Annotated in this window: 213 protein-coding genes and 3 tRNA genes (2 of these 216 only partly in view); 72 read left to right on the plus strand and 144 right to left on the minus strand. The window is 71.5% G+C overall.

Translation table 11 applies throughout. The features are described from left to right. Both LG278_RS14365 and LG278_RS14370 read right to left on the minus strand, forming a co-directional pair. A protein-coding gene (locus LG278_RS14365; protein WP_404387916.1) for an ATP-dependent DNA helicase RecG crosses the window boundary here: on the minus strand, positions 1-809 show its 5' end (the start). 1480 nt of this gene lie to the left of the window's left edge; the window shows 809 of its 2289 coding nt (coding positions 1-809); the start codon lies at positions 807-809; the stop codon falls past the left edge of the window. Between the two features lie 3 nt (positions 810-812). Beyond that, positions 813-2570 carry a DAK2 domain-containing protein gene (locus tag LG278_RS14370; protein ID WP_404387918.1) on the minus strand — a complete coding sequence of 586 codons (1758 nt, stop codon included), beginning with the start codon at positions 2568-2570 and terminating at the stop codon, positions 813-815. A gap of 321 nt (positions 2571-2891) precedes the next feature. Between LG278_RS14370 and LG278_RS14375 the strand changes: the two genes are divergently transcribed. Together LG278_RS14375 and rpmB are read left to right on the plus strand one after the other, a co-directional pair. Then, positions 2892-3665 (plus strand): fructosamine kinase family protein, encoded by a 774-nt coding sequence (locus LG278_RS14375; protein WP_404387920.1) that lies wholly within the window; start codon positions 2892-2894, stop codon positions 3663-3665. Between the two features lie 191 nt (positions 3666-3856). Then, positions 3857-4045: a 50S ribosomal protein L28 gene (gene rpmB, locus LG278_RS14380; protein ID WP_141821962.1), complete on the plus strand. Its 189-nt coding sequence runs from the start codon at positions 3857-3859 to the stop codon at positions 4043-4045. Between the two features lie 227 nt (positions 4046-4272). On the opposite strand, the gene thiL is transcribed toward rpmB, so the two are convergent. After that, a complete protein-coding gene (gene thiL, locus LG278_RS14385) occupies positions 4273-5274 on the minus strand; it encodes a thiamine-phosphate kinase (protein ID WP_404387921.1) in 1002 nt (333 codons plus the stop codon). 198 nt (positions 5275-5472) lie between these two features. Between thiL and LG278_RS14390 the strand changes: the two genes are divergently transcribed. Together LG278_RS14390 and LG278_RS14395 are read left to right on the plus strand one after the other, a co-directional pair. Then, positions 5473-5706 carry an Lrp/AsnC ligand binding domain-containing protein gene (locus LG278_RS14390; protein WP_404387922.1) on the plus strand — a complete coding sequence of 78 codons (234 nt, stop codon included), beginning with the start codon at positions 5473-5475 and terminating at the stop codon, positions 5704-5706. Continuing rightward, complete coding sequence (locus LG278_RS14395) at positions 5685-6155, plus strand: hypothetical protein (protein WP_404387923.1); 471 nt, start codon at positions 5685-5687, stop codon at positions 6153-6155. The genes LG278_RS14390 and LG278_RS14395 overlap by 22 nt, the downstream gene beginning before the upstream one ends. Positions 6156-6237: 82 nt before the next feature. Here LG278_RS14395 and LG278_RS14400 read toward each other — a convergent pair whose 3' ends face one another. Next, entirely contained in the window at positions 6238-7377 is a 1140-nt protein-coding gene (locus LG278_RS14400; RefSeq protein WP_404387924.1) for a D-alanine--D-alanine ligase family protein, read from the minus strand. A gap of 50 nt (positions 7378-7427) precedes the next feature. On the opposite strand from LG278_RS14400, the gene LG278_RS14405 reads away from it, so the two are divergent. Next, the gene (locus LG278_RS14405) at positions 7428-8513 is read left to right on the plus strand and encodes a trans-sulfuration enzyme family protein (RefSeq protein WP_404387926.1); all 1086 of its coding nucleotides are present in this window, start codon (positions 7428-7430) and stop codon (positions 8511-8513) included. A gap of 158 nt (positions 8514-8671) precedes the next feature. Here the strand turns inward: LG278_RS14405 and LG278_RS14410 are convergent, their stop codons facing one another. Together LG278_RS14410 and LG278_RS14415 are read right to left on the minus strand one after the other, a co-directional pair. Continuing rightward, positions 8672-9670 carry an NAD(P)H-dependent glycerol-3-phosphate dehydrogenase gene (locus LG278_RS14410; protein WP_404387928.1) on the minus strand — a complete coding sequence of 333 codons (999 nt, stop codon included), beginning with the start codon at positions 9668-9670 and terminating at the stop codon, positions 8672-8674. After that, positions 9667-10464, minus strand: coding sequence for a lysophospholipid acyltransferase family protein (locus LG278_RS14415; RefSeq protein WP_404387930.1), 798 nt, complete (start codon positions 10462-10464; stop codon positions 9667-9669). The genes LG278_RS14410 and LG278_RS14415 overlap by 4 nt, the downstream gene beginning before the upstream one ends. Positions 10465-10616: 152 nt before the next feature. Here LG278_RS14415 and cofC point away from each other — a divergent pair, with 152 nt between their 5' ends. After that, positions 10617-11582, plus strand: coding sequence for a 2-phospho-L-lactate guanylyltransferase (cofC, locus tag LG278_RS14420; RefSeq protein ID WP_404387932.1), 966 nt, complete (start codon positions 10617-10619; stop codon positions 11580-11582). A 196-nt stretch (positions 11583-11778) separates the two neighbouring features. On the opposite strand, the gene LG278_RS14425 is transcribed toward cofC, so the two are convergent. The 3 genes from LG278_RS14425 to leuC all read right to left on the minus strand — a co-directional run bounded on the left by LG278_RS14425 (position 11779) and on the right by leuC (position 14741). Next, the gene (locus tag LG278_RS14425; RefSeq protein WP_404387934.1) at positions 11779-12420 is read right to left on the minus strand and encodes an HU family DNA-binding protein; all 642 of its coding nucleotides are present in this window, start codon (positions 12418-12420) and stop codon (positions 11779-11781) included. Positions 12421-12704: 284 nt separating this feature from the next. Continuing rightward, positions 12705-13298 carry a 3-isopropylmalate dehydratase small subunit gene (gene leuD, locus LG278_RS14430; RefSeq protein ID WP_404387936.1) on the minus strand — a complete coding sequence of 198 codons (594 nt, stop codon included), beginning with the start codon at positions 13296-13298 and terminating at the stop codon, positions 12705-12707. A gap of 3 nt (positions 13299-13301) precedes the next feature. Further along, the gene (leuC, locus tag LG278_RS14435) at positions 13302-14741 is read right to left on the minus strand and encodes a 3-isopropylmalate dehydratase large subunit (RefSeq protein WP_404387938.1); all 1440 of its coding nucleotides are present in this window, start codon (positions 14739-14741) and stop codon (positions 13302-13304) included. Positions 14742-14926: 185 nt separating this feature from the next. On the opposite strand from leuC, the gene LG278_RS14440 reads away from it, so the two are divergent. The 4 genes from LG278_RS14440 to LG278_RS14455 all read left to right on the plus strand — a co-directional run bounded on the left by LG278_RS14440 (position 14927) and on the right by LG278_RS14455 (position 18297). Next, positions 14927-15679: an IclR family transcriptional regulator gene (locus LG278_RS14440; protein WP_020142814.1), complete on the plus strand. Its 753-nt coding sequence runs from the start codon at positions 14927-14929 to the stop codon at positions 15677-15679. A 164-nt stretch (positions 15680-15843) separates the two neighbouring features. Continuing rightward, the gene (locus LG278_RS14445; protein WP_404387941.1) at positions 15844-16833 is read left to right on the plus strand and encodes a peptidoglycan-binding protein; all 990 of its coding nucleotides are present in this window, start codon (positions 15844-15846) and stop codon (positions 16831-16833) included. Between the two features lie 111 nt (positions 16834-16944). Next, entirely contained in the window at positions 16945-17952 is a 1008-nt protein-coding gene (fgd, locus tag LG278_RS14450; RefSeq protein WP_404387943.1) for a glucose-6-phosphate dehydrogenase (coenzyme-F420), read from the plus strand. Positions 17953-18021: 69 nt separating this feature from the next. After that, positions 18022-18297, plus strand: coding sequence for a DUF3072 domain-containing protein (locus tag LG278_RS14455; protein ID WP_404387945.1), 276 nt, complete (start codon positions 18022-18024; stop codon positions 18295-18297). A 42-nt stretch (positions 18298-18339) separates the two neighbouring features. Here the strand turns inward: LG278_RS14455 and LG278_RS14460 are convergent, their stop codons facing one another. After that, positions 18340-18891 (minus strand): DUF4188 domain-containing protein, encoded by a 552-nt coding sequence (locus tag LG278_RS14460; protein ID WP_404387947.1) that lies wholly within the window; start codon positions 18889-18891, stop codon positions 18340-18342. A gap of 75 nt (positions 18892-18966) precedes the next feature. Here LG278_RS14460 and LG278_RS14465 point away from each other — a divergent pair, with 75 nt between their 5' ends. Next, positions 18967-19593: a MerR family transcriptional regulator gene (locus LG278_RS14465; RefSeq protein ID WP_404387948.1), complete on the plus strand. Its 627-nt coding sequence runs from the start codon at positions 18967-18969 to the stop codon at positions 19591-19593. Positions 19594-19641: 48 nt separating this feature from the next. Here the strand turns inward: LG278_RS14465 and LG278_RS14470 are convergent, their stop codons facing one another. The 8 genes from LG278_RS14470 to LG278_RS14505 all read right to left on the minus strand — a co-directional run bounded on the left by LG278_RS14470 (position 19642) and on the right by LG278_RS14505 (position 27322). After that, complete coding sequence (locus tag LG278_RS14470; RefSeq protein WP_404387950.1) at positions 19642-21402, minus strand: alpha/beta hydrolase; 1761 nt, start codon at positions 21400-21402, stop codon at positions 19642-19644. Between the two features lie 141 nt (positions 21403-21543). Beyond that, a tRNA-Glu gene (locus tag LG278_RS14475) sits at positions 21544-21619 on the minus strand. An 89-nt stretch (positions 21620-21708) separates the two neighbouring features. Beyond that, a tRNA-Gln gene (locus LG278_RS14480) sits at positions 21709-21780 on the minus strand. 58 nt (positions 21781-21838) lie between these two features. Continuing rightward, positions 21839-22645, minus strand: a complete 807-nt coding sequence (locus LG278_RS14485; protein WP_404387952.1) for an HAD family hydrolase — start codon at positions 22643-22645, stop codon at positions 21839-21841. Beyond that, positions 22642-23292: a GNAT family N-acetyltransferase gene (locus LG278_RS14490; protein WP_404387954.1), complete on the minus strand. Its 651-nt coding sequence runs from the start codon at positions 23290-23292 to the stop codon at positions 22642-22644. The genes LG278_RS14485 and LG278_RS14490 overlap by 4 nt, the downstream gene beginning before the upstream one ends. A 10-nt stretch (positions 23293-23302) precedes the next feature. After that, a complete protein-coding gene (gene gltX, locus LG278_RS14495; protein WP_404393664.1) occupies positions 23303-24742 on the minus strand; it encodes a glutamate--tRNA ligase in 1440 nt (479 codons plus the stop codon). A gap of 235 nt (positions 24743-24977) precedes the next feature. Further along, the gene (locus tag LG278_RS14500) at positions 24978-25757 is read right to left on the minus strand and encodes a fumarylacetoacetate hydrolase family protein (RefSeq protein ID WP_404387955.1); all 780 of its coding nucleotides are present in this window, start codon (positions 25755-25757) and stop codon (positions 24978-24980) included. A gap of 101 nt (positions 25758-25858) precedes the next feature. Beyond that, on the minus strand, positions 25859-27322 hold the full coding sequence (locus tag LG278_RS14505) for a SagB/ThcOx family dehydrogenase (protein ID WP_404387956.1): 1464 nt from the start codon (positions 27320-27322) through the stop codon (positions 25859-25861). A gap of 70 nt (positions 27323-27392) precedes the next feature. Here LG278_RS14505 and LG278_RS14510 point away from each other — a divergent pair, with 70 nt between their 5' ends. The 6 genes from LG278_RS14510 to LG278_RS14535 all read left to right on the plus strand — a co-directional run bounded on the left by LG278_RS14510 (position 27393) and on the right by LG278_RS14535 (position 31351). Further along, positions 27393-28304: a 3-methyladenine DNA glycosylase gene (locus LG278_RS14510; protein ID WP_404387958.1), complete on the plus strand. Its 912-nt coding sequence runs from the start codon at positions 27393-27395 to the stop codon at positions 28302-28304. Positions 28305-28517: 213 nt separating this feature from the next. Continuing rightward, complete coding sequence (locus tag LG278_RS14515) at positions 28518-29165, plus strand: helix-turn-helix domain-containing protein (protein ID WP_404387960.1); 648 nt, start codon at positions 28518-28520, stop codon at positions 29163-29165. Next, entirely contained in the window at positions 29162-29884 is a 723-nt protein-coding gene (locus LG278_RS14520; RefSeq protein ID WP_404387961.1) for a class I SAM-dependent methyltransferase, read from the plus strand. Before LG278_RS14515 ends, LG278_RS14520 begins: the two co-directional genes overlap by 4 nt. Next, positions 29881-30480, plus strand: a complete 600-nt coding sequence (locus LG278_RS14525; protein WP_404387962.1) for a hypothetical protein — start codon at positions 29881-29883, stop codon at positions 30478-30480. The genes LG278_RS14520 and LG278_RS14525 overlap by 4 nt, the downstream gene beginning before the upstream one ends. Positions 30481-30541: 61 nt before the next feature. Next, positions 30542-30883 carry an NUDIX hydrolase gene (locus LG278_RS14530; RefSeq protein ID WP_404387964.1) on the plus strand — a complete coding sequence of 114 codons (342 nt, stop codon included), beginning with the start codon at positions 30542-30544 and terminating at the stop codon, positions 30881-30883. 21 nt (positions 30884-30904) lie between these two features. Further along, positions 30905-31351 carry a hypothetical protein gene (locus LG278_RS14535; RefSeq protein WP_404387965.1) on the plus strand — a complete coding sequence of 149 codons (447 nt, stop codon included), beginning with the start codon at positions 30905-30907 and terminating at the stop codon, positions 31349-31351. Positions 31352-31415: 64 nt separating this feature from the next. Here LG278_RS14535 and LG278_RS14540 read toward each other — a convergent pair whose 3' ends face one another. Continuing rightward, on the minus strand, positions 31416-32099 hold the full coding sequence (locus LG278_RS14540; RefSeq protein WP_404387966.1) for a GNAT family N-acetyltransferase: 684 nt from the start codon (positions 32097-32099) through the stop codon (positions 31416-31418). 143 nt (positions 32100-32242) lie between these two features. Between LG278_RS14540 and LG278_RS14545 the strand changes: the two genes are divergently transcribed. Further along, positions 32243-32833, plus strand: coding sequence for a GNAT family N-acetyltransferase (locus tag LG278_RS14545; RefSeq protein WP_404387967.1), 591 nt, complete (start codon positions 32243-32245; stop codon positions 32831-32833). Positions 32834-32923: 90 nt separating this feature from the next. Continuing rightward, entirely contained in the window at positions 32924-33535 is a 612-nt protein-coding gene (locus LG278_RS14550) for a hypothetical protein (protein ID WP_404387968.1), read from the plus strand. Here the strand turns inward: LG278_RS14550 and LG278_RS14555 are convergent. The 3 genes from LG278_RS14555 to LG278_RS14565 form a co-directional block, all read right to left on the minus strand. Beyond that, a complete protein-coding gene (locus LG278_RS14555; protein WP_404387969.1) occupies positions 33453-34244 on the minus strand; it encodes a hypothetical protein in 792 nt (263 codons plus the stop codon). The two genes, LG278_RS14550 and LG278_RS14555, sit on opposite strands and share 83 nt — an antisense overlap. A 603-nt stretch (positions 34245-34847) precedes the next feature. Continuing rightward, complete coding sequence (locus tag LG278_RS14560) at positions 34848-35480, minus strand: hypothetical protein (protein WP_404387971.1); 633 nt, start codon at positions 35478-35480, stop codon at positions 34848-34850. A 252-nt stretch (positions 35481-35732) separates the two neighbouring features. Beyond that, the gene (locus LG278_RS14565) at positions 35733-36290 is read right to left on the minus strand and encodes a TetR family transcriptional regulator (RefSeq protein ID WP_404387972.1); all 558 of its coding nucleotides are present in this window, start codon (positions 36288-36290) and stop codon (positions 35733-35735) included. A gap of 123 nt (positions 36291-36413) precedes the next feature. On the opposite strand from LG278_RS14565, the gene bioB reads away from it, so the two are divergent. From bioB to bioD, 4 genes are read left to right on the plus strand one after another with little or no spacing between them, the layout of a single operon-like run. Further along, complete coding sequence (gene bioB / locus LG278_RS14570; protein WP_404387974.1) at positions 36414-37475, plus strand: biotin synthase BioB; 1062 nt, start codon at positions 36414-36416, stop codon at positions 37473-37475. After that, positions 37468-38808, plus strand: coding sequence for an adenosylmethionine--8-amino-7-oxononanoate transaminase (bioA, locus tag LG278_RS14575; protein WP_404387975.1), 1341 nt, complete (start codon positions 37468-37470; stop codon positions 38806-38808). Before bioB ends, bioA begins: the two co-directional genes overlap by 8 nt. Next, a complete protein-coding gene (locus LG278_RS14580) occupies positions 38805-39968 on the plus strand; it encodes an 8-amino-7-oxononanoate synthase (protein ID WP_404387977.1) in 1164 nt (387 codons plus the stop codon). The genes bioA and LG278_RS14580 overlap by 4 nt, the downstream gene beginning before the upstream one ends. Beyond that, positions 39965-40732 (plus strand): dethiobiotin synthase, encoded by a 768-nt coding sequence (bioD, locus tag LG278_RS14585; protein ID WP_404387979.1) that lies wholly within the window; start codon positions 39965-39967, stop codon positions 40730-40732. Before LG278_RS14580 ends, bioD begins: the two co-directional genes overlap by 4 nt. Here the strand turns inward: bioD and cimA are convergent. The 11 genes from cimA to serA form a co-directional block, all read right to left on the minus strand. Then, complete coding sequence (gene cimA / locus LG278_RS14590) at positions 40711-42291, minus strand: citramalate synthase (RefSeq protein WP_404387981.1); 1581 nt, start codon at positions 42289-42291, stop codon at positions 40711-40713. The two genes, bioD and cimA, sit on opposite strands and share 22 nt — an antisense overlap. A gap of 385 nt (positions 42292-42676) precedes the next feature. Then, positions 42677-43420, minus strand: coding sequence for a gamma-glutamyl-gamma-aminobutyrate hydrolase family protein (locus tag LG278_RS14595; RefSeq protein WP_404387982.1), 744 nt, complete (start codon positions 43418-43420; stop codon positions 42677-42679). A 9-nt stretch (positions 43421-43429) separates the two neighbouring features. Next, positions 43430-44197 (minus strand): 3-oxoacyl-ACP reductase, encoded by a 768-nt coding sequence (locus tag LG278_RS14600; RefSeq protein WP_404387984.1) that lies wholly within the window; start codon positions 44195-44197, stop codon positions 43430-43432. A gap of 12 nt (positions 44198-44209) precedes the next feature. Beyond that, a complete protein-coding gene (locus tag LG278_RS14605; RefSeq protein ID WP_404387985.1) occupies positions 44210-45580 on the minus strand; it encodes an aldehyde dehydrogenase family protein in 1371 nt (456 codons plus the stop codon). Next, entirely contained in the window at positions 45577-46944 is a 1368-nt protein-coding gene (locus LG278_RS14610) for a glutamine synthetase family protein (RefSeq protein WP_404387986.1), read from the minus strand. Before LG278_RS14610 ends, LG278_RS14605 begins: the two co-directional genes overlap by 4 nt. 40 nt (positions 46945-46984) lie before the next feature. Beyond that, a complete protein-coding gene (locus LG278_RS14615) occupies positions 46985-48109 on the minus strand; it encodes a branched-chain amino acid aminotransferase (protein ID WP_404387987.1) in 1125 nt (374 codons plus the stop codon). 89 nt (positions 48110-48198) lie between these two features. Beyond that, a complete protein-coding gene (locus LG278_RS14620; RefSeq protein WP_404387988.1) occupies positions 48199-49263 on the minus strand; it encodes a 3-isopropylmalate dehydrogenase in 1065 nt (354 codons plus the stop codon). 105 nt (positions 49264-49368) lie between these two features. Further along, the gene (locus LG278_RS14625) at positions 49369-49464 is read right to left on the minus strand and encodes a 3-isopropylmalate dehydrogenase (RefSeq protein WP_404387989.1); all 96 of its coding nucleotides are present in this window, start codon (positions 49462-49464) and stop codon (positions 49369-49371) included. Between the two features lie 220 nt (positions 49465-49684). Next, positions 49685-50485 (minus strand): ABC transporter permease subunit, encoded by an 801-nt coding sequence (locus tag LG278_RS14630; RefSeq protein WP_404387990.1) that lies wholly within the window; start codon positions 50483-50485, stop codon positions 49685-49687. Then, positions 50475-51395, minus strand: a complete 921-nt coding sequence (locus tag LG278_RS14635; protein ID WP_404387991.1) for an ABC transporter ATP-binding protein — start codon at positions 51393-51395, stop codon at positions 50475-50477. Before LG278_RS14635 ends, LG278_RS14630 begins: the two co-directional genes overlap by 11 nt. A gap of 462 nt (positions 51396-51857) precedes the next feature. After that, positions 51858-53441 (minus strand): phosphoglycerate dehydrogenase, encoded by a 1584-nt coding sequence (gene serA, locus LG278_RS14640; protein WP_404387992.1) that lies wholly within the window; start codon positions 53439-53441, stop codon positions 51858-51860. A gap of 317 nt (positions 53442-53758) precedes the next feature. Between serA and LG278_RS14645 the strand changes: the two genes are divergently transcribed. Beyond that, entirely contained in the window at positions 53759-54508 is a 750-nt protein-coding gene (locus LG278_RS14645; RefSeq protein WP_404387994.1) for an SDR family oxidoreductase, read from the plus strand. Positions 54509-54648: 140 nt separating this feature from the next. Here the strand turns inward: LG278_RS14645 and ilvC are convergent, their stop codons facing one another. From ilvC to LG278_RS14660, 3 genes are all read right to left on the minus strand, one after another. Beyond that, a complete protein-coding gene (gene ilvC, locus LG278_RS14650) occupies positions 54649-55677 on the minus strand; it encodes a ketol-acid reductoisomerase (protein WP_404387995.1) in 1029 nt (342 codons plus the stop codon). Positions 55678-55779: 102 nt separating this feature from the next. Next, positions 55780-56292: an acetolactate synthase small subunit gene (gene ilvN / locus LG278_RS14655; RefSeq protein ID WP_404387996.1), complete on the minus strand. Its 513-nt coding sequence runs from the start codon at positions 56290-56292 to the stop codon at positions 55780-55782. A 3-nt stretch (positions 56293-56295) separates the two neighbouring features. Then, entirely contained in the window at positions 56296-58182 is a 1887-nt protein-coding gene (locus LG278_RS14660; protein WP_404387998.1) for an acetolactate synthase large subunit, read from the minus strand. A gap of 312 nt (positions 58183-58494) precedes the next feature. Between LG278_RS14660 and LG278_RS14665 the strand changes: the two genes are divergently transcribed. After that, on the plus strand, positions 58495-59436 hold the full coding sequence (locus tag LG278_RS14665; protein ID WP_404387999.1) for a GNAT family N-acetyltransferase: 942 nt from the start codon (positions 58495-58497) through the stop codon (positions 59434-59436). Positions 59437-59446: 10 nt separating this feature from the next. Here the strand turns inward: LG278_RS14665 and LG278_RS14670 are convergent, their stop codons facing one another. Beyond that, positions 59447-60280 carry a phytanoyl-CoA dioxygenase family protein gene (locus tag LG278_RS14670; RefSeq protein WP_404388001.1) on the minus strand — a complete coding sequence of 278 codons (834 nt, stop codon included), beginning with the start codon at positions 60278-60280 and terminating at the stop codon, positions 59447-59449. Positions 60281-60418: 138 nt separating this feature from the next. Between LG278_RS14670 and LG278_RS14675 the strand changes: the two genes are divergently transcribed. Continuing rightward, the gene (locus tag LG278_RS14675) at positions 60419-61249 is read left to right on the plus strand and encodes a helix-turn-helix domain-containing protein (RefSeq protein ID WP_404388003.1); all 831 of its coding nucleotides are present in this window, start codon (positions 60419-60421) and stop codon (positions 61247-61249) included. Positions 61250-61327: 78 nt separating this feature from the next. Here the strand turns inward: LG278_RS14675 and ilvD are convergent, their stop codons facing one another. The 5 genes from ilvD to LG278_RS14700 form a co-directional block, all read right to left on the minus strand. Continuing rightward, positions 61328-63028: a dihydroxy-acid dehydratase gene (gene ilvD / locus LG278_RS14680; protein ID WP_404388004.1), complete on the minus strand. Its 1701-nt coding sequence runs from the start codon at positions 63026-63028 to the stop codon at positions 61328-61330. A 91-nt stretch (positions 63029-63119) separates the two neighbouring features. Further along, complete coding sequence (locus LG278_RS14685) at positions 63120-63644, minus strand: SixA phosphatase family protein (protein WP_404388006.1); 525 nt, start codon at positions 63642-63644, stop codon at positions 63120-63122. A 93-nt stretch (positions 63645-63737) separates the two neighbouring features. Continuing rightward, positions 63738-64034 carry a MoaD/ThiS family protein gene (locus LG278_RS14690; protein ID WP_404388008.1) on the minus strand — a complete coding sequence of 99 codons (297 nt, stop codon included), beginning with the start codon at positions 64032-64034 and terminating at the stop codon, positions 63738-63740. Positions 64035-64051: 17 nt separating this feature from the next. Then, a complete protein-coding gene (locus tag LG278_RS14695) occupies positions 64052-65134 on the minus strand; it encodes a WD40/YVTN/BNR-like repeat-containing protein (protein ID WP_404388009.1) in 1083 nt (360 codons plus the stop codon). 93 nt (positions 65135-65227) lie between these two features. Beyond that, the gene (locus tag LG278_RS14700) at positions 65228-66166 is read right to left on the minus strand and encodes a 2-hydroxyacid dehydrogenase (protein WP_404388011.1); all 939 of its coding nucleotides are present in this window, start codon (positions 66164-66166) and stop codon (positions 65228-65230) included. 38 nt (positions 66167-66204) lie between these two features. On the opposite strand from LG278_RS14700, the gene LG278_RS14705 reads away from it, so the two are divergent. The 3 genes from LG278_RS14705 (at position 66205) to LG278_RS14715 (ending at position 68942) form a co-directional block, all read left to right on the plus strand. Beyond that, a complete protein-coding gene (locus LG278_RS14705) occupies positions 66205-66888 on the plus strand; it encodes an MOSC domain-containing protein (RefSeq protein ID WP_404388013.1) in 684 nt (227 codons plus the stop codon). A gap of 60 nt (positions 66889-66948) precedes the next feature. Next, positions 66949-68139: a PQQ-dependent sugar dehydrogenase gene (locus LG278_RS14710; protein ID WP_404388015.1), complete on the plus strand. Its 1191-nt coding sequence runs from the start codon at positions 66949-66951 to the stop codon at positions 68137-68139. A gap of 107 nt (positions 68140-68246) precedes the next feature. Continuing rightward, positions 68247-68942, plus strand: coding sequence for a DUF937 domain-containing protein (locus tag LG278_RS14715; protein WP_404388016.1), 696 nt, complete (start codon positions 68247-68249; stop codon positions 68940-68942). A gap of 156 nt (positions 68943-69098) precedes the next feature. On the opposite strand, the gene gatB is transcribed toward LG278_RS14715, so the two are convergent. The 9 genes from gatB to ligA all read right to left on the minus strand — a co-directional run bounded on the left by gatB (position 69099) and on the right by ligA (position 80040). Then, positions 69099-70649: an Asp-tRNA(Asn)/Glu-tRNA(Gln) amidotransferase subunit GatB gene (gatB, locus tag LG278_RS14720; RefSeq protein ID WP_404388018.1), complete on the minus strand. Its 1551-nt coding sequence runs from the start codon at positions 70647-70649 to the stop codon at positions 69099-69101. A 1-nt stretch (position 70650) separates the two neighbouring features. Beyond that, a complete protein-coding gene (gatA, locus tag LG278_RS14725; protein WP_404388020.1) occupies positions 70651-72177 on the minus strand; it encodes an Asp-tRNA(Asn)/Glu-tRNA(Gln) amidotransferase subunit GatA in 1527 nt (508 codons plus the stop codon). Between the two features lie 135 nt (positions 72178-72312). Beyond that, on the minus strand, positions 72313-72609 hold the full coding sequence (gene gatC / locus LG278_RS14730; protein WP_404388022.1) for an Asp-tRNA(Asn)/Glu-tRNA(Gln) amidotransferase subunit GatC: 297 nt from the start codon (positions 72607-72609) through the stop codon (positions 72313-72315). Positions 72610-72732: 123 nt separating this feature from the next. Further along, entirely contained in the window at positions 72733-73752 is a 1020-nt protein-coding gene (locus LG278_RS14735) for a branched-chain amino acid ABC transporter permease (protein WP_404388024.1), read from the minus strand. Beyond that, positions 73749-74618, minus strand: coding sequence for a branched-chain amino acid ABC transporter permease (locus LG278_RS14740; protein ID WP_404388025.1), 870 nt, complete (start codon positions 74616-74618; stop codon positions 73749-73751). Before LG278_RS14740 ends, LG278_RS14735 begins: the two co-directional genes overlap by 4 nt. Positions 74619-74687: 69 nt before the next feature. Next, positions 74688-75938: an ABC transporter substrate-binding protein gene (locus tag LG278_RS14745; protein WP_404388027.1), complete on the minus strand. Its 1251-nt coding sequence runs from the start codon at positions 75936-75938 to the stop codon at positions 74688-74690. A gap of 151 nt (positions 75939-76089) precedes the next feature. Beyond that, complete coding sequence (locus LG278_RS14750; protein ID WP_404388029.1) at positions 76090-76887, minus strand: ABC transporter ATP-binding protein; 798 nt, start codon at positions 76885-76887, stop codon at positions 76090-76092. 4 nt (positions 76888-76891) lie between these two features. After that, positions 76892-77647 (minus strand): ABC transporter ATP-binding protein, encoded by a 756-nt coding sequence (locus tag LG278_RS14755; RefSeq protein WP_404388031.1) that lies wholly within the window; start codon positions 77645-77647, stop codon positions 76892-76894. Between the two features lie 233 nt (positions 77648-77880). Then, positions 77881-80040 (minus strand): NAD-dependent DNA ligase LigA, encoded by a 2160-nt coding sequence (ligA, locus tag LG278_RS14760; RefSeq protein ID WP_404388033.1) that lies wholly within the window; start codon positions 80038-80040, stop codon positions 77881-77883. Positions 80041-80197: 157 nt separating this feature from the next. On the opposite strand from ligA, the gene LG278_RS14765 reads away from it, so the two are divergent. Both LG278_RS14765 and LG278_RS14770 read left to right on the plus strand, forming a co-directional pair. After that, positions 80198-81703: a long-chain fatty acid--CoA ligase gene (locus tag LG278_RS14765; protein ID WP_404388034.1), complete on the plus strand. Its 1506-nt coding sequence runs from the start codon at positions 80198-80200 to the stop codon at positions 81701-81703. A gap of 251 nt (positions 81704-81954) precedes the next feature. After that, complete coding sequence (locus LG278_RS14770) at positions 81955-83193, plus strand: Ig-like domain-containing protein (protein WP_404388036.1); 1239 nt, start codon at positions 81955-81957, stop codon at positions 83191-83193. 85 nt (positions 83194-83278) lie between these two features. On the opposite strand, the gene LG278_RS14775 is transcribed toward LG278_RS14770, so the two are convergent. Next, on the minus strand, positions 83279-84259 hold the full coding sequence (locus tag LG278_RS14775) for a methionine synthase (protein ID WP_404388038.1): 981 nt from the start codon (positions 84257-84259) through the stop codon (positions 83279-83281). Between the two features lie 81 nt (positions 84260-84340). Here LG278_RS14775 and LG278_RS14780 point away from each other — a divergent pair, with 81 nt between their 5' ends. Then, positions 84341-85225 (plus strand): GNAT family N-acetyltransferase, encoded by an 885-nt coding sequence (locus LG278_RS14780; protein WP_404388039.1) that lies wholly within the window; start codon positions 84341-84343, stop codon positions 85223-85225. Between the two features lie 133 nt (positions 85226-85358). On the opposite strand, the gene mnmA is transcribed toward LG278_RS14780, so the two are convergent. Beyond that, positions 85359-86465 (minus strand): tRNA 2-thiouridine(34) synthase MnmA, encoded by a 1107-nt coding sequence (gene mnmA / locus LG278_RS14785; RefSeq protein ID WP_404388041.1) that lies wholly within the window; start codon positions 86463-86465, stop codon positions 85359-85361. 73 nt (positions 86466-86538) lie between these two features. Then, positions 86539-87729 (minus strand): cysteine desulfurase family protein, encoded by a 1191-nt coding sequence (locus LG278_RS14790; protein ID WP_404388043.1) that lies wholly within the window; start codon positions 87727-87729, stop codon positions 86539-86541. Between the two features lie 83 nt (positions 87730-87812). Between LG278_RS14790 and LG278_RS14795 the strand changes: the two genes are divergently transcribed. After that, positions 87813-88310, plus strand: a complete 498-nt coding sequence (locus LG278_RS14795; protein WP_404388045.1) for a hypothetical protein — start codon at positions 87813-87815, stop codon at positions 88308-88310. Between the two features lie 77 nt (positions 88311-88387). Here the strand turns inward: LG278_RS14795 and LG278_RS14800 are convergent, their stop codons facing one another. Both LG278_RS14800 and LG278_RS14805 read right to left on the minus strand, forming a co-directional pair. After that, positions 88388-89353: an electron transfer flavoprotein subunit alpha/FixB family protein gene (locus LG278_RS14800; RefSeq protein ID WP_404388047.1), complete on the minus strand. Its 966-nt coding sequence runs from the start codon at positions 89351-89353 to the stop codon at positions 88388-88390. A gap of 37 nt (positions 89354-89390) precedes the next feature. After that, the gene (locus tag LG278_RS14805) at positions 89391-90191 is read right to left on the minus strand and encodes an electron transfer flavoprotein subunit beta/FixA family protein (protein WP_404388048.1); all 801 of its coding nucleotides are present in this window, start codon (positions 90189-90191) and stop codon (positions 89391-89393) included. A 246-nt stretch (positions 90192-90437) separates the two neighbouring features. Between LG278_RS14805 and LG278_RS14810 the strand changes: the two genes are divergently transcribed. Beyond that, positions 90438-91244, plus strand: a complete 807-nt coding sequence (locus LG278_RS14810) for an SDR family oxidoreductase (protein WP_404388050.1) — start codon at positions 90438-90440, stop codon at positions 91242-91244. 29 nt (positions 91245-91273) lie between these two features. Here the strand turns inward: LG278_RS14810 and LG278_RS14815 are convergent, their stop codons facing one another. The 3 genes from LG278_RS14815 to LG278_RS14825 are packed head-to-tail and all read right to left on the minus strand — an operon-like array spanning position 91274 to position 92891. After that, positions 91274-91606: a hypothetical protein gene (locus LG278_RS14815; protein ID WP_404388052.1), complete on the minus strand. Its 333-nt coding sequence runs from the start codon at positions 91604-91606 to the stop codon at positions 91274-91276. Next, on the minus strand, positions 91603-92382 hold the full coding sequence (locus LG278_RS14820; protein WP_404388053.1) for an enoyl-CoA hydratase/isomerase family protein: 780 nt from the start codon (positions 92380-92382) through the stop codon (positions 91603-91605). Before LG278_RS14820 ends, LG278_RS14815 begins: the two co-directional genes overlap by 4 nt. After that, positions 92382-92891: a YbjN domain-containing protein gene (locus LG278_RS14825; RefSeq protein ID WP_404388055.1), complete on the minus strand. Its 510-nt coding sequence runs from the start codon at positions 92889-92891 to the stop codon at positions 92382-92384. The genes LG278_RS14820 and LG278_RS14825 overlap by 1 nt, the downstream gene beginning before the upstream one ends. Positions 92892-92988: 97 nt before the next feature. On the opposite strand from LG278_RS14825, the gene LG278_RS14830 reads away from it, so the two are divergent. Further along, positions 92989-93753, plus strand: coding sequence for an endonuclease/exonuclease/phosphatase family protein (locus LG278_RS14830; protein ID WP_404388056.1), 765 nt, complete (start codon positions 92989-92991; stop codon positions 93751-93753). Between the two features lie 57 nt (positions 93754-93810). Continuing rightward, entirely contained in the window at positions 93811-95946 is a 2136-nt protein-coding gene (gene glgX, locus LG278_RS14835) for a glycogen debranching protein GlgX (protein ID WP_404388058.1), read from the plus strand. 12 nt (positions 95947-95958) lie between these two features. Here glgX and glgP read toward each other — a convergent pair whose 3' ends face one another. Continuing rightward, entirely contained in the window at positions 95959-98547 is a 2589-nt protein-coding gene (gene glgP, locus LG278_RS14840; protein WP_404388060.1) for an alpha-glucan family phosphorylase, read from the minus strand. Between the two features lie 291 nt (positions 98548-98838). Here glgP and LG278_RS14845 point away from each other — a divergent pair, with 291 nt between their 5' ends. The 6 genes from LG278_RS14845 to LG278_RS14870 are packed head-to-tail and all read left to right on the plus strand — an operon-like array spanning position 98839 to position 108393. Next, a complete protein-coding gene (locus LG278_RS14845; protein WP_404393666.1) occupies positions 98839-100851 on the plus strand; it encodes an alpha-1,4-glucan--maltose-1-phosphate maltosyltransferase in 2013 nt (670 codons plus the stop codon). A gap of 4 nt (positions 100852-100855) precedes the next feature. Continuing rightward, entirely contained in the window at positions 100856-102562 is a 1707-nt protein-coding gene (gene treS, locus LG278_RS14850; RefSeq protein ID WP_404388062.1) for a maltose alpha-D-glucosyltransferase, read from the plus strand. Beyond that, on the plus strand, positions 102562-103989 hold the full coding sequence (locus LG278_RS14855; protein WP_404388064.1) for an aminoglycoside phosphotransferase: 1428 nt from the start codon (positions 102562-102564) through the stop codon (positions 103987-103989). Before treS ends, LG278_RS14855 begins: the two co-directional genes overlap by 1 nt. Beyond that, positions 103986-106262 carry a 1,4-alpha-glucan branching protein GlgB gene (glgB, locus tag LG278_RS14860; protein WP_404388065.1) on the plus strand — a complete coding sequence of 759 codons (2277 nt, stop codon included), beginning with the start codon at positions 103986-103988 and terminating at the stop codon, positions 106260-106262. Before LG278_RS14855 ends, glgB begins: the two co-directional genes overlap by 4 nt. Then, positions 106259-107905 (plus strand): phosphoglucomutase (alpha-D-glucose-1,6-bisphosphate-dependent), encoded by a 1647-nt coding sequence (pgm, locus tag LG278_RS14865; RefSeq protein WP_404388066.1) that lies wholly within the window; start codon positions 106259-106261, stop codon positions 107903-107905. The genes glgB and pgm overlap by 4 nt, the downstream gene beginning before the upstream one ends. Continuing rightward, entirely contained in the window at positions 107902-108393 is a 492-nt protein-coding gene (locus LG278_RS14870; protein WP_404388067.1) for a hypothetical protein, read from the plus strand. Before pgm ends, LG278_RS14870 begins: the two co-directional genes overlap by 4 nt. A 152-nt stretch (positions 108394-108545) precedes the next feature. Here the strand turns inward: LG278_RS14870 and LG278_RS14875 are convergent, their stop codons facing one another. The 10 genes from LG278_RS14875 to LG278_RS14920 all read right to left on the minus strand — a co-directional run bounded on the left by LG278_RS14875 (position 108546) and on the right by LG278_RS14920 (position 117540). Next, entirely contained in the window at positions 108546-108884 is a 339-nt protein-coding gene (locus LG278_RS14875; RefSeq protein WP_404388069.1) for a hypothetical protein, read from the minus strand. A 264-nt stretch (positions 108885-109148) separates the two neighbouring features. Continuing rightward, a complete protein-coding gene (locus tag LG278_RS14880; protein ID WP_404388070.1) occupies positions 109149-109559 on the minus strand; it encodes a hypothetical protein in 411 nt (136 codons plus the stop codon). 40 nt (positions 109560-109599) lie between these two features. Next, positions 109600-110547: a co-chaperone YbbN gene (locus LG278_RS14885; protein WP_404388071.1), complete on the minus strand. Its 948-nt coding sequence runs from the start codon at positions 110545-110547 to the stop codon at positions 109600-109602. A gap of 14 nt (positions 110548-110561) precedes the next feature. Then, the gene (locus tag LG278_RS14890) at positions 110562-111554 is read right to left on the minus strand and encodes a hypothetical protein (RefSeq protein ID WP_404388072.1); all 993 of its coding nucleotides are present in this window, start codon (positions 111552-111554) and stop codon (positions 110562-110564) included. Positions 111555-111830: 276 nt separating this feature from the next. Next, positions 111831-112361 carry a GNAT family N-acetyltransferase gene (locus LG278_RS14895; RefSeq protein ID WP_404388073.1) on the minus strand — a complete coding sequence of 177 codons (531 nt, stop codon included), beginning with the start codon at positions 112359-112361 and terminating at the stop codon, positions 111831-111833. Beyond that, positions 112345-112668, minus strand: a complete 324-nt coding sequence (locus LG278_RS14900; RefSeq protein ID WP_404388074.1) for an MTH1187 family thiamine-binding protein — start codon at positions 112666-112668, stop codon at positions 112345-112347. The genes LG278_RS14895 and LG278_RS14900 overlap by 17 nt, the downstream gene beginning before the upstream one ends. A gap of 84 nt (positions 112669-112752) precedes the next feature. After that, on the minus strand, positions 112753-113760 hold the full coding sequence (locus tag LG278_RS14905) for a GNAT family N-acetyltransferase (RefSeq protein ID WP_404388075.1): 1008 nt from the start codon (positions 113758-113760) through the stop codon (positions 112753-112755). A 557-nt stretch (positions 113761-114317) separates the two neighbouring features. Continuing rightward, the gene (meaB, locus tag LG278_RS14910) at positions 114318-115283 is read right to left on the minus strand and encodes a methylmalonyl Co-A mutase-associated GTPase MeaB (protein WP_404388076.1); all 966 of its coding nucleotides are present in this window, start codon (positions 115281-115283) and stop codon (positions 114318-114320) included. A gap of 20 nt (positions 115284-115303) precedes the next feature. Then, positions 115304-116509: an acetyl-CoA C-acetyltransferase gene (locus tag LG278_RS14915; protein WP_404388077.1), complete on the minus strand. Its 1206-nt coding sequence runs from the start codon at positions 116507-116509 to the stop codon at positions 115304-115306. A 134-nt stretch (positions 116510-116643) separates the two neighbouring features. After that, positions 116644-117540: a Fic family protein gene (locus LG278_RS14920; protein WP_404388078.1), complete on the minus strand. Its 897-nt coding sequence runs from the start codon at positions 117538-117540 to the stop codon at positions 116644-116646. A 339-nt stretch (positions 117541-117879) separates the two neighbouring features. Between LG278_RS14920 and mce the strand changes: the two genes are divergently transcribed. Continuing rightward, the gene (gene mce / locus LG278_RS14925; RefSeq protein WP_404388079.1) at positions 117880-118323 is read left to right on the plus strand and encodes a methylmalonyl-CoA epimerase; all 444 of its coding nucleotides are present in this window, start codon (positions 117880-117882) and stop codon (positions 118321-118323) included. Here the strand turns inward: mce and LG278_RS14930 are convergent. Next, a complete protein-coding gene (locus LG278_RS14930; RefSeq protein WP_404388080.1) occupies positions 118307-118960 on the minus strand; it encodes a DUF998 domain-containing protein in 654 nt (217 codons plus the stop codon). The genes mce and LG278_RS14930 overlap by 17 nt on opposite strands. A 281-nt stretch (positions 118961-119241) precedes the next feature. Here LG278_RS14930 and ccrA point away from each other — a divergent pair, with 281 nt between their 5' ends. Beyond that, entirely contained in the window at positions 119242-120582 is a 1341-nt protein-coding gene (gene ccrA / locus LG278_RS14935; RefSeq protein WP_404388081.1) for a crotonyl-CoA carboxylase/reductase, read from the plus strand. Here the strand turns inward: ccrA and LG278_RS14940 are convergent. Together LG278_RS14940 and LG278_RS14945 are read right to left on the minus strand one after the other, a co-directional pair. Beyond that, complete coding sequence (locus tag LG278_RS14940) at positions 120569-121000, minus strand: NAD-binding protein (protein ID WP_404388082.1); 432 nt, start codon at positions 120998-121000, stop codon at positions 120569-120571. The two genes, ccrA and LG278_RS14940, sit on opposite strands and share 14 nt — an antisense overlap. An 84-nt stretch (positions 121001-121084) precedes the next feature. Continuing rightward, positions 121085-121504 carry an NAD(P)-dependent oxidoreductase gene (locus tag LG278_RS14945; protein ID WP_404388083.1) on the minus strand — a complete coding sequence of 140 codons (420 nt, stop codon included), beginning with the start codon at positions 121502-121504 and terminating at the stop codon, positions 121085-121087. Between the two features lie 61 nt (positions 121505-121565). Here LG278_RS14945 and LG278_RS14950 point away from each other — a divergent pair, with 61 nt between their 5' ends. Continuing rightward, on the plus strand, positions 121566-122144 hold the full coding sequence (locus LG278_RS14950; protein ID WP_404388084.1) for a TetR family transcriptional regulator C-terminal domain-containing protein: 579 nt from the start codon (positions 121566-121568) through the stop codon (positions 122142-122144). Between the two features lie 39 nt (positions 122145-122183). On the opposite strand, the gene LG278_RS14955 is transcribed toward LG278_RS14950, so the two are convergent. Next, positions 122184-122492, minus strand: a complete 309-nt coding sequence (locus LG278_RS14955; protein WP_404388085.1) for a hypothetical protein — start codon at positions 122490-122492, stop codon at positions 122184-122186. A gap of 35 nt (positions 122493-122527) precedes the next feature. Further along, positions 122528-123493, minus strand: a complete 966-nt coding sequence (locus LG278_RS14960; protein ID WP_404388086.1) for a class I SAM-dependent methyltransferase — start codon at positions 123491-123493, stop codon at positions 122528-122530. Between the two features lie 47 nt (positions 123494-123540). Between LG278_RS14960 and LG278_RS14965 the strand changes: the two genes are divergently transcribed. Further along, positions 123541-124146 (plus strand): helix-turn-helix domain-containing protein, encoded by a 606-nt coding sequence (locus LG278_RS14965; RefSeq protein WP_404388087.1) that lies wholly within the window; start codon positions 123541-123543, stop codon positions 124144-124146. Here the strand turns inward: LG278_RS14965 and LG278_RS14970 are convergent. Continuing rightward, complete coding sequence (locus tag LG278_RS14970; protein ID WP_404388088.1) at positions 124137-125915, minus strand: 3-hydroxyacyl-CoA dehydrogenase family protein; 1779 nt, start codon at positions 125913-125915, stop codon at positions 124137-124139. The two genes, LG278_RS14965 and LG278_RS14970, sit on opposite strands and share 10 nt — an antisense overlap. 101 nt (positions 125916-126016) lie before the next feature. Between LG278_RS14970 and nucS the strand changes: the two genes are divergently transcribed. Beyond that, on the plus strand, positions 126017-126712 hold the full coding sequence (gene nucS / locus LG278_RS14975; protein ID WP_404388089.1) for an endonuclease NucS: 696 nt from the start codon (positions 126017-126019) through the stop codon (positions 126710-126712). A gap of 3 nt (positions 126713-126715) precedes the next feature. On the opposite strand, the gene LG278_RS14980 is transcribed toward nucS, so the two are convergent. The 4 genes from LG278_RS14980 to murA all read right to left on the minus strand — a co-directional run bounded on the left by LG278_RS14980 (position 126716) and on the right by murA (position 131071). After that, positions 126716-127054, minus strand: a complete 339-nt coding sequence (locus LG278_RS14980; RefSeq protein ID WP_404388090.1) for a hypothetical protein — start codon at positions 127052-127054, stop codon at positions 126716-126718. Positions 127055-127073: 19 nt separating this feature from the next. Then, positions 127074-129092, minus strand: coding sequence for a protein meaA (locus tag LG278_RS14985; RefSeq protein WP_404393668.1), 2019 nt, complete (start codon positions 129090-129092; stop codon positions 127074-127076). A 103-nt stretch (positions 129093-129195) separates the two neighbouring features. Beyond that, positions 129196-129582: an STAS domain-containing protein gene (locus LG278_RS14990; protein ID WP_404388091.1), complete on the minus strand. Its 387-nt coding sequence runs from the start codon at positions 129580-129582 to the stop codon at positions 129196-129198. A gap of 208 nt (positions 129583-129790) precedes the next feature. Next, positions 129791-131071, minus strand: a complete 1281-nt coding sequence (gene murA / locus LG278_RS14995; protein ID WP_404388092.1) for a UDP-N-acetylglucosamine 1-carboxyvinyltransferase — start codon at positions 131069-131071, stop codon at positions 129791-129793. A gap of 41 nt (positions 131072-131112) precedes the next feature. Between murA and LG278_RS15000 the strand changes: the two genes are divergently transcribed. Beyond that, positions 131113-131745, plus strand: coding sequence for a cob(I)yrinic acid a,c-diamide adenosyltransferase (locus LG278_RS15000; protein ID WP_404388093.1), 633 nt, complete (start codon positions 131113-131115; stop codon positions 131743-131745). A 131-nt stretch (positions 131746-131876) separates the two neighbouring features. On the opposite strand, the gene LG278_RS15005 is transcribed toward LG278_RS15000, so the two are convergent. Then, the gene (locus tag LG278_RS15005) at positions 131877-132314 is read right to left on the minus strand and encodes a DUF2550 domain-containing protein (RefSeq protein WP_404388094.1); all 438 of its coding nucleotides are present in this window, start codon (positions 132312-132314) and stop codon (positions 131877-131879) included. Between the two features lie 9 nt (positions 132315-132323). Beyond that, entirely contained in the window at positions 132324-132605 is a 282-nt protein-coding gene (locus LG278_RS15010; RefSeq protein WP_141818946.1) for a F0F1 ATP synthase subunit epsilon, read from the minus strand. A gap of 129 nt (positions 132606-132734) precedes the next feature. On the opposite strand from LG278_RS15010, the gene LG278_RS15015 reads away from it, so the two are divergent. After that, positions 132735-133172 carry a DUF6918 family protein gene (locus tag LG278_RS15015; protein ID WP_404388095.1) on the plus strand — a complete coding sequence of 146 codons (438 nt, stop codon included), beginning with the start codon at positions 132735-132737 and terminating at the stop codon, positions 133170-133172. Between the two features lie 54 nt (positions 133173-133226). On the opposite strand, the gene LG278_RS15020 is transcribed toward LG278_RS15015, so the two are convergent. From LG278_RS15020 to LG278_RS15155, 28 genes are all read right to left on the minus strand, one after another. Then, complete coding sequence (locus LG278_RS15020) at positions 133227-134648, minus strand: NAD(P)/FAD-dependent oxidoreductase (protein WP_404388097.1); 1422 nt, start codon at positions 134646-134648, stop codon at positions 133227-133229. Positions 134649-134810: 162 nt separating this feature from the next. After that, entirely contained in the window at positions 134811-136613 is a 1803-nt protein-coding gene (locus LG278_RS15025) for a hypothetical protein (protein ID WP_404388099.1), read from the minus strand. A gap of 52 nt (positions 136614-136665) precedes the next feature. After that, positions 136666-138126, minus strand: a complete 1461-nt coding sequence (atpD, locus tag LG278_RS15030; protein ID WP_404388101.1) for a F0F1 ATP synthase subunit beta — start codon at positions 138124-138126, stop codon at positions 136666-136668. A 27-nt stretch (positions 138127-138153) separates the two neighbouring features. Beyond that, on the minus strand, positions 138154-139095 hold the full coding sequence (locus tag LG278_RS15035; protein ID WP_404388103.1) for a F0F1 ATP synthase subunit gamma: 942 nt from the start codon (positions 139093-139095) through the stop codon (positions 138154-138156). A gap of 129 nt (positions 139096-139224) precedes the next feature. After that, positions 139225-140856, minus strand: coding sequence for a F0F1 ATP synthase subunit alpha (gene atpA, locus LG278_RS15040; protein ID WP_404388105.1), 1632 nt, complete (start codon positions 140854-140856; stop codon positions 139225-139227). A gap of 69 nt (positions 140857-140925) precedes the next feature. After that, positions 140926-141738 (minus strand): F0F1 ATP synthase subunit delta, encoded by an 813-nt coding sequence (locus LG278_RS15045; RefSeq protein ID WP_404388107.1) that lies wholly within the window; start codon positions 141736-141738, stop codon positions 140926-140928. After that, positions 141738-142316, minus strand: coding sequence for a F0F1 ATP synthase subunit B (locus LG278_RS15050; RefSeq protein ID WP_404388108.1), 579 nt, complete (start codon positions 142314-142316; stop codon positions 141738-141740). Before LG278_RS15050 ends, LG278_RS15045 begins: the two co-directional genes overlap by 1 nt. Before the next feature lie 56 nt (positions 142317-142372). Further along, entirely contained in the window at positions 142373-142582 is a 210-nt protein-coding gene (atpE, locus tag LG278_RS15055; RefSeq protein ID WP_331888275.1) for an ATP synthase F0 subunit C, read from the minus strand. Positions 142583-142673: 91 nt separating this feature from the next. Beyond that, positions 142674-143453, minus strand: a complete 780-nt coding sequence (atpB, locus tag LG278_RS15060) for a F0F1 ATP synthase subunit A (protein WP_404388111.1) — start codon at positions 143451-143453, stop codon at positions 142674-142676. 160 nt (positions 143454-143613) lie between these two features. Further along, positions 143614-143874, minus strand: a complete 261-nt coding sequence (locus LG278_RS15065) for a hypothetical protein (RefSeq protein WP_404388113.1) — start codon at positions 143872-143874, stop codon at positions 143614-143616. 14 nt (positions 143875-143888) lie between these two features. Beyond that, the gene (locus LG278_RS15070; RefSeq protein WP_404388115.1) at positions 143889-144359 is read right to left on the minus strand and encodes a hypothetical protein; all 471 of its coding nucleotides are present in this window, start codon (positions 144357-144359) and stop codon (positions 143889-143891) included. A gap of 149 nt (positions 144360-144508) precedes the next feature. After that, a complete protein-coding gene (locus LG278_RS15075) occupies positions 144509-145606 on the minus strand; it encodes an MraY family glycosyltransferase (RefSeq protein ID WP_404388117.1) in 1098 nt (365 codons plus the stop codon). Positions 145607-145651: 45 nt separating this feature from the next. Then, positions 145652-146929, minus strand: coding sequence for a serine hydroxymethyltransferase (gene glyA, locus LG278_RS15080; RefSeq protein WP_404388119.1), 1278 nt, complete (start codon positions 146927-146929; stop codon positions 145652-145654). Positions 146930-146974: 45 nt separating this feature from the next. Beyond that, a complete protein-coding gene (locus LG278_RS15085; protein WP_404388121.1) occupies positions 146975-147883 on the minus strand; it encodes an L-threonylcarbamoyladenylate synthase in 909 nt (302 codons plus the stop codon). A gap of 10 nt (positions 147884-147893) precedes the next feature. After that, on the minus strand, positions 147894-148769 hold the full coding sequence (gene prmC / locus LG278_RS15090) for a peptide chain release factor N(5)-glutamine methyltransferase (protein ID WP_404388122.1): 876 nt from the start codon (positions 148767-148769) through the stop codon (positions 147894-147896). A gap of 7 nt (positions 148770-148776) precedes the next feature. Further along, positions 148777-149859: a peptide chain release factor 1 gene (prfA, locus tag LG278_RS15095; RefSeq protein ID WP_404388124.1), complete on the minus strand. Its 1083-nt coding sequence runs from the start codon at positions 149857-149859 to the stop codon at positions 148777-148779. Between the two features lie 99 nt (positions 149860-149958). Then, entirely contained in the window at positions 149959-150174 is a 216-nt protein-coding gene (rpmE, locus tag LG278_RS15100; protein ID WP_141818918.1) for a 50S ribosomal protein L31, read from the minus strand. 224 nt (positions 150175-150398) lie between these two features. Beyond that, entirely contained in the window at positions 150399-150650 is a 252-nt protein-coding gene (locus LG278_RS15105) for a hypothetical protein (RefSeq protein WP_404388125.1), read from the minus strand. A gap of 848 nt (positions 150651-151498) precedes the next feature. Beyond that, positions 151499-153499: a transcription termination factor Rho gene (rho, locus tag LG278_RS15110; RefSeq protein ID WP_404393669.1), complete on the minus strand. Its 2001-nt coding sequence runs from the start codon at positions 153497-153499 to the stop codon at positions 151499-151501. A 263-nt stretch (positions 153500-153762) separates the two neighbouring features. Beyond that, entirely contained in the window at positions 153763-154719 is a 957-nt protein-coding gene (gene thrB, locus LG278_RS15115) for a homoserine kinase (RefSeq protein WP_404388126.1), read from the minus strand. A gap of 4 nt (positions 154720-154723) precedes the next feature. Then, complete coding sequence (gene thrC, locus LG278_RS15120) at positions 154724-155818, minus strand: threonine synthase (RefSeq protein ID WP_404388128.1); 1095 nt, start codon at positions 155816-155818, stop codon at positions 154724-154726. After that, positions 155818-157131, minus strand: a complete 1314-nt coding sequence (locus tag LG278_RS15125; protein WP_404388130.1) for a homoserine dehydrogenase — start codon at positions 157129-157131, stop codon at positions 155818-155820. Before LG278_RS15125 ends, thrC begins: the two co-directional genes overlap by 1 nt. A gap of 103 nt (positions 157132-157234) precedes the next feature. Next, a complete protein-coding gene (gene lysA, locus LG278_RS15130) occupies positions 157235-158653 on the minus strand; it encodes a diaminopimelate decarboxylase (RefSeq protein ID WP_404388132.1) in 1419 nt (472 codons plus the stop codon). A 2-nt stretch (positions 158654-158655) separates the two neighbouring features. Then, positions 158656-159456 (minus strand): DALR anticodon-binding domain-containing protein, encoded by an 801-nt coding sequence (locus tag LG278_RS15135; protein WP_404388133.1) that lies wholly within the window; start codon positions 159454-159456, stop codon positions 158656-158658. A 64-nt stretch (positions 159457-159520) separates the two neighbouring features. Further along, complete coding sequence (locus tag LG278_RS15140) at positions 159521-160384, minus strand: ion transporter (RefSeq protein WP_404388135.1); 864 nt, start codon at positions 160382-160384, stop codon at positions 159521-159523. Positions 160385-160643: 259 nt separating this feature from the next. Beyond that, a tRNA-Arg gene (locus tag LG278_RS15145) sits at positions 160644-160715 on the minus strand. Positions 160716-160802: 87 nt separating this feature from the next. Beyond that, positions 160803-161870 carry a 1-acyl-sn-glycerol-3-phosphate acyltransferase gene (locus LG278_RS15150; RefSeq protein ID WP_404388137.1) on the minus strand — a complete coding sequence of 356 codons (1068 nt, stop codon included), beginning with the start codon at positions 161868-161870 and terminating at the stop codon, positions 160803-160805. Continuing rightward, entirely contained in the window at positions 161867-162697 is an 831-nt protein-coding gene (locus tag LG278_RS15155) for a patatin-like phospholipase family protein (RefSeq protein ID WP_404388138.1), read from the minus strand. Before LG278_RS15155 ends, LG278_RS15150 begins: the two co-directional genes overlap by 4 nt. 37 nt (positions 162698-162734) lie before the next feature. Here LG278_RS15155 and LG278_RS15160 point away from each other — a divergent pair, with 37 nt between their 5' ends. Further along, complete coding sequence (locus LG278_RS15160) at positions 162735-163352, plus strand: ASCH domain-containing protein (RefSeq protein WP_404388139.1); 618 nt, start codon at positions 162735-162737, stop codon at positions 163350-163352. A 2-nt stretch (positions 163353-163354) separates the two neighbouring features. Here LG278_RS15160 and LG278_RS15165 read toward each other — a convergent pair whose 3' ends face one another. Next, a complete protein-coding gene (locus tag LG278_RS15165; RefSeq protein ID WP_404388141.1) occupies positions 163355-164392 on the minus strand; it encodes a hemolysin family protein in 1038 nt (345 codons plus the stop codon). Next, complete coding sequence (locus LG278_RS15170) at positions 164389-165747, minus strand: hemolysin family protein (RefSeq protein ID WP_404388142.1); 1359 nt, start codon at positions 165745-165747, stop codon at positions 164389-164391. Before LG278_RS15170 ends, LG278_RS15165 begins: the two co-directional genes overlap by 4 nt. Positions 165748-165921: 174 nt before the next feature. Between LG278_RS15170 and LG278_RS15175 the strand changes: the two genes are divergently transcribed. From LG278_RS15175 to LG278_RS15195, 5 genes are all read left to right on the plus strand, one after another. Further along, a complete protein-coding gene (locus LG278_RS15175) occupies positions 165922-167010 on the plus strand; it encodes an ABC transporter ATP-binding protein (protein WP_404388144.1) in 1089 nt (362 codons plus the stop codon). Continuing rightward, positions 167007-167810, plus strand: coding sequence for an ABC transporter permease subunit (locus LG278_RS15180; RefSeq protein WP_404388145.1), 804 nt, complete (start codon positions 167007-167009; stop codon positions 167808-167810). Before LG278_RS15175 ends, LG278_RS15180 begins: the two co-directional genes overlap by 4 nt. A gap of 201 nt (positions 167811-168011) precedes the next feature. Further along, positions 168012-171911 carry a multifunctional oxoglutarate decarboxylase/oxoglutarate dehydrogenase thiamine pyrophosphate-binding subunit/dihydrolipoyllysine-residue succinyltransferase subunit gene (locus LG278_RS15185; RefSeq protein WP_404388146.1) on the plus strand — a complete coding sequence of 1300 codons (3900 nt, stop codon included), beginning with the start codon at positions 168012-168014 and terminating at the stop codon, positions 171909-171911. Positions 171912-171985: 74 nt separating this feature from the next. Then, positions 171986-172162 (plus strand): DUF6104 family protein, encoded by a 177-nt coding sequence (locus tag LG278_RS15190; protein ID WP_404388148.1) that lies wholly within the window; start codon positions 171986-171988, stop codon positions 172160-172162. 77 nt (positions 172163-172239) lie between these two features. Then, positions 172240-173106 carry a GDSL-type esterase/lipase family protein gene (locus LG278_RS15195; RefSeq protein WP_404388150.1) on the plus strand — a complete coding sequence of 289 codons (867 nt, stop codon included), beginning with the start codon at positions 172240-172242 and terminating at the stop codon, positions 173104-173106. Positions 173107-173201: 95 nt separating this feature from the next. On the opposite strand, the gene LG278_RS15200 is transcribed toward LG278_RS15195, so the two are convergent. Further along, positions 173202-173633 (minus strand): hypothetical protein, encoded by a 432-nt coding sequence (locus LG278_RS15200; RefSeq protein WP_404388152.1) that lies wholly within the window; start codon positions 173631-173633, stop codon positions 173202-173204. Between the two features lie 447 nt (positions 173634-174080). Between LG278_RS15200 and LG278_RS15205 the strand changes: the two genes are divergently transcribed. Continuing rightward, positions 174081-174329: a WhiB family transcriptional regulator gene (locus LG278_RS15205; protein ID WP_404388154.1), complete on the plus strand. Its 249-nt coding sequence runs from the start codon at positions 174081-174083 to the stop codon at positions 174327-174329. 135 nt (positions 174330-174464) lie between these two features. Here LG278_RS15205 and LG278_RS15210 read toward each other — a convergent pair whose 3' ends face one another. Both LG278_RS15210 and LG278_RS15215 read right to left on the minus strand, forming a co-directional pair. Further along, positions 174465-175952 carry a sensor histidine kinase gene (locus LG278_RS15210; protein WP_404388156.1) on the minus strand — a complete coding sequence of 496 codons (1488 nt, stop codon included), beginning with the start codon at positions 175950-175952 and terminating at the stop codon, positions 174465-174467. A gap of 71 nt (positions 175953-176023) precedes the next feature. After that, positions 176024-181354 (minus strand): NAD-glutamate dehydrogenase, encoded by a 5331-nt coding sequence (locus LG278_RS15215; protein ID WP_404388158.1) that lies wholly within the window; start codon positions 181352-181354, stop codon positions 176024-176026. A gap of 154 nt (positions 181355-181508) precedes the next feature. Here LG278_RS15215 and LG278_RS15220 point away from each other — a divergent pair, with 154 nt between their 5' ends. The 3 genes from LG278_RS15220 to LG278_RS15230 are packed head-to-tail and all read left to right on the plus strand — an operon-like array spanning position 181509 to position 182854. After that, positions 181509-181829 carry a hypothetical protein gene (locus tag LG278_RS15220; RefSeq protein ID WP_404388159.1) on the plus strand — a complete coding sequence of 107 codons (321 nt, stop codon included), beginning with the start codon at positions 181509-181511 and terminating at the stop codon, positions 181827-181829. Beyond that, the gene (locus LG278_RS15225; RefSeq protein WP_404388161.1) at positions 181826-182329 is read left to right on the plus strand and encodes a hypothetical protein; all 504 of its coding nucleotides are present in this window, start codon (positions 181826-181828) and stop codon (positions 182327-182329) included. Before LG278_RS15220 ends, LG278_RS15225 begins: the two co-directional genes overlap by 4 nt. A gap of 27 nt (positions 182330-182356) precedes the next feature. Further along, positions 182357-182854, plus strand: coding sequence for a DUF2505 domain-containing protein (locus tag LG278_RS15230; protein ID WP_404388163.1), 498 nt, complete (start codon positions 182357-182359; stop codon positions 182852-182854). 157 nt (positions 182855-183011) lie between these two features. Here the strand turns inward: LG278_RS15230 and pruA are convergent, their stop codons facing one another. The 6 genes from pruA to LG278_RS15260 all read right to left on the minus strand — a co-directional run bounded on the left by pruA (position 183012) and on the right by LG278_RS15260 (position 189267). Beyond that, on the minus strand, positions 183012-184640 hold the full coding sequence (gene pruA / locus LG278_RS15235; RefSeq protein WP_404388164.1) for an L-glutamate gamma-semialdehyde dehydrogenase: 1629 nt from the start codon (positions 184638-184640) through the stop codon (positions 183012-183014). 124 nt (positions 184641-184764) lie between these two features. After that, positions 184765-185166, minus strand: coding sequence for a DUF4870 domain-containing protein (locus tag LG278_RS15240; protein ID WP_404388166.1), 402 nt, complete (start codon positions 185164-185166; stop codon positions 184765-184767). 111 nt (positions 185167-185277) lie between these two features. After that, on the minus strand, positions 185278-185991 hold the full coding sequence (locus tag LG278_RS15245; protein WP_404388167.1) for an SGNH/GDSL hydrolase family protein: 714 nt from the start codon (positions 185989-185991) through the stop codon (positions 185278-185280). 85 nt (positions 185992-186076) lie between these two features. Then, entirely contained in the window at positions 186077-187387 is a 1311-nt protein-coding gene (locus LG278_RS15250; protein WP_404388169.1) for a phosphotransferase, read from the minus strand. A 15-nt stretch (positions 187388-187402) separates the two neighbouring features. Further along, the gene (locus LG278_RS15255) at positions 187403-187846 is read right to left on the minus strand and encodes a DUF6912 family protein (protein WP_404388171.1); all 444 of its coding nucleotides are present in this window, start codon (positions 187844-187846) and stop codon (positions 187403-187405) included. Continuing rightward, the gene (locus tag LG278_RS15260; RefSeq protein WP_404388172.1) at positions 187846-189267 is read right to left on the minus strand and encodes a wax ester/triacylglycerol synthase family O-acyltransferase; all 1422 of its coding nucleotides are present in this window, start codon (positions 189265-189267) and stop codon (positions 187846-187848) included. Before LG278_RS15260 ends, LG278_RS15255 begins: the two co-directional genes overlap by 1 nt. Positions 189268-189307: 40 nt before the next feature. Here LG278_RS15260 and LG278_RS15265 point away from each other — a divergent pair, with 40 nt between their 5' ends. From LG278_RS15265 to LG278_RS15275, 3 genes are read left to right on the plus strand one after another with little or no spacing between them, the layout of a single operon-like run. Continuing rightward, on the plus strand, positions 189308-189703 hold the full coding sequence (locus LG278_RS15265) for a hypothetical protein (RefSeq protein WP_404388174.1): 396 nt from the start codon (positions 189308-189310) through the stop codon (positions 189701-189703). Further along, positions 189700-191037: a hypothetical protein gene (locus LG278_RS15270; protein ID WP_404388175.1), complete on the plus strand. Its 1338-nt coding sequence runs from the start codon at positions 189700-189702 to the stop codon at positions 191035-191037. Before LG278_RS15265 ends, LG278_RS15270 begins: the two co-directional genes overlap by 4 nt. 22 nt (positions 191038-191059) lie before the next feature. Next, a complete protein-coding gene (locus LG278_RS15275) occupies positions 191060-191740 on the plus strand; it encodes a GAP family protein (protein WP_404388177.1) in 681 nt (226 codons plus the stop codon). On the opposite strand, the gene LG278_RS15280 is transcribed toward LG278_RS15275, so the two are convergent. Together LG278_RS15280 and LG278_RS15285 are read right to left on the minus strand one after the other, a co-directional pair. Beyond that, on the minus strand, positions 191718-193205 hold the full coding sequence (locus LG278_RS15280) for a CpaE family protein (RefSeq protein ID WP_404388180.1): 1488 nt from the start codon (positions 193203-193205) through the stop codon (positions 191718-191720). The genes LG278_RS15275 and LG278_RS15280 overlap by 23 nt on opposite strands. Beyond that, positions 193202-193876: a hypothetical protein gene (locus LG278_RS15285; protein WP_404388182.1), complete on the minus strand. Its 675-nt coding sequence runs from the start codon at positions 193874-193876 to the stop codon at positions 193202-193204. The genes LG278_RS15280 and LG278_RS15285 overlap by 4 nt, the downstream gene beginning before the upstream one ends. A gap of 176 nt (positions 193877-194052) precedes the next feature. Here LG278_RS15285 and LG278_RS15290 point away from each other — a divergent pair, with 176 nt between their 5' ends. Then, the gene (locus tag LG278_RS15290; RefSeq protein WP_404388184.1) at positions 194053-194280 is read left to right on the plus strand and encodes a helix-turn-helix domain-containing protein; all 228 of its coding nucleotides are present in this window, start codon (positions 194053-194055) and stop codon (positions 194278-194280) included. Positions 194281-194292: 12 nt separating this feature from the next. Here the strand turns inward: LG278_RS15290 and LG278_RS15295 are convergent, their stop codons facing one another. Continuing rightward, a complete protein-coding gene (locus tag LG278_RS15295; RefSeq protein WP_404388186.1) occupies positions 194293-194856 on the minus strand; it encodes a hypothetical protein in 564 nt (187 codons plus the stop codon). A 153-nt stretch (positions 194857-195009) separates the two neighbouring features. Here LG278_RS15295 and LG278_RS15300 point away from each other — a divergent pair, with 153 nt between their 5' ends. Together LG278_RS15300 and LG278_RS15305 are read left to right on the plus strand one after the other, a co-directional pair. Beyond that, a complete protein-coding gene (locus LG278_RS15300; RefSeq protein ID WP_404388187.1) occupies positions 195010-195939 on the plus strand; it encodes a LysM peptidoglycan-binding domain-containing protein in 930 nt (309 codons plus the stop codon). Beyond that, the gene (locus LG278_RS15305) at positions 195936-196490 is read left to right on the plus strand and encodes an Rv3235 family protein (RefSeq protein WP_404388188.1); all 555 of its coding nucleotides are present in this window, start codon (positions 195936-195938) and stop codon (positions 196488-196490) included. The genes LG278_RS15300 and LG278_RS15305 overlap by 4 nt, the downstream gene beginning before the upstream one ends. A gap of 178 nt (positions 196491-196668) precedes the next feature. Here the strand turns inward: LG278_RS15305 and secA are convergent, their stop codons facing one another. The 16 genes from secA to LG278_RS15385 all read right to left on the minus strand — a co-directional run bounded on the left by secA (position 196669) and on the right by LG278_RS15385 (position 216203). Then, the gene (gene secA, locus LG278_RS15310) at positions 196669-199512 is read right to left on the minus strand and encodes a preprotein translocase subunit SecA (protein WP_404388189.1); all 2844 of its coding nucleotides are present in this window, start codon (positions 199510-199512) and stop codon (positions 196669-196671) included. 165 nt (positions 199513-199677) lie between these two features. After that, positions 199678-200874: a winged helix-turn-helix domain-containing protein gene (locus LG278_RS15315; protein WP_404388191.1), complete on the minus strand. Its 1197-nt coding sequence runs from the start codon at positions 200872-200874 to the stop codon at positions 199678-199680. Positions 200875-200902: 28 nt separating this feature from the next. Further along, positions 200903-201589 carry a response regulator gene (locus LG278_RS15320; RefSeq protein WP_404388193.1) on the minus strand — a complete coding sequence of 229 codons (687 nt, stop codon included), beginning with the start codon at positions 201587-201589 and terminating at the stop codon, positions 200903-200905. A gap of 109 nt (positions 201590-201698) precedes the next feature. Next, positions 201699-202394, minus strand: a complete 696-nt coding sequence (hpf, locus tag LG278_RS15325; RefSeq protein WP_404388195.1) for a ribosome hibernation-promoting factor, HPF/YfiA family — start codon at positions 202392-202394, stop codon at positions 201699-201701. Positions 202395-202647: 253 nt separating this feature from the next. Continuing rightward, positions 202648-203187 (minus strand): ComF family protein, encoded by a 540-nt coding sequence (locus LG278_RS15330; protein WP_404388196.1) that lies wholly within the window; start codon positions 203185-203187, stop codon positions 202648-202650. A 470-nt stretch (positions 203188-203657) separates the two neighbouring features. Next, a complete protein-coding gene (locus LG278_RS15335) occupies positions 203658-205478 on the minus strand; it encodes a GerMN domain-containing protein (RefSeq protein WP_404388198.1) in 1821 nt (606 codons plus the stop codon). Next, positions 205475-207304 carry an MtrAB system histidine kinase MtrB gene (mtrB, locus tag LG278_RS15340; protein ID WP_404388200.1) on the minus strand — a complete coding sequence of 610 codons (1830 nt, stop codon included), beginning with the start codon at positions 207302-207304 and terminating at the stop codon, positions 205475-205477. The genes LG278_RS15335 and mtrB overlap by 4 nt, the downstream gene beginning before the upstream one ends. A gap of 1 nt (position 207305) precedes the next feature. Beyond that, positions 207306-207983, minus strand: a complete 678-nt coding sequence (mtrA, locus tag LG278_RS15345; RefSeq protein WP_404388202.1) for an MtrAB system response regulator MtrA — start codon at positions 207981-207983, stop codon at positions 207306-207308. A gap of 117 nt (positions 207984-208100) precedes the next feature. Further along, complete coding sequence (locus LG278_RS15350) at positions 208101-208655, minus strand: hypothetical protein (RefSeq protein WP_404388203.1); 555 nt, start codon at positions 208653-208655, stop codon at positions 208101-208103. Between the two features lie 173 nt (positions 208656-208828). Further along, entirely contained in the window at positions 208829-210265 is a 1437-nt protein-coding gene (gene ahcY / locus LG278_RS15355; protein WP_404388205.1) for an adenosylhomocysteinase, read from the minus strand. Between the two features lie 171 nt (positions 210266-210436). Continuing rightward, positions 210437-211378 carry a DUF808 domain-containing protein gene (locus LG278_RS15360; protein ID WP_404388207.1) on the minus strand — a complete coding sequence of 314 codons (942 nt, stop codon included), beginning with the start codon at positions 211376-211378 and terminating at the stop codon, positions 210437-210439. 31 nt (positions 211379-211409) lie between these two features. Next, a complete protein-coding gene (locus tag LG278_RS15365) occupies positions 211410-212810 on the minus strand; it encodes a mycothione reductase (RefSeq protein WP_404388209.1) in 1401 nt (466 codons plus the stop codon). A gap of 71 nt (positions 212811-212881) precedes the next feature. Next, the gene (locus tag LG278_RS15370) at positions 212882-214030 is read right to left on the minus strand and encodes an SIS domain-containing protein (protein ID WP_404388211.1); all 1149 of its coding nucleotides are present in this window, start codon (positions 214028-214030) and stop codon (positions 212882-212884) included. 12 nt (positions 214031-214042) lie between these two features. After that, positions 214043-214264 carry a Trm112 family protein gene (locus LG278_RS15375; protein ID WP_404388213.1) on the minus strand — a complete coding sequence of 74 codons (222 nt, stop codon included), beginning with the start codon at positions 214262-214264 and terminating at the stop codon, positions 214043-214045. Then, positions 214261-215733, minus strand: a complete 1473-nt coding sequence (locus LG278_RS15380; RefSeq protein WP_404388215.1) for a phosphomannomutase/phosphoglucomutase — start codon at positions 215731-215733, stop codon at positions 214261-214263. The genes LG278_RS15375 and LG278_RS15380 overlap by 4 nt, the downstream gene beginning before the upstream one ends. A 38-nt stretch (positions 215734-215771) precedes the next feature. Beyond that, positions 215772-216203: a DUF3499 domain-containing protein gene (locus LG278_RS15385; protein ID WP_404388217.1), complete on the minus strand. Its 432-nt coding sequence runs from the start codon at positions 216201-216203 to the stop codon at positions 215772-215774. 94 nt (positions 216204-216297) lie between these two features. Between LG278_RS15385 and LG278_RS15390 the strand changes: the two genes are divergently transcribed. Continuing rightward, positions 216298-216732 carry a metallopeptidase family protein gene (locus LG278_RS15390; protein ID WP_404388218.1) on the plus strand — a complete coding sequence of 145 codons (435 nt, stop codon included), beginning with the start codon at positions 216298-216300 and terminating at the stop codon, positions 216730-216732. Between the two features lie 126 nt (positions 216733-216858). Beyond that, positions 216859-217230, plus strand: a complete 372-nt coding sequence (locus LG278_RS15395; protein ID WP_404388220.1) for a hypothetical protein — start codon at positions 216859-216861, stop codon at positions 217228-217230. A 237-nt stretch (positions 217231-217467) separates the two neighbouring features. Here LG278_RS15395 and LG278_RS15400 read toward each other — a convergent pair whose 3' ends face one another. From LG278_RS15400 to LG278_RS15410, 3 genes are all read right to left on the minus strand, one after another. Beyond that, positions 217468-218946: a DUF5719 family protein gene (locus LG278_RS15400; protein ID WP_404388222.1), complete on the minus strand. Its 1479-nt coding sequence runs from the start codon at positions 218944-218946 to the stop codon at positions 217468-217470. Continuing rightward, entirely contained in the window at positions 218943-222164 is a 3222-nt protein-coding gene (locus LG278_RS15405) for a glycosyltransferase family 2 protein (protein WP_404388223.1), read from the minus strand. Before LG278_RS15405 ends, LG278_RS15400 begins: the two co-directional genes overlap by 4 nt. A gap of 70 nt (positions 222165-222234) precedes the next feature. Then, a complete protein-coding gene (locus LG278_RS15410) occupies positions 222235-222501 on the minus strand; it encodes a WhiB family transcriptional regulator (RefSeq protein ID WP_404388225.1) in 267 nt (88 codons plus the stop codon). Positions 222502-222748: 247 nt separating this feature from the next. Here LG278_RS15410 and cofD point away from each other — a divergent pair, with 247 nt between their 5' ends. Further along, positions 222749-223768, plus strand: a complete 1020-nt coding sequence (gene cofD / locus LG278_RS15415) for a 2-phospho-L-lactate transferase (RefSeq protein WP_404388226.1) — start codon at positions 222749-222751, stop codon at positions 223766-223768. Further along, the gene (locus tag LG278_RS15420; RefSeq protein WP_404388228.1) at positions 223765-224907 is read left to right on the plus strand and encodes a coenzyme F420-0:L-glutamate ligase; all 1143 of its coding nucleotides are present in this window, start codon (positions 223765-223767) and stop codon (positions 224905-224907) included. The genes cofD and LG278_RS15420 overlap by 4 nt, the downstream gene beginning before the upstream one ends. A 34-nt stretch (positions 224908-224941) precedes the next feature. On the opposite strand, the gene LG278_RS15425 is transcribed toward LG278_RS15420, so the two are convergent. Beyond that, positions 224942-225913, minus strand: a complete 972-nt coding sequence (locus LG278_RS15425) for a zinc-binding dehydrogenase (protein ID WP_404388229.1) — start codon at positions 225911-225913, stop codon at positions 224942-224944. Between the two features lie 52 nt (positions 225914-225965). On the opposite strand from LG278_RS15425, the gene LG278_RS15430 reads away from it, so the two are divergent. The 3 genes in view from LG278_RS15430 to LG278_RS15440 are tightly spaced (each overlapping or abutting the next) and all read left to right on the plus strand, a layout consistent with a single transcriptional unit that may run on beyond the window. Beyond that, positions 225966-226610 carry a biotin transporter BioY gene (locus tag LG278_RS15430; protein WP_404388230.1) on the plus strand — a complete coding sequence of 215 codons (645 nt, stop codon included), beginning with the start codon at positions 225966-225968 and terminating at the stop codon, positions 226608-226610. Next, on the plus strand, positions 226610-227353 hold the full coding sequence (locus LG278_RS15435; RefSeq protein ID WP_404388231.1) for an energy-coupling factor ABC transporter ATP-binding protein: 744 nt from the start codon (positions 226610-226612) through the stop codon (positions 227351-227353). The genes LG278_RS15430 and LG278_RS15435 overlap by 1 nt, the downstream gene beginning before the upstream one ends. After that, positions 227350-227663 carry the 5' portion of an energy-coupling factor transporter transmembrane component T family protein gene (locus LG278_RS15440; protein ID WP_404388232.1) on the plus strand. 310 nt of this gene lie beyond the right edge of the window, so 314 of the gene's 624 nt are visible here — the first part of the coding sequence; its start codon is at positions 227350-227352; its stop codon lies off the right edge, out of view. The genes LG278_RS15435 and LG278_RS15440 overlap by 4 nt, the downstream gene beginning before the upstream one ends.

Genomic DNA, 227663 nt, shown 5'->3' on the forward strand with positions numbered 1-227663 from the left:
GTCAGCTCGAAGGGCAGCCGCGCGTCGAAGTCCGCGAGCAGGCCACCGGGCCGTGGGGGCCGCGGGGTCGCGAGCTCGGACTCGACCGCCTTGCGCCGCTGGGCGAGGATCGTCTGCAGGACGAAGGCCTCGTCGTACTTCAGCCGGTCGAGCCCCCTCGACGGCTGGTCGTCGACGCCGGGCCGGTGCACGAGCTCGAGCGCCGCCGCCCGGTCGAGCAGCCCACGGGCCGCACGCACCGGCTCGGGCACCGGCTCGCGGATGCGGTCGACGGAGTCGAGCGCCGTGTGCACGAGCCGGCGGAGTTGGAGGGAGTTGATCTTGCCGGTCGTCGAGTAGACCGGCACCCGGTGGGTCCGATACCACTCCACCGCGGCCTCGCCCTCGGCGTCGTCGTCGAAGAGCTCGTACTCCGGGTGGGTCAGCTGCATGCGTTGGCCGTAGGCACCGATCGTGCCGACGAAGAAGCCACGGACCCCGGCGTGCAGCTTGCCCTCGTGGCCGTAGGCGCTGAAGAACGTGACGTCGAGCTCGTGCCCGTGGTCGTCGTGGAGCACGACCGTCAGCATCTTGCCGCGCCGGTTGCGCATCGGCCGCGAGGTCGCGCGGGCGACCTCGGCCACGACGAGGACGTCCTCGCCGACGCGCAGCGACGACAGGTCGGTGAGCTGCCCCGGGCGCACGTAGCGGCGCGGCACGAACTCGAAGAGGTCGCCGACGGTCTGCAGCCCCTTGGTGCGGGCGAGCTGCTCGGCCTCGCCCTTCTTGACGAGCTTGGTCAGCGGAGAGTCCTCGGTGAGCACGACCACGGCCTACTCCACCCCGATGAGCACGCTGTAGACCGGCTGCCCACCGTCGATCTGCGACACCTCGACGCCGAGGTGCAGCGCCATCGCCTCGGTCGCGAGCGCCTGCCCCAGTCCGTCATGGGCCCCCGACCCGATGACGACGGTGACGAGCTCGCCCCCGCTCGCGAGGAGTCGGCGCACGACCTCGCGCCCCACCTCGACGTCGTCGTGGCCGATGACGGCGATGTCGCCGTCGACGACGCCGAGCACGTCTCCCGCCTCGCACCGACCCGCGCTCGTCAGGGCCGCCCGGTTGGCGACGGTGACCGCGCCGTGCCGGGTCGCCGACGACGCGGACTGCATGGCGAGCACGTTGGCCGAGGGCGCCGCCTCGGGCTCGAAGACGGCCAGGGCGGCGAGGCCCTGCACCGCCGTGCGGGCGTGCACGACCTGCGCGTCGATGCCGTCGTCGGCGACCGCCCGGGCCGCTGCCGCCGCAGCCAGCAGGGTGTCGCCGTCGTTGGGCAGCACGACGACGCCCGCCGCACCGGTCGCGTGCTGGGCGCGGATCGCCGCGATGAGGGCCCCGGTCGACGCGCGTCGCCCCGGGCCGGACGGCACCACGGCGGCGCCCGCCTCGCCGAAGAGGGCCGCGAGCCCGTCGCCGGCCGCGCAGGCCACGATCGCCGATCCGGTATGCCGGGGGGCGTCGTGCCCGTGTGACGCCGCCCCTTGCGCATGGCCGAGGTGCACGACGTCACGGTCCAGTCGGGTGATGCGCACCCGGTGGGGTCGGCCCGCGACGATGCCCGCCTCGACCGCCGCCCCGGCGTCGTCGACATGGGCGTGGACGTTCCACTCCCCGTCGCCGCCGACGACGAGCACGGAGTCACCGAGCTCGACGAGGCGGGCCCGCAGCAGGTCGACGGCCTCGTCGTCGGAGTCGGCGAGCAGATACATCACCTCGTAGGCGGGCGAGCCGTCGTCAGAGCCCGCATCAGAGGCCCCATCAGAGGCCCCGTCAGAAGCTCCGTCGGAGGTCGTGTCGGGCAGCCCGGCGGTGAGCGTCGGCCCGAAGCGCTCGGGCCGGAAGCGTGAGCGCCGGCTCGACGGGTCGTCGCGGCTCGGCCGGCCGCGCTGCCCGGAGCAGATGCGTTCGAGGCACTCGAGCAGCAGGACGAGCCCCGCGCCGCCGGCGTCGACGACCCCGGCGCGTGCGAGCACCTCGAGCTGCTCGGGAGTGCGGTCGAGCGCCACCCGGGCGGCCTCGAGCGCGGCGAGCGACACGGCATACAGGCTCGCCTCGGAGCGGCCGCCCACCTCGGCTGCCTCGGCTGCCTGGGTGGCGGCCGTCGCCATGGCGGTGGCCACGGTGAGGATCGTGCCCTCCTGGGGCTCGGTGACCGCCTCGCGCCCGCGCTGCTCGGCGCGCACGAGCCCGCGGGCGAGCAGCGCCCCGTCGACGACCTCGGCGCCCGCGCACGCCTCGGCCAGACCCCGTGCGAGCTGGCTGAGGATGACACCGGAGTTGCCCCGGGCGGTCCAGAGCAGCGCCTTGGCGAAGGCTGCGAGCAGGTCGCCGGCGCCGTGCGGGTCGTGAGCGAGCATCCGCTCGACTCCACCGTCGAAGGTGAGGAAGAGGTTGGTGCCGGTGTCACCGTCAGGCACCGGGAAGACATTGAGAGCATCGATCTCGACGCGTCGCGCGGCGAAGACGGAGCGGGTCAGCAGGGCCCAGCGGCGCACCGCCGGCACGTCGAGCACGGACAGCGCGCCGGGCACCGGGAGAAGTGTGCGCGGCGACCGCTCGGGCAGCCGTGCTGGGCCTGGCATCCGTCCTCCTGCTCGTCGTCGACCGCGGCCATGCCTGAGGGTGCGTCGGGCCCCGCAGGTCAGGTCGCCCTGGCACGGGCCCGCGGCCGCTGCTCGGCAGGCTAGCGCCTCGCCCCGACGGTCGCATGCAGCCGCGCGACCCCGGCTCGGCCCCCGGCACGCAGAGGGCGGGTCCGAGAGTGGGACGGGAAGGGAGTGGCGTCAACGGGGTGGCGCGCGAGGGCCCCGGCGAGGTCGCCAGCGGGCCCGGCCGGCCCTACGGTGTGGATCGTGTCGCGCACCGCCCCTGTCCACCGCAAGTCCTGGCCCGGTGCCCCCGCCGGCTTCTTCGCGGCCGAGGCGGCCGGCCTGCGGTGGCTCGCCGAGGCCGAGGCGGTCGGAGGCGCCTCCGTCGTCGCCGTGCACGACGTGGCGCCCGACCACATCGACGTCGCCCTCGTCGTGCCCGGCCGCCCGACGCCCGAGGCGGCGGAGGCACTCGGTCACGCCCTCGCCCACACCCACGCCGCAGGGGCAGACGCCTTCGGCGCGCCTCCCCCTGGCTGGAGCGGCGACGCCTGGATCGGCCGCCAGCCCCAGTCCAACGACCCCACCCCGACCTGGGGTCTCTTCTTCGCCGAGCAGCGGGTGCGCCCCTTCGTGCGGCGTGCCGTCGACGCCGGTCACCTCGACCGGGACGGGGCCCGCGTCGTCGACGCCGTGTGCGACCGGCTCGCGTCCGGCGCCTTCGACGACGACCGGCCAGCGGCTCGCATCCACGGTGACCTCTGGTCGGGCAACCTGCTCTACTCCGGAGGCGGTGCGGTCCTCATCGACCCGGCCGCCCACGGGGGTCACGGCCTCACCGACCTCGCGATGCTCGCGCTCTTCGGCTGCCCCGAGCGCGACCGGCTGGAAGCGGCCTACGCCGAGACAGCCGGGCTCGACCGCCGGTGGCGCTCGCTCATCGGGCTGCACCAGCTGCACCCGCTCGCCACCCACGCAGCCTCACACGGGCCGGCGTATGCCGCCGAGCTCGTCGCGACGGCCCAGCGCTATCGTTGAGGCCGGGCCCCGCACCGCGTGGGGCCTCTGCCGTGGGGCCGGTCGGCCGTTTTGTCGTCCGAGCGCCTCGTCGGCTACGCTTTACCGGTTCCCCTCGTGCACACGGCGGTGACGCACGCCCCGGCGTGAGTTGGCCCGTGGATCGGGTGGAGCGCAAGCACTTCGTCAACATCGATCTTCAGGAGAACCCCGTGGCTGCCAACTGCGACGTCTGCGGCAAGGGGCCGAGCTTCGGTCACAACATCTCGCACTCGCACCGCCGCACCAAGCGCCGCTGGAACCCCAACATCCAGCGCGTTCGGACGCTGGTGAACGGTGTGACGCCGAAGCGACTCAACGTCTGCACCTCCTGCCTCAAGGCGGGCAAGGTCGTTCGCTGAACGCCCCCTCACCAACGCTGAAGGCCGGCCCCCTCTGGGAGCCGGCCTTTGTCGTGCCCTGACGTCGGGCGGTCCGGTCGACTCCGGGATCAACTGGTCGATCACCTCGGTCCTGGTGCTGTCAGGACGACACCACCCACCCTTTGTTCCACCAGGTGATCGACCAGTTGATCCCCCTGGTGGCGATCCGGCGGGAGGTGCGCCGACCTCTCGACGTGGCGGACCGGTCACGACCCGCGGAAGTGGTCCCACCCGGTGTGCGCCACCGCTCTGCCGTCGACGAGCAGCCCCGGGCGCTCCCCCCGTGCGACGGGCCGGGCCCGGCCGATCACCCGCCAGCCCGGCGGGAGGTCCTCGGGCGCGAAGGTGGCGAGCAGCGAGTGCTCCTCTCCCCCGGCGAGGACGCACTCCAGGGCGTCCGACACGCCGACCGCTGCCCGGATCTCGGCGAGATCAGGCTCCAGTGCGCCCAGGTCGACCTCGAGCACGACCCCGCTCGCCCGGGCGATCCGGGAGCCGTCGCGCACGAGCCCGTCGGACACGTCGAGCATGGCCGTCGCTCCGGCCCGCGCGGCGAGGGGCCCGGCCGTGAGGGGCGACACCGGCCGCCGCTGACGCTCGACGGCGAGCGGGTGCCGGTCCTCTGAGCCCGTCTCGAGCAGGCGCAATCCGGCCGCAGCCAGGCCGAGGGTGCCGCAGACCGCCAGCACGTCGCCCGCGGTAGCCCCCGACCGGAGCACCACCGGGCCGTCGAGGCGGCCCAGAGCCGTCACCGAGACCATGACGACGCCCGCGGGCGCCGACGACAGGTCGCCGCCGAGCACCGCCACCCCGGCCTCGGCGCAGGCCAGACCCAGCCCTCGCGCATGGTCGAGGACCCACTCGAGCGACAGCGCGGGGTCGGCCACGAGAGTGACGAGCACCCCGGTCGGGGTGCCGCCCATGGCCGCGACGTCGGCGAGGTTCTGGACGATGACCTTGTGTCCGATGTCGGCGCCCGACGACCACGCGTCGAGCCAGTCACGCCCGAGCACCGCGGTGTCGGTCGTGGCGACGGTCTGGTCGGACGTGAGCAGCACGGCGGCGTCGTCGCCGGGAGCAACGACCAGGTCAGGGCTGCCGCCGAAGAGCGGGAGGATGCGGGCCAGCAGGTCGTCCTCGTCGAGGGTGCGCAGCGGCGTGCCGTCCGTCATCATCGGCCCCCGGGTCGACCGGTGCGCGTGCGGCACGGGCTCACTCGCCTTCTGGCCCGCACCCTCGGCAGTCGGGCCCGTCGCTGGGACGAAACGTCTCGTGGCAAGGTAGCGTTCGGGCACGGCCGCAGTCACACTGGGTGCGGGCCGGGCCCGCTGGTCCAGGGTGGTGCGCGTGTGGCGTCGCGACCTCCGCGAGGACCGTCCGATCCGTCAAACACAAAGAGGTGACACGTGGTTCAGGCCTACATCCTGATTCAGACCGAAGTCGGCAAGGCGGCCAGCGTCGCGAAGGCGATCGCAGCGATCTCCGGCGTCACGATGGCCGAGGACGTCACCGGCCCCTACGACGTCATCGCCCGCGTCGAGGCGTCCAACGTCGATGACCTCGGGCGGCTCGTCATCGCCAAGCTCCAGGACGTGCCCGGCATCACCCGCACGCTCACGTGCACGGTCGTCCACGTCTGAGGCCGACCCTGCGACGCACCCTCTCGACGGCGACGCTCTGCGTCGCCGTCGTGCTGCTCGGCGGCTGCACTCGGGCTCCCGAGGTGGCGCTCGCACCCGCGGCGGGGGCCCCGGTCTGCGCCACAGCGGCGTGGCCCTCGACCGTCGCCCGGCAGTCCAGGGTCGCGACCGACCCCGACACCGGCTCGGTCGCTGCCTGGGGTGACCCGGCCGTCATCGCGCGCTGCGGCCTCGACCCGCTCGGACCCACGACCGACGACTGCGTCAGCGTCGACGGGGTCGACTGGGTCGTCCGCGCGCTGAGCGACGGGTCGGTGGCAACGACCTATGGCCGCGACCCGGCGATCGAGGTGCTGGCGCCGGCCGCCTACGGTCCGGTGCCCCTGCTCCTGCCGGCCTTCACCGCCGTGGCGTCGTCGCTGCCCGAGAACGGCCGCGCCTGCGCCTGACCCGCTGCCGGCCCCCTGGCGCTGCGCGGCCACACCGACACTGCCCGACGATCCCCGCGGCTGTCTCCCGACGGCGAACGGCTCAGCGAAGGCCGGTGCGGCGCTCGAGGGCGAGCTCGAGGAGCTCGTCGATGAGCGCGGGGTAGTCGAGGCCGGTGGCCGCCCACATGCGCGGATACATGGAGGTCGGGGTGAAGCCCGGCATCGTGTTGATCTCGTTGACGAGGACGCGGCCGTCGTCGGTGTAGAAGCAGTCGACCCGGGCCAGGCCCTCGCACCCCAGCGACTCGAAGGCTGCCGCGGCCAGCCGGCGCACCTCGGCTGAGATCTCGGGGGGAACGTCGGCCGGGCAGCTGAGGTCGACGTCGGCCTCGGCGAGGTACTTCGCCTCGAAGTCGTAGAACGCGTGGTTGTCGTGCACGGCGATCTCGCCGACCTGAGAGGTGCGCGGCGCGTCGGTGCCGTGCCCCTCGAGCACCGCGCACTCGATCTCGCGGCCCGCGATGCCGGCCTCGACGAGCACCTTGGGGTCGTGCTCGCGAGCGGCCTCGATGGCGGCCTCGAGGTCGGCGCGCTGCTCGACCTTCGTGATGCCCATCGACGACCCCGCCCGCGCCGGCTTGACGAAGAGGGGGTAGTCGAGACCGTCGCACGCCGCCATCGCAGCCGCGCGGTCGGCACGCCACGCGCGGTCGGTGATGACGGCATACGGGCCGATGGGGATGCCGTGACCCGCGAAGACGACCTTCATGTAGTGCTTGTCCATGCCGGCCGCGGAGGCGAGCACACCGGAGCCGACGTAGCGCACGTCCGACATCTCGAGGAAGCCCTGCAGCGTGCCGTCCTCGCCGAAGGGCCCGTGCAGCAGCGGGAAGACGACGTCGACCTGGCCGAGCTCCCGCGGCGGCTGCCCGGCCTCGAGCACCGTCAGGGACGTCTCCCTCGTCGACAACGGCAGCACGACGTGGGCGGCGCCCGACTCGACCTCGGGCGTGCGCCCGGCCGTCAGCTCGAAACGTGCCGGGTCGTCCTCCGCCAGCACCCACTGACCCTCGCGTGAGATGCCGATCGGCACGATGTCGTACTTGCTCCGGTCGATGGCGCGCAGCACGCCGGCGGCGGTGGCGCACGAGACGGCGTGCTCGGAGGAGCGGCCTCCGAAGACGATGGCCACGCGGGGGCGGCGGCTCGGCTGGGCGGGCTGGGGCTGGTCCGTGGTCATCAGACGGAACTCTAGCGGGCCCCCTCGCGACGCCCTCGTACGCTGGGGCCATGGCCACCGACAGCACCCCCGGTCCCCTGCACGTCGACACGGTCGTGGTCTCCGCGGGACGGCCCGGGCGGGCGCCGGGGTCGTCGGTCAACGTCCCCGTCGAGCTGACGTCGACGTATGCCGCGGACGGCGCGGTCAACTACGCCCGCGTCGGCAACCCGACGTGGAACGCCTTCGAGTCGGCCCTCGGTGACCTCGAGGGCGGGAGCGCCCTCGTGCACGCCTCGGGCATGGGGGCGATCTCGGCGGCGCTGTCGCTCGTGGCGCCCGGCGGCACCGTCGTGGCCCCTGACCAGACCTACAACGGCACCGGTGACCTGCTGATCGCGTTCGAGCAGGCGGGCGGCTCGGTGGTGCGCGTGCACGCGGGCGACACCGAGGGATTCGTCGCGGCGCTGGACGGGGCCGACCTGCTGTGGCTGGAGTCCCCGACGAACCCCCTCATGGACGTGACCGACCTCGAGACCGTGCTCGCCCGGTCACGCGAGCTCGGTGTGACGAGCGTCGTCGACAACACGCTGCCCACGCCGCTGCTGTCGCAGCCCCTGGGGCTGGGCGCCGACGTCGTGGTGCACTCGGTGACGAAGTACCTCTCCGGCCACAGCGACGTCGTGCTCGGGGCGACCGTCGTCGCCGACACCGAGCGCGGCCGAGCCCTGGGTGAGCGCCTGCGCCGGCACCGCACGCTGCACGGTGCCATCGCCGGGCCGCTCGAGGTCTACCTCGCCCTGCGCGGGCTGCGCACGCTCTCGGTCCGCTTCGAGCGGGCCTGTGCGAATGCCGCCGTGCTCGCAGAGCGGCTCGCCGGACACCCGGCCGTGGCCCGGGTGCGCTATCCGGGGTCGGGCGCGATGCTCGCCATCGACGTGGCCGGCGACGCGGCGGCGGCCGAGCGTCTCTGCGCCGCAACGCGCGTGTGGCTGCACTCGACGAGCCTCGGCGGCGTGGAGTCTCAGCTGGAGCGGCGTCGCCGCCACCCGAGCGAGTCCGCTGCCGTGCCCGAGAGCCTCGTGCGGCTGTCCGTGGGCATCGAGCACGTCGATGACCTCTGGTCCGACCTGGAGCAGGCCCTCGAGGCCGTCTGACGTCCGCGCGCCGCCGCCACGGTGACGGCGAGACCCACAAACCCCGTCGCAGCCGAGCCCCCAGGCGCGGGGTGCGGTGAGCACGGCCAGTTTGTGGGTCTGACCGGCAGGAGGCAGAGCCGGCACGTCCGCGCCCGACGGGGCGGACGGCATACGGGCTAGCGCTTCTCGGCCTTGAGGTCGCGGGACATCAGGCGCGGGCCGACCTCGCTGGCCGAGTGGCCGTCACGGATGACGGCCACGACCTGCTCACAGATCGGCATGTCGACGTCGCGCTGGTGGGCCAGGGTGAGGATCGACTCGCACGACTTGACCCCTTCGGTCGTCTGCCGCATCTCGGCTGCAGCCTGCTCGACCGTCATGCCGCGGCCCAGGCGCACCCCGAAGGAGTGGTTGCGAGACAGCGGGGACATGCACGTGGCGATGAGGTCGCCGACTCCGGCAAGCCCCATGAAGGTCTGCGGGTGGGCCCCGAGCGCGAGCCCCAGCCGGGTCGTCTCGGCGAGGCCGCGCGTGATGATCGTCGCCTTGGTGTTGTCGCCGAAGCCCATGCCCTCGGCCATGCCGGAGGCGAGCGCGACGACGTTCTTGGTCGCGCCGCACACCTCGGCCCCGACGACGTCGGTGTCGGTGTAGGGGCGGAAGTACGGCGTCGCGCAGGCCGAGGCGACGCGCTCGGCGGTGACCATGTCCTCGCAGGCGACGACACCCGCCGCCGGCTGCTTGCGGGCGATCTCGGGCGCGAGGTTGGGTCCCGAGAGCACCACGACCCGGTCGCGCTCGATGCTGCCGGCCTCGGCGATCACCTCGCTCATGCGCATCGTCGTGCCGAGCTCGACGCCCTTCATGAGAGACACGACGGGGGCACCCGACGGGATGTGGCCGCCCCACTGGCCGAGGTTGTCTCGCAGCGTCTGTGAGGGCACGACGAGCACGACGATGTCAGCCCCGTGGAGCGCCTCCTCCGGGTCGGTGGTGGCGCGCACGCTGTCGGGCAGGGCGAGGTCGGGGAGGTAGCCCTCGTTGTGCCCGGAGTTGATCGCCGCGGCGGTCTCGGCCCGGCGCGCCCACATCGTCACCCCGCAGCCCGCGTCGGCGAGGATCGCGGCGAAGGCCGTGCCCCAGTTGCCGCTGCCCATGACCGCGACATGCGTCATGCTGTGTCCCTCTCGTCGGAGCGTGGCCGGGCGGTGCGCCCGATGTCCTCGTGGCGCAAAGGGTCGCCGATCTCGGGCACGCCGTGCGCGCGGGGGTCGAAGCGCTCACTGGGCCGGGTCTCCCCGCGCACCTGCTCGAGCAGCTCGGTGATGCGGTCCATCAGCCGGTCGGTCGCCTCGCGCAGCACCCTGGTGTCAATCGGCTGGCCGTAGAGGTCGTCGAGGTCGACGGGCGGGCCGGCGAGCACCTGGATCGTCTTGCGGGGGAAGAGCGACGGGCGGTGACCGTAGGGCGACAGGATCTCCTGGGCGCCCCACTGCGCCACCGGGATGAGCGGGCAGCGGGTCTCGAGCGCCACCCGCGCCGCGCCGGTCTTGCCCCGCATCGGCCAGAGGTCGGGGTCGCGGGTGATCGTGCCCTCGGGGAAGATCGCGACGACCTTGCCGGCTCGCACCCCGTCGACGGCCGATCGGAAGGCGTCGGCCGCCGCGACGGAGTTGCGGTGGACGGGGATCTGTCCGGCCTTGCGCAGTACCCAGCCGACTCCACGCACGCGGAAGACGCTCTCCTTGGCGAGGAAGTAGGCGGCCCGGCCGTTGTCGAACATGTAGTGGGCGAAGGGCAGCGGGTCGGCGTAGGAGATGTGGTTGGGCGAGACGACGAAGCCACCCTCGCGTGGCAGGTGCTCGGCGCCGCGCCAGTCGCGTTTCGTCAGGAGCATGAGCCAGGGGCGGACGAGCAGCGCGGCGACCCGGTAGGCCCACGGCAGGCCCTCGGTGCGGGCGGCAGCCACGTCGTCTGATCCTCCTCGTCGCGGGCACGCCGGTCAGCGTGCGGGGTGCGCGCGACCTCGGGCGATCACGCTCGGGTCGCGCAGGTTCATCTTGTCCACCGCGCGACGTGGTGTCGAGCAGCGTAGCCGCGAGTGGGACGATGTTCGCCAGCATGAGCCATTTCCCCCGTGAGCCGGCATCCGGACACCCCTCGGGTGCGTCGCAGCCAGCGGCCACACCGAGCGCGCCGAGTGCACCCGGTATGCCGCGTCAGCAGGAGCGCTCCCCCGCCCCGTTCCTGGGCTCCGACCACCCGTGGCACGTCGTCATCCCCGTCAAGCAGACGGCCGAGGGCAAGTCCCGCCTCGGGCCCGCTGTCGGCGAGGACCGGGCACTCCTGTCTAGGGCCATCGCCGACGACACCATCGCGGCGGCCGTCGCGACGGTGGGTCCGGGTCGCGTCGTCGTGGTGACCTCCGACCGCGGCGTGCGCACGACGTGGCGAGCCAGCGGTGTCGTCGTCGTCGAGGACCCGGGATCCGGGCTCAACGCAGCGCTGCGCGCCGGGCAGTCGTCGACTCCCCGGGGCCGGCTGACAGCCGCGCTCCTCGGCGACGTGCCCGCGATGCGACCGCAAGACCTGGCCGAAGCGCTGGGTGCGGCTCTGCTGAAGGGCGATTCGTTCGTGCCCGACGCTGCAGGCGACGGCACGGTGTTGCGGTGCGGCGCCGGCTTCGAGCCGCGCTTCGGACCGCACAGTGCGGCCCGCCACGAGTCTGACGGCGCGGCGCGTCTCGAGCTCGACCTGCCCCGCCTGCGGACCGACGTCGACGACGCGACGAGCCTCGCCGCGGCTCACCGGCTCGGCCTCGGCCCTCGCACGCGGGCGCTGCTGGGCGACCGGGCATCTGGTTGGATCAGAGCCATGCAGGCCAGCGTGCACACCTTCGACCCCGAGACCCGCACGGGCAGCGTGCTGCGCGATGACGGCGTGCAGCTGTCCTTCGACGCGCACGCCTTCGATGCCAGTGGCCTGCGGCTGCTGCGCAGCGGCCAGCGACTCACGGTCGAGGTCGTCGACGACCTCGTCGTCTCGATGCGGATCGTCGGCATCGGTCACGACCAGCGGATCCGCTGAGCCGCCGTCGGCACCGGGAGCCGACAGCCGGTTCGGATGCCCGGCCCGACGCGCCGGCGTGATCAGGCGCGAGGAAGGCAGGTGCCGTGACACCGGCCGCGCGCCGGCACCGAGCCTGCACGCCCCGACGGGCCACGAGCCGGGGTGAACCGGTCCGTGACCCGTCGTGAGGGGGTGGACGTGTCGCTGTGCTGCGTCAGCGGCCCGTCGTCTTCTTCGCCGTCGTCTTGCGTGCCGTCGTCTTGGCCGCGGTCTTCGCGGGCGCTGCCTTGGTCGCCGTCTTCTTGACGGCGGTCTTGGCCGGGGCGGCCTTCGTCGCGGTCGTCTTGCGGACGGCGGTCTTGGCGGGCGCGGCCTTGGTCGCCGTCTTCTTGACGGCGGTCTTGGTCGGAGCGGCCTTCGTCGCGGTCGTCTTGCGGACGGCGGTCTTGGCGGGCGCGGCCTTCGTCGCCGTCTTCTTCGCGGCCGTCTTGGCAGGGGCGGCCTTGGTGGCCGTCTTCTTGACCGGGGCGGAGGAGCCTGCGGAGGCCCGCGACGCCGCGGGCTGGTCCTTGGCAAGCTTCTTCGACCCCGCCACGACCTCCTTGAAGTTCGTGCCCGAGCGGAACTTGGGCACGCGGGTCTTCTTGATGCGCACCGTCGCCCCCGTCTTCGGGTTGCGCCCGGTGCGAGCCGCGCGGTCGGCACGCTCGAACGTGCCGAAACCGGTGATGCCGACCTTGCCGCCCTTGGCGACCTCGCGGATCACGACGTCGAGGAAGGCCTCGAGGGCGTCCGACGCCACCTTCTTGCTGCCGAGCTTGGTCTCGAGCGCGTCGATCAGTTCTGCCTTGTTCACGTCTTCCCCTCCAGAGGACTGTCGGTGCCAGAAAACCCGACGGATGCGTCCGGAACACGTCCGGCTACCTCCTGACGTTAGGCCGAGTCGGGAGGCGCGTCCATCACCGCTCTGTGTCGCTTTCGTTGTGTCGCAAGCACTTTGACGCTCCCCGACGGCCAGCCAGCGACTGCCGAGGCAGGGGTCGCCACCCCCTCAGACGGGTCGGTAAACGACGAATCCCACTGCATCGCAGTGGGATTCGCCAAAATGCTCGCAGACTGCGAGCCGAGTCGTCGATCGCCTCAGGCGAGCGTGGTCACCGGCTTGTGCGTCGGTCGAGATGCCTCGAACTTCGACACCTCGTCCTCGTGTCGGAGGGTGAGTCCGATGTCGTCGAGACCCTCGAGCAGCCGCCAGCGCGTGTAGTCGTCGATCTCGAAGGACGCCACGATCTCGCCGGCCTGGACGGTGCGCGACACGAGGTCGACCGTGATCTCGGCACCCGGGTTGTTCTCGAGGTACTTCCAGATCAGCTCGACGTCGTCCTGCGCGACGATCGCGGTGAGCAGCCCCTGCTTGCCGCTGTTGCCGCGGAAGATGTCGGCGAAGCGCGAGCTGATGACGACCCGGAAGCCGTAGTTCATCAGTGCCCAGACCGCGTGCTCCCGGCTCGACCCCGTGCCGAAGTCGGGGCCGGCGACGAGGACGGACCCAGCGGCATACGTCGGGTTGTTGAGGACGAACGACTCGTCCTTGCGCCAGGCAGCGAAGAGGCCGTCCTCGAAGCCCGTGCGCGTGACGCGCTTGAGGTACTCGGCCGGGATGATCTGGTCGGTGTCGACGTTGCTGCGCCGCAACGGCACGCCGACGCCGGTGTGGGTGGTGAAGGCATCCATGGCTCAGGCCTCTCCGGTCGTGGCGGACGCCAGCTCGCCGGGGCGCGGGGCGTCGAGGTCGGACGGGCTCGACAGGGTGCCGCGGATGGCCGTGGCAGCCGCGACGAGCGGGCTGACGAGGTGGGTGCGACCGCCCTTGCCCTGGCGGCCCTCGAAGTTGCGGTTGGACGTCGAGGCACTGCGCTCACCCGGGGCGAGGGTGTCGGGATTCATGCCGAGGCACATCGAGCACCCGGGCAGGCGCCACTCCGCCCCGGCCTCGGTGAAGACGGCGTCGAGCCCCTCGGCCTCGGCCTGCAGGCGCACCTTCGCCGAGCCGGGCACGACGAGCATGCGCACTCCCTCGGCGACGTGGTGGCCCTTGACGACGGCCGCAGCGGCACGCAGGTCCTCGATGCGGCCGTTGGTGCACGAGCCGACGAAGACCGTGTCGACCCTGATGTCGCGCAGCGGCGTGCCCGCCTCCAGACCCATGTAGGCGAGCGCGTTGGCGGCAGAGAGCCGGTCGCCCTCGTCGGCGAAGGACTCGGGGTCGGGCACCGAGTCCGAGAGCGGCAGTCCCTGCCCGGGGTTGGTGCCCCACGTGACGAAGGGGGTCAGCTCACTCGCGTCGAGGTCGACCTCCTCGTCGAAGACCGCGTCGTCGTCGCTGCGCAGGGCGGTCCACTCGGCGACGGCGGCGTCCCAGTCGGCACCCGTCGGTGCGTGCGGGCGGCCTTGGAGGTAGTCGAACGTCGTCTGGTCGGGGGCGATCATGCCGGCGCGGGCGCCGGCCTCGATCGACATGTTGCAGACCGTCATGCGAGCCTCCATCGACAGCGCCTCGATGGCGTCGCCGCGATACTCGATGACGAAACCCTGGCCACCGCCGGTGCCGATCTTGGCGATGACGGCGAGCACGACGTCCTTGGCCGTCACACCGTCGGGCAGCGTGCCCCGCACGTTGACGGCCAGCGTGCGGAAGGGCTTGAGCGGCAACGTCTGAGTGGCGAGCACGTGCTCGACCTCGGAGGTGCCGATGCCGAAGGCGAGCGCCCCGAAGGCGCCGTGCGTCGAGGTGTGGCTGTCGCCGCACACGACCGTCATGCCGGGCTGCGTGAGGCCCAGCTGCGGGCCGACGACGTGGACGATGCCCTGGTCGGCGTCACCCATCGGATAGAGGCGGACGCCGAACTCCTCGCAGTTGCGACGCAGCGTCTCGACCTGGATCTTGGACACGGGGTCGGTGATCGGGCCCGGCGTCGTCGGGACGTTGTGGTCCTCGGTCGCGAGCGTGAGATCGGGGCGCCGCACCGGCCGACCAGCGAGGCGCAGGCCGTCGAACGCCTGTGGGCTCGTCACCTCGTGCAGGAGGTGGAGGTCGATGTAGAGGAGGTCCGGCTCCCCCTCGGCCCGTCGCACCACGTGTGCGTCCCAGACTTTCTCGGCGAGTGTGCCTGCCATCTCAAACCTTCCGCTCGCGCGGCTCGTGCCGCTCGTGCCGCTCGTGCTGCCGTCCGGCTGCCATCTGACTCGGGGCGAGCGCGCGCCACCGAGGACCTGGTCGCGACGTCGCTCTTCCGTCAGCGTGGACCTTTTGTGGGCCGTATGGATTGACGTCTCAGTGCCTGAGACGTCAATATCAGTGCATGGACAACTCTTCAGGGGTCGGCGTACTCGACAAGGCAGCGACGGTGCTCGGCGCGCTGGAGGCCGGACCGGCCACCCTCGCGCAGCTCGTCGGAGCCACCGGTCTGGCCCGACCCACGGCCCACCGCCTCGCCGTCGCCCTCGAGCACCACCGCCTCGTCTCGCGCGACATGCAGGGCCGCTTCGTGCTCGGCCCGCGGCTCGGTGAGCTCGCGTCCGCCGCGGGCGAGGACCGGCTGCTCGCGGCAGCAGGTCCGGTCCTCGGCGCCCTGCGCGACCACACCAACGAGAGCGCACAGCTCTTCCGCCGTCAGGGCGACCAGCGCATCTGCGTGGCCGCGGCCGAGCGGCCCGTCGGCCTGCGCGACTCCATCCCCGTCGGTGCGACGCTCTCGATGCTGGCCGGCTCCGCGGCCCAGGTGCTGCTCGCCTGGGAGGAGCCGGACCGTCTCCACCGCGGGCTGCAGGGCGCGGCCTTCACCGCGACCGCCCTGTCGGGGGTGCGCCGCCGGGGCTGGGCCCAGAGCGTCGCCGAGCGCGAGGCCGGAGTCGCCTCGGTCTCGGCACCCGTGCGCGGCCCCTCCGGCCGCGTCGTCGCCGCCGTCTCGATCTCGGGCCCCATCGAGCGCCTCTCGCGCCAGCCCGGTCGGCTGCACGCGGCGACGGTCGTGGCAGGGGCCAACAAGCTGACGGAGGTGCTGCGTCGCCACCACGCCATGCAGCAGCAACAGCAGCAGCAGCACAACGCCTGAGGTCCCAGGCAACGGATCGGTCACGATCTCGCCGAAGGACACCGGGGTGACAACCTCAGCGGCACTCGTCGCGTCACCCTGTTGAGCGTGCAGTCAACGGAGACTCCACGCCTGATCGGTGCCGGAGCGGCACCAGCGTCGACAGGGGAAAGACCATGCAGCAGGTGATCGAACGACACGGCCGCGCACGGCGAGGCATCGTCATCGGTGGGGCACTCGCCCTCGCCCTGACAGCAGCCGCCTGCTCACCGGATGCCGGCGTGACAGCGAGCCCGACGAAGATCGTCCCGTCGTCGCAGACCCCGCCGCCCACGACCCCCGCCTCTCCGTCGACCACTGCCTCCCCCACCGGCGTGCCCACGACGACGGCCGCGCCGTTGACGCCGGAGCCGGAGCAACCCCCGACGGCCGACCCCCAGCCCGTCGTCGCCGACCCCAAGCCCGTGACCGCCAAGCCGAGCCCCACTGTCAAGCCCGCACCCCCGGCGGTCATCATCCTCGAGCAGGGCGACACCGGCCCCAAGGTGCGCGCCTTCCAGTCCCGCCTGCGCCAGATCGGGTGGTTCTCCGGAGACGTCTCCGACCGCTACGGCACCAAGACCGCCGCTGCGGTCCGCGGCTTCCAGGCCAAGCGCGGCTTCCCCGTGACGGGTCAGGCCGACGAGCGCACCTACGACAAGGTCATCGCGATGACGCGGCGCCCCACCGCCGACGAGCTCGCCAACGTCAAGCCCAAGCCGCCCGAGCCCAAGGCCGACCCCAAGCCGGCTGCGTTCTCCTGGGACGTCGACAAGCGGTGCCTGACCGGCCGGGTGATGTGCATCAGCAAGTCGACCAAGCGCCTCACCTGGGTCGTCGACGGCGTGCCGCAGTACGGCTTCGACGTCCGCTTCGGCAGCGACGAGCTGCCGACCCGAGAGGGCGTCTTCTCGGTCTACCTCAAGAAGGTCGACGTCATCTCGAACCTCTACCACACGCCGATGCCCTACTCGATGTTCTTCTCCGGCGGCCAGGCTGTGCACTACTCGTCGAACTTCGCCCGCCTCGGCTACACCGGCGCCTCGCACGGCTGCGTCAACGTGCGCAACAAGCCGCTGCTGATCCAACTCTACAACGAGGCACGCATCGGCGACAAGGTCGTCGTGCACTGGTGAGCGACTGACGGGCACCCGGCCGGACGGCATACGCCCCCGTCGGGTGCCCCGCCACGGCGCGACCGCGCGGTCGTAGGCTGGCCGGACACCCAGGTCACCACAGGAGGCACCGTGCTCAAGGTCGGTTGGAAGGCGTCAGCGGAGCAGTTCGGCCCCCGCGACCTCGTCACGTATGCCGTGCAGGCCGAGGAGAGCGGGCTCGACTCGGTCTTGATCTCCGACCATTTCCAGCCGTGGCGCCACGAGGGAGGCCACGCTCCCTTCGCGATGTCGTGGCTGGCTGCGGCGGGCGAGCGCACCGAGCGCGTCGTGCTCGGTACGTCCGTGATGACCCCGACCTTCCGCTACAACCCGGCGGTCGTCGCCCAAGCGTTCGGCACCCTCGGCGCGCTCCACCCCGGGCGCATCGTCCTCGGCATCGGCACGGGTGAGGCGCTCAACGAGGTGGCCGTCGGAGCCGCGGGCTCGCCGTGGCCGGAGTTCAAGGAGCGCTTCGCGCGGCTGCGTGAGGCCGTCACGTTGATGCGTCGGCTGTGGACCGAGGAGCGCGTCGAGTTCGAGGGCGACTACTACCGCACGCACGCCGCGACGGTCTATGACCGCCCCGAGGTGCCCGTGCCCGTCTACGTCGCCGCCGGCGGGCCGCTCGTCGCGCGGTATGCCGGCCGGTCGGGTGACGGCTTCATCTGCACCTCCGGGAAGGGTCGCGAGCTCTACGAGGACAAGCTGCTCCCCGCGGTCGACGAGGGGCTGGCCAAGTCGGGACGCACCCGCGACGACATCGACCGGATGATCGAGATCAAGCTCTCCTACGACCGCGACCCCGAGCAGGCACTGCACAACGTGCGCTTCTGGGCGCCGCTGTCGCTGAGCGCCGAGCAGAAGCACGGCGTCGACGACCCGGTCGAGATGGAACGCCTCGCCGACGAGCTGACCGACGAGCAGATCGCCAAGCGGTGGATCGTCACGAGCGACCCGGCAGAGGCTGTCGAGGCGGTGCGGGAGTACGTCGACTGGGGTTTCAACCACATCGTCTTCCACGCGCCGGGTCACGACCAGGGGCGCTTCCTCGACCAGTTCTCGTCCGACGTGCTGCCCGGGTTGCGCGAGCTCGGCTGAGGCGCGAGGCCCGGAGGACGCCCGTCTCCCGGCTGGTGGGCGAGCGGCCGCTCTGGGTAGGTGATCGGCATGACTGAGTCGAACACACCTTCGAATGACCGCGACGTCGATGTCATCGGCGCAACAGCCCCGGCCGACGGCAGCAACACGATCAAGGACCCCGACGACTGGGTGACCGGCGACGAGGCGATGACCGGCGCGCAGCGCAGTTACCTCGAGACCCTGGCCCGCGAGGCCGGCGAGACGCTGCCCGGCGACCTGACCAAGGCCGAGGCCTCCGAGCACATCGACCGCCTCCAGTCCGTCACGGGCCGGGGCGCGACGAGCGACCAGGGCCAGGGCTGACGGCGCCGAGCGCACCGGTTGTCCCGCATCGGCTGTCCTGCGTCAGCTGGCGCGGGCCAGCCGGGCGTGCCGGCGCCGTCGAACGTCGGAGGTGACCCCGAAGGCCTTGCCCAGGCCGGTCGGGGGCATCGCGACGTAGAGGCTCTCGTGCCCGCCCGCCGGCACGGCGAAGGTCTCGTGCCAGATGCCGACGGCCCGGGTGGCCCGGCGCGACCGCGCGTAGAAGGCCCGCATCGCCGGGCGGTGCTCGTGGTCGGGGTCGTTCGCGTACGCGTAGATGTCGTCGACGCTGCGCCAGTGCTGCACGAGGGTCGGCCCGCCGGCACCGAGCAGGGAGCGGCCGTCGAGGAAGCCGAGGTCCGGGCCCTCCCCACGCGCGGCGGCCGCCTTCGCGGCATACAGCTCGGTGAGCATGCCCGGCATGGCGCCGAAGACCGGCAGCCACAGGTCGGGGCGCCAGGTCTGGTTGACGCGCATGCCGATGAGGAAGACGGCGAGGTCGCCGTCGTGGTCGTGGCTCTGGCGGACGAACGTTGGCGCCGACGGTGCGGCAAGGGGTGTGGCATGGGGTGTGGCTGGGGTGGGAGCTGACACGCTGACCTCCGTGGATAGTTTGCCTATCCAATGTTGGACAGCAATACTATCCAATGTCAACCCCAAGGAGGTGCCGTGCGGATCTCAGAGCTCGCCGAGGCGACGGGCGTGAGCATCGCGACGCTCAAGTACTACCTGCGCGAAGGCCTGCTCCACGCCGGCGAGGCGCGAGGCGCGACGCGCGCCGACTACGACGCGTCGCACCTCGAGCGGGTCCGGCTCGTGCGCACCCTCATCGACGTCGGACGCCTCTCGATCGACCGGGTGCGCGAGGTCGTCACGGCTCTCGACCATCCCCCCGAGGGCCGGCACCAGCTGCTCGGCACGGCCCACGACGTGCTCCGCCAGACGGGCGCGCCACCACCCTCCGAGGCCGTGACGGCGCACCTTGCCGCGCTCGGCCTGCCCGACTGCGTCGACTCCCCCGCCAGCACCCAGCTCGCCCAGGCGCTCTCGGCCGCCGAGGAGGCCGGCTGGCCCCTGACCGACGCCACCCTGATGAGCTGGTATGCCGCGATGACCCGGGTCGCCGACGCCGACGTCGCGCCTGAGCTCGCCGCCATGTCGCCCGGCGATGCCTTGCGACACGCCATCGTCGGCAACGTGCTCACCGACCCCGTCGTCATCGCACTGCGGCGGGTGGCCCAGGAGTCGCTGAGCGCCCAGCGCTTCGACCCGACCTCCGAGCGCCTGCGGTCCTGACGGCTGGCCCGCACGCCGCTCGGACCGCGGACCGCGGCCCCGATCTCGTCAGGTGTCCTTGTAAGGGCGCGCCTGCAGGATCGTCGCGAGACGCTGGGTCTTCTCGGCGCTCCATCCGGGAGGGTCGGTCACGGCCACCCACGACTCGAGGTTCGCCTTGGCCGAGTAGAGGTGTCCGAAGCCCATCGGGATGCTGCCCGCGCCGGGCAGGTCGAGCAGCACCTGCCACATCGTGACGACGGGGAACCAGCCCATCCGCGGCGAGACGTCCGGGCCCCGCTGACCATCCGCCAGCCACTCGGGCTCGGTGAAGGCGAGGCTCTGGTTGAAGAACACGATGGGGTCGCTCGCATGTTGGAGGTAGACGATGCGCGTCGGGCCCCAGGAGCCGGTCGTGCGGTCCAGGCCGTTCTGCTCCGCGGTGAAGCGCACCGTGCGCCCCTGCTCGTAGATCGGCAGCCAGGCCGGGCTGCCGGGGTCGCGCTGCGCCGTCAGGGTGCCGTGCAGCTCGTTGACGAAGGGCGGACCGACCATGAGGGCGCCGTCGATCGGCTCGTTGATGATGTTGATCTGCGACAGGATGCTCTCGACCCCGAAGGAGCCGAGCGACAGCCCGTAGAGGTAGAGCTGGGGACGGCTGGCCTCCGGCAGGCTCGACCAGTACTGGTGCACGGTGTCGAAGGTGACGCGTGAGGTCTCCTTCACGGCGTCCTGGTCGGCCAGCAGCGAGATCCAGCTCGGCAGGTAGGAGTACTGCACTCCAGCGATGGCCGTGTCGCCGTTCCAGGCGAACTCCAGCGGGTCGACACCGTTGGCGTCGAGGAAGCCGGTCCCGGTGGTCGTCGCCACGACGAGGACCTTGCGGTCGAAGGCGCCCGTGCGCTTGAGCTCCTCAAGGAGCAGGTCGGCGCGGCCCTGGGCCGAGTCGGCGCTCTGCAGGCCGACGTAGACGCGGATGGGCTCCTTGGCCCCGCCACCGTTGGCGGCGTCGAGCTCGGCGACGGTCGGACCGCCCCCGACGAAGTAGCGGCCCTGGCGGCCGAGCACCTCCCACGACGAAAGCGCCTGCGGGGCTCCGGAACGCTGGTCGGTCTGGGGCTGGCGCATGTCCTCGGCGATGAGGGTGTCGCGGGTGGAGAAGATGCTGTTGGCCGCGGCGAAGAAGCCGTTGACAAGCACTCCGGTGAAGAGCGCCCAGGCGAGCACGAGCAGCGCCACCGTGCCGATGAGCACCGCCACGCGCCGCGGCAGGGCCCGGTCGAGCCACCGCACGACGGTGCGGAAGAGCAGCCGGAGGCTGCGGCCGATGACGAGCAGCAGGGCAGCGACGACCAGGGTCAGGGCCAGGATCGTCGGCCAGATCGTCGGCGAGGTGGGCTCCATGCCGTAGAGGCTGCGCAGCTCGTTCTGCCAGCCGACCATGCGCCATCCGGTGAAGACCGCGGCCCAGATGCCGAGCCCGACGGTGATCCAGATGAGCACCGTGCGGACCCGTCCGCGCGGCTTGGGGATGCCGAGGAACTCCCAGATCGCCTGGCAGGCCGCACCGAAGGCGTAGCCGATGATGACCGTCACCCCCGACACGACGCCCTGCACCATGCCGGAGCGCGGCAGCAGGGACGGGACGAGCGACAGCGCGAAGAACCACGCCGCCATGGTCAGTCCGGTGCCGGAGAAGGACGGCTCGAAGACCCGGAGCGGGCGGCCGAGGAGCGGACGCCAGCCTCGCCAGGCCGGCTTGACCCTCTCGCCAGACTCGGAAGGAAGCTCCCGCTCTGGTGTCTGCTCGGACTCCACCGCCACCGACATGCGAGATCCTTCGTCCCCGGGCCCACCGCTGGCCGCACTGCGGCAGAGCATACGGGCGGAGAGGGCGTCGCGTCTGAGCATCCCGCAAGGCTGGACATGAGCAAAGGCCCGGATCCTCAGGAGGATCCGGGCCTTGCGACGTGGTAGCCCCGACGGGATTCGAACCCGCGCTACCGCCTTGAGAGGGCGGCGTGCTAGGCCGCTACACAACGGGGCCACGCGCGAACCGAGCGGACTCGGCACGAGAAGGAACCATACCGTGAAGGCATCGTTTCTTCGAATCGGCCCAACAGGGTTGAACCAAAGCTGGGGTACCAGGACTCGAACCTAGAATGACGGAACCAGAAACCGTAGTGTTGCCAATTACACCATACCCCAAGGGGTTTCACTCCGAGCGCGCCTCGCGGCCTTCTGCGTTGTGAACCGAAGAGGAATACTACCGGTCCCTGCGCGCGCGCCCAAATCGGCTCGTGAGGGCATCGGCGACCTCCGTCAGGCCCCGCACCGTGGCCACCGGGTGGTCGGTGCCCACCCCCGCTCGGTCCAGCCAGATCGCGCGCAGGCCGGCGTCGAGGGCGCCGAGCACGTCCCACTCGAGGCTGTCTCCGACGCAGACGACGTCGCCGGGATGGGCGCCCACCTGCCGGCACGCCTCGCGGTAGACCCGCGGGTCGGGCTTGCCGAAGCCGAGCGTGTCGGTCGTGACGACGACCTCGAAGCGCTCGACGAGACCCAGGGCCTCGAGCTTGACCCTAGTCGGGGCGTGCGCCGAGTTGGTGAGCAACGCGACCGGCAGCCCCCGCCGGCCCGCCTCGTCGAGCAGGCCGGGCACGTCGGGGAAGAGCCGTTGAGCCGCCCGGAAGGCCGGCCCGTACGCCTCCTCGTAGCGTCGGTGCGCCCCCTCCGGGAGGTCGAGCCCCAGGGCGTGGGCGACCTCCCCCAGGCGCCCCACCCGCATGGCATCGAAGCCCACGTCGCCCGCGGCATACCGGGGAAACCAGCGCTCGGGGTCGTCGTAGTAGCGCTGCGCCATCGCTCGGTGCTCCCCCGGCCGACGCTCCGGCCACACCGCCGCCGCAGCCTGCGTGCCGGCCTCCACCATGGCCCCCTCGGTGTCGACGATGGTGTCGTCGACGTCGAGCAGCAGCGCTCGCGCCCCCTCGAGCTGGCGCTCCACGGCTGCGCCGGCACCACGACGCTCCGGTATGCCGTCCGGCTGGCTCCCGAGACCGAGCGTGCTCACGCGTCGCCCTCCACCCCGAAGAGTGCCAGCGACGCCCGGTCCATGCCGGTGACGGCGATGCCGTCGGCGATGCCCGAGGTTTGCCAGTCGGCGCTCTCGAGGCGGACGTGGAGCAGCGACTGGCCCGAGTGCTCGAGCACGGAGCGGTGGGTGTCGCGGTAGCCGAGGGAGCGCGAGACGCCCAGCGACGAGTGGTTGTCGACGACGGCCGAGCTGATCGCGGCGCGGGCCCCGAGCGGCCCGAAGGCGAGCGCGAGCACGGCGGCCCGCATCTGCTTGCCCCACCCCTGCCCACGCGCGCCGACGGCCAGCCACGACCACGAGTCGACCGTGCGCTCGGAGGTCCAGTCCGGGCCCTCGAGCGCCTGCATGCCGACGAGCTCGCCGCCGTGCCGCACCGCAAAGGGCAGCACCCAGTCGTGCGGCGACCACGTGCCCATCGCCCGCCAGTAGGACTGGGCGAGGATCGCGCGCTGGTTGGCCCGGCCGTCGAGACCGGCATAGCGCGTGGCCGACGGGTCGGCCTCGAGGTCGGGGGGCAGGATCGAGCACAGGTCGGGCAGCTCGGCCTCGGTGGTCGGGCGCAGCTCCAGGTCGGCGGTCGCCAGCCGCAGGGAGTGGAGCGGCCACACGTCGACGAGGTGCACCTGGCCTCCGTCAGAGCGAGTCGCGCAGCGATCGCAGCCGCGAGAGCGTCGAGGTCTTGCCGAGGATCTCCATCGACTCGAAGAGCGGCGGCGAGATGCGAGCCCCTGAGACCGCGGTGCGCAGCGGACCGAAGGCGAAGCGGGGCTTGATCCCGAGGCCGTCGACGATGGCCTCGCGGAGCGCCGCCTCGATGGTCGCGGCGTTCCAGGCGCCGCCCGTGCCGAGCAAGCCGGTGCCGTGGTCGTCGAGGTCGCCCAGCACGCGGAGCGCGGCGTCGAGCACCTGGCCCGAGTCGTCCTTGAGCTGGGCGCGGGCGTCGTCGTCGATGACGAGGTGGTCGTCGGCGATGAAGAACGGGCGCACGAGCGCCGGCGCCTCGGTGAGCAGCACCATGCGGGTCTGGATGAGCTCCGCGACGGCCTTGAGCCGCGCCAGCTCGCCCAACGACTGGGTCTCGCCGAGCACGCCGTCGGCGATGAGGTAGGGCAGCAGCCGGCTGGCGAACTCGCCGACGTCGAGGGAGCGGATGTAGACGCCGTTGAGCCAGTCGAGCTTCTTGAGGTCGAAGATCGGGCCGATCGGGTTGACCTTGGCCCAGTCGAAGGTGCGGCTGAAGTCGTCGAAGGTGAAGACCTCGACGTCGGCGCCGTCCGCGTCCTGCTGCGGCGGATAGGCCAGCAGCGCAAGGAAGTTGACGAGCGCCTCGGGCAGGTAGCCCTGCTCGCGGAACCACGTCAGACGCGCGGCGGGGTTCTTGCGCTTGGAGATCTTGGACTTGTCGGTGTTGCGCAGCAGCGGCATGTGGGCGAACGCCGGCGGCTCGAGCCCGAGCCAGTCGTAGAGCAGGACGTGCTTCGGCGTGGAGCTGATCCACTCCTCGCCGCGCACGACGTGGGTGATCCCCATGAGGTGGTCGTCGACGACCACGGCCAGGTGGTAGGTCGGGAAGCCGTCGGCCTTGAGGATGACCTGGTCGTCGGGTCGCGGCGCCGAGACCTTGCCGCGGATGACGTCGTCGAAGACGAGCGGCGCGTCGTCGGGGATGAGCATGCGCACGACCGGCGTCTCGCTGAAGCCGGGCAGCGCGGCACGCTCCTCGCGGGTCTTGCCGACGCAGAGCCGGTCGTAGCCGGTGGGCTGCTTCGTCTTCTGCTGGATCTCGCGCATCTGGTCGAGGCGCTCCTTGGAGCACCAGCAGTTGTAGGCGTGGCCCGACTCGAGGAGACGGTCGACGTAGGGGCGGTAGGTGTCGAGGCGCTCGGACTGGCGGTAGGGCGCGAACGGCCCGCCGATGTCGGGGCCCTCGTCCCAGTGCAGCCCGAGCCAGCCCAGCATGTCGTAGAGCTGCGCCTCGCTGTCGGCACGGAAGCGCGCGCGGTCGGTGTCCTCGACCCGGAGGACGAACTGCCCGCCCTGCTGGCGCACGTAGGCGAGGTTGAAGAGCGACATGTAGGCCGTGCCGACGTGCGGGTCGCCGGTCGGCGACGGCGCGACGCGCACACGCACCGGACCCGAGCCGTCGGACGTCGAGACGCGCGCGGTCTCCGGCCCGCGGACCTCCACCTGCTCACTGGAGCTGGCGTCGAGCGCGCCCGCAGGAGCGTCGGGGACGGGAGTTGACGGCATACCGGAGGTGGGGCTGTTGTCGCTCATGGTGCGCACAGCCTAGTAGGAGCCCGCAGGCTCAGCGACGCACGAAGGTGTTGGTCAGCGACCCGATGCCGGCGATCTCGACGGTGACCTGCTGGCCGGCCTCGACGAGCCCAACGCCGGCCGGGGTGCCGGTGAGGATGACGTCACCGGGCAGCAGGGTGAAGGCCGCTGACGCGTGCTCGATGATGGCGGCGATGCCGTGGATCATGTCGGCCGTCGTGCCGTCCTGCTTCACCTCGCCGTCGAGCGTCGTGACGATCGAGAGGTCGCTCGGGTCGAGGTCGGTCTCGATCCACGGGCCCAGCGGGCAGCTCGTGTCGAAGCCCTTGGCGCGGGCCCACTGGCCGTCGGTGCGCTGCCAGTCGCGGGCCGTCACGTCGTTGGCGATGGTGTAGCCGTAGATGCACTCGGCGGCGTTGGCGGCCTTGACGCCCTTGGTGATCGTCTTGATGACGACGGCGAGCTCTCCCTCGTAGGAGATCTCGCTGCTGCCGGCAGGCAGCACGACGGGGTCGAACGGGCCGACGACCGACGTGTTGGGCTTGAAGAACATCATCGGCTCGGCCGGCACCTCGCCGCCCATCTCCTTGACGTGGTCGGCGTAGTTCTTGCCGATCGCCACGACCTTGGAGCGCGGGATGACGGGTGCCAGCAGCCGCGCGTCCTCGAGCAGCACGGGGTCGGCGCCGGAGGGCTGGAGACCGATGTAGAGCGGGTCCCCCGCGAGCGGCGTGATCACCTCGCTGCCGGGGTCGCCCTGGACGATGCCGTATGCCGGGTCGTCCCCGGTCGTGAACCTCGCGATGCGCACGCGCCCACCCTACGACCACCGGTGGCGCGGGTCGGCGCGGGCGGCGGGACAGCGTGGGTGTGCGGGACGGCGCCGGTCAGCGCGGCGGCGCGGCGGCGCGGTCAGCGCGGCCAGACGATGGTGACGTCGGCGGGCGAGCCGGGCAGCCCGCTCGGGCGGGTGCGGTACTCCGGCACGCCAACACAGGTCCAGAGCAACCCGGCGACGTCGCGCCCGAGCAGGCCCGCGAGGTCGGAGTCGCGGAAGGTCATGCCCGACGCGGCCGCGCCCAACGCATACGCCATGAGGTGGAGCCTGCCCTCGGCGAGGCCCGCCATCAGCTGGGCCTCCCGGTAGGCATGGTCGTCGAGGGCGGCGAGGTCGGTGCCGCTCATGACGACGAAGGAGGCGTCACGCGCCAGCCCCTGCTCGAGCGAGGCGGTGAAGAGCTCGTCGCGGACGGCCTGCTCGGTGAGCGGGCGCGCCGGCGACGTCACGTCGGGCCAGAGGTGGACGCCCGTGGGCACGTCGTCGACGGCGCTGACGCCGATCCAGTGCGGCACGTGAATCCCTCGCAGTGACACCGACATCGCGTCGACGAGGACGTGGCGCGGCAGGGAGCGACCGGGGTGGAGGCGCCGGATCGAGCCCTTGCTCGCGACGACGGTGTCGGTGCTCGGACCGCCCTCCGGTGCCGTGAGCCTCACCGGCACGCCGCGCTCGAGCTCGGGCCCGAGCGAGGTCTGCTCCCCCGCACGCTGTGCGGCTGTGACGAGCGGGAACTCGAGCCCGTCGGCGTCGTGATGGCCCGGCAGGGCATCACCGGTGGGGTGCACGGCGGGACGCCCAGGCCCGAGCGCGACGAGGGCGACCGGGAACTCATGCATCCGGTCGGCCCCGACAAGCGCAGCCACCTCGGCGTCGGGGAAGGTCGTGAAGAGCCGGGCGGTGAGGCCGGCCGAGTCCGCCAGGGCGAGGAGCTGGGCGAGCATCGTGCCGGCGTCCCAGTAGATGTGGCGGAAGCCGCGCTCCCGGTAGCGCCAGCCCGTGCGCCAGGGGACTCCCGTGACGACGACCGTCAGCGCGTCGCCGGTGGGAGGCGGGCCGACGGCGACGAGCGCGTGGTCCTCGGGGTCATACCAGTGCAGGCCCGCCTCGAGACCGTCTCCGGCGGCGCCGCGGGGCACGGCGACGTAGAGCTCCAGCGGAAAGCGGCCGCCCGCGGACCCCGCGGCCCGGAAGAGGGCGATCCCGCCGTCGGGCCGCGAGGTCCGGCGGGTCACGCCGGACGAGAGGAAGAGCAGGCGGGCCAGGCCCGCGAGGTCGAGACGCGCCGGGTCCACAGGTGCCGTGCCGGCGAGCACCTCGGTCGCCGGCGCCGAGGTAGCGGGGAGGTCGGATGGCAGGAGGATGCGGCGCAGGTCGTCGTCGTAGCCCTTGTAGGGACGCGGCCGCCTCGTCAGGTCGTTGGGCACGAGGCCCTGCACGAGACGGTCGTCGTCGGGCACCTCGGTCCACTCGCGATCTGGGGTGTAGCAAGTGAGGCGGTGCAGGACGTGGGTGGGCCGCTCGACTTCCGATGCCATGAGGCCATCCTGCTCTCGCGGGGGTGGCGCGCAGTGGGGTTGAGCCGCCCCGATCACCTACCCTCGTGGGGTGCAGATCCTGGCCGAGTCGCAGTGGCAGGAGCGGACGGCGGCGCACGAGGCGCGCGTCGACTCCGCCACCGCGGCGCACCTGGCTCGCCGGCGAGACCACCGGAGGCACCCGGTCGAGGACTTCCTCTTCACCTACTACTCCTTCAAGCCGGCCCAGCTGAGGCGCTGGCATCCGGGGGCAGGAGTGGGTCTGGCCGGTGCGACCGGGGTGAAAGGTGCGACGGGTACGACTGGGGCGGCGGGGGTGCCGCACGCGGACTGGCGCTTCTACGCGGTCGACGGCGATGTCGTCAGCGTCGATGTCGAGGCGTTCTCGGAGGCGCGGGGCGACACGCTGCGCTTCGTGCGCGACCTGCTCGAGCGCACGGCCACGCGGCCGGGGCGCTTTGGCTGCTTCGGCCTGCACGAGTGGGCCATGGTCTATCGCCTCGACCCGGCCGACGTGCGCCACTCGGGCTGGCCGCTGCGGCTCGGTGCTGCGGGGACCGACGCGGTCGTCGAGGGACACCAGGTGGCCTGCTCACACTTCGACGCCTACCGCTTCTTCACACCGGACGCCGCACCGCTCAACGCGATCACGCCGACCCGCGAGAGCCAGCCGTCGCTCGAGCAGCCGGGGTGCCTGCACGCGGGGATGGACCTCTACAAGTGGGCGCACAAGCTCGTGCCCGTCGTGCCGAGCGACCTCGTCATGGACTGCTTCGAGCTCGCCCGCGACATCCGCTCGCTCGACATGCGGGCCGCGCCCTACGACCTGCGCGAGCTCGGCTACGAGCCGGTGCGCATCGAGACAGCCGAGGGCAAGGCGCAGTATGCCGCCGAGCAGCGCGGCTTCTCTGCGCGCGGTCAGGCGTTGCGGGCCAGGCTCATCGAAGCCTGCGACCGCGTCCTGCTCGGCCTGCCGCGCTGACCGAGCGCCGCCGTCGAACGCTCCACCCCGCGAGGCTCACCTCTACCGCACATGCTTGCTATGCACGTGCTCTTGCAGGACATGTCGATGAGCGGTTCTGGGCTGGCCGTCAGACGGTCAGCCGGTCTCAGAACTCGCGCCATGTGCGGATCCGCAAGCTTTCTTGCGCAAGTTTGATTGCGCTTTCGGAACGCGTGCGGCACGGTGGGGGACGTGACGAACGACCCCATGCGCATGTCGCCCACTCGGCTCTCCGACCCCAGAGCGGTCCTCGCGGTCACGCATCCGCTGCGAATGCGACTGCTCGGCGAGCTGGCACGTCGAGGGACCGCTCGGGTCGTGGACTTGGCCACCGTCCTGGGCGAGCCGGCGAACTCCGTGAGCTTCCATCTCAGACAGCTGGCGAAGTACGGGTTGATCGAGGAGAACGCGGATCGGGCCGAGAACGGGCGCGAGCGCTGGTGGCGCATGACATCCGAGCGCGGCTTCGAAGTCGACCTCGACGCGATGGGCCAGCTCGAGGGCGGTGACGCTGCGGTCCGCGTCTTCCGCCGCGTCGCCGAGGGCCACGTGCTCGCGCTACACCGCGCCATCCACGAACCGCCGCACCCAGCCGAGGCCCACGGCGGTCAGCCACGCACGATCAGCGACGACTTCGCGCTGCGGCTGAGCGACACCGAGCTGCAGCAGCTGCGCCTGGAGCTCGCGCAGCTCCTCGACCGCTGGACGGACACCTCCCGCGCCCTGGCCGAGGTGGAAGACGGCCAGGAACGCCATGCCTACTACGGAGTCGTCATGGCCGCCCTCGTCCACGACATCAGCGCCACCACGAACGCACCCCCGAAGGAGCAGCACCCATGACCGACACCAACACCATCTCCCCCGGCTCCCCTGACGCCCCGGACTACGACGACTTTGCGGCCACCTATGCCGCGGCCAACGACACGAGCCTGTTCAACGCCTGGTACACACGACCCGAGATGCTCCGCCTCGCCGGCGACATCACCGGCAAGCGGGTCCTCGACGCGGGCTGCGGCCACGGCCCCCTCATGGTCGCACTGCGCGACCGCGGCGCCCTCGTGGCGGGGTTCGACCTGAGCCCCGCCATGATCGGCATCGCGCAGAGCCGCCTCGGCAGCGACTCCGACGTCCGGGTCGCCGACCTCGCCGAGCGTCTGCCGTACGACGACGACGAGTTCGACGTCGTCACATGCTCGCTCGCCCTGCACTACGTGCAGCACTGGTCATCCGCCCTGGCCGAGCTGCGCCGTGTGCTCAAGCCCGGCGGGCGGCTGGTGGTCTCGATCATCCACCCCTTCGTCTACGCGTTCTGCTACCAGGACCAGGACTACTTCGCCCTGACCCGGTACTCCGAGGACCACGAGCACGACGGCACCACGTTCACCCTCACCTACTGGCACCGACCCCTGCAGGACGTCATCAACGCCTTCGTCGATGCCGGCCTCGTCATCACCAGCGTCACCGAACCTGCCGCCGTCCCCGACACCCCCTCCGAGCTCCTGCCCCTTGAGGGGCACCGCTTCATCTGCTTCCTCTTCTTCGCCCTCGAATCGCCATGACGGCGCTGCCCGTCGTCGACCTCGAGACACTCGACCCTGGTCTGCGGGGCTGGCTGGAAGACCTCGTCACGTCCGGGTCAGTGCTCCTCCGCTCAGAAGGGGAAACCGTCGGCACCCTCACCTACTCCTCCGCGGTCCTTGAGGGCAGCATCCTGTCCGGCCCTGTGACCGACCACGTGGACAGGCCCGACGACCTGCGCGAGGGCACCAAGGTGCTCGCGACGACGATGCGCCTCAGCAGCCGCGCACGCGACCTGCTGCGCCAGTCCTTCGACCCGGACTGGGTCGTCCTGGACCTCCACGACGCCCCGGACACCGCCGATGTCGTCCTCACCTCGGCGCACAGCCCCCAGCTCACCCACCGTTGGACCCTGCTCTTCCCGAACGCGCAGATCATCGTCACCGAGATCTATGACCCAGAACTCGGCCTCGACATCTCCGGCCCAGTAGGCCGCTTGCTCGACGTGGGCGCCCACGCCTACCTACCACCCAGACCGCTGGAGCAGGTCGCCGAGAACGTGCAGGCCTATCTCGAAAGTCGCGCCCTCGGCGCGCTCGGCTCGTCGCCGCCTACGATCCACCAGCTCAACACCTGACATTCGCTCACGATTGGAGCACAACAGCCACGGCCTTCAGCGTCACTCGGCGTGACCATGAGTGGCTCATGATCCGCCACGAGCGCTCGGCGTCACGTCGTGGGAGCTGCCCGGGGGGCACATCGACCCGGCAGAAGCTTACGAAGAGGCGGCGGCCCGCGAGTCGCTGGAGGAGACCGGCGTGCCCATCCACGTCGGCGAATTGTTGGCCGTGTGCGTGCACGAGTGGCGCGAACGACGCCAACGCAAGCTCATCTGCTTCTTCGACGCCGTCGCCCATGCTGGAATCGCACCACGCCTGTCATTGGTCGAGCAGCAGCGTCGTGGCTGGTCCGACGCCCCCATCTCGTACTCCATGGTGCACCAACGCAACCCGCTCGTCATGAGTGAGCGGCCGTCATGATCCCTGTGACAGCATCTGGTCGTGGCCACGAACCTGCCCCAGACGCGCGAGGCCCTTGGCGTGTACCTCCAAGAGATCGGGGTGCAACGGCGCACGTACGACCTGTTCGGCGGTCGTCTTCGCGACAACGAGTGGGTCCTTGACTGTCGCGACGGCAGGTGGATTGTCGTCTTCACCGAGCGTGGCAGCGAATGGGGCGGCAGCTGGTTTGAGGATGAGGCGGATGCCTGCGCGGCGCTACTCGCCGAGGTCACGAAACACGACCACGCGTTCTTCCAGTTGGTCGCCGGGCCAGCGCCCGAGGAGGAAGCCGACCGGGCGTTCGATGACTGGCTGGCCGCACTCAGCATGACGCGGGACGACCTTGGCGCCGACGACTGGAAGTTCGACGACGTCCCTTGGGTGAAGGGCCCGCTCTGGCGCCGCTACTTCGTACGCGGGCTGACTGTTCGACGGCTCCTGGGCTGATCGTCTGATCTGCAGGCTCATGCCGCGCAGCATTCGCGTCGTGGCGGCGACGAGCTTCGGGTAGTCACAAGCCCTCGATCGCCAAGAATCGGCGGAGCGCACCGGCTCCCTGGATCGTGACCGGGCCATCCGGCCGCAGGTAGGTCTGCGGGGTCACAAGGAGCCGCTGCTCATCCACGCCGCACGTCCCTTGAGCAGTCCGTTGCACGATGCGATTGCGACCGTTCTCGACGTAGCCCGTCTTCCGGCTGACCGCGGCCGATGCCTGGTTGCCCACGATGTATCCGGAGCCGCACGAGTGGGCGCCGAGTTCATCGAACGCGAACCCGACCACGAGCTTCCGCATCAGAGTCCCAGTGCCCTGTCCCTGATGGCCCAGCCCCAGCCAAGAGCCCGTCTCGATGTGTCGGGTCTGCGGGAAGTTCGTCGCGTGAACGTCCTGCATCCCGACGAGTACACCCTCGCGGCGGACTGTCAGAGCCATGTGCCAGTCCTCGGGGGCGAACGTGGCTCGCTGGGTCCACCACCAGGCGAGCGAGGCAGTCGGGAAGCCATCAGGGGACCCTGGGGCGAAGGGCTGAGCGTGCCAGTCATTGAGGAAGGGCATCGGGAGACCTGCCGCCTGGACGCCCCCCTGGACGAGCTCGACGAGTTCAGGGATGTCCTCGTCGCCCAGCACACGCATCTCGACGGCGCCTGAGGCGATGCGCAGTCCGAAGGGCGGGAAGATCTCTTCCATCTTGAGCATGCCTCATCCTCTCCGCGCAACGGCCGACGGCCAATCGACTTCTTCTGAATCAGGGAATCCCCCCGACCTTGCCGCGCAACGGTCGTGCCGAGGAAGACCCCAGACCACGAAGATGAACGTGTCGGATCGGGCTATGGTGCGACATGGCCACTGAGTCGTCCTACACCGTCGTGCCTCTCAGCCCCGACACCTGGCCTGCCTTCGAGGCGCTGGTGCAGCGGCACAACGGCATCTTCGGCGGCTGCTGGTGCATCTGGTTCCACCCTGACGGGCCCGAGCGCGGCCAGGGGGCCGAGGCCAACCGAGCGCTCAAGAAGGCCTACGTCGAGAAGGGCCAGGCACACGCCGCGCTCGTCTTGGACGGTGACGAGGCCATCGCATGGGCGGAGTACGGCACCCCCGTCGAGCTGCCGACCCTCCACCACCGCAAGGAGTACGACGCCACCAAGACCGCGGACCCCGACTACCGGATCACGTGCGTCTTCGTCGACAAGCGCCACCGGCGACGCGGCGTGACGGAGCTGGCGATCACCGGTGCGCTCGACCTGATCGCGCAGGCCGGCGGCGGGCGGGTGGAGAGCTATCCGCACGACCTGACCAACCAGACCAAGAAGATGTCGTCGTCGTTCCTCTACAACGGCACGCGTCGCCTCTACGAGAGGCTCGGCTTCACCTACGACCGGCCCAAGGGGCTGAAGAACTGCGTCATGGTCAAGACGGTCGAGCCTGCATGAGACGTGGTCACGACCCAGCCGTGAGCAACGGTGAGGCTCCGCTCAGGCACGCAACGTCGAGGGTCTTGCCGGAGTGCTTCAATGCTGACCGTGACTGACTGGGCAACGCTCGAGCACGCATACGGCAACGCGCAAGACGTCCCCGCACTGCTCGCTGCCGCTGGTCACGCGTCCGACGAAGTCGGAGTCGAGTGGGACGAGCTATGGAGCAGGCTCTGCCACCAAGGGACCGTCTACAGCGCCAGCTACGCCGCGCTCCCCGTGCTGGCGACGATCGCCGGCCGCCATGCCCCCTCCGGCTACGTGGCCGCCCTGCACCTGGCTGCTGCGATCATCGCCTCCGAGGACGGCCCGCAACGCGCGGCGGATGTCCGGCGCGATCATGCCGACGACCTCGCTCAGCTGCGCGATCTGGCCGAGACCAGCCTCGCCCTCGCACGCGACGACATCGAGTTCATCTACGGTCTCCAAGCTCTCGTGTCCTTCGAGGACGGCGGGGTCTGGCAGCGATGCCTCGACCACGTGGCCGATGGCGAGATGCCCATGGGCTGTCCCGCCTGCCGCGAGACGCTCGTGCTCGACCTCTCAGGGGAGAAGCTCGGCGCGGGACCGGCGGACCTCACCAGTCGAGCCCCCAGCGGAACCAGTGCTCGTCACCCAGCAGCACGGTGGGGGCGGACGGGTCACCCAGCCGCTGGATGACGATCCGCGTGCAGTCGTCCTCATGGCCGCGGGCCCACGCGAGCCACCGGCCATCAGGCGAGAACGCGGGCGAGCCGTCGTTGAGTCCGGTGTCGTAGTCACCGGTCGTGTCATCCGTGATCCACTCGATGACCCCGGCTCCCCCGCTGCCTCCTGGCACCGGCGGCGTGATGAGGGCGACGTCCATCTGGAGGACCGGCGTGCCGTCCGGATGGGTGGTGGCGCAGGGCCGGGTGGCACTGAAGGCAATGCGCACGCCGTCCGGCGACCAGTCCGGACCGGAGGGCCACACCACCCCGGGCGCCACATCGGTGAACGACGTCACCGTCAGTGGCGCGCCACCAGCGAGCGCGGCAGTGACGGTGGCGGCGGGCGCCACGACCAGCTGAGCCGCCGACCACCCGCCGGTGACGGGGTCCTCTCGCTGGAACGTGGCGGCCAGTCCCCCGGCGGCGTGCCATGCAGGCTCGCCCAGATGCTCGCCCGCAGCCACCGCCGTCAACGGTCGGGCGATGCCGCTCGCCACGTCGACGGCCACGAGCTCGTGGCGGTTGCCCGTGCCGTCCGGTTCCGACCGACCCACGACACAGACGACCGTGGCAGCGTCGACCCAGATCGGGGTCGACCCCTCCACGGGTAGGTCGCCGACCGGCGTCCCGGTGGCAGAGAGCACGGGCAGGTGCGTGGGAGCGATCGCGTCGCTGCTCATGAATACGATCCGGCTGCGGTCCGGAGACCAGGACGCATCCCGGTCGGAGATGAAGGGCACGCCCGACGACTGGTCGGTGAGTCGCCGCACGGTCCCGGTCGCCACGTCGACCCCGAAGATGTCCTCCTGCGATGTCGGCTCCGTGCCGTCGATCGTCCACGCGAAGAAGAGGATCTCCCCCGCCGGGCCGTCCCCATGGCCGGGCTTGGGCTTGGGCTTGGGCCCGTGCCCCTGCCCGGGCCCGTGACTGTGCCCGGGGCCGTGCCCCGGCCCAAGCCCGTGTCCCGGCTTGGGTCCTTGGCCCTCACCAGGCCTCCGTCGGGCGCCGTGGCCTCGCCCCGGTGGTGTCGGGCTGTGAGCTGGGTGACCGGGCGGCCGCCACCCCGACGGACCGACGCCGCTGAGCGGCCCCCTCGTGCGATCGGTGGTCATGGCGATCCCCTCCTCGGCTCGGCCCTTCCACCATGACACCGGCCGAGCCGGAGCGTGCGGAGACGGGGCAAACCGGACGCACGTCACACGCTGTCGTTCCCTCGACGAGCCCCGCGACAAGCACGACGGGCACGACGGGCACGACGGGCACGATGGCCGGCGCAGGCTGGCCTACGGTGTCGTGCGACCCGCCCCATCCGCACCGCGCGCTCTCCCCAGAGCCACGAAGGCCGGCCCGCCCCTCACCACGTCGTCGAGCAGCCGGCTGAGGGGCGATGGCAACGCCTGCGGGTCGAGCGCGGCGGCCAGCGCTGCCGCCATCACCTCCTTGCGGCCGGACGCGACGCCGGCGAAGCGGCGGGCCTGGTCGTGGAACTCTCGCGCGGCCCAGGCCGGTTGGCGGGTGAAGGTCGCGAAGCGCCCACTCAGCCCGAGACCGTCGAAGACCTGGCGGACGCCGTCAGGTCCGAGCGCCCGCAGGAGCTCGTCCTCGAGGTCCCGGTCGCAGATCTGGAAGCCCCATCGCGGCAGCTCCTCGACCGACGAGACGTCACAGTCCAGCTCTCGCAGGGCGCGCACGAAGAAGCTGCCCTCCTTGATGTCGCACATGCCCAGCACCCGGGGCTTCGTCGGCGCCCGGGCTGCGTCGACCAGGTGACGGCGCACGTTGGTCGCCCCGCCCATGTCGATGAGCCGCACGCCGGCATCGTCGAGCGCCAGACCGGCCCGCTCCGACGCGGCCTGCAGGGCCGCCACGTCACTGGCGCCCTCGAGCAGCACCAACGTGAATGGCTCAGCCAGCACTGCTCGAGCCCTCGACGTCAGCGGAGTCCGCCGGAGGCGGCGTGGTCGTTCTCAGCGGCATCGCTCCACTCTGCCACCGACGTCGTGGTCCGCGATGTATCAGCGCCCCGCCGCGCACCTCTGAGGGATGTCGGCGAAGGTTCAGGCACGCGCGTCGACATCTCACCCCGCAGGGGGGTGGTGCTGGGCGGGGCCTGAGCCGCCCAGCACTTCGCCTGCCCGGCGCACCCGGGCACAGCCAAGCAGGCAACCTCAGGCGTATGCCGTGAGGCCCCGCACGATGACGCCCATCCCGATCTCGAAGGCCTTGGTCTCCCCCACCGCGTCGGGCGCGGGCAGCTCAGGGTCGACGGCAGCGGCCAACGCCCGATCCTGTTGTGCGGCAACGGATCCGAGGATGTGGTGCACCACGAGGGCCGCCACGTGGTCACGCTCACCGAGCGGCACGCCAGCCGCACCGACGAGGCGGGCCACGTCACGCAGCGGGCGGGCGGCAGCTGGCTCCACGGCATACGCCAGCGCGACGACATCGGCCCCGTCGGGCACCGGGGCGACCGCCTCGCGGATCGCGAGAGCCAGCGCGGCCAGTCCCTCCGCAGGCGGGCGGTCACGCGGCGCCTCGGGCACCTCGGCGAGCAGCACGTCGGCGACCTCGACGAGCAGCTCCTGCTTGTTGGCGACGTGCCAGTAGAGAGCGCCGGGCGCCACCCCGAGCTCGCGGGCGAGTCGCCGCATCGAGAGGTCGCCGAGGCCGTAGCGGCGCAGCAGCTCGACCGCTGTCGCGACGACCTGCTCCCTGCTGAGTGCCACCGCATCCCTGTCTCGTGAGAGCGGGCCCACATCGGACCCGCGTTGACAGCCGACCCTAGCGACTCGGCATACTGAACACCGTTCAAGTTGAACACCGTTCAATGACGTGCGCAAGGAGCCCGGATGACCCGCTTCGACGACCTCGCCGACGCCGTGCTGGCAGGAGGGGTGGCCACCGCCGACGACGCCCTCGACGTCCTCCGCGCCACCGACGACGAGCTGCTCGCTCTCGTGACAGCGGCAGCACGCCTGCGGCGCAAGCACTTCGGCAACACGGTCAAGGTCAACTACCTCGTCAACCTCAAGTCGGGTCTCTGCCCCGAGGACTGTCACTACTGCTCGCAGCGGCTCGGCTCGCAGGCAGACATCCTCAAGTACACCTGGCTGGGAGCCGACGAGGCGGTCGAGCAGGCCACGGCCGGGCTGCGCGGCGGCGCCAGCCGCATCTGCATGGTCTCGAGCGGGCGCGGGCCCACCGACCGCGACGTCGAGCGGGTGGCCGGCATGGTCGGCGCGCTGAAGTCGGAGCATCCCGACGTCGAGGTGTGCGCGTGCCTCGGCCTGCTCAAGGACGGCCAGGCCGAGCGGCTGCGCGCGGCCGGTGTCGACGCCTACAACCACAACATCAACACCGCCGAGTCGCACCACGACGACATCGTCACGAGCCACACCTACGCCGACCGCGTCGACACCGTCAACCGCGCCAAGGAGGCCGGCCTCTCGCCGTGCTCCGGACTCATCGCGGGCCTTGGCGAGAGCGACGAGCAGCTCGTCGAGGCCCTCGTCGCCCTGCGTGACCTCGGCTCCGACTCGATCCCCGTCAACTTCCTCATGCCCTTCGACGGCACTCCCCTCGAGGGCACGTGGGAGCTCACTCCCGGGCGATGTCTCCGCATCCTCGCCGCCGCGCGATTCGTCTGCCCTGACAAGGAGATTCGCATCGCCGGTGGCCGCGAGATGCACCTTCGCTCGCTGCAGGGACTGGCGCTGCACGTCGCCAACTCCCTCTTCCTCGGCGACTACCTCACCTCGGAGGGGCAGGCTGCTGAGGCCGACCTCGAGCTCATCCGCGACAACGGCTTCGTCGTGCTCGGGGCCGAGACCGCGCCGGCTGAGGCCGCCGACTCCCACGACCCGTCCAAGCGTCGGCGCGGGGCCGGCACCGACGTGCCGGCCAATGCCTGAGCGCTCGGCCTCGTCGCTCGCGAGCCGCGACCGCGGGCTCGTGTGGCACCCCTACGCCCCGCTCGACGGCCCGACGCCGTATGCCGTCCGCTCGGCCTCCGGGGTGACGCTGGAGCTCTGCGCCCCCGACGGTGGGCTCTACACGGCGACCGACGCGATGGCCTCCTGGTGGTGCGCCATCCACGGCTACCGCAACCCCCGCCTCGACGCGGCAGCGCACGAGCAGATCGACCGCTTCAGCCACGTCATGTTCGGCGGCCTGACCCACGAGCCCGCCGTGGCGCTCGCCGAGCGCCTGACGGCGATCGCGCCCGGGCCGATGGCGCACGTCTTCTTCGCGGACTCCGGCTCGGTGTCGGTCGAGGTCGCGCTCAAGCTCGCCCTGCAGTTCCAGGCCGCCGTCGGTCGCCCGGGGAGACAGCGCTTCCTGACGGTCCGGGGGGGCTATCACGGTGACACCTTCGCGGCGATGAGCGTGTGCGACCCCGTCGACGGCCTGCACTCCGCGTTTCCCGGCGTGCTGGCCCGCCAGGTCTTCGCCCCGCGACCGCCGGCGGCTCGCCTCGTCGTCGCCGATACCGACGAGGAGCGCTGGGAGACAGACGAGTCCGCGTTGGCAGTGTGGACGGATGAGGTGCGTTCGCTCGCCGCCCAGCACGAGGGCGAGCTGGCGGCTGTCGTCGTCGAGCCCGTGCTCCAGGGCGCCGGGGGGATGTACGTCTACCACCCCGACTGCCTCCGCGTGCTGCGTGACGTCGCCGACGAGCACGGCCTGCTGCTCGTCGTCGACGAGATCGCGACCGGCTTCGGCCGCACCGGCAGGCTCTTCGCCTCGGAGTGGGCCGGGGTCGCCCCTGACATCCTCTGTGTCGGCAAGGCCCTGACCGGCGGATACCTCACCCTCGCAGCCGTGCTCGCGACATCGCGGGTCGGTGACGCGATCACCGCCTCCGCCCACCGAGCGCTGCTCCACGGCCCGACCTTCATGGCCAACCCGCTGGCCTGCGCCGTCGCCAACGCCTCCCTTGAGCTCGTCGAGTCGAGCTGGAAGGACGACGTGCCGCGCGTCGCGAGGCTGCTCCACGAGCACCTGTCCCCCGCCCGCGGTCTGCCCGGTGTGCACGACGTGCGCACCCTCGGCGCGGTGGGCGTCGTGCAGCTCGACGGTCCGGTGGACGTGGCGCGCGTGACCCGGGCGGCACTGGAGCGCGGCGTCTGGGTGCGCCCCTTCCGTGACCTCGTCTACACGATGCCGCCCTACGTGTGCACCGACGATGACGTGCGCCGCATCGCGGCCGGCATCGTCGGGGCGGTCGAGGAGGTGCACTCGTGATCACCGGCGCGTGGGAGGCCTGGCTCGCCGAGCGCGCCGACCTGCGGAGAGTCCGCGGCACCGTGCGCTCCGACCCGGTGCTGCGCGGCGAGGCTCGCCCCCGTGGGGGTGCAGAGGTGCTCGACCTGGCCTCCAACGACTACCTCGGCCTGTCGCAGGACGAGCAGGTCGTCGCCGCCGCCCATGAGGCCCTCGACCGCTACGGCGCGTCCGCGACGGCCAGCCGGCTCGTCACCGGCACCCTGCCCGTGCACCGCGAGCTCGAGGCCTCCCTCTGCCGGCTGACCGGCCAGCCGGGCGCGCTCGCCTTCTCGACGGGGTATGCCGCCAACCTCGGCGCGCTGACGGCGCTCAGTGGGCGCGGGGCGGAGATCCTCCTCGACGCCCATGCCCACGCCTCGCTGCACGACGCGGCACGCATGTCGCGGGTGCCGCACGCCACCTTCGCCCACTCCGACCCGGCCGACCTCGACCGCGAGCTCTCACGACGCGCAGGCTCACGTGTCCTCGTCGCGGTGGAGTCGATCTACTCCGTGCTCGGTGACGCCGCGCCGCTGCCAGACCTCGTGGCGGTGTGCGCCCGTCACGACGCCCTGCTCGTCGTCGACGAGGCCCACGGCATCGGGGTCGCGGGGCAGGGGCGGGGCCTCGTGGCCGAGCTCGGACTCGTCGACGCCCCCAACCTCGTCGTGACGATGACGCTCAGCAAGTCGCTCGGCTCCCAGGGCGGAGCCGTGCTCGCCCCACCCACGGTGCGCGAGCACCTCGTCAACACGGCCCGCAGCTTCATCTTCGACACCGGGCTCGCTCCCGCCGCGGCGGCCGCTGCACGTGCCGCCGCCGACATCGTCGCGGCCGACCCTCGCCTGGCCGCCCGCGTGCGCGCGCACGCCCAGGCCATCGCTGCGACGCTCGCCATCGATCCCGCCGCTGGGGCCGTCCAGTCGCTCCCGATGGCCTCGCCCGAGGCTGCGGTCGCGGCGTGCCTCGACCTGCGGCGGCACGGTGTGCTCGTGGGTTGCTTCCGGCCTCCGAGCGTGCCCGACGGCATCTCGCGGCTGCGGGTGACGGCGCGAGCCGACCTCGCCCCCGCCGACGTGGCCGCTGCCGCGCAGCTCATCGCCGACGTCGCCGCCGATCACCGGGGGGCCGCGGCGTGACGGGCGGCCCGTCCACGCCTCCTGTCATCGCGCCCTCCGTCGTCGCGCTGGGTGGCCTGCCTCGGGTCATCGTCGTGACCGGCACCGACACCGACGTCGGCAAGACGGTGGTGACGGCGGCCGTGTGCGCGACGGTGCGGGCAGCGGGGCTGGGCGTGACAGCATACAAACCCACCCAGACGGGAGTCGGCCCCCACGAAGCAGGCGACATGGCCGAGGTGGCTCGCCTGACGGGCATCGCGACGCACGAGGGCGTGCGGCTGCTGGCGCCGATGGCGCCGCGACCCGCCGCCAGGCTCGAGGACGCCGCGCTGCCCACGCTCAATGAGCACCTGGCCACGATCCACGCGCTCGCTCGCGACCACGACCATGTCGTCGTCGAGGGCGCAGGCGGCCTCCTCGTCGAGCTGACCGGCGCGCGCGCCACACTCGCCGACCTCGCCCGGATGACCGACGACTGCGGGGTCATCGTCGTTGCGCGGAGCGGGCTGGGCACCCTCAACCACACGATGCTCACCCGAGAAGCCTTGTGGCGCAGGGGCATCCGTCAGCTCGGTGTCGTCATCGGTGCCTGGCCGAGCGAACCCACGGTCGTCGAGACGACCAACCGTGACCACCTCTCCGAGCTGCCCGAAGGGCTGCTCGGGGCCGTCCCCAGCGGGGCTCCGCGCCTCGAGCCAGCGGCCTTCTGCACCGCCGCGCCCGTCTGGCTGCCCGGGCTCTGGCAGCGAGCCCGCCCGGCTCAGCGGCGCGACACTCCCTGACGGAGCAAGCCGTAGACGATGCCGTCGGTGAGGGCGCGCCACGACGCGGCGAGGATCGAGCCCGCCACCCCAATGGTGTCCCACGACGTCTCACCGTCCGAGGTCTCGATGAGCACCCGGGTCACGGCGTCGGTGCCGTGCGACGCGTCGAGGATGCGCACGCGGAAGTCGATGAGCTCGATCTTCTCGATCTCGGGGTAGGCGCGGGTCAGCGCCTCGCGCAGCGCGTGGTCGAGGGCGTTGACCGGGCCGTTGCCCTCACCCGTGGCGATGAGCCGGGCGCCCCCGGCGTGCAGCTTGACCGTCGCCTCCGACGCCGCATCGCGCTCGCCGCTCGAGTCCGTGATGACCCGCCACGACTCGACATCGAAGAAGTCGGTGCACCCCGGCTCGAGCGCCTCACGGAGCATCAGCTCGACGGTGGCGTCGGCGGCGTCGAAGGTCCAGCCGCGCAGCTCGAGGTCCTTGACCTCGGCGAGCACGGCGGCCACCACCTCGGGTCGGTCGGAGAGGTCGAGACCCGCCTCGCGCGCCTTGAGCTCGATGCTCGCCCGCCCCGCCATGTCGCTGACGAGCGTGCGCATCCCGTTGCCGACGCGGGAGGGGTCCATGTGCTGGTAGAGGTCGGGGTCGACCTTGAGCGCGCTCGCGTGCAGGCCGGCCTTGTGCGCGAAGGCGCTCGCCCCCACGTAGGGCTGACGGCTGTAGGCCGGGACGTTGGTGACCTCGCTGATCGCGTGCGCGATGTGCATCGCCCGTGTGAAGGCGTCGGGCGCCATCACGTCGTGGCCGAGCTTGAACTGCAGGTTGGCTGCCACGGTCACGAGGTCGGCGTTGCCGGTGCGCTCGCCGTAGCCGTTGACGGTGCCCTGCACGTGGGTGGCCCCGGCCCGCACGGCGGCGACGGAGTTGGCGGCGGCGCAGCCGGTGTCGTTGTGGCAGTGTGCGCCCACCCGGGCCCCGGTGGAGCCGAGGACGTCGGCGACGACCTCCTCGACCTGGTGCGGGAGCATGCCGCCGTTGGTGTCGCAGAGCACGACGACCTCGGCCCCCGCCTCGTGCGCGGTGCGCACGACGGACAATGCGTAGTCGCGGTCGAGGTGCCAGCCGTCGAAGAAGTGCTCGCAGTCGAGGAAGACCCGGCGGCCCTCCGCCACCAGGTGGCTCACCGTGTCGCGCACCATGGCGAGGTTCTCGTCCAGGGTCGTGCGCAGTGCCCGCTCGACGTGCCCGGTGTGCGACTTGGCGACGAGGCACACCACCGAGGCGCCCGAGTCGAGCAGGGCCTGCACGAGCGGGTCGCTCGAGGCGGAGCCGCCGGCCCGGCGAGTCGCGCCGAAGGCCGCGAGCGTCGCGTTCCTCAGGTCCAGCTCGGTCTGGGCGCGCTCGAAGAACTCCGTGTCCTTGGGGTTCGCGCCCGGCCAGCCCCCCTCGATGAAGTCGACCCCGAGGTCGTCGAGCAGCCCGGCAATGGCCAGCTTGTCCGACACCGAGAGGTTGAGACCCTCTTGCTGGGCACCATCGCGCAGGGTGGTGTCGTAGACGTGCAGCGCTTCCATGACCTTCAGTGTCCTCGATCTCGGGGGTCGCGGTCGACCGCCGTCGTGGCGGTCGACCCGGCGAGTGAGTCCATGCCCCTGCTCCTTGTCCGTATGCCGTCTGGCTTCGTGGGCCTCGCGACGTCTCCTTCGGGGGTCACCTCGGGAAACAAAAAGACCCCCCAAGGTTTGGGAGGTCTGCGCGACGAGGGTTGCTCGTCGCGCTATTCGATAATGAGCGTGCCGGTCGGCACGGGGCGTGTCATCACAGGCTCACGGTACGGCGCGCGAAACCTCCGCGAAACATGCCGTCCGGATCGTGGGACCGCCGTCCCACAATCGCGGCCCCCATCCCCGATGCCACTCCCGATTCGAGGTGATCCTGACACCCACGTGGGGACCGCGATCACCTCGACCCGGAGGACCGGGCGGACCCGGGAGACCTCGACGCGGCGGCCGCGATCAGGGCCTCGAAGAGACGGGGGTCGGTGCCCACCTCGGGGTGCCACTGCACGGCGAGCCGGAAGTGCGCGTCGGGCACCTCCATGGCCTCGAGCGTGCCGTCGTCGGCCCATGCCGAGGCGACGTAGCCGGGGTGGGTCAGCACCGACTGGTGGTGGTAGCTCGGCACGTCGACCTCCTCGCCGAGGATCTGCGCCACCCGCGTCCCCGCCACCGTGTGCACCGGGTGGTTGCCGTAGACCGTGGGCGCGGGCGAGTGCTCGTCATGGCCGACCCGGTCGGGCACGTGCTGCTCGAGCTGGCCACCGGCCTCGACCGCCATGACCTGCATGCCCCGGCAGATGCCGAGCAGGGGCAGGTCGAGCTCGGCCGAGACGCGGACGATCGCGAGCTCCGTCGTGTCGCGGTCGGGTCGCGACACCTGCACCGCCGGGTGGCGCTCGTCGGCATAGAGCTCAGGCGCAACGTCGACCCCGCCCGCGAGCACGACGCCGTCGAGGCGCTCGAGCAGCGCGCGTGCGGTCTCGTCGTCGGCGTCGATGCGGGGCGGGATGACGAGCGCAACCGCACCGGCGTCCTCGACCTGTCGGACGTAGCGGTGCGGCACGAGCGCCCCCGGCACGTCGACCCAGCGCCCCCACGACGCCCGCTCGACGTAGGCCGTGATGCCGATGACCGGCCGGTTCATGACCAGACCTCAGAGCGGGGTGACGTAGGCACCGGAGATGCCGCCGTCGACGAGGAAGGTGGAGGCGGTGATGAAGCTCGACTCGGCGGAGGCGAGGAAGAGCACGGCGTTCGCGATCTCCTCCGGCTCGGCGAACCTGCCCATCGGCACGTGGACGAGCCGGCGCGCGGCACGCTCCTCGTCCGCCGCGAAGAGCTCCTGCAGCAGCGGCGTGTTGACAGGGCCGGGGCAGAGCGCATTGACCCGCACCCCCTGGCGCGCGAACTGCACACCGAGCTCGCGTGACATCGACAGCACGCCACCCTTGCTCGCGCTGTAGGAGATCTGCGACGTCGCCGCGCCCATGACGGCGACGAACGACGCCGTGTTGATGATCGAGCCCTTGCCCTGCTCGAGCATGTAGGGCAGCGCCGCCTTGCAGCAGAGGTAGACCGAGGTGAGGTTGACCTCCTGCACCCGTCGCCACGCGTCGAGGTCGGTGTCGAGGATGGAGTCGTCCTCCGGCGGGCTGATGCCGGCGTTGTTGAAGGCGATGTCGACCGACCCGTGCGTCTGCTTCGCCGTGGCGAAGAGGGCGTCGACGTCCTCCTTGCTCGCCACGTCGACGCGCACGAAGGTGGCGCCGACCTCAGCCGCGATGCGGGGGCCGGCCTCCTCGTCGAGGTCGCCGATGACCACCGTGGCGCCCTCCTGCGCAAACCGCCGCACCGTCGCCAGGCCGATGCCGGAGCACCCCCCGGTGACCACCGCCACCAAACCGTCGAGCCTGCCTGCCATGGGGATGTCCCTTCAGTCCGTGGAGATGAAGACGTTCTTGACCTCGGTGAACGCCTCGAGGGCGTCGGGCCCGAGCTCGCGGCCGATGCCGCTCCGCTTGAAGCCACCGAAGGGGGTCGAGTAGCGCACGCTGCTGTGCGAGTTGACCGACAGGTTGCCGGCCTCGACGCCGCGCGCGACGCGCAGGCCGCGCCCGATGTCGCGCGTCCAGATCGACCCCGAGAGCCCGTATGCCGTGTCGTTGGCCTTGGCGACCGCGTCGGCCTCGTCGTCGAAGGGCATCACGGCCACGACGGGGCCGAAGACCTCCTCCTGCCAGACGCGGTCGGTGGTCGAGCGCGGGAGCACGACGGTGGGCGGGTACCAGTAGCCCGCGCCGCTGGGCTTGTGGCCGCGGAAGGCCACGTCGACGGGATCAGCCGACTCCTCGACGTAGAACTGCACGCGCTCACGCTGTCCGGCGCTGATGAGTGGGCCCATCTCGGCGGCCTCGTCGCGCGGGTCGGTGACGAGGACGCCGCGCACCGAGGTCTCGAGGAGCTCCATGAAGCGATCGAAGACGCTGCGCTCGACGAGGATCCGGCTGCGCGCGCAGCAGTCCTGACCGGCGTTGTCGAAGACGCCGTAGGGGGCCTGGGCTGCAGCCAGCTCGAGGTCGGAGTCGGCGAAGACGATGTTGGCGCTCTTGCCGCCCAGCTCGAGGGTGACGCGCTTGACCTGATCAGCTGCGCCGCGCATGATCCCCTGGCCCACGGCCGTCGAGCCGGTGAAGCAGATCTTGCGCACGTCAGGGTGGGTGACGAAGCGCTCTCCCACGACCACGCCGCTGCCGGCGACGACGGTGAGCACGCCCTCGGGCAGGCCTGCCTCGAGCGCGAGCTGTCCGAGCCGCAACGCAGTCAGCGGCGTCAGCTCGGCCGGCTTGAGCACGACCGTGTTGCCGGCCGCCAGGGCCGGCGCGAAGCCCCAGCCGGCGATCGGCATCGGGAAGTTCCACGGCACGATGATGCCGACGACGCCGATCGGCTCGCGGAAGGTGAGGTCGATGCCACCGGCGACCGGGATCTGGCGGCCGAAGTTCCGCTCGGGGGCGGCCGCGTAGTAGGCGAGGACGTCGCGGACGTTGCCGGCCTCCCACCGGGCGTTGCCGATCGTGTGCCCGGCGTTGGCCACCTCGAGCTGCGCGAGCTCCTCCTGGTGCTCCCCCACGAGGTCGGAGAAGCGCCGCAGCAGCAGGCCTCGGTCAGCCGGGGCCACCGAGGCCCAGGCGGGCGTGGCGGCACGGGCCCGGGCGATGGCCGCATCGGCCTCGTCCACGGACGCGAGCGGCACTGTCGCGACGACCTCCTCGGTCGCCGGGTTGATGACCTCGTGCACGGTCACAGTCGCTCGAACCCCCTCCTGCGCTCCCAGTCGGTGACGGCGGCGTTGAAGGCGGTGATCTCGACGTCGGCGGCGTTGACGTAGTGGTCGACGACCTCGTCACCGAAGGCCGACCGCGCCACGACCGAGTCCGCGAGCAGGTCGCGAGCCTCCTGCAGGGTGGCAGGGACCCGGGGGCTGTCGGACGCGTAGGCGTTGCCCTCGAGCGCCGGCTCGAGCGGGAGCTGCTGCTCGATGCCGTGCAGCCCGCCCGCGAGCATGGCCGCCACGGCCAGGTAGGGGTTGAGGTCGCCACCCCCGACGCGGTTCTCGACCCGCAGGGCCGGGCCATGCCCCACGACACGCAGCGCGCACGTGCGGTTGTCACGGCCCCAAGCCACGGCAGTCGGCGCAAAGCTCTCCGACGCAAACCGCTTGTAGGAGTTGATGTTCGGCGCGTAGAAGTAGGTCAGCTCGCGCTGCGTGGCGAGGATGCCGGCCAGGAAGTGGTCGAACACCTCGCTCTGGCCGTGGTCGCGGTCGTCGTCGGCGAAGACCACCGCACCGTCCTGCCCCCGCAACGACAGGTGGATGTGGCAGGAGCTGCCTTCACGCTCGTCGAACTTGGCCATGAAGGTGAGCGACTGCCCCCGTCTGGCAGCGATCTCCTTGGCGGCGTTGCGATAGACGACGTGGTTGTCGCACGTGCGCACGGCCTCGTCGAAGAGGAAGCCGATCTCGTGCTGCCCCAGGTTGCACTCCCCCTTGGCGCTCTCGACGACGACCCCGGCGGCATACATCTCGTTGCGGATCTCGCGCAGCAGCGGCTCCACGCGGTCACCGCCGAGGATGGAGTAGTCGACGTTGTAGCGGTTGGCTGGCGTGAGACCGGCGTAGCCGCGGTCCCAGGCTGCGTCGTAGGAGTCCTCGAAGACGATGAACTCGAGCTCGGTGCCGCAGTGCGCCGTCAGGCCGAGGGCTGCGGCCCGGTCGACCTGCGCACGCAGCACCGACCGCGGCGACTGCGCCACCAGACCGCTCCCGTCGAGCCACGTGAGGTCGCACTGCACCGTCGCGGAGTGCCGGGAGCCGGGGGTGCGCCGCAGGGTGGTGAGGTCCAGCTCGAAGAACATGTCGCCGTAGCCCCGCTCCCACGAGCTGATGACATAGCCGTCGACGGTGCGCATGTCGACGTCGACGGCGAGCAGGTAGTTGCACCCCTCGGTGCCGTCCTCGAGCACGTGGTCGAGGAAGTAGTGGCCGTGCAGCCGCTTGCCCTGGAGCCGGCCCTGCATGTCGGTGAAGGCGACCACGACGGTGTCGATGTCGCCCGCCTCGATCTCGGCGCGCAGCTGGTCGACGGTCAGTGCCGGTGGTTTCGCCATGCCCTCTTCCTATCGGATCGACAGGGCCACCGCGCGATGGTCAGACGAGACGGGTGAGCCAGCCCCGGGTGTCCTCGGCGCGGCCGTACTGGATGTCGAGGAGCTTGGCACGGATCGCCTCGGCGTAGCGGTCGACGTGGCCCTCGCGGCGGTGGTCGACCGATCCGCCCGCCCAGCGCAGCTCCCCGACGGGCGTGACGACGGCGGCGGTGCCACACGCGAAGATCTCGAGGATCTCGCCGCTGGCAGCGCCCTCCTTCCACTCCTCGATCGGGATGCGCCGCTCCTCGGGCTCGAGGCCCTCCTCCTTGGCGATCTCGAGGATCGAGCTGCGGGTGACGCCCTCGAGGATCGACCCCGTCAGCTCGGGCGTCACGATGCGACCGTCCTTCATGACGAGGAAGAGGTTCATCCCCCCGAGCTCCTCGATGTAGGTGTGCGTCGAGGAGTCGAGGAAGACGGCCTGGTCGCAGCCGTGCTCGATGCCCTCGAGCTGGCCGGCGAGCGAGCTCGCGTAGTTGCCGCCGCACTTGGCCGCGCCGGTGCCACCCTCGCCCGCGCGGGCGTAGTCAGTGGAGATCCACAGCGTGACGGGCTTGAGGCCGCCGGAGAAGTAGGCCCCCGCCGGGGAGGCGATGACGGAGTAGGTGACCCGCTGCGCGGGCCGCACACCGAGGAAGGCCTCGGAGGCGAACATGAACGGCCGCAGGTAGAGGCTCTTCTCGCCCGCGTCACCGGCCGGCACCCACTCCTGGTCGACCGTGACGAGCTGGCGCAGCGACTCGATGAAGTCGGCCTCGCGCAGCACGGGCAGGGCGAGCCGACGTGCCGACCGGGCGAAGCGGGCGGCGTTGGCCTCGGGTCGGAAGGTCCAGATCGAGCCGTCGGCGTGGCGGTAGGCCTTCATCCCCTCGAAGATCTCCTGCGCGTAGTGCAGGACCGCAGCAGCAGGGTCGAGCTGGAAGGGGCCGTAGGGCCGGACCTGCGCGTCGCCCCAGCCGTCGTCGGCGGTCCACGTCGCGACGACCATGTGGTCGGTGAAGGTCTTGCCGAAGCCGGGGTTGTCGAGGATCTCGGCGATGCGCTCGGACGAGGTCGCGTCGTCTCGTCGCGTGACCTCGAAGGACAGCTGGGTCGAGGGAGCCGGGGCGGCGTCCGTGGTCATGGCAAACCTCCAAGAGAGCAATCAGCGGTGATCCGACGTCAGGCTATCGCCCACATCGTGAGACGGCGACGTCGCCCTGGAGCCGCCCGTCAGAGCCGCGCGAGGACCGCGTCGCCCACCGCCGTGGTCGAGCGCTGCGCGGCGCCGCGCTCCGCCAGGTCGGCCTCGACGGCAGCCTCGACCCGGGCGGCCTCTGCCTCGAGACCGAGGTGCGCGAGCAGCATGGCGACCGAGAGGATGGCCGCGGTCGGGTCGGCCTTGGACTGGCCGGCGATGTCGGGGGCGGAGCCGTGGACGGGCTCGAACATGCTCGGGGTCGTGCGGGCCGGGTTGATGTTGCCCGAGGCCGCGAGCCCGATGCCGCCGGCGATGGCCGCGGCGATGTCGGTGAGGATGTCGCCGAAGAGGTTGTCGGTGACGATCACGTCGAAGCGGCCCGGATCGGTCGCCATGAAGATCGTGGCGGCGTCGACGTGCTGGTAGGCCGTCTCCACGTCCGGGAACTCCGCCCCGACCTCCTCGACCGTGCGACGCCAGAGGTGCCCGGCATACGTGAGGACGTTGTGCTTGTGCACGAGCGTCAGGTGGCGACGCGGTCGCGCCTGGGCGCGCGCGAAGGCGTCACGCACGACGCGCTCGACGCCGTAGCGGGTGTTGACGCTGACCTCGGTCGCGATCTCGTGGGGGGTGCCGACCCGCAAGGCCCCGCCGTTGCCGGTGTAGGGCCCCTCGGTGCCCTCGCGCACCACGACGAAGTCGATGCCGTCGGGGGCGACCCGGGCCACGTCGAGCGGGCTGCTCACGCCGGGATAGAGCTTGGCGGGCCGCAGGTTGACGTAGTGGTCGAGGGCGAAGCGGAGCGGCAGGAGCACGCCGCGCTCGAGCACGCCGCTCGGCACGCTGGGGTCACCGATGGCGCCGAGCAGGATCGCATCGTGACCGCGGAGCTCGTCGAGCACCGAGTCGGGCAGCGTCTCACCCGTCGCGTGCCACCGGCGGGCTCCGAGGTCGTAGTCCGTCGTCTCGAACGTCGGGCCACCCTCGCCGGTGACCGCCCCGAGGACCTTGAGGCCCTCTGCGACCACCTCGGGACCGATGCCGTCACCGCCGATCACGGCGATGGAGTAGGCCTCCCGGACCTGCGTCTGCGTCATGATTTCAGCCTAGAACCCGTCTTGTGATGTGGGACCGCCGTCTCATCCGGCGGTCGGGGGCACAGCGCGAGCCCCCGCCGTCGTGGCGGGGGCTCGAGGTCGAGGTCAGTCCTCGGTGTGGCCCTGGTCGCGCAGGTCCATCGACTCCTGCAGCGCCTGGCGGGCGGCCATGGCATCGTCGCTCATGGTGATCTCCTTCATCGTGTCGGGTGGTCTCAGGTGGCTCGAGCCCGTGTGAGGGCGAGCCGGTCAGCCGGGCATCGCGGGGTCTCCGCGGCGAGGTGGCTGACTACCTGGACTCGCCGCGGCTGGCAATGAGTACGAGCTGCCGCGTCATGTCGTCGACGGTACGCCTCGGTAACTGGCGGTAAAGGGGGTTTCCATTGGGTGAGACGCGATGTCCGACATGTGGCGGGCATCCTCAGCTGCGCACGTCGCGCCGCTCGAAGCCGAGGACCGACAGCACGACGAGCACCACCACTGTCGCGAGCGCGACGACGACCCCGGGCCACGACACCCCGTTGCGCAGCGGGTCATGCGCCGCGTACTGGTAGAAGGGTGAGAGCCGTTGCATCGGCTCGAGCCAGGAGACCATCGCACCGAGGCCGTTGACGAGGTAGGTGACGACGGCGAGTCCCGCCGGGATCGCCTTGCTCAAGCCCGCCTGCCCTGTGACGCATCCCACGGCCAGCGCGACCGCGCCGAAGACGAGTCCCAGCAGGGCGAGGTGCAGCATGGCCGCCGCGACCCGTCCCGGCGGAAGTCCCATGTCGGCGAACTGCCCCTCGACGACGAGTGCGACGCCGAGCAGCCCCGCGAGCCCCACCGTGCCGACGACCATCGCGAGCGTCTTCTCGAGGACGATCCGGCGACGGCTGACCGGAGCCGTGACGAGCAGGTCGATGGTGCGTCGGCTCTCCTCCCCCGCCACCGCGGACGACCCTGCCGCGACGGCATAGAGGATGACGAGGATCGGCGCCATGAACGACATGAGCTCGATCTGGAGGTAGCCGATGGGAGTCGACATGTCGGCCCCCGTGGTGGCGAAGAGGTTGCGGAACGCCTCGGGCATCTGGTCGAGGAAGTCGTTCAACGCCGGCTGGTCACGCATGCTCGGCCAGATGGCGACATACATCGCGACGAGCAGCACCACCGAGAGCGCCCACCAGACGAGGGTGCGGCCCTGGTCCCTCAGCGTCTTGGTCGTGATGTCACGCAGCATCCGGGTCGCCCACTCCGTAGTAGGCGAGGAAGGTCTCCTCCAGCTCGGCCTCGGCGCACGCGAAGTCGACCACAGGGTGGTCGCTGACCCGCTTGAGCAGCGCGTCGAGCGACGACTGGGGCGCGCTGCACCGCACGGTCATCCCGTCGACGCTGAGGTCACGCAGGTCCGGCACTCCGTCGAGGACGCTCCGCGGCACACTCTCCGGCACATCTTCGGCGAACTGCACCTCGACGTGGTGGAGCGCCTTCGACCGCAGGTCGTCGAGCCGCTCGACGGCGACGAGGCGTCCCGACCGCAGCACGCCGATCCGGCTGGCCACCCGCTGCACCTCGCCGAGCACGTGCGAGCTGAGCAGCACCGCCCCACCGGCGCGCGCGTGGTCGAGGACGAGCCCCTGGACCGTGCGCTGCACCATCGGGTCGAGTCCGCCGGTCGGCTCGTCGAGCACGAGCAGCTCGGGCTCGCTCATCAGCGCGAGCACGAGGGCGACCTTCTGCCGGTTGCCGCGCGACAGCTCGTGCGCGGGCCGTCGCAGGTCGAGGTCGAGCTGCTCGGCGAGCTGCGCCGCCCGGGCCGGGCGCGCGGTGCCACGCAGGGCTGCGAGGTAGTCGACGTGGTCGTGGCCCGTGAGGCGGTCGTAGAGCACCAGCTCGCCCGGCACGTAGCCGACCCTCGCGTGGATCTGCACGGCGTCGCGCCAGGCGTCCAGCCCGAGCACCGTCACGCTGCCGGAGGTCGCCCTGATGAGGCCCATGATGAGGCGGAGCGTCGTCGTCTTGCCAGCGCCGTTGGGGCCGAGGTAGCCGAACACCTCGCCCGGCGCGACCTCGAGCGTGAGGTCCCGCAGGGCCACGGTGTCGCCGAAGGCCTTGGTCAGCCCGACCGCCTCGATGACAGATCTCGCCATGCCTCCAGCCTCGACCGCCCCACCCCGCCGCGACAGGGCCCTTCGTCCCCCTCCCGCCCAACCAGCCCGCCCGGTGCAAAGTGCCCACTCGACGTCAGACCCCGTCGAGTGGGCACTTTCCATCACGACAACCCCGCCGAGCCCCGGTGCAAACTGCCCACTCGACGTCAGACCCCGTCGAGTGGGCACTTTCCATCACAAAAGCCCGCGCCGAGCCCCGGTGCAAACTGCCCACTCGACGTCACCCCCCCCGTCGAGTGGGCACTTTCCATCACAAAAGCCCGCGCCGAGCCCCGGTGCAAAGTTCCCACTCGACCTCACACCCCGTCGAGTGGGCACTTCCCATCACGACAACCGCGCCGAGCCCCGGTGCAAACTGCCCACTCGACGTGCTGCGGTATGCCGCTGGGCCGGCACCCATGATCGGGTGCCGGCCCAGCGGCATACAGGAGGGTGTGGCCGTCAGGCCCGCAGGTCGACGACCGAGAACGTCTTGGCGTCGATGGCCTCGCTCAGCGAGGCGACGAGGGCCGGCGGCACGGCGCTGTCGACGTTGAGCACGCCGATCGCCTGGTCGTCCTGGCGGGAGACCTGCATGCCGCCGATGTTGATGCCGGCGTCACCCAGGATGCGGCCGACGTTGCCGATGACGCCGGGGCGGTCTGAGTACTCGAAGACGAGCATGTGGTCCGAGAGCGGCACCTCGAGGTCGTAGCCGTTGATGCCGACGAGCTTCTCGACCATCTTCGGGCCGGTCAGCGTGCCCGAGACCGACACCACGGTGCCGTCGGAGAGCGTGCCGCGCAGAGTCGTCACGTTACGGAAGTCGCCCGAGTCGGGGTCGGTCACGAGACGCACCGCGACGCCGCGCTGCTCCGCGAGCACCGGGGCGTTGACGTAGGTGACGGCGTCCTCGACGACGTCGGTGAACAGGCCCTTGAGGGCGACGAGCTTCCACACGCTGACGTCGTGCGCCGTGATCTCGCCGCGCACGTCGACGTCGAGCTGGGCGGGCACGGTCCCGGCGATCGCGGTGAACATGCGACCGAGCTTCTCCACGAGGGCGATGCCGGGACGCACCTCCTCGGCGATGAAGCCGCTGCTGACGTTGACGGCATCGGGCACGAGCTCGCCGCCGAGCGCGAGGCGCACCGACTTGGCGACCGCGATGCCGGCCTTCTCCTGAGCCTCGTCCGTCGAGGCGCCGAGGTGCGGCGTGACGACCACGGACTCGTGCTCGAAGAGCGGCGACTCGGTGGTGGGCTCGGTGACGAAGACGTCGATGCCGGCGCCGGCGACCCGGCCCTCGGCGATGGCGCGAGCCAGCGCAGCCTCGTCGACGATGCCGCCGCGCGCGGCGTTGACGATGCGCACCGACGGCTTGACCTTGCGCAGGGCGTCCTCGCCGATGAGGCCGAGCGTCTCGGGCGTCTTGGGCAGGTGGATCGTGATGAAGTCGGACTGCGCGAGCAGCTCGTCGAGGCCCACGAGCTGGGCTCCGAGCTGGCCGGCCTTGGCGGGCGAGGCGTAGGGGTCGTAGGCGACGATCTTCATGCCGAAGCCCTTGAGGCGCTCGGCGACGAGCGCGCCGATGCGGCCGAGGCCGACGACGCCGACCGTCTTGTCGAGCAGCTCGACGCCGGAGTACTTGCTGCGCTTCCACGCACCGCCCTTGAGTGCCTGGTTGGCGGGGGCGATGTTGCGGGCCGTCGCGAGGAGCAGGCCCACGGCGAGCTCGGCGGCGGAAGTGATGTTGGAGGTCGGCGCGTTGACGACCATGACACCGGCCTGCGTGGCGGCCTGCACGTCGACGTTGTCGAGGCCGACGCCGGCGCGGGCGATGACCTTGAGGTTCTTGGCCGCGGCGATCGCCTCGGCGTCCATCTTGGTCGCCGACCGGATGAGCACGGCGTCGACGTCGGCGAGGGCGGGGAGCAGCTCCTCGCGGTTGGCTCCATCGGCCGAGCGGACCTCGAAGTCGGGTCCGAGCGCCTCGATCGTGGCGGGCGACAGCTCTTCGGCGATGAGGACAACGGGCTTGCTCACAGGGTGGATCCCTTCCGGACGGGTGCGGGGCCCGCACGCTGGTCCGGGCGCGGGCCGTCGGAGGCACCGCGATGTGCCGCAGGCGAGTCTAGGCGCTGCGGCTCGCGAGATCACGGGGTGTAACCAACATGTGAACAGCACCACTCGCTCCCCCACGGATATCAACCACTGGACCACCCATCCCGTATGTCGGACGGCCAGGTCCGCGGGACCGGTGACGGGAGCGTCGCGGCGCCGGTCGCGTGTGGCCTCCTCGTCGAGCGCTCGATTCCCGTCATCCGTCCCCCACCCGTGCACCCGGGACTACCGTGATGGGCGTGAGAGTCGTGGTCGCGGGTGCATCAGGAGATCTCGGGTCGCGCGTGGCGCGGCAGGTCGCCGACCGAGGGCATGAGGTCGTGCCGGCGAGCCGGAGGACCGGCGTCGACCTGGTGTCGGGCGACGGCCTCCGCGAGACGCTCGAGGGTGCGGACGCCGTCGTCAACTGCGCCGACGACCCGTCGCGCGGCGACTGGGTCACCGTCTACGGCGCTCGCCGTCTCGCCGACGCGGCCGCCGCGCAGGGCGTGCACCTCGTGCACATCTCGATCGTCGGCATCGACGACCACCCGCTCACCTACTACCGCCGCAAGCTGCGCGCCGAGCAGGGCATCGCCGCGGCAGGCGGGCCGGCCACCGTGCTGCGGGCCACCCAGTTCCATTCCCTCGCAGCGTTCTTCGCGCAGAAGCTCTCGGTCGGGCCCCTCACCGCGACGATCGGCGAAATGGCATTCCAGCCCGTCGACACCGACTGGGTGGCCGAGCGCCTCGCCGACCTCGCGCTGGGACCCCGCCCGACGGCATACCTGCGGGCGACCGACGTCGCGGGCCCTGACGTGCTCACCATCGGTGAGATCGAGACGTTGCTGCGGGCTCACCGCGGCGCCTCGGCTCCCCACGTGGTGCGGCTGCCCCCGCTCGGCCGCACCCTGCGCGCCTTCGCGGAGCGCCGCAACGTGCCCACCCCGGGCGAGGCGCAGACCGGTGGGCGCTCCTTCGCCGAGTGGGTCGCCGCCGGGGAGCACTGACGGCGAAGGCCGGTCGCCCCACGAACGGCGACCGGCCTTCACAAGAGCACGGCTGTCAGCGCGCGGTCCTCGATTTGCGCGCTTCCGCGCCCGCCTCCGGGCCTCGGTCGCTGGCGCTCCCTCGTGTCCTCACCGGGCTGTCAGCGCGCGGCAGACCCCTCGATGTAGTCGCTGTCCGTCTGCTTGACCCACGCCATCAGTCCGCGCAGCTCGCGGCCGGTCGCCTCGATCGGGTGCTGGGCACCCTTCTCGCGCAGGGCCTTGAACTCCGGTGCCCCAGCGTCCTGGTCGTCGATGAAGCGCTTGGCGAAGGCACCGTTCTGGATGTCGGTGAGGACGGCCTTCATGTTCTCCTTGACGTGCGGGTCGATGACGCGCGGCCCGGAGACGTAGTCGCCGTACTCCGCCGTGTCGGAGACCGACCAGCGCTGCTTGGCGATGCCGCCCTCGATCATGAGATCCACGATGAGCTTGAGCTCGTGGAGGCATTCGAAGTAGGCCACTTCGGGCTGGTAGCCCGCCTCGACGAGCGTCTCGAAGCCATACATGACGAGCTGGCTCGCACCGCCGCACAGCACGGCCTGCTCACCGAAGAGGTCGGTCTCGGTCTCCTCGGTGAAGGTCGTCTTGATGCCGCCGGCACGCAGGCCACCGATCGCCTTGCCGTAGGACTTGGCGAGCTCCCACGCCGTGCCCGACGCGTCCTGCTCGACGGCGAGGAGCACAGGCACCCCACGGCCGTCGACGAACTCGCGGCGCACGATGTGGCCGGGACCCTTGGGGGCGACCATGAGCACGTCGGCGTCGGCCTCGGGCTTGATATAGCCGAAGCGGATGTTGAAGCCGTGCCCGAAGAGCAGCGCCGCGCCCTCCTTGAGGTTGGGCTGGATGTGCTCGGCATAGACACCGCGCTGCACCTGGTCGGGCGTGAGGATGACGACGAGGTCGGCGTCCTTGACCGCCTCGGCGACCGTCATGACGGTCAGGCCCTCAGCCTCGGCCTTGGCCTTGCTCTTGCTGCCCTCGGCCAGGCCGATGCGCACGTCGACCCCTGAGTCGCGCAGGTTGAGCGCGTGGGCGTGGCCCTGGCTGCCGTAGCCGATGACGGCGACCTTGCGCCCCTGGATGATCGACAGATCGGCGTCGTCGTCGTAGAACATCTCGGCCATCGTGGCCTTCTCCTTCGGTTGGTTGCGGCGGTATGCCGCTGGGCTGAGTGGGCAGGTGTGGCTGAGTGGGCAGGTGCTGAGTGGGGCAGGGTGGCTGGCGGGTCAGGCGCTGCGCAGGCTGCGGTCGGTGATCGAGCGCGGTCCGCGTCCGACCGCCACCATGCCCGACTGGACGAGCTCCTTGATGCCGAACGGCTCGAGCACGTCGAGCAGGGCCCGCAGCTTGTCGGAGTTGCCGGTGGCCTCGATCGTCATGGCGTCCGTCGAGACGTCGACGACCTTGGCCTTGAAGAGCTGGATCGTGTCGATGACCTGGCTGCGGGTGCCGGCGTCGGCCCGCACCTTGACGAGCATGATCTCGCGCTGCACCGAGGCGATCGGGTCGAGCTCGACGACCTTGAGCACCTCGATGAGCTTGTTGAGCTGCTTGGTCACCTGCTCGAGGGCAGCGCCCTCGACCTCGACGACGACCGTGATGCGCGAGATGTCGGGGATCTCGGTCTGGCCGACGGCAAGCGAGTTGATGTTGAAGCCGCGCCGCGAGAAGAGCGCGGCGACCCGGGTCAGAACACCGGGCTTGTCCTCGACGAGCACCGACAGGGTGTGCTTGCTCATGCCTCAGTCCTCCCGCTCCCAGACCGGCGCGGCGTGGCGCGCGGCCTGGATCTTGTCGTTGCTGACGCCGGCGGGCACCATCGGCCACACCATGGCGTCGCGGTGGACGATGAAGTCGATGACGACGGGTCGGTCGTTGGTCTCGAGGGCCAGCTTGATGACCTCGTCGACCTCCCCGGGGGTCTCGGCACGCAGACCGAGGCACCCGTAGGCGTCGGCGAGCTTGACGAAGTCGGGCACCCGCTGGGTCGTGGGCTGCAGGTCGGTGTTGGAGTAGCGCTCGTTGTAGAAGAGCGTCTGCCACTGGCGCACCATGCCGAGCGAGCTGTTGTTGATGATCGCGACCTTGATCGGGATGTTGTTGATGACGCAGGTCGCGAGCTCCTGGTTGGTCATCTGGAAGCAGCCGTCACCGTCGATGGCCCACACGGTGCGCTCGGGCTCGGCCGTCTTGGCTCCCATGGCCGCCGGCACCGAGAAGCCCATGGTGCCAAGGCCGCCCGAGTTGATCCAGGCATTCGGGCGTTCGTACTGCACGAACTGCGCGGCCCACATCTGGTGCTGCCCGACACCGGCGACATAGGTCGCCTCGGGCCCCGACAGGGCGCCGATGCGCTCGATGACGTACTGCGGAGAGAGCGTGCCGTCGTCGCTGTCGGTGTAGCCGAGCGGGAAGGTCGCCTTCCACTCCGCGACCTGCTCGCGCCAGGACGCGAAGTCCCAGGACTCGTCGTCGTCGCCGGCCGTGGCCCGGTCGAGGGTGATCTGCGTGATGAGGTCGTTGATGACCTCACCCACGTCGCCCACGATCGGCACGTCGGCAGCGCGGTTCTTGCTGATCTCGGCCGGGTCGATGTCGGCGTGGATCACCTTGGCACCCGGCGCGAAGGTCGAGAGCTGTCCGGTGACCCGGTCGTCGAAGCGAGCACCGAGCGCGATGATGAGGTCGGAGCGCTGCAGCCCCGTCACCGCCGCCACCGTGCCGTGCATGCCCGGCATGCCGAGGTTGAGGTCGTGGCTGTCGGGCACCGTGCCGCGCGCCATGAGCGTCGTGACGACCGGGATGCCGGTCAGGTCGACGAGGGTGCGCAGCTGCTCGCTCGCGCGGGCCCGCACGACGCCGCCGCCGACGTAGAGCACCGGCCGCTTCGCCTCGGACATGAGGCGGCTCGCCTCGCGGATCTGCTTGCCGTGCGGCCGGGTGACGGGACGGTAGCCGGGCAGGTCGATCTGCGGCGGCCAGCTGAACGTCGTCATCGCCTGCAGGGCGTCCTTGCTGATGTCGACGAGCACGGGGCCGGGCCGGCCGGTGCTCGCGACGTGGAAGGCCTCGGCGATGGCCTGCGGGATCTTGGCCGGGTCGGTGACGAGGTAGTTGTGCTTGGTGATCGGCATCGTGATGCCGCGGATGTCGGCCTCCTGGAAGGCGTCGGTGCCGATGGAGCCGCTCGCGACCTGCCCGGTGATGGCGACCATGGGCACGGAGTCCATGTGGGCGTCGGCGATCGGCGTGACGAGGTTGGTCGCACCCGGCCCCGACGTCGCCATGCAGACGCCGACGCGACCCGTGGCCGCGGCATACCCCTCGGCGGCGTGGCCGGCGCCCTGCTCGTGGCGCACGAGGATGTGGCGCACCTTCGTGGAGTCGAGCAGCGGGTCGTACGCGGGGAGGATCGCGCCGCCCGGGATGCCGAAGACCGTGTCGGCACCGACGGCCTCGAGCGAGAGGACGAGCGACTGGGCACCGGTGACCTCTACGCCGCGGACCGCCTCGCGGTCCTGGGTGTGGGTCGGAACCGTCTGGCCACCAGGGGCCTTCGGGGTCGGACGCTGGCGGGCCAAGGTGGCCACGTCAGCGGGCGAGGGCGCCTGCTTCGTCGTGTCACTCACGATCTCATCCTTGTCTCGAGCACATCGTCGTGTTGCTGCGTCGGGGCCGACTGAACCCACAAAAAAACCCTCCTGTCCCCGCAGGGACGGAAGGGAGCGCGCTGACCGATCGGGCTGGTCGCGCGCTAAGGAAGTACGAGGAGTCGGGCCACCTGACAACCGTCCTACGCGGCCCGTGCGGTGTCAATCGGCCCACGAGTCCGTCTCAGGATGTGGGTTCGTGATCTCACCCACTGTCACGGACTGTCGCGTCCCCACGGCCGGGGCGAATTCGGTTGTGACCCCCCACCCCGACTCGGGACACTCGGGCGCATGACCACTGCGACCACCCCGGTGACCCTGCGCCTCCCGGAGTCCGCCGCCCTGACGACCCGAGCCCTGCGCCGTGAGGACGCCGCTGCCGTGGCCGCGCTCATCGGCGCGTGCGAGCTCCACGATGTCGGCGAGGAGCTCATCGAGGAGGCCGACATCGTCGGCGACTGGCAGCGACCAGCCTTCGACCTCGCCACGCAGACGGTCGGCGTCCTCGACGGCGAGCGCCTCGTTGCCTACGCCGAGGTCTACAAGGCCCGCTGGGGCGACGCGGCGGTCGACCCGTCCCACCGCGGCCTCGGCATCGGCACCGCGCTCGCGCGCTGGTCGCAGGAGGTGACAGCCCGCGACGGCGGCACGCTCGTCGGCCAGCCGGTGCCGGGTGACTCCGTGAGCGAACGACTCCTGACGTCGCTCGGCTACCGACCGCTGTGGACCTCCTGGGTGCTGGAGCTGCCTGCCGGCGCCGTCATCGCACCCCAGCCTCTTCCCGAGGGGTATGCCGTCCGGCTGGCCTCCGGGGAGGCCGACCACCGTGCCGCCTGGGTCGTCAACGAGGACGCCTTCCTCGAGTGGTCCGAGCGCGAGCGGTCGAGCTTCGAGGAGTGGGCGGCCACCGTCGTCAACCGGCCGGGCTACGAGGACTGGCAGCTGCGCCTGGCGATCAACCCCGAAGGGGCGGTGGTGGGCATGGCCTTCGTCATCGTGTCCAGCGGCTGCGCCTACGTCGACAAGCTCGCGGTGCGCAAGGACCAGCGCGGTCGAGGGCTGGCCCGGGCCCTGCTCGTCGACGCCTTCGAGACCGGACGGGCCAACGGGGGCGACCGCTCGGAGCTCTCGACCGACTCCCGCACCGGCGCCCTGGGCCTCTACGAGAAGGTCGGCATGCAGGTGACGTCGGTCTGGCGCCACCTCGCGATCGACGTCTCCCCACGAGCCTGACCCGAAGCCGTTAGCTCGGCACCGACGGAGCCGGGATGACCGGGTTGGCGGGCGATGCGGCAAGGTCGCCAGGGGCGAGTCCGGGCAGCCACGAGGCGAGGTCGTTGGCCTGGGAGGTGTTCGCCGGTTCGAGCACCGGCAGGCCGTCGGCAAACCAGATGACCGTCATGACCTCGCGCATGCGGTCCGCAGTGTTGCCGAGAGCCTTGTGCACGGTCCACCCGGAGTGGAAGGAGGCGTCGCCCGCCCGCATCGCCACCGGCTCGTCGATCACGAGGCCGCGCTCGTCGAGCAGATGGTCGAAGTGCTCCTCCGACGCGTCCGAGATGCCGATGTCGCTGAGCGGCCCGTCGACGTGGCTGCGCGACGCGAAGGCGAGGCCGCCGTGGTCGGGGGTGATGTCGACGAGCGGCATCCACATCGTCAGGCACCGGGAACCGTCGAGCGGCCAGTACATCGCGTCCTGGTGCCACGGCGTGTAGCCGCCCCCGGGCTCCTTGAAGAGCGCCTGGTCGTGGTAGAGCCGCACCCGCGGGACGCCGAGCAGCCGGGCCGCCACGTCGGCGAACCGCGACGCCTTGACGAAGCGCTCCACGGCGGGGTCGTGCCTCCAGAGGTTCATCACCTGCAGGAAGGCCATGCCGTAGCTGTCGCGCTCGGCGAGGGGTCGCGTCTCGGTGCTCAGCCGCTCGACGGCAGCGGCGACGGGAGCGCGATAGGCAGCGGCCTCGGCCGCCGAGGCCACCTGGGTCAGGCGCACGTGGCCGGTGGCGCGATAGGCAGCGACGTGGTCGTCGGACACGGGGTATGCGGTGGTGAGCTCGGGCAGCAGGTCGGTGTGCATGTCGGTGAGCATGAGATCGGTGTCCTCCGTGGATCGTGTGCGACCGGAAGGGTCGTCGGTGGGACGATCACATCGCATGGCCGTGCCGCCCACCCGGAACGGCGTGGTCACCGGGGTACGTTCTGGTTCGATGGCAGCATGGCTCCGACGAGATCCGTCCACCCTGCGCCGACGCGGGCCCCCGCCGGTCGCCTCGGCGAGGTGCTGGTGGCCGGCAGGATCGCGGGCGGGAGCGGGCTCCCCGTCGGCACGACCCGGCGCCATCCGACCTGGGGCCTGACCTTCGTCACGGCCGGCACGGGGCGCTACCGGGACGCCTCGCACGACGAGACCATCGGGGCCGGCACGCTGGTCCTCGTGCATCCCGGGCACCCGCACTGGTACGGCGCGGACCCGGGTGGGTGGGACGAGCTCTTCGTCGTCTTCGACGGCGTCGTCTTCGAGCTGGCCCGTCGTCGCGGCGCGCTCTCCCCCGAGCGTCTGCTGCTGCAGGGGCTTCCCGTGGCCCGTTGGCGCCACCGGCTCGCCGTCTTTGCGGAACGGGCCCGACCGACCGACGTCGACGGGCGGGATGCCGAGGCCCTCGACCTGCTGGCGGCGCTGCTCGAGGCGGCGGCCTCGGCGTCCAGGTCACACCGCGAACCCGACCGGGCCGGCTGGTTGGATCGCTCTCTCGATCTGCTGGGGGCCGACCTGGCCGACTCCCTCGACCTGCACGGTGTGGCAGCCGAGGTCGGCATGCCCTACGAGACGTGGCGTCGGCGCTTCCGGTCGGCGACGGGCACGACCCCCTACGCGCACCGCGCCGCACGCCGGCTCGCCGCCGCCACCGACCTGCTCGTGCACACCGGCCTCGGCGTGCGCGACATCGCGGCCGCGACGGGTTTCAGCGACGAGCGGCACCTCATCCGGCGGTTCCGCGAGAGCACGGGGCTCACGCCCCGCGCCTTCCGCGACGACCGCCGCTGACCAACCGCCCGATTCGAGGTGATGGTGGCACCCACGCGGGGGTCAGGATCACCTCGAACGGAGGGGTATGCGGGCGGCTCAGCCGCAGACGGCGCCCCGGCTCGCGCTGCCGACCAGCTTGCGATACTTCGCGAGCACGCCGCGGGTGTACTTCGGCTCCGGGTGCGTCACTCCCGCCTCGCGGCGGCTCGCCATCTCCGCGTCATCGACCAGGAGGTCCAGCGACCCGCTCGCGACGTCGAGGCGGATGCGGTCGCCGTCGTGCACGAAGGCGATCGGCCCGTCATCGACCGCCTCCGGTGCGACGTGGCCGACGCAGAGGCCGGTCGTGCCACCCGAGAAGCGGCCGTCCGTGAGCAGCAGGACGTCCTTGCCGAGGCCGGCACCCTTGATGGCACCGGTGACGGCGAGCATCTCGCGCATGCCCGGCCCGCCCTTGGGGCCCTCGTAGCGGATGACGACGACGTCACCGGTCTGGAGCGACCCCTCCTCAACGGCGTCCATGGCGGCCCGCTCCCCGTCGAAGACGCGTGCAGTGCCCTCGAAGACCGACTCGTCGAAGCCGGCAGACTTCACGACGGCGCCCTCGGGGGCGAGCGATCCGGTGAGGATCGTCAGACCGCCGGTCTTGTGGATCGGAGTGGCCATCTGGCGGATGACCCGGCCGTCGATGTGGGGAGGGTTGAGCTCCTCGAGGTTCTGGGCCATCGTCTTGCCGGTCACCGTCATGCAGTCGCCGTTGAAGAGGCCCGCGTCGAGCAGCGTCTTCATGACGACGGGGATGCCGCCGATGTGGTCGATGTCCTTCATGACGAAGGCACCGAAGGGCTTGACGTCCGCAAGGTGGGGCACCTTGGCACCGATCCGGCGGAAGTCCTCGATGGTGAGGTCGACCTCGGCCTCGTTGGCCATGGCGAGCAGGTGCAGCACGGCGTTCGTCGAACCGCCGAAGGCCATGACAACGGCGATGGCGTTCTCGAACGCCTCCTTGGTCATGATGTCGCGAGCGCGAATTCCCTTGCGCAGCAGCTCGACCACGGCCTCGCCCGACTTGCGGGCATACATGTCGCGACGACGGTCGGTCGCGGGCGGGGCGGCCGATCCGGGGATCGACATGCCGATCGCCTCGGCGACGGCAGCCATGGTGTTGGCGGTGTAGAAGCCGCCACAGGCTCCCTCGCCCGGGCAGATCGCGCGCTCGATGGCGTCGACGTCCTCGCGCGACATGCGGCCGGCGGCGCACGCACCGACCGCCTCGAAGGCGTCGATGATCGTGACCTCCTTCTCGGTGCCGTCGGAGAGCTTGGCGATGCCGGGCAGGATGGTGCCGGCATAGAGGAAGACCGACGACAGGTTGAGCCGGGCCGCGGCCATGAGCATGCCGGGCAGCGACTTGTCGCAACCCGCGAGCAGCACTGAGCCGTCGAGCCGCTCGGCGTTCATGACGGTCTCGACGGAGTCGGCGATGATCTCGCGCGAGACGAGCGAGAAGTGCATCCCCTCGTGCCCCATCGAGATGCCGTCGGACACCGAGATCGTGCCGAACTCGAGCGGGTAGCCACCGCCGGCGTGCACGCCGTCCTTCACCGCCTTGGCCAGCCGGTCGAGCGACAGGTTGCACGGCGTGATCTCGTTCCACGAGCTCGCCACGCCGATCTGGGGCTTGGCGAAGTCGTCGTCGCCGAGGCCTACGGCCCTGAGCATCCCCCGCGCGGCGGCCTTCTCGAGACCGTCGGTGACGTCGCGGCTGCGGGGCTTGATGTCAGGCGTCTGCGTCATCCCAGCAGCATAGGACGGTGTCCGCTGGTCGGACACGGCATCTCAGAGGGCGAGCCCTTCCTGAGACTCCCGCTACCCCCGGCCGGGGGCCTCACCCGCGCGCGACATGGAAGCGGTGGAGCGCACAGGAGCCGGCCTCGAGATCGGCCCAGTCACCTGCATACCGCAGCACCGCGAGACCGCTCGTCACGAAGCCCTGCGCCAGGGCGTCGTGGGCCTCGTGGCTGCCCTCGCCGTCGCACAGCAGGCTCGTCAGCTCGGCGGCGGTCGGGTTGTGCCCGACGACGAGAACGGTCTCCATCTCGCCCCCGTCCTCACGGATCGTCTCCATGACGACATCGGCGCCGCCGGTGTAGACGCTCCGGCGGAACTCGACGAACTCGGCCTGAGCGCCACCCGCGCGGGCCTGGTCCCACGTCTGACGGGTGCGGACGGCTGTCGAGCAGATGACGAGGTCGGGCACGAGCCCCTCTGTGCGCAGCCAGCCACCCGCCGCGGTCGCGTCGCGCCGGCCCCGGGCAGCGAGCTCACGGTCGTGGTCGGGCTTGGTGAAGCCCTCCTCGGCCTTGGCGTGCCGCATGACGATCAGGGTCTTGTCCTTCGCCGCACTGCTCATACCTCCACAGCATGCTCTGCCGGACGGGCCTTGTCAGCCCGGACCCGCCGGAGCTCGCAGCCGGACCCCGGGGAGGTCGGCGGGCAGGTGGTCTCAGCCTCCGGAGACGGCGTTGATGATGTGGACCCGGGCTCCGGCGGGCACCGGCGTGCCGACGCCGTCGCCGCGCGTGGCGTCCTCGCCGTTGACGAACACCTTGACGTGACGACGGATCTCACCCCGCTCGTCGCGCACCTTGCCGTCGAGCACCCGGTGCTCGGCGAAGGCGCGGTCGAGCAGCTGTGCCACCGTCTGGGACTCCGTGGGTGACTCGACCTCGATCTCCGAGACGCCACCGACGAGGTCGCGGAGCATGCCCGGCAGGATCACGCGAACGGGGGTGGACGGCATACGAGATCCTTTGCGACTCAGGCGATCTGGGCGGCGCGCACGACGAGCACGTCGGGCAGCTGCGTGGCGATGCGCTGGAAGGACTCACCCTCGTCTGCCGACGCGAAGACGTCCCCGTTGCGGGTGCCGATGTAGACCCCGATGGGGTCGTTGCCGTCGAGGCCGGCAGCGTCACGCAGGACGCAGGTGTAGCTGTCACCCGGGAGGCCCTCGGCCTGCTGGCGCCACGTGGCTCCACCGTCGTCGGAGCGCTGCACCTGCAGCTGGGCGCCCGGCGGGATGCGCTCACCGTCGTCCATGACGGGCACGTTCCAGACCATGCCCGGCTTGCGCGGGTGGGCGAGGATGGTGAAGCCGAAGTCGGTGGGCAGCCCGTCGGCGATGGAGCTCCAGGTGCGGCCGTTGTCGTCGGAGCGATAGACGCCCTTGTGGTTCTGGGCGTAGAGCTCGCCGTCGGCCTCGCTCCGAGCGACCTTGTGCACGCACTGGCCGTACTCGGGATACTCGTTGTCGGGCAGGAAGTAGGCCCGGATGCCGGGGTTGCTCGGCTCCCACGTCTGGCCGCTGTCGCCACTGCGATAGACCCCGCCCGCACTCATCGCGACGAGGAGGCTCTCGGGCTTGCCGGGCTCGGGCACGATCGTGTGCACGGCTCCCCCGCCGAAGCCGTTCTCCCAGGTCGGGCGGTGCGGGTGGTCCCAGAGCCCGCGGACCAGCTCGTAGTGCTCCCCGCGGTCGTCGCTGCGGAAGAGCGCGTGCGGCTCGACACCCGCCCACACGACGTCGGCGTCGTTGGGATCGGGAGTCAGCTGCCAGACCCGCTCGAGGGCGGTGTCGGTGTCGGCCGGGAAGGCCAGGGCGCGCTCCGCACTCTCCGTCCAGGTGCGCCCGCCGTCGGTGCTCGCCTGCACCGTCGGGCCCCAGTGCCATGACTTCACGCCGGCGAGCACGGTGGAGCGGCCCTCCCGCGTGTCGATCGCGACCGAGGCGACCTCGCTCATGAGGAAGTGCGGCCCCTCGAGGGTCCAGCTGCTGCGGTCATCGCTGCGGGCGATCCAGAGTCCCTTGCGCGTGCCGATGGCGACGATGGTCTCCGTCATGTTCACAGTGTCCACTATCTGCCGGGGGGCGACAAGGGTCCGGCCCCGAGAAGTCCGCCGATGACCGTCGCCGATCGCTCGGCCGATCGCCCCTCAGCCGGTGGCGACGACGTGGAGCAGCGGCTGCCCGTCACGCAGGGCGATGACCTGCCGCCGGATGAGGTCCTGCGCCCGCGGCCGCATCGCCTCGGTGGCCCCACCGACGTGCGGCGTGATGAGCACCCCCGCCGTCGTCCACAACGGGTGGTCCTCGGGCAACGGCTCGGGGTCGGTGACGTCGAGAGCCGCCCGCAGTCGCCCCGTCGCGCACTCGGCGACCAACGCGTCCGTGTCGACCACCGGACCGCGGGCGACGTTGACGACGAGAGCCCCGTCGGGCAGCCGGGCGAGCAGGGTGGCGTCGACGAGGCCCCGGGTCGCCTCGGTCAACGGCACGATGACGATGAGCACGTCGGCGGCAGAGGCGAGCTCCGGCAGCTCATCGATACCGTGCACGCTCTCGACGAGGTCGTCGCCCTCCCGCGCCCGCGACGCGACGGCCGTCACCGAGACCTCGAACGGCAACAGTCGCCGCGCGACGGCACGACCGATGTTGCCGTAGCCGAGCACGAGCACCCTCCGGTCGGCGAGAGCGGGGTGGAGCGTCAGCGGCAGCCACTTCGAGTCGTGTTGTGCCGCAACGAAGTCCGGGATCTGCCTGATCGAGGCGAGGGTCAGCGTGAGCGCCAGCTCCGCGGTGCTCGCGTCGTGGACGCCGCCGGCGTTGCAGAGCACCACTCCCGGGGGCAACCCGTCGAGGAAGCCCTCGAAGCCCGCGCTCTGGATCTGCACCGCCTCGAGAGCGTCGAGCCCGTCGCTGACGTCGGAGACCGTCAGTCGCGTCATGTAGGGCATGACGGCGAGGCGCACCTCGGAGCCGCGCTCGTGCGGGCCCTCCATGTCCCACACGACGACGTCGACGCCCTCGACGTCGGCCAGCGCGGCGGCATACTCCTCGTCGGGCACGGACACGACGACGCGGGCTGCACTCATGCGCCCAACCTAGCCAACCGGGCGGTTAGGCTCGCGCGGTGGACGGCGACGTGGGGAGCACGGGCAACGGACGGGTCGTGTCGGTCAACGTCGGGCGCCGGGTGCCGCGCCGGCGGGCCAGCCTGCCGAGCACGGCGATCGACAAGCAGCCGGTGGACCGCATCGACGTGCGCGACCCCGGACCCAAACGCGGGGGGCTCGGCAGCGGCGCCGTCGGCGACGAGATCGGCGACCCGCGCCACCACGGCGGGCGGCTCCAGGCGGTCTACGCCTACCCGGCAGAGGACCGGCAGTGGTGGGCCGAGCAGATCGGGCGGCCCATCGCTGCAGGAGCATTCGGCGAGAACCTCACCACCGAAGGTGTCGAGATGACGCATGCGCTCGTCGGCGAGCTGTGGACCGTCGGCGACGCCGTGCTGCGCGTCGAGGTGCCCCGCATCCCGTGCGCGACCTTCGCCGAGCACATGGGCGTCCCCCGGTGGGTGCGCCGCTTCGCCGACGAGGGACGCACGGGCGCCTACCTGTCGGTCGTCACTCCCGGCACCGTCGAGGTGGGCGCCCCGGTGCAGGTCGAGCGGCCGGACCACGACATCGACCTGGTCACGCTCTTCCGGGCGTTCTCCGGCGAGGCCGAGGTCATGCGCCGCGTCGTTGCCGCGAGGGTCATCGACGCGGAGGTGCAGCGCGATCTCGAGCGGTCGCTGGCCCGCCGTGGGGGCTGAGCCAGGCTGACGCCCAGGGGCGCCGCCGGGGATCTCGGCGTCAATGGGACAGAATGGGGTATGCCGCCCTCCCGCCCCGTCCCTGTCCGTGCCCTCGCCGTGGGGCTGGCCGCGGTCCTTGCGGCGGGCGCGTGCTCCACGTCCCCGACCGCACAGTCCCCCGCAGCGACGAGCACTGCCGGCGGAGCGGCCACGACCAGCGCCACGGGCAGCGGGTCCGGCACCGCGTCGACGTCCGGCTCGACGCCGACCACCTCGGCTACCTCCTCCCCTGCCGCCGACCCGTCGGCTCCGGCCGTCGCGCTGCTCGGCGGCCTCGACGTGCCGTGGTCGATCGCGATGCTGCCCGACGGCAGCTCCCTCGTCAGCGTGCGCAACACCGGCGAGGTGCGCCACGTGCCCAAGCCGGGGTCGGGCGGCCGCGCCACCGTCGCCGGCACGCTCCCGATCACCCGCGTGGCCGGTGAGGGCGGCCTGCTCGGCCTGGCGGTGCCCGAGGACTTCGACGCCAACCCGGTCTTCTACGCCTACTACTCCACCGACAACGACAACCGCATCGCTGCCGTGCCGTGGCGCGACGGCACGCTCGGCGAGCCGCAGGTGATCTTCGACGGCATCCCGATGGGGCGCAACCACAACGGCGGCCGCATCGCCTTCGGCCCCGACGGCTACCTCTACGTCGGCACCGGAGAGGCAGGCGACATCTCGCTGTCGCAGAACCTCGGGTCGCTCGGCGGCAAGATCCTGCGGCTCACGCCCGAGGGCAAGCCCGCTCCCGGCAACCCCTTCGGCGGCTCCGCCATCTGGTCCTATGGTCACCGCAACGTGCAGGGCCTGGCCTGGGACAGCCAGGACCGGCTGTGGGCCAGTGAGTTCGGCGCCAACACCGTCGACGAGCTCAACCTCATCGAGCCCGGCGAGAACTACGGCTGGCCCGAGGTCGAGGGACGCGCCGACACCGCCGACTTGGTCGACCCCGTCGCTCAGTGGCCGACCTCCGACATGTCGCCCAGCGGCATCGCCGTCGGGCCCGACGGCGCCGTCTACATGGCGGCCCTGCGCGGCGAGTCAGTGTGGCGCGTGCCGATCAACGCCGATGGCACGGCCGGCACCCCGTCGCGGCACCTCGAGGGCACCTACGGTCGCGTGCGCGACATCCGCTTCGTCGACGGCCGCGCCTGGATCCTCACCAACAACGGCGACGACGACCGCCTGATGTCGCTCCCGCTCTCCGACGTGGGCTCCTCCTGACGGCTCCGCTCAGCGGGCCCCGTCTGCCCTGACACGAGCCCGTTCTCGTGGCTAGCCTTGCCCCGAGGGCGGTGACTGGCCGCCCCGTGACGAGGAGGTCCACGGGCATGGCTTCGTACGACGAGATTCTCGGCCAGGTGCCGCTCAAGGAGCTGGCCGGCCAGCTGGGGGTGGACGAGAGCGAGGTCGAGCAGGCTGCTCGAACCGCGCTGCCGGCGCTGCTCGGCGGTCTACAGGCGAACGCCCACGACCCCGCTGGCGCCCAGTCGCTCGCGTCAGCCCTGTCCGACCACCAGGGCCAGTCGGTGAGCAGCCTCGCCGACGTCGACGAGCAGGACGGGCAGAGGATCGTCGGCAACATCTTCGGCGACAACACCGACCAGGTCGTGAGCCAGCTCGGTGGCGTGGGCTCCGGCATCGGGGGCTCCGGCATCGGGGGCTCAGGCGCCGGCGGCTCGCTCGTGCAGAAGCTGCTGCCGATCCTCGCCCCCATCGTCATGTCGTGGCTCGCCAACAAGATGGGTCAGGGCGGTGGTCTCGGGAGCATCCTCGGCGGCGGCTCCGGCGCTGGCGATGACGTCACGTCGGGCACCGACGGCGGCGCGCTCTTCCCGGGCGGACAGGGTGCCGGCAGCGGTCCGGTGCAGTCGCCCGGCGGGTCGGCACCGGCGTCGGGTGGCTCCAACCCGATCGAGGACCTCCTCGGTCAGGTCCTCGGCGGCGGCTCCGGCGCCTCGGGCGGCGGCGCCGGCGACATCCTGGGCGGCATCCTCGGAGGCCTCCTCGGCGGCGGCAAGCGCTAGCCCGCACTCGACGGCCTGGTAGTCGGGTGCACAGTGCCCACTCGACCTTCTGAGTCGAGTGGGCACTTCCCACCCCACGGGGTGGGTGCTCCCGGGTGCAAAGAGCCCACTCGACCTTCTCTGAGTCGAGTGGGCACTTTCCATCCGTCGAGTGGCCTACTGCAGCTTGGCGAGGATGAGCTCTCGGGCCTTGCCGGCGTCGGCCTGGCCCTTCATCTCCTTCATGACCTGACCGATGAGCGCGCCCGCGGCCTGCACCTTGCCGTCGCGGATCTTGGCAGCCACGTCGGGGTTGGCGACGATGACCTTGTCGACGGCTGCCTCGAGGGCGCCGTCGTCGGCCACGAGCTCGAGCCCGCGGGCATCTGCCACGGCGGTCGGGCCGCCCTCACCGTCGAGCACTCCCTCGAGCACCTGACGAGCCATCGAGTCGTTGAGCCGACCGGAGGCAACGAGCCCGTCGAGCTCAGCGACGCGGGCCGGCGTCAGGCCGACGACCGCGGCATACTCGGTCAGCCGTTGGGCCTCGGCGTTGGCGCGCCGGGCCGGCTCACCCAGCCACCACTTGCGGGCCGCCGCCGGTGACGCACCCTCGGCGACGGTCTGCTCGATCAGCTCGAGGGCGCCGGCGTTGAGCACGTCGCGCATCTCGAGATCGCTGTAGCCCCAAGCCTGCTGGAGCTCACGACGGCGCTCGACGGGGTTCTGCGGCAGCGTGTGACGCAGCTCCTCGACCCACTCGGGCGCCGGTGCGACGGGCACGAGGTCGGGCTCGGGGAAGTAGCGGTAGTCCTCCGCGTCGGACTTCTCGCGCCCCGATGTCGTGACGCCGGTGTCCTCGTGCCAGTGCCGGGTCTCCTGCAGGATCGAGCCACCGCCGGCGAGGATGGCCGCGTGGCGCGACATCTCGTAGCGCACGGCCCGCTCGACCGAGCGGAGCGAGTTGACGTTCTTGGTCTCGGTGCGGGTGCCGAGCGGCACGGCCAGCTGCTCGGCGCTCGTCGGCTCTCCCACCCGCGGGCGCAGGGAGACGTTGGCATCGCAGCGCATCGAGCCCTGCTCCATCTTGACGTCGCTGACGTCGAGGGCCCGCAGCAGCTCGCGCAGGGAGGAGACGTAGGCCTTGGCGACCTCGGGCGCGCGCTCGCCCGCCCCGACCATCGGCTTGGTGACGATCTCGATGAGCGGGATGCCGGCACGGTTGTAGTCGACGAGCGAGTGGTCGGCGCCGTGGATGCGGCCCGTCGAGCCGCCGATGTGCAGCGACTTGCCGGTGTCCTCCTCCATGTGCGCGCGCTCGATCTCGACGCGATAGACGGAGCCGTCCTCGAGCTCGACGTCGAGGTGGCCGTTGTAGGCGATCGGCTCGTCATACTGCGAGGTCTGGAAGTTCTTCGGCATGTCGGGGTAGAAGTAGTTCTTGCGCGCGAAGCGGCACCACGACGCGATCTCGCAGTTGAGCACGAGGCCGATGCGAATGGCCGACTCGACCGCCTTCTCGTTGACGACCGGCAGCGCGCCCGGCAGGCCGAGGCACACGGGGCAGACCTGCGAGTTGGGCTCTGCGCCGAACTCCGTCGGGCACCCGCAGAACATCTTCGTGTTGGTGTGCAGCTCGACGTGGACCTCCAGGCCCATGACGGGGTCGAAGCGCTTCATCACCTCGTCGTAGTCCATGACGGCGTCGGCCGTGGTCGTCGTTGCCATGTCAGGCTCCCTTCGCGGCAGCCGCGCCCAGCACGGGCGCGCGGTCGAGGATCGGTCCGCCCCAGCGGTCGACGAGCGCTGCCTCGAGGGCGGCGCCGACGGCATACAGCCGCTCGTCCTTGGTGGCGGGGGCGAGGATCTGGATGCCGGCCGGCAGGCCGTCCTCGTCGGCGAGACCCGACGGGATCGACATGCCCGGCACTCCGGCCAGGTTGGCTGGGATCGTCGCGATGTCGTTGAGATACATGGCCATCGGATCCTCGAGCTTGTCGCCGAGCCGGAAGGCAGTCGTCGGCGCGGTGGGGCTGACGAGCACGTCCACCTTGTCGTAGGCAGCGGCGAAGTCCTGGGCGATGAGGGCGCGCACCTTCTGGGCCGAGCCGTAGTAGGCGTCGTAGTAGCCCGACGACAGGGCATAGGTGCCGAGGATGATGCGGCGCTTGACCTCGGGTCCGAAGCCGGCGTCGCGGGTGGCCGCCATGACCTGCTCGGCGCTCGGGTCATCGACCCCCTCGGGCAGGACGCGCAGGCCGTAGCGCATGGCGTCGAACTTCGCGAGGTTGCTCGAGGCCTCGCTCGGGAGGATGAGGTAGTAGGCGGCGAGCGCGTAGTCGAAGTTGGGGCAGCTCACCTCGACGACCTCGGCGCCGAGCTCCTCGAGCAGGGCGACCGACTCGTCGAAACGGGCGCGCACGCCGGGCTGGTAGCCCTCGCCGCCGAGCTCCTTGACGACGCCGATCCGCATGTCGCGCACGTCGGCGGCGCGGGCCGCCTCGACGACCGGGGGCACCGGGGCGTCGATCGAGGTCGAGTCCATCGGGTCGTGGCCGCCCATCACGGCGTGGAGCAGCGCCGTGTCGAGCACGGTGCGGCCGCACGGGCCGGCCTGGTCGAGCGAGCTGGCGAGCGCCACGAGGCCGTAGCGCGAGACCCCGCCGTAGGTCGGCTTGGTGCCCACGGTGGCCGTGACGGCGGCCGGCTGGCGGATCGAGCCGCCGGTGTCGGTGCCGGTCGCGAGCGGCGCCTGGAACGACGCGAGCACGGAGCTCGAGCCACCACCGGAGCCACCGGGGATGCGGTCCAGGTCCCACGGGTTGTGCGACGGCCCGTAGGCCGAGTGCTCGGTGGAGCTGCCCATCGCGAACTCGTCCATGTTGGTCTTGCCAAGGATCGGCAGGCCGGCCTCGCGCAGCTTCGTCACGACGGTCGCGTCGTAGGGAGGGATCCAGCCCTCGAGGATCTTGCTGCCGCACGTCGTCGGGAGGCCCTTGGTGGCCATGACGTCCTTGACCGCGATCGGCACGCCGGCGAGCGGGCCGAGCCGCTCGCCCGCGGCACGACGCTCGTCGATCGCGCGGGCCTGGGCGAGCGCGCCCTCACCGTCGACGTGCAGGTAGGAGTGCACCTGCCCGTCCACCGCGGCGATGCGGTCGAGGTGGGCCTGCGTCACCTCCACCGAGGAGATCGTCTTGGTCGCGAGCGCGTCGGCCAGCTCGGCCGCGGTCGCACGGGTCAGATCGGAGTTCACGTCAGTTGCCTTCGTCGTCAAGGAAGTTCGCTGGGGTTGAGCAGGGGTCGAGCGGTGTCGAGCGAGAGGGGGTATGCCGTGTGCCCGGGCCACGCGGCATACGCGAGGGTGGGTGGCCGGGCCGGCGCGCCGGGGTCAGTCCTCGGTGAGGATGCGGGGCACGGAGAAGCGCTGCTGTTCCGCCTCGGGGGCACCCGCGAGCACGGCTTCGGCGCCCAGGCTGGGGCGCACGACGTCGGGGCGCGTCACGTTGGTCAACGGCATCGGGTGCGACATCGGCGCCACGCCCTCGGTCGGGGCCTGCTGCACCTTGGCCACGGAGTCGAGGATGACGCTGAGCTCACCGACCATGCGGTCGAGCTCGGCGTCGGACAGCTCGATGCGAGCCAGGCCAGCGAGATGGGCCACGTCATCACGGGACAGGGAGGACATGCGGGCCAGTCTATGGGTCCACCAGACCACCCCGGTCCGGCGTGTCCGGGTGCGCTGGGACAGCGCGCGGAGCAAGCGGGCCGGGGTGGAGGTGGACGGTGCCAGAGGGTGCCTGGTGAGGCCTCAGTCGCGGTGCGCTCGACGACGCTCGATGACGTGCTTGCGCAGCGCGTTGCGGGCCGTGCCCCAGATGCCGTGCCGGAAGAGCAGCACGATGAGCACGAAGATGACGCCGGTGATGAGGCCGATACCCTCGAAGCCGGAGCTCGCGAGGTAGTCCTCGAGGGTGACCACGACGCCGGCGCCCACGAGGCCGCCCCAGAGGGTGCCGATGCCGCCGAGGACCGTGATCAGCACGACCTTGCCCGACGTCGTCCAGGCGAGCTCTTGCAGCGAGGCGAAGCCGTGGCTGATCGAGAACACGCCACCGGCGAGACCGGCGAGACCGGCCGAGATGACGAAGGCCTTGATCTTGAAGACCTCGACGTCGTAGCCGAGCGCACGCGCCCGAGCCGGGTTGTCGCGTACCGCGGTGAGCACCCGCCCGAAGGGCGAGTTGACGACCCGCCAGGCGATTGCGATGCCGATGACGATGAGCGCCGCACCGGCGTAGTAGAAGTAGAAGGAGTCGGTCTCGACCGCCTCGATGCCGAAGAAGGTGCGCGGGATGCCCTGGAGGCCGTTCTCGCCCCCGGTGAGGTCGCGCAGCTGGTTGGCGATGAAGTAGATCATCTGGGCGAAGGCGAGCGTCACCATGGCGAAGTAGATGCCGGTGCGACGCACCGACAGCCAGCCGATCGGCCAGGCGATGAGCATCGCGAAGACCGAGCCGCCGAGGACCGCGACGGGGAAGGGCACGCCCCAGTGGATCGCGATGAGGCCGGTGCAGTAGGCCGAGCCGCCCCAGAAGGCGGCGTGACCGAAGCTGAGCAGGCCGGTGAAGCCGAGGAGCAGGTCGACGCTGATCGCGAAGAGCCCCCAGCAGAGGATGTCCATCGCGACGGGCGGATAGATCCAGTAGGGCAGAAGGACGAGCACGGCGAGCCCGGCCAGCAGCATGAGGTAGCGCCACGGGCTGCGCCGCGACAGGATCGAGGGTTGCGCCAGGTCGACGTCGACCTTGGCGGTCATCTGCTCGCTCACGCGACCTCCTCCCTTCCGAAGAGTCCGGAGGGCCGGACGAGGACTACTGCGGCCATGAGGACGAAGATGACGATCTGGGCGTAGGCGGGGGCGTAGGCGACGCCATAGGCCTCGACGAGTCCCACGAGGAAGCCGGCGACCACGGCGCCGAGGATCGAGCCGAGACCGCCGATGACGACGACCGCGAAGAGGATGATGATGAAGTTGCTCCCCATCTCTGCCGTGATCGCCCGGCTCGGGGCGGCGAGCACGCCGGCGAGGCCCGCGAGGGCGATGCCGAATCCGAAGACCGGGGTGACCCAGCGCGTGACGTTGATGCCGAGGGCACGGGTGCGGTCGGCGTCCTCCGTGGAGGCCCGCACGATCATGCCGATGCGCGTCCTCGTCATGAGCAGGCCGACGGCGAGACACACGACGACGGAGAAGACGCACGCGAAGATCGCGTAGACCGAGAGGTTGACGCTGCCCACCGTCACCTGGCCGCCGAGACCCGCGGGGATCTCGTAGGGCAGCCCGGAGACGCCGTAGCGCTGCTTGACCGCCTCGACGATGATCAGCGTGAGGCCGAAGGTGAGTAGGAAGTTGTAGAGCGGGTCGAGCGCGAGCAGCCATCGCACGAAGAGTCGCTCCATGAGCACCCCGAAGCCGAACATCAGGATCGGCACGACGACGAGGGCCGCCCAGAAGCCGATGCTCAGCTCGGCGAGGAGCACCGCGGAGATGACGGCGCCGAGCATGTAGCAGGCGCCGTGCGAGAAGTTGACGACCCCGAGCACGCCGAAGATGACGGCCAGACCGAGTGCGGACAGGGCGTAGAAGCCACCGGCCGCGAGGCCTTGCAACGTGTACTGGATGAATGCGCTCATGTCGCTCGCTCGGGGTCGTCTCGGTCGTCTCGGTCGTTACGGGGGCGGCTCGGGGTCGTCAGCCGACGATCAGCCGAGCGTGCAGGCGGGGTTGACCTCGCCGTAGGCCTCGGCCGCGGGGATCGTCTTGACGATCTCCTCGTAGTCCCACTCCTCGGGCGCGGAGCTCTTGACCTTGGCGAGGTAGACGTCGTGGGTGACCGCGTGGTCGCCCTTGCGGATCTCGCCGTTGCGCAGGAAGACGTCGTTGATCTTCTTGCCCTCGAGCTTGGCGACGACGGCGTCGGCGTCGTCCGTGGCGGCCTCCTGGACAGCCTCGAGGTAGTTCAGCGCAGCCGAGTAGTTGGCGGCGTGGGCGAAGGACGGACGGGTATTCGTCTTCTCCGTGAAGCGGTCCGCCCACTTCCGGTTCTCCTCGTCGAAGTTCCAGTACCACGCGTCGGTGAACTGCGTGCCGGCGAACTGGTCGACGCCCAGCGAGTGGATGTCGGTGATGAACATCAGTCCGACCGCGAGCTGCACCGTGTCCTTGAGCGCGCTCTGGTTGAACTGCTTGACGAAGTTGATGAGGTCGCCGCCGGCGTGCATCGAGCCGACGACATCGGGGTCACCCTCGCCGGCCTTGGTGATGAAGGTCGCGAAGTTGTCGCTCGGGAACGGCGAGGCGATCGACTGGCCGACGGTGCCACCGGCCTTCTCGACCTCGGCAGTGAAGGACTTGTTCATGTCCTGGCCGAAGGCGTAGTCGGGGTAGACGATGTTCCACTTCTTGCCACCCTCCTTCGTGATCGTGCCTGCGGTGCCGCGCGCGAGGACGGCGGTGTTGTAGGCCCAGTGGAAGGTGTACTCGTTGCAGCTCGCGCCGGTCAGGGCGGTCGTGCCCGCGCCGATGTTGATGTAGAGCTTCTTCTTGTTCTTGGCCTGGGTCGCGACGGCGAGCGCGGCGGCCGAGTTGGGCACGTCGAGGATGATGTCGGCCTTCTGCCGGTCATACATCTCCTGCGCCTTGGAGTTGGCGATGTCGGCCTTGTTCTGGTGGTCGGTCGCGACGACCTCGATCGTCTTGGCGACGGCCTTCTCGCCGTACTTCGCCTGGTAGTCGGCGATGGCGAGCTCGATGGCGACCTTGGAGTTGGGACCCGAGAGGTCCTTGTAGACGCCGGACTGGTCGTTGAGCAGACCGATGACGATCTTGTCGTCGGTCAGGCCTCCGGATGCTCCGGCCTGCGGCCCGCCGGCCCCGCCGCACGCGGCGAGGGCGAGCGAGGCGGTGGCGGCGATCGCGACGGCCGAGACGCCGGTGGTGGTCCTGCTGCGCATGTCCCCTCCTGGGGGTGTGGTCGGTGGTGCGTGGGGATGGGTGGAGGAGGTGGTGCCGGGTGGTGGTGGTGCCGGGTGACACCGGGTCAGGTGTGGTGCCGGGTCGTGCGGGGTGCCGTTCGGCCCCGGTGGGACCGACGACGAGGGTGGGTCACATCCCGAGGTGGGTGAGCAGCTCGCTCTCGCGGGCTGCGAAGGCGTCGTTGGAGAGGTGCTCGACGACCCGGCCCTGCGCGAGCAGGTAGTGCCGGTCGGCGACGGAGCGGGCGAAGGTGACGTTCTGCTCGACGAGGAGCACGCCGACCCCCTGGGCCTTGATCTCGCGGATGATCTCGCCGATGCGCTGGACGATGACGGGGGCCAGGCCCTCGCTCGGCTCGTCGAGCAGCAGCAGGCGCGAGCCCATCCGGAGCACCCGGGCCATGGCGAGCATCTGCTGCTCGCCGCCCGAGAGCTTGGTGCCGGGGAAGTCACGGCGCTCGGCGAGGACAGGGAAGTGCTCGTAGACCTTCTCGATCGACCAGGCCGACTCGTGCACGACGGGCGGCAGCAGGAGGTTCTCCTCGACCGAGAGGCTCGCATAGATGCCGCGGTCGTCGGGCACCCAGCCGATGCCGGCGCGGGCGCGGGCGTCGGGGCTGCGCCTGCCGAGGTCGGACCCGTCGAGGCTGACGGTGCCCTTCACCTGCTTGTGCAGTCCCATGACGGAGCGCAGCAGCGTCGTCTTGCCGGCGCCGTTGCGGCCCACGAGGGTGGCGACCTCGCCGGGGGCGACGGTGACGCTCACGTCGGTCAGCACCCGGGCCTCGCCGTACCACGCCGAGAGGTCCGTGACGGTGAGCAGGCTGCCCACCCCGTCGCCCGCGGGCGGCGTCGCGGATGCGGCCTCCTGCTCCGTCGTCTGCTCGGTGGCCTGGGCGCTCGTGGGCTCGCTCAGGCGCTCGCTCATGCGCTCATTCATGGACGGCTCCGAGGTATGCCGTGATGACGCGTTCGTCGGCACGGACCTGGTCGTAGGGACCCTCCGCGAGCACCTGCCCCGACTGGAGCACGGTGACCCGGTCGGCCAGCGAGCCGACGACGTGCATGTTGTGGTCGACGAAGACGACCGTGCGGCCCGCCGACAGCGCCTTGACGAGGGCGATGGTGCGGTCGACGTCCTCGAGGCCCATGCCGGCCGTCGGCTCGTCGAGCAGCAGCAGCTTCGGGTCGAGGGCCATGGCGATGGCGAGCTCGAGCGCCCGCTTCTGGCCGTAGGCGAGGGAGGAGGCCGGTGCCCCGGCGCGGTCGGCGAGACCGACCTGCTCGAGCAGCTCCATCGAGCGCTCCCGGAAGCGGCCCAGGCGGGTGACCGAGCGCCACCACTGGTTGGCCATGCCGGTCGGGCTGGCGAGCGCCAGCTCGAGGTGCTCCTGGAGTGTCATGGCCTCGAAGAGGCTGGTGATCTGGAAGGAGCGGGCGATGCCGAGCGGTGCGATCTGCTCGGGCGCCTTGCCGGTGATGTCCTGGCCGTCGAAGTGGACCGTGCCGGACGTCGGCGTGAGGAAGCCGGTCAGCAGGTTGAAGAGCGTTGTCTTGCCGGCCCCGTTGGGTCCGACGAGGGCGTGGATCGTGCCGCGCTCGACGGCGAGGTCCACGTCGGAGACGGCTCGGAAACCGCGGAACTCCTTGGTCAGGGAGCGGGTCTCGAGCAACGGGGTAGCCGTCAAGGCCTGCACCTCCTCGTGCGTCTCAGGCAGGGTCGGGCGGTGGTCGCCCGGGCGTCGACCGGTGATCGACTCGGCACACTCTAGGAGGGCCCACCGGCGTGTGGACGGTGGGGCCGCACACACCTCGTGCGCTTCTGTGGGTGCCGCGCACATGCCTGCCGCCACGTGCCCGGAGCGGTGACTCCACGTCGACCCTCCCGTCGCGGACCGGTCACGGACCGGTCACGACGGGGTCACGATGAGGGGGCTCCGTCCGGCGAGCCCGTCTCGAGCAGCCGACGGAAGGCTGCTTCGTCGAGCACCGGCAGGCCGAGCTCCTCGGCCTTGGCCGCCTTGGTGCCGGCGTTGGCGCCCACGACCACCCAGTCGGTCTTCTTCGACACCGAACCGGAGGCCTTGCCCCCGCGGCTGATGATGGCCTCCTTCGTCTCGTCGCGCGAGAAGCCCTCGAGCGAGCCGGTGACGACGACCGTCTTGCCCTCGAGGGTGCGCGGTGTCGAGGCGTCGACCTCGTCGGCCATGCGCACCCCGGCGTCGGCCCACTTGCGCACGATCTCCTGGTGCCAGTCGACCTGGAACCACGCGGTGACGGCCTCGGCGATGACTCCCCCGACCCCTTCGGCCCCGGCGAGCTCCTCGGTGGACGCCGCCCGGATCGCGTCCATCGTGCCGAAGTGGGTTGCCAACGCCCGCGCCGCCGTGGGCCCGACGTGGCGGATGGACAGTGCGACCAGCACCCGCCACAGGGGCTGGGACTTGGCCTTCTCGAGCTCGGCGAGCAGCTTGTCGCCCCCGGCGGAGAGCACCCGGCCGTCGACCACCGCGTCCTCGGGGTCGGTCTTCTTCGCCGTCCGGGTGTAGAGCGGCACCCTCGCGAGCCTTTCGCGGGTGATGCCGTAGTCGCCGGCATGCGGGCTGTCGGCAGCGGGGGCGAAGAGGTCGCCCTCGTCGGTGACGATGCCCGACTCGAGCAGGGCGATCGAGCCCTCCCAGCCGAGGGCCTCGATGTCGAGACCACCGCGCGCGGCGAGGGCGAAGATGCGCTCGCGCAGCTGGCTCGGGCACGAGCGCGAGTTGGGGCACCGGATGTCCTTGTCGCCCTCCTTCTCGGGGGCGAGGGGGGTGCCGCAGGCAGGGCACTCGGTCGGCATGACGAAGGCGCGCTCGGATCCGTCGCGCAGGTCGACGACGGGGCCGACGATCTCGGGGATGACGTCGCCGGCCTTGCGCAGCACGACGGTGTCGCCGATGAGCACCCCCTTGCGCTCGACCTCGTAGGCGTTGTGCAGGGTCGCCTGCTCGACGGTCGACCCCGCCACGACGACGGGCTCCATGACGCCGTAGGGGGTGACCCGGCCGGTGCGCCCGACGTTGACCCGGATGTCGAGCAGCTTGGTGTTGACCTCCTCGGGGGGGTACTTGAAGGCGATCGCCCAGCGCGGCGCCCGCGAGGTCGCTCCGAGCTGACGCTGGAGCACCACCTCGTCGACCTTGACGACGATGCCGTCGATGTCGTGGGCCCGGTCGTGCCGGTGCTCACCGTGGAAGGTGACGAACTCCTCGACAGCGGTGATGTCGTCGAGGACGCGCACCTCGTCGGAGGTGGGCAGACCCCAGGCGCGCAGGGCGGCATACGCCTCGCTCTGGCGCTCGACGTCGAAGCCGCGGCGGGCCCCGAGCCCGTGCACGAGCATGCGCAGCGGACGCGACGCGGTGACCTTGGGGTCCTTCTGGCGGAGCGAGCCCGCAGCGGCGTTGCGCGGGTTGGCGAAGGGCGCCTTGCCCGCCTCGACGAGGCTCGCGTTGAGGTCGGCGAAGGCCGCTGTGGGGAAGAAGACCTCGCCGCGGATCTCGACGAGCTCGGGCACGTCGTCGCCGGTGAGGCGCGAGGGCACGCTGCGGATCGTGCGCACGTTGTGAGTGACGTCCTCGCCCGTGCGGCCGTCGCCGCGGGTCAGGGCCCGCACGAGCCGGCCCTTCTCGTAGAGCAGGTTGACCGCGAGGCCGTCGATCTTGAGCTCGGTGAGGAAGTGCGCGCCCGCCCCGACCTCACGCTCGACCCGCTCGGCCCAGGCGCGCAGCTCCTCGAAGGAGAAGGCGTTGTCGAGGCTCAGCATGCGCTCGAGGTGGTCGACCGTCTCGAAGCCCGTGGCGAAGGAAGCCCCGCCGACGTTCTGGGTCGGGCTCTCGGGCGTGCGCAGCGACGGGTGCTCCTCCTCGATGGCGTTGAGGCGCCGGATGAGCCCGTCGTAGTCGGCATCGCTGATCGTCGGCGCGTCCTTGACGTGGTAGGCGAACTGCGCCGAGCTCGCCTGCTCGGCGAGCTCGGCCCACTCCTGGTGGACCGCGGCCGGGATGTCGTCGGTCAGGGGGGCGCTGCCACTCTCGGTCACGCGCTCATCCTGCCAGCCGGCACCGACGACGGGAGTGCCGACGATCTGCCTCCGATCTGCCACCGTCCCCCATCAGCGGGCCTCCCACCCCGGGTCTGTTCACCGGGCTACTGACCAGTGACAATGGGCCGGAACCGGCCGGAGCAAAGGAGCCTCGATGACCAACCTCGCCAGCAACCTCGTCGCCACCGCAGAGCGGATCCCCGACAAGGTGGGCATCCGACTCGACCAGGTCGGGGTCACGTGGTCGCAGCTGCACCAGGCGGCCGCCCGGGTGGCCGGCCAGCTGCGGGCGGCGGGCCTCGAGCCCGGCGACCGCGTCTCGCTCATCCTCCCCAACGTCCCGGCCTACCCCGTCGCCTTCTACGGCACGCTCCTCGCCGGAGGGGTCGTCGTGCCGATGAACCCACTCCTCAAGGCGGGCGAGATCCAGTACTTCTTCGAGGACTCCGGCGCCCGCTTCAGCTTCGTGTGGCCCGACTTCGCCGAGGAGGCGGGCAAGGCCGCTGCCGAGACCGGCACCCGCCTCGTCGTCTGCGGCCCGATGGGCCCCGCTGACGGGCAGTTCGATGCCTCGGAGTCGGCTGCAGAGCCCGTCCTCGCGCCGGTCGAGCGCGATGACCAGGACACCGCCGTGATCCTCTACACGAGTGGCACCACCGGCAAGCCCAAGGGCGCCGAGCTGACGCACTTCAACCTGCACCGCAACGCCGAGGTGTCGGCGAGCGAGATCATGCAGATCACCGAGGACGACGTCATCATGGGCTGCCTCCCCCTCTTCCACGTCTTCGGCCTCACCTGCGGCCTCAACACCTCCGTGCTGCGCGGCTCGACGCTCACCCTGATCCCGCGCTTCGACCCGGCCAAGGCCATCGAGGTGCTCGGTCGCGACGACGTGACGATCTTCCAGGGCGTGCCGACGATGTATGCCGCGATCCTCAACCACCCGAACGCCGACCAGGCCGACACGAGCACCCTGCGCACCTGCGCTTCGGGCGGATCGGCGATGCCGGCCCAGGTCATGCGCTCGTTCGAGGACACGTTCGGCTGCCAGATCCTCGAGGGCTACGGCCTGTCCGAGACCTCACCCGTGGCGTCGTTCAACATGCCCGACGCCCCCACCAAGCCCGGCACGATCGGGCGCGCGATCCCCGGCTGCGAGATGAAGCTCGTCGACATCGACGGCAACGACACCCCCGCCGGCGAGATCGGCGAGATCGCGATCCGCGGCGAGAACATCATGAAGGGCTACTGGAACCGCCCCGAGGCCACCGCCGAGGCGATCCCCGACGGGTGGTTCCGCTCCGGCGACCTCGCCACCGTCGACGACGAGGGCTACTACACGATCGTCGACCGCAAGAAGGACCTCATCATCCGGGGCGGGCTCAACATCTACCCCCGCGAGGTCGAGGAGGTGCTCTACACCCACCCCGAGGTGCTCGAGGCGGCCGTCGTCGGCATCCCCGACGACCTCATGGGCGAGGAGGTCGGCGCCGCCGTCGTGCTGCGCCCCGGCGCGACGGCGACCCTCGACGACATCCAGGACTACGTCAAGGAGCGCATCGCCGCCTACAAGTACCCCCGCAAGCTCTGGCTGCTCCCCGAGCTGCCCAAGGGCCCGTCGGGCAAGATCCTGCGACGCGAGGTGCGCCCCTCCGCCTGAGCGCCCGCTCCCCCACCTCCCAGACCGGCCCGGCCGGGAGTGCAGGTATGCCGTCCGGCTTGGCCCCACGGCATACCTGCGGGTAGGGTCCTGCGCGGCCCCCCGCACAGCTGCGACACGCTGGACAACAGGCGTGCCGTTTTGTCGTACGCGCTGTCATCGGTGACACTGGTATCTGGTTCCAACCGACTCGTCACGACTTCGCCACCGGCGCGGAGCACTGCCACGCGGGTCACCGAGGGGATTGCTGCGTGAAGTCCACCATCCGTCACACCGTCGTCTCCAGCTTGGCCCTCGTGGCCGTGCTGGCCGTGTCCGCCTGCAACGCCACGGCCAACGCCGACGGGCCGGCCGCTACCGGCGCCGCTGGCACCACGACGACCTCCGCGAGCGCGGAGCCCACGTCGCAGACACCGACCGTCGAGCCCGTGGTCTGGAAGACCACGCCGGCCGACGAGGAGAGTGACGTCGCCGTCGACACCCGCGTCACGGCTGCGGCCGAGAAGGGCACGCTCGAGAAGGCGTCCCTGTCCTACCGCAGCAAGAAGGGCAACACCGTCAAGGTCGACGGCACGCTCGAGGGCGGCACGTGGACGGCCGGCGACCTGCTCGAGCCCGGCGTGAAGTACACCCTCGCCCTCGAGGCCAAGGGCGCCGACGGCACGACGACCGAGGAGACCCGCACCTTCCGCACGGCCAACCTCACGCTCGACGACCAGGTGTACGTCTCCGTCTCCCCGCGTGACGGCGGCAAGGTCGGTGTCGGCATGCCGGTCATCGTCCGGTTCGACCTGCCGGTCGTCGACAAGGCGAGCTTCGAGAAGAAGATGACGGTCACGACGACGCCGACCCAGGCCGGCTCCTGGTACTGGCTGTCGTCGAAGGAGGCGCACTGGCGTCCCAAGTCGTACTGGAAGGCCGGCACCAAGGTGAAGGTCGACGCCGACCTCAACGGCGTGCCCGCCGGCGGTGGCCGGTGGGGCGAGATGAGCCGCACCTCCGAGTTCACGATCGGTCGGTCGGTCATCGCCAAGGTCGACCTCAAGACGCACCAGATGAAGGTCGTCATCGACGGCAAGGTCGCCAAGACCATCCCCGTCACCGGCGGCTCCAAGGACTTCGTCACCCGCTCGGGCGTCAAGGTGATCATGGACAAGGTCACCAACATCACGATGCGCGCCGAGACGATCGGCCTCAAGGAGGGCGACGAGGGCTACTACGAGGACACCCCCGTCAAGTGGGCCCTGCGCATCACGCACTCCGGTGAGTTCCTGCACTCCGCCCCCTGGTCGGTCAAGGACCAGGGCCGGCGCAACGTCAGCCACGGCTGCACCGGCATGAGCGACGCCAACGGCGAGTGGGTCTACAAGAACATGATCATCGGCGACGTCGTCGAGACGACCGGCACCGACCGGCCGATGACGATGGGCAACGGCTACGCCGACTGGAACCTCAGCCCCGCCAAGTGGGCCGCGGGCTCCGCGCTCTGACGCCGCTCCACCGGTCCTGACAACGGCCGGCCACCCACGAGGGTGGCCGGCCGTTCGCCTGCCACTCCCCGCGACGGCGCCAGGGTCAGTCCGCGCTGCGCTCCTCGAGCTCGCGTGCGGTCTCGACCGCGGCGCGCTGCACGGCGCGGGCGACGTCGGGTGCGCAGGTGCCCAGGCCACAGGCCGGGGTCACGACGACGTCGAGGAGCCGGGCCGACGGCATACCGATGCGGCGCCACGCGGCGACGAAGTCGTCGGCCAGCTCTTGGGCACGCAGCCGGCTGCCGTCGGTGGGCACGAGCCCCGCGTGCAGCCGGAGGCCGTCCTCGACGGCCACCGCGATCCCCTCCCACGCGCGGGGGCGCAGCAGCGAGGTGTCGAGCGAGAGGGCCGAGGGTCCGGCGGCGCGCAGCAGGGGCACCGGAGGATCGGCGGCGCAGCAGTGCAGCACGGTGTCGCCGTCGTGGGCGCCGAGCACGGTCGCGAGGCCCGCAGCGGCCCGTTGCGGGTCAAGGCTGGGCAGCCGTCCCCAGCCCGACGAGGTGGGCAGCCGGCCGGCCAGCACCGTCGGCAGCGAGGGCTCGTCGACCTGGAGCACGATCTGGGCGCCGGGCACGAGCGACCGCACGGCCCCGACGTGCAGGCGGATGCCCTCGGCCAGCGACTCGACGAGGTCGCGGCACGCGCCCTCGTCGACGATGACCCGCTCGCCGCGGTGCAGCCAGAGGTCGGCGGCGAGGGTCCACGGCCCGACCACCTGCAGCTTGAGCGGCCCGGTGTGGCCGTCGAACGCCTCGGCGAGCTCGTCGAGGTCCTCGCGCAGGAGAGCCGCGGTGCGCTGGGCGTCGCGGCCGGGCCGGTCGACGAGCCGCCACCCCACCGGCTGGAGGTCGACCGGCAGCTCGACGAGCATCCCGGCCGTGCGGCCGACCATGTCGGCACCCGGCCCGCGCTCGGGCAGCTCGGGCAGGTAGGGCAGCTGCCCGTCGAGCAGCTCGCGCACCTGCCCCAGCGCATCGCGCACCGAGGTGCCTGGCCAGGAGCCGATTCCGGTCGCGAGCGTCACCGCGCCAGTATGCCGCCGCGCGGGGTCACCGCCGTCACGGGCCTGCCGCTCGGGCCGGGCGCTGTGGTTGGGTGGGCTGCTGTGAGGCGAGACTTCGGCGGGCCCGACGACCTGGTGGCGATGCAGGGAATGGCCTCGCGTCTGTGGTCACCGCACAGCCGCTTCCACCCGGGGCAGCTCGCCTGGAACCGCTACTCGCGACCGGTCGACGCCGCGGGGGTGGATGACGGTGAGGCCATCTCGATCTGGGAGGCCGGCGGCGAGGCGGTGGGTTTCGGCTGGGCCGAGGCCCCTGACTGGCTGGAGCTGCAGGTCGACCCGGCGCACCCCGAGGTCGCCGAGGAGCTGCTCGAGTGGTTCGAGGAGGTGAGCGACGCCGAGCAGCAGTCCGCCCTGGTGATGCAGGGCGATGTGGCCGAGCAGGCTCTGGCCGCAGCCGGATTCGCGCCCGAGGAGGACGGGCCGTTCTTCGTCCACCACGTGGTCGAGCTCGTCGACCTGCCGCCGGTGCCGGCGCTTGAGGGGTATGCGCTGCGCCAGGTCTCGGCGGATGAAGCGGGCCCTCGGGCGGCGGTGCACGCGGCTGCATGGTCCGACGTCGGTCCCTCGCAGGTCGACGCCCAGGCCTACGCGCAGGTGATGGCGGCGTGGGCGTATCGGGCCGACCTCGACTGGGTCGTCACCGATGCCTCGGGCGAGCTGGTGGCCTCGGCCCTCGTCTGGCTCGACCCGGCCACCGGAGTCGGTCTCGTCGAGCCGGTCGGGTGCGTGCCCGAGCACCGTGGTCGGGGCCTCGCAGCAGCCGTGACCCTCGCGTCGCTGCACCACCTGCGGTCGATAGGCGGCACGCTCGGGCAGGTGACACCGCGGGGGGACGACGGCTATCCGGGGCCGCAGCGGCTCTATCGCTCGCTCGGCTTCCGCCCGACCGCGCGCACCGTGACCTGGACCCGCAGCCTCGACTGAGCCGCCCGGCGCGGTGCGAGGCGGGATCAGGCTGCCGATCGGTCTGCGATCACTGTCGCCCTGACAGCACCAGACGCCGACTGATTCGCAGACTGATGCCGCGGGTGTATCAGTCTGCGGATCAATCTGCGGATCAGTCTGCGTGTGCTGCTGCGGGGGCGCGTTCGAGGCGGGAGGCGGTGATCGTGGCCGACCCGATGACCCGGGTGCCGTCGTAGAGCACGACCGACTGGCCCGGTGCGACGCCGCGGATCCGGTCGTCGAGCCGCACCTCGACGCGCCCCTCCTCGGCCCAGGCCGTAGCCGCGAACTCCTCGCCGTGCGCACGCACCTGCGCGCCCACCCGCACGATGCCCTCGGGGGGCGGACCACACCACCGGGCATGGTCGCCCGAGATGGCGTTGACCCCGAGCAGGTCGGCCGTGCCGACGACCACCTCGTTGGCCGCAGCGCGCACCTCGACGACGTAGCGCGGCTGTCCGTCGGCCGCCGGGCGCGAGAGCCCGAGGCCCCGACGCTGACCGACGGTGTAGGCGTAGGCGCCCTCGTGGTGACCCACCACCGCTCCGGCCGTGTCGACGATGTCGCCGGGCGCCTCCCCCAGCCGCCGCGTCAGCCACCCGCGCGTGTCGCCGTCGGGGATGAAGCAGATGTCGTGGCTGTCGGGCTTCTTGGCGATGAAGAAGCCGCGCTCGGCTGCCTCCTCGCGGATGCGGGGCTTCTCGGTGTCGCCGAGGGGGAAGAAGGCCCGCGCGAGCTGGTCGGCGTCGAGCACACCGAGCACATAGCTCTGGTCCTTGGCCGCATCGACCGCCCGGTGCAGCTCACGGCGGCCGTCGGCGGTCTCGACGATCTGCGCGTAGTGGCCGGTGGCGACGGCGTCGAAGCCGAGCGCCACGGCTTTGTCGAGCAGGGCTGCGAACTTGATCTTCTCGTTGCAGCGCAGGCACGGGTTGGGCGTGCGGCCGGCGGCGTACTCGCGCGTGAAGTCCTCGACGACGTCGCGGTTGAAGCGGGCCGCCATGTCCCACACATAGAACGGGATGCCGAGCACGTCGGCCACCCGGCGCGCGTCGCCGGCGTCCTCGATGGTGCAGCAGCCGCGCGCGGACTCGCGCAGCGTCGCCGCGCTCTGGCTGAGGGCGAGGTGCACGCCGACGACCTCGTGCCCGGCGTCGAGCATGCGCGCAGCGGCCACCGCCGAGTCCACGCCGCCGCTCATCGCCGCCACGACCCGCATCAGTCGGCCCTCGCCGGCCGGTCCACGACCCGCACCCACGCCGTCGTCATGACGCCGTCGCCTCGCGCGCCCGTCATGACGCCGTCGCCTCGCGAGCCCGGCGGGCACGCTCGATCGCGGCAGGCAGGGCCGCGATGACCGCGTCGACATCGGCAGCCGTCGACGTGTGGCCGAGGGTGAGGCGCAGCGCGCCGCGTGCATCGCTCTCGGAGACCCCCATGGCGAGCAGCACGTGGCTCGGCTGGGGCACGCCGGCCTGGCACGCCGACCCGGTCGAGCACGAGACCCCTGCCGCGTCGAGCAGGTAGAGCAGCGAGTCGCCGTCGCAGCCCGGCACGAGCAGGTGCGCGTTGCCGGGCAGGCGGTGGGTCGCGTCGCCACGCTCCCACGAGCCGGTCGGGGTGATGCCCGCGCCCAGGGCGGCGGCCCGCTCGATGAGGTCGTCGCGCAGGGCGGCGAGCCGCACGGCCTCGGCCTCCATCGACGCGGTGGCCGCGACGAGCGCGGTGGCGAAGCCGACGATGGCCGGGGTGTCGAGGGTGCCCGAGCGGACCTGCCGCTCCTGCCCTCCCCCGTGGCTCAGGGGCACGAGCCTTGCGTCGCGTCGGGCAACGAGTGCGCCCACCCCGATCGGACCCCCGAGCTTGTGCGCCGTCACCGAGAGCAGGTCGGCCCCGCTCGCGGCGAAGTCGACGGGCAGGTGGCCGGCTGCCTGCACGGCGTCGGTGTGGAACGGGATGCCGTGCTCGCGCGCGACCGCGGCGATCGCCTGCACGTCCTGCACCGTGCCGACCTCGTTGTTGGCCCACATCACCGAGACGAGGGCAACCGACTCCGGCTCGGTCTCGATCGCGGCGCGCACGGTCTCGGGCTCGACCCGGCCGTCGGGCGTGGCCTCGAGCCAGGTGACCTTGGCACCCTCGTGGGCGACGAGGAAGTCGACGCAGTCGAGCACCGCGTGGTGCTCGATCGCCGAGACGAGCAGCCGGACCCGCGCCGGGTCGGCGTCGCGACGGGCCGCATAGGTGCCCTTGATCGCGAGGTTGTCGGACTCGGTGCCGCCGGAGGTGAAGAGCACCTCCGAGGGTCGGGCTCCGAGGCACCGGGCGATCTTCTCCCTCGACTCCTCGACGGCGCGCCGCGCGGCCCGACCGATGCGGTGCAACGACGAGGCGTTGCCGACCACGGCGAGCTGCTCCGTCATGGCGGTCAGCGCCGCCGGCAGCATGGGCGTCGTCGCCGCGTGGTCCAGGTAGGCGGTCACCCACCGATTCTAGGCCGCGCTGCAGGTGCCGCCGACCTCGCGCCGGACCCCGCGCGGGGCGGGGCCCTGCCTATGATCTGCGCATGGCAGGCAGGCACGAGGGCGGCGCCGTCGACACGCTGCGCGCCCCCACCGCCCACCGGGCCGTCGCGGCCCTGGCCAACCCCGTCGTCGCCTACTTCGTGGCCCGGCTGCTGGTGCGCCTCGTGCCGGCGCTGCCGACCCTGCTGACGTATGCCGTGTGCGTCCTCGTCGGGGTCGCCGTGGGGTGGCGTGCGTGGACCGCACGCGTCGACCTCGGCACCCGGTCGATGCTCGTGCACAACACCCTCGCGACGACGAGGGTGGAGCGGCGCGGCGTCAAGCGCATCGCCGAGTCGGGCCGGGTCGAGTGGCGCCCCGGCACCGAGCGGGCGATGCGGTTGCCTGCGGAGGCCCTGCACGGGCCGTGGTGGACGCTGGGAACGGGCCGGACGGCATACGCCCTCAACCGCGAGCGGGCCCGCAGCTGGCTGCGCACGATGCCGCCCCACGTGCCGCCTGACGCACCCCACGACGTGCCGCGCGAGGGTGCGGCCTGACACGCAGGAGGCCGGCCCCGGGTTGCCGGGGCCGGCCTCATGACGTGCGTCGCGCCTGTGGGCGTCGGTTGCGGGTGTCAGTCCTTGCCGGCCTGGATCGCGTCGGTGGCCTGCGGCAGGACGGTGAAGAGGTCTCCGACGACACCGAAGTCCACGAGCTCGAAGATCGGTGCCTCGTTGTCCTTGTTGACCGCGATGATCGTCTTGGACGTCTGCATGCCGGCGCGGTGCTGGATGGCGCCGGAGATGCCGCACGCGACGTAGAGCTGCGGGCTGACCTGCTTGCCGGTCTGGCCGACCTGCGAGGTGTGGGGATACCACCCGGCGTCGACGGCGGCGCGTGAGGCTCCGACCGCAGCACCGAGCGAGTCGGCGAAGGCCTCGACCTTGGAGAAGTCGCCGGCCGTGCCACGGCCACCGGAGACGACGATGGCGGCCTCCGTGAGCTCGGGGCGGCCGGTGGCCTGCTTCGGCTTGGACTCCGTGATCCGGGCACCCTTGGCGGCGTCGGACGGCGTGAAGTCGACGACCTCGTCGGCTCCCGCTCCCGCAGCCTCCTCCGGCGTCGCCGAGTTGGGCTTCACGGTGATGATCGGCGTGCCCTGGGTGACCGTCGCCGACACGGTGTAGGAGCCGGCGAAGACCGACTGGGTCGTGGCGATGCCGCCGCTGCCGTCGCTCGAGGCCTGCACGTCGACGGCGTCGGTGATCAGGCCCGACTCCGTCTTGACCGCGAGGCGGGCGGCGATCTCCTTGCCCTCGGGGTTGGAGGGCACGAGCACGGCGGCCGGCGACGCGGAGCCGACGAGCTGCGCGAGCACCTCGGCCTGGGGGACGACGAGGTGCTCGAGCACCTCGGGCGACTCGACGCGGTAGATCTTCTCGGCGCCGAAGCGGACGAGGGTCTCCTTGGCGGCGTCGAAGCCCGGGCCGATGAAGACGGCCGACGGCTCACCGATGCGGCGGGCGATCGTGAGCAGCTCGGACGTCGTCTTGCGGACCTTGCCGTCGACGTGGTCGACGAGGACGAGTACTTCAGCCATGCGTGTGGATCTCCTTCTGCGGCTGGGGTTTCGGAGCTCAGACGAACTTGTGCTCGGCGAGGAAGGTGGCGAGCTTCTGCCCGCCGTCACCCTCGTCGGGGACGATCTCGCCCTGTGAGCGCGGGGGGCGCGCGGTGAAGGACTCGACCTTCGTCCAGGCGGCGTCGAGGCCCACCTGCGAGGGGTCGATGCCGAGGTCGGCGAGCGACCACTTCTCGACCGGCTTCTTCTTCGCGGCCATGATCCCCTTGAACGAGGGGTAGCGCGGCTCGTTGATCTGGTCGGTGACCGAGACGAGCGCCGGCAGCGTCGCCGTGATCGTCTGCGTCGAGGCGTCGCCGTCGCGGTGGATCGTCACCGAGCCGGTCGCGCCGTCCTCGATGGTGAGCTCGGAGGCGAAGGTCACGGCCGGCAGGCCGAGACGCTCAGCGAGCATCGTGGGGACGACGCCCATCGTGCCGTCGGTGGAGGCCATGCCGGTGACGACGAGGTCGACGGGGCTCTCGATGCCGATCTTCTTGACGGCCTCGGCGAGCACGAGCGAGGTGGCGATGGCGTCGGAGCCGTGGATGGCCTCGTCGCCCACGTGCACACCCTTGTGGGCGCCCATCTGCAGGGCCTTCTTGATGGCGTCGGCGGCCTGGTCGGGACCGACCGTCAGGACGGTCACCTCACCCTCGCCGGCCTCGACGATCTTGAGGGCCTCCTCGACCGCGTACTCGTCGAGCTCGGACAGCAGGCCGTCCACGTTCTCGCGGTCGGTCGTGTTGTCAGATGCGTTGAACGTGCGCTCGGCCTGGGCGTCGGGCACGTACTTGACACAGACGACGATGTTCATGGGTGAACGTCCTCTTCCGTTGCTGGTGGTGGTGCTCAGGAGTCAGCCGGAGGTCGCTCCGGCACTGCCTGCCATCCTCTCACTGAGCGCTCGCTTAGTCCGCACGGCTCCGGCGTGACGCTCACCACCAGAGACGTCGGGCGTATGCCGTCCGCCCTTCTCGCGTGCACTACCCGGACCCCTCGGGGACCGGGAGGAGGCAAAACCGCTTGTCGAAGGTTGCCGGGCCTGCCGAGGATGGGCGCCATGTCCTTCACCTCCCCCACCTCCCCCGCCCCCGCCTCGAGCCCGCGCGTCGCCCTCGTCACCGGGGTCGGGAGACGGCGGTCGATCGGGGCCGAGCTGGCCCTCGGACTCGCCGCCGACGGGTGGGACCTCGGGCTCGGCCACTGGGAGCCCTACGACGACCGGCTCGGCTACGAGCGGGGCGCCGACGACCCGGCCGCCGTCGCCGACGCGTGCCGAGCGATGGGCCGCCGCGTCCTGCTGCTGCCGGGAGACCTGTCCGATCCGGCTGTCCCGGAAGCCCTCGTCGCGTCAGCGACCGAGCAGCTCGGGCCCGTGACCGGGCTCGTCATGTCGCACTGCGAGTCGGTCGACAGCGGCATCCTCACGACCTCGCTCGAGAGCTGGGAGCGGCACTACGCCGTCAACGCCCGGGCCACGTGGCTGCTCATCCGCGCGGTTGCCGCGCGGCTCCCGCCGCTGGCGCCCGGCGGACCTCCGGGCGCCCACATCGTGGCGCTGACGAGCGACCACACCGTGCACAACCTGCCCTACGGCTCGAGCAAGGGCGCCCTCGACCGCATCGTCATCGCATCGGCGACGGAGCTGGCCGACCGCGGGGTGCGGGCCAACGTCGTCAACCCGGGACCGATCGACACGGGCTGGATGGACGACCGGATCCGGGCGCTCGGCGTGGCCGACACCCCGGCCGGGCGCCTCGGGACACCGCGCGACACGGCCGACCTCGTGCGCTTCCTGCTCTCGGAGCAGGGTGGCTGGATCAACGGCCAGCTGCTCCTCAGCAACGGCGGCTTCAAGACCGCCTGACCCCCCAGCGCGCTGGCGGCGCCGAGGGGTCAGGCGGGGTCGACCTCGGCGGCCTCGAGGACGTGGAAGGCCGGCTCCTCGTAGGGGTGGGCGGCGCGCAGGGCGGCGACGACGTCGCGGCGCAGCGCCCTGTCGAGCACGAGCTCGACCCGGTGCTCGGCGACCTTCTCGAGGTCTCCGACCGTGCCGATGGCGGGTCTGGCCCCCGCGACCGGACGGAACTGCCCGGTGCCGAGCGCGACGAAGGCACAGTCGCGGTAGTCACCCACCGCGCCGGCCCCCGCCGCGAGCACGGCGTCCAGCACCCGCTCCGTGTCCTCGACGGGCACGTAGAAGACGAGCACGTCGAGCAGTGGGCTCATCGGCCCTCGAACTGCGCCTTGCCCGGGCCGTCCTCGACGAAGGAGGTCATGCCGATCTCGCGGTCCTTCGTCGCGAAGAGCGACGCGAAGAGCAGCCGCTCGATCTCGAGACCGGTCTCGAGGTCGACCTCGAGCCCGCGGTCGATGGCCTCCTTGGCCGCCCGGACGGCATACGACGCGGCCCCGACGAAGGTCGAGGCCCACTCCCGCGAGGCGGTGTAGACGTCGGCGGCCGGCACGACCTTGTCGGCCAGGCCGATCGCCAGGGCCTCCTGCGCGTCGACGAAGCGACCGCTGAAGATGATCTCCTTGGCCCGCGAGGCTCCGACGAGGCGCGAGAGGCGCTGGGTGCCGCCGGCTCCCGGGATGATGCCGAGCAGGATCTCGGGCTGGCCGAGCTTGGCGTCGTCGGCCACGACCCTGAAGTCGCAGGCGAGCGCGAGCTCGCAGCCGCCGCCGAGCGCATAGCCGGTGATGGCCGCGATGACCGGCTTGGGGATGCGCGCGACCGCGCTGATCGAGCTCATGAGCGGCCCGGAGCGCTCGACCATGTCGGTGTAGGACATGGCCTGCATCTCCTTGATGTCGGCCCCCGCAGCGAAGACCCGCTCGCCGCCGTAGACGATGACCGCCTTGACGTCGGTGCGTGTCGTCGCCTCCTGTGCAGCGGCCCGGATCTCCTCCTGGACCTGCACGTTGAGGGCGTTCATCTTGGGCCGGTCGAGGCGGATCGTGCCGATGCCGCCCTCGACCTCGAGCCGGACGAACTCGCCCATCAGACGGCGCTGTCGGTGCCCGGCTCGCCCTCGGCAGGCAGCCACGACTGGAAGAAGAAGCCGACGCTCTGGAGGATGTGGTTGATCGACAGCGGGACGAGGATGTCGAGGTCGGCGTTGGGGGTGACGACGTGCTCGGCCGAGACGACGAGGCTCTCCTGCACCAGCGTCACCTTGACGATGTTGAGCTGCATCGTCATGTCGTTGCAGCGCGCGAGGCGCTCGTTGCGGTCGGGCGAGACGGGCTCGGCGAGCTGCCACTGGCCGAAGAAGCGCACGAGGGCGAGGTCTCCCTCGGCGATGCGGGCGAAGAGGGTCGTGCTCGTGCCGGCGTCGTCGACGATCGCGAACTCGATGTCGCCGTCGTCGTCGACGGTGGCGTTGATCTCGAGGCCCTGGAGGATCGCGATGATGCGGTCGCGCACCGGGGTGTCACTCAGGGGGGCACCGTTGGGGGTGGGCGCGGGCGCCTGCGGCGTGAAGTTGGGCAGCGAAGTCGGATCGGTCATGCAGCCAACCGTAGACTGCGACGACGGACCCATGCGAGGTGACCCATGACGAGATCGAGCCTGTCGCCGCGGCGGCAGTGGGCGTGAGCTCCCGTCCATGACGAGCACCAGCACCCTCACGGTGGCCACGGCCAACACCTGCACCGGTGACCTGTTGCGCACGCCCGGCGGCCTCGAGCCGTTCCGCACGGCCGGCGCCGGCGTGGTCGGGCTCCAGGAGGTCTTCGGCATCACCGAGCCGGAGCTGCGGGCCGCGCTCGCCGGCGCCGGCCTCGAGCTCACCCACTGGCACACCCCCGCCGGCCTCGTCCTCGCCCACGACCCACGGGTCGCCGCCCCTGCCGGCGACCCCCTCGTCACGACCCTCAAGCCGGCCGGTCCGCTCCTGCGCTTCTCCAACCACTGGCACGAGCGCGCCATGCTCACTGCTGCCTTCGAGACCGCGGCAGGACCCGTCACCGTCTCGACGGCGCACCTCATCGTCTTCGCCCGGGCGCACGCGCGCAGCAAGCAGGTCAGGGCGCTGCGCCAGGCCCTCCAGCAGGACCGCCTGCGCCGCGGACCCCACGTGCTGACGGGCGACATGAACCACTACCCCCGCCCAGCCGCCGCCGACCGTGCGATGCACGAGGCGGGCGGCTTCACCCACGTGCCGCTCCACGAGCCCACCTGGCTGATCTCCGGGTCCAAGCACGAGTGGCTGGCACGGCTCGCGGCCGCCGCCACCCGCCGCGACCTCGCGAGCTTCGACGCGCAGCTCGACGTCGTGCTCTATCGCGACCTCAGGCTGCTCGACTCCACCGTCTTCGACGTCGCCTCCGACCACCGGGCCGTCGTGTGCGACTTCGCCCTCGAGGGCTGATTCCACACCCTCGACAGGCCGTTCGCGCCTCGGTCGCCTGCCCCTACGCTGTGCCCCATGCCGCCGCCGCCCACCTCCCCGGACCTGCCTCCCGAGCCCGGGGTGCGCCTCATCGACGGGGGCGCCGAGTTCTGCGTCTACGCGGGGCACGCGACCGGCGTCGACATCTGCCTCTTCGACACCGCCGCAGACGGCACCGAGCTCGAGCGCCGCGTGCCGCTGCGGCACCGCGCCCACGGCTTCTGGTTCGACACGATCGCGGGCGTCGGGCTGGGGCAGCGGTATGCCGTCCGCGTCGACGGCGCGTGGGACCCCGACGCTGCCCTGCTCCACAACCCCGCCAAGCTCCTCCTCGACCCCTACGCCCGCGCCATCGAGGGGGAGGTGCACCTCGACGGCGCCCTCTATGCCCACCACGTCGGCGCCGACCTGCGGGGCGACATCGCCGTGCGCGACGACCGCGACTCCGCGCCCCACATGCCCCGCTGCGTCATCGTCGACACCGAGTTCGACTGGGGCGCAGACGACTTCCCGCGACGCTCACTCACGCAGTCACTGATCTACGAGGTGCACGTCAAGAGCGCGACGCGCCTGCACCCCGGCGTGCCTCACGAGCTGCGCGGCACGTATGCCGGCCTGGCCCACCCGGCCTTCGTCGACCACCTGCTGGGGCTGGGCGTCACCGCGGTGGAGCTGCTGCCCGTCCACACCTTCACGCACGAGCCCGATCTCGTCCTGCGCGGTCTGGGCAACCACTGGGGCTATAACACGATGGGTTTCTTCGCGCCCCACGCCGCCTACGCCGCGGCCACCGACCCACAGGGCGTGCTCGACGAGTTCAAGGGCATGGTCAGGGACCTGCACGCCGCCGGCATCGAGGTGCTGCTCGACGTCGTCTACAACCACACGGCCGAGAACTCCCGCGACATGATGACCCTCTCCTGGCGAGGTCTCGACGAGCGTGCCTACTACCGCCTCGACGGGCGCGGCCAGGACATCGACGTCACGGGCTGCGGCAACACCCTCGACCTGACGCACCCCGTCGTGGCCCGGATGGTGCTCGACTCGCTGCGCTACTGGGTGCAGGAGTGCCACGTCGACGGCTTCCGCTTCGACCTCGCCGTGGCTCTCGGCCGCGGCAAGGACGACGCCTACGACCGCGACCACCCCTTCCTCATCGCCCTGCGCACCGACCCGGTGCTGTCGCGCACCAAGCTCATCGCCGAGCCGTGGGACGTCGGGATCCACGGCTGGCGCACCGGGCGCTTCCCGCCGCCCTTCTCGGAGTGGAACGACCGCTTCCGCGACACCGTGCGCACGTTCTGGCTCACCGACGTGCGGGCGTCCGTCCACGGCGGCGCGAGGCACGGCACGCAGGAGCTCGCGACGCGGCTCGCCGGGTCGCAGGACCTCTTCGACAGCCACGGGCGCGGCACCATCGCCTCGATCAACTTCGTCACCGCCCACGACGGCTTCACGATCGCCGACCTCACGGCATACGACGTCAAGCACAACGGCGCCAACGGCCACGGGGGCACCGACGGCTCCAACGACAACCGCTCGTGGAACCACGGTGTCGAGGGCCGAACCGACGACCCCACGATCCTCGCGGCGCGGAGACGGTCGATGCGCAACCTGCTCGGCACCCTGCTGCTGTCGACCGGCGTGCCGATGCTCAATGCCGGTGACGAGTTCGGGCGCAGCCAGCGGGGCAACAACAACCCCTACTCGCAGGACAACGAGATCAGCTGGATGTCGTGGGAGCACGAGCCGTGGCAGGCCGACCTGCTCGAGACGACCCGGCACCTCGTGCGCCTGCGTCGGGAGCACCCGGTGCTGCGCCAGCGCTCGTTCTTCTCGGGACGCCAGGTGCACGAGGACGGCTCGACCGACCTCGCGTGGTTCGGCACGGACGGAGAGCCGATGGGCGACCGCTGGGGCGCGTCGTCGTCCGAGGTCGTGCAGGCGCTCTACGACGGCGCGTGGCTCGGTCAGCGCACGGTGCTGCTCTCGCTCAACGGGTCGGCGCACGATGTCGAGGTCACGCTGCCCACGGCACCGAGCGCGACGGCATACGAGCTGCTCTGGGACAGTGACGACGACGTCCCCGCTCCCGCCGGCGGACCGGTGGAGGCGGGGACGTCCGTCTGGATGGCCCCTTCGTCGATGCGCGTCTGGCGCGCCACGGCGTGAGGGCCTGAGGCCTCAGGCGTTGCGCGCCAGCCCGAGCTCGGCCGCGGTCGCGAGCGAGCGGTGCCTGGGCACGATGCGCACGCTGTAGCCGAACGACCCGGTGCGACGCAGCGTCTGCGACCCGGCGAACTGGTGACGGCCGCCGTCGGAGGACTCGATGAGCTGCAGCGGCGCGACCTCCGTGCCCCAGATCTCGTCGGTGTCGGTGACGTGGCCGTGCACGAGCTGCACCTCGACCTCGTCGGGCTCGAGGCCACCGAGGTCGACGTAGGCCTTGACCTCGAGGGTGTCGCCGATCTGCGGCGAGTCGGAGACGCCGGAGGGCTCGACGTGCTCGACCTTGACGCTGGGCCACGCGGCACGGACCTTGGCCTTGTAGGCCGCGAGGTCCTTGGCACCGGCGAACTCCGGACCGTTGAGCGCACGGCCCGCACCCGCGGCGGGGCCGTAGAGCTGCACGGTGTAGTCCTCGACCATGCGGCTCGCGAGCACCTTGGGCCCGAGGGTCTTGAGGGTGTGCGTCATCATCGCGATCCAGCCCTGCGGCAGACCGGCGTCGTCGCGGTCGTAGAACTTCGCGGCGACCTCGTTCTCGATGAGGTCGTAGAGCGCCGTCGCCTCGATGTCGTCACGACGGTCGGCGTCCTCGACGCCGTCGGCGGTGGGGATCGCCCAGCCGTTGCGGCCGTCGAACCACTCGTCCCACCAGCCGTCGAGGATGGAGAGGTTGAGGCCGCCGTTGAGGGCCGCCTTCATGCCCGAGGTGCCGCACGCCTCGAACGGGCGGAGCGGGTTGTTGAGCCACACGTCGCAGCCGGGGTAGAGGTGCTGCGCCATGGCGATGTCGTAGTTGGGCAGGAAGACGATGCGGTGACGCACCTCGGGGTCGTCGGCGAAGCGGACCATCTCCTGGATGAGCCGCTTGCCCGTCTCGTCGGCGGGGTGGGACTTGCCGGCGATGATGAGCTGCACCGGACGCTCGGGGTGGAGCAGGAGGCGCTTGAGCCGAGCCGGGTCGCGCAGCATGAGGGTGAGGCGCTTGTAGGTCGGCACGCGCCGGGCGAAGCCGATCGTCAGCACGTCGGGGCTCAGCACGTCGTCGACCCAGCCGAGCTCGGCCTCGCTGGCACCGCGCTTCTGCCAGGAGGACCTGACGCGGCGGCGGGCGTCGGCGACGAGCTTCTCGCGCATCTCGCGCTTGGTCTCCCAGACGGCGTCGGCAGGCACCTCGTCGATGCGGTGCCACAGGTCGGCACCGGCGATGTCGGCGGTGCCGAGGTGCTTGCGCGCGACCTCGTAGACGGAGCGGTCGACCCACGTCGGTGCGTGGACACCGTTGGTGATGCTGCTGATCGGCACCTCGTCGTCGTCGAAGCCCGGCCACAGCCCGTCGAACATCTCGCGGCTGACGACACCGTGCAGCTGCGAGACGCCGTTGGCGCGCTGCGCCAGACGCAGTCCCATCACGGCCATGTTGAAGATGCCGGGCTGGCCGCCGGAGTAGTCCTCGGCACCCAGCGCGAGCAGCCGGTCCACGGGCACGCCGGGGATGGCGCGGGGACCGCCGAAGAAGAGGTTGATCTTGGCCGCGTCGAAGCGGTCGATGCCGGCCGGCACGGGCGTGTGGGTCGTGAAGACGGTGGCCGAGCGCACGGCCTCGAGGGCCTCGTCGAAGGTGAGGCCGTGGTCGCGCACGAGCTCGGTGATGCGCTCGACGCCGAGGAAGCCGGCGTGGCCCTCGTTGGTGTGGTAGACCTCCGGCGTCGGCGCGCCCGACAGCCGCGACCAGAGGCGGAGCGCACGCACGCCGCCGATGCCGAGGAGCAGCTCCTGCTCGAGTCGCGTGTCGCCTCCGCCGCCGTAGAGCGTCTCGGTCACGGCGCGCGTCGTCTCGTCGTTGCCGGGCACGTCGGAGTCGAGCAGCAGCAGGGGCACGCGGCCGACCTGGGCCTTCCAGACGTGGGCATGCAGCTGACGACCTGCCGGCAGGTCGATCGTGACGACGGCGGGCGTGCCGTCCTGCTCACGCAGCAGTGAGAGCGGCAGCCCATCGGGGTCGAGCACGGGGTAGGTCTCGACCTGCCAGCCGTCGCGCGACAGCGCCTGCTTGAAGTAGCCGGTCTTGTAGAAGAGGCCGACGCCGACGATCGGCACGCCGAGGTCGGACGCGGTCTTGAGGTGGTCGCCCGCGAGGATGCCGAGGCCGCCGGAGTACTGCGGCAGCACGGCGGTGATGCCGAACTCGGGGCTGAAGTAGGCGATCGCGCTCGGGGCGGCCTTGCCGGCAGCCTCCTGCTCACGGCTCCACGTCTGGTACCACCGCTCGTGCGTGAGGTAGTGGTGCAGGTCCTGGACGGCAGCCTCGACGGCGCCGACGAAGTCGTCGTCGGCGGCCAGCGCAGCGAGCTCGTCGGAGGACAGTCGCGACAGGAGCTTGACGGGGTCCTCGGCCGCCTCGGCCCAGCGACGCGGGCTGATGCTCTCGAAGAGGTCGCGGGTCGGCGGGTGCCACGACCAGCGCAGGTTGCTGGCGAGCTCGCCGAGTCCCTCGATGCGGGAGGGCAGGACGGTGCGGACGCTGAAGCGTCGGATGGCCTTCACGAGGAGAAGCATAGGGGTCGACCTGACGCGTTCTTGCAGACCTTGCAGCCACTGTTTCATCCATCGGGACGGCACGGACGCTCCCGCTCCGCCTCGTGTCGGTGCGGCCCGGTTTTCGATACGGTCGACTTCGTGAGCGGCAGACCAACGAAGTCCCGTCCGAGCAAGTCCCGGCGTCCGCGCCCCGATGCGACCCCCTCCGCGCAGGCCGCGGTGATCGACGAGGGTGAAGCAGGTGCGGTGCACCTCGCCCCGGAGCATCCCGTCAGCACACCCCCCACCGTGGCCGGTATGCCGGGTGGTGCCCTTCCGATGGGACGCATCCCCGTGAGCGACGTCCGTCCGCTCGTCGACGGCGGAACGCGCCCGGCGAAGTCGGTCGTCGACGAGGAGTTCACGGTGCGCGCGAAGGTGTTCCGTGAGGGTCACGACGCCGTCAACGCCACCGCGGTCCTGACGGCCCCCGACGGCGGCGAGCACTACTTCTCGATGCGGTGCGACAACCCCGGCACGTCCGAGTGGTCGACGACCGTCGTCGCCGACGCTCAGGGCTGGTGGACCTACCGGGTGGAGGGCTGGTCCGACCCCTACGCGACGTGGGTGCACGACGCCGGCATCAAGATCGCGGCCGGGGTCGACGAGGAGCTGATGTGCGCCGAGGGCGTCATCGTGCTCGAGCGCTTCGCCGACGCGGTGCGCGGCCAGGGCGCCGACGCCACCGAGATCGACAAGGGCGTGCAGGCGCTCAAGGACTCCGCCTCCCCGGCCGCCCACCGCTTCGGGGCGGCGACCTCGCCCGAGATCCAGGGACTGGCCGCGCTGATGCCGCTGCGCGAGTTCGTCTCCGCCTCCCCCGCGTACTCCCTGCTCGTCGAGCGCGAGCGTGCCCTCTACGGCGCGTGGTACGAGATCTTCCCCCGGTCCGAGGGGTGCCACGTCGACCCGGAGACCGGACTGTGGGTCTCGGGCACGTTCCGCTCCGCCGCACTGAGGCTGCCGGCCATCGCCGAGATGGGCTTCGACGTCATCTACCTGACGCCGATCCACCCCATCGGCACGACGGCACGCAAGGGCCGCAACAACAGCCTGGCGGCCGCACCCGGTGATCCCGGATCCCCTTATGCCATCGGATCGCCCGACGGTGGGCACGATGCGATCCACCCCGACCTGGGCACCTTCGAGGACTTCGACTTCTTCGTCGCCGAGGCGGCCAGCAACGGTCTGGAGGTCGCCCTCGACATCGCGCTGCAGGCCTCGCCCGACCACCCGTGGGTGCAGACCCACCCGTCGCTCTTCACGACGCGCGCCGACGGGTCGATCGCCTACGCCGAGAACCCCCCGAAGAAGTACCAGGACATCTTCCCGCTCAACTTCGACAACGACCCGGCCGAGGCCTACGCCGAGGTGCGCCGGGTCATCCAGGTGTGGCTCGACCACGGCGTGCGCATCTTCCGGGTCGACAACCCCCACACCAAGCCGGTCGGCTTCTGGCAGTGGCTGATCGCCGACGTGGCGCTCGAGCACCCCGACACGATCTGGCTGTCCGAGGCCTTCACCAAGCCCGCGATGATGCACCACCTCGCCAAGGCCGGCTTCCAGCAGAGCTACACCTACTACGCCTGGCGCAACGAGAAGTGGGAGCTCGAGGAGTACGGCCGCGAGCTCGCGGGCGACGGCGCGGCCTACATGCGTCCTTCGTTCTGGCCGACGACCCACGACATCCTCACGCCCTACATGCAGTACGGCGGGCCGACCGCCTGGAAGCTGCGCGCCGCCCTCGCCGCGACGATGGTCCCGACCTACGGCATCTATGCAGGCTACGAGCTCATGGAGCACGTCGCCCGGCCCGGAGCCGAGGAGCAGATCGACAACGAGAAGTACGAGTACAAGGACCGCCAGTGGTATCTCTACGAGCCCGGCGGCCCGCTCGAGAGCCGGTCTCTCGCGTGGTACCTCAAGCGGCTCAACGACATTCGCAGCTGGCACCCGGCCCTGAGGTGGATGCGCAACCTGCGCTTCCACGCTGCCGACGACGAGTTCGTCATGGTCTTCAGCAAGAGCCGGGTGATCGACCAGGCGACGGGCGAGCGCGACACTGTCATCGTCATCGCCAACCTCGACCCGCACTCCACCCGTGAGACCAACGTGCACCTCGACATGGAGGCGTTGGGTATGGCGACGTGGTCGACGTTCGACGCGCACGACCACATCACCAACCAGACCTGGCAGTGGCGCCAGGACAACTTCGTGAGGCTCGGCCCCGACAGCGAGCCGGTCCACGTCATCAGCGTGAGGAGCCACTGACCGTATGCAGGGACTCAACCTCGCCCAACCCGGACTGAAGCACGACCCGCAGTGGTTCCGGAAGGCGGTCTTCTACGAGGTGCTCGTGCGAGCCTTCGCCGACTCCAAGGGAGTCGGTGCAGGTGACTTCACGGGCCTCATCCAGCGCCTCGACTACCTCCAGTGGCTCGGCGTCGACTGCCTCTGGCTGCCGCCCTTCTACGCTTCGCCCCTGCGCGACGGCGGCTACGACATCTCGGACTACAAGGCGGTGCTGCCCGAGTTCGGCACGCTGCCGGAGTTCACCGAGCTCGTCTCGCAGGCGCACGCCAGGGGCATCCGCATCGTCACCGACCTCGTGATGAACCACACGAGCGACCAGCACCCGTGGTTCCAGGCGAGCCGCGCGGAGCCCGACGGGCCCTACGGCGACTTCTACGTCTGGTCCGACACCGACGACGGCTACGACGACGCGCGCATCATCTTCGTCGACACCGAGGTCTCCAACTGGACCTTCGACCCGGTGCGTCGAGAGTTCTTCTGGCACCGGTTCTTCAGCCACCAGCCCGACCTCAACTTCGAGAACGAGGCCGTGCAGGACGCGATGTTCGACATCGTGCGCTTCTGGATGGACCTCGGCATCGACGGCTTCCGGCTCGACGCCGTGCCCTATCTCTACGAGGAGGAGGGCACCAACTGCGAGAACCTCCCCCGCACCCACGAGTTCCTCGCGAAGCTGCGGGCCATGGTCGACAAGGAGTACCCCGGACGCATCCTGCTCGCCGAGGCCAACCAGCCGCCGGCCGAGGTCGTCGACTACTTCGGCACCGAGGAGTCGCCGGAGTGCCAGATGTGCTTCCACTTCCCCGTCATGCCGCGGCTCTACTACGCCCTGCGCGAGGAGAAGGCGCAGCCGATCATCGAGGTGCTCGCCGACACGCCGGCGATCCCGACGGGCACGCAGTGGGGCACCTTCCTGCGCAACCACGACGAGCTGACGCTCGAGATGGTCACGCCCGAGGAGCGCGCCGCGATGTACGGCTGGTACGCCCCCGACCCTCGCATGCGCGCCAACGTCGGCATCCGGCGGCGCCTCGCTCCCCTGCTCGACAACTCGCGCCCGGAGATCGAGCTCATCCACGCACTCGTGCTCTCGCTGCCCGGCTCACCGTGCCTCTACTACGGCGACGAGATCGGCATGGGTGACAACATCTGGCTCACCGACCGCGACGCGGTGCGCACTCCGATGCAGTGGACGCCCGACCGCAATGCCGGCTTCTCGAGCGTCGACCCGGGCAAGCTCTACCTGCCCGTCATCAGCAGCCTCGTCTACCACTACAACAACGTCAACGTCGAGGCGCAGATGGCGTCGTCTGCATCCTTGCTCCACTGGGTGCGCGGCATGCTCCAGGTGCGGTCGCGCCACCCTGTCTTCGGCCTCGGCGAGTTCCAGGTCGTCCCGGCCGACAACGACCACATCCTCGCCTTCACCCGCGTCATGGAGGCGCAGGGTGACGACCCGGCCGAGGCGATCCTCTGCGTCAACAACCTCTCCGGCCGCCCTCAGGCCGCCACCATCGAGCTCCCGTCGTCGCTCTCGGGGCGCCAGCTCATCGACCTCTTCGGTGGCAGCGGCTTCCCGTGGGTGGCCGAGGACGGTCGGGTCACCCTGACCTTGGGGTCGCGTGACTTCTTCTGGCTCCAGCTGCGTGGCGGAGAGGATCGCGGCTGATGGCCATCGTGCACAAGGGCGCCTCGCTCGTCCCGTCCAAGACCGAGCTCGTCAGCGCGTGGATGCCCCGGCAGCGGTGGTACCACGGCCTTGGCCACGCGCCCGAGCTGCGTCGCGTCGGCGGCTTCCGCTTCGAGGACCCGGCCGGTGAGGTCGGCATCGAGACCCTCCTGCTCGCCGACACCGCCGCCGAGCCGGTCGTCGTCTACCAGGTGCCGCTCACCTATCGCGGCGTGCCGCTCGAGGGCGCCGAGCACGCGCTGCTCGGCACGATGGAGCACAGCGTGCTCGGTCGCCGCTGGGTCTACGACGCGCCGCACGACCCCGTCTACGTCGACCGGCTGGTCGAGACGATCCTGCGCTCCGAGCAGTCCGACGAGGCGCAGGCCTCGATGGGCAGCAACGAGCTCGCCCGGGGCACCTCCACCGGGCAGGTGCTCGGCTCCGTCGGCTCCTCCGCGGTGCTGACGGGCGAGCAGTCCAACACCTCGATCATCTGCCGCATGGTCGACCTCGAGGGCGGGCCCGCAGAGCCGTTGATCGTCAAGGTCTTCCGCACCCTGCAGCACGGCGAGAACCCCGACGTGGTCGTGCAGTCGGCCCTGACGCGCGAGGGCTCCGACCGCGTGCCGATGGCGATCGGGCACCTCAGCGGCGCGTGGGACGCCCCCGGTGGTGAGGGCCTCGAGCACGGCGACCTGGCCTTCGCCCAGGAGTTCATCCCGGGCGTCGAGGACGCGTGGCGGGTGGCGCTCGTCGCCGCGGCGTCCGGTCGCGACTTCACCGCCCGCGCCCGAGACCTCGGGGTCGTGACGGCACAGATCCACCTCGCCCTGGCCCACGCGCTCGGCACCGCCCCGGCCACCGACGCCGACCACGACGCGCTCGTCGCGTCGATGCGCTCGCGGTATGCCGCTGCGGTGGGTCTCGTGCCCGCGCTGGCGTCCCGCACCGCGGCCGTCGAGCACGTCATAGAGTCCGTGCGTGAGGCGAACTGGCCTGCGCTGCAACGCATCCACGGCGACTACCACCTCGGCCAGGTCCTCGACGTGCCCGAGCGTGGCTGGGTCGCCCTCGACTTCGAGGGTGAGCCCCTGCGGCCTCTCGCCGAACGCGTCCTGCCCGACCTCACCCAGCGCGACGTCGCCGGCATGCTCCGGTCGTTCGACTACGCCGCCGGCTCGGTCGGTCTCGCCGACCCGGCCGTCGACGCCACCCCGTGGGCCGCGGCCTGCCGGGCCGCGTTCCTCGAGGGCTACGCCTCAGTCGCGGGCCCCGCCGATGCCGACGACGTCGTGCTCGTGCAGGCGCTCGAGCTCGACAAGGCCCTCTACGAGGTCGTCTACGAGGCCCGCAACCGGCCGACGTGGCTGCCCATCCCGCTCGGCGCCGTCGAGCGACTCACCACCGAGGAAGGCACGCCATGACCCCCGAGACCTCGCCCGGCCCGTCGCTCGACGACGGAGCCATCACCGCCTTCCTCCACGGCCGCAACGGCCAGCCGCACGACCTGCTGGGGCACCACGTCGGACCCGGGGGGCTCACCCTCACGGCATACCGCCCCTATGCGACGCGCGTCGGCGCGCGGCTCGACTCCGGCGACCGGGTCGAGCTGCAGCACGTGCGCGACGGCATCTGGTCGATGACCTCGCCCGACTTCGGCACGACGCACGACTACCGCCTCCTCGTCGAGTACGGCGACGGGGTGGAGCACGAGCAGGACGACCCCTACCGCTTCGCGCCCACGCTCGGCGAGATGGACCGTCACCTCATCAACGAGGGACGGCACGAGCAGCTGTGGACGGTGCTCGGCGCCCACGTGCGGCACTACTCCGGCCCCCTCGGCGACGTGTGGGGAGTCTCCTTCGCGCTGTGGGCTCCTCGGGCCAAGGCCGTCCACGTCATCGGCGACTTCAACGACTGGGACCGCCGCACCCACCCGATGCGTGCGCTCGGCGACAGCGGCATCTGGGAGCTCTTCCTGCCGGGCGCACACGAGGGCATGAACTACCAGTTCGCCGTGCGCGGGCCCGACGAGCTCGTCCGGCTCAAGAGCGACCCGATGGCGCGCATGACGGAGGTGGCGCCCAAGCAGGCGGCCATCGTCACCGAGACCCACTACACGTGGCGCGACGACGACTGGATGGAGCGACGCCGCACCTCCGACATCCACCAGGGGCCGATGAGCATCTACGAGGTGCACCTCGGCTCGTGGCGCCAGGACATCGGCTACCACGGCCTTGCCGAGCACCTCGTCAACTACGTGCGCGACCTCGGCTTCACCCACGTCGAGTTCCTGCCGGTGATGGAGCACCCCTACGTCCCGTCGTGGGGCTACCACGTCACCGGCTACTACGCCCCGAGCTCCCGGTGGGGCCGCCCCGACGACTTCCGCTACCTCGTCGACGAGCTGCACCGCGCCGGCATCGGCGTGCTGCTCGACTGGGTGCCGGGCCACTTCGCCACCGACGAGTGGGCGCTCGCGCGCTTCGACGGGCTGCCGCTCTACGAGCACGCCGACCCCCGGCTCGGCTGGCACCCCGAGTGGGGCTCCAACATCTTCGACTACGGCCGTCCCGAGGTGCGCAACTTCCTCGTCGCCAACGCCCTCTACTGGCTCGAGGAGTTCCACATCGACGGCCTGCGCGTCGACGGTGTCGCCTCGATGCTCTACCTCGACTACGCCCGCGACGCCGGGGCCTGGGTGCCCAACAAGCACGGCGGGCGCGAGAACCTCGAGGCCGTCGAGCTGCTCAAGGAGACCAACGGCACCGCCTACAAGCGGGTCGACGGCATCGTCATGATCGCCGAGGAGTCGACGACCTGGCCGGGCGTCACCAAGCCCACCGACCAGGGCGGCCTCGGCTTCGGCTTCAAGTGGAACATGGGCTGGATGAACGACTCGCTGAAGTATCTCGGCGAGGAGCCCATCTACCGCAGCTACCACCACGGCAAGCTCACCTTCTCGCTCATGTATGCCTTTGACGAGAACTTCGTGCTGCCCATCAGCCACGACGAGGTCGTGCACGGCAAGGGCTCGCTGCTGCGCAAGTCCCGGGGCTCGCGCGAGGAGCAGGTCGCGACGCTGCGCGCCTTCCTCGCCTACCTCTGGTGCCACCCGGGCAAGCAGCTGCTCTTCATGGGCTGCGAGTTCGGCCAGGAGTCGGAGTGGTCCGAGGGGCGCAGCCTCGACTGGTGGCTGCTCGACCAGCCGCTGCACTACCGCGTGCACAACCTCGTCAAGGACCTCAACGGCATCTACCGCACCAACAAGGCGCTGTGGGAGCTCGACGCCGACCGCTCGGGCTTCGAGTGGCTCGAGGCCGACGACGCCGCCCACAACACCTTCTCGTGGTTGCGCTTCGGTCGCGGTGACCGTGCCACCGACGCCCCCGTCGTCGCGTGCGTCATGAACTTCAGCGGTGAGACGCAGCAGTCCTACCGCCTCGGGCTGCCGCGCGGTGGTCGGTGGACGGTCGTGCTCGACACGGCCGGCTACCACCCCGACGCCCCGAGCAGCACCGGCATCGTCGTCGAGGCCCGCGAGGAGGCGTGGCACCAGCAGCCGTATGCCGCCGACGTGACGGTCCCGCGCCTGTCGACCGTCTGGCTCGTCCCCCTCGACGAGCCCAGCCCGTCGGCGATCGGCTCCCACGCCTCGTCCGACCACGCCACCGCCCCGAACGGAGACCCGTCATGACCCACCCGCGCGCCGGCCAGCCGGCCCAGGCCGAGGACCTCGTCGACGTCGACGCCCTCGTCGGGGCCTACTACGACCGCCACCCCGACGTCGACGACCCCGACCAGCAGGTGGCCTTCGGCACGTCGGGCCACCGGGGGTCGAGCCTGCGCACGGCCTTCAACGAGGACCACATCCTCGCCACGACGCAGGCGATCGTCGACTACCGCGTCTCGCAGGGCTTCGACGGCCCACTCTTCATCGGTCGTGACACCCACGGCCTGTCCGAGCCGGCATGGCGCTCGGCCCTCGAGGTGCTCGTCGGCAACGGCGTGCAGGTGCTCGTCGACGACCGCGACGGCTTCACCCCGACCCCGGCCGTGTCGCACGCCATCCTGCGTGCCAACCGCGGCAAGGCCGCCGACGCGAGCGGTCTCGCCGACGGCATCGTCGTGACGCCGTCCCACAACCCGCCGGCTGACGGCGGGTTCAAGTACAACCCCCCGCACGGCGGACCCGCCGACACCGACGCGACCTCGGTCATCGCCAAGCGGGCCAACGACCTCATCCGCGACGGGCTGAAGGACGTGCGCCGGGTCCCGTTCGAGCGGGCCCGCAGCGAGGCCGGCTCCTACGACTTCATGGGCACCTACGTCGACGACCTCCCGAACGTCGTCGACCTCGCCCGCATCCGGGAGGCGGGCGTGCGCATCGGTGCCGACCCGCTCGGTGGCGCCTCGGTGGCCTACTGGGGCGAGATCGGCGAGCGCCACGGACTCGACCTCACCGTCGTCAACCCGAGGGTCGACCCGCAGTGGGCGTTCATGACGCTCGACTGGGACGGCAAGATCCGGATGGACTGCTCCTCCCCCTCGGCCATGGCCTCACTCATCCACTCCAAGGACGCCTACGACATCTCGACGGGCAACGACGCCGACGCCGACCGCCACGGCATCGTCACCCCCGACGCCGGGCTGATGAACCCCAACCACTACCTCGCCGTGGCGATCCAGTACCTCTACGGCGGCGCGCGACCCGGCTGGCCCGCGAGCACCGCCATCGGCAAGACCCTCGTGTCGTCGTCGATGATCGACCGGGTCGCCTCCGACCTGGGTCGCACCCTGCTCGAGGTGCCGGTCGGCTTCAAGTGGTTCGTGCCCGGACTGCTCGACGGCAGTGTGGGTTTCGGCGGCGAGGAGTCGGCCGGAGCCAGCTTCCTGCGATTCGACGGCACGGTCTGGTCGACCGACAAGGACGGTCTCCTGCTCGCGCTGCTCGCCTCCGAGATCCTCGCGGCCACCGGCAAGACCCCCAGCCAGCACTACGCCGAGCTGACCGCCCGGCACGGCGACCCGGCATACGCCCGCATCGACGCCGCGGCGTCGCGCGAGGAGAAGGCCAAGCTCGGCGCGCTCTCCCCAGACGACGTCGCGGCGGAGACCCTTGCGGGAGAAGCGATCACAGGCAAGCTCACCGCCGCTCCCGGCAACGGCGCCAAGATCGGTGGCCTCAAGGTGACGACCGAGAGCGCGTGGTTCGCCGCTCGGCCGTCCGGCACCGAGGACGTCTACAAGATCTATGCCGAGTCCTTCCGGGGCCCGGAGCACCTGGCCCTCGTGCAGGCCGAGGCCAAGGACGTCGTCAGCGCGGCCCTCGGAGGATGAGCGAGACCGGCCCCGACCCGGCCCGGGGCCGGCTCCTCCTCGTCACCGGCCCCGACGCAACCGCGCGCACGTCCGTCGCCTCGGCCCTCGCGCAGTCGCTCGAGCGGAGCGCCGTCGTCGACGGTGCGCAGATCGACGGCATGCTCGTCGCGGGGCGAGTGCCGGTCGGGGGGACGCTGACGGGTGAGCAGCTGGGCCAGCTGCTGCTCCGCTGGTCCGTTGCCCTCGCCGCGGCGGAGACCTTCCAGCTCGAGGGCTTCGACGCCGTCGTCACCGACGACGTGCAGGGCGATCGCATCGAGGACTTCCTCGATCTCGCCGCACCCGAGGCGGTGCACCTGGTGGTGCTCCGGCACCCGGCGCTCGAGGCCGACACCCCGCACTGGGGCCTCTGGGTCGAGCCCGGAGACCGGCACCCGGAGCAGATCGGCGCCGACATCCTGAGCCGTCTCGACGAGGCGCGGGTGGTCACCGCAGACCTTGGCTGATCGGGGGTTCCGACGTCAGGGCCTCAGGGCCCTCAGGGTCCTCGGGTTCTTGGGTCCTCGGCCACGAGCCACCCGGCCGGGTCCGGGCCGCCTGCCCCTGGCGGCCCGGTCCCGACGCGGTGGCTGGTCGCCCAGCCCCGGCGCGGTGTGGGTCAGAAGTCGACCCCGCAGGCGCCGTAGCTGCCGATGATGGCGTCACCGTGCGCGGCGAACAACGTGTCGATCCCCTTGCCGTTGGCCATCAGACCCTCGTTGGGGTTGTTGGCAGCCAGCGTGCCGCCGTTGCCGTTCGCTCCCTTGACGTGGATCGTGAACGACATCGGGGCACCCGTGCCCGCGTAGGCCTCGAGGACGCACTCGCCCTGCTCGGCGGTGATGAAGCCGCTCTCGACGTCTCCGGCGATCGCGTCGGTGACGTGAAGCGTGAACCACGCCTGCGAGTGGCTCCCGAGGCGGCGTTGCCCTTGTCGGAGCGGCTGGAGTTGATGCACTCGTGCGCGAAGGCGCCGGCCCCCGTGCCGACCACGGCGATGCCGGAGAGTGCGAGACCCGCCCCCCAGCGGATCAGTGTGCGTGTGGACATGAGTTCCCCTTGTGTCGGACCCACGGCGGGCGGTCACCCGCCACGCACCATCGTGACGTGACCCAGGTCACACCGCCAGCGATTTCCGCCGAGTCGGGAATGCACGGAATCGCGTGAATCGTCATGGATGCGAGGGAGATTCAGGGCATCCACCCCAGATTCGGCAGCCCCGTCAGTCGCGAAGCAACCCGAGTCGCGCGTACTCCGCCTTGCCTGCGGCGGTGACGTCCTCGAGCTCGTCGAAGAGCGCGTCGTCGACTCTCGTGAAGTTGAAGCACGTCTTGCCCTGACGGCGGCGAGCCAGCTCGGGTGAGATCCCGCCCTCCGGTGCGACACCCAGGTAGAGCGGCATGAGGTGGTAGGAGACGTAGCGGCGGCCCACCGTCACGGACGCGAACAGCTGCCCGTCGGGATACGTCGCCGTCGGCGCCCCGAGGAGGACGTAGGTGAGGTCGTCGGGCTCGTCCGCCTTGCGGGAACCCGACGCGTTGGCGTCGGTCAGGTTGGAAGACTCGCGCAGCCCACCGGCATACCGCGAGAGACGGCGGCGCAGCTCGTCGTAGACGGGGAGCAGGTCGGGCACCCCACGAGCGTACGCCGCGACACCTCGTGCGCGGACGGGTCTAGAAGAGTGCGCTCATCAGCGACTTGCGGGCCTTGACGACGCGTTCGTCGGTGGTGCCGACCACCTCGAAGAGCTCGACCAGGTGCTCACGGGCCTTGTTGCGGTCGGCGTCGACCGTGACCCGCACGGTGTCGATGAGGCGCACGAAGGCGTCCTCGACGTGACCCCCGAGCAGGTCGAGGTCGGCCACGACGATCTGGGCGTCGACGTCGGTCGGGTCGGCTGCCGCGGCAGCGCGGGCCGCGTGGAGGTCGACGCCGGCGGTGCGCTGCATGAGCCCGACCTGGGCGAGACCGAGCTTGGCGTCGGTGTCGGCAGGGCTCTGCGTGAGCGCCTCGCGGTAGGCCGCAGCCGCGGCGTCGAGGTCGCCGGACTCGATGGCGTCATAGGCCTGCTGGTGCAGCGGCGGGAGCGGCGGCTCCTCAGCGGGCTCGGCCGGCGCCGCGGCGGCATCGGCCCCGCTGACGGTGCCCGTCACGCCGTGCTGGGCGGCCAGGGCGAGCACCTGGTCGATGACCCCGATGACCTGCGCCTCGGGCTGGGCGCCCTCGAAGAGCGGCACCGGCTGACCCTGGAGGAAGGCGAAGCTGACCGGAACCGCCTGCACCTGGAAGGCCTGGAGGATTGCGGGGTTGGTGTCGACGTCGACGGTCACGAGCTGGAAGCGACCCGCGTAGCGCTGCGCCACGGCACCCATGGTGGCGACGAAGTCACCCGACTCCTTGAGGCGTCGCGACCACAGCACCATGACGACGGGATACGGCACGTCGGGCCGGACCAGCTCGCCGATCGAGGCGTCAGTGCCCTCGACGACGAGGCCGGGCGCACCGTCCGCCGAGGTGGGCTCCGCGCCGGAGGCGGGGCCAGCCGGCGGGGCCGGACGCTTGAGCGAGGACAGGTCGACGGCACCGCGCAGCGCCGCCGCGGTGAATGGCTGGTGACTCATGGGTCAATCCTGCCTCACCGACCCGAGCCGGCGACGATCTGGTCCGACGCGGCGACCACACGGGCCTGGCCGCTGGCGGGGATGACGACGGCGATGATCTCGTTGGAGGTCAGCTTGGCCTCGCTCGTGATCTGCTTGATGCCCGTCAGCAGGGTGAGCTCCTTGTCGGGCGTCAGCTTCTGCGGGGTGCGCATCGCGATCGCATCGTGCCGGTCGAGATGGGCGAAGACGATGGCTCCCTTGCCGTCCTTGAGGCGCAACCCGCCGAGGACGTCCTGGGGCGTGTAGGTCTGCGTGAAGCTGCCCTGGTTGTTGAGCGCCTGCGACTGGGCGCTCGCCGACTGGCGCAGCTGCTCGCTCAGGGGGTCGGCGGCCAGCAGCTTGGAGGTGACCGGCTTGGGGAAGCGCACCGACTCGGCCCAGGAGTCGACGACCTCGTCGGGTGACGCGGCCAGACCAGCCCCGTCGCCGACGGCGGGTGAACCGTCCGTGGTCGCGTCGAAGGGGTCGATCTCGGCTCCGGGGAGCACCGAGGTCATCGCGGCCACCTGGTAGGGGCCGGCGGGGCTCGCGGCGGTGAGCAGGACGAGCACCGGGGCGCCCGTCTTCTTCAGCGTCGTCTGGGCGAGGATCTGGGCGGGCTTGTCACCGGCGCGCGAGACCGCGAGCACCTTGACACCCTCGGCCGACACCTCCGCGTCAGCCTTCTCACCGGCCGTGCGGCCCGGCAGCATCTTGGCGGCGGCGTTGGCCGACACCAGGGCGGGCCCGGTGAAGGCCTTCTCCCGAGCGGCGGCTCCGGCGGCGGAGACGTCGGTGGAGGCGGTCACCGCGGCGCTCACGGCCGACTGGGCAGAGGACTCGGCGGCCGACGGAGCCACGACCGGCGTGGCGGTCGGAGCAGCAGCATCAGGGCCGTCGTCGGCGTTACCCGTGCAGGCGCTGAGCATCGCGGCACAGGCCAGGGCTGCCGCGAGGGCGCGGCGGCGGGTCGCAGAGCGGGGCATGAAGGAGGCCTTTCGTGGTGACACAGGGAACGGGCCACACCCTCCACGGAGGGCGGACCGTCATCCACGATACGCACGACCCGCCCCGCCGCCCCAATCGCCGGAGCCCGACGCGGCGGTTCCACCGGCCGGGCAGAACGGACGAAACGGGACACGGTGCCGCTACGACCGCCGCAGCGGTGTGCGACCGCTCACGTCCCGGTGGTGCCTGCGACAGCCCGTGGCCTGACGCGAGGACGGGGCGCACGGGGGCACCCGGCGCACGCGCGCAGCCACTCAGCCAGGTGGTGTCCGGCGGACCATCCGGATCTCAGGAGTGCCCGTCGCCTCGTGCTCCGATCGTCCCCCCTCGTCGACGAAGCCGCGTCGCGTATAGAAGGCGCGGGCACGGTCGTTGGCCTCGACGACCCACAGGGTCACGTCGCGCCCCCCGACCAGCTCGTCCAGGAGCAGGTCGGCCACTCCCGTGCCACGCGCCGCGGGAGCCAGGTTGACGGCATACAGCTCCCACGCCGTCGGGGCGTCGTCGTCACGGCTCGGCCCGGCACTGGCGAAGCCGACGATCCGGTCGTCGTCGTCGCGCACGACGAGGGTGCGCTGGCCGGCGTCGGCGGGGCGCTGGGCGAGCTCGCGCCACCGTGCGGCCGACCGCTCGCTGCGCAGGCCCGCGAGGTAGTCGGCCGGCATCACGTGGGCGTAGGCGTCGCGCCACACGTCCATGTGCACCCGCCCGAGCTCGTCGCAGTCGTCGGGGGCGAGGGGCGCGATCGTCCACCCGCGCGGCAGCCGGTCAGGCGCCGGCGTCATCACCCTGGCGTCCGAGCGCATCCTCGAGGCGCTCGAGCTTGGCGTCGAGCTCGCCGGAGAAGCCCGGCCGGATGTCGGCCTTGAGCACGAGCCCGACACGCGGCGAGCGCTGCGCCAGCACGTCGCAGCACTGCTTGACGACAGCCATGCACTCGTCCCACTCCCCCTCGATCGTCGTGAACATGGAGTCGGTGCGGTGCGGCAGGCCGGAGTCACGCACCACGCGGACGGCGCGCGCCACGGCGTCGCTCACCGACCCCGTGTCGTCGGCTGCGACGGTGGGAGCGACGGAGAAGGCGATCAGCATGAGCCCACCGTATGCCGCCCCGGACCGTCGCCGTGCGATGCCCCCGACCGCCCCCGGGCGTCTCCCGGGATCCCCCCGCCCGCCTCAGAATGCCTTCTTCATCGTCAGCGCTTCCTCGATGATCTCGAAGCCGAGGTCCTTGTTGATCTGGACCATCCACGGGTTCTGCTCGTCGTTCATCGTCTGCACCGAGCGCCGCTCCGGCGCGAAGCGGGCGAGCTCCTGCAGGTTGGCGACCTTGACCGCCATGCCGAGGCGGTGACCGCGGTGCTCCGGCAGCACCAGGGTGCCCCACTGGAAGACGATGTGGGGGTCCCCCGACGGGACCGACAGGTCGGTGTAGGCGGCGACGACCCCTGTCTCGCGGTGCAGGGCGACCGTCGTGATGACGGTCCGGCCCGTGTCGCGCTGGTGGTCGAGCATCGTCTGGTAGTCCTCGACGGTCATCGACTCGGGCTCGAACTCGACGTCGCCCGTCGGGGCGTCGAGGATGAGCCGGTTCGAGGCGTCACACACACCCTGGCGCAGCTCCTCGGGCACGCCGTCGACGTGCACGCTCAGCTCGTACGCGTCGCCCATCGCCTCGCGCGACCGCTCCTCGTGACGAGCCATGACGTCCCGGTCGACCGGCAGCGGGAGCGAGCGGACGATCTCGACGCTCGACACGGCATACCCCCGACGGAGCGCGAACTCGCGGTCGGCGTGCGACTCGCGGTCGCCGACGGGGACGTAGACCTCGGTGAGGAGCATGTCGCGCCGCGCCGCGGTCGCGCGCTGCTCGGTCCACTCGACCAGGGCGGAGCCGATGCCCTGCCCGCGGTGCTGGGGGTCGACCGCGAGCTCGGTCCAGCACTTGTCGAGGTTGTCGCGCTCAGGGAAGTAGACGCGCGCCCAGCCGGCCGGTGACCCGTCGACCACAGCGACGGCGCTCTCCTCCCGCTCGCCCGGGAAGTCGAAGCGCACCCCCTTGCGGAACTCCTCCTCGGTGCGCTGGATGGGCTGCACGCGCGAGACGGCCTCGCTGCGGCAGGCCATGCCGAAAAGCTCCTTGAGCATGACGTCGTCGTCACGGTCGAGCGGGATGATGTCCATGACTCGACGGTGACACCAGGCAGGCCGCGGAGACAACGCATTTACGGCGGCGCGGCTCGGCTCGGTCGACACCCGCGATGTCGAGTGGGCAGTTCGCACCGGGTGGAAAGTGCCCACTCGACGTCGGGGGGTGAAAAAGTGCCCACTCGACCGGGTCGATCGACACCCCCCCAGTCGAGTGGGCAGTTCGCACCGGGTGAAGAGTGCCCACTCGACGTCGCGGGGGTGGAAAGTGCCCACTCGACCGGGTCGATCGACACCCCGCCAGTCGAGTGGGCAGTTCGCACCGGGTGACAAGTGCCCACTCGACGTCGCGGGGGTGCAAAAGTGCCCACTCGACCGGGTCGATCGACACCCCCCAGTCGAGTGGGCAGTTCGCACCGGGTGACAAGTGCCCACTCGACGTCGCGGGGGTGCAAAAGTGCCCACTCGACCGGGTCGATCGACACCCCCCAGTCGAGTGGGCAGTTCGCACCGGGTGGAAAGTGCCCACTCGACTTTGGGGGGTGGAAAGTGCCCACTCGACTCGAGAGTGTTGCGCAGGACCCGCGGCCGGCTCAGGCGTCGAGGTGGTCGACGAGGCGGTCGGCGGCGGCATAGGGGTCGGTGTCGCCGGCGACGACCTGACGGGCGAGCGCGGCGAGCCCCTGGTGTCCGGCGACGTGGCCGAAACGAGCGCGCAACGACGCCAAGGCGATCGACTCGATCTCGTCGGCCGCCCGGCGCTCACGACGACGAGCCAGGTCGCCGTTCTCCTCGATGAAGGCGCGGTGCTTGTCGAGCGCCTCCATGACCTCGTCGAGGCCGACCTTCTGCGAGGCGACGGTCTTGACGACCGGGGGCCGCCACAGCCCCGGCTCGGTGCGGTCGCCGAGCGAGATCATGTGGCGCAGGTCGCGCACCGTGGCATCGGCGCCGTCACGGTCGGACTTGTTGACGACGAAGACGTCGCCGATCTCGAGGATGCCCGCCTTGGCGGCCTGGATGCCGTCGCCCATGCCGGGCGCCAGCAGCACGACGGAGGTGTCGGCCAGGCCGGCGATCTCGACCTCCGACTGGCCCACCCCCACCGTCTCGACGAGCACGACGTCGCACCCGGCGGCGTCGAGCACGCGGATCGCCTGCGGGGTCGTCCACGAGAGTCCCCCGAGGTGACCGCGGGAGGCCATCGAGCGGATGTAGACCTCGGGGTCGAGGGCGTGGTCCTGCATGCGCACCCGGTCACCGAGCAGCGCTCCGCCCGAGAAGGGCGAGCTCGGGTCGACCGCGAGCACGCCGATGCGCAGGCCCCGCTCGCGGAAGGCGCCGACGAGCGCCGTCGTCGAGGTCGACTTGCCGACCCCCGGCGACCCCGTGAGCCCGATGACGTAGGCCGACCCGCTGTGCGGTGCGAGTGCCGCCATCACCTCACGGAGCGCCGGGTGACCGTCCTCGACGAGCGAGATGAGCCGTGCGACGGCGCGCGGAGACCCCGCTCTGGCCGACTCGACCAGAGCAGGGACGTCGACTGCGCGGCGCACCAAGCGAATTCAGCCGGCGCGGCTCAGGCGGAGGCAGGTACGCGGACGATGAGGGCATCGCCCTGACCGCCGCCACCGCAGAGGGCCGCGGCGCCGACGCCGCCACCGCGGCGCTTGAGCTCGAGGGCGAGGTGCAGGGCGATGCGGGCCCCCGACATGCCGATGGGGTGGCCGAGGGCGATGGCACCGCCGTTGACGTTGACCTTGTCGACGTCGATGCCGAGCTCCTTGGCCGAGGCGAGACCGACGGCCGCGAAGGCCTCGTTGATCTCGACGAGGTCGAGGTCGGCGGGCGTGATGCCCTCCCTCTCGCAGGCGCGGGCGATGGCTCGGGCGGGCTGCTGCTGCAGCGTGGAGTCGGGGCCGGCGACGACGCCGTGCGCGCCGATCTCGGCGAGCCAGGTCAGGCCGAGCTCCTCGGCCTTGGCCCTGCTCATGACGACGACCGCTGCGGCGCCGTCGGAGATCTGCGAGGCCGAGCCGGCCGTGATCGTGCCGTCCTTGCTGAAGGCCGGACGCAGGGCACCCAACGAGGCGGTCGTCGTGTCGGCGCGGATGCCCTCGTCGGTCTTGAACTCGATGGGCTCGCCCTTGCGCTGCTTGATCGACACGCTGACGACCTCGTCGTCGAAGAGCCCGTCCTTCCAGGCCTGCGCCGCGAGCTGGTGGCTGCGGGCCGAGAACTCGTCCTGCTCCTCGCGGGTGAAGGCCTGCTCGCCGGTGTTGGCCTGCTCGGTCAGCAGGCCCATCGCCTGGTCGGTGAAGGCGTCCCAGAGTCCGTCGAAGGCCATGTGGTCGCGCATCGTCACGTCGCCGTACTTGTAGCCCTCACGCGACTTCGTCATGAGGTGCGGCGCGTTGGTCATCGACTCCTGGCCACCGGCGACGATGATCTCGAACTCGCCGGCGCGGATGAGCTGGTCGGCCATCGCGATGGCGTTGATGCCGGAGAGGCACACCTTGTTGATCGTCAGGGCGGGCACGGTCATGGGGATGCCGGCCGCGTGGGCTGCCTGGCGGGCGGGGATCTGGCCGGCGCCCGCCTGGAGCACCTGGCCCATGATGACGTAGTCGACCTGCTCGGGAGCGACGCCCGCCTTCTCGAGGGCGCCCTTGATGGCGACGCCACCGAGGTCTGCTCCGGAGAAGTCCTTGAGCGAGCCGAGCAGGCGCCCCATCGGGGTCCTGGCTCCTGCGACGATCACGGAGGTGGGACGGTCAGCACTCATGGGAAAAGCCTCTTCCGACGTCATTGGGGATGTCGGTGACACTGTAGTAGCGGCCCCGGAGACGCCTGCTGGGAGCATGACCAAGCGCACACGGCGCACCAGACAACGGCATCGGCCGCGGCCTCGGCGCAGACTCAGCGTTGGCGGCGCCCGACATCAGCGGCATAGGCGTCGAGCACCTCGAGCACGTCGGGCGAGCGCCACAGCGTGCGCCGCCCGGGGTGGTGCTGACGCGCGACGAGCACGCCCGCCTCGGTGAGCACCCGCAGGTGCCGGTGCACGTTGGGTTCGGCGATCCCCAGGGCTGCTGCGGCCGTGGCGGCGTCGAGGACCGGGCGGGCGACGACGACGTCGAGGAGGCGCCAGACCGCTGAGTCCGACCGCGCGTTCACCTGCTCGCTCCAGCGCGCCCGCACGTCGTCGAGGCGACGACGCATCGTCCGGCCGTGCTCGACGGCGCGCAGGCCGGCGAGGGCGAAGGCTGTGACGATCGGCTCGATCTCACCCTGCCGGTAGGCGTCGAGCGCGGCGAGGTATCCCGCGCGGTCGTGCATGAGTCCCCCTGACACCGGCACCGTGACGTGCCGGGTCACGCGCTTGGCCCGCAGCAGGGCATGGACGAGAGCGCGACCGGTGCGCCCGTTGCCGTCGGCGAAGGGGTGGATCGTCTCGAACTGCGCGTGGGCAACGGCCGTCTGGATGAGCACCGGCAGGTCGTCGCGGGCCATGAAGTCGACGAGGTCACCCAGAGCCGCCTCGATGCGGGTGTGGTGGGGCGGCACGAAGTCCGCAGTCACGGGGGCGCTCCCCGCGGCACCGATCCACACCGGCTCCTCGCGCCAGCCGATGAGGTGCGGCGACGTGCCACCGAGCAGGGCGGCCTGGATCCGCAGGATGGCATCGGCGTCGAGCCGGTCGGCGAGCGCGATGGCTGCCGTCATCGCGTCGACGTTGGCCGCGACGACCGCAGCGTTGCCGCGCCCGGTGCCGGTGAGCTCGGCTTCGGCCACCGCGCGGGCCGAGGCGGTCAACTGCTCGATCTGCGACGACGAGGCCGACTCGCTGCGCAGCAGGATCGCGTCCAGCGCTCGCGGCCCGCCGGTGGCGTGCGCCCCGGGATGGTGGGTCTCGGCGTTGGGAGCTCGGCCCTGGACTCGAGGGCGTGACTCGCGCCGAGCGCTCTGCGGTGGGTCGAACGTATGCCGCGACGGTGGTCCCCGAGATCGCCGGTCTCAGCCCTGCGCCTCGCCCTCGGGTCGTCGCCCAGGCCGAGGAGGCGGTTGCCGAGGTGCGGGCCTTCGACAACCCGCGTGGCCCTTGCCACATCCGGAGGCCCTGCGACGGCCGGGGGGCGCACCTACGCTGAGACCATGACCGACCCGAGCGACGCCCTCTTCACCCACATCGACCACGTCGGCATCGCGGTACCCGACCTCGATGCGGCGATCGCCTTCTACGAGAGCGCCTACGGCATGGCCCTGCTGCACGAGGAGACCAACGTGGAGCAGGGCGTGCGCGAGGCGATGATGGCGGTCGGCGAGTCCGGCTCGTGCATCCAGCTGCTGGCCCCCCTCTCGCCCGAGTCGACGATCGCGAAGTTCCTCGACCGCAGCGGCCCCGGCATGCAGCAGATCGCCTATCGCGTCACCGACATCGACGCCGTCTGCGCCACCCTGCGCGAGCGAGGCCTCCGCCTGCTCTACGAGACCCCCAAGCGCGGCACGAGCGACAGCCGCGTCAACTTCATCCACCCCAAGGACGCCGGAGGCGTCCTCGTCGAGCTCGTGGAGCCCTCGGTCAGCCCGGCGCACTGAGGCGTCGCCCCCGCACGAGCAGCCCCGCGCCGGCGGCGCCCAGCCACAGGTATGCCGGCCAGAGCGACAGGCGTTCGAGGCCACCCACCCAGACCTCCGCCTCCAGGGCGAGCCCGAAGGCGACCGAGGCCAGCAGCGTGAGGGACGACACCGCGTAGCCGCTGGTGACGACCCACGACGGCACCGCGCCTCGAGTCCGCCGCAGGGCGTCGGCACTGGCGAGCACGGCCAGGGGCTGGAGGACGAAGACCGGCGTTGCCACGAGCGCGTGCAGCTCGGGGTGCAGATCCACCGGAGCGAGCCCGACTGCGGCAGAGCACAATCCGGAGACGACCCACAGCGCGGTCGCAGCCGCGCGGGTCCACCCGGCCGCCAGCGACGGGTGCAGCAGCACGGCGGCGACCACGCGGAGCATCCCGAAAAGCACGAAGGCGGCGTTCAGCACGAGGTGTGCCGGGGAGCACACGGCCTCGGTCGCGCTCGAGTGGCCCGGACCACAGGTCAGCTGGCCCAGGGCGCTGATCGTGTCGTCGCGCAGGCTGTAGGTCGCCGACGCCGCGGCGGCCACGAGCAGCTCGACCACGACGTAGAGCGGCTGCACGAGCCACGCGTCGATGCCCAGCCGCTTCCGTCGCACCGCCCGACCGTAGCCGCCGGACCCGTGCACCGCCACGCACGCGCCGCCACGACGGACCGGCACGACCGACCGGCACGACAGCGGAGCCGGGGCGGCGCCGCGCACGGCCACCACCCGGCATACCGGCTGGTAGCGGTCCGTCGGCCCGACGCCGCACGGTGACCCAGGTCACCGTGTGGTGGGGGTCTCAGAAGCGACCGGCGGGCACCCCTGCTCGCTACGTTCGGGGCAGCAAGCACCACTTCGACGACCAATGACGCTGCGACCGAAGGACCTTCACCATGCAGGCCATCCGCGACGCCATCCTCTCCGGCGACCGCACCCAGGAGACCTACGCGAACATCGAGATCCCCGCGACCTACCGCGGGGCGACCGTCCACAAGGACGAGGTCGCGATGTTCGAGGGACTCGCCACCCGCGACAAGGACCCCCGCAAGTCGCTGCACGTCGACGAGGTGCCGGTGCCCGAGCTGGCGCCGGGCGAGGCGCTCGTCGCGGTGATGGCCAGCGCGATCAACTACAATACGGTCTGGACCTCGATCTTCGAGCCGGTCTCGACCTTCGGGTTCCTCGAGCGCTACGGGCGGATGTCAGAGTTCTCGAAGCGGCACGACCTGCCCTACCACGTCGTCGGCTCCGACCTCGCGGGCGTCATCCTGCGCACCGGACCGGGCGTGACGAAGTGGAAGCCGGGCACCGAGGTCGTCGCCCACTGCCTCTCCGTCGAGCTCGAGGACGCCGAGGGCCACAACGACACGATGCTCGACCCGCAGCAGCGGATCTGGGGCTTCGAGACCAACTTCGGCGGCCTCGCCGAGCTGGCCATCGTCAAGGCGAACCAGCTGATGCCCAAGCCGGCCCACCTCACCTGGGAGGAGGCCGCCTCGCCCGGCCTCGTCAACTCCACGGCCTACCGCCAGCTCATCTCCAAGAACGGCGCGGCGATGAAGCTCGGAGACCGGGTGCTCATCTGGGGCGCCTCCGGTGGCCTCGGCTCCTACGCCACCCAGATGGCCCTCGCCGGCGGTGCCACCCCGATCTGCGTGGTCTCCTCGCCCGAGAAAGCCGCGATCTGCCGGGCCATGGGCGCCGAGCTCATCATCGACCGCAACGCCGAGGGCTATCGATTCTGGAACGACGAGGGCACGGCGCAGGACCCCAAGGAGTGGCAGCGGCTCGGCAAGAAGATCCGTGAGCTGACCGGCGGGCACGACGTCGACATCGTCTTCGAGCACCCCGGCCGCGAGACCTTCGGCGCGAGCGTCTACGTCGCGCGCAAGGGCGGCACGATCGTCACGTGCGCCTCGACCTCGGGCTTCATGCACGAGTACGACAACCGCTACCTCTGGATGAACCTCAAGCGCATCGTCAGCTCGCACTTCGCCAACTACCGCGAGGCGTGGGAGGCCAACGAGCTGATCAACCGCGGCCTCATCCACCCGACCCTCAGCAAGACCTACACGCTCGACGAGGTCGGACAGGCCGCGCTCGACGTCCACCAGAACGCCCACCAGGGCAAGGTCGGCGTGCTCACGCTGTCGCCCGAGGAGGGCCTCGGCGTCACCGACCCCGAGAAGCGCGCGGCCCTCCTCACGGAGATCACCCGCTTCAGCGACCAGTAGGCAACCCGCCGGCACGGCCCTCGAGGGCGGTGACGACCGCAGCCATGTCGAGTGCACCGAGGCCGGCGTCCTCGGTCTCGCGGAAGAGCTCCCGTGTCGCGTCGAGCAGCGGGCTCGCGGCCCCGACGGACCGCGCGGCCGCCGCGATGAGGCGGGTGTTGGTGTGCACGTCGCGCACGGCTGCCTGGGCGTCGAAGTCGCGTGCCGCGAGCTTCGCCAGCTTGACGGTCGAGACGGGGCTGGCCATCGGACCGGAGTCGAGGGCGCGTCGCACGGCCGCCAGATCGAGGTCGAGCCGCTCGGCGAGGTGGAAGGCCTCGGCCAGCCCCGCGACCATGGTGCAGAGGTAGAGGTTGACGGCGAGCTTGGTGCCCGTGCCGTCCGGCACCGAGCCGCAGCGCACGACCTCGCGACACATCGGAGCGAGCAGCGGGATGACCCGGGCCAGCGCCGCCTCGGGTCCGGCGACGAGGGCGACGAGCTCGCCGCGCTCCGCCGGGAGTCAAGAGCCCGAGACCGGCGCCTCGACGTAGTCACCGCCAGCCGCCACGATGTCTCGCGCGAGCGCCGTGGAGAACTCGGGCGAGGTCGTGCCGAGGTGCACCACGGTGCGCCCGGCGACCATGGCCGCGAAGCCCTCGCTCCCCCGTTGCAGCACCTCGTCCACGGCGCTCTCGTCGGCGAGCATCAGCAGCACGACGTCGCTGGCGGCAAAGACGGCCGCAGGTGACTCCTCGACCACGGCTCCCAGGTCTGCCAGTGACGCTGCGCCGGCGGGAGACCGGTTCCACACGTGGAGAGACACTCCCGCGCGACGGAGGTTGGCGGCCATGGGCCGGCCCATGATCCCCAACCCGATGAATCCCACTCTTGTCTCCGCCACGACGACCTCCCGGACCCGGTTGACTATGACGTCTGTCATAGTAGCCACGTCATCATGACAGGTGTCATAGTCGAGTCGGCTCGAACTTCGGAGAGGTGGCATGCCAGCCAGCAACCGCAACCCCCGCGCGCGCATGGTCTATGCGACCGTGCAGCACCTGCGACGGGGCGGCGTCAGTGGGACCGGTCTGCGGCAGGTCGTCACCGACGCCGAGGCCCCTCGCGGGTCGCTGCAGCACTACTTCCCCGGCGGCAAGGACCAGCTCGTCACCGAGGCCCTCGACTGGGCCGGCACCTGGGCAGCGGCACGCGTCGAGGAGCACCTCTCACGGATGCGGCGACCGACGCCGAGCCGCCTCTTCACCGCCGTCGTCGACGACTGGGCGGCCGACCTCGAGGCGCGTGACTTCGCCCGGGGCTGTCCGGTCGCCGCTGCCGTCGTGGACTGCGCCGACTCCAACGAGGCAGTGCGGCGCGCCGCCGACCGCGCCCTTGAGACCTGGCGGCTCCCCCTCACCGCGGCCCTCGTCGCCATGGGCCGCCCGCGCCGTCGGGCCGAGTCGCTCTCGACCCTGATGCTCTGCGCGCTCGAGGGGGCCATCCTGCTGGCCCGCGCCCGTCGCGACACCTCGCCGCTGCGTCTCGTCGCCCGCGAGCTCGCACCGACCCTCGACGCCTGAGACGAACGGCACCCACGAGCACAGGCGGGTCGCCACTGGTCAGCGGTAGGCGTTGCCGGGCGGCCGGGCGTCACGGCGCTGCCAGCACCCGGTGTGCCAGTGCCGGCGGTCCCCCACTCCCCCGACGCCCTCGGCGGGCCACACGACGACGTGGGGCAGGCCGGGCGGGATGTCCTGCTGGCACCCGGGGCACAGGTAGGGCCGCGTCGCCGACGCCCCCGTGACGGCGCGCACGGTCCAGCGCCCACCGGCATACGAGTCCTCTCGCGTGGCGCCGCCCTGGATGCGCGTCACGTCGAGCGGCACGTGCTCGCGAGCGTGCTTGCTGGGTCGGCGACGTGAGGGCATGGGCCCATTGTCCGCCATCGCCGTATGCCGTCCGGTCAGGCCCGCGCGAGGGTCACCGTGCGCACGCCCCGCAGGTGCAGGTCCGTGCGTGTCAGGAGTGCGTGCGGGCCGTCGTCGGTGAGCAGCGCCGCGAGGGTGCGCTCGTCGTCGGCGTCGAGGCGGCCGTCGAGTCCGTGCGCCAGACGGGCAAACCAGCCTCGGGCGTAGCGGCCGGCGAGCGGGTGGGCAGGTGAGCGCTCGTCGATCGCCATGTCGTGCTGGTCGACGACGCTCCAGCCCGACTCGTCGAGCACGGTCGACCACGGCGAGCCCAGGGTCGGCACCGCCTCCGCGTGCACCTCCGAGAGCAGGCCGAGCACCCGGGTCTCGAAGCCCGGGCGACCGGTGCCCAGGTCGTCGGGCAGGAAGCGCAGCGGCTCGTCGAACTCGGCGATCGCGACGATGCCACCGGCTCGGGTGATGCGGCGCAGGCCGCTGAGCGAGCGGGCCGGCTCAGCGAGGTGGTGGAGCGACATCGAGGCCCAGGTGAGGTCGACCGGACCAAGGTCGGGCCACCCACCGTCGAGGTCTGCCTCGAGCGTGCGCACCCGCTCGCCGAGGCCGGCGGCCTTCGCCTTGGTGTCGACTCGAGCCAGTGATGAGGCGGAGACGTCGACGGCGACGACGACGGCTGCGGGCAGGCGCCGAGCGAGTCCGAGCGCCCCCGTGCCCGTGCCGGCTCCGAGGTCGACAACGCGTAGCGGCGAGGTGCGGTCGGTGCCCGACTCCGCGATGACCGCCGTCACCAGGTCGAGGGCGGAGTCCCAGTAGCCGTGCAGCACCTCGCCGTCGAGGTCGAGCAGGTCGGCGCCGCCGTCGTCGGAGGCCGCCGCTCCAGGGTCGTGGGCATGGGCATGGACGTGGGTGACGGCATCGGCGCGGGCGTCGGCGCGGGCTGCAGGGTCTGCTGCGGGGTCATGGGCGTGGTCGTGCAGCGTGTCGTGGTCGCGGGAGCTCGTCATGTCTTCACGGTAGGTCGACCTTGCGCGGGTGACGTACAGTCTTGCCGATGACGCAAGATGTGGACCTCGACGCCGTGATCCGGGCGCGCGTGCGCAGCCTGCGCCTCGCCCGCGGATGGTCGCTCGATGCCCTCGCCGCTCGGTGCAACCTCAGCCCGTCGACGCTCAGTCGCATCGAGACGGGGCACCGACGCATCGCCATCGACCAGCTGGCCCGCATCGCACGCGCGCTCGGCACGAGTCACGACCAGCTCGTCGACCTGAGCAGCGACGACGACGTCGTGATCCAACCCCGCCAAGACAGCGCCCGGGGCCGCACGACCTGGTTGTTGACGCGTGACGACGAGCCGCAGGGGCTCGTGGTCGCCAAGATGCGGATCACGGCCCGACTCCACACCGGTCCGCTCGGCGTGCACCAGGGGCTCGAGTGGTTCACCGTGCTGTCGGGCACCGCCCGCCTTCAGCTCGGCGAGAGGGTCGTGCTCGTCGAGGAGGGCGAGTCAGCGCAGTTCTCGACGATGGTGCCGCACGCGATCACCGCGGCGGAGGGCCCGGTCGAGATCATCGTCGTGCTGGACCGCGACGGCCGCCGCGCCCACCTCGACACGACCTCGGGCGACCTCACGTCGCCCCCGCTGCCCGATCAGGGGTAGGTGCGGAAGCCGCGGCCCGTCTTGCGGCCGAGGTAGCCCGCCGCGACGAGGTGCTCCAGCAGGGGTGCCGGGGCGTAGCCGCGCTCGCGGAACTCGAGGTAGAGCTCGCGCTCGATGGCGAGCGAGACGTCGAGACCGACGACGTCGAGCAGCTCGAACGGACCCATCGGCAGGCCGCAGCCGGTCTTCATCGCCGTGTCGATGTCGTCGGCCGTCGAGTAGTTGGCCTCGAGCATCTTGACGGCGTCGTTGAGGTAGGGGAACAGCAGCGCGTTGACGATGAAGCCGGCGCGGTCGCCGCACGTGACCGGGTGCTTGCCGATCGTCGTGCAGAGCTGCTGCACCGTCGCGACGACGTCGTCGGCCGTCGAGACGGTGTGCACGACCTCGACGAGGCGCATGATCTGGGCGGGGTTGAAGAAGTGCATGCCGATGACGTCCTCGGGCCGCGACGTCGCCGCGGCACACTCGACGACGGGCAGCGAGCTCGTCGTCGTCGCGAGGATGGCACCCGGGCGGCAGATCCGGTCGAGGCGCCCGAAGAGCTCGCGCTTGACCTCGAGGTCCTCGACGACGGCCTCGACGACGAGGTCGACCTCGGCGAGGTCCTCGAGCCTCGTCGTGCCGCGGACATGGCTCAGGGCGGCCTCGCGCTGCTCCTCGGTGGCCTTGCCGCGGACCACGGCCTTCTCGAGGCTCTTCTCGACGGCGGCACGCACCGAGTCGACCTTGGCCTCGCTGCGAGCCACGACGATCACGTCGAGGCCAGCCTTGGCGAAGACCTCGACCATGCCTGTCGCCATGGTGCCGGACCCGACGACACCGACCGTGCGGATGGGCCGGGTCGCGGAGGCCGCAGCCGCCGCGACACCCGGCGTCAGCGCGTCGTCGACGACCTGCGAGCTGCCCGGAGCGGCATACGTGTAGAAGCCGTGGCCGCTCTTGCGGCCCTTGAGGCCGGCGCTCACCATCTGCTTGATGATGGGGCTCGGCGCGTGCAGCCGGTCGCGGCCCTGCTTGTACATCGTGTCGAGGATCTCGTAGGCCGTGTCGAGGCCGATGAGGTCCATCAGGGCGAGGGGGCCCATGGGGTAGCCGCAGCCAAGTTTCATTGCGGCGTCGATGTCCTCGCGCGTCGCATACTTGCTCTCGAACATGGCGACGGCGTGGTTGAGGTAGCCGAAGAGGAGGGCGTTGGCGATGAAGCCGGCCTTGTCGCCGACGATGACCGGCTTCTTGCCGAGCCGCTCGGCGAGGGCCTTGACCTCCTCGAAGATCTCGTCGCTCGTGATGACGGTCTTGATGACCTCGACGAACTGCAGCACGGGGGCGGGGTTGAAGAAGTGCATGCCCACGACGCGCTTGGGGTTGATCGTGGCGACGGCGATCTCGGTGACGGGCAACGAGCTCGTGTTGGTCGCGAGGATCGCGTCGTCGGAGACGATCGCGTCGAGGCGAGCGAAGATCTCCTTCTTGAGGTCGAGGTGCTCGGGCACGGCCTCGACGACGAGCTGGCACTCCTTCAGGTCTGCCATGTCGCTCGTGAACTGCACCCGCGCGTGGAGAGCGGTCTGGTCCTCGGCACTCAGCTTGCCGCGGGCGACGGCCCGGTCGGTCGAGTGCTCCAGGACGCCCCTGCCCTTCTCGACCGCCTCGTCGGTCACCTCGACCGCGACGACCTCGATGCCGTTGCGGGCAAAGACCTCCACGATGCCGGCACCCATGGTGCCGAGTCCGATCACGCCGACCTTGGTGAAATCACGAGCCATGCGTGGAGTCTCCCAGAGCCCGTCTGCCGCTCACACCCGTTGGGCGCGTGACGCTCCCCACCCCGGTCGGCCGCCGGCCCGCGTCATCTAGGGTGGACGCCGTGCGTCTCGTCATAGCCCGCTGCAGCGTCGACTACGACGGCCGCCTCACCGCCCACCTCCCCTTGGCGACCCGGCTGCTCGTCGTCAAGGCCGACGGCTCGGTGCTCGTGCACAGCGACGGCGGCTCCTACAAGCCGCTCAACTGGATGTCACCGCCGTGCACCATGGCCGAGATCGACCCGGACGAGGCGCAGGCCGCCGAGGGTGTGGTCGCCGTGTGGCGCGTGCAGCACGCCAAGAGCGAGGACCGCCTCACGGTGCTGCTCCACGAGGTGGTGCACGACTCCGCCCACGAGCTCGGTGTCGACCCGGGTCTCGTCAAGGACGGCGTCGAGGCCCACCTGCAGCGGCTGCTCGCCGAGCACATCCACACCCTCGGCCACGGCTGGTCCCTCGTGCGCCGCGAGTACATGACGGCCATCGGCCCGGTCGACATCCTGGCCAGGGACTCGACCGGCACGAGCGTCGCCGTCGAGATCAAGCGGCGCGGCGAGATCGACGGCGTGGAGCAGCTGACCCGTTACCTCGAGCTGATGAACCGCGACCCCCACCTCGCGCCCGTGACCGGTGTCTTCGCCGCCCAGCAGATCAAGCCCCAGGCGCGCACCCTCGCCGAGGACCGCGGCATCCGCTGTGTCGTGCTCGACTACGACGCGCTCAAGGGCATCGACGACGCGGAGTCCCGCCTCTTCTGACGCTCAGGTGAGCGGTTGGCGTGTCAGCCCGTCAGCATCGACGAGCACCAGCACCGGCTGCACCTCGCCGCCACCGCGCACGACGACGGCGGTCTCGCCGCGGTGTCGGTCGACGATCTCCTCGAAGCCGCTGGTGCCGTCGGCGAGGTCCCCGTGGCCGAGGTGTGAGGGCACGCCGAGGTCGTCGGCCAACGACTCGACGGGGCCGGTGTCGGGAACGTCGTCCGCGGCATACACGGCCGTGACCTTCTCGCGGCCCAGGGACGAGGCCAGCCAGGCCACGTCCCCCAGTCCGGGAGGGTTGACGACGATGATCCGGGCGGCGCACTGCAGATCGCTCACCCTTGCACCGTACGCCGACTCACGCGGGAGCGACCTCGAGATCGGCGAGACCGCGTGAGCGTCGGATGACCCCGACGAGCTCGCCCATGATCTCGTTGAGCCCGAAGTCCTTGGGGGTGAAGACCATCGCCACTCCCGCGGCGCGCAGGGCGGCGGCGTCGCTCTCGGGGATGATGCCGCCGACGATGACTGGCACGTCGCCGGCGCCGGCGGCGCGCAGACCGCGCAGCACGTCGGGAACGAGCTCCATGTGCGAGCCGCTGAGGATCGAGAGCCCGACGAGGTGCACGTCCTCGGCGACCGCGGCCGCGACGATCTGCTCCGGCGTCAGGCGGATGCCCTGGTAGACGACCTCGAACCCGGCGTCGCGGGCGCGAACGGCCACCTGCTCGGCGCCGTTGCTGTGCCCGTCGAGGCCCGGCTTGCCGACGAGGATGCGCAGCTTCTCCCCGAGCTCGTCACCGGTGCGTGCCACGAGGTCGCGCACCCGACCGAGCGCATCGCCCGGCTCCGAGGAGCTCACGCCGACAGACCCCGAAACGCCTGTGGGAGCACGGAACTCACCGAACTCCTGCCGCAGCGCACCCGCCCACTCGCCCGTCGTCACCTCGGCGCGCGCGCATTCGAGCGAGGCAGCCACGAGGTTGGCCCCCGAGGCCGCGTCGGCGCGCAGGCGGTCGAGCGCAGCCGCGGCCCGGGCCCGACGCTCCGGGTCGGCATCGCGCCGCTCGCGCCAGGCACGCACGGCGTCGGCTGCGGCGCGCTCGACACCGGCGTCGACGGTCTGGATCGCGGTGTCGAGGTCGGCGGTCAGGGGGTTGGGCTCGGTGCTCTGGAAGCGGTTGAGGCCCACGACGACCGACTCCCCCGACTCGATGCGTCGGCGCCGCTCGGCGTGTGAGGCCACGAGGGCCGACTTCATGTAGCCCGACTCGACGGCGACCACGGCACCGCCCAGCTCCTCGATGCGCGCCATCTCCTCGCGCGCGCCCTCGACGAGCTCGGCGACCTTGCGCTCGACGACGACCGAGCCGGTGAAGAGGTCGTCGTACTCCAGCAGGTCTGACTCGTAGGCGAGCACCTGCTGCATGCGCAGGCTCCACTGCTGGTCCCACGGGCGCGGCAGCCCGAGAGCCTCGTTCCAGGCGGGCAGCTGCACCGCGCGGGCCCGGGCGTCCTTGGAGAGCGTGACCCCGAGCATCTCGAGCACGATGCGCTGCACGTTGTTCTCGGGCTGCGCCTCGGTGAGGCCCAGGCTGTTGACCTGCACGCCGTAGCGGAAGCGTCGCGCCTTGTCGTCCGTGACGCCGTAGCGCTCGCGGGTCAGCTCGTCCCAGAGCTGCACGAAGGCGCGCATCTTGCACATCTCCTCGACGAAGCGCACGCCGGCGTTGACGAAGAAGGAGATGCGCGCGACGACGCTCGCGAACTCGTCAGCCGGCACCTGGCCCGAGTCGCGCACCGCGTCGAGCACGGAGACGGCCGTCGACATCGCGTAGGCGATCTCCTGCACGGGCGTCGCGCCCGCCTCCTGCAGGTGGTAGCTGCAGATGTTGATCGGGTTCCACTTCGGGATCTCGCGCACCGTGTAGGTGACCATGTCGGTGATGAGCCGCAGCGAGGGCCCGGGCGGATAGACGTAGGTCCCCCGCGAGAGGTACTCCTTGATGATGTCGTTCTGGGTCGTGCCGCCCAGGGCGCGCACCCACTGCGCCGGGTCCTCACCTGCCGCCACGGCCTGGCGCTCGGCCGCGACCTGGTAGAGCGAGAGCAGCCACATCGCCGTGGCGTTGATGGTCATCGAGGTGTTCATCTCGCGCAGCGGGATGTCGGCGAAGAGGGCCTCCATGTCGCCGATGTGGCTGATCGGCACGCCGACCTTGCCGACCTCGCCGCGGGCCAGCGGGTGGTCGGGGTCGTAGCCCGTCTGGGTCGGCAGGTCGAACGCGACCGACAGGCCGGTCTGCCCCTTCTCGAGGTTGCGCCGGTAGAGCGCGTTGCTCGCCGCGGCACTGGAGTGGCCGGCATACGTCCGCATGACCCACGGACGATCAGGCGTCACAGGGACGCGCGATGCCGGCGTGCTCTCCGTCGAAGACATGCCCCGACGGTAGTGCGGCCCATCGCCGGGGGGCAGGTGCTCAGGCGGTGAGAGGCGCCACAGTCAGGGCGGTGACGTGGTCCCCCGTGGCCACCGCGTCGTGACGCGGGGCGATGAGGCGCTCGAGGCGGCAGGCCCGGAGCAGGCGGGTCGTGCGGTCGCTGGCGTCGATGAGGACCAGCCGGCGGCCGGCGCGGGTGGCGCGCCGGTGCAGGTGGACGATCACGCCGAGCCCGGTCGCGTCGCCGATCTCGGCGGCACCGACGTGCAGTCTCACCTCACCCGTGCCGGCGACGATGACCGCGTGGATCACGTCTCGCACGTCCGGGACCGAGTGCACGTCGAGACGACCCTCGATGGTGACATCGTGGCCGTCGGGGGCGTCGACCACCCGAATCGGACCCCTGCAGTGGGTGTGCAGCGTCATGTTGACCCCTCTCAAACGCTGTGCCGTCACTCATGATGACGCCTCGGCGTAGCGGAACGTTGCCCGTAGGAGTCAAGAAACGGTCAAGAAAATACGAACTTCTCGCGCAGGACTGCACGCAGACCGCACGGAGACGCCGGTATGCCGACCGGCGCGACCCAGCCGGACGGCATACGGGCGCTCGTGGTGCGTGGCGTCGGGACGCCGATCACTCGAACCAGGTGTCGTCGGGCTCGCGGGTGACGTCGGCTCCGAGCGCCTGCATAGCCTGCTCGAACCGGGGGTAGCCGCGGTCGATGTGGTGCACCCCGCTGACGAGCGTCTCGCCGTCGGCGACGAGCCCGGCGATGACGAGGGCCGCCCCGGAGCGGATGTCGCTGCTCTCGACCGGCGCCCCCGAGAGCAGCGGCACGCCGTGCGTCATGACGTGGTGGCCGTCGATCTGCGCCTCCGCCCCGAGACGTGCCAGCTCCTGCACCGTGCGGAAGCGAGCCTCGAAGAGGTTCTCGGTGACCATCGCCGAGCCGTCGGCCACGACGTTGTAGGTGAGGGCGAAGGGCTGCAGGTCGGTGGGGAAGCCGGGGTAGGGCAGGGTGGCCACGTCGAACGCGAGCGGGCGCTCGTCGGCTGTCACCCGGAACCCGCGGTCGGTCACCTGCACCGTGCAGCCGGCCGCCTCGAGGGCCGCGAGCGGCGTGCGCAGGTGGTCGGCCACGCCGCCGACGACCTCGACGTCACCGCGGGTCGTCGCCGCGGCGAAGGCCCACGTGCCCGCCGCGATGCGGTCGGGCACCACGGAGTGCTCCGTGGGCGAGAGCCGGTCGACGCCGTGGACGACGAGGCGCGACGTGCCGGCGCCCTCGATGCGTGCTCCCATCGACACGAGCATCTCGGCGATGTCGACGATCTCGGGCTCCTTGGCGACGTTGTCGATCCGCGTCGTGCCCCGGGCGAGGACCGAGGCCGTGAGCACGTTCTCGGTCGCCCCGACGCTCGGGAAGTCGAGCCGGATGTCGGCTCCCGTGAGGCCGTGAGGGGCCTCGGCGACGAGGTAGCCGTGCGTCACGTGGACGGTGGCCCCGAGCGCCTCGAGTCCGGCGGCGTGCAGGTCGAGGCCGCGCGAGCCGATCGCGTCACCGCCCGGGACGGCGACGTCGGCCAGGCCGACCCTCGCGACGAGGGGGCCGAGCACCGAGATCGAGGCCCGCAGGGCGCGCACCAGCTCGTAGTCGGCGCGGTGGCCGAGCTCCTCGGGCACGTCGAGCACGACGGTGCCGGTCAGCGGGTCGTCGTCGACGGTCACACCGAGGCGGCGCAGCAGCTCGGCCATGATCGCCACGTCGGCGATCGCCGGGACGTTGGTCAGGGTCGTGCGGCCTGCAGCGAGGAGCGCCACCGCCATCAGCTTGAGGGCGCTGTTCTTGGCGCCGACGACGGCGACCTCGCCCGACAGCCGGGCTCCCCCCACGACACGGAAGCGCTCTCTCACCCGGCAACCCTACCGATCGGCCCTGGTGAGAGAGTGGCCCCATGGTCAACCTGACGAGGATCTACACGCGCACCGGCGACGACGGCACGACGAGCCTCGGCGACTTCTCGCGCACGAGCAAGACCGACGTGCGGCTGCACGCCTATGCCGACACCAACGAGGCCAACGCCGCCATCGGGGTCGCCATCGCCTGCGGTGACCTGCCCGACGAGGTGCGCGCGACCCTGCAGCGGGTGCAGAACGAGCTCTTCGACGTCGGCGCCGACCTGTCGACACCGTTGCGCGAGAGCTACGACTACCCGCCCCTGCGGGTCGAGCAGCCGTGGATCGACGACCTCGAGCGCGACTGCGACCACTACCTCGAGCAGGTCGAGAAGCTGCGCTCCTTCATCCTTCCCGGTGGCACCGCCGGCTCGGCCCACCTGCACGTGGCGACGACGGTGGTGCGCCGGGCGGAGCGCTCGACGTGGGCCGCCATCGAGCACCACGGCACGGAGGCGGCCGGCGACACGGGCGTCGGCGGCATCAACGCGCTGACCGCGACCTACCTCAACCGGCTGTCCGACCTGCTCTTCATCCTCGCGCGGATCGCCAACAAGCAGATCGGCGGCGACATCCTCTGGCAGCCCGGCGGGGGTCGCGTCGAGAGGCCCACCAAGCGCGCCAAGGCCTGACCTGACCGGGGTGGCTGAGCCAGTCACCCGCAACACACCGAGAAGTCGTCAACTCCACGTGGTGTGCCCCGTGGGGTTGGCAACTGCTCGGTGTGTTGCCGGATCGGGGTTGGCGTGCTGGTGCCTCGTCGTCAGGCGACGTTGACGTTGTAGCCGGGGGGTGCGGCTTCCTGCCAGGAGCGCAGCGCCGTGTAGTCGGGGCCCTGCAGGGCCAGCTCGAAGTCGTCGCCGCCGTCGGTGCACGGCACCCGGTAGGCGTCTGGCAGCACCGGGATCGCGTCGGCGCCACCGAGGTGCACGGGCGCGTCGAGCAGCAGTCGCTGGCGGACCCAGCGGTGCCGCGGGCGCAGCGAGACGCCCCCGAGGGTGAACCACTCGAGGGCGTTGTCGCCGAACCGGATGAGCCCGAGGCGCCAGCGGTCGGTGCCGGCCGGGCGCATCGCACAGAGCGTCAGCGGCAGGCCGCCGGCGATGTAGCGGCGGCGCAGGTAGGTCGTGGCGAGCACGACCGCCGCGATCAGGATGAGCGTGCCGATCACGATCTCGGTGGAGACGAGAGCGGACGGCACGCGCGAGCCTCAGTTGCCCGTGACCTGCAGCGAGGAGGCGTCGACGTGCTCAGCGACGATCGTCACCACGTCGGAGTCGACCGACAGGAAGCCTCCGTCGACGGTGACCGTCTGGCGCTGGCCGTCGACCGACTCGATGCTGACGTCGCCCTCGACGAGGATGCCGAGCAGGGGCGTGTGGCCGGGCAGGATGCCGAGCTCTCCAGAGATGGAGCGGGCGCGCACGAACCGCGCCTCTCCCTCCCAGACCTTGCGGTCGGCTGCGACCATCTCAACCTTGAGCGAACTCACGTTGTCCTCCGGATCGTGGGGGTGTCCTTGGAAGTTTAGTGCCTCTGCGAGGATGCTCCGTACTCGCCGTCCATCGCAGCGGACGAGCGTCGCTCGACATCCGTCACGCCACCTCCAAGGAGCACCTCTGTGAGCACCACCGTGTCCGAAGCCCTCCTCGAGCCGACCCGTCGCCCGGTCGCCGTCGCAGCCCTCACCGAGGTCATCGACGCCGAGGTCGCCGGCAAGTCGGGCTTCGGCGGCGCAGCCGTCAAGGCGGGCTACGCGGCTGCGAAGAAGCTCGGCGGCGACTTCGTCACGAGCGCCACCGACCGCCTGCTGCCGCAGTTCGCCTCGGCCCTCGACCCCTTCTGGGCCACGAAGGGCGAGCAGCCCTTCGGCGCGCACCTCGCGAGCCAGCCCGACGCCGCTGCCGATGCGCTGCTCGCCGTCACCGACGCGAAGGCCGCCGGCACCTCGCACGGCGCCGCCGCCAAGGTCTACGGCTCCCTGCGGGGCAAGGCCAAGGACCACGTCGTGGCTGCCCTGCCCCGGCTGGGCTCAGCTGTCGAGCGCGTCGTCGCCTGACGGGCGTCCGGCACCCTCGCGAGCCAGACTCCGCCGGTATGCCGTCCGGCGGGCTCAGGCGCCCCGCTCCCCCTGCACCTGCGGCTGGGGCTCGCGCTCCGAGGGCGCCTCGTGGGGTCGGTCCTTGGCGAGGCGAGGCAGCTGCGGTGCGAACTCCTCGCCGAGGTCGGAGATCGCCTGTCTGGCGAAGACCTGCTGCTCGGTGACCACCCGCTCCGACCGGCCGCGCCCGATGAAGGTGACGATCCAGTGCAGGAGCGTCGTGATGCGGTGCTTGAAGCCGATGATGTAGACGAGGTGCACGGCGAGCCAGAGGATCCAGGCGAAGAAGCCGCTGAACTGCGCCTTGCCGACCGAGGCGACGGCCGAGAAGCGTGAGATCGTTGCCATCGAGCCCTTGTCGAAGTACTCGAACGGGCCCTTCGGCTCCTGCCCCTTGAGCCGTCGGACGATCTGGTCGGCGGCGTAGCGGCCTCCCTGGATCGCCACCTGGGCCACGCCCGGGAGGCCCTTGAGCGACATCATGTCTCCGACGACGAAGACCTCGGGGTGGCCGGGGAGGGTGAGGTCGTCCTGCACCTGGATGCGTCCGGCGCGGTCGACCTCGGCACCGGTCTGCTCGGCGAGCATCCGTCCGAGGGGTGAGGCGGCGACGCCGGCGGCCCAGACCTTGCACACCGACTCGATGCGCTCGCGGTTGCCGTCGGGGTGCTCGACCTCGATGCCGGTCGAGTCGACGTCGACGACCTTGGCGCCGAGACGCACCTCGACACCCATCTCGGTGAGGCGGCTGACCGCGCGGTCACCGAGCTTCACGCCGAACGAGCCGAGCACGGCAGGGGCCGCGTCGAGCAGGATGACGCGGGCCTTGGTGGGGTCGATGCGCCGGAAGTCGCGCTTGAGCGTGCGGCGCGCCAGCTCGGAGATCTGACCGGCCATCTCGACGCCGGTCGGACCGGCACCGACGACGACGAACGTCATCAGCCGCTCGACCTCGGCGGGGGTCGAGGCGAGCTCGGCGAGCTCGAACGAGCCGAAGATGCGTCCGCGCAGCTCGAGCGCGTCGTCGATCGACTTCATGCCCGGGGCGTGGCGCGAGAAGTGGTCGTTGCCGAAGTAGGACTGGCCCGCGCCGGCCGCGACGATGAGGGTGTCGTAGGGCGTGACGCTCTCGCGCCCGACCGTGGAGTGGGTGACGGTGCGCGACTCGAGGTCGATGTCGGTGACCTCGCCGAGCAGCACCGTGGCGTTCTCCTGCCGGCGCAGCACCTCGCGCGTCGAGGGAGCGATCTCGCCCTCGGACAGGATGCCGGTGGCGACCTGGTAGAGCAGGGGCTGGAAGAGGTGGTGCGTCGTGCGGGCGATGAGGGTGACGTCGACGTCGGCGCGCTTCAGCTTCTGCGTGCTGAAGAGACCGCCGAAGCCGGAACCGATGACCACCACCCGGTGTCGGGGCTGCTGGGTGGACGTGCTCACGTGGTGCTCCTTGCTCCTTGTCGTTCATGGTCGGTCGTGCGCGACGTCGTCGTCGGTGGTGCGGTCACCGTGGTCAACACGGCGGTCGGCGAGAACCATGCCCGGGCGAGCCGGCGTGCGCACGCGTGTGACCGACTCCACACGCCCTCTCCAGTGTCGCGCTCATCCGGCGTTCCTGCGCAACACGACCAGCGTCGACGTCGAGGCCGACGGGCTGTAGCGGGCCTCGACCCAGGCGCGCAGCGGGTCGCCCGCCGGGGCCGAGGCACCGCCGCCGGCACGCCACCAGCCGGCCGGGCGCACGACGCAGTCGGGCACGACCTGCCGCTCGTCGAGCCACTGCACGACGTGCGAGGTGCTGGGTCCGAAGTCACCGAGCCACGTCACGGGGGTCGCAGAACGCACGTCACCCATGAGGTATGCCGCGGGGTAGCCGATGGCCAGCACGCTCGATCCCGCCGTGGCGCAGGACCTCAGCGCCGCCTGGGCCACCCCCACCTCGGCCGCGCGACGATCGGTCGTGAGCAGGCCGGCATACGCCCCCTGCGGTGCTGCGGTGTCGAGCCGGCCCAGCGGACCGTCGCGGAAGCTCGTGGCCGTGTGGGAGGCGACGAGGGCGACGAGGACCACTGCCCCGACACCGGCTGCGGTCCACCCGGTGACGTGTCGCGAGCTGACGCGCGGTGCTGCCGGTGCTCGAGTCACCGGAGCCCGGAGCCGGGTGAGACCGGTGAGGGCGGAGGCGGTCACGGCGAAGACGGCGGGCGCGAGGCAGGCACCCACTGCGCCCCACGTCGGTGACGAGGACGTGAAGGCCGCGATGACCGGTGCGCCGATGACCGTCGGGGCGGCGCCGATGGTGAGCAGGCGCAGGGCAGCTCCCCGCAGGAGCGCAGCGGTGACGATGGCGGCCGGCAGCAGCACCAGCGTGAGCACGAGGGCCAGCACCGGGCTGAGCCACGAGCCGACGGAGAAGGTGGCCGCCGCCGCGTCCCGCGTCAGGCCGTGGGCCGCGGTGAGCGCGACGGCCGCGAGCAGCAGCGGGCCTGCCACGACGCTCCGGCGCCACAGGGCGACCGCGGCGGCCACCCCGAGGCCGAGCGCGACGAGGACAGCGGGGTGCGTCAGCTCCCCGCCGAGGTAGGCGAGCCACGCCTCGAGCCGGGTCAGCCGGTCGACACGCTCGCCTTGGTAGTCGGCCGTGAACGCCAGGGTCTCGCGCACGTGGTCGAGGCCCCAGAGCCAGCCGGCGAGGCCGGCGACGACGAGCGCGGCACCGGCAGCACCGGCGGTCAGGCCGGCGCGCACCCGGCCCCGGGACCACCCGAGGCTGAGCAGCAGCAGGGCCGCCCCCGCGGGGGCCGTCACGGGGTGGCTCACGGCGCCCAGCACGGCCGCCGCTCCCCCGAGCACGGCCCACCTCACGGCCGACTGTGGCCGCCCCGACATCTCGGCCGCCCCCGACGCCCCCGCCGCAGTCTCCGGCGTCTCCGGCAACGACCCGCGGGCGATGGCGCCGACGGCGCTGCTCGCGGCCACGAGGTAGAGCAGCGCCGGAGTCGTGTTGTAGCCGACGAGCTGCAGGTTGTAGGCGGTGGGCACGACTGCTGCCACGGCTGCCACGCCGCTGGTCAGGCGACCGAGGGAGCGGGCGACGGCCCGCCAGGCCAGCGCGGCCACCGCGAGCGTGAGCACGACGAAGAAGACCCGCGAGGCGAGCACGACGCCCGAGACGCCCACGACGTGCAGCCATCCCCACACGAACGGCACGGCCGGCCAGGCGCCGAGCACCTGGAGGTTCATCTCGTCGCGGAAGGGCTGGTCACCGCGGGCGAGCCGCATCGCCAGCTCGACGGCGTGCGTGCCGTCACCGAGGTCGAGCCCGAGCCGGGCCCGAGCGATGAGCGCTCCGGCCACGACGAGCATGAGGATCGGGATGGCGAGACGACGAACGGGGAGGGCCACAAGGGCACCTCCCCGTCGTCGGGTCGAACCGGTCACTCCGGTCGCCGGGTGATCAGAGGTTCTTCTGGATCTCCGACCACTGACGCTCGACGTCGTCGAGGCCACCACACATGTAGAAGGCCTGCTCGGCGACGTGGTCGTACTCGCCGTCGGCGATCTTGGTGAAGCCCTCGATCGAGTCGGCGAGCGACACGGTCGAGCCCTCGATGCCGGTGAACTGCTTCGCGACGTAGGTGTTCTGCGACAGGAAGCGCTGGATGCGGCGGGCGCGGTTGACGAGGATCTTGTCCTCTTCGGAGAGCTCGTCGATGCCGAGGATCGCGATGATGTCCTGCAGCTCCTTGTTGCGCTGGAGGATCGACTTGATGCGCACGGCCGTGTTGTAGTGGTCGGCCGTGATGTAGCGCGGGTCGAGGATGCGCGACGTCGACGACAGCGGGTCGACGGCCGGGTAGATACCCATCGACGCGATGTCACGCGAGAGCTCGGTCGTCGCGTCGAGGTGCGCGAAGGTCGTGGCCGGGGCCGGGTCGGTGTAGTCGTCGGCCGGCACGTAGATCGCCTGCATCGAGGTGATCGAGTGACCACGCGTCGAGGTGATGCGCTCCTGGAGCGTGCCCATCTCGTCGGCGAGGGTGGGCTGGTAGCCCACGGCGGACGGCATACGGCCGAGGAGGGTGGAGACCTCGGAGCCGGCCTGCGTGAAGCGGAAGATGTTGTCGATGAAGAGCAGCACGTCCTGGTTCTGGACGTCGCGGAAGTACTCCGCCATCGTCAGGGCCGACAGGGCGACGCGCAGACGCGTGCCCGGCGGCTCGTCCATCTGGCCGAAGACGAGAGCGGTCTGTCCGAGGACGCCCGCCTCCTCCATCTCGACCATGAGGTCGTTGCCCTCACGGGTGCGCTCGCCGACACCGGCGAACACCGACACACCACCGTGGTCGCGGGCCACGCGGGCGATCATCTCCTGGATGAGCACCGTCTTGCCCACGCCGGCGCCGCCGAAGAGGCCGATCTTGCCACCCTGGACGTAGGGCGTCATGAGGTCGATGACCTTGATGCCGGTCTCGAACATCGTGGTCTTGGACTCGAGCTGGTCGAAGGCCGGAGCCTTGCGGTGGATGCCCCAGCGCTCCTTGACCTCGAGCGTCTCGCCCTCGGCGAGGTTCATGCACTCACCCGTCGTGTTGAACACGTGGCCGAGCGTCACGTCGCCCACCGGCACGGTGATCGGGCCGCCGGTGTCCTGCACCGACGAGCCGCGCACGAGGCCGTCGGTCGGCTGGAGCGAGATCGCGCGGACCATGCTGTCACCGATGTGCTGGGCAACCTCGAGGTTGATGTTCTTCGTCTCACCGGCGAGGGTGACCTGGGTGGTGAGCAGGTTGTACTGCTCGGGCATCGAGTCGGCCGGGAACTCGACGTCCACGACCGGGCCGATGATGCGGGAGATGCGTCCGACGCCGCCCTCGGGCGGGGCCGTCCACTGGGTGTCGCTGACAGTTGCAGTCATGGTGGTCTGCTTCCTTACCTGTGGGCGTTACTTCTTGGCGTCCGCGAGGGCGTTGGCGCCGCCCACGATTTCGCTGATCTCTTGGGTGATACCGGCCTGGCGGGCCTGGTTGGCGAGGCGCTGGTAGGTCTTGATCAGCTCCGTCGCGTTGTCGGTTGCCGACTTCATCGCGCGCTGGCGGGCAGCGAGCTCCGAGGCCGACGAGCTGAGCAGGGCGGTGTAGATCCGGTTGCGCACGTACTTCGGGAGCAGCCGGTCGAGCACCTCGGAGGCGCTCGGCTCGAAGTCGTACTCCGGAGCGATGGTGCCCTCGTCGTAGGTCTGCACCGAGAAGTCGAGACCGCGGTCGCTGTCTCCCTCGGTGTCCTTGTCGACGACCTCGAGCGGCAGCAGGCGCAGCACGTGCGGGTCCTGGCGCACCATCGAGCGGAAGCGGGTGTAGACGAGGTGGATCTCGTCGTGCCCGCCCTCGGCGAAGTCCTTGAGGAAGTCGGCGGTGATCCGGTCGGCGATGTCCTTGGCGTTCTCGAACGTCGGGGCGTCGGAGAAGCCGCTCCACTCCTGGGCGTACTCACGCTTGCGGAACTTGTAGTAGCTGACCGCCTTGCGACCGACGAGGTAGGGCACGACCTCCTTGCCCTCGCTCTCGAGGAGGGCGACGAGCTCGGCAGCGCGCTTGAGCGCCGCCACCGAGTAGGCACCGGCGAGACCGCGGTCGGCCGTGATGATCACGACGCCGGCGCGCTTGGCCTCGGCGTTCGACGTGGTCAGCGGGTGGTCCTCGTTGGTGTTCGTCGCGACCGCGCTCACGGCCCGGGTCAACGCCGTGGTGTAGGGCATCGCCTCGGTGGCCCGCTGCCGGGCCTTGATGACGCGCGCCGCCGCAATCAGCTCCATCGCGTTCGTGATCTTCTTGATGGAGTTGACGGACTTGATGCGCTGGCGGTAGATCCGCATCTGCGCTCCCATGCGCTCCGCCTCTCTTGGTCGGTGTGGGGTGTGGGCGTTCGGTCGGCGACAGCCGTTCCGGTATGCCGTCCGGCGGGGCACCCGCGTCACGCGCGGGCGGGTCCGGTCAGGACGGCATACCGGATCGGGTCACCTGGTCTTGACGATCCGGGCCTGGTCGATGTCGGCGTCGTCGAGCTCCTCGACGTCCTCCTGGCCGGCCTGCAGGCCGTCGCGGCCGGTGCCACGGAAGGTGAACTTCACGTCGTCGACGGCCTTGCCGAGGGCGTTCTCGGTGTCCTCGTCCAGCTTCAACGTCTCGCGGATCGTCTGGAGGATCTTGCCGTCGCGGCGCAGGGTCTCGAGCAGCTCCGCCTCGAACGGGCGGATGTCCTCGACGGCGATGTCGTCGAGCTTGCCCGTCGTGCCGGCCCAGACCGAGACGACCTGTTCCTCGACGGGGTACGGGTTGCTCTGCGGCTGCTTGAGCAGCTCGACGAGGCGCGCACCACGGGCGAGCTGGGCTCGCGAGGCGGGGTCGAGGTCGGAGGCGAACATCGCGAACGCCTCCATGGCGCGGAACTGCGCGAGGTCGAGCTTGAGGCGCCCGGCGACCGACTTCATCGCCTTGATCTGCGCGGCACCACCGACTCGCGACACCGAGACACCCACGTCGATGGCGGGGCGCACGTTGGCGTTGAAGAGGTCGGCCTGGAGGTAGATCTGGCCGTCGGTGATCGAGATGACGTTGGTCGGGATGTAGGCCGAGACGTCACCCGCCTTGGTCTCGATGATCGGCAGACCGGTCATCGAGCCGTGGCCCAGCTCGTCGGAGAGCTTGGCGCAACGCTCGAGCAGACGCGAGTGCAGGTAGAAGACGTCACCCGGGTAGGCCTCGCGGCCCGGCGGACGGCGCAGCAGCAGCGACACGGCGCGGTAGGCCTCGGCCTGCTTGCTCAGGTCGTCGAAGACGATGAGGACGTGCTTGCCCTGGTACATCCAGTGCTGGCCGATGGCCGAGCCGGTGTAGGGGGCGAGGTACTTGAAGCCGGCCGAGTCGGACGCGGGGGCAGCGACGATGGTGGTGTACTCGAGCGCGCCGGCCTCCTCGAGGGTGCCGCGGACCGACGCGATCGTCGAGCCCTTCTGGCCGATGCCGACGTAGATGCAGCGCACCTGCTGGTCGGGGTCGCCCGACTCCCAGTTGCGCTTCTGGTTGATGATCGTGTCGATCGCGACCGTCGTCTTGCCGGTCTGGCGGTCGCCGATGATGAGCTGGCGCTGGCCACGGCCGATCGGGGTCATCGCGTCGATCGACTTGATGCCCGTCTGCAGCGGCTCGTGCACCGACTTGCGCTGCACGACGTTGGGCGCCTGGAGCTCGAGGGCACGACGGCCCTCGGCCTCGATGTCGCCCAGACCGTCGATCGGCGTGCCGAGCGGGTCGATGACGCGACCGAGGAAGGCGTCGCCCACGGGGACCGAGAGGACCTCGCCCGTGCGCTTGACGACCTGTCCCTCCTCGATGCCGGAGAAGTCACCGAGGATGACGACACCGATCTCGTGGACGTCGAGGTTGAGCGCGAGGCCCAACGTGCCGTCCTCGAACTGCAGCAGCTCGTTGGTCATGGCCGAGGGCAGACCCTCGACGTGGGCGATGCCGTCGCCGGCGTCCGTGACGCGGCCGACCTCTTCGCGGGAGGCCGTGCCGGGCTCGTAGGACTGGACGAACGAGTCCAGCGCGTCCCGGATCTCCTCCGGACGGATCGAAAGCTCCGTCATGTCAGATCTTCTCCTCGGTTTCGACCCGCGTGCGGGTCGGTGGTTTCTCTAAGAGCTGGGGGTTGGTGCTCAGGCACCCATGGCGCGGCGGGCCGCGTCGAGCTTGCGGATGACGGTGCCGTCGATGACCTCGTCACCGATCTCGACCTTGATGCCGCCCAGGACCCGGGGGTCGACGACGGTGTTGACGTGGACGGTGCCGCCGTAGATGGCCGACAGCCCCGCCGCGAGGCGGGAACGCTCCTGCTCACCCAGCGGCACCGCCGAGATGACGGTGGCCGTCTGCTGCTCGCGGCGGGTGGCCGCGATCTCGAGGTACTCACGCACGGTGGTGTCGAAGCGACGCCCCCGCGGCGCGGCGACGGCCTGACGTGCGAGCACCTGGGTCTGCGACGTAGCCCGGCCCTCGAGCAACGAGGCGACCAGCGCGGTGCGGCGCTCGGCCGAGGCCGAGGAGTCCGACAGTGCGGAGCGCAGGTCGGTGTCGGCGGCGACGATCCGTTCGAAGCGGAAGAGCTCGTCCTCCACCTGGTCGGCGCTGCCCTGGGACTCGGCATCGGCGATGACGGCCTCCACGGCATACCGCTCCAGGGTGTCGGAGAGGTCACGCTCGGAGCTCCATCGCTGGCTGACGACGCCCTTGAGCACGACGAGCGCCTCGGCGCCCACCCTGCTGGCGAAGAGCCGCTCGGCGAGGTCGGTCTTGCGAGCACCGTCGTGCGACGGGTCGGCGACCGCGCGACGCAGGGTCACGTTGCTGTCGAGCAGGGCGACGACGGCGAAGAGCTCCTCGGCCAACCGCGAGCGGTCGGCACCGGCAGCGAGCACACCGGTGAACGCCTCGCGGCTCCCGACCGCAGCTGCGCGTGAGGATCCCTGCATCAGGCGTCTCCGACCTTCTCGCGGACGACGTCGCCCGACTCGAGCTCGGCGAGGAAGCGCTCGACGATGTTGCGCTGCCGGGCCTCGTCCTCCAGCGACTCACCGACGATGCGGCCCGCGAGCTCGGTGGACATGCGGCCCACGTCGCCACGGAGCGAGACGACCGCCTGCTGGCGCTCGGCCTCGATCTGCTTGTGTGCCGTCTCGGTGATGCGCGAGGCGTCGGCCGCGGCCTGCTCACGCATCTCGGCGATGATCTGCGCGCCCTGGGCCTTGGCGTCCTCACGGATGCGCGAGGCCTCCGCGCGTGCCTCGATCAGCTGCGCCTGGTACTGCTCGAGGGCAGCCTGGGCCTGCGCCTGGGCCTCCTCGGCCTTGTTCATCCCGCCCTCGATCGCCGCGGTGCGCTCGGCGTAGATCTGCTCGAGTCGCGGCACGACCTTCTGCTTGACCACGACGTAGAGGAGCGCGAAGGTGGCGAGCCCGAAGAAGAACTCGAGCGGGTGCGGGATGATCGGTGCCGCGGTGGCCCAGAAGCCCTCTTCGCCGCCTTCGGCGAACACGAACGATGCTTGCATGCGGGTCTCCTAGAGAGAAACGGGTGCGTCGATGAGCTGGGTCGCCCGGTGGGCGATCAGCCGCGGAAGACGAACGCGAGCGCGATACCGAAGATGGCGAGCGCCTCGGTGATGGCCATGCCGAGGAAGGCGATCGGCTGGAGCATGCCGCGGGCCTCGGGCTGACGGGCAACGCCGTTGATGTAGGCGGCGAAGATCAGACCGACACCGATACCGGGGCCGATGGCGGAGAGGCCGTAACCGAGGATGGCGATGTTGCCAGTCATGTTGTTTCCATTTCCTTCTGGTCGGTCCCGGCGACGGGTGCCACCGGGGTCGTGCGGGGGGTCGTGCAGGGGTGGTGCGGGACGAACGGGCTTAGTGGTCGTCGGCGAGGGCGCCGCCGATGTAGAGCGCCGAGAGGAGCGTGAAGACGTAGGCCTGGAGGAACTCGACCAGCATCTCGAAGAGCGTCATGACGACGGCGAAGACCCACGTGACGCCACCGGCGATGACGAGGATGCCGCCGCTGGTCAGCATGTACCAGCCGCCGGTGATGAACAGCACGATGAGGATGTGGCCGGCGAACATGTTGCCGAAGAGTCGCAGCGCGAGCGTCACCGGACGGGTGAAGAGGTCGGTGATCAGCTCGAGGAAGAAGATCGGCAGGATCATGCCCTTGGGCAGGCCCGACGGGACGAGCGACTTCCAGTAGCCGAAGAAGCCGTGCTTCTTCATGCCGACGACGTGGAAGACGACCCAGACGATGAGCGAGAGGGCGATCGGGAAGCCGATGCGGCTGAACGTCGGGTAGCTCATCGGCGGGATCACGCCGAAGAAGTTGTTGACGAGGATGATCATGAAGAGCGAGAACAGCAGCGGGACGAACTTGAGGAACTCCTTGCTGCCGATGAGGTCCTTGGCGATGCCGTTGCGCACCATGCCGTAGACCGCTTCGGTCGCCATCTGCCCGCGGCCCGGAACGAGCGCCTTCTTGCGGGTCGTGGCCAGCAGGAACCAGATGACGAGGCCGGTGGAGAGCACCACCAGGAAGATCGGGCGGGTGATGGCCCATGCCCCGTCACCGATGATCGGCTGCCAGAACTCCTCCACACCGGGGGCGGTGTACTCCGACGGCGCGGCGGACACGAGGCTCACGGGTTACTCCTTCGTAGGTCTTTGGCAGGTGTCGTGACGCGCTGCATCTCGACGGTCGAAAAGTCTGTGCTGAGCACCGGGCCGGTGGGGCTCCGGTCGGCCGGGCCGGTCTCTCGCGCACCGCCGGGGGGCGCGGGGACGAGCCGGCCCGCCGGAAGGCTCAATGGGTACCGTATCGGAACCAGATCAGGTAGAGCGACAGGGCCATCCCACCGACGATCCCCGCTCCGACGAGCCATGTCGTGCCGAGCCAGAGGTCGAGCAGGGCGCCGAGTCCGCCGTAGATCAGCGGGCCCGTGATCAGGTAGGCGACAGCCTTCCACGCGGAGTTGGACTCGCGCAGGTTCCACTGCCGCTCGCGTTCCTTCTTGTCCTCGGCGCTCTCCTCGGGCTCCGGACCGCCGACTGGTGGCGACGTCATCGCGCCCTCCGCTCTCACGACTCATCACGCGGCTCCCGGGACGGCGTGTCGAGGGCAGCAGCGCCGTCAGGATCGTAGGCGAAGATGCGCAGCCGCTTGTAGGCGCGCATCTCGAAGAAGAGCCACACGAGGGCGCAGACGGTGATCGTCAGCCCCACGGCATACCCCGACACCCAGCTCACGTCGCGCAGGAGGAACATCGCAACGCCGAGCACGATCACCTTGAAGGTGTAGGTCAGCATCACGACGAGCATGACGGTCGTGGGTGCCATCTCGGCCGTGCGCTTCATGACGAGCAGCGTCAGGCTGAAGAAGAAGATGACGAGAGCGGCACCGACGGCTGCCGACCAGGCGGCCTTGGGGCTCGAGAAGAGACCGACGACGATGCACCCGATCGCGACGACGACGGTCGGCAGGAGCGAGCCCCGGAGGAGCTGCGCGAACGCATCGGACTGTGATGCGGTGCGGGCCGGTGTGGCGCTCAAGAAAAAACCTGCCTGGTCTGCGTGGTGAGGCATGTCGAGAGACATGCTGCTGGCGGGGCGGGGTCGGGCTCGATCGTCTTGTGGCGGAAGGCATTCCGCGCCCCCCGGAGTCTGGTTCACAGGTTCTCCCAAGGTGCTTGTGAATGCTATCACAAGCGTTCTGACGCCCTCCACCTCGGCAGCCGGACGGTGAGCACCACCCCGACCGCTGCAGCCGCGGCCACGACCGCGACCGGACGCCAGCCGTCCCAGATGACGAAGGACACCGACCCGAGCGCCACGATCGCGGCCCACAGGTAGAGGATGAGCACTGCCCGCCGGTGGGTGTGGCCGATGCTCAGCATGCGGTGGTGCAGGTGCTTGGCGTCGGGGTGCCACGGCCGCTGCCCGGCCATCGTGCGGCGCACGATGGCCAGCACCATGTCGAGCAGCGGCAGCATGAGCACCGCGAGCGGCAGGACGATCGGCAGGAAGGCGGCCGACACCTCGTTGCTGCTCACCTGGCCCGGGTCGACGTTGCCGGTCAGCGTGATCGTGGCCGCCGACATGAGCAGGCCGAGCGTCAGCGCTCCCGAGTCGCCCATGAAGAGGCGGGCCGGGTGGAAGTTGTGCGGCAGGAAGCCCGCGCAGCAGCCGACGAGCGCGGCCGAGATGAAGGTGGCCGTCGAGAAGACGTTGGCCGGCACGAACGAGCGCGACACGAGATAGCTGTAGGTGAAGAAGGCGAGCGCCGCGATGCCGACGACGCCGGCGGCGAGACCGTCGAGGCCGTCGATGAAGTTGACCGCGTTGGTCCAGACGAGCACGACGATGACGGTGAAGAGGACGAGCACCGGCACGGGCAGGATCGTCGTGCCGAAGATCGGCAGCGACAGCAGCTGCACTCCGGTGTAGGCCATCAGCCCCGCAGCGAGCATCTGCCCGGCGAGCTTGGTCACCCAGTCGAGCTCACGGATGTCGTCGAACGCACCGACGAGGCAGACGATGCCGCCCGCCGCGATGACCCCGAGGATCTGGCGCGTCGAGAAGAGCGTGCCGAGGTAGGGCAGCGCTCGGGCCACGAGGGCCGCCGCGACGAAGCCGATGTAGATGCCCACTCCCCCGAGCCGCGGGATCGGCGTCGTGTGGACGTCGCGCTCGCGCACCGCCGTGAAGGCCCCCGTCGCCACCGCGAGGCTGCGGATGAACGGGGTCACGAGGTAGGTGACCGCCGCGGCCACGATGAGGACGAGAACGTACTCGTGCACCTACCGACCTTCGCTCGTGCGCCGACGCTGGCGGGGTGGCCAGGCTCAGCGGGGGTATGCCGGGAAGCGCGTCACGAGGTCGGTGACCTCGGCCCGGACGTCCTTGCTGACGGCGTGGTCGGGGTCGGCGTCGCCCGCGGTCACGGCCCGGTGGATGAGCGCGGCGATCTGCTTCATCTCCTCGAGGCCCATCCCCTGCGTCGTCACCGAGGGGGTGCCGACACGGATGCCGGAGGCGATGTTGGCCTTCTGGGGGTCGAACGGGATGGCGTTCTTGTTGAGCACGATGCCGGCGGCGTCGGCCCGCTCCTCGGCCTCCTTGCCTGTGACGCCCACACCCTGCAGGTCGAGCAGGGCGAGGTGGGTGTCGGTGCCGCCGGTCGTCGGACGGATGCCGAGCTCGAGCAGGCTGGCCGCGAGCTGCCGGCTGTTGGCGATGACGTCGGTGGCGTACTGGGCGTACTCCGGGGTGGCGGCCTCCTTGAAGTTGACCGCCTTGGCCGCGATGGTGTGCATCTGCGGGCCGCCCTGCATCATCGGGAAGATCGCCTTGTCCATGGCCGCGGCGTGCTCGGCCTTGCAGACGAGGGCACCCGAGCGCGGGCCGCGCAGCACCTTGTGGGTCGTGAAGGTGACGACGTCGGCGTAGGGCACCGGTGACGGGATCGCCTTGCCGGCCACCAGACCGATGAAGTGGGCCGCGTCGACCCAGAGGATGGCGCCGACCTCGTCGGCGATCGCGCGGAAGCGCTCGAAGTCGATGAGGCGCGGGATGGCCGAGCCGCCGGCGCAGATGACCTTGGGCCGGTGCTCCTTGGCGAGGGCCTCGACCTGGTCGTAGTCGATGTTCTCGCTCTGCTTGTCGACGCCGTAGTGGACGGCGTTGAACCACTTGCCCGAGAAGGAGACCTTCGTGCCGTGGGTGAGGTGGCCACCCATCGGCAGGGCCATCGCGAGGATCGTGTCGCCCGGGGCCATGAACGCGCCGTAGACGGCCTGGTTGGCGCTCGCGCCGGAGTGGGCCTGCACGTTGGCGTGGTCGGCGCCGAAGAGGGCCTTGGCCCGCTCGATGGCGATCGTCTCGGCCTTGTCGACCTCGGAGCAGCCGCCGTAGTAGCGGCGCCCGGGATAGCCCTCCGCGTACTTGTTGGACAGCGTCGACCCGAGGGCCGTCAGCACGGCGGGCGAGCTGATGTTCTCGCTCGCGATGAGCTGCAGTCCGCCGCGGATGCGGTCGAGCTCCGAGAGCAGCACGCCGGCGATGTCGGGGTCGAAGGACTGCAGGGCACCGAAGTCGGAGCCGTAGAACGTGTCGTCAGCCATGGGGCATCTCCGGGTGGGGTCTCGGGAGTCGGGCGCGAGCCAACTCTATTGCGTGGGTGTCACGCCGTCGGTGCGGCGCTCGTCTGAGGACACGTCGTGCCACTCCCCGAGGGTGTCGTCAGCCGGGCCACCGGTCGCGGTCTCGCCCACCGACTCGGTGCCGGCGGCCTCCGTCTCGGCGGCGGCCACCTCGGCGTCGATGCTGGCGGCGTCAGCGTCGGCGTCGGTCCCGGTGGCGGTGACCTCGGCGTCGTCCGTCGAGACGTCGTGCCACTCGCCGAGGGTGTCCTCCTCGGAGTCCTCGTCGGAGACGACGTCGTCGGGCGGGAGCAGCGCTGCGTCGATGTCCTCCTGGGCGATGGCGCCGATGCGCAGGGTCACCGGGGCCTCCCCCGTGCAGTCGATGATCGTCGAGGCCTCACCGTCACCCGAGGGACCGGCGTCGAGATAGACCGAGACCGACTCCCCCAGCATGGCCATGGCCTCGTCGACGGTGCGGGCGGCCGGGTCGCCGGTCGTGTTGGCACTCGTCACCGCCATCGGGCCCACGTCGCCGAGCAGCTCGAGGGTGAGGTCGTGGTCGGGCACGCGCAGCGCGACGGTGCCGTTGGTGTCGCCGAGATCCCAGTGGAGCGAGGTCTGGGCTCGCAGCACGACGGTGAGCGGCCCGGGCCAGAACTTCTCCATCAGCCGCTGCGCGTAGTCGGGCACCTGTGTCGCGAGGCCCTGCGCCGTGCGCGCCGTGGGGATGAGCACCGGCGGCGGCATGTCGCGGCCGCGACCCTTGGCGGCGAGCACGGAGGCCACCGCGGTCGCATCGAACGCGTCGCAGCCGATGCCGTAGACGGTGTCGGTCGGCAGCACGATGACCTCGCCGCGACGGATCGCTCCGGCGGCGGCGGGCACACCATCGGTGCGCCCGCTGGGATCAGTGCAGTCGTAGCGCTCGCTCACGGCCCGAAGCCTAACCGGGAGTCGTGGTCGATCGGCGCGCGGTCGTCACCCGTGGACGGCCCGCGAGGTCGGGGTGGTCCTGCACGTCGGTCCACTCCCCCGTCGCCCGCAGGCGCCGCGGGAGGCTCTCGCCCTGGCTGTCGGCGTGCTCGACGAGCACGAGACCCCCGGCACGCAGCAGCCCGGCCGCGACCCGCACGACCGCGAGCGGGATCGCCAGCCCGTCCTCGCTGCCGCCATAGAGCGCGATCTCGGGATCGTGGTCGCGCACCTCCGGGTCGATCGGGACGGCCCCGACGGGGATGTAGGGCGGGTTGATCGTCACGACGTCGACCGCACCGGACCAGTCGTCGAAGCACGGCCGCGTCGCATCGCCGAGGACGAGGTCGACGTCGAGCCCCAGCCGGTCGCGGTTCGCGGTCGCCCAGGCCCACGCCTCGGGCGAGACCTCGATCCCGCGGACCTCGGCCTGGGGGCACTCGTCCTTGAGCGCGAGCGGGATGGCACCCGAGCCCGAGCACAGGTCCACCACCCGGGGGTCGCTGGCGGACGGCAGCCGGGTGAGCTCGGCGAGCGCGAGGTCGACGAGCACCTCGGTCTCCGGGCGCGGCACGAAGACCCCGGGGCCGACGGCGAGCGTCAGGTGCCGGAAGGCGGCGTGGCCGGTGAGGTGCTGCAGCGGCACCCGGCGGGCCCGCTCGTCGACGAGGACGGCATACCCCGGTGGGAGGGTGCGCCCGCCGAGCACCAGCAGCCGGCGCACCTCGCCGACCTCGACCCCGAGGGCGTGCGCCGCGAGCGCCAGGGCGTCGGGCTCCGGTGAGGGCACCCCGGCGTCGGCGAGGCGCGCCGTCGCAGCGCGTATGCCGTCGCGGAGGTCGGTCACCGACAGCTCACTCGGGTGCCCCGGCGAGGGCGGCGAGCTTGGCCGCCTCGTCCGCGTCGAGAGCCGACTGCACGACGGGGTCGAGGTCGCCGTCGAGCACTGCGTCGAGGTTGTAGGACTTGTAGCCGGTGCGGTGGTCGGAGATGCGGTTCTCGGGAAAGTTGTAGGTGCGGATGCGCTCCGAGCGGTCGACGGTGCGCACCTGCGAGCGGCGGGCGGCACTCGCCTCGGCGTCGGCCTCGTCCTGGGCGAGCTGGTGCAGGCGGGCGCGGAGCACGCGCATCGCGGCCTCCTTGTTCTGCAGCTGCGACTTCTCGTTCTGGCACGAGACGACGAGACCGGTCGGCACGTGCGTGATGCGCACGGCCGAGTCGGTGGTGTTGACGCTCTGCCCGCCGGGACCGCTGCTGCGATAGACGTCGATGCGCAGGTCGCCCGGGTCGATCGTCACCTCGACCTCCTCGGCCTCGGGCATGACGAGCACGCCTGCGGCCGAGGTGTGGATTCGTCCCTGGCTCTCGGTCACGGGGACCCGCTGCACCCGGTGCACGCCGCCTTCGTACTTGAGCCGCGCCCACGGGGCCTCGTCGAGACCGGGCGTGCCCTTGGCCTTGACCGAGACCCGCACGTCCTTGTAGCCGCCGAGGTCGCTCTCGGTGGCGTCCTCGATTACGGTGCGCCAGCCGCGCTGCTCGGCGTAGCGGAGATACATCCGCAGCAGGTCGCCGGCGAAGAGCGCGGACTCGTCGCCGCCCTCCCCCGCCTTGACCTCGAGAATGACGTCGCGGTCGTCGTCAGGGTCGCGCGGCACGAGCATCCGACGCAGGTGCTCCTCGGCCGCCGCCTCGCGGGCCTCGAGCGAGGGCACCTCGGCGGCGAAGGACTCGTCCTCGGTCGCGAGCTCGCGGGCTGCGCCGAGGTCGTCGACCGCCGCCTGCCACGCCCGCGCCGCGGCGACGGTGGGCGCCAGGGCGGCATACCTCTTGTTGAGGGTGCGCACGAGGTCCTGGTCGGTGTGGATCGCCGGCTCGGCGAGGCGACGCTCGAGCTCGGAGTACTCGTCGAGGATCGACTGCACGGAGTCGAGCACGATGATCACCTCTCGGCCGGGACGTCGCGGTCACTTCAGGGTCAAAGACGAACGCCGGCCCCCGACGACCGAAGTCGTGGGAGCCGGCGTGCGGGAGACCTACTTGGCGGCCTTCTTGCCGTAGCGGGCCTCGAACCGGGCCACGCGGCCACCGGTGTCGAGGATCTTCTGCTTGCCCGTGTAGAACGGGTGGCACTGCGAGCACACGTCGGCCGAGATCTTGCCCGACGTCTCGGTGCTGCGCGTCGTGAACGTGCTGCCACAGGTGCAGGTCACCGTGGTCTCGACGTAGGCGGGGTGCAGGTCCTTCTTCACAGCGTCTCCTTGAGTTCACATGGCCGGGTCGGAGTCCTCACAGCACCCGTGGGGCGCCTGCTCGTCCGTGAACCGGTCCAAAGGAAGATTGTGCCAGAGGTGTGGCACCTCTCCCAAAACGCCGGACCCCCTCCCCTCATTCCCGTATGCCGCCCGCCCGGCTCAGCCCGCGTCATGCAGATCGCGCAGCATGCTGTGCGCTGTGCATGACACAACCTCCGACCTCAGGCCGCCTGCCCCGAGAGCAGGTGGTGCCCCCTCACGACCTGGTCCATGAACGCCGCTGCATTCAGGCGCAGGCCGATGACGGGGATGCGTAGGACCCGGGAGTCGCTGAGCACGAACTCGTTCTGTCGCAGCGCATCGTCGACAGGGTTGAGCGCCAGCCCGTGGTGCCCTCCGTCGATCTCCACGACGAGCCCGATGTCATCCCAGGCGACGTCGAGGTAGACCCGCCCGTCTCGTTGGACCCGCACGTCCTGACGACTCGGCTCAGGCAGTCCGTGGTCGCGACACAGCCTCGCGAAGTCCAGTTCGCCCAGCGAGTGCACCCCGTCACAAACGTCACGGATGACGGCATGCAGGAAGGGCCGCCGAGGGCTCCTCGTCTGAGCGAGCCAGTGAGCAAGCAAGCGATCGGGCCTGATCAGACGCTGCTGCACCACAAGACAGATGATGAGCGCGGCCTGGCGATCACTCCTCGCCCACTGCGCCGCGCGTACGGTCGCTGCCTCGGGTCGCGCCCGTGGCACCCCGACCTCGAGGGACGGCCCGAGCTCGCGCCGCCGGCGAAGTCGCACGCCCGACAACGAGTAACCCCGGCTGCGTGACGGGAGAGCCACGTCGATGACCTCAGGACGGAAGCCGGTGAGGCCGCCAGCGACCAAGGCAGCGACCCCATCGAGGACGGCCCCAGACCCCGACTCCCACACGGCCTGCCAGAGCAGGGCCTCACCCGTCGGAGCGCCCGTGCCGATCACGACCGTGTGCCTGCCTGCTCGACGCCAGCGGCCTGCCGTCACCTCGGACGCGACGTCGTGACGGGTGAGACCCGCGGCGCGAAGGTCTCGCCGGTGAGCGACTCCGGCATGCAGAGCCGCGACCGGCGCCGCAAGCCGGGCACGTTGTTCCCGACTGACCCGCCTTGACATCGCTCCACGGTGCCCGATCGGGGTCCCGCATCGGCCCCGCCATCCACAGGGTCGGCTCTGTCATGTCAGACGCACAGCAGACTGTGCGTTCTGCAGCACACGAGCCAGACGCACGTATGCCGCTCACCCGGGGTGGGCGAGCGGCATACGGGATGGTGCTGGTGCGGTGCGGGTCAGCCCTCGTCGTCGATCTTCATCGACGACGTCTGCTGCACCTGGAGCAGGAACTCGTAGTTCGTGCGGGTCTTGCGCAGGCGGTCGGTCAGCAGCTCGATGCCCTGCACCGGGTCGAGCGCGGCGAGCACTCGGCGCAGCTTCCACATGATTTTCAGCTCCTCGCTCGCGAGGAGGATCTCCTCGCGACGGGTGCCCGAGGCGTTGATGTCGACCGCGGGGAAGATCCGCCGGTTGGCGAGCTCGCGCGAGAGCTTGAGCTCCATGTTCCCGGTGCCCTTGAACTCCTCGAAGATCACCTCGTCCATCTTGGAGCCCGTCTCGACGAGCGCCGTGGCGAGGATCGTCAGCGACCCGCCGTTCTCGATGTTGCGCGCCGCGCCGAAGAACTTCTTCGGCGGGTAGAGCGCAGCCGAGTCGACACCGCCCGAGAGGATGCGCCCGCTCGCAGGTGCGGCGAGGTTGTAGGCGCGACCGAGCTTGGTGATCGAGTCGAGGAGCACGACGACGTCGTGGCCGAGCTCCACGAGACGCTTGGCACGCTCGATGGCGAGCTCGGCGACCGTCGTGTGGTCCTCGGCCGGGCGGTCGAAGGTCGAGGCGATGACCTCACCCTTCACGGCCCGCTGCATGTCGGTGACCTCTTCGGGACGCTCGTCGACGAGGACGACCATCAGGTGGCACTCGGGGTTGTTCGTCGTGATCGCGTTGGCGAGCGCCTGCATGACCATCGTCTTGCCGGCCTTGGCCGGGGCGACGATGAGGCCGCGCTGACCCTTGCCGATGGGGGCCACGAGATCGATGATCCGGGTCGTGAGGCCGGTGCTCTCGGTCTCGAGCCGCAGCCGCTCCTGCGGGTAGAGCGGCGTCAGCTTGCCGAACTCCACGCGCTTGAGCGACTCCTCGGGGGTCGCACCGTTGACCGAGTCGAGCCGCACGAGCGCGTTGAACTTCTGGCGGCCGACGTTGCCCGAGGGCTGCTCGCCCTCGCGCAGTGCCTTGACGGCGCCGGTGACGCCGTCACCCTTGCGCAGGCCGTGCTTCTTGACCATGCCGAGCGGCACGTAGACGTCGTTGGGTCCGGGCAGGTAGCCGGTCGTGCGCACGAAGGCGTAGTTGTCGAGGACGTCGAGGATGCCGGCCACCGGCACCAGGACGTCGTCCTCCTGGACCTGAAGCTCGGTCTCGACCCAGTCCTGGCCGTCACGGGTGCGGCCGCGCTTGCGGTCGCGGCTGCGCTGGCGGTTGCGGCTGCGACGGGTGCCGTTGCGGTCGTCGTCGTCGTCGAAGCGACCCTGCGCACCGGCGCCCTGGTTGCCCTGCTCGCCCTGCCGGGTCTGGGTGGTCTGGCCGTCGCGCTGCCGGTCGTCGCGCTGCTGACGGTCACCCTGCTGGCGGTCACCCTGCTGACGGTCGTCCCGCTGCTGACGGTCACCCTGCTGGCCGTCTCGCTGCTGACGGTCGTCCCGCTGCTGACGGTCACCCTGCTGGCCGTCTCGCTGCTGACGGTCGTCACGCTGCTGGCGGTTGCCCTGCTGCTGCCGGTCCTCGCGCTGGGTGCGCTCGACCCGGTCGACGGCCGCCTCGGCGAGCTCGATGCCCTCCGGCAGGCGCGGCTCCTCGCGGGGCTCACGGCTCTCGCGCGCCTCGCGGTTGCGGGTGGTGCGGCTCGAGCGACGCTCCTGGGTGCGCGAGGAGCCCTGCGGTGCGACCTCTGCGCCGTCGGGTCGTGCGTCGCCGTCCGTGCCCGTCTGACGCTCGGTCGACGCTGGCGCAGGGGCGGAGTCCTCGCGAGGCGACTGCTCGTGGTCCGGGGCGGTCGCCGGACGCTCGGCTGTCGTGGACGCAGCAGCAGGAGCAGCGGCCGGCGCAGGTGCCTGACCAGCGCCCCCGCCGGACTGGCGTGCCTTGATGGCCTCGACGAGATCGCTCTTGCGCATCTTCGTCGTGCCCTTGATGCCCATGGACGATGCGACGCCCTTGAGCTCGTCCAGCTTCATGGCGGCGAGGCCAGACACGGGACGGGTGGTGGTTTCTGACACGAAGGATCCTTCCCCCTCGTTCGCGGCCCGGCGAAGACTTCGCGGAGCCGAACTGGGGCCAGTTGTCTCTGGCCGACTGTGAACCACATCGGCGCACTGCACCGAGAGGCAGGAAAGAGCTGCCTCAGCGTGGGGGTGGTGCACCGGCCTGCGTGAACGCGGCGAGTGGTGCGTTGCAAAGATACCACCCGGCACCCCTCGAGAGGCGCTGCGGCGGGTCGTCAGTGCGCGGTGACCGAGGCCCCGCGGTCGGGCACTCCCGGCGTCAGGCGCTGCCAGCCAGAGCAGTCGTCGGGGGCCTGCACGCTCGCGGCCGATGCACGGGTCGTCAGCACGAGGACGCTCGGGCCGGCGCCCGACACGACGGCAGCGTGCCCCTGCGCACGCAGGGCGTCGACGAGACGCATCGTCTCCGGGTAGGCCGGGCGTCGCGCTTCCTGGTGCAGCCAGTCACGGGTGGCCGCGTGCAGGTGGCTCGGGTCGGCCGTCAGGGCGTGCACGAGCAGCGCGGCCCTCCCGGCGCCGGCAGCCGCCGCGGCGAGCGGCACGGTGGAGGGCAGCACCGCCCTCGCCGTGCGGGTGGCGAGCTGCGTCTCGGGCACGAGCACGACGACGTCGACCTCGGGGTGGAGGGCGATCGACGCGGTGACCGTCTGGTCGCCGCGGTCGAGGCCACTGCCGTCGGGCATCCAGCTGACAGTGAGACCGCCGAGCACGCTCGCCGAGGCGTTGTCGGGGTGACCCTCGAGCACGCTCGCGATGTGGGTCGCGAGACACAGGTCGACCCCCGCGGGCTCCCCCGTCTCGGGGAAGTCATCGGCGCAGAGTGCCTGTGCCGCAACGACTCCCGCCGCGATCGCGGTCGCCGACGAGCCGAGTCCGCGGCTGTGCGGCACGCCGTTGCGCGCCTCGATGCGCAGGCCGGCCGGAGGCTCCCACCCGAGCACCCCCCAGGTATGCCGCATGGTGGCGTGCACGAGGTGCCGCTCGTCCGTGGGCACGTCGTCGGCGCCCTCGCCCGAGACCGTGATGACGAGGCCGGGCGCCTCCGTCGTCGAGACGACGTAGTGGTCCCACAGCCCGAGGGCGAGACCGATCGAGTCGAAGCCCGGGCCGAGGTTGGCGCTGCTCGCGGGCACCCGCACGAGGACGGACCGACCCCCCGGCACGCGACTCATGCGATCAGTCCTGCAGGCCGAGGGCCTGAGCCGCCGAGAACGCGTCGACGGAGACGCGGGTCGGCACGATCTCGCTGCCGTCGGCGGTGCGCAGGGCCCACTGCGGGTCCTTGAGGCCGTGACCCGTGACGGTGCAGACGATGCGGGCGCCCGGGGGAACGAGTCCCTCGGCGTGGCTCATCAGCAGGCCCGCGACGGAGGCCGCCGACCCGGGCTCGACGAAGACGCCCTCCTGCGACGAGAGGTAGCGGTGAGCCTCGAGGATCTGCTCGTCGGTGACCGCGGCGATGCGGCCTCCCGACTCGTCACGCGCGGCGATCGCCTGGTCCCAGGACGCCGGGTTGCCGATGCGGATCGCGGTGGCGATGGTCTCGGGGTCGTCGATGGGGTGGCCCTTGACGAGCGGGGCGGCGCCGGCCGCCTGGAAGCCCCACATGATGGGCAGGTGCGTCGCGGGCCCGGGCTGGTGGCTGACGGCGGGGTCGGAGAGGTACTCGCGGTAGCCCCTCCAGTAGGCGGTGATGTTGCCGGCGTTGCCGACCGGCAGGCAGTGGATGTCAGGCGCGTCGCCGAGGGCGTCGACCACCTCGAAGCTGGCGGTCTTCTGCCCCTCGATGCGCGCCGGGTTGACCGAGTTGACGAGCTCGACGGGGTAGGCCTCGGCCAGCTTGCGCGCCAGCGTGAGGCAGTCGTCGAAGTTGCCGTCGACCTGGAGCAGCGTGGCGCCGTGCGCGATGGCCTGGCTCAGCTTGCTCATGGCGATCTTGCCGTCGGGCACGAGCACACCGCAGGTCATGCCGGCCTTGGTGGCGTAGGCCGCCGCCGAGGCACTGGTGTTGCCGGTGCTGGCACAGATGACGGCCTTGGCGCCGCGCTTGGCGGCGAGGCTGATGGCCGTCGTCATGCCCCGGTCCTTGAACGAGCCGGTGGGGTTGAGGCCTTCGTACTTGAGGTAGACCTCGGCGCCGACGAGGGCCGACAGCTTCTCGGCGTGGATGAGCGGTGTGCCGCCCTCGTGCAGGGTCACGACGGGGGCGCCGTCGAGCATCGGCAACCGGTCGGCATACTCCCGGATCACGCCGCGCCACTGGTGAGCCATCAGGAACCTTCCACGCGCATCACGGAGTTGACGCCTCGCACTACGTCGAGCGTGCGCAGCCGCTCGACGGTGGCCGAGAGCGCCGCGTCGGTCGCGGTGTGCGTGACGATGATGAGGTTGGCCCGGTGGCCGCCGTCCTCTTCGCGCACGAGCTGCTGACGCACCGTCTCGATCGACACGTCGTGGTCGGCGAAGGCGGCCGCGACCTGGGCGAGCACACCCGAGCGGTCCTCGACGTCGAGGCTGATGTGGTAGCGCGTCAGGGCGTCGCCCATGGTGAGCACCGGCAGGTCGGCGTAGCTGCTCTCGCCGGGTCCGAGCCCTCCCCCGACACGGTGCCGGGCCACGGCGACGAGGTCGCCGAGCACGGCGGAGGCGGTCGGGTCGCCGCCGGCGCCACGGCCGTAGAACATCAGCTGCCCGGCGGCGTCGGCCTCGACGAAGACGGCGTTGAACGCCTCACGCACGCCGGCGAGAGGGTGCGACCGCGGGATCATCGCGGGGTGCACGCGCACGCTGACCCCGGCCTCGGTGCGCTCGCAGATCGCGAGCAGCTTAACGACGGAGTCCATCTCGCGCGCCGCGGCGACGTCGGCGGCGGTGACCTCGGTGATGCCCTCGCGATAGACGTCGGCGCCGGAGACCCGCGTGTGGAAAGCGAGCGAGGCGAGGATGGCGGCCTTGGCAGCCGCATCGAAGCCCTCGACGTCGGCGGTCGGGTCGGCCTCGGCATAGCCGAGCGCCTGGGCCTGCTCGACGGCGTCGGAGAAGCCGGCCCCGGTCGTGTCCATCTTGTCGAGGACGTAGTTGGTCGTGCCGTTGACGATGCCGAGCACCTTGCTCACGTCGTCTCCGGCGAGCGACTCGCGCAGCGGGCGCAGCAGGGGGATGGCGCCGGCGACGGCGGCCTCGTAGTAGAGGTCGACGCCGTGCTCGGCGGCCGCGGCATAGAGCGCCGGGCCGTCCTCGGCGAGCAGTGCCTTGTTGGCGGTGACGACGGAGGCGCCGTGCTCCATGGCGCGCAGGATGAGCGACCGGGCGGGCTCGATGCCGCCGATGACCTCGACGACGACGTCAGCGCGCGTCACGAGCCCGTCGGCGTCGGTCGTGAAGAGGCTCGGGTCGACCCCGAGGTCGGAGCGGTCGCGGCCGGCGCGCCGCACCGCGATGCCGACGATCTCGAGCGGCGCGCCCACCCGGGCCGCCATGTCGCTGGCGTGCTCGGTCAGCAGGCGCGCGACGGCGCCGCCGACCACGCCGGCCCCGAGGAGGGCCACACGCAGCGGTCGTTGGGTGCTCACGGCGCTGTCCACGGCGGCAATCCTGCCGTCTGTCCGCCTGATGGACGCTCATTGTTTCGCGATCCGGACATCGGCGGCGAAGGATCTGCGACATCCACCCCTCGTCTGGCGGACATCAGACGTCGAGGGCGAGCAGGTCGTCGATGGTCTCGCGGCGCACGATGACCCGAGCCCGGCCGTCGCGCACGGCGATGACGGGCGGACGCGGCGTGTGGTTGTACTGGCTCGACAGCGACCGGCAGTAGGCACCGGTGCCGGGCACGGCGATGAGGTCGCCGGCGGTCACGTCGGCGGGCAGGAACTCGTCCTTGACGACGATGTCGCCGCTCTCGCAGTGCCGGCCGACGACCCGGGCCAGCACGGGAGTCGCCTCGGACGTGCGGCTGGCGAGGGTGCACGAGTAGTTGGCGTCGTAGAGCGCGGTGCGCACGTTGTCGCTCATGCCGCCGTCGACCGAGACGTAGACCCGCGACGCTCCCCCGTCGAGGTCGACCGGCTTGACGGTGCCGACCTCATAGAGGGTGAAGGTGCTCGGTCCGGCGATCGCCCGGCCCGGCTCGATCGAGATGCGCGGCACGGCGACCCCGTCGGCGCGACACTCCCGCTCGATGATCTCGGCCATGCCGGCGGCGAGGCTCTTGGGCGGCAGCGGGTCGTGCTCCGTGGTGTAGGCGATGCCGAAGCCACCACCGAGGTCGAGCTCGGGGAGCTCCACGCCGAGCTCCCTGGCGATCTGCGTGTGCAGGCCGAGGATGCGGCGGGCCGACACCTCGAAGCCCGCTGTGTCGAAGATCTGGGACCCGATGTGGCTGTGCAGGCCGAGCAGCCGCAGCGCGTCGGGCCGCTCGAGGATGCGGCGCGCGGCCTCGAAGGCGTGCCCGCCCGAGAGCGAGAGCCCGAACTTCTGGTCCTCGTGGGCCGTCGCGATGAACTCGTGGGTGTGCGCCTCGACCCCGACCGTGACGCGGATGAGCACCGGCGCCACGACCCCGAGCTCGCTCGCGACGGCCGCGACGCGCTCGATCTCGTCGAAGGAGTCGATGACGATGCGGCTCACGCCGTAGTCGAGTGCGGCCCGGATCTCGGCCACGCTCTTGTTGTTGCCGTGCAGCCCGATGCGCTCCCCGGGCACCCCGGCCCGCATCGCGACCGCCAGCTCCCCGCCCGAGCAGACGTCGAGGTGCAGCCCCTCGTCGTCGATCCACCGAGCCACCTCGGTGCAGAGGAACGCCTTGCCGGCGTAGAAGACGTCGGCACCGCCCGACAGCCCGTCGAACACCTCGGCATACGTCTGCTTGAAATCCCTTGCGCGCGAACGGAAGTCGTCCTCGTCGATGATGTATGCCGGGGTGCCGAACTCTCGCGCCAGCTCGGTGACGCTCACTCCCCCGACAGTCAGCACGCCGTCGCCGCCGCGCCCGACCGACGTCGCCCACAGCGAGGGCACGAGGGCGTTGACGTCGACGGGGGTCCGCAGCCACGAGGGCCCTCGATAACCCTCGGCGTGCAGCGCTCCGGCTTCGTGTGCGTGCATCCCTACATCCTCTCCGGGGCCGCGGCGCCCAGCCGGGCCAGTCCATTGCGCAAGACGATGCGCACGGTGTCCGCGAGCGCCATCCGCGCGCCGTGCACGCGCTCGACGGAGGCGCCCACGACGGTCGGGCGCGTCGGGTGGTCCCACGCGTCGGCGAGGTGACCGAGATCGACGAGGGCCCGCGTGCTGGCCTGCTCGTCACGCTCGTGCGCGTCGAGCCGCTGCGGCAGGTCGGCCACCGCGACGAGCAGGTGGCGCTCGGCGACGTGGGTGAGCACCTCGAGCCGGTCGTTCGGCCGCTGCTGCACGCCGGCCGCCGCCGCGTTGCGCAGCAGCCGGCAGAGGCGAGCGTGCGAGAGCTGCACCGCGCGGAAGGGGTCGTCGGGGTCGCGCCAGCCCGGGCGCTCGATCACCGGTCGGTAGCGCTCACCCGGCCGGACGGCATACGTCTCGGGGGTGCTCTGCACGACGGGGATGATGCCCGACCGCGCGGCGTCGTCGAGCGTGATCGCGATGAGGCCCGACGGCGCCACCTCGACCGCTGCCACCTCAGGCTGCTCCGACAGCCCCTGCGCGAGGGTGCTGGCAAGGGCCCGGGGAGGGAGGTCGGTGTCGAGCAGTCGCACCCAGCGCTGGGCCACCGGCGTGACCCAGTCGGCCACGACCCCCGCCGACCGCGGGTCGACCGGCTGGAAGAGCCGCCCGGGTGGAGGCCCTGCCTCCGCCCCCTCCGGGAGGGCGCCGATCTCGGCGGCACGCGCGGCGACCGCCACGAGCAGGTCGCGCAGCTGCTCGGGCGTCATGACCCAGAGTCTACGAAAGGCCACGAGCCGTCAGGGCCGGCATCGCAACCACGCGTCCGACGCCTCATCCGGCCAGGATCTCGGCCTTGAGGTCCTCGAACTCCGCCTGGCTGATGACGCCGGAGTCACGCAGCTCCCCTGCCCTGGCGAGCTGCGTGAGCCGCTGGTCGCGAGCGGCGTGGGCAGCCGACGAGGAGCCACCGTCCCCTTCGGCCGGAGGGTGGCTCGTGGTCGGCGACAGGAAGAGGTTGGCGAGGTAGCCGGTGAGGGTGCCGAAGATCGCGACGCCCAGCACGATGATGACCGTTCCCAGCACGCGGCCGGCAGTGGTCACGGGGTACTGGTCGCCGTAGCCGACGGTGGAGATCGTGACGATGACGTACCAGATCGCGTCCGACGCGGTGGTGATGTTGCGGTCGGCAGAGGTCGCCTCGAGGCGCAGCATCCAGAGGCTGCCGAACTCGAGCACGAGGATGGCGATGAAGAGCAGGCTCAGCAGTGCGCTGCCGGCCCGCTCGCGGAGCAGGCTGCGGCCGATGTTGCGCACGCCGTAGGCCCGGAGCAGCCGGTAGACGCGGGCGAGGCGAAACAGCCTCAGCACCTTGAACTGCGGGAGGGGGAGGCTCGCGAGCAGGTCGGCCCAGCCGAAGTGCCGGAAGAAGTACTCCGACCGCGACGTCGCGGTGCGCAGGCGCACGAGGAAGTCCAGGAAGAGGATGACGCTGAGGACCGCGTTCATGGCGTTGAGAACCGAGTCGAGCGCTGGGTCGGTGAAGACGAGCGCCAGCACGATGTTCGCGATGGACAGGATCGACAGGGCCGCGATGAAGATCTCGTAGCCGGGATTCCTCAGCTCGTGCTGATCGTCGGGTGCGGAGGGGCGACTGGCGCCGACCTCGTGCACGGGCGCGCCTTCCTCCGGTGCCATGTCATCCTCCAAGAGCTCTGCGTCCCCGAGCACGGGTTCACGCAGAACGTAGCGCCGTGCGCGTGACCGCCAGGGCTACATCGCAAACATGGCTGCGCTGGTCATAGCCCCGGCCGCGGAGGGCAACGCCGCACGAGCGCGCGAACGCCCCCGTCAGGAGCCGTCGCTCGTTCCTCGCTCCTCCCGAACCCTGCTGGAGCACGACGTCAGGGCCGGTTGGACCGCGCTTCGCAGCGGTCCAACCGGCCCTGATCTTGCGTGCCCCCGGCAGGATTCGAACCTGCGCTCCCGCCTCCGGAGGGCGGTGCTCTATCCCCTGAGCTACGGGGGCGGGCACGTGTTTGCGTGCGCCCGGTGAGATTAGCAGCCGGGCGCACCAAACGCGGAATGGGAGTGGCTGCAGGACTCCCGGCGCGCCTCAGCCCGTCGGCGAGGGCCGCTCGAAGGCCGGCCGCGCCGGCAGCGGGCCGGGCGGGAGGTCGACCGGCCGGTGGGCGTCGATCCACTCGTCGATCTGCTCCCACGACGTGAAGAGCCAGTCGATGCGCCCGTCGCGCCCCTGCGGGATGTCCTCGCGCGGCACCCGCCACCACCGCATGATGATCTCCTTGTCCATCGGCAGCTCGCGCCAGACGTCGCCCACGGTGAGCATGTGATCGAGGCCGGTGTGGCCGACGAGCACGACGTCGGCGTCCGGAGCCGCCTCGAGCGCGGTCAGCACACCGCCGGGGCGAGGGGCGAGGACGTTGGTCATGCGCTCCGCGCGGTGGGCCATGGCGTGCAGCCCCAGCCGGTGCAGCGAGGCGATGGCCCGGTCGCGCCGGGCCTGCGTGAAGTTGCCCCCCTCGGGGAAGATGACGAAGGCGTCGTTGTCGTCGAGGTCGCTCGCGAGCTCGGCGATCTGCTGCTGGATGACCTCGCTCGCCGACTGCGAGCCGGGGTCGGGCGAGATGAAGCGCGCCGGCAGCCGGTGCAGCAGCAGCCCGATCGCGGGGTCGAGCGACATCGTGTCCTTGAGCACGACGCGGGGCTCGCGGCCGTACCAGTGCAGCAGGGCGTAGACGAGGATGAAGGAGTCGCCCGGGCCGGCGTGCCGCGACAGCACGAGGATGCCGCCGGGCTCGGTGGGCCGGGGCGGGTCGCCCTGCACGGTGACCTCGAGCCTGAGCACCCGGCGGGCCGCCCGGAACATGACGACGAGATACCACCGCATCAGCCCGTAGTGCGCCCGCTCGAACCACGGTCGCCGGATCGCCCACCCGAAGCCGGAGGCCACCCACAGCACGAGCATGACGAGGAGCATCGCGGTCTCGAGCAGGAGGTGGAGCAGGAGCAGCCACGCGAGGCGCAGCGGGCGCAGCCGCCCGGGCACGAAGGGCGACGCCGCGGCAGCCACGACGAGCCACAGCGGCACCGTCGCGACGACGAGCACGGTCAGCGCGACCATGGCGACGCCGAGCGCCACCCGTCGCAGCAGGCCGATCACGCCACACCCTCGAGGTATGCCGCCGAGGCCAAATGCGCCTGCTCGATCCGTCTGCCCACGGCGGAGAAGCTGCGGTAGGCGAGCACGGAGTCCTCGCCGTCACCCGTGCTGCCGGTGGGCATGACGTGCACCTCGATGTCAGCCGGCACCGCGGCAAGCTCGCGCACGTAGCGGTGGCGCCGGGCGATCTCGAAGGACACGCGAGCCACCTCCCAGGGGCGCGTGGGCACCGTCAACGGCTTCTCCGCGCGGCCGACCTGGAGCACGAAGATGCGCTGGGCGCCGAGCTCGACCGCACGACCCAGGGGGATCGAGTTGACGATGCCGCCGTCGAGGTAGTGCTCGCCGTCGACCTCGGCCGGGGGCAGCAGTCCCGGCACGGCGGCCGAGGCCACGACCGCGTCGACGACGCTGCCCGAGGTGAACCAGTGCTCCGTCGCGCGCTCGATGGACGCGGCGCAGCACTGGAACGGCACGGCCAGGTCCGCGAAGGTCCGGTCACCCAGCTCGTCGGCGATGCGCTGGCGCAGCGGGCTCGCCGAGTGCAGGTGCGTGCGCGTGCGCATGGCCCGGGCGGCCTGGCGCATCACGCTGTCGCCGTAGATCTCGCGGCCCTCCGACGCGCTGCGCCAGAGCCCGACGAGGCGCTCGACGACCGCCGGCGTCGGGTCGGCCGCGACGAGAGCGCCGTTGAGGGCACCGACCGACGTGCCGACGATGAGGTCGGGGACGATGTCCGCGTCGAGGAGCGCGCGCAGCATGCCGACCTCGACGGCACCGAGCAGACCGCCGCCGCCGAGCACGAAGGCCGTTCGCTGCGTCTCCACGGCCCGACGCTATCGCGGTCGCGTGCCACGATGAGGCGTGCTCATCTCGAAGCCCGTCGCCGAGGCGATCCGCGCCGGCACGGTGACGCAAGCCTTCCGGCGCTGGGACGCGCCCCGGGTCAAGGTCGGTGGCCTCCAGCTGACCCCCGCCGGTCTCGTCCGTTTCGACGCCGTGAGCCAGGTGCGAGACCCGTCACGCCTCACCGAGCGCGATGCGAAGCGAGCGGGCGTCAAGGACCTCGCCACCCTGCAGAGGTTCCTCGTACCGACGACGCGCAAGCCGTCCGCTCGAGGGGGCCGTGGCGGCGAGAAGGTCTATCGGGTCACGCTCAGCTGGGCCGGCGAGGACCCACGAATTGCCTTGCGCGACAGCCTTCCCGACGGCGAGGCGCTCGCTGACCTCGGCGCCCGCCTGGCCCGGCTCGACGCGCGGCCCACCGGCCCCTGGACCCGCGAGATCCTCGAGTGGATCCGCGACAACCCCCGGGTCGTCTCCAAGGAGCTCGCGGCCCAGCGCGGCGTCGAGCTGCTGCCGATGAAGGTCGACATCCGCAAGCTCAAGGCCCTGGGGCTCACCATCAGCCACGAGGTCGGCTACGAGCTCTCACCCCGCGGCGCGGCATACCTCGACTGGCTCGCGAGCCGGGGCCACTGACCTCACCGCTGGGTGGTGTCGGTGACCTCGCCGACGAGCTCCTCGATGACGTCCTCGAGGAAGACGACGCCGGTGACGGCGCCCTCGTCGTCGATGACGCGGGCGAGGTGCGAGCCGGTCAGCTGCATCGTCGCGAGCACGTCCTCGATCTCGTCCTGCTCGCGGACCGTGGCGAGCCGGCGGATGCGCTTCGGCGGGATCGGCAGCTCGTGCCGCTCGTCGTCGGCGTAGAGCACGTCCTTGAGGTGGAGGTAGCCCGCGATCTCGTCGGCGGCGTCACGCACGGGGTAGCGCGAGAAGCCGTGCCTGGCCACGAGGCGCTCGATGTCGGCCGGCTTGGCACCGAGGCTCACCGTCGTCAGCGCGTCGAGGGCGACTGCGACCTCGTGCGCGAGCTTGTCGGAGAACTCGAGGGTCTTGGAGACGAGGCCGTGCCGCTCCTCCTCGATGAGGCCCTCGCGGCGCGACTCACCGACGATGTGGGCGACCTCCTCGGCGGTGAAGGCCGACGCGATCTCGTCCTTGGGCTCGATGCCGAAGCGACGCACCATCCACTTCGCCGTCGCCTCCATCGCGCTCACGATGTGGCGCAGGCTCCGGGCGAGGAAGAAGAGCGGAGGCACGAGCACGAGCGCGGTGCGGTCCGGGCCGGCGATGGCGAGGTTCTTGGGGATCATCTCGCCGACGACGACGTGGAGGTAGCTGACGATGAGCAGGGCGATGGCGAGCGCGACGCCGCCAGCCCAGGCATCCGACAGCCCCCAGCCGTGGAAGACCGGCTCGAGCAGGTGGTGCAGCGCCGCCTCGGCGAGCGCTCCGAGACCGACCGAGCAGACGGTGATGCCGAGCTGCGCCGTCACGAGCATCGACCCGAGGCGCTCCAGGGCCTGCAGGCACGCGGCGGCCCGCTTGCTGCCGGCGTCGGCGAGGGGCTCGAGGGTGGAGCGGCGCACCGCCATGGCCGCGAACTCGGCGCCGACGAAGAAGGCGTTGCCGAGGAGCAGCAGCAGCGAGACGACGTAGACCCAGGGTCCGTTCACTCCCGCTCCCCCGTCGGCTCCGTCGGCTGCGTGCTGCCTGCGCCGCCCACCGGCAGCGAGTCGGGGTCGGGCACGAAGCGCAGCCGGTCGACGCGACGGCCGATCATGCCGGCGACCGTGATCCGCCACCCCGGCACCGCCACGACGTCACCGACGACCGGCACCCGGCCGAGGGTGCTCATGACGAAGCCGCCCATCGTCTCGTAGGTCGACCCGTCGGGGACCTCGGCGTCGAAGGCGTCGCGCACCTCGTCGGGCCGCCACAGGCCGGGCACGGTCCACGACCCGTCGACGAGCTCGCGCCCGCTCTGGCGGGTGCGGTCGTGCTCGTCGGCGACCTCGCCGACGATCTCCTCGACGACGTCCTCGAGGGTGACGATGCCGGAGGTGCCGCCGTGCTCGTCGACGACGACGGCCATCTGGAAGCCGCCCTCGCGCAGCTGGCGCAGCAGCGGGTCGAGCCGGATCGTCTCGGGCACGACGAGACGGTCCGACATGAGCGCCGAGACGGGCACGTCCTTGCGCCGCTCGTGGGGCACCGCCATCGCCTTCTTGACGTGCACGACCCCGTCGACGTCGTCCCAGTCGTCACCGAGCACGGGGAAGCGGGAGTGGCCCGTGCGCCGTGACAGCCGCAGCACGTCCTCGGCCGACTCGTCGCGGTGGATGCCGGTGCAGCGCACCCGGGGCGTCATGATCTCGTCGGCCGTGCGCTCACCGAAGCCGAGGGAGCGGGTGAGCATCCGAGCCGTGGTGATGTCGAGCGTGCCCGCGTCGGCGGAGCGCTGCACGAGGCTCGCCAGCTCCTGCGGCGTGCGCGCCCCCGACAGCTCCTCCTGCGGCTCGATGCCGACTGCACGCAGGAAGCGGTTGGCCGACCCGTTGAGCACGACGATGAGCGGCCGGGCGAAGGCGGCGAAGACGCGCACGGGCAGGGCGACGACCTTGGCCGTCGTGAGCGGCGCGGAGATGCCGAGGAACTGCGGGAGCAGCTCGCCGAAGACCATCGAGAACGCGGTCGCGAGCACGAGGGCGAGGGCGCTCGACACCGCGTCGACGGCTCCGGGCGACAGGCCGGCCCCCGTTAGGGGCCCGGCGACGAGGCTGCCGATCGAGGGCTGTGCCAGCGCCCCGACGACGAGCGTCGTGATCGTGATGCCGACCTGCGCTGCGGAGAGCTGGGTCGAGAGCTGCGTCACCGACTGGAGCACGACGCGGGCTCTCGAGTCGCCGTCGTCGATGGCGCGCTGGACGGTCGGACGGTCGATGGCGACGAGCGAGAACTCCGCTGCGACGAAGACAGCCGTGCCGGCGGTGAGCAGCACCGCGAGGAGCAGCAGCAGCCACTCGGTCACGGAACGCTCCGGCCGGCGGAGGCCCTGCAGTCGTCGGCGTCGCTCATCGCGCCCACTATAGGGAGACCACGCCGGTATGCCGTGTCGAGAGGTCCGCGTCCGGGGCGCGAGCCGCTGTGGTTGAGTTGGGCCCGTCAGGATCGGATCCGGCGGGGGCCGGAGGAGGAGAGCGTCGTGGATCCCGTAGGCCCAGAGCCCACCGGTCGGATCGAGGTGCGCGGGCTGACCAAGCACTTCGGCTCGTTCACGGCGGTCGACCACCTCGACTTCGACGTCGAGCCCGGCCGCATCACCGGCTTCCTCGGCCCCAACGGTGCCGGCAAGACGACGACCCTGCGCATGCTGCTCGGACTCGTGCGGGCCTCCTCGGGCACGGCGACGATCGACGGCCGCCGCTATGCCGACATCCACAACCCGCTGACCGTGGTGGGCTCGGCGCTGGAGGCGACGAACTTCCACCCGGGTCGGACCGGGCGCAACCACCTGCGCGTGCAGGCCGCCGCGGCCGGCGTGCCGAACCAGCGCGTCGACGAGCTGCTCGAGCTCGTCGGCATCCCCGCAGCAGCGCGCAAGCGGGCGGGTGGCTACTCGATGGGCATGCGCCAGCGCCTCGGCCTGGCCGCGGCGCTGCTCGGCGACCCGCACGTGCTGATCCTCGACGAGCCCGCCAACGGCCTCGATCCCGAGGGCATCCGCTGGCTGCGCGGCTTCCTGCGCCACCTCGCCGACGAGGGCCGCACCCTGCTCATCTCGAGCCACATGCTCTCGGAGGTCGAGCAGACCGTCGACGACGTCGTCATCATCGCCAACGGCAAGCGGGTGGCCCAGGGCACCGTCGGCGAGCTGCGGGGTGAGCCGACCGCCTACGTGCGCACCTCCGACCCCGACCGCCTCACCGCGGCGCTGCAGGCTCGCGGGCTGCGCGTCAGCCCCAAGGGGCCCGGCCTGCAGGTGACGACCGAGGACCTCGCCGTCGTCGGCGACACCGCCCACGCCAGTGACGTCGCGATCCACGAGCTGCGCAGTGAGCAGACCCACCTCGAGGAGCTCTTCTTCAACCTGACCGAGAGCGAGGGCGACCGCAACCGGCTGACCGACGCGACGTCGTCGGGTCCCGTCGGCGCCACCCCGGCCCCGGGGCAGCCCCCGGTCGCCGGGCGCGCGCCCGACCTGCCCCCCGACCTCCCGCCGCCGAGCGGCCCACCGGTCTTGCCACCCACGGTCGCCGGCTCGCCTGCCGACCCGAAGGAGGCCGGACGATGACCGCCGCCATCCGCGCCGAGTTCCGCAAGTTCTTCACCACCAGGCTCTGGTGGGGCATGTCGATCGCCGTGTTCCTCTCCGGGGCCGCCTTCGCCGTGCTCTTCGCGCTCGTCTTCACCAGTGACGCCGTGCAGGGTCCGCAGGGTGCGGCCGCACCGAGCACCGATGCCGACCTGGCCAAGGCGGTCTTCACCGGCGGCATCCAGATCGGCTACCTGCTGACCCTCGCGATCGGCGTCATGACGATCGGGTCGGAGTATCGCCACCAGACCATCACCGCAACCTTCCTCGCCGTGCCGCGACGGGGCCGGGTGATGGGGGCCAAGGTGATCTCGCTGCTCGCCATCGGCGCCTTCTACGGTGTCCTCTCCCTGGCCGGAGCCGTCGGCGCCGGCACGCTGGTGCTCACGGCCAAGGGACACGAGCCGTTCGCCGATCCCTCCATCTGGCGCAGCCTCGCGCTGTCGCTGCTCGTGCTCGGGCTGTGGGCCCTCATCGGTCTCGGGGCCGGCATCCTCATCCCCAACCAGGTCGCGGCGCTGCTCATCTCGATCGCGGTCGCCTGGATCGTCGAGCCGGTGCTCGGACTCGTGCTCGCCCTCACCGACTGGGGCCAGAGCATCTCGCCCTACCTGCCCAGCCAGGCCACCGCGGCGATGCTCGAGACGACCAGCGGCGGCTTCGACGGACAGCCCGTCGAGCAGCTCTCGTGGTGGGCGGGCGCGCTCGTGCTCGCGGCGTATGCCGCCGTGATGGCCGGGCTGGGCACCCTGCGAACGATGCGACGCGACATCGCCTGACGGCATACCGGCTGCCCTGACCCCGCCCACCCGACAGACCCCGCCCGCGGCGCGCAGGCGCCCGACGAGCGTGACGAACGCCTCGTCACGAATGGGTACTGGACGGGCGGGGGCCATGGCTGCTACCACCCGCTTCGGGGCTAGGCTGGACCCTCGTATACGCAACGACGCACCCGAGCCAACGAAAGAGGCGCATCCGCCGTGTCCGAACAGTCCACGTCCGGCGACCCCATCGCAGCATTCGGGCCCAACGAGTGGCTCGTCGACGAGCTCTACCAGCGCTACCTGACCGACAAGCACTCGGTCGACAAGGCGTGGTGGGAGTTCTTCAAGGACTACGGATCCGACGGTGGACGTGCCGGCAACGGCTCGGCACCCGCGCTCCCCCCGGTGGCCACCGCCACCGCCGCGCAGACCAACGGCGCCGCGCCCGCGGGCGCCCCGGCCGCGCCGGTGAAGGCCGAGCCCCAGCGCGAGCCCGAGCCGGCCGCCAAGGCACAGCCCGCTCCGGCACCGACCGAGGGCAAGCCGGAGGCCAAGGCAGAGCCGAAGCCGGAGGCCAAGGGAGAACCCAGGGCAGAGCCCAAGCCGGAGGCCAAGGCAGAGCCCAAGGGCGAGGCGGAGACCAAGGCGGAGCCCAAGCCGCGTGATGTGCCCGCCGTGAAGCAGACCGGGCCGGTCAACGACGACATCGTCACCGCCCTGCGCGGCGCCCCGCAGCGCGTCGTCGCCAACATGGAGACCTCGCTGACGGTGCCCACCGCGACCAGCGTGCGCGCCGTGCCCGCCAAGCTGCTCATCGACAACCGCGTCGTCATCAACAACCACCTCGCCCGCTCGCGCGGAGGCAAGGTCAGCTTCACCCACCTCATCGGCTACGCCATGGTCAAGGCGCTCGCGATCATGCCGGCGATGAACAACGGCTTCACCGAGAAGGACGGACGCCCGGCCCTACTGCAGCCGGCCCACGTCAACTTCGGCCTCGCCATCGACCTGCAGAAGGACGACGGCACGCGCACCCTGGTCGTGCCCTCCATCAAGTCGGCCGAGGAGATGGACTTCGTCCACTTCTGGACCGCCTACGAGGACATGGTCAAGAAGGCGCGGCACAACAAGCTGACCGTCGAGGACTTCAAGGGCACGACGATCTCGCTGACCAACCCCGGTGGCATCGGCACCGTGCACTCGGTCCCCCGCCTCATGTCGGGCCAGGGCACGATCATCGGCGTCGGCGCGCTCGACTACCCGGCCGAGTGGCAGGGCGCGAGCAACGAGACGCTCAACCGCAACGCCGTCAGCAAGATCATCACGCTGACCTCGACCTACGACCACCGCATCATCCAGGGCGCCCAGAGCGGCGACTTCCTGCGGATCATCCACCAGCTGCTCCTCGGCGACAACCGCTTCTACGACGAGATCTTCGAGTCGCTGCGCATCCCCTACGAGCCGATCCGCTGGATCCAGGACGTCGACTCCTCGCACGACGACGACATCAACAAGGTCGCCCGCGTGCAGGAGCTCATCCACGCCTACCGCGTGCGTGGCCACCTCATGGCCGACACCGACCCGCTCGAGTACAAGCAGCGCCGTCACCACGACCTCGACGTCACCACGCACGGCCTGACCCTCTGGGACCTCGACCGCACCTTCGCGACCGGTGGCTTCGGCGGAGCGCCCTTCCTCAAGCTGCGCAAGATCCTCGGCATCCTGCGTGACTCGTACTGCCGCACCTCCGGCATCGAGTACATGCACATCCAGGACCCCGACCAGCGCAAGTGGATCCAGGACAAGGTCGAGCGGCCCTACGAGAAGGCCGGGCGCGACGAGCAGATGCGGATCATGCGACGGCTCAACGCCGCCGAGGCCTTCGAGACCTTCCTCCAGACGAAGTTCGTCGGTCAGAAGCGCTTCTCGCTCGAGGGCGGCGAGTCCGTCATCGCACTGCTCGACCGCATCCTCTGCCGCGCAGCGAGCGACAACCTCGACGAGGTCTGCATCGGCATGCCGCACCGCGGCCGGCTCAACGTGCTGGCCAACATCGCGGGCAAGTCCTACGGGCAGATCTTCCGCGAGTTCGAGGGCAAGCAGGACCCCAAGTCCGTGCAGGGCTCGGGTGACGTGAAGTACCACCTCGGCACCGAGGGCGAGTTCGTCTCCGAGGACGGCAGCAAGACCAAGGTCTACCTCGCCGCCAACCCGTCGCACCTCGAGGCCGTCAACCCGGTGCTCGAGGGCATCGTGCGCGCCAAGCAGGACCGGCTCAACCTCGCCGGGGAGTCCTTCCCCGTGCTACCCGTGCTCATGCACGGTGACGCGGCGTTCGCCGGGCAGGGTGTCGTCGCCGAGACGCTCAACCTCTCGCAGCTTCGCGGCTACCGCACTGGCGGCACGATCCACGTCGTCATCAACAACCAGGTCGGCTTCACCACCTCGCCGAGCAGCTCGCGCTCGTCGGTCTACTCGACCGACGTCGCGCGGATGATCCAGGCGCCGATCTTCCACGTGAACGGCGACGACCCCGAGGCCTGCGTCCGCATCGCCGAGCTCGCCTACGAGTTCCGCCAGGAGTTCAACAAGGACGTCGTCATCGACATGGTGTGCTACCGCCGCCGTGGCCACAACGAGGGCGACGACCCGTCGATGACGCAGCCGCTGATGTACAGCCTCATCGAGGCCAAGCGCTCGGTGCGCAAGCTCTACACCGAGTCGCTCATCGGTCGCGGTGACATCAGCGTCGAGGACGCAGAGGCGGCCCTGCGCGACTACCAGCAGCAGCTCGAGCGCGTCTTCGTCGAGACCCGCGAGGCCAAGAAGGCCCCCGCCGGGGCTCCCGCCGCGGCGGGACCCGAGCGCGACTCGGACGCCCCTGACAACGCCGGTCTGGAGCGCCCGACGGCGCAGGTGCAGGACGACACGGCCCAGCGGCGGTCGGCCACCGAGACGGGTGTCTCGCCGAGCGAGCTCATCCACATCGGCGAGACCTTCGCCAGCCCGCCCAAGGGCTTCACCATCCACCCGAAGCTCAAGCAGCTGATGGACCGCCGCGCCAAGATGGTGCACGAGGGCGGCATCGACTGGCCGATGGCCGAGCTGCTCGCCTTCGGCACCCTCCTCAAGGAGGGCACCCCGATCCGGCTCGCCGGCCAGGACAGCCGCCGCGGCACCTTCGTGCAGCGTCACGCCGTGCTCATCGACAAGAACAACGCGGAGGAGTGGACGCCGCTGCTCTACCTCGGCGAGGGCCAGGCCCGCTTCTGGGTCTACGACTCGCTCCTGTCGGAGTACGCCGCGATGGGCTTCGAGTACGGCTACTCCGTCGAGCGGCCCGACGCCCTCGTGCTGTGGGAGGCGCAGTTCGGCGACTTCGGCAACGGTGCTCAGACCATCGTCGACGAGTTCATCAGCAGCTCCGAGCAGAAGTGGGGCCAGCGCAGCTCGGTCGTGCTGCTTCTCCCCCATGGCTACGAGGGTCAGGGTCCCGACCACAGCTCGGCGCGCATCGAGCGCTACCTGCAGCTGTGCGCCGAGAACAACATGACGGTCGCCTATCCCTCCACGGCGGCGAGCTACTTCCACCTGCTGCGTCGCCAGGCCTACGCCCGGCCGCGCACCCCGCTCATCGTCTTCACCCCGAAGTCGATGCTGCGCAGCAAGGCGGCAGCCAGCCCGGTCGAGGCCTTCACCGAGGGCGGCTTCCGCCCCGTCCTGCCCGACCACGAGGGCGTGACCAAGGACGTCACCCGCGTCATCCTCGCCAGCGGCAAGGTCGTGCACGAGCTCGACGCCGAGCGCGAGAAGCGTGAGGACACCTCGACGGCCATCATCCGGGTCGAGCAGCTCTACCCGATCCCGGAGCAGGAGATCCGCGACGCGGTGGCGAGCTACCCCGGCGCCGAGCTCTTCTGGGTGCAGGACGAGCCGCGCAACCAGGGTGCGTGGCCGCTCATGGCCCAGTGGCTGCACGAGGACCTCTGCGAGATGGGCGAGACCCGCCCGTGGCGCGTCGTGGCCCGCAAGGCGTCGGCCTCGCCCGCGACCGGCTCCTCGAAGAAGCACGCCGTAGAGCAGGCCGAGCTCATGGACCGCGCCTTCAACCGCTGACCCGAGCACGCTGCACCGTCGACGCCCGGCCCGCCTCCGCGGGCCGGGCGTCGTCACGCGATAACCTCCATTCCGTGTACTTCACGGACCGTGGCATCGAGGAGCTCGCCGCTCGCCGCGGCGAGGAGGAGGTCAGCATCGACTGGCTCGCCGAGCAGCTGCGCACCTTCGTCGATACTTTCCCGGAGTTCGAGATCCCCGTCGAGCGGCTCGCGACGTGGCTGGCGCGGCTCGACGACGACGAGGACTGACGAGGACCGATGAGGCACTGATGGCACTGATGAGGCACTGATGAGCCACCGAAGAGCACGGACGAGGAACTGACGACGTGAGCGATCCGACCGACACCGATGCCGAGCGCCGGCCCTACGGCGTGGGCCCCGCCTACCCCTCGCGCCACACCGAGTTCACCTCGGAGCCGCCGACGACGCGGTATGCCGCCGAGCCGGGCGCCGCTCGCACGCCCGCTGCCGCTCCCCCGCCTGACGCTCCGACTGTGCCGGCCACCCCTGCAGCTGCGGCCCCCGCGGCCGCGACGGCACCCGCCGCAGTCGACGCCGAGCCCTCCTTCGCACCGAGCCGCGAGTTCACCGTGGCCGAGGGCGTGCGCGACGTGGGCCTCGTCTTCATCGGGGCCTCGATGACCGCGGGCTACGGCGACCCCAAGGGACTCGGGTGGGTCGGGCGGGTCGTGGCCCGCACCCAGCACCCGGATCTCGACCTCACGGCATACAACCTCGGCGTGCGCGGCAACACCTCGGGCGACGTGGTCGCCCGCTGGGGCGCCGAGTCGCACCCCCGCTGGAAGGGGCGCGGCGAGCGGCGGCTCGTGGTCTCCGTCGGCGCCGGCGACATCACCTCGGGCATGACGATGGCCCGCTCGCGGCTCAACCTCGCCAACGTGCTCGACGAGGCGAGCAACTCCGGCATCAGCGCCTTCGTCGTCGGGCTCGCCCCGACCCTCGACCCCGAGCTCAACCGGAGGATCGAGGCCCTCGCAGAGGCCCAGGCCGACGTGTGCTCGCGGCGGGGCATCACCTACGTCGACTGCTTCCGCCCGCTCGTCAGCCACGACCAGTGGATGGCCGACCTCGCCGCGAGCCCCGACCGGGCCCACCCCGGGCAGGCCGGCTACGGCCTCGTGGCCTGGCTCGTGCTGCACAACGGCTGGAACGACTGGCTCGCGATCAGCTGAGCCAGCAGGCCCGGGCACGGACGCGGGTCGGTGCTGTCAGGCGCTCAGCCGACCGCAGGCACCGGCCGAGTGCCGCCGAGTGCCGTCAGGTGCCGTCAGGAGCCGTCAGGTGCCTCACGCGGGGCGCGGGGGGCGGCCACCGCGGCCACGATGCTGGCGAGCGCGAGGGCGCCCACGCCGAGCGCGAGCATCCCCTGGTCGCCCTCGCGCAGCGACCAGGCGACCGGCAGCAGCAGAGCGTTCCAGAGCACCGTCGGGGTCTTGGGCCACTCGTCCGCGCGGAACCAGGCCCGCGCCAGGGCGAGCAGGGCCACCCCGAAGATGAGGATGAGCACCGCCGACACAGCCGCCCGAGCCAGGTCGTCGGTGGCGCCGGAGACCATCTCGACGAGGTAGAAGACGACGATCCCGACGAGCACGAGGCCCTCCAGGAGGGTCAGCACGCCCGCCACGCGGTGCGCCGCGGTGACGCCGCCGCGGGGCTGCGCGCCGGGGCTCGTGCTCGGATCGGTGCGAGGATCGGTCACGGGAGCAGCGTAGCGATGACTCGACCTCGCGCATCCTCCACCGGGTCCGCACCGTGCCGAGCCGGCCCGCGTCGGCGGCGGCCACCGCACCGAGCCGCGCCACGGGGCGCAGGTGTGGAACTGTGGGCTTCCTGCCGATACAGTGTTACCTCGGTGTGACTTGCGTCCAACACGTTGAACATCCACGTGGGCTCTGGGCACACTGGTCATGCACTGCTCGCGTGCGGAATCATCCCGCGCGCGTCGGCGTTGGTCAGATGGGCTCGCCCATCGATCGATGACGCCGGTGCGTGACCACCTCGGCTCCGGTCGAGTCATGTCCGCACCACCACCACCACGACCTCACCCCCTCAGGCTCCGTCAACGACGCTGGCGCCCGGCTCCCGCAGACCGCGGGGCTCCGCCGGGGGCGGTGACGACAACGACCACAGAAGGAGCACAAGCCATATGGATTGGCGCGACCGCGCTGCCTGCCTGGAAGTCGACCCGGAGCTGTTCTTCCCCATCGGGAACACCGGGCCGGCCATCCTGCAGATCGAGGAGGCCAAGGCCGTGTGCCGCACCTGCCCCGTGATCGACACCTGCCTCAAGTGGGCTCTCGAGACCGGGCAGGACGCCGGTGTCTGGGGTGGCCTCTCGGAGGACGAGCGTCGCGCTCTCAAGCGACGCAACGCACGGGCCCGCCGAGCCGGCTGAGCCCCCGTCTGCCAGCCCGGTGACGACTTCGTCACCGGGCCTTTCCGTGCGTCCGGCGCCGGACCGGTCCACGACCGCATCGGAGCATCGGCCGCATCGGCCATCATGGCCGCCTCGGGACGGCGATGGGCGGCCCTATTCGAGCGGGCGGAGGCTGGCCGTGAACCGGGCTCGCGTGCCGTGCGGGATGACCGGCTCCCAGGTGATGCGGCCCTGCAGGTCACCGACGAGCGACTGCACGATCTGGGTGCCGAGACCTGAGCCCGGCCGGCGGGCCGGGTCGATGCCCTTGCCGTCGTCCTCGACGGAGACGACGACCATCGGCTTGCCGCGCTCGTCGGACGACCGCTCGATCGAGATGCGCACCTCTCCCCCGGCGTCGCCGAGCCCGTGCTCGATGGAGTTCTGCACGAGCTCGCTCATGATCATCGCGAGTGACGTGGCGTCCTCGGCGCGCAACCGGCCGAACGATCCCTCGGTCACGGTGCGCACGGGCGCACCGTTGGCGGTGACCTCGACGACGGCGTTGAGGCCGCGCTGCGCGATGGTGTCGAAGTCGACCGTCTCGTCGAAACCCTGGCTCAGCTGGTCGTGGACCATGGCGATGGTGCCGACGCGACGCTCAGCCTCCTTCAGCGCGATGCGCGCCTCGCCCTCGGGCACCCGGCGCGCCTGCAACCGCAGCAGCGCCGCCACGGACTGCAGGTTGTTCTTGACCCGGTGGTGGATCTCGCGGATCGTCGCGTCCTTGGTCATGAGCTCACGCTCGCGGCGGCGCAGCTCACCGACGTCGCGCAGCAGCACGATCGCCCCGAACCGCTGCCCGGCCTCGGTCAGCGGGATCGCGCGCATCGACACGGTCGTGCCGCCGGCGACGACCTCGGTGCGCCACGGCTGGCGACCGGTGACGACGAGCGGCAGCCCCTCGTCGACGGGATAGGAGTCACGCACGTTGTCGGTGACCATCTGGGCCAGGCTCGCCCCGACCACCTCGCCGAGGTGACCGAGGCGGTGCAGCGCCGAGACGGCGTTGGGGCTCGCGTAGGTGACGAGCCCGTCGATGTCGAGGCGGATGACGCCGTCGCCGACCCGGGGCGCACCCCGGCGCAGGCCCGTCGGGGCGCCCCCGTGCGGGAACTCCCCTCCCGTCACCATCCGGCACAGGGCGTCGGCCGTGGCGAGGTAGGTCAGCTCCAGGCGGCTCGGGGTGCGCGTCGTCCAGAGGTTGGTGTGTCGCGTCATGACCGCGACGACGTGGCCGCCGCGCACGACGGGGATGTATTCCTCGCGGACCGACTGGTCGGGGGCGTGGTCGTGCGGCACGAGCACCTGGCGCACCCGGAGGATGCGCTGCTCGGCCGCAGCCTCGTCGAGCAGGTCACGCGTGCGGCCGGGCTCCGCCACACGACCGACCTGGTCCTCGACGAAGACGAGCTGGCCCGTCGTGGGGCGGACGTGCGCGACGGCCTCCCAGTGGTCGCCGACGGTGCGCACCCAGAGCACGAGGTCGGCGAAGGAGAGGTCGGCGACGAGCTGCCAGTCACCGACGAGCAGGTGCAGCCAGTCGACGTCGTGGTCGGGCAGGTTGGTCCGCCCGCGCAAGAGCTCGCTGAGGGTGGCCACGAGACGCAAGCCTATGTGAAGGATCGGACCCCGCCCCGGGGGTCCGACCCTTCACGACCGCTGCGCGGGCCTCAGGAGCGGCGCGGCGCCCGAGCAGCCGCGGCCTTCTTCGTGGTCGCGGCCTTCTTCGCGGGTGCTGCCTTCTTCGTGGTCGCGGCCTTCTTCGTGGACGCGGCCTTCCTGCCGGGTGCTGCCTTCGTGGTGGTTGCGGCCTTCTGGGTGGCGGCTGCTCTCGTGCTCCCGGCGGCTGCCTTGGCCGCAGCCGCCGTCCTGGTGGCGGCACCCTTCTTCGTCGAGGCGGCCTTCCTCGCGGGTGCTGCCTTCGTGGTGGAAGATGCCCTCGAGGTGGAGGCGGCCTTCTTCGCAGGCGCCGGCTTCGCAGGCGCCTTCTTCGCGGTGACCTTCGCCGCGGGTGCCTGCCGCTCACCCGGCTCGTCGGCCGTGCTCGTCGGTGCTGGGGTAACGGCTGGCGACGAGGCTGCCGGCTTGGTGACGGTGCGCAGCGTGCGCAGCGCGACCGACAGCGCGGCGATGCCCGCGTGCGACATCCGCTCGATGCCCCCGAGTGCGCCACGCGCGCGGGTCAGGGCGTCGGCGTTGAGCTCCGACCACTCGGCCAGCCGCTCGGCCGGCGAGCTGCGCCGGTTGCTGACCTCGAGCACCGACCGGGTGAGGATGTGCAGCACCGCGTAGAGGTCGTCGCGCAGGGCACCTCGGGCCATCGCGTCCCAGCGGTCGTCGCGGGGCAGCATCGTCACCCGTCCGAGCATGGCGTCGATCGAGAAGGTCTCGGAGGTCAGGAAGTAGACCCCGACGACGTCGCCGAGCTGCTCGCCCGTCTCCTCGGCGATCTCGATAATGTCGAGCAGCGAGTAGCCGTCGAGGAGCGAGGCCGCGACAAGCGCGAGCTCCTCGGGGACACCCTTGCCCTGCAGGTCGCGGGCTCGGCGTAGCAGGCGCGTGCGCTCGCTGCCCTGGAGCAGCTCGGGGATGCGGGCGGCATACGCCTCGATGCCGGGACGGAAGCGCGCCACCTCGGCGGCGATGTCGAGCACCGCGGGCCGTGACGTGAGGAACCATCGCACCGACCGGTCGATGAGGCGGCGGAACTCGAGGTAGAGCGCGGTCTGCGCAGCCGTCGTCACGACGTTGTCGGTGGCCTCGACCTGGCGCACGTAGCCGGCCAGGTCGAAGATCTCGCGGCACACGACGTAGGCGCGGGCGACCTGCTCGGGCGACGCGCCGGTCTCCTCCCCCGCGCGGTAGGCGAAGGTGATGCCACCGCGGTTGACCATCGAGTTGGCGACGGAGTTGGTGATGATCTCGCGACGCAGGGGGTGGACCGCGATCTGGTCGGCGTACTTGCTGCGCAGCGCCTTGGGGAAGTAGCCGGCCAGTGTCTCGGCGAACCACGGGTCGTCGGGCAGCGAGGTCGTGATGAGCTGGTTCTTGAGGTAGAGCTTCGCGTAGGCGACGAGCACCGAGAACTCCGGCGAGACGAGGCCGAGACCTTCCTTGTTGCGGCGCGAGATCTCGGCGTCGCTCGGCAGGAACTCGAGGCCGCGGTCGAGGTCGCCGTGCTCCTCGAGGAACTGGATGAGGCGCTCGTGCACGGTCAGCATCTCGTGCTGCTGCGCGCGGGCGTTGCCGAGCAGGACGTTCTGCTCGTAGTTGTCGCGCAGCACCTGCTGGGCGACGTCGTCGGTCATCGAGGCGAGCAGCGTGTTGCGCCGCTTCATCGTCAGCTCGCCCGAGCGGGTCAGCTCCGTGAGCAGGATCTTGATGTTGACCTCGTGGTCGGAGGTGTCGACCCCGGCGCTGTTGTCGATGGCGTCGGTGTTGACGCGCACCCCCGCGAGCGCGGCCTCGATGCGGCCGAGCTGGCTCGCGCCGAGGTTGCCTCCCTCGCCGACGACCTTGCAGCGCAGGTCGGCACCGTTGACGCGGATCGCGTCGTTGGCGCGGTCGCCGATCTCGCTGTTGGTCTCAGGGGTGGCCTTGACGTAGGTGCCGATGCCGCCGTTCCAGAGCAGGTCGACGGGCGCCTTGAGGATCGCCTTCATCAGCTCGGCCGGCGTCAGGGTCTTGGTGCCGGCCCGCAGACCGAGGGCCGTGACCATGGCTGCGCTGATCGGCACCGACTTGGCCGAGCGGTCGAAGATGCCGCCGCCCTTGGAGATGAGCGACGCGTCGTAGTCGGCCCACGACGACCCGGGCAGCTCGAACATCCTGCGCCGCTCGGCATACGAGACCGCGGCGTCGGGAGTCGGGTCGACGAAGATGTGCCGGTGGTCGAAGGCCGCCACGAGCCGGATGTGCTCCGACAGGAGCATGCCGTTGCCGAAGACGTCGCCACTCATGTCGCCGACACCGACGACCGTGAAGTCCTCGGTCTGGGTGTCGACGCCGAGCTCGCGGAAGTGCCGCTTGACCGACTCCCACGCGCCACGGGCCGTGATGCCCATGCCCTTGTGGTCGTAGCCGGCCGAGCCGCCGGAGGCGAAGGCGTCGTCGAGCCAGAAGCCGTAGTCGGCCGAGATGCCGTTGGCGATGTCGGAGAACTTCGCGGTGCCCTTGTCGGCCGCGACGACGAGGTAGGTGTCGTCCTCGTCGTGACGCACGACCCGCTGCGGAGGCACGGCCTCGCCGGAGACGCGGTTGTCGGTGAGGTCGAGCAGCCCCGAGATGAAGAGCCGGTAGGCCGCGATGCCCTCGTCCATCCAGGCCGCGCGGTCGACGGCGGGGTCGGGGAGCTGCTTCGCATAGAAGCCGCCCTTGCTGCCGGTCGGCACGATGACGGCGTTCTTGACCATCTGCGCCTTGACGAGCCCCAGGATCTCGGTGCGGAAGTCCTCGCGCCGGTCGCTCCAGCGCAGGCCGCCACGGGCGACCTTGCCGAAGCGCAGGTGCACCCCCTCGACGCGCGGGCTGTAGACCCAGATCTCGAACATCGGCCGCGGCGCGGGGAGGTCGGGGACCTTCTTGGGGTTGAGCTTGAGGGAGACGTAGGTCTTGTCGTTGCCGCGGTCGTCGGGCTGGTAGAAGTTCGTGCGCAGGCTCGCCTGGATGACGCCGAGCAGCGCCCGGACGATGCGGTCGTGGTCGAGGCTCGCGACGTCGTCGAGCGCCTCTCTGACGCTCGACACGATCGCCTTCTGCCGCGCTGCGCGCTGGTTGCGACCCGCTTCGGTGGTGTCGTCGAAGGCGTCGGGGTCGAAGCGGGTCTGGAAGAGCTCGACGAGGCTGCGCGCGATGTCGGTGTGCGCGACGAGCGCCGACTCGACGTAGTCCTGCGAGAAGGTCGAGCCGGTCTGGCGGAGGTACTTCGCCACCGTGCGCAGGATGACGACCTGGCGCCAGGTCAGCCCAGCGCCGAGGACGAGCGCGTTGAAGCCGTCGGACTCGGCCCGCCCCTCCCAGACCGCGCGGAAGGCGTCCTCGAACCGGGCGCGCACGTCGTCGACCTCGTCGCCAGAGCCCCACCGGTCGGCGGGGGCCCGCAGGCCGAAGTCGAAGATGTGCAGGACCCGGTGGTCGACGCCGCGCACCTCGTAGGGGCGCTCGTCGGTCACCTCGACACCGAGGTGCGTGAAGAGCGGGAGCACCTGCGTGAGCGAGAGGTCGGCGCGGCGGTAGAGCTTGAAACGCCGCTCCTCAGGACCCTCGGCGGCCGCGTCGGCGTAGAGGTGCAACGCGGTCGTGCGGTCACCCTCGCCCAGACCCTCGATGCGGTCGAGGTCGGCCACGGCCGTCTCGACGTCGAAGTCCTCCTTGTAGGCCTCGGGGAGCGCCTTCGCGTAGGCCGCCATCGTGCGCGCACCCTCGTCGACCCCGCGCGAGGCGCTCAGCGCCTCGGAGAGGTCCTCGTCCCACGTGCGGGTGGCGTCGATGACGCGGCGCTCGAGGGCCGCCTCGTCGACGTCGGGGATGTCGACACCGGACGGCATACGGACGACGAAGTGCAGGCGCGCGAGCGTCGACTCGCTGACCCGGGTCGTGTTGTCGATGGTCGCGCCGCCGTAGGCCTCGAGCAGGAGCGCCTCGATGCGCAGGCGCACCGTCGTGTTGTAGCGGTCGCGCGGGAGGTAGACGAGGCAGGAGACGAAGCGGCCGAACTCGTCGCGCCGCGTGAAGAGCTTGGTCTTGCGGCGCTCCTGCAGGTGCAGGACGCTCGTCGCGATGTCGGCGAGCTGCTGCGGGCTCGTCTGGAAGAGCTCGTCGCGCGGGTAGGTCTCGAGGATCTGGAGGATGTCCTTGCCCGAGTGGCTGTCGGCGCTGAGGCCGGTGAGGCGCAGCACCTCCTCCGCCCGCACGTCGAGCAGCGGGATGTCGTGGATGGTGTCGTTGTAGGCGGCCGACGCGTAGAGGCCGAGGAAGCGCTGCTCGCCGATGCACTCGCCCCGCGCGTTGAAGCGCTTGATCGAGATGTAGTCGAGGTAGACGTCGCGGTGCACCGTCGCGCGCGAGTTGGCCTTGGTGATGATGAGGATCGTCGAGTCACGCGCAGCGCGGCTCGCCGCCGGCGTCAGGACGACACCCGTGCCGGCGTGCGGACGGTCGTAGCGGAGCACGCCGAGGCCGGTGCCGGCGACCTGCACCGAGATGTCGTGGCCGTTCTCGTGGCGCAGGGCGTACTCGCGGTAGCCGAGGAAGGTGAAGTTGTTGTGCGCGAGCCACTCGAGGAAACGGCTCGCCTCGCGCGCCTGGCGGGGGTCGGTGCCGGGTGGCGTCGCGGACTTGAGCTCGCTCGCGATGGTGAGGGCGTGGGCGCGCATCTTGGGCCAGTCCTCGACCGAGTCGCGCACGTTCTCGAGGACGTGTCGCAGACGGGCCTCGAGGTCGCTGAGCGAGCTCTCGGGCAGGCGGTCGATCTCGACGTGCATCCACGACTCGCGCACGACGCCGGTCGAGTCGTCGCCGCTGCTCAGGGAGGTGCCCTCCGGCAGCACCGAGCGCAGGTCACCGGTGATGGTGCGCTCGACCGTCATCTGCGGGTGCACGATGAGGTGCACCCCGCGGTCGAAGCCACCGAGCGCCGACACGACGGAGTCGACGAGGAAAGGCATGTCGTCGACGACGATCTGCACGACGGTGTGGCCCGTCGACCAGCCCTCGTCCTGCGATGACGGGTTGAAGGCGCGCACGTTGAGCGTGCCCACCGGGCGGTGCTGGGCGAAGTCGCGGTGCGCGAGGGCGAGCGTCGAGAGCTCACGGGAGGGGCGCGCCAGCAGGTCCTCGGTGGCCACGAGGCGGTAGTAGGAGGCGAGGAAGGCCTGGAGCTCCTCGGTGGGGTCGGCCCGCCGGCGGCGACCCGTGGCTCGTGTGCTGGGCGTCGGCGGTGCCGCGGCGATCGCGGCGGTCCGGAGGACGTCGGTCCGAGACTCTTCGAGTGACGCGGTCATGCGTGTGTCGGTTTCCTCACCGTGCGGCTCGTGCGCCGGCACATCGTCGTGCCGGGCATCTCACGATGTGAGCCTATCGCCGTCCGGCGTCGGCCTCGAAACGACCCGTGGAGAACTCCCGGGGTGTCGTGGCCCAACTGCCTAGAGTGGGCCCATGAGCGATGCGCGCGGCCGGCCACCGACCGCAGACGGCGCGGCCCTGCGCGCGCTAGGCGCAGCCCGCACCGAGACCCGCTCCATGTCCGACCGACTGCTCGACCACCTCCCCGACGTCGGAGACCTCGCCATCCAGCGCCTGCTCGACACCTGGGTCGAGCAGGCGGCCGACACCCTCCGGGCCCTGTCGGAGGCGGCGGAGGAGCGCCTGCTCGACCTCGGTCGCGCGGGTCCACCGGACCGCATACCGACGCCGTATGCCGCCGAGCCCCTCGCGTCGTCGCCGGGGCCGGGTGCCCCGGAGGGTGGTCGAGCATGAGCCTCCCCACCGGCGACCCCGCCTCCGTGTCGGCGCTCGGCGGCGCCCTGCTCACCCAGTCGGGGCGGCTGGCCGACCTCGTCACCGACCTGGGCGGATCGGCGTCCCGAGCCCGGCGACGGTCGCACGACGACGCCACCGCGCACGAGCGCCGCCTGCTCGAACAGGCGGCGACCGAGCTTGACCGGGTGGGCACGCTGCTGCAGGGCTGGACGACGACGGCCGTCGAGGCCGCGGCCCGGGCGCGCCAGCTCGCGCCCGACCTCGCGCGCGCCGACCTCGTCATCGACGGGCAGCTCGTCGTCGAGTCCTCGGGGCCGAGCCGCGTCGACCCCGAGACCCGGGCCCGGGAGCGCCACCGGCTCCAGGAGCTGCTCAACCGGGTGACCATGGTGCGCGCCCGTGAGCTGGCCCGGCTGGGCCGCGAGCTGCAGCAGTCGCACGACGCCCTGGCCGCAGTGGCGCACGACGCGCGCGCCGGGCGGTCCCCCGGCTCGTGACCGCAGGCGGTGCCCTAGCGTGTGGGCATGAAGATCACCGAGACGATCGACTACGCGGCCACCCCTGCCGCCGTCTTCGCGATGCTGACCGACCCGGCCTTCCAGGAGGCGAAGTGCATCGAGGCAGGCTCGGAGCGTCATGAGTCGGCGGTGAGCTCCGTCGGCGACGGTGCCCGCATCGTGACCCAGCGTGAGCTGCCCGCCGACGACCTGCCGGACTTCGCGCGCTCGATCGTGGGCGACAGGCTGGCGGTCACCGAGACCTACGAGTGGGGCGGCGGCGCGGCGGACGACGCGCGCGACGGCACCCTCGTCGTCGAGGTCGCCGGGGCCCCCGTCGCGCTCCGCGCGAAGGTACGGCTGGCAGCGGCAGCGGGCGGCACGGCGATGACCATCGACGGCGACCTCAAGGCCTCGATCCCCCTGCTCGGCGGGCGTGTGGAGAAGGCGGCCGCACCAGCGGTCGTCGACGCCATCCGCAGCGAGCAGCGCACCGGTCAGCGCTGGCTGGCCGAGCGGGCCTGACCCCCAACGGATTCCACGTCGGCACGTGGGCCCACTGAGTCGAGTGCTCACTTCCTGACGTCGGGAAGTGAGCACTCGACGTGGACCACACGACGGGAAGTGAGCACTCGACGGCCTGTCAGTCGAGTGCTCACTTCCTGACCCCCACTGAGTCGGCTCAGCCCATGTGTGGGTAGACGTGGTTGGTCGGCGGGACGAAGGTCTCCTTGATGGAGCGGACGCTCGTCCAGCGGAGCAGGTTCTGAGCCGCGCCGGCCTTGTCGTTGGTGCCCGACGCGCGACCGCCACCGAAGGGCTGCTGTCCGACGACGGCTCCGGTCGGCTTGTCGTTGACGTAGAAGTTGCCGGCGGCGAAGCGCAGCCGCTTCGTCGCGTCGGCGATCACCCGGCGGTCCTGGGCGATGATCGAGCCGGTCAGCGCGAAGGGGGCGAAGCCCTCCATCTGGTCGAGCACCCGGTCGTACTGACGGTCGGGGTAGACGTGGACCGACAGGATCGGGCCGAAGTACTCGGTGCGGAACGACTCGTCCGTCGCGTCCTTGATCTCGAGCACGGTCGGACGCACGAAGTAGCCGACGGAGTCGTCATACGTGCCACCCGCGACGACGTCGATGCCCGCCGTGGCGTGGGCACGGTCGATGGCGTCCTTGTGCTTGGCGAAGGCGCGATCGTCGATGACCGCGCCCATGAAGTTGGACAGGTCGGTCACGTCACCCTGCGAGAGCCCGTTGGTGAGCTCGACGAGGTCGCCCTTGATCTGCTTCCAGATCGACGCCGGCACATAGGCGCGCGACGCCGCGGAGCACTTCTGGCCCTGGAACTCGAAGGCGCCGCGGATCATCGCGGTGCGCAGCACGGCCGGGTCGGCACTCGGGTGGGCGAGGATGAAGTCCTTGCCGCCGGTCTCGCCGACGAGGCGCGGGTAGGTGCGGTAGCGGCCGAGGTTGGTGCCGACCTCCGACCACAGGTGCTGGAAGGTCGGGGTCGACCCCGTGAAGTGGATGCCGGCGAGGTCGGGGTCGGCCAGCGCCGCCTTGGAGACGTTGATGCCGTCGCCCGTGACCATGTTGATGACGCCGGGAGGCATGCCGGCCTCCTCGAGCAGCTGCATCGTCAGCGAAGCCGCGAACTGTTGTGTGGGAGAAGGCTTCCAGACGACGGTGTTGCCCATGAGCGCCGGCGCGGTCGGCAGGTTGCCGGCGATGGCGGTGAAGTTGAAGGGCGTGATCGCATAGACGAAGCCCTCGAGCGAGCGGTAGTCGGAGCGGTTCCAGATGCCCTTGGTGTTGAGGGGAGGCTGCTCCTCGAGGATCTGCCGGGCGAAGTGGACGTTGAGGCGCCAGAAGTCGATGAGCTCGCAGGCGCTGTCGATCTCGGCCTGGTAGGCCGTCTTGCTCTGCCCCAGCATGGTCGCCGCGTTGAGGCGGGCGCGCCACGGGCCGGAGAGCAGCTCGGCGGCCTTGAGCAGGATGGCTGCGCGGTCGTCGAACGACAGCTCTCGCCACATCGGCGCCGCGGCCTTCGCGGCATCGACCGCAGCCTGACCCTCGGCGACGGTGGCGTTGCGCAGCGTGCCGAGCACCGAGCGGTGCGCGTGCGGCTGCCGCACGGGGATCGCGCGACCGGTGCCGGTCACCCGCTGACCGTCGATGACGTGGGGCAGCTCGACCTGCGTCGCACCGAGCTCGGCGAGCGCCACCTCGAGCGAGGCCCGCTCCGGTGAGCCGGGGGCGTAGTCGAGCACCGTCTCGTTGACCGGCGCGGGCACCTGCGTCACTGCATCCATCGACCTTCTCCTGCTGTAGCACGGGGGTGCGCGCCCTCGGGCGCGCGAAGGGGTGGCTGCCTCGTGGGCAGCCACCCCATCGTTCCATGCCTGCAGGGTCCAGGTCAGATCCCGGGTGCGCGCCTCAGCTGAGGACGGTGATGCCCCACGGGTAGTGGTAGAGCTCCCCGCGGTTGGCCGCGAGGGCCGCCTTGATGTGGAAGACCAGCGCCGCGACGAACGCGACCAGCCACACGATGAGGGCGACGGGGATGAGGATCACCGTGAAGAACATGATCCAACCGACGATGACGGCGGCCCACACGGCGAGGTTGAAGTTGAAGGCGCCGGCCGCGGCCTGGCGCACGAAGGCGCTCTTGTCCTTGTAGAGCGCCCAGATGACGAGCGGGCCGACGACGCTGAGCCAGCCGGCCGAGATGACGGCGGCGATGATCGCCGAGAGGTGGCCGAGGATCGCCCAGGTGCGCTCCTCGCTTGTGGTGGCGGGCAGGCCCTGGCCCTGCGGGGTGGGGATCGGCTGTGTCATGACCTCATCCTCCGGCTCCCCGGGCACCGGCGCTGCTGGGGACAGCCCTGATCAGACCCTGAGCCGCCCCTGAGACCGGGCGTGGCACCCTCCCGCCCGGTGCGCGCCAGGTCAGGCGCTCGCGCCGACCGACTCGTCGACGACGAGCGTGCAGACCTCGCTCGCCGGGTCGGTGATGCCGAGGGCGGCGAAGAGGGTGAGCGCCAGCTCGAGGTGGCCTCGCGCGCCGGGGTGGAACGAGTCGTCGAGCCAGCCGTCCGGGGCCGGTGACGCACCTTCGCGTGCAGCCGCGTCACGCCAGGCCGCCGCGTGGTCGACCACGAGCACGCCGAGGTCGTCGCCGACCTGCCGGACCACCTCGGCGTAGGACTCGGCGAGCTCTGGCGAACGGTCCCCCTCGGCCCGGGCGGGCGGCGGGGTCTGGAGCACGACCATGGCGCCCACGTCGCGGGAGCGCTGCACGATCTGGTCGAGGCGGTAGCGGAAGCCGCGGACGCCGTCGGGACCGGCCGTCTGGTCATTGGTGCCAAACATCACGAAGACGACATCAGGCGCGAATCGCCCGGCGCGCCAGTGGAACTCCGGCAGCAAGTCCTCGGTCGTCGTGCCCGAGACCCCGGAGTTGATGACGGCGTCACTGCGCCGGCCGAGCTCGCCACGCACCCGCTCGGCGAAGTGCTCGACGTAGCCCCGTCGGCCGCGCGTGTGCCGAACCCCCTGGGTGATGCTGTCGCCGAGGAACACCCACGTCACGGGCGGCCCGGCGAGCACCTCGCGGAGACGGTCGGCATCGCGGCGGGCGTACTCGTCAGCGCTGAAGTCCATCCGTGCAAACTAACAAGCGACCGGGTGGCTCGGACTCCCCCGGACCACGGGTTGGACGCCGCGGCGCCCACAACAGGTGTCCGGCTCAGGGGTGCTGCCACCATCGCAACCGCTCGGTCAGCGTGTCGAGGTCGCCGGCGAGCGCTGCGCCGTCGCCGAGGAAGACGTCGCGGTGCACGTCGAACCACGGCACGAGGGCCCACCAGGCGCGCGACCGGTCCACGACGTCGTCGGAGGTGCCGTATGCCGCGCGCACCCCGTCAGCGAAGGCGCGGCTGGTGCCGTGCAACGGCCAGGCGAGGTCGATGGCGGGGTCGGTGGCCCGGGCATCGCCCCAGTCGATGATGCCCACGACGGCGCCGTCTCGCACGAGCACGTGCTCGGGCAGCAGGTCCGCGTGGCACAGCACGCGGTCTGCCGTGACGTCCACCGTCTCGAGCAGTGACGACGCGACCGCCCGGGCACGATCGTCGAGAAGAGGAAGCACCGTTAGGCGGAGGCGCTCGAGCTGCTGCGCGGTCTCGACGAAATCGTCTGCGGCAGAGGGCAGCCGGGCCGCGACCAGGACCGAGTCGGCGGTGCCGTGCAGCAGCGAGAGGAAGCGGCCGAGGCGGTCACCATCGGCGGCGCTCAGCCGCTCGGGGTCGGCCGGCGTGCCCACGACCAGCGGGTGGCGCACGATGAGCGGCTCGCGACGCACGATGCTCGGGCGCGGCACCTCGACGCCGGTCTGCCCCAGCGTGTCGCCGATGAGCGGGAGCAGGGCCGCCTCGCTGAGCAGCTGTCGCTCGACCTCGGGGCGGCGTGGCGACCGGTCCACCCACCGGCCCTCGACGAGGCTCGCCTCGCTGTCCCACCCCTGGGTCAGCAGCACCCGGTCGGCCTGCCAGTCACGCAAGACCGGTCCCCAGACCGCGGCACTGTCGGGCACGAACGCCCCGGGCTCTGCCTCGAGTCGCTGGAGCAGCTCGTCGACGAGGATCCAGTCGCCCCATGAGACCTCCTCCGGCTGCCACCGGATCGGGCCGTCCCACCGGGTAGTGAAGCGGTGGGCGTGGTAGCGCGTGTGCTCGTCGGCGTAGGCCACGACGCCGCGGGGCTCGAGGGGCACGCCGTGCACGCCCAGCTCCTCGTCGGCCTCGCGCACCGCCCCCCGTGACGGGTCCTCGCCGGCAGCCACCACCCCACCGGCTGCGAAGTCGAGCAGCCCCGGATAGACGTCCTTCGTCGTCGTGCGACGGTGCAGGTAGATGCGCCCCAGCGGGTCGCGGACGACCACGGATGATGCTGCGTGCCAGAGGTTCTCGCGGCGCATCACCGACCGAGCGACCTCACCCACGACCGCGCCGTGCTCGTCGTAGCGGGCGACGCGCTCGTCCGTCGGCTCCCCGGTCACGAGTGCGACCTACCGTCAGGCGAGGAAGGAGCGCACGTCGTCGAGCTCGGTCACGTCATACCAGAGCAGCTCGTCGGCCTCCTCGTCAGCGCGACCGACGGCCGTCTCGTCGTCGACGTGGAAGGAGGCCACGCGCGACAGCGGCAGGGGTGCCACGAGCACGACACCGGAGGCCGGGTCGGCGACACCCTGCACGACCCACGACGGGTCGGCGTCGGCAGCCGCGACGACCCGACGGTGCTGTGGCGACTCGCGCACCCCGGCGGCAACGGCCACGGCGTCGCTGAAGGCGGCGTACTCGAGGTCCTCGACGTCGAGACCGGGTGCACGCGAGCGCAGGGCCGACGTCACGGCATACGCGGAGATCGGGGCACCCTGCGCGGCTGGGAGGCTCCCGGACGCGGCGAGCTCCTCGAGGGCCGTCCGGCCGAGGGGGACGTAGACGCGCACGACGGCCATCAGGACTCGTGCCCGCTCGTCAGCTCGTCGATGGACTCGAGGATCGAGGAGCCCAGGTCGTCGACGTCGGGCATCGCCTCGCGGTCGGCGTTGAGGCCGTAGTAGACCCCGCCGTCGTAGGAGGTGATGCCGATCGAGAGCGCCTGCCCCTTGGCGAGCGGCATGACGGGGTAGGTCGAGAGCATCTTCGCGTCACCGGCATAGAGCGGGCTCTGCGGGCCGGGGACGTTGGTGATCATGACGTTGTAGAGCCGACGTGACATGGCCGAGCCGAGCCGGGCGCCGAGGGCGTGCAACGTCGGCGGCGCGAAGCCGGCGAGGTTGGCCAGCGACGACGCGCCGACCGCCTGACCGCCCTCCATCTGCTGCCGCATCGCGAAGGCGATCTGGTGCAGCCGCATCGAGGCGCCCGGCTCGCCGACCGGGAGGTTGACGACGCACGCCATGACCTGGTTGGCATACATGCCCGCCGGGTCGTCGCCGTAGATGCTCACGGGCACCATGGCGCGCACCACGCTGGGCCCGCTCACCGCCTCGCCGCGCCCGAGCAGCCACGTGCGCAGGCCACCGGCGATCGTGGCGAGCACGACATCGTTGATCGTGACGTCCTCGGCGTAGGCGCCGCGCGCGAGGCGCCGCCGAACCGTGCGGTAGTCCTCGAGGTCGGTCGAGACCATGACCCAGCGGCGGGCCGTGCCGACCTCGGCGTTGAGCGGTGAGTCGGGTGCCGGCCTCGCCGCCGTGCGGGCGACCGCGGAGAGCAGGGTGCCCGCCGACTCGGCTGCCCGCAGGCCGACGTTGAGCACGTCGTTGATGCCTCCGCGCACGAGGTCGACGACCTGGGTGGGCCGGCGCACGGCATCGATGACGGCCCCGGTGAGCAGCTCGGCCGAGCTCGGGGCGCGGCTCGGCTCCCACGGCACGGGCTCGGCGCCCTCACCCTCACCCTTGACGGCGTCGACGATGACGTGCGCGATGTCGAGGGCGTTGACCCCGTCGATGAGGGAGTAGTGCGTCTTGGTCACGATCGCGAAGCGGCCGTCGTGCAGGCCCTCGACGAGGTAGACCTCCCACAGCGGCCGGGTGCGGTCGAGCTTGCGGGGCTGCACCCGGGCCACGAAGTCCTGCAGCTGCTCGTCGCTGCCCGGGCGCGGCAGGCCCGCCCGGCGCACGTGGTAGCTCATGTCGAAGGCCTCGTCGTCGACCCACACGGGGTTGGCGATGCGACCGGGCACGTCACGCACCTTCTGGCGGAAGCGCGGGATCGCCCCGATGCGGCTCTCGATGATGTCGACGAGCTGGTCGTAGTCGAAGCCGTCGCGCGGCGGTTGGAAGACCATGACGGAGCCGACGTGCATCGCCGTCGTCGACTCCTCGAGGTAGAGGAAGGACGCGTCGAGCGAGGTCAGCCGGTCGGACATGGTGCCACTCTGCCAGACGCCCCGACCTAGGATCGTGGCCATGCGCGCGTTTCGCCCCCTCCCGTATGCCGTCACCGCCCTCGTGCTCGCGGGCACCCTGACCGGGGTGGCCGGGTGCGCCTCGACCAGCGACTCCACCGGGACGGGCCAGCCGGTCGCGACGGGCACGGGCGCGGTCAAGCGCCTCGAGGTCACGATCACCGGCACGACGGTCACGCCACCACCCGCCCAGGTCGAGGTGCCGGTCGGCACGACGCTCGAGCTGGTCGTGACGAGCGACCACGACGACGAGCTGCACGCTCACGGCTTCGACGACGAGGCCACCCTCGAGGCCGGGGTGCCGACGACGCTGCGGCTCACGGCGACCGAGCCCGGCGTCTACGACGTCGAGACGCACGAGCCCGCTCTCACCCTGCTCTCCATCGCCGTGCGGTGAGCACCACCTCCGTGCTCACCGCCCTGCCGGCTCATGGCGTCGGCAGCCGCGGCGACCTGCCGTTGCCCTTCACGGCACTCGTCGTCGCGGCCGGCGCCGCGCTGCTCATCTCGTTCGTCGCGATCGCCTTCCTCTGGAGGGAGCCACGGCTGCGCGAGAGCGACGGCGTGCTGCTGCCGGGCTGGCTCGCAGCGGTGCTGGACTCCCGCTGGCTGCGGGTCGTGGCGCAGGTCCTCGCGGTCGTCCTGACGCTCTGGACCCTCCTCGCGCTCGTCTTCGGGCCGGACTCCGCGAGGAACCCGGTGCCCCACGTCGTCTACGTCTGGCTCTGGGTCGGGCTCGCCTTCGCCTCCATGGTGCTCGGGCCGGTCTGGAGGGTCATCAACCCGCTGCGCCTGCTCCACACCGGGGTGCTGCGGCTCGCGCGGGTCTCTCCCGAACTGGCGCTGCTGCCCTACCGCTGGGGGTTGTGGCCCGCGGCCCTGGGCCTCGGAGCGTTCACCTGGGTCGAGCTCGTCGCGGAGGAGAACACCTCGCTGGGCTTCCTCCGCGTGCTCATCGCGTCCTTCTTCGCCATCTCGCTCCTCGGTGCCGCCGTGTTCGGACGCACGTGGTTCGACCACGCCGACCCGTTCGAGGCCTGGTCTCGGCTGCTCGGGCTGCTCGCCCCGCTCGGCCGGCGTGACGACGGACGCTGGGTGTTGCGCACACCCCTGCACGGGGTCAACACGCTGCGGGGCCAGCGTGGGCTCGTGGCCACCGTGGCCGTGATGCTCGGCAGCACGGCATACGACGGCTTCTCGGCCAACCTCGGGTGGGCGACCTTCGTGCAGAGCTCTCCCCTGCCGTCGTCACTGCTGCGCACGGTGACCCTGATCGGCTTCTTCGCCCTCGTCGCCCTGACCCTCTGGCTCGCGTCAGCCGTGTCGGTGCGGCTGGCGGGTCAGCCGCTGCGGCAGTCAGTGCCCTTCGTCAGCGACATGGCGCCGTCCCTCATCCCGATCGCCGGTGGCTACGTCATCGCGCACTACTGGTCGCTGTGGGTCTACCAGGGGCAGGAGGCGTGGCGACTGCTGAGCGACCCTCTCGGCACCGGCGCCGACTGGCTCGGGACCGCTGACCTCGTGCCCGCCGCCGCGCTCATCGAGCCGACGCTCGTCGCCACCATCCAGGCCGTCAGCATCGTCATCGGGCACCTGCTCGGTGTGCTCGCCGCCCACGAGCGGGCCATCACCGTGCTGCCGCACCGGGCCGCCGTGATCGGTCAGGTGCCGCTCATGGTCGTCATGATCCTCTACACCCTCGGTGGTCTGACGATTCTCTTCACGCCGTAGCGATCGTCCCTAGGCTGACGCCATGACCTCGGAGCTGGGCTCGGCCCTCGTCGTGGCGTTGACCTACGGGGTGGCCGTGGCCGTCGCGGGTGTCCCGGTCGTGGTGCTGGCCTTCGTGCTCGCCTCGTCCCGCCCTGCTCCGGTCGGTCTCGGCCTCGCCGGCGGGTGGGCGCTGGGCCTCGCGGTGGCCCTCGGCGTCGTCATCGCGGTGTCCGATGTCGCGGTGGCCGCGTCCGACGGGTCCGACCCGCCCTCCAACGTCGCACTCGCCTGGGTGCGGATCGCGGCCGGTGTCGCGCTGCTCGTGCTCGGAGCACGCTCGTGGCAGGCCCGTGGCTCCGCGAAGCAGCCTGCGTGGATGAAGGGAGTCGCCGGCTGGAGCCCGCGCAAGGCCTTCAGCACGGGCTTCGCGCTCGGGGCGGTCAATCCCAAGAACCTCGCCATCATCGCCAGCGCGACGTCGGCGCTGCTGGAGGCGACGACGTCGCCAGCGCTGCACGTGCCGGCCGTCCTGCTCTTCGCGATCGTGGGCTCGATCGGCGTCGCCGGTCCCGTGCTCTATCGCGTGGCGGGCGGCGAGGGGGCGCTGCGCGCGCTCGAACATGGCGACCGCTGGCTGCAGGCGCGGGCCACGATGCTCAGCGCGGTCGTGCTGGCCGTGCTCGGTGTCATCGTGCTCGTCAACGGCGTGACAGCGCTCTGAGACCGCGCTCTCGACGTCGGCGCCCCCGGGGCGCGGTCCAGGGCGCCACCGCCGATGCCAGGTCAGCGATCGCCGATCGGGCCGGCGACTCGGGTGCCTGCTCCACGAGGGAGCGGCCGGCGAGCACTGCGGCGTCGACCGCCGCAGGGTCGTCGGGCACGAAGCGGACGGCCTCGAGGCCGGCGAAGCGCTGCAGCGAGGCGGCGATGCGCGCCTCGGGACGCGACCCCACGGCGGCGCTGCGCACCCGGTTGACGACGGGCAGGGGCTGCGGCGACGGCACGGTGCCGAGCTCCTGCAGGCCCCGCACGAACCGCTGGAGCGCCACGGGGTCGGCCCCACCCACCGCGATCACGGTGTCGGCAGCGGACAGGCTGGTGAGGGTGGCCTCGTTGCGGCGGGGCGCCACCGTGTCGTAGCTGAGCTCCTCGTCGTCCTCGAGGCAGAAGCCGCAGTCGATGACGACGACGGACACGAGCGCCCGGCTGAGCTCGAGCACCCGCTCGAGGGCCGCCGCCCGCACCTCGGTCCACCGCTCCGCCTTGGGCAGTCCGGTCAGGACCCGCAGACCGGGGAGCACCTGTGGGGCCAGACCGGCGAGGACCGGCAGGTCGAGGGTGCCCTGCTCGGCCGCGCGGCAGGCCGCGGCGATGCCGGGAGCCTCGTCGAGCAGCCCCAGGGTCTGGGCGATGCAGCCGCCGTAGGTGTCGGCGTCGACGAGGAGCACCTCCCCGCCCCGGGAGGCCAGCTCGGCGGCCAGCGTCGTGGCCACGGTGGTGCGGCCGGGCGCACCCGTCGGCCCCCAGACGGCGACGATCCGGGCACGCTCGGGCGGCGCTCCGGCGCCATCGGATTCGTCGTCGACCCCATCGGGGAGTCGCCCGCCGTCACGGTCGGCGTCGACCGGATCGAAGCCACCGCGGGGGCGCCAGCCGCTCCACTCGCCGTTGCCGTTGCCGTTGTCGGGGCCGTTGCCGTTGTCGGGGCCTTCGCCGGCGTCGTCGTCGTCGCCGGCGGCCGGCCTCCCCGGCAGGTCGACGACCGGCGGCTGAATGAGGTCGGCGAGGCGGCCCGTCATGTCGCCGGCACCGGGATCGACGCTGGCACCGGGATCGACACTGGCAGCGGCGTCGAACGCAGCAGCGAGGTCACCGGCGGTCGCGTCGAGCGGGAGGAGCGTCGGCACCGCGAGCTGCCGCAGCCGCCGCTGAGCCTGCTCGTCGTCGACCGGATGCAGACCGACCACGCGGATCGCCTTGGCGCGCAGGCGAGCCACCACCTCCAGGTCGAGGCCCCGGAGGTCGAACGAGACGACCGCCACCTGCCCGACACCGGCCTGCGCGACCGAGAGCAGCTCGGCGACGTCCGCGCACCGCCGCGCGATCGTCACTCCGGGCACCCGCTCGAGCGTCGTGGCGACCGAGGCCTCCCACCGCGGGCCGAGCCCCGTGATGACGTCGGTCACGCCCCGCCACCGCCGAGCGACCCGCCCACCGACCCGACGGCCGGCACGAGCGTGAGCTTCGCGTCGCCGTCGACGGCCTCGACAAGCGGCTGCACGGTGTCGGCGGGCACGTAGAGCTGCACGGACGTCATCGCGTTGGCACCGAGCCCGCCGGTCGTCGTCGAGACGGTGGCGACCCCGGCCCCCTCGATGAGTCGCGTGGTGCGGGGCGGGGTGCGGTCGCCGCCGGTGACCGCCTTCGGGGTAACGAAGACATCCACCCGGCTCCCCCGGGTCAGGCCCGCGGTCGAGGCCGCGTCGGCGCGCACCGTGACGCGCCGCACGTCGACGTCGGAGGGGCTCCCGACCGCGGTTGCCGGCACCAGCTCACCGGCTCTCACGTCGCGCACGACGAAGCTGCCTGTCGGCGCCGGTGAGTCGGCCGACAGGTAGGGCACGGAGCCGTCGCCGAGGAGCACGTCGACGCGCGTGAACGACGACGCGTCGACCCGGTCGCCCACGACGAGGTCGTCGGCCGCTGCCCAGACCGGCACGCGGTCGTCGGCGCTCGCGACTGCCTTGGCGCCGAGCGTCGCCGCCACGAGCACGAGGAGCACGCCGACGACGAGCCGGCTGTCACGCCACGAGGGCCGTTGCAGGCGTTTGGCGGCGGGTCGGGCGAGCTCGGTCATGCGGTGTCCCCTGAGGTCGTGCGGTGTGCGACGCGCGCAGTGAGTGCAGCACATCCTGCAACAGGTGGAGAGGATGCGCGCGCCGAGCTGCACACCTGTGGAGACCCGGCACTGCGGCATACCGCGGCGACCTACGATGGGACCGGCCCGTCGCACGACCACGAGGAGGAGAGAGAGTGGCCCAGCGCTTCCTGCAGCTCGCCGAGGTCTCCGAGGTGCTCAACATCTCGGCTGCCCAGGCCTACGCCCTCGTGCGCTCGGGCGAGCTGCCCGCCATCAAGATCGGCGGGCGCGGTCAGTGGCGGGTCGAGGCCACCGAGCTCGAGGCCTACATCCAGCGGATGTACGCCGAGACCCGGTCCTTCGTCGAGGCCCACCCCTTCGGGGGGACGGCCGAGGAGTGACCTGCCGGCTCCTCAACCGTCAGCCGGGTGCGGACGCAGGCGGCGCACCCAGGCTAGTGAGGCGAAGGGCACCAGCGAGACCGCGGTGACGTTGGCCGCTCGTCGTGGCTCGTCGCCCGCGTGCTCGGCGATCTCGAGATGGTCTGCCCCGACGACGTCGACGGTGCCGACGAGCGGTCTGCCGTCGACGTCGCGGATCTCGACCGGCGCGCGGTCCCGGCTGATCGCTCCGAGGGCGAGGCCCATCGTGAAGCGGCGTGCCACGACCGACGGGGCCTGGGCGCCGCGCCGCAGGCCCGAGACCGACCGCACCGCGCCCAGGCGCAGCAGCAGGGGCCGGCCAGGAGCGGGCTCGACGAGCACCCAGTCGGGCCCGACGTCAGTGACGCGTGCCGTCAGCGTCTGCCCGGCGACCCACCAGCCGACGACGTCACCGATGTTGGCGAGCAGGCGGGCGTGCAGGTCGATGAGGGCCCGTTCACGCCGGGTGCGGTCGGCGATCTCGGCCTCGCGGTCGTGGGCGTCGTCGGACGCGAGCTGCGCCTCCAGGTCGTCGAAGAGCCGCTCCCACCGCATGCCCCCACCTTCCCTCGTGGGTGAGGTCGCGGCCAGCCGACCGCGCACACCATCCACAGCCTGACGAACTCATCCTTGACCAAACACAAGCAAACTGCATTGAATGGCCACATGCAAGCTCATCGACGACCGGCGACCCCCCGCAGGCGGTCCGTGGTCAGCCTCGGCCTCTCGCTCGCCGCCATGGTGGTGCTGCACGCGGTGGCGTCCTCTCCGGCGATCGGGGTCGACGCCTGGTCTGCGCCGGGTCGGCGACCCGACGAGATGCTCGTGGTCGTGCTCGCCTGGGCAGGACTCGTGCTGTCGGCGTGGCTCGCCCTGGGATCTGCCCTCTCCCTGCTCGCCACCCTCCCCGGCGCCCTGGGGCGGTGCTGCGCACTGCTCGCCGACCACCTCACCCCGCTGCTCGTCCGCCGGCTGCTCGCCGCCGCGATCGGCACCTCGACCGTGTCCGTGGCGCTCCCTCCGGCCGCGGTGGTGGGCACGGTCGCGGCACCGACCCCGCACGGGCCGGCCCCGACCACGACGTCGGGACGAGCCCTGGAGCTGCTGACGCAGGCACTGCCCCCGGAGCGGGTGACCGCACCGCAAGGGCACGAGCCGCCAGCGACCGCGGTCGGCGAGCTCAGGGCGACCGGATCGGAGGGCAGTGCCCCCGGCACCGGCGCGGCAGTCCGGCCCGACACCTCGACGATGCCCGGCCCGGGCTTCGGCCCGACACTGGAGCCCGGACCCGGCTTCCGCCCGACGCCCTCCGGTGCGCAGGCTGCCGGGGCCCTGCCCGCTGGGAGTCCGGGCTTCCGGCCGACCCGGCCGGCTCCCACCCCCGACGAGGCGGGGGCGCGGCTGCTCGCGCCGTCGCCCCGACCCGGTGCGGCAGCCCTCGACACCGTCACGGTCCGCCGTGGCGACAGCCTGTGGTCGATCGCAGAGCGGCATCTCGGGGCGGCCGCCACCGACGCCGAGGTCGCCCGCACCTGGCCGCAGTGGTATGCCGCCAACCGCGAGGTCATCGGCGACGACCCCGACCTCATCCACCCCGGCACCCAGCTCGTCCCACCTCGCGAAGGAGACCTCCGATGACGCCTGTCGTGACGACCACCGGCAGCGACGGCAGGCCCTCCGCGGTCGGTCGCGTCGTCGCCGGCTTCACGGTGCGACCGATTCCCGCCACGGCGCCCCGGATCATCAGCGCCGACGAGGCCTGGCACGGTGAGGCTCCCTACTCCCAGGATGCGCTCGCGCTCGACTTCCGTTCCCGCCTCGATGAGGACGACTTCGGGCCGCAGCCCACCCGCTCGGCCCTGCTGCCCGATCCGGCGCCGCTCGTGCCTTGGCTCGCGCAGACGGTCATCGAGGTGGTGTCCGGGCAACGCCCGGCCCCGCAGCTCATCCGGCACACGGCACCGACCGTCTACTCGGTGCTCGCACGGCAGGCCATGGTCGCCGGCCGTCGGCGCGCACCGGGCGCCCAGCGCCCCCCGATCGTGCGCCGGGTTCGGCTCTGCGCACCCGCCGACGGCGTCGTCGAGGCCTGTGCCGTCGTCGTGGCGCACGGCAGGGTGCGCGCGCTCGCGATGCGGCTCGAAGGACTCGACGGCCGATGGATCATCACGGCCCTCACCATCGGGTGACGCCAGCGGGTCTGGCGTCAACGTCCCGGCCGTCGGCGACGAGGGCGGCACCCCGGTCGATGTGAGATACCCGGTCGACGTGAGAGGACCCGACCCCGGCAGGGGTCGGGTCCTCTCACGGAGCTGGCCGGGTGGGTCGAGAGCGGAGCGGACGTCCGCGCCTCATCCGGGGCCGGAGTCAGCGACGCTTGCGCTTGACCTTCTTGCCTCGACGGTCGGCCTGACGCTCGACCGTGCGCTGGGGCTCGGTCTCGACGACGTGGCCGTCCTCCCCCGGAGCCGAGTAGCGCAGCGCCGAGGCGCGCTGGCCCTCCTGCAGGTCGACACCCGAGACCTGGACCCCGGAGCGGGCGAGCGGCCGGCCGGAGTCGTCGGCGTCGTCGGCCGTTGCACCCGGGCGACCTGAGCCCGCGGCGGACGCGGCCCCCGTGCGGTCGTCGGGCGCAGCACCGGCGAGGCCACCGACGAGGTCACCGACCGACATGGGCGAGGCGCCCACGGCGGGGGCAGCCGGCTGCGCGACCTGCACCTCGACGGAGAAGAGGTGGCTGACCGACTCCTCCTTGATCGCCTCCATCATCGCCTCGAAGAGCTGGTAGCCCTCGCGCTGGTACTCGATGAGCGGGTCACGCTGGGCCATCGCCCGCAGGCCGATGCCCTCCTGGAGGTAGTCCATCTCGTAGAGGTGCTCGCGCCACTTGCGGTCGAGCACCGACAGCACGACGCGGCGCTCCACCTCACGCATCGTGTCGGAGCCGAGCGACTCCTCGCGCTGGTCGTAGGCGTGGTGCGCGTCGGACATGAGCTGCTCGCGCAGCAGGACGGCCGAGATCGCCTGGCGACCGCCTGCAAGGTCCTCGACCTGCTCGACCGTGATGCCGACGGGGTAGACCTGACGCAGGGCCTCCCAGAGTCGCTCGAGGTCCCAGTCGGCGGCGAAGCCCTCTGCGGTGGCCGCGTCGACGTAGGAGCCGACGACATCGTTGACGAACATCCGCAGCTGCTCGTGCAGGTCCTCACCCTCGAGCACCGCCCGGCGCTCCTCGTAGATGACCTGACGCTGGCGGTTCATGACGTCGTCGTACTTGAGGACGTTCTTGCGGATCTCGTAGTTCTGAGCCTCGACGGCGCCCTGCGCCTTTTGGATCGAGTTCGTCACCATCTTGCTCTCGATCGGCACGTCGTCCTCCATGCCGGCCGTCGTCATGAAGCGGTCGACGAGCCCGGAGTTGAACAGGCGCATGAGGTCGTCGTTGAGCGAGAGGTAGAAGCGGGACTCGCCGGGGTCTCCCTGGCGGCCGGAGCGTCCACGCAGCTGGTTGTCGATGCGGCGGGACTCGTGACGCTCGGTGCCGAGGACGTAGAGACCTCCGAGGTCGGTGACCTCCTCGTGCTCGGTGGCCACCTCCGCCTCGGCCTGCGCCAGCGCGTCGTCCCACGCTGCTTCGTACTCCTCCGGCGTCTCGTGCGGGTCGAGGCCGCGACGCTTGAGCTCGGCCACGGCGCGGAACTCGGAGTTGCCACCGAGCATGATGTCGGTGCCTCGCCCGGCCATGTTGGTGGCGACCGTCACCGCGCCCTTGCGTCCGGCGTCGGCGACGATGGTCGCCTCGCGCTCGTGCTGCTTGGCGTTGAGCACCTCGTGGCGGATGCCGCGCTTCTTCAGCTGCTGGGAGAGGTACTCGCTCTTCTCGACCGACACCGTGCCGACGAGGACCGGCTGGCCGGCCTCGTGGCGATCGGCGATGTCGTCGACGACGGCGTCGTACTTCGCGACCTCGGTGCGATAGACGAGGTCGGCCTGGTCCTTGCGGATCATCGGCCGGTTGGTCGGGATCGGGATGACGCCGAGCTTGTAGATCGAGTTGAGCTCGGCGGCCTCGGTCTGGGCCGTGCCGGTCATGCCGGAGAGCTTGGCGTACATGCGGAAGTAGTTCTGCAGCGTGATCGTGGCGAGCGTCTGGTTCTCGTTCTTGATTTCGACGCCCTCCTTCGCCTCGATGGCCTGGTGCATGCCCTCGTTGTAGCGCCGCCCCGCCAGCATGCGACCCGTGTGCTCGTCGACGATGAGGATCTCGCCGTTCATGACGACGTAGTCCTTGTCCTTCTTGAACAGCTCCTTGGCCTTGATGGCGTTGTTGAGGTAGCCGATGAGCGGGGTGTTGACCGTGTCGTAGAGGTTGTCGATGCCGAGCAGGTCCTCGACCTTGGCGATGCCCGACTCGAGCACGCCGACGGTGCGCTTCTTCTCGTCGACCTCGTAGTCCCCGCGGCCGTCCTCGCCGCGGCTCAGCCGCTGCACGATGCGGGCGAACTCGACGTACCACTTCGTGGCGATGTCGGCCGGGCCCGAGATGATGAGCGGCGTGCGCGCCTCGTCGATGAGGATCGAGTCGACCTCGTCGACGATGCAGAAGTTGTGGCCACGCTGCACGAGCTCGGCCGGGTCCCAGGCCATGTTGTCGCGCAGGTAGTCGAAGCCGAACTCGTTGTTGGTGCCGTAGGTGATGTCCTTGGCGTACTCGGCGCGCCGCTGCTCGGGGGTCATCTGGCTGAGGATGCAGCCGGTCTCCATGCCGAGGGCGCGGTGCACGCGGCCCATCAGCTCGGACTGGTACTCCGCGAGGAAGTCGTTGACCGTGATGACGTGCACGCCCTTGCCCGTCAGGGCGTTGAGGTAGGACGGGAGCGTCGCGACGAGGGTCTTGCCCTCACCGGTCTTCATCTCGGCGACGTTCCCGAGGTGCAGGGCTGCCCCACCCATGATCTGCACGTCGAAGTGGCGCTTGCCGAGGGTGCGCTTGCTCGCCTCGCGAACGGCGGCGAACGCCTCCGGGAGGAGCATGTCGAGCGTCTCACCCTTGTCGAGGCGCTCGCGGAAACCCTTGGTCTCGTCGCGCAGCTCCTCGTCGGTGAGCTTCTCGAAGTCGGCCTCGAGGGCATTGACCTGCTTGGCGATGCCCTGCAGCTTCTTCAGGGTCCGGCCTTCGCCGGCACGAAGCAGCTTCTCGATGACGGCCATCTGGTGATCTCACTCCCGACTCAACGTGTGGACTCGCCCGGTGGGCGGGCTCCATCGCCCGCGATGGGTCACGGGACCTGCCTAGGCTATCCGTCCACCTGACGGAACGACCAACGCGCCGCCGCGCGCGGCGGTTCCACGGTATGCCGCGTGGCCCGGCCGACGTCATCCGCTCGGCAGGTCGACGCGCGCCAGACCGAGCCAGGCCGCCATGGACTCCAGGTTGGCCACGAGGGCGGGACCGGCCTCGGCCGGAGCACCGGGCTCCCAGCTGATGCGGTGGCACCGCAGCACCCCGGCCGCGCGGTCGGCCTTGAGGTCGCAGCGCGCGACGAGGCCGTCACCGAAGAGGAAGGGCAGCACGTAGTAACCGTGCACGCGCTTGTCGGCGGGGGTGTAGATCTCGATGCGGTAGTGGAAGTCCCAGAGGGCGAGGATCCGCTCGCGCTGCCAGACGAGGGAGTCGAACGGGCTGAGCAGCGCCTCGGCGTGGACGCGTCGAGGCAGGCGCGCGTCGGCGTGCAGCCAGGCCGGACGCCAGCCGGGCACCGTGACGGGGATGAGCTCGCCGGTGTCCACGAGGTGCGCGATCGCCGGCCGGGCCTCCTCGCGCTTGATGCGGAAGTAGTCGGCCAGACAGAGCTCGGTGCCGACCCCGTGGGCCCGAGCCGCGATGCGGACGAGCTCGACGTAGCGCTGCGGGTCCGCCTCCGGCCCGGGACGCTGCGTCCACGCCTCACGCAGCGGCGGGGGCGCCGTGGCCGGCAGGGCGGCATACCGGCGCTCGAACGAGGCCGTGCGCCCGGCCGAGCTCACCCGCCCTGACCAGAAGAGGTACTCGAGGGCCTGCTTGACGTCGGACCAGTTCCAGCCCCAGTGGTCGGTGCGTCGCGGCTGGTCGTGCTCGAGCGCCACCTCGAGCTCGCGCGCGGTCATCGGACCGCGGGCCTCCACCTCGGCGCACACCACGTCGACGAAGTCGGGACGCTCCTCGAGGATGCGGCGCATGCCGCCCCACGCGCTCTCGGCCGCGGCCCGCATGCGGAAGTCGAGCACCGGCCACGTCGACGGGGGGATGAGGCTGGCCTCGTGCGCCCAGTACTCGACGAGACGGCGTGGCGCTCGATCGCGCGCTCGATCGAGCAGCGCCGTGTCGTAGGGCCCGAGGCGCGAGAAAAAGGGCAGGTAGTGGCTGCGGGCCAGCACGTTGACGCTGTCGATCTGCACGACCCCGACGCGGTCGATGACGCGCTGTACGTGCCTGCTCGTCGCCGCGAACGGCGCGGGGCGGGGGTCGAGGAAGCCTTGCGCGGCGATGGCCACGCGCCGCGCCTGGGCGCGCGTGAGCGAGCGGGTCGTCATGGGACGGTCACTCCCCATCACTCCCCGGTCACTCGCCGGGATCGATGAGCCGCTGCCGCACGGCATACATCGCCGCCTCCATGCGCGAGTGCATCTGCAGCTTGTCGAGGATGTTGCGGATGTGGTTGCGCACGGTGTTCTCGGAGATGAACAGCTCGGCGGCGATCTCGCGGTTGAGCCGGCCCCGCGCCACGAGCTTGAGGATGTCGAGCTCACGGTGGGTGAGGCGCGGCAGCTCGAGCCCCGGGGTAGGCGCAGGCAGGGTGTCACGCTGGCTGATCAGGGCGAACTCCGTCAACAGCTTGGAGGCCATCATCGGAGAGAGCAGCGACTGTCCCTGGTGGACTCCCCGGATGCCGGCGGCCACCTCCTCGGGTGGGACGTCCTTGAGGAGGTAGCCGTTGGCGCCGGCCCGCACCGCCTCGAAGAGGTTGGCCTCGTCGTCGGAGCTCGTCAGCATGAGGATGCGGGCCGAGGGCACCCGCTGCCTGATGACGCGGCAGGCGTCGATGCCGCCGCGCTTGGGCATGCTGACGTCCATGACGATGACGTCGGGCAGGGTCTCCTCGGCCTGGTCGACGGCCTCGATGCCGTCGGCGGCCTCCCCGACCACCTCGATGCCGTCCTCCGTGTCGAGCACGGTGAGCAGCCCGCGGCGATAGAGGGCGTGGTCGTCGACGATGAGCACACGGATGACCTCGGCGGTGACGTTCACACCGTCATCCTGTCAGCAGCCACCGACGCCGGGGCGCAGACATCGACGCCGGGGCGCCGACCGGTCTCCCGGTGACGCCCCGACGCCTCGCCGCACCGGCCGCAGGGGGTCAGCCCGTGGCGGCGACACTCCCGACGGCCTCGACAGGGGACGGGCCGTGACGGGAGTCGCCCGCGGACGTCGCATCGGTCTCGAGGTGCAGGACGCCGTAGCTCCAGCCGCGGCGCCGGTAGACGACGCTCGGCCGATCGGTGTCGGCGTCGTGGAAGAGGAAGAAGTCGTGCCCGACGAGCTCCATCTGGTTGACGGCGTCCTCGAGCGACATCGGTGCCGCAGTGTGGACCTTCTCGCGGACCTCGATCGGGGAGTTGCCCAGAGCTCCGAAGCGGTCCAGGTCGTCGACCTCCGGCTCCGGCTCGGGCTGCAGGGTCGTCACGGGTGCCGAGCCGTTGGTCGCGGCGTCGATGCGGGCCGTCGCCCGCGCCACCGACTCGGGCTGGCGCCGACCGCGACTGACGCGTTGCTTGTCGTGCACCCGCCTCAATCGCTCCATGAGCTTGTCGACGGCCGCGTCGAGCGCGGCGAACTTGTCGTCGAGACACGCCTCCGCCCGGATGACCGGGCCCTTGGCGTGGCAGGTGATCTCCACCTTCTCGGACCCGCGAGCGACGCGCTCGTGGGTGACGACGACGTCGATGCGATGGACCTTGGGAGCGAGCGACGGCACCTTGGCCAGCCGCTCCTCCAGCAGCTCACGGAATCGGTCGGGGATCTGGACATGACGTCCAGTGACGACGATCTCCACGGTTCCTCCTTGTCGCGCGCGTCTTCTTCGCGCGCATGTGGCGACGTGTTGACCGGGCCGGCCTCAGCGAGGTCGGGCCCGCCGTTCGATCGGCACCACCCCTCTCCGCTCCGTGAGTCCTGCCGTCGACCGGCTCGTCGATCGAGCTGCCGGCCCGTGCAGGACGGGGCCTTGCCTTGACACTACTTCGCCCGGGACGACCGTGGGAAGGCGTTGCGACAGGCCGACTGAAACATCACAGCCGACCCACGGGTCACACCTGCTCGTGCCGTTGGGCTGCGGCGACCGCGGCCCCCACGACCTGCAGCGCCCCTGCCCGGCGCAGTGCACGGGCCGCCTCCGCAAGGGTCGCTCCGGTCGTGACCACATCGTCGACCACGATGACGTTTCGGTCGCGAATCACGTTGTGCCACATCGGTTTGACGGCCATCGCTCCGGCCAGGTTGCGGCGCCGCTCGGAGATGCCGAGCCCCGACTGGTCGGCAACGCGCCGCACCTGGTGGAGCGCCGGCGCCACCCTCACCTGTGCGTGCCCGGGCCGCCGAGCGACCCAGGCGGCGAGGTCGAGCAGCGGTGCGTCCCCACGGCGGCGCTCGGCTCCGGCGGACGAGGGCGCCGGCACGACGACCACGGGGCCTTCGCCCCACCCGGCGGCGAGCACGGCCGCCTCGAGCGAGCGCTCGAGCACGGGCCCGAGGACGGTCACGAGGTCGCGGCGGTCGGCGTCCTTCCAGGCCGACACGGCGGCTCTCACCGGGTCGGCATACGCCACGGCGGCGTGCGTCGGAGGCATGCGCGGGGGCAGGGGTCGCGGACGCACCGACACGGGCTCGGGTCCGAGCTCGAGCCGATGCAGGGCCAGGTCGCAGCGCGCGCACCACCGCGTGCCGGGGCGATGGCAGGCTGCACACTCTGTGCCGAGCACGAGGTCGGCGAGCCGTGCGACAAGCGGGCTTGCGAGGCGGTGCACCATGGGCCGAGTCGACCACCGCAGGGCGCTCGGCCGGCGCCGAGACCGGGCCCTGTGGATGCGCGGCCCTCACCGGGCGGGCAGCGCGCGAGGTGTGGACAGCTCGGGCAATCCCGCCCCCGGGCCGCCGTCCCCTGGTTCAGTCACTCCGTTCCCTCCCGCCCCCCTCCCCCGGCAACACACCGAGAAATCGCAAGGTCCGCGGGGCACAACACGCGGAGTTGACGCCTGCACGGTGTGTCGCGCGGGAGGGGTGCGGTGGGAGGCGAGATGAGACCCGGGTGGCGGCTGCCTCAGCGGGCAGGCACGAGGACGTCGGTGGCACGCACCACCTGCCGCCAGGCGGAGCCGGCCCGGGCCCACGCCCAGTCGTCCGCCGTCGTGACGATGATGCCGCGGGGGCCGCCCACCGTTGTGAGGCTGACCGCGCCCGGCACCGGTGCGGTGCGGGCCGACTCGGCCGAGGATCGCCCGTGGCTGCGGATGCCCTCGAGACCCAGCCCGATGGTGCCCACCCAGGGCCGCGGGGGGTCGGCTTCACTGACCTGGCCGAGCACGGCATACGTCGATCGCGTCGTGTCGAGCCAGACGACGTCGGTCAGCACCAGGAGCGGCTGCGCCTGGCGCAGCGGGGTGGCGAGACTCATCGGCTGCCCGTTGGGCGACCGCTGGATGCCGCTCACGCCCAGCTGCGCGTCGGTGCCCTGCCGGTTGGTCGTGATGACGAGCAGGCGCACCCCGTCTCCGGCCACTGCGAGCGAGACGACCCGCCGGTCCTTCAGCCACGGCGCCTTGACCGCCACGGGGGTGGCGGCAGCGGCCGCAGCCCGGGGGTCGAGCACGTAGATGCGGTCGTCGCCGTCCGCACCGGCGCCGCCCACCCAGAGGTAGCCCTGCTCGTCATAGACGGGGGCGGTCAGCGAGGAGGCGAACGGGGGCACGACCACCTGCGGCGCATCGGCCTTCCACAACGAGAGCAGCTGGCGGCCGGTGCTCACCGCAGCCACCTGCTTGCCGTCGGCAGACAGGGCGAGCCGCGTCCACGTGTCGGGGATGCGCGCGATGTCGCCGTCCTGGGGCTTGGTGTCGGCACGTCGGGAGCCGACCGTGGTGTCGGGCAGGAAGCGCGGGTCGAGGCGGCTCAGCTCGTCGCCCTGCCGCAGCAGTGCCGTGTCGAAGGTCCGGTTGGTCACGGTGTCGTAGCCGAGCTCAGCCGCAGAGCCCGCCGAGCTGACCCCGCGGGGGAGCTCGAGGGGGGTGTCGTCGACGGCGAGCGACACGGACGAGACGGACGAGACCTGCGACAGGGTGGCCGTGAGCTGGGCCCACATGGCCGTGCGGTCATCGGGGTCGGCCGACAGCGCCTCGCTGCTGAGACTCACCTGGGCGCGTCCACCCACGACGGGCACCGCGTTGACCGCGAGGCGCGTGTTGGCGGGCACGCCGGTGACGACGGCGTTCTGGAGGTAGTCGGGCACCCGGCCCAGCTGCGCCCGGGCCAGGGTCGTCGCGAGGCGCGGCCCGTTGGGGAACCAGCGGAAGTCGGGCACGAGGTCGCGACCGCTCGGGGTGACGAAGTAGACCATGCGGGCCGTGAAGGTGCGGTCGAACTGGTCGGAGTCGAGCCACAGGCCGAAGCCCTCGCGGGGCAGGTCGATGCGCCACTCGCCGCCGACCTTGCGCACGCCGAGGGTCAGGGTCGCCTTCGTGCCCGACGGCTGCTCGGTGTAGCGGCCGTCGGGTCCGAGGCGCGCGACCTCGGTGGCCCGGACCTGCACCGTCTCCTCGTCGACCTTGCGCACCGACAGGTCGCTGTCGTAGATGACGACGTCCTGGGTCGACCAGCGCCAGAGGTCGACCGACTGGGGCGCGAGGAAGAGCTTGCCGGTCTGCCTCGTCTCGTCGCTGTCCTCGCCAGCGCGCAGGAAGCCGCGCACGACCTCCTCCTGGCTGGCGCCGTCACGCGGGCCGGTCGCGGCGACGCGCACGGGCTCGTTGATCGCCTCGCCGAGGGCCCTGCCCTCGATCACCGGTCCGGACTCGGGCAGGCCGCCGCAGGCGGTCAGCACGAGGCTCACCGCGAGCGCGGCCGCTGCCAGCAGACGGCGTCTCATGGCGTGCGCTCGGGAACGATGCGCCGCAGGCGCAGGGTGTCGTCGTCGGCGAAGCCGCTGCCGTTGCCGGCTCCCTTGCCAGATCCGTGGCCGGCTCCGGGCCCGGTTCCTTGGCCGCCCGGCCCGGATCCTCGGCCGGCGCCGCTTCCCTGCCCCGCGCCCGACTCGGCCCGGGCCGCCTCGGCGGCCTCAGCGGCCTCCGCAGCCTCGGCCGCCAGCGGGCTGAGCGGCAGCGGCGAGCTCGTGATCGTGGCGTCGGCCTTGCGCGGCAGGGTGAGGCGGAAGCAGGAGCCCTCCCCGAGTGCTCCCCAGGCCTCGAGACGACCGGCGTGCAGGCGGGCGTCCTCGAGGGCGATGGCGAGGCCGAGGCCCGTGCCTCCCGTCGTGCGCGCCCGCGCGGGGTCGGCCCGCCAGAAGCGGGTGAAGACGAGCGCTGCCTCGCCGGGCTTGAGCCCGACCCCGTGGTCACGCACGGTGACCGCGACGGCCGAGTCGTTGCTGCCGATCGTCACCTCGACGGGCAGGCCCTCGCCGTGCTCGATCGCGTTGGAGACGAGGTTGCGCAGCACGCGCTCGATGCGGCGCGAGTCGATCTCGGCGATGACCGGCTCGTCGGGCTCGTGCACGACGAGCTCGGTGCCCTTGCGAGCCGCCAGGGTGCGGTGGGCGTCGACCGCGCGGTCGACGGAGGCGCGCAGGTCACTCGCCTCGACCTCGAGCACGGCCGCTCCGGCGTCGAAGCGCGAGATCTCGAGCAGGTCGGTGAGCAGCGACTCGAAGCGGTCGAGCTCGTGGTGCAGCAGCTCGGCCGAGCGCGCGACGGTCGGCTCGAAGCTGCGGCGCGAGTCGTGGATGAGGTCGCCCGCCATGCGGATGGTCGTCAGCGGGGTGCGCAGCTCGTGCGACACGTCGGAGACGAAACGCTGCTGGACCCGCGAGAGGTTCTCGAGCTGGGCGATCTGCTGCTGGATCGAGGCGGCCATCCCGTTGAAGGACGTGCCGAGACGGGCCAGGTCGTCCTCGCCCTTGGCCTGCATGCGCTCGTCGAGGTTGCCGTCGGCGAAGCGCTCGGCGACGATCGCGGCCCGGCGCACCGGGTCGGCAACGAGGCGGGTCACGACGAAGGCGATGGCACCGAGCAGCAGGATGAGCGCAGCGCCGCCGAGCAGGAAGGTCTGCCCGATGAAGCTGATGGTCTCGCGCTCGCGGTGCATCGGATAGATGAAGTAGAGCCCGTAGTCACCGGCCACCCCGGCGTCGATCCGCTGACCGACGATGACGGCCGAGAGGGTGTCTCCGCCCTCGTCGATGGTGCTCACCTGGAGGTGCTGGCGGTCGGGCTGGCTCTCGACCTGCGTCCGCAGCTCCTCGGGGATGAAGCGCACCCCGACGCTCCCGCTCTCGAGGGGCCCGACGATGACGGGCGAGGTGTTGTCCTCGAAGCGGGTCAGCACGACGTAGCGCGGCTCGTTGCCGGCGTCGCGGCGGTAGGTGTTGATGAGGGTCGTCGCGAACTGCGTGAGCTTGGCCTGCGTGTCGGTCTGGTCGGTCGCGTCGAAACGCTTCTGCGCGTCGGTGGCGTCGCGCAGGCTGTCCTCGGCGGCGATCCGCTGCCGGCTGTCGACCAGGCCCTGCGCGATCGAGCCGTAGAGGTAGGTGCCGACGGCGGTCAGCACGAGCACGCCGAGCAGCATCGTGACGACGACGACCCGGAAGCCGAGCGACGAGCGCCACAGGTGCAGCGTGCGCCGCCAGGCCCGGCGCAGGCCGGCGCCGACCTCGGAGACCTGGCCCCCGAGTCGTCCGGCGCCGGTCCGCTCGCTCATGTCAGGCCGTGCCGGCCTTGTAGCCGACGCCGCGCACCGTCACGACGATCTCGGGGTGCTCGGGGTCGTGCTCGATCTTGGAGCGCAGGCGCTGCACGTGCACGTTGACCAGGCGCGTGTCACCGGCGTGCCGGTAGCCCCACACCTGCTCGAGCAGCACCTCGCGGGTGAAGACCTGCCACGGCTTGCGGGCGAGGGCGACGAGCAGGTCGAACTCGAGCGGCGTCAGCGACAGCGCTGCGCCGTCCCGCTTGACGGAGTGGCCGGCGACGTCGATCTCGAGGTCACCGATGGTGAGCTTCTCGGGAGCCGGCTCGTCGCCTCGGCGCAGCCGCGCCCGCACTCGCGCGATGAGCTCCTGCGGCTTGAACGGCTTGACGACGTAGTCGTCGGCGCCGGACTCGAGACCGACCACGACGTCGACGGTGTCGGTGCGGGCCGTCAGCATGACGATCGGCACGCCGCTCTCGGAGCGGATGCGCCGGCACACCTCCATGCCGTCGAGGCCGGGGAGCATGACGTCGAGCAGCACGAGGTCGGGACGCGACTCGCGGAACACGCCGACCGCCTCAGAGCCGTCGGCCACGTGCGTGACCTCGAGACCCTCGTTGCGCAGCACGATCCCCAGCATCTCGGCGAGCGCGAGGTCGTCGTCGACAACCAGTACCCGACCCTTCACGGCACACTCCTCCCCGGGAGCGCACCACCTGCGCGTCCCGTTCCTGACCACATCTTCACACAGGTATGCCGTGCGGCCTCTCTCGCGGGAGCCGCCCGGGTCACGCCGGCGCCGGGCTCACCCCTGCGAGACGTACCACTTGCCGTCGATCTTGACGGCCTTGAAGTTCGAGACGACGTCGGCGGCGAGGGCCGGGGTCGTCGTGACGCTCTCGAAGGTCGCGGTGTCGCCCTTGACGGTCGCGCCCGAGATCGTCAGGCCCTGGAAGACCCCGCCGAGCTGCTTGATCTGGTCGAGCATCGGGGTGACGGACGACGCGCACCCGTCGGCTGCGCCGGGAATCTCCGTCATCGGCTTGCCGCTGAAGGCCATGATCTCGCAGACGGCCTTGCCGTCACCGGCCACCATGGCGCCGAGCCACGAGATCATCGCGGCCTCGGGGGTCGACTGGTCGAGCGTGACCGGCGCCGCGGTGCCGGTCGTCGTCGCGGAGCCGCTGGCCGTCGTGTCGTCGGACGTTGGGCCGGTCGCCGTGGTGTCGCCGGGCGTCGTCGAGGCGGCAGCCGTCGGGAGCGATCCCGTGGGCAGCGTCGGCAGCTCCGGGGTCTTGGCGCACGCCGTGAGCGAGCCCGCGAGCAGGAGGGCGAGCGTGGCGGTCGTGAGCTTTGTCATCAGGGTCCCTGCCTTGCCGTGTCGGTGAGAGTCCCCATCGTCCCATGCCCCGCCGGAGTCGCGCCCGCGCCCGGTCACCCCACGACGACGTATGCCGCCCACCTCGCGAGGCGGACGGCATACGTCATCGTGCTGGTGTGAAGGAAGGCGCTCGGTCGATCTCAGGCCTGGGCTCAGTAGCGGTAGTGCTCCGGCTTGTACGGGCCCGCCACATCGACACCGAGGTACTCGGCCTGGCCCTTGGTCAGCTCGGTGAGCCGGACGCCGAGGGCGTCGAGGTGCAGGCGGGCGACCTTCTCGTCGAGGTGCTTCGGCAGGGTGTAGACCTGCTTGTCGTAGTCGTCCGTCTTGGTGAACAGCTCGATCTGGGCGATCGTCTGGTTGCTGAAGCTGTTGCTCATGACGAAGCTCGGGTGGCCGGTGGCGTTGCCGAGGTTCATCAGCCGGCCCTCGGAGAGCACGATGATCGAGCTGCCCGAGGCGAAGGTCCACTCGTGCACCTGCGGCTTGATCTCCGTCTTCTGGATGCCGGGGATGCGCCCCAGTCCGGCCATGTCGATCTCGTTGTCGAAGTGGCCGATGTTGGCGACGATCGCCTTGTTCTTCATCTGCGCCATGTGGTCGGCCGTGATGACGTCGTAGCAGCCCGTCGTCGTGATGAAGATGTCGGCGGCGTCGAGGACGTCCTCGAGGCGGGCGACCTGGTAGCCCTCCATCGCGGCCTGCAGCGCGCAGATCGGGTCGATCTCGGTGACGATGACGCGAGCGCCCTGGCCGCGCAGCGCCTCGGCGCACCCCTTGCCCACGTCGCCGAAGCCGGCGACGACACAGGTCTTGCCGCCGATGAGCACGTCGGTCGCGCGGTTGAGACCGTCGATGAGCGAGTGGCGGGTGCCGTAGGTGTTGTCGAACTTGCTCTTGGTCACCGCGTCGTTGACGTTGATGGCCGGGAAGAGCAGCTCGCCGGCCTCGGCCAGCTGGTAGAGGCGGTGCACACCGGTCGTGGTCTCCTCGGTGACGCCCTTGATGCCGGCGGCGACCGTCGTCCACTTCTGCGGGTCGGTCTTGAGGGTCTCGCGCACGAGGTCCTTGAAGACGCCGAACTCCTCGGAGTCCGCCTCGTCGAGCGGGGGCACCTGGCCGGCGGCCTCCCACTCCTTGCCCTTGTGAACGAGCATCGTGGCGTCGCCACCGTCGTCGAGGATCATGTTGGGACCCTCACCACCGGGCCAGGTGAGGATCTGGTCGGTGCACCACCAGTACTCCGGCAGCGTCTCGCCCTTCCAGGCGAAGACCGGCACGCCCTGGAGGTCGTCGACCGAGCCCTTCGGACCGACGACGACGGCCGCGGCGGCCTCGTCCTGGGTGGAGTAGATGTTGCACGAGGCCCAGCGCACCTCGGCGCCGAGCGCGGTGAGCGTCTCGATGAGCACGGCGGTCTGCACGGTCATGTGCAGCGAGCCGGCGATGCGTGCGCCCTTGAGCGGCTGCGAGGCGGCGTACTCCTCGCGGATGGACATCAGGCCGGGCATCTCGTGCTCGGCGAGTCGGAGCTGGTGACGGCCGGCCTCGGCGAGGCTCAGGTCGGCAACCTTGTAGTCAAAGGACATGGAGGATCTCTTCCGTTGATTGTCGGTCTGCAGACCCGGCGCGCCCCTCTGGGCTCCTCGTGGCGGGTCATCACCCACGCCGGCAGTCCCCCAGTCTAGCGGCGCAGGGCGCGACGCTCGACCGAGCGTCGAGGGTTGCCACCGGGCGGTGAGGACGCGGTCAGTGCGCGGTCAGTGCGCGGCAGCGGCCTTGTCGCCCTTGTTGCGGCGCGGGATGACGTGCATGACGGCGACGATGATCGCGCCGACGACGAGGCCGAGCAGTGCCGAGGCGAGGGTGTTGACGACCCAGGCGAGCACGCCGCCGATGCCGGCGACCCCGGCCACGGCCTCCTCGAGGTGGTGCACGACGTCGTAGAGCGCGTGCCAGCCCAGCTCGTCGATGCCGACGAGCAGGATGTGCCCACCGACCCACAGCATCGCGGCGATGCCGACCGTGGAGAGCACCGACAGCAGCTTCGGCATGCCCTTGACCAGCGCACGGCCGATCTTCTGCGCCGTGCCGGACTCACGCTGGGCGAGGTTGAGGCCGACGTCGTCCATCTTGACGATGAGCCCGACGACGCCGTAGACGAGTCCGGTGATGAGCAGTGCCACGACGATGAGGATGACGAGGCGCGAGACGAACGGCTCGGTGTCGACCTCGTTGAGGGCGATGACCATGATCTCGGCCGAGAGGATGAAGTCGGTGCGCACGGCGCCCGAGACGACGGAGTCCTCGTCGACCTCGCTGGCGTCGGTCGCCTCCACGTGGTGCCCCGAGACGAGCTCCCAGACCTTCTCGGCGCCCTCGTAGGCGAGGTAGGCGCCACCGATCATGAGGATGGGCGTCAGCAGCCACGGCACGAACTGGCTGAGCAGCATGATGACCGGGAGGATGATGAAGAGCTTGTTGCGCAACGACCCGAGGGCGATGCGCTTGATGATCGGCAGCTCGCGCTCGGGCTCGAGGCCCTGCACGTAGCGGGGCGTCACCGCGGTGTCGTCGACGACGACTCCCGTGGCCTTGACGCTCGCCCGCGCGGCAGCCGCGCCGACGTCGTCGACCGATGCCGCCGCGAGCTTCACCAAAGCCGCCACGTCGTCGAGCAGCGCTACGAGTCCTCCAGCCATGCCGACAGCCTAGGGCCCTGACAGCCCGCTCTCAGACCGCGAGGCCGAGCAACGCGTTCTCGACGACCTCGGCGAGGGCGGGGTGGATCCAGTACTGCCCCCGCGCGACGTCGTGCACCGTCTGACCGAAGCTCATCGCCTGCACGAGGGGCTGGATGAGGGTCGTCGCGTGCGGACCCATGACGTGCGCCCCGAGCAGCAGGCCGGTGGTCGGGTCGGCGAGCAGCTTGCAGACGCTCGTGGTGTCCTCCATCGCCCAGCCGTATGCCGTGTCGCCGTAGGACTGCACGAAGCCGACGTGGGCGATGCCGCGCTCCACGCACTCCTGCTCGGTGAGGCCGACCGTCGCGACCTGCGGATGGCTGAAGATGCCGGCGGGCACGTTGTCGTGCGGCAGCAGCCAGAGGTCGTCGGGGTGCACGAGGTTGTGGGCAATGGCCCGGGCCTCGGCGTTGGCCACGTGCTTGAGCTGGTGGGGCGAGCTGACATCGCCGAGGGCCCACACGCCGCGCGCGCTGGTGCGGCCCACCTCGTCGACGACGACCCGGCCGTCGTCGTGCAGCTCGATGCCGCCCGCTGCCACGCCCAGGTCGGCCGTGTTGGGCTCGCGTCCGGTGGCGACCAGCAGCAGGTCGCCGTCGAGGACCGAGGTGCCCGACTCGTCCTCGAGGTGCAGCCGCACGCCGTCCCCGTGCCGCGCGACGGCGGTCACGGTCGTGCCGGTGCGCACGTCCCACTGGTCACGGGCCAGGGCCGTGAAGCGGCTCGCGATCTCGTCGTCGAGGTGGCGCACGAGCAGCGGGCCTCGGGCGACGACACTGACGCGCACCCCGAAGGAGGCGAAGACGTGGGCCATCTCCACCCCGATGTAGCCGCCGCCGATGATGACGAGGTGCTCGGGCAGGTCGTCGATGCGCATGATCGTGTCGGAGGTGTGGAAGGGCACGCCCGAGTCACGAACGACGTCAGGGACCACCGGGTGGGCGCCCGCCGCGATGACGACCTGGTCGGCGGTGAGGCTGCGCTCCCCCGCCTCACCGAGATCGACCGTGAGCCGGCGGTCGCCGGTGAAGCGGGCGTGGCCGAGGAAGGCCGTCGTGCCCGGGCCCTCGACCCGGTAGCGCTTGCCGCCCTCGGCGATCGGGTCGATGCGCTGGAAGACACGGTCACGCACGTCGGCCCAGCGCACACCCTGCACGGTCGCGTCGACGCCATAGCGCGCGGCGTCACGGGCGCTCGCTGCGACCTCGGCGGCATACACGAACATCTTGGTCGGGATGCAGCCGACGTTGAGGCAGGTGCCGCCGAAGGTGCCCCCCTCGATGACGGCCACCCGCTTGCCCTCGAAGTCGGGCGTGACGAGCGAGTTGCCCGAGCCGGTGCCGATGATGGCGAGGTCGAAGTGCTCGGTCTGGTGGGTCTGCTCGCTCACCCCGGCAGCCTACGTGCCGCCGTGCCGGGCTCGCCCGGGCACCCAAGGCCGCCAAGGCACCCGAGGCACCGTCAGAACGGTCCGACGTCGCGGGCGCCGCGCAGCAGCCGCACGTGCGGGGACGACGACGGGTCGTAGCCCTGGCCGAGGGCGAGGTAGGTGGCGGCGAAGTCGGTGAGGGCCACGTGGTGGGCCAGGCGCAGCACGGGGTCGGTCGCCGGGGCCTCGACCAGCGAGACCCGCACGCCGGCGTCCTCGGCGACGGACACGACGGTGTCGGTGAGCCGGCGGTCGGCGCCCTCGGAGGTGTCTCGGAGCATGATGAGCCGCAGCGGCGGGCGGGTCGGGCCGTCGAGGAAGGGGTCGGCGAAGATGTCGTCGCTGGCCCCGTGGCGGCCCTCGCCACCGGCCAGCGGACCGTCGAAGCACGCCACGATCTGGCTGGCCCCGTCGGGGAGAGAACCGAAGGCGACGGGCATCCGACCGGTGCGGCCGAACATCGAGGCCGCCCGGCACGCGGTGACCGCGCCGAACGGGCCCTCGCCCAGCACGATGGGCGTCGACTCGGCGACCTCGGTCGCGAGCACCTTGGCCGGGTTGACGAACGACTCCGACGACGGGCGGCAGGCGGTCGCGCAGTCGTCGAGCACGTCGGCGACGGCGAGCAGGCTCGACCGGTCCACCGTCGCCAGACCCAGGGCGTCGGCCGCGAGCAGGGCGGGTGTCGCCTGGGCCCACATCGAGGTGCGCGAGGTCGTGTCGGGCACCGCGATGGGCACGTGCACCCCGCGAGCCCTGGCGCTCACCTCGGCGAGCGGGGAGTCCGCGGCCCCGATCGTGACGATGAAGGCACCGCGCCGGGCGGCCTCGGCCGCCATCGACAGGGCCCCGGCCGCACGACCCGACTGCGAGACGGCGATGACGACGTCCAGGGCTCCGACCCACCCCGGCAGCGGACCCGAGGCGCAGGCCTGCACCGGCAGGGCCGCTGCCGATCGCACGGCGGCGACGAAGATGTCGGCGACGGCGGCCGAGCCCCCGGCCGCGGCCACGACGACGCCCCGCGGCTCGACGTCACGCAGCCGCTCGAGGCCGGCCTCCTCGGCCGCTCGCAGGGCGATGCGCACCTGGGCTCCGGCACCTGCCAGCGCGCGCAGGGTGAGGCTGTGGTCGAGGGCCGCGATGGCGTCCTCGTCGTCGAGCCGGGCCTCGTCGAACACCGGTGCCGCGGCTCAGCCGAGCCGACGGGCCAGGTCGACGAGCAGGACGGGCACGCCCGACTCGATCGGGTAGCCGAGCCCGCAGGCGGGGCACTGCAGCTCGGTGACCCCGGACGCCGAATCGGCAGTGGCCTCTGGGGCTGCACCCGTGACGTCGGTCATCTCACCCTTGCACTGCGGGCAGCGCAGGATCTCGCGCAGCCACGGCTCGATGGTGGTCGGGGTCTGGCTCACGGTGCTTCTCCTGCGTCGGGGTCGGCGGGGGCGGGGACGGGGCCACGGTCGGCCCGGATCAGGGCGAGCAGCTCGTCACGAAGCCGCTCCATCGTCTCACGGTCGGCGGCCTCGACGTTGAGCCGCAGCAGGGGCTCGGTGTTGGAGGCGCGCACGTTGAACCACCACATCGGGTCGGTGCCCTCGGGGCACGAGATGGTGAGTCCGTCGAGCTCGTCGGTGCGGGCCGCCTGCCCGCGGGCCCAGGCCTCGATCTGCTCGATGACGGCCTGCTGGTCGGTGACCGTGGAGTTGATCTCACCCGAGGCGACGTAGCGCTCGAACCGGTCGCAGACCTGCGAGAGGGGTCGCTGCTGCTCACCGAGTGCGGCGAGCACGTGCAGCGCCGCCAGCATGCCGGTGTCGGCGAACCAGAAGTCGCGGAAGTAGTAGTGGGCCGAGTGCTCCCCACCGAAGACCGCACCGTTGCGCGCCATCTCGGCCTTGATGAAGGAGTGGCCGACGCGGGTGCGCACCGGTCGGGCGCCTGCCTCGCGCACGATCTCGGCCACCGCGGCGCTCGAGATGACGTTGTGCACGACGGCCACCTCCTCGTCTCCACCGGCCCGCGCGCGGGCGATCTCGCGGGTCGCGACGAGTCCGGTGATCGCGCTCGGGGACACCGGCTCCCCGTCGCCGTCGACGACGAAGCAGCGGTCGGCGTCGCCGTCGAAGGCGAGACCGATGTCGGCGCCGTGCTCGCGCACGGCGGCCTGCAGGTCGACGAGGTTGGCCGGGTCGAGCGGGTTGGCCTCGTGGTTGGGGAAGGTGCCGTCGAGCTCGAAGTAGAGCGGGACGATCTCGAGCGGGAGCTCGGGCAGGCCGGCCCCCGTGCCGAGCACGGCCGGCACCGTGTGACCGCCCATGCCGTTGCCCGCGTCGACGACGACCTTGAGCGGGCGGATGCCCGAGAGGTCGACCAGGCCGCGCAGGAAGGAGGCGTAGTCGGCCAGCAGGTCACGCGACTCGACGCTGCCGGAACCGTCGACCGGTGCGGCCAGGCCGGTGCCGCCGTCGAGCATCCACTGCGCGAGGTCGCGGATCTCGGCAAGGCCGGAGTCCTGCCCGACCGGGCGCGCGCCGGACCGGCAGAGCTTGATGCCGTTGTAGCGGGCCGGGTTGTGGCTGGCCGTGAACATGGCTCCGGGGAGGCCGAGCGCGCCGCTCGCGTAGTAGAGCCCGTCGGTCGAGCAGAGACCGATGAGGATGACGTCGACCCCGCGGGAGGTCACGCCGGCCGCAAAGGCCGTAGAGAGCTCGGGCGAGCTGGGCCGCATGTCGTGCCCGATGACGATGCCGGGACTGCCGTCGGGGATGGCGACGACCTCGGCGAACGCTGCACCGATGGCCTCTGCGACCTGCGGTGACAGCTGGTCGGGCACGATGCCGCGCACGTCATAGGCCTTGACGAACTCTGCAAGGGTGGGCACGGGCGCCACCCTAGCCGTCACGGCCGGCGCTGCGGACCTCAGGAGTCGCGCAGGATGCGCAGGTGGCCGCGCCGCCCGGCCTCGACGGCTCCGGACTCCGCCTCGGCCCGGGCCTGACCTCGAGCCTGACCCCGGGCCTCACCCCGCTGCGCACCGGAGTCGCGCGAGCCGGCGGCGCTCGGCGGACGCTGCGCGCGGGGGCGGCCGGCCTCGCGCACGGCATCGGCGAGCGCCAGCAGGTCGTCGGGGGCGAGGGCCGGCTCGGAGTACTCACCACCGACGCGCACGACCTCCCAGCCCCGTGGAGCCGTCATGCGCTCGGCGTGGTCGCGGCACAGGTCGTAGGTGTGCGGCTCGGCGTAGGTCGCGAGCGGACCGAGCACGACAGCCCGGTCGGCGTAGGCGTAGGTCAGCGTCGCGACCGCCGGGCGCTTGCACCCCGTCTTGGAACACCCACGTGTCAGACCCACGCCGGGGACTCTAGTCGCGTCCGGGGACGACACGGAGACACCACGCCGACACCACGCCGGTCGTGGAGGAACCGCGGAAGCCTAGAGTGAGGTCGTGAGCACGAGCACCCCGCGCCCCACCCCGGCGGTCCGGCGCCGCGACCGGCACGGACGGGGCCACCGCGGTCCCGTGGCGTGGCCACCCGTGCCCGTGATGAGGAGTCGACGCGACGCCTTCGACGACTACGTGCTCGACGCCGCCGCCCGCCTCGAGGCGACCTGCGGGCGCGCCTTCCCCGCGGTGGAGTTCGCCGTGGAGGACGTGCCTCGCGGGCCGGCCCCCTGGGACCACCGCGAGGTGCCGCTCGGCCGGCTCTTCCCGGCGACGGGATCACGACCGGCTCGCATCGTGGTCTACCGCAGGCCGGTCGAGACCCGCGTCAGCGACCGTCGTGATGTGGCTGCCCTCGTCGCCGACATCGTCACCGAGCAGGTGGCGGGGCTGCTCGGGGTCTCACCCGAAGAGCTCGACCCGGGCTTCGGGGACTAGGGCGTTTCTGCTGGCGGATTCGTCCGGTGTCCGACGACGGCGGCATGGCTCGTTCTGGCGTGGTCCTGATGGGTCGTGGGACGTCGTTCTGTGGACTCTGCCGGGCAGCCGGTGCGCAATGGGAGGATGCGGCTCGACTTTGAGACGAAGGCATCGCCGGCGCAGGTGCGTCGCGCGTTGACCGACTTCTCGGAGCGTCGCCTGCAGATCTGGCATCGCACTCTGGACCCCAAGACCTACGAGGTGCGCGACCGCGGGGACACGTGGGCGGTGGCCAAGGAAAGCAGCCCCGGATCGCCGTTCTGGGTGGTCATGCGCTACGACTGGTCCGATCCCGACGTCGTGAGGTGGACCGTCACCGAGAGCAGCTACGGCGGCGGCGGGCAGGGCTTCGCGCGCGTGACGCCCTGGTTGGAGGCGGCAGCCGTGTCCAGGCCGAATGGGTCAACAACGGGGCTCGGTGGACCCAGAGGCCCCTGCTGTTCGTCATTCATCTAGGCCCGATGGCTCGGGTTCTCAAGCGCCTGTGGAAGTCCGCACTCGACACGTACTCCAGCCAGGACACCGCCTGGCACAACCACACGGGCGACGAGCAAGACCCACCACAAGCGCGTTGAGTGCCTCGGTCCGTCCAACGGCCAGTCCCAGCGCGTGGCGTGCCGTGCAACCAGGTCCTGACCCCGGAAGGACACTGCCCTCAGAGGGGTGTCTTGCTCGCCGACCGCAGCTCGTCGCTCAGCTGCCGACCTGGCGCACCGGCACCGACAGGGAGGTGACGGGGGCCGTCGTGAGCGGCACCGCGGCCACCTGGGGCACGCCCGCATCGGCACCGACGACCGACACGGCCGCTCGCACGTCACCACCCCGGGTCGCCACCCAGACGCGGTCGGCGCGGCCCAGGTCGACGACGGCCGTCGAGTCGGGCTTGACGGTGACCGGGACGGTGCGCCGCTCGGTGCCCGTCGCGATCTGGACCTCGACGCTGCCACCCTGCGCACCGGCGGAGAGCAGCAACCGCTGCGCGCTGGCATCCAGGGCGGGGAGCGTGGCGCCGGCCACCCCACGGATCGCCGCCGTGGCCGGCAACCAGGCGAAGTCACCCATCTGGTCTGCCGTGGTGGCCCGCCGCTCGGTCCAGGCCGCGGCCGTCACCGGGCGGTCGGAGCTCAGGCGCAGTCCGTAGGCGCCGGCGGGCAGGGCCAGGGGAACGTCGGTGGTGGCGCCCGGTGGCACGCGGACGGCACGCAGCTCGGCGGGTTGGCTCGGGCCCTGCTCCGTCAGCACCGTCACCTGCACGAGCGCCTCCCCCACCGTGGTGGGGTTGACGAGCCGTAGGGAGGTCGTGGCCGCCACGTCGAGGCCGGCCAGCACTTGCGTGGCGGCCGGGGCTGCTGCCGGCACCGAGTCGTCGATGCCCCGTGCGGTCGCACCGTCGATCCACTGGTCGGACAGCACGGCGGAGACGACGCCGCCCGTCGCGGTGACGTGCACGGCCGGCGCCGGCTCATCGGGTGCCAGTGCGTCGAGCGAGACCACCGCGCGCTCGCGGGGCGGGATGGAGACGCTGCGGCCCTCTGCTGCCGCCACGGGACCGCCGCGACCGAAGACGTCGAAGGACACGGTCACCGCATTGGCGCCAGGGTTGGTCACCACGATGCGCTCGGTGCGCGAGGCCCCCGGTCCACCGCCGACGAGCCACGCGTCGGCCGCCGGCAGGCCACAGGGGGTGATGGCCAGGCCTCGGTCGTCGTCGCCGGTGTGTCGCCAAACCTGGGTGGCCACGAGTCCGGGCGCCAGCGCTCCCGTCGCGCGCGCGACGACCGGCGCGGTGGTGGTGACCCCGGCTGCCACGAGACCGTCCACCGTCGCGCCGGTGGCGACGACGGCGCCGTTGCCTCCACTCTCGAGGTCGACCTGACCCGCTCCCGGAGGAGGGGTCACCCCTGCGCCGCGCAGCGCGGCGGCCGGAGCCGCCGACGCACCGAGGCGCACGTCGCCGCGGACGTCACGCAGCCCGGCGGCCCCGAGGCGCTGCTGCCCCGGACACGCGAGGACGGCCTCGTCGACGAGCACTCTCGAGACCTGCGGCAGCCCCGCCTGGTCGCGTGACGGCGCGAGCTCGATCGTGCCGGGCACGCGGGCCGCGCCGACCGCGATGCCCGCTGCGACGACGGCGAGGGCGGTGACGCGCACCGCACGCCCGACCCTGCTCATGCCCGCCTCCTCGAGCGTCGGTTGCCGAAGGGCAGCGCCATGAAGACCACGAAGGCGAGCAGGGCAGCCTGTCCGAGACGCCACCAGGGGTCGGCCGCGGCGAGGTCGACCCGCAGGGAGCCGCCTGCGGCTGGCACGGCATACGTCGGCTGGTCGGTGCCCGCGACGGGAGCGAGCACCTGCCCGTCGAGCGTCACGACCGCGTGGTCGGCCCACTGCGCGGGCTCGGCGACGACGAGACGGCGCCCGTCGGCACCGGGCGGCAGCACGGTGTCGATCGCGGCATGGGGGCCGACCGTCGGCACGACGTCGAGCTGGGCGCCGGCGGCGTCGACGAGCCGGGCACGCGTCGGGGCGGTCGCGGCGGGGGCGCCGGCGGCCGCGGGCAGCGGCTGCACCTTCCAGAGGATGCCCTGCTCGCTGGATCCGAGGCGGCTGAGTCCCTCGGCGGAGTCGAGGCGACGGGTCAGCGTCGAGTCGGAGCGGTCTGACACCTGCACGAAGCCGATGCCGAGGCGGGCGAGCGACGACGCGTCGAGGGATTCGGCGCCCCGCCCCCCGACGAGCTCGGCGACGGCCGCCACGAGGGGGTCGTCGTCGGCGTCGGGCTGACGGTCGAGGTCGCGCAGCAGCTCACCCGGCTCCTGCCCGGCGAGGACGAAGTCGACGACCTCGGGAGAGGGCCTGAGCAGCAGCAGGCGGCCCGCAAGCGGACCGGATCCCTGCTCGACGGCCACGGCCGGCAGGGTCGCCTCACCGACGCTCAGGGTGTCGCTCGCGCCACGGGCGGCCCAGACGGCCGCGCCCGAGACGACGGCGGCGACGAGCACGGCGACGACGGTGACGGCGGCGGCGAAGGACCAGCGCCGCCGGGGGCCGCGGAGGGCGGCGAGCACGGGCGCGCTGCCGGCGAGCACCCCGACGAGCAGCCCGGCGAGCCACAGCTCGAGACCCACGCCGGCCCAGAGGTGGGCCGGCTCCGACACCCCGACGCCCGTCTCGGCCGAGCCGAGCACGACCCGGCCCGCGGCGAAGGCGGCCGCCAGCCCGACGAGCGCGAGCACGGCGCCGGCCACGAGACCGAGGGCCGCGGCACGGCTCCGGGAGCGGACGGCATACCCGGCGAGGCCGAGCACGACGACGGGCACCAGCAGCCACGTCGTCGTCGTGGCTGCCCCGGGCTGCGTCAGCAGCAGGGGCCAGGTGCCCGGTCCCTCACCGGTGGCGAGCAGGCCGGGGCCCGAGAGCAGCAGCCGCCAGTCGTCGACGAAACGCGCGACCCACGGACCGAGCAGGCCGACGGGCACGAGGAGCAGCACGAGCGCGCGCCCCCGCGCCATGCCGGGGCCGACGACGAGGAGCACGAGCGCGGCGAGGAGCACGACGACGAGCAGAGGCGGCACGAAGGCACCGAGCACGGCCGCAGCGAGGGCGGTGGCGAAGGTGGCGGTCCATGTGCCGTCGCGGCGGGCCGCCAGGGTGAGGCCGGCGAGCACGAGGGGCAGCAGGACGTGGCCGACGGCGAGCGTGAGGCGACCGTCGGCGGTCGCGGCGGTGACGACGGCACTCGTGCCCCAGGCCAGTGCCGCGATGCCACGAGCAACCCGGGACGAGGTCACCACCCGACCAGCGAGGTATGCGGTCCAGGCCGACAGCGCCGGGGCGAGCAGCAGCAGCCAGGCGACGGTGACCCCGGCGCTCGAGCGGCTGTCGTCGAGCGCGGGGAGGCGCTCGGCGACCCAGGTGAGGCCTGCGAGCACGGCGAGGTGCGGGCCGGACTCGACGCCGGTGCCGAGCCCGGCTCCGTGCCAGGCGTCGCGGAACGCGTTCCACAGGCCGGAGGCGTCGGTCGTCACCGGCCGCAGCTCCCCACCGGCCAGGCCGGTGTGGGACGCGGAGAGGGCTCCCGCGCCGAGGGCGGTGCGCCAGGCGATCGCGGTGGTCACGAGCACGGTGCCGACCGCGAGCACGCCGGGATGGCCGAGGATGCGGCGCGCGAGCGACACGGGAAGGGCCCCGAGCGCCTCGGACTCGTCGGTGGCCGGCCCCGTCTCGGTGGTGGGGGCAGCCTGTCGAAGCTCGGGGCGCCGGTCGGGCACCACCGAGTCGTGGATGCGGTCGAGGGCGGTGCGCGCAGAGGCGCCCGGGGGCACGAAGAGGGTGCCGAGGTCGCCGCGCCCCAGCCGCCGCGACCGCCGGCCCCGCCACCGGGCCCCGGTGGTGGCGAACGGGTGCAAAAGGGCGGTGACGTCAGCCAGCTCGCGCCAGGCGAGGCGGGGACGCTTGGCGAGGAGCAGCGTCAGGGCGAGCAGGACGGACGACACCGCGAGCCACCCGGCGAGGAAGGGCGCAGCAAGAGGTGAGCAGCGGGCCAGCGCGACCTGACGCAGGGCGCGCCGCTCTGCCCGCTCGGCGGAGCGCGCTGCGGCATGCTCGGCGGGCGGCGCGTCGCCCGACCCGAGGCGGGTGCCTGCGTCGCGGACGACCGCTCCCGGCACGACGACGACCCGGTGGCCGGCGAGCTGCGTGCGCCAGCCGAGGTCGAGGGCGGCGCCGTGCTCGAGGAAGCTGCGGTCGAAGCCGCCGACGTCGTGCCAGACCGAACGGCGCACGAGCATGCCGTCGGTGCTGACGGCGAGCACGTCCTCGCGTCCGTCGTACTGCCCCTGGTCGGCCTCGCCGACCGCCGGGGTGGCGAGTCGGCGCCCCGTGTGGGTGACCTGGATGCCGAGCTCGACGAGGCGACGCGGGTCGTCCCAGGCGACGACTTTGGGACCTGCGATGCCGACGGACCGTGATCCGAGACCGGGGGCGAGCAGGCGCGCCAGCGTCGACGGGGTCGCCGCGGCGCCCTCGTGCAGCACCCACACCCAGGCGTCGGCCGGGTCGCCGTCGAGGGGCAGCGCCTCGATGCCGCGTGCGACGGCGGTGCCGAGCGGCACGTCCTCGTCGATGCGCACGACCTCGAGGGACGGAGCGACGCGGCGCACGCCCTGGTGGGCTCGCGCGATCGCCACCGACGTGTCGGTGCTCGCGACGTCGACGACGACGACGCGCGTCGGCGGCACCTGCTGGGCCGCTATCGCGTCGAGACACTGCGGGAGCCAGTCGGCGCCGTCGCGCACAACGAGCACCGCGTCGACCGTGGCGGCAGCGGGACGTCCGGTGGAGGGGAGGACGGACGTGGCTGCCGCCCCCGCGCCTGCGGGGGTGGTCATGACACGGGTGAGCTCGGCTGGCACGGGTCTACCATCGCCCCGGACCGCGACGGTCCGGGGCACGACACGCTCAGACCGCGCGCTTCTTCAGCTTGCGACGCTCCCGCTCGGACAGCCCGCCCCAGATGCCGAATCTCTCGTCGTTGGAGAGGGCGTACTCGAGGCACTCGGCTCGCACCTCGCATCCGACGCAGACCTTCTTGGCCTCGCGGGTCGAACCGCCCTTCTCGGGGAAGAACGCCTCTGGATCCGTCTGCGCGCAGAGCGAACGCTCCTGCCAGGAGAGCTCACCCTCCTCCGCACCCGTCTCCGGTATGACTACCAACAGCTCGTGCATGACCCCTCCTCGACCCTGACTTCTCCATGTGTGTCAGCACTTGCCGCATCCCTCGGCATCGTTCCCCCGAGTGGGAGCGAACCGGCCACCTGCACCGACCAGCACCACCACGGAACCGACCCCGACGAATACAACAATGAAATTACATGCGTGTCATACGCCTCACGTCAAGCCCGAAGGTGATATTCGCTCACTTCTCGAGAGCCCTGGCGACGTGGGCCGCCCGCCGTGCTGAGAGGATCGGCGCATGCGCATCACCGCCCTGGCCGGAGGTGTGGGCGGCGCCCGCTTCCTCCGTGGACTGCTCCGCCACCTCGAGCACCGCTCCGCGACCGCTCCCAGCGACGCACCTACCCGGATCACCGTCGTGGGCAACACGGGCGATGACATCACCCTCTTCGGACTGCGCGTGTGCCCCGACATCGACACAATCCTCTACACCCTCGGGGGTGGCGTGCACGAGGGCCAGGGCTGGGGGCGCGCTGACGAGACCCGTTCTGTCGCAGACGAACTCGCGGCCCTCGGCGCCACGCCGCAGTGGTTCACCTTGGGCGACAAGGACTTTGCGACGCACGTCTACCGCTCGCAGCTGCTCGGACGCGGTATGCCGCTCAGCGAGGTCGTCGCGCGCCTCTCCTCCCGCTGGGGCCTGCCCGAGCTCGGAGTCACGCTGCTGCCCATGACCGACACCCCGGTCGAGACGCACGTCGTCGTCGAGGAGGACGGCGAGCAGCGCGCCATCCACTTCCAGGAGTGGTGGGTCCGCCACCAGGCCGCGCTGCCGGTCGACCGCTTCGTCGTCGCCGGTCTCGACCAGGCCACGGCCGCCCCCGGGGTGCTCGAGGCGATCCGTGAGGCCGACGTCGTCCTGCTGCCCCCGAGCAACCCGGTCGTGTCGATCGGCATCATCCTGGGCGTGCCGGGGGTGCGCGACGCACTGCGCGGCACCCGGGCGCCGGTCGTCGGCGTCTCCCCTCTCGTCGGAGGCCGCCCGGTCCGGGGCCACGCCGACGCCTGCCTGCGGGCGATCGGCGTCGAGGAGACCAGCGCCGGGGTCGCGGGCCTCTACGAGGACTTCCTCGACGGCTGGCTCGTCGACGAGCACGACCCCATGCAGGGCCGCCGGCCGTCGACTCGCTCGCGCCTCGAGGTCGAGCACCGGCCGCTGCTCATGAGCTCGGTCGATGCCGCCGCCGACCTCGCCGGCGCCGCGCTCGACCTCGGGCTCCGGTTGCGTGCTGACCGCGCGGGCCGGGTCACTGCGTGAACGGCACCGTCACGCTCACCCCGCTCCACGGCATACCAGAGGTGTGCCCCGGCGACGACCTCGCCGACCTGCTCGACGCCGGTCTGCGTGCGTCCGGCCTCACCCTGCTCGACGGTGACGTCGTCGTGGTCTCGAGCAAGGTGGCGAGCAAGGCACTCGGGCTCGTGACCGATGACGTCGACAGGGAGCGCGTCGTCGCCGGGGAGACCGACCGCGTCGTGGCCGAGCGCCGCGCCGGCGACCGGCTGACCCGCATCGTCAAGGCCAAGGCGGGCCCGGTGATGGCTGCGGCCGGCGTCGACGGGAGCAACACCGGGGAGCGCGGGGGGCTGCTGCTGCTCCCCCACGACCCCGACCAGGTCTGCGAGCAGCTCCACGACGCCCTCACCCGACGGCACGGGGTGAGGCTCGGGGTCGTGCTCAGCGACACGGCCGGACGGCCCTGGCGGGTGGGGCAGGTCGACTTCGCCCTCGGGGCGCACGGGCTGCACGTGCTCGACGACCTGCGCGGTGGCGTCGACGCCGACGGGCGCGACCTCTCGGTGACCGCGCGCGCCCTCGCCGATGAGATCGCGGCCGCCGCCGACCTCGTCAAGGGCAAGGTCCTCGGCGTGCCTGCGGCTGTCGTGCGCGGCCTCACCGACGTCGTCGTCGACGACGTGGCACGGGAGGTGACAGGCGAGGCCCCTGACGGGGCTGCGGACGAGGCGGCTGCTGAGGCGGCAGGCGCGGCGACCGACCGGCGAGGCACACCCCCCGGCGCCCGCGACCTCGTGCGGACCGGCCGGGACGACTGGTTCGGCCACGGCCGGGTCGAGGCCGTGCGAGCAGCCCTCGGGGCCCCGCCCGGCAGCGACCTCGCCCTCGAGGTCGGCATCCCACCCGTCGGCCCGGAGACCCGGGCCGAGGCCGTCGCCCGCGCCGTGCGGCTGGCCCTGGCGCTCGACGACGAAGCGACGGCAGACGTCGGAGAGGCGTCCGTGACGCTCGGGGCCGACTCCCCCTACGAGCTGGGGCGCCTCGTCGCGCGGCTGCAGGCCGCCCTGTGGTGCGACGGGCTCGCGGGTGATCCGGCGGTGCCGGCGGCCGACGGCTGCTCCGTCGTCGTGCAGGTCACCCAGGTCGGCCCCGTCGGCTAGGTCAGCCAGGTCAGCCAGGTCAGCGAGGCCGCGCTCACCCGACGGTGAAGACGACCTTGCCGAACACGTCGCCGTCGACCATGCGGGCGAAGCCGTCACGCGCCTCGGCGAGGGGCCGCACCGAGTCGATGACCGGCTCGATGCCGGCCTGCACGACCAGCCGGGCCAGCTGGGCCAGCTCCTGCTGCGAGCCCATCGTCGACCCGACGACCCGCAGCTGCTTGAAGAAGATCTTCGTCAGCTCGGCCTTGGCGGGAGCGTCACCCGACGTGGCGCCGGAGATGACGATCGTGCCACCGGGCCGCAGGGCGTTGACCGAGTGCGACCACGTGGCCGCGCCGACCGTCTCCATGACGGCGTCGACACGGTCGGGCAGCCGCTCCCCCGAGGCAAACACCCGGTCGGCCCCGATCTCGAGCGCGCGGGCACCCTTGGCCTCGTCGCGTGCGGTCGCCCACATCCGGTAGCCCGCCGCTGCACCGAGCTGGATGAGCGCCGTCGCGACGCCGCCCCCCGCGCCCTGCACGAGCACCGTGCCGCCGGGCTGCACACCGGAGTTGCTGAAGAGCATCCGGTATGCCGTTAGCCACGCCGTCGAGAGGCACGCCGCGGTCTCCCACGACATCGACTCGGGCTTGGGCACGAGGTTGGTCGAGGGCACGACGACCTGCTCGGCGAGCGTGCCGTCGTGCAGCTCGGACAGCAGGGTCCGGCGGGGGTCGAGGGTCTCCTCGCCGCGCCAGCCGTCCGACGCGACGACAGCATGCACGATGACCTCGTTGCCTGCCTCGTCGACGCCGGCGCCGTCACAGCCGAGCACCATGGGCAGCCGGTCCGCCGGCAGGCCCACGCCCCGGAGCGACCACACGTCGTGGTGGTTGAGGGCGGCCGCCCGCAGCCGCACGACCGTCCAGCCCTCGCGGGCCCGCGGGTCGGGGCGCTCCCCGACGACGAGACCCGACAGCGGGTCGGAGGCGGACTGGGAGGCGGCGTAGGCAGCGAGCATTCCAGCACCATAGTGACCGGGCACCGGTGGAGCGCCCGATAGGGTCCGTGGCGTGACTGACCCCACCCGTGTCCACGACGTGCCCGACGCCGACGCCGCCGACCTCCGGGGCCGGGGCCGGGGGCTCGATGCGCAGTCGGTCGGCCTCGTCGCGGTCTTCACCGCGCTGCTCATCGCCGCCGCCGTCGTGCCGGGCATCCCCGTCGGTCCGCTCGGCGTGCCGATCACGCTGCAGACCCTCGCCGTCATGCTCACCGGTCTCGTGCTCGGGCCCGGCCGTGCCACGGCAGCCGTGCTGCTCTACCTGCTCATCGGCTTCGTCGGGCTGCCCGTCTTCAGCCGGGGCCAGTCCGGGCTGCAGGTGCTCGCCGGACCCACGGCCGGCTACCTCGTGTCGTTCGCCGTCGCCGCCCTCGTGCTCGGGCTCGCGAGCCGGTCGGTGCTGCGGCGCTCCCGGCGTGCCTGGTGGGCGCCGCTCTTCTTCGTCGCGACGCTCCTGACGACCCTGCTCGTCATCCACCCCCTCGGCATCGCCGGGCTCATGATCAACGCCAAGCTGTCGTTCTCGGCCGCCCTCGCCGTCGACCTGCCCTTCCTGCCCGGTGACGTCCTCAAGGGCCTCGTGGCGGCCGTGGCCGCGGCGGCGGTGCACCGGGCCTTCCCCGACGTGCTCGTGCGGAGGGTCACGCGCCGCTGATGCCCGCCGAGCCGCATACCGCCGAGCCGGGCCGGCCCCGCCCGGAGGTCGTGCTCGCCGGTGCGACGGTCTCGGTGCCGCTCGACGCGGGCGCGGGCCGGCGCACGCTGCTCGGACCGCTCGACCTCACGCTGCGCGAGGCGCGCATCACCGTGATCGGCGCCAACGGGTCGGGCAAGTCGACCCTCCTGCGGCTGCTCAACGGCCTCGTGCTGCCCACGAGCGGGTCGGTGCGCGTCGAGGGCCTCGACACGGCGCGACACGGCGCCGACGTGCGCCGCCGGGTGGCCTTCGCCTTCACCGACCCGATCGCCCAGCTCGTCATGCCGACGGGCCGTGAGGACGTCGAGCTGTCGCTGCGGCGCGTCCACCGGTCACGCTCCGAGCGGCGGCGGGCCGCCGAGGTCGTCCTCGAGCGTTTCGGGCTCACGGCGCTGGCCGACCGCTCCGTCCACGAGCTGTCCGGGGGCGAGCGCCAGCTCATGGCGCTCGCCGTCGTGCTGGCCACCGAGCCGCGCCTCCTCGTGCTCGACGAGCCCACCACCCTGCTCGACCTGCGCAACACCATCGCGATGCGACGCCTGGTCGCCACGCTGCCCCAGTCCGTCGTGACGGCGACCCACGATCTCGAACTCGCGCTCGACGCCGACCGCACCCTCGTCATCGAGGACGGCTCCGTCGTGTTCGACGGCGCGCCGGCTGTGGCCGTGGAGCACTACCGCCGGTCGGTGAGCGCGTCGTGAGGGACCCGGGCCTGTTCACCTCGCACGTCGTCGGCGACTCGTGGCTGCACCGGACTCCCTTCGGGGCCAAGCTCATCGGGGTCATCGTCATCGGCCTGCTGCCGTGGTGGGTGCGCACTCCCCTGCCTCTCGCCGTGGTCCTCGCCGCCCTCCTCGTCGTGGCCGCCACGGCTCGCGTGCCGCTGTCGCGGCTGCTCCGGTCGCTCCGTGCCCTCGCGCCGGTGCTCGTCGTGCTCGGGGCCTTCCAGTGGTGGGCGGTGGGTCCGGCGTATGCCGCTCGCGTCGTCCTCGGCATCGCCACCGCCTTCGT

This window comes from Humibacillus xanthopallidus (genome assembly GCF_044793955.1).
Classification (GTDB): Bacteria; Actinomycetota; Actinomycetes; order Actinomycetales; family Dermatophilaceae; genus Humibacillus; species Humibacillus xanthopallidus_C.

Excerpts from the sequence above, each read along its gene's own strand:
- LG278_RS14400 (WP_404387924.1), bottom strand. The coding sequence starts at position 7,377 with ATGACCACGGACCAGCCCCAGCCCGCCCAGCCGAGCCGCCGCCCCCGC.
- LG278_RS14405 (WP_404387926.1), top strand. The coding sequence starts at position 7,428 with ATGGCCACCGACAGCACCCCCGGTCCCCTGCACGTCGACACGGTCGTG.
- LG278_RS14410 (WP_404387928.1), bottom strand. The coding sequence starts at position 9,670 with ATGACGCATGTCGCGGTCATGGGCAGCGGCAACTGGGGCACGGCCTTC.
- cofC (WP_404387932.1), top strand. The coding sequence starts at position 10,617 with ATGAGCCATTTCCCCCGTGAGCCGGCATCCGGACACCCCTCGGGTGCG.
- leuD (WP_404387936.1), bottom strand. The coding sequence starts at position 13,298 with ATGGATGCCTTCACCACCCACACCGGCGTCGGCGTGCCGTTGCGGCGC.
- leuC (WP_404387938.1), bottom strand. The coding sequence starts at position 14,741 with ATGGCAGGCACACTCGCCGAGAAAGTCTGGGACGCACACGTGGTGCGA.
- LG278_RS14440 (WP_020142814.1), top strand. The coding sequence starts at position 14,927 with ATGGACAACTCTTCAGGGGTCGGCGTACTCGACAAGGCAGCGACGGTG.
- LG278_RS14455 (WP_404387945.1), top strand. The coding sequence starts at position 18,022 with ATGACTGAGTCGAACACACCTTCGAATGACCGCGACGTCGATGTCATC.
- LG278_RS14470 (WP_404387950.1), bottom strand. The coding sequence starts at position 21,402 with ATGTCGGTGGCGGTGGAGTCCGAGCAGACACCAGAGCGGGAGCTTCCT.
- gltX (WP_404393664.1), bottom strand. The coding sequence starts at position 24,742 with ATGTCGCTCTTCAACCTCGCCTACGTGCGCCAGCAGGGCGGGCAGTTC.
- LG278_RS14505 (WP_404387956.1), bottom strand. The coding sequence starts at position 27,322 with ATGGCATCGGAAGTCGAGCGGCCCACCCACGTCCTGCACCGCCTCACT.
- LG278_RS14520 (WP_404387961.1), top strand. The coding sequence starts at position 29,162 with ATGACCGACACCAACACCATCTCCCCCGGCTCCCCTGACGCCCCGGAC.
- LG278_RS14525 (WP_404387962.1), top strand. The coding sequence starts at position 29,881 with ATGACGGCGCTGCCCGTCGTCGACCTCGAGACACTCGACCCTGGTCTG.
- LG278_RS14540 (WP_404387966.1), bottom strand. The coding sequence starts at position 32,099 with ATGCTCAAGATGGAAGAGATCTTCCCGCCCTTCGGACTGCGCATCGCC.
- LG278_RS14545 (WP_404387967.1), top strand. The coding sequence starts at position 32,243 with ATGGCCACTGAGTCGTCCTACACCGTCGTGCCTCTCAGCCCCGACACC.
- LG278_RS14555 (WP_404387969.1), bottom strand. The coding sequence starts at position 34,244 with ATGAGCAGCGACGCGATCGCTCCCACGCACCTGCCCGTGCTCTCTGCC.
- bioB (WP_404387974.1), top strand. The coding sequence starts at position 36,414 with ATGACCCGCTTCGACGACCTCGCCGACGCCGTGCTGGCAGGAGGGGTG.
- bioA (WP_404387975.1), top strand. The coding sequence starts at position 37,468 with ATGCCTGAGCGCTCGGCCTCGTCGCTCGCGAGCCGCGACCGCGGGCTC.
- cimA (WP_404387981.1), bottom strand. The coding sequence starts at position 42,291 with ATGGAAGCGCTGCACGTCTACGACACCACCCTGCGCGATGGTGCCCAG.
- LG278_RS14595 (WP_404387982.1), bottom strand. The coding sequence starts at position 43,420 with ATGAACCGGCCGGTCATCGGCATCACGGCCTACGTCGAGCGGGCGTCG.
- LG278_RS14600 (WP_404387984.1), bottom strand. The coding sequence starts at position 44,197 with ATGGCAGGCAGGCTCGACGGTTTGGTGGCGGTGGTCACCGGGGGGTGC.
- LG278_RS14610 (WP_404387986.1), bottom strand. The coding sequence starts at position 46,944 with ATGGCGAAACCACCGGCACTGACCGTCGACCAGCTGCGCGCCGAGATC.
- LG278_RS14615 (WP_404387987.1), bottom strand. The coding sequence starts at position 48,109 with ATGACCACGGACGCCGCCCCGGCTCCCTCGACCCAGCTGTCCTTCGAG.
- LG278_RS14620 (WP_404387988.1), bottom strand. The coding sequence starts at position 49,263 with ATGACGCAGACGCAGGTCCGGGAGGCCTACTCCATCGCCGTGATCGGC.
- LG278_RS14625 (WP_404387989.1), bottom strand. The coding sequence starts at position 49,464 with ATGAAGGAGATCACCATGAGCGACGATGCCATGGCCGCCCGCCAGGCG.
- LG278_RS14630 (WP_404387990.1), bottom strand. The coding sequence starts at position 50,485 with ATGCTGCGTGACATCACGACCAAGACGCTGAGGGACCAGGGCCGCACC.
- LG278_RS14635 (WP_404387991.1), bottom strand. The coding sequence starts at position 51,395 with ATGGCGAGATCTGTCATCGAGGCGGTCGGGCTGACCAAGGCCTTCGGC.
- ilvC (WP_404387995.1), bottom strand. The coding sequence starts at position 55,677 with ATGGCCGAGATGTTCTACGACGACGACGCCGATCTGTCGATCATCCAG.
- ilvN (WP_404387996.1), bottom strand. The coding sequence starts at position 56,292 with ATGAGCAAGCACACCCTGTCGGTGCTCGTCGAGGACAAGCCCGGTGTT.
- LG278_RS14665 (WP_404387999.1), top strand. The coding sequence starts at position 58,495 with ATGACCACTGCGACCACCCCGGTGACCCTGCGCCTCCCGGAGTCCGCC.
- LG278_RS14670 (WP_404388001.1), bottom strand. The coding sequence starts at position 60,280 with ATGCACACCGACCTGCTGCCCGAGCTCACCACCGCATACCCCGTGTCC.
- LG278_RS14675 (WP_404388003.1), top strand. The coding sequence starts at position 60,419 with ATGGCTCCGACGAGATCCGTCCACCCTGCGCCGACGCGGGCCCCCGCC.
- ilvD (WP_404388004.1), bottom strand. The coding sequence starts at position 63,028 with ATGACGCAGACGCCTGACATCAAGCCCCGCAGCCGCGACGTCACCGAC.
- LG278_RS14685 (WP_404388006.1), bottom strand. The coding sequence starts at position 63,644 with ATGAGCAGTGCGGCGAAGGACAAGACCCTGATCGTCATGCGGCACGCC.
- LG278_RS14690 (WP_404388008.1), bottom strand. The coding sequence starts at position 64,034 with ATGCCGTCCACCCCCGTTCGCGTGATCCTGCCGGGCATGCTCCGCGAC.
- LG278_RS14695 (WP_404388009.1), bottom strand. The coding sequence starts at position 65,134 with ATGACGGAGACCATCGTCGCCATCGGCACGCGCAAGGGACTCTGGATC.
- LG278_RS14700 (WP_404388011.1), bottom strand. The coding sequence starts at position 66,166 with ATGAGTGCAGCCCGCGTCGTCGTGTCCGTGCCCGACGAGGAGTATGCC.
- LG278_RS14710 (WP_404388015.1), top strand. The coding sequence starts at position 66,949 with ATGCCGCCCTCCCGCCCCGTCCCTGTCCGTGCCCTCGCCGTGGGGCTG.
- LG278_RS14715 (WP_404388016.1), top strand. The coding sequence starts at position 68,247 with ATGGCTTCGTACGACGAGATTCTCGGCCAGGTGCCGCTCAAGGAGCTG.
- gatB (WP_404388018.1), bottom strand. The coding sequence starts at position 70,649 with ATGGCAACGACGACCACGGCCGACGCCGTCATGGACTACGACGAGGTG.
- gatC (WP_404388022.1), bottom strand. The coding sequence starts at position 72,609 with ATGTCCTCCCTGTCCCGTGATGACGTGGCCCATCTCGCTGGCCTGGCT.
- LG278_RS14740 (WP_404388025.1), bottom strand. The coding sequence starts at position 74,618 with ATGAGCGCATTCATCCAGTACACGTTGCAAGGCCTCGCGGCCGGTGGC.
- LG278_RS14745 (WP_404388027.1), bottom strand. The coding sequence starts at position 75,938 with ATGCGCAGCAGGACCACCACCGGCGTCTCGGCCGTCGCGATCGCCGCC.
- LG278_RS14750 (WP_404388029.1), bottom strand. The coding sequence starts at position 76,887 with ATGAGCGAGCGCCTGAGCGAGCCCACGAGCGCCCAGGCCACCGAGCAG.
- LG278_RS14765 (WP_404388034.1), top strand. The coding sequence starts at position 80,198 with ATGACCAACCTCGCCAGCAACCTCGTCGCCACCGCAGAGCGGATCCCC.
- mnmA (WP_404388041.1), bottom strand. The coding sequence starts at position 86,465 with ATGCGGGTCGTGGCGGCGATGAGCGGCGGCGTGGACTCGGCGGTGGCC.
- LG278_RS14795 (WP_404388045.1), top strand. The coding sequence starts at position 87,813 with ATGGCAGGCAGGCACGAGGGCGGCGCCGTCGACACGCTGCGCGCCCCC.
- LG278_RS14800 (WP_404388047.1), bottom strand. The coding sequence starts at position 89,353 with ATGGCTGAAGTACTCGTCCTCGTCGACCACGTCGACGGCAAGGTCCGC.
- LG278_RS14805 (WP_404388048.1), bottom strand. The coding sequence starts at position 90,191 with ATGAACATCGTCGTCTGTGTCAAGTACGTGCCCGACGCCCAGGCCGAG.
- LG278_RS14810 (WP_404388050.1), top strand. The coding sequence starts at position 90,438 with ATGTCCTTCACCTCCCCCACCTCCCCCGCCCCCGCCTCGAGCCCGCGC.
- LG278_RS14815 (WP_404388052.1), bottom strand. The coding sequence starts at position 91,606 with ATGAGCCCACTGCTCGACGTGCTCGTCTTCTACGTGCCCGTCGAGGAC.
- LG278_RS14820 (WP_404388053.1), bottom strand. The coding sequence starts at position 92,382 with ATGGGCGAGTTCGTCCGGCTCGAGGTCGAGGGCGGCATCGGCACGATC.
- LG278_RS14825 (WP_404388055.1), bottom strand. The coding sequence starts at position 92,891 with ATGACCGATCCGACTTCGCTGCCCAACTTCACGCCGCAGGCGCCCGCG.
- LG278_RS14830 (WP_404388056.1), top strand. The coding sequence starts at position 92,989 with ATGACGAGCACCAGCACCCTCACGGTGGCCACGGCCAACACCTGCACC.
- glgX (WP_404388058.1), top strand. The coding sequence starts at position 93,811 with ATGCCGCCGCCGCCCACCTCCCCGGACCTGCCTCCCGAGCCCGGGGTG.
- LG278_RS14845 (WP_404393666.1), top strand. The coding sequence starts at position 98,839 with ATGCCGGGTGGTGCCCTTCCGATGGGACGCATCCCCGTGAGCGACGTC.
- treS (WP_404388062.1), top strand. The coding sequence starts at position 100,856 with ATGCAGGGACTCAACCTCGCCCAACCCGGACTGAAGCACGACCCGCAG.
- LG278_RS14855 (WP_404388064.1), top strand. The coding sequence starts at position 102,562 with ATGGCCATCGTGCACAAGGGCGCCTCGCTCGTCCCGTCCAAGACCGAG.
- glgB (WP_404388065.1), top strand. The coding sequence starts at position 103,986 with ATGACCCCCGAGACCTCGCCCGGCCCGTCGCTCGACGACGGAGCCATC.
- pgm (WP_404388066.1), top strand. The coding sequence starts at position 106,259 with ATGACCCACCCGCGCGCCGGCCAGCCGGCCCAGGCCGAGGACCTCGTC.
- LG278_RS14870 (WP_404388067.1), top strand. The coding sequence starts at position 107,902 with ATGAGCGAGACCGGCCCCGACCCGGCCCGGGGCCGGCTCCTCCTCGTC.
- LG278_RS14885 (WP_404388071.1), bottom strand. The coding sequence starts at position 110,547 with ATGAGTCACCAGCCATTCACCGCGGCGGCGCTGCGCGGTGCCGTCGAC.
- LG278_RS14890 (WP_404388072.1), bottom strand. The coding sequence starts at position 111,554 with ATGCCCCGCTCTGCGACCCGCCGCCGCGCCCTCGCGGCAGCCCTGGCC.
- LG278_RS14895 (WP_404388073.1), bottom strand. The coding sequence starts at position 112,361 with ATGACGCCGGCGCCTGACCGGCTGCCGCGCGGGTGGACGATCGCGCCC.
- LG278_RS14900 (WP_404388074.1), bottom strand. The coding sequence starts at position 112,668 with ATGCTGATCGCCTTCTCCGTCGCTCCCACCGTCGCAGCCGACGACACG.
- LG278_RS14905 (WP_404388075.1), bottom strand. The coding sequence starts at position 113,760 with ATGGACATCATCCCGCTCGACCGTGACGACGACGTCATGCTCAAGGAG.
- LG278_RS14915 (WP_404388077.1), bottom strand. The coding sequence starts at position 116,509 with ATGAGTGCTGACCGTCCCACCTCCGTGATCGTCGCAGGAGCCAGGACC.
- mce (WP_404388079.1), top strand. The coding sequence starts at position 117,880 with ATGACCGACCCGAGCGACGCCCTCTTCACCCACATCGACCACGTCGGC.
- ccrA (WP_404388081.1), top strand. The coding sequence starts at position 119,242 with ATGCAGGCCATCCGCGACGCCATCCTCTCCGGCGACCGCACCCAGGAG.
- LG278_RS14940 (WP_404388082.1), bottom strand. The coding sequence starts at position 121,000 with ATGTGTCGCGAGGTCGTGCGCTGCGGCTCGGTGCCGGACGGCACGGGC.
- LG278_RS14945 (WP_404388083.1), bottom strand. The coding sequence starts at position 121,504 with ATGACAGACGTCATAGTCAACCGGGTCCGGGAGGTCGTCGTGGCGGAG.
- LG278_RS14950 (WP_404388084.1), top strand. The coding sequence starts at position 121,566 with ATGCCAGCCAGCAACCGCAACCCCCGCGCGCGCATGGTCTATGCGACC.
- LG278_RS14955 (WP_404388085.1), bottom strand. The coding sequence starts at position 122,492 with ATGCCCTCACGTCGCCGACCCAGCAAGCACGCTCGCGAGCACGTGCCG.
- LG278_RS14960 (WP_404388086.1), bottom strand. The coding sequence starts at position 123,493 with ATGACGAGCTCCCGCGACCACGACACGCTGCACGACCACGCCCATGAC.
- LG278_RS14965 (WP_404388087.1), top strand. The coding sequence starts at position 123,541 with ATGACGCAAGATGTGGACCTCGACGCCGTGATCCGGGCGCGCGTGCGC.
- LG278_RS14970 (WP_404388088.1), bottom strand. The coding sequence starts at position 125,915 with ATGGCTCGTGATTTCACCAAGGTCGGCGTGATCGGACTCGGCACCATG.
- LG278_RS14985 (WP_404393668.1), bottom strand. The coding sequence starts at position 129,092 with ATGCGGACGTATGCCGGCCACTCCAGTGCCGCGGCGAGCAACGCGCTC.
- LG278_RS14990 (WP_404388091.1), bottom strand. The coding sequence starts at position 129,582 with ATGACGCTGCACACCCACTGCAGGGGTCCGATTCGGGTGGTCGACGCC.
- LG278_RS15000 (WP_404388093.1), top strand. The coding sequence starts at position 131,113 with ATGGTCAACCTGACGAGGATCTACACGCGCACCGGCGACGACGGCACG.
- atpD (WP_404388101.1), bottom strand. The coding sequence starts at position 138,126 with ATGACTGCAACTGTCAGCGACACCCAGTGGACGGCCCCGCCCGAGGGC.
- LG278_RS15035 (WP_404388103.1), bottom strand. The coding sequence starts at position 139,095 with ATGGGAGCGCAGATGCGGATCTACCGCCAGCGCATCAAGTCCGTCAAC.
- atpA (WP_404388105.1), bottom strand. The coding sequence starts at position 140,856 with ATGACGGAGCTTTCGATCCGTCCGGAGGAGATCCGGGACGCGCTGGAC.
- LG278_RS15045 (WP_404388107.1), bottom strand. The coding sequence starts at position 141,738 with ATGCAGGGATCCTCACGCGCAGCTGCGGTCGGGAGCCGCGAGGCGTTC.
- LG278_RS15050 (WP_404388108.1), bottom strand. The coding sequence starts at position 142,316 with ATGCAAGCATCGTTCGTGTTCGCCGAAGGCGGCGAAGAGGGCTTCTGG.
- atpE (WP_331888275.1), bottom strand. The coding sequence starts at position 142,582 with ATGACTGGCAACATCGCCATCCTCGGTTACGGCCTCTCCGCCATCGGC.
- LG278_RS15065 (WP_404388113.1), bottom strand. The coding sequence starts at position 143,874 with ATGACGTCGCCACCAGTCGGCGGTCCGGAGCCCGAGGAGAGCGCCGAG.
- glyA (WP_404388119.1), bottom strand. The coding sequence starts at position 146,929 with ATGGCTGACGACACGTTCTACGGCTCCGACTTCGGTGCCCTGCAGTCC.
- rho (WP_404393669.1), bottom strand. The coding sequence starts at position 153,499 with ATGAAGCTGGACGAGCTCAAGGGCGTCGCATCGTCCATGGGCATCAAG.
- thrB (WP_404388126.1), bottom strand. The coding sequence starts at position 154,719 with ATGAGTCGCGTGCCGGGGGGTCGGTCCGTCCTCGTGCGGGTGCCCGCG.
- thrC (WP_404388128.1), bottom strand. The coding sequence starts at position 155,818 with ATGGCTCACCAGTGGCGCGGCGTGATCCGGGAGTATGCCGACCGGTTG.
- lysA (WP_404388132.1), bottom strand. The coding sequence starts at position 158,653 with ATGCACGCACACGAAGCCGGAGCGCTGCACGCCGAGGGTTATCGAGGG.
- LG278_RS15135 (WP_404388133.1), bottom strand. The coding sequence starts at position 159,456 with ATGACGCCCGAGCAGCTGCGCGACCTGCTCGTGGCGGTCGCCGCGCGT.
- LG278_RS15140 (WP_404388135.1), bottom strand. The coding sequence starts at position 160,384 with ATGGCACCGGAGGAAGGCGCGCCCGTGCACGAGGTCGGCGCCAGTCGC.
- LG278_RS15180 (WP_404388145.1), top strand. The coding sequence starts at position 167,007 with ATGACCGCCGCCATCCGCGCCGAGTTCCGCAAGTTCTTCACCACCAGG.
- LG278_RS15205 (WP_404388154.1), top strand. The coding sequence starts at position 174,081 with ATGGATTGGCGCGACCGCGCTGCCTGCCTGGAAGTCGACCCGGAGCTG.
- LG278_RS15215 (WP_404388158.1), bottom strand. The coding sequence starts at position 181,354 with ATGACCGCGTCACTCGAAGAGTCTCGGACCGACGTCCTCCGGACCGCC.
- LG278_RS15220 (WP_404388159.1), top strand. The coding sequence starts at position 181,509 with ATGAGCGATGCGCGCGGCCGGCCACCGACCGCAGACGGCGCGGCCCTG.
- LG278_RS15225 (WP_404388161.1), top strand. The coding sequence starts at position 181,826 with ATGAGCCTCCCCACCGGCGACCCCGCCTCCGTGTCGGCGCTCGGCGGC.
- LG278_RS15230 (WP_404388163.1), top strand. The coding sequence starts at position 182,357 with ATGAAGATCACCGAGACGATCGACTACGCGGCCACCCCTGCCGCCGTC.
- pruA (WP_404388164.1), bottom strand. The coding sequence starts at position 184,640 with ATGGATGCAGTGACGCAGGTGCCCGCGCCGGTCAACGAGACGGTGCTC.
- LG278_RS15240 (WP_404388166.1), bottom strand. The coding sequence starts at position 185,166 with ATGACACAGCCGATCCCCACCCCGCAGGGCCAGGGCCTGCCCGCCACC.
- LG278_RS15245 (WP_404388167.1), bottom strand. The coding sequence starts at position 185,991 with ATGGACTTCAGCGCTGACGAGTACGCCCGCCGCGATGCCGACCGTCTC.
- LG278_RS15255 (WP_404388171.1), bottom strand. The coding sequence starts at position 187,846 with ATGGCCGTCGTGCGCGTCTACGTCCCCCTCGGCCGGACGGCCCTCGAG.
- LG278_RS15260 (WP_404388172.1), bottom strand. The coding sequence starts at position 189,267 with ATGTCCGACCGGCTGACCTCGCTCGACGCGTCCTTCCTCTACCTCGAG.
- LG278_RS15265 (WP_404388174.1), top strand. The coding sequence starts at position 189,308 with ATGCGCGCGTTTCGCCCCCTCCCGTATGCCGTCACCGCCCTCGTGCTC.
- LG278_RS15275 (WP_404388177.1), top strand. The coding sequence starts at position 191,060 with ATGACCTCGGAGCTGGGCTCGGCCCTCGTCGTGGCGTTGACCTACGGG.
- LG278_RS15285 (WP_404388182.1), bottom strand. The coding sequence starts at position 193,876 with ATGACCGAGCTCGCCCGACCCGCCGCCAAACGCCTGCAACGGCCCTCG.
- LG278_RS15295 (WP_404388186.1), bottom strand. The coding sequence starts at position 194,856 with ATGCGGTGGGAGCGGCTCTTCGACGACCTGGAGGCGCAGCTCGCGTCC.
- LG278_RS15305 (WP_404388188.1), top strand. The coding sequence starts at position 195,936 with ATGACGCCTGTCGTGACGACCACCGGCAGCGACGGCAGGCCCTCCGCG.
- secA (WP_404388189.1), bottom strand. The coding sequence starts at position 199,512 with ATGGCCGTCATCGAGAAGCTGCTTCGTGCCGGCGAAGGCCGGACCCTG.
- LG278_RS15315 (WP_404388191.1), bottom strand. The coding sequence starts at position 200,874 with ATGACGACCCGCTCGCTCACGCGCGCCCAGGCGCGGCGCGTGGCCATC.
- LG278_RS15330 (WP_404388196.1), bottom strand. The coding sequence starts at position 203,187 with ATGCCTCCGACGCACGCCGCCGTGGCGTATGCCGACCCGGTGAGAGCC.
- LG278_RS15335 (WP_404388198.1), bottom strand. The coding sequence starts at position 205,478 with ATGAGACGCCGTCTGCTGGCAGCGGCCGCGCTCGCGGTGAGCCTCGTG.
- mtrB (WP_404388200.1), bottom strand. The coding sequence starts at position 207,304 with ATGAGCGAGCGGACCGGCGCCGGACGACTCGGGGGCCAGGTCTCCGAG.
- LG278_RS15350 (WP_404388203.1), bottom strand. The coding sequence starts at position 208,655 with ATGACAAAGCTCACGACCGCCACGCTCGCCCTCCTGCTCGCGGGCTCG.
- ahcY (WP_404388205.1), bottom strand. The coding sequence starts at position 210,265 with ATGTCCTTTGACTACAAGGTTGCCGACCTGAGCCTCGCCGAGGCCGGC.
- LG278_RS15360 (WP_404388207.1), bottom strand. The coding sequence starts at position 211,378 with ATGGCTGGAGGACTCGTAGCGCTGCTCGACGACGTGGCGGCTTTGGTG.
- LG278_RS15395 (WP_404388220.1), top strand. The coding sequence starts at position 216,859 with ATGCGGCTCGACTTTGAGACGAAGGCATCGCCGGCGCAGGTGCGTCGC.
- LG278_RS15400 (WP_404388222.1), bottom strand. The coding sequence starts at position 218,946 with ATGAGCAGGGTCGGGCGTGCGGTGCGCGTCACCGCCCTCGCCGTCGTC.
- LG278_RS15405 (WP_404388223.1), bottom strand. The coding sequence starts at position 222,164 with ATGACCACCCCCGCAGGCGCGGGGGCGGCAGCCACGTCCGTCCTCCCC.
- LG278_RS15410 (WP_404388225.1), bottom strand. The coding sequence starts at position 222,501 with ATGCACGAGCTGTTGGTAGTCATACCGGAGACGGGTGCGGAGGAGGGT.
- cofD (WP_404388226.1), top strand. The coding sequence starts at position 222,749 with ATGCGCATCACCGCCCTGGCCGGAGGTGTGGGCGGCGCCCGCTTCCTC.
- LG278_RS15425 (WP_404388229.1), bottom strand. The coding sequence starts at position 225,913 with ATGCTCGCTGCCTACGCCGCCTCCCAGTCCGCCTCCGACCCGCTGTCG.
- LG278_RS15435 (WP_404388231.1), top strand. The coding sequence starts at position 226,610 with ATGCCCGCCGAGCCGCATACCGCCGAGCCGGGCCGGCCCCGCCCGGAG.